Raw genomic sequence first — 230,686 nt, 5'->3', positions numbered from 1 at the left:
AATGTGGTAGACTTTGATAAACAGGATGAAATTTTTAAAAAAGGAGAGGCAGAAGCAGCAAAATTCAGTGAAGTTTTTAAAGCATTAGCAGCAAAACAAATTCATAAAAAACCAAAAGCACATTTAAAAATTAATAGAGAAAAAAGAGTTATTTCTAAAATAAATATTGATGGTATTGAAAACTATACAAGAGCTTATGTGCTAGGTAAATTAAAAATAAAACTAGGCGATAGTATTTCTAGAAATGAAATCACAAAAAGAATCTACCTTCTTTCTGCAACCAAAAATTATGAAAGAATTGAATATAAATTCATAAAAAATAAAGATAAAACATATCAACTAAATTTCTTAGTAGAGGAATCTAAAGAGAATGCCTCTATAAAACTTGGTGCTCATTATGATCTTTTATACAGGTCAGGAATTCTTTTAAATTACAATCAGAAACACTTATTAAGTAATAACGATTTGTTTTCATTAGATTTAATTTTAGGAGATAATTTAAGATATGATTTAAGTTACTTTGTAGATAATGGTTTTTATTTGAGTTATGGTTTTAGGTCTAGGTATAATCACTTTAGTGCAAATTCTAAATTTAAACCTGTGCTTACTCAATACCCAAATATTAATAATGCAAATATTAAATATACTGATATTACCAATCAATTTTTTATTCAAACAACTTTTGATAGAAAATTTGCTTTAGGTTTAGGAATAGAGCATAAACATATTAATGCATCTACAGAAACAGTTACTTTTAATAACCATAGCCTAACAATAGATAGAAGCAATTATTTTAATGCTTTTGGATATTTAAAATTAGATACTTATGATAAAAAGTATTTTGAAACTCAAGGGTATTTTGCAGATTTAAATTTTAAATGGTATGTGGCATCCTCAGATTATAATAATAATTTTGATAGTTTTGCGCAAGCAAAAGGAAGCTTGGGGTTTGCAACTACTTTTGGAGATAAGTTTACTTTTCAAATGAAAAGTGAAGCAGGCTTTACTTTAAATAGCTCTGGAGTAGATATTTTTGATTTTTATCTTGGCGGATATAATCAAAATTATATAAATACATTTTTTTCTTTTTATGGATATGACTTTGCAGAACTTTCAGATAAGAGTTTTATAAAATCAGAATTTAATTTTAGATATAATTTTGCAGAGAATCATTATGCTATGTTCATTGCAAATTTTGCTCGGTTAGATACGAATGTTTTTAGAGATATAGAACTTTTTAAAGATGTCTATTCGGGTTATGCTTTAGGTTATAGTTATAATACTTTAGTGGGGCCTATAGAGTTAAAATACAGTTGGTCTCCAGATAACAAACAAAGCTATTGGTTATTTAATTTAGGATTTTGGTTTTAATAAACGTCTATAAAAACAAAAAAAAACCATGAATTTTTCATGGTTTTTTTGTTAATTAAAAATATGTTATTCTTCTATTTTTTTTGTACTTAAATGAAACTCTTCGTAAGTTTGAAGTAGGTTGATTAAAGCACCAATTAAATCTTTAGTTTCTAATAGTACACTAAAGTATAGAGTAGTGTTTTTAGGGCTTGTTTCATCAGTTCTAATTCTCGCTACTTGTTTTTCAATAGAGTCAGAAACATTGTTTAATAACTGATTTTTCTCAATTAACAATGCATTTAAATCGTCAAAATCTCTATTTTCAAAAATAGCAGCTTCTTTAGTAAGCAACTCAGATAATTGAATATCTATTTCTTTTAAATCTTTTATCTGCCCTTTCTTTAAATTTTTATGATTGTTATTTACATGCTTGTAACTTGCTCTAGAAATATAACTAATAGATTGTGCTACATCTTGTAAATAGCCTAAAACCATAATGTAAAACCTACTAGCTTGTACAGATGTTTCATCCAAAGATTTAATAAAATAGAATACGCCATCTTTTAAATCGTCTATTTCATCATTTAATTTAGCAACGTGTTTATCTGTTTTACGTAATTTATTTAAATCATGATTGGCTAAATCGTTTACTACATTTGTATATAGTTTATTTACACGTGTAGCTACTTCTGCAATGTGATCTGCACTTTCTTCAATTACTCCGTTAATAGTAATTAACTCTACTCTTTCTATATATTCTTGTTTTTTTACTTCTTTAGATTTTTTTCTATAGATTAACGAATTTCTTCCTATTAATAGCGCAACAACTGCCAATAAAATAGGAATCATCACCATATCCCAACTAATTAAATAAGCTACTAATGCAGCTGCTAAAAAGGCTATAATAGCTGTTAAGAACCAACCTCCAATTACATTCAGCACACCTGCAACTCTATAAACTGCACTTTCACGTCCCCAAGCCCTGTCAGCTAAAGACGTTCCCATGGCAACCATAAATGTTACATAAGTTGTAGATAAAGGTAGTTTCATAGAAGTTGCTATAGAAATTAAAATACCAGCAACAATAAGATTTACAGAAGCTCTTACTAAATCGAAAGCAGGTAATTCGTATGTCTTATCTTTTGGTAATTCAATAATTGGTTTTTGAAATTTTGTATCTATAAAGGTTAACATCTTTTTAGGAAAAATAAAGCTAATTCCTACATTAATACCCATGGCAGCTCTTACTAAAATTCGTGATAAAGGATTGGGTTGAAATTTCTCATGTCCGTCTCCTTGGCGAGATAAATCAATTCCTGTTTTTATTACGTTTTGTGCTTTACTAGATGTCCATAAAGTTACTACCATAATTGCGCCAGCAAATAAAAGTAACCATACATTTGACGGTACCTTTTTGGCTAGAATTCCCATAGAAAAAGCATCTGCTGCGATACCAGAAGCTTCCCATGCTTGGTAAGAGTTCCAAGCGGCAATAGGCACTCCAACAAAGTTCACTAAATCGTTACCAGAGAAAGCCATTGCTAAAGAAAATGTACCTACTCCAATAATTACTTTTAAAATGTTTACTTTGAAAGCTTGTATTAATATTTGAGAAATTACAGACCAAGCAACAAAGCTTCCTGCAATAATTAGTAATGTGTTTCCTTCAATTAAGTGTTCTATGTCTTTGTAAAAAGGAGTTCCTTTTAATCCTTTGATAATAATAAAGTAAGTAATAGCGGTAATTGCGAAACCACCAAATAGCGCACTAATATATGTTGCTCTTTTATCGAAATTGAAAGAATAAATCAATCTAGAAAAAAATTGAACAATAGCACCTACAGAAAAAGCAACAACAACAGAGAGTAAAATTCCTTGTATAATTTCTAAAGCTTTTTTATGGTTGATGTATTCCCAAATTTCTGATATAGCATGAGAATCGTGAGCAGATATTTTAATTAAAGAAATACAAACAGCTGCTCCTAACAATTCAAATACAATAGAAACGGTGGTTGATGTTGGCATTCCTAAAGAATTAAAGATATCTAACAGTAAAATATCTGTAATCATTACTGCCATAAAAATGAACATGATGTCTTGGAACATAAACATGTTAGGATTAAAAATCCCTTTACGTGCAACCTCCATCATTCCACTAGAAGTAACTGCTCCGAAGAACACTCCTAGACTGGCAATAATCATAATATTTTTTACTGATATTGCTTTAGAACCAATAGCTGAATTTAAAAAGTTAACAGCGTCATTACTAACTCCAACAACTAAATCTACAATAGCTAAAACAGCTAAAGCGACTAACATTAAAATATATGGATCTCCCATTTTGTTTGATTAAATTAAGTTTTGCAAATTTATAGACATAAAAAGTTGCCTATGTTACGTTTGTGTTATGTTTTATATTAAAAATGAATGTCTACTTGTAGCCTGTACATTAGTTGATTTGTTTGGTTGGTTAAATCTAAATAACTTACATCTGTTTGTACTTTTAATTTATGACCAACGATGTATTTAGAAAAACCCAATGTATATTGATTTTCGGTTCCTTTGCCTGTAATGTCTTTATCCCAATTAACATTGGTAAATCTACCGGATATTTCTGTTGTTTTAGATAGCATATAACCTGTTTGTAAATTTAAGCCAGTACCAACTTGTACGGCATCACCAGTTAAAGTTCCATTAGAATTTTTAGCAATAGCGTCTTTGGCGTTTCTATTTGCATATTCTGCCATCAAAGAAAATCCTTTATATTTATACATTGCGTCTATAAACAGCGTAGAAACATTTGTTGAATAAAAACCAGTGTCATTTATCATATAATCTCCTTGATTACTTTTGGTTTTTACGGCATTGTTATTAAAATCATACGAGAAACCTAAAGCTAGTTTTGATTTTTGTTCAAATTGTAAATCACTTCCAGAATAATCTCCTTTATTTGTAAAATTTCCAAATGGCAACAATTCGATTCTTGTTGTGTATTGATGACCTCCAAGATTTTTGGTAGTAACATTTCTACCTTCTCCTTGTGCAAAAGAAAAAGCTTCTTTAATAATAAATGTATCTGTAAGATTAAAGTGATGTCTTAATTGAAATCCCATATCTCGATCTATATTAAAACTACTATTTAACAAAGATCGATCTACTTGTTGTAGGTTTCCAGAGGATATTATACGGTCTCTATTACCTGGTAATTTTGCTTGACCAAACCAAAGAACAACATTTTCATAAAAATTCCATTTTATAACAGCGTCAAAAATATACCTTGGTGCATTGCCCGAATATATAGAAGCTCCTGAAAGATCTCTATTAGATAAACCTAATTCTAACTTATAAGTTAATTTTGGAGAGTAGGCAAAACCCTTAAACTTTAAACGTGCTCTTCTAACCGATAAAGACGATGTTGGGTTAGATAAACCATTGTTTATATTCCACTGAGATGTTCCTAGAAATTGCATTCTAGCACTAATGTTCATTGAAAAGGTGCTGTCTTTTCCAACTAAGTTAAAAATACCTTTTCCAAACTTAGAAGCATTGTTTTCTTGAGCATATATGCACAAAGAAACCATCATACCTATAGATATAGGTATCGATTTTAAAGCCATGTTTATTAGTTTTTGTCGCTGCAAAGAACCAATATATATGTTAAATTAATGTTAATGAAACATTAATTTAAAAACTGCCTTGGCCAAAGGCAGCTTGTCATATAAGTATAGTTGACAAAAACTAATAAATATTCAATGACATTTCAATCTTTAAAGATTATCACAAATATTTAATTATTTTTTTGCTTCTATGTTTCCTTTAAATTAATAAAACGTTAACGATTCTGTTTTACTTAACACTAAGGTAATGTTTCAATAATACAAGCATAATTTACTTCTAACATAGAGTTTACAATTTGGGTAGACTTTTGCAGCAGTTAATTAAACATAAAAATGAAAAAAATTCTATTTATTACTTTTTTAATAGCAAGCCAGTTTATTGTTGCGCAAGCTAAAGGGACTTTAAAAGGTTTGTTAACAGATAAAGAATCTAATAATGAACCATTACCATTTGCTAACATTATTATAAAAGGAACTACAATTGGAACCACGACAGATTTTGATGGTAATTATACGCTTAGCGTTCCTGCAGGAAATCATATTGTAGTCTTTAGTTTCTTAGGGTATAAGACCATTGAAAAATCAGTAGTTATTAAAGAAGGTGATATTGTAACGATTAATCAATTAATGGCTGCAGAAGAAGGAGTTTCTTTAGATGAGATAAAAATTAAAACAACTACAAGTAAAGAGAAAGTAAGTGCATTATTACTAGAGCAAAAAAAGGCTACAGTGATTAAAGAAAGTATTGGTGCAGTAGAATTATCCCAAAAAGGAGTTAGTGATGCTTCTGGTGCTGTTACTAAAATTTCGGGGGTTTCTAAACAAGAAGGATCTAACAATGTTTATGTACGTGGATTGGGAGATAGGTATTTAAATACAACAATGAATGGTTTGTCATTACCTTCTAATGATGTAAATAAAAAGAATATAGATTTAAAGCTGTTTACTTCAGATATAATACAAAGCGTTTCTATAAGTAAGGCATATTCACCTGAACTTTATGGTGATTTTGCTGCAGGAAATATAGATATTACTTCTAAAGAGTTTAAAGGAAAATCATTCTTTAACGTAAAAGTAGGTAGCGGTATCAATACAAGAGCTGCTGGTAAAGATTTCAAAAAAAGTGAAGGTACTGGTCATTTAGGATTTTATAGAAGGTATAATCACAATCCTTTTGCTGTGGTTCTTTCTCATGGTGTAGATCCAGAAAATGGAGCGGCTCCAATTAATTTGTCTATTGGTATTAACGGAGGTAAATCTTTTGATTTTAAGAATGACTCTCGTTTAAGTTTGTTTGGTACAGCATCATTTCAAAATGGATATGAATATAGGGAAGGTCCTGTTGTAGATTTTACAAATGTTTACAAAGTAAGATACCCTAATGCTCAAGAATTCGAATATTCTACGGCAACTACAATTATGGGAAATGCTATTTATAAAATTAATGATGATCATAAATTAAAATACACTTCTATGTTTTTTAATAATTCATCCGATGAGGTTGGTTATTATGGTATAAAGGGCTTAGGAGCAAATAGAGATGCTCAATTAGACACAGATCAAGGATTTTATCAAATGAATGTTCAATTTAATCAAGATTTAATTTTTGTAAACCAAATAATGGGTGAACATAAAATTTATGATGCAGGTAAAGAAGATCCTACATATAATCTTACCTGGGGAGTTGGATACAACAATGTTTTTGCACATGAACCAGATAGAAAAAGACTTAGCCTAGAAAATTATCAATTTTCTTTAGATGCAGATCCAACAACAAATGCATCTTTTTATAGCAATACGGTTTTTGATAATCAAAGATATTTTCAAAAAATTGCAGATGAAGAATTTAATAGTAGAGTAAATTTAGAACATATTATTTCAGATAATTTTACTTTAAACTATGGTTATAATGGAAGAATAAAAACACGTAACTTCGAAAACATTCGTTATGGTTATGATTTTTTAACACCTAGAGTAGAGGTTGCAGATCCAAGTAATTTAGATGCCGTATTTACACTAGATAATCTAGGAAATGTATACAATACGGAAGTGTTTAATTCTATTTATCCAGGCAAATATGGAACAACTAATTTTCCAGGAAGAAATGAGAACTCATATAGTGGAAAGTTAAAAGTTTATGCAGGATACCTTTCTGCTGTATATAAGGCAAATGAAAAATGGACAATTGTACCAGGTGTTCGTTTCGAATCTTTTAGTCAAGAAATTAATTACGATGTAATTAATATAAATCCAAACGATCCTAAATTTAGAAAAGCCGAAGAAACATTTATTTTACCAAGTTTAAATGTCAAATATGCTTTAAATGAAAACCAAAACTTACGTTTTACATTTAGCAAAACAGTTTCTGTTCCAGAATTTAAAGAAGTTGCTCCTTTTGTTTATGAATCTGTAAGTCAAAGAGTAGGAGGTAATCCAGATTTATTAAACAACCCATCTTTTTCAGAGGTATTTAATATCGACTTAAAATACGAATGGTTTCTAACAAGAGATGAAATCTTATCGTTAAGTGCTTTTGGAAAACAAATTAACAACCCTGTAAACTTAGTAATATCAAATGATGCAACAGGAACTCAGCGTTATTTTAGAACAGGAGATAAAGCTTCTGTTTTAGGTTTTGAAATTGAAGCAAGAAAGAATTTAATTAAAAATGATGATGAAGAAACTCAGCTTTCTGCAGGATTTAACTTTACTTATATGTACACAAAACAAGATTTAAAAGATGTAAATGGTTTGTATAGTGCATCATTTAATAAAGATAGTGAAGAACTTCAAGGAGCATCTCCATTTTTAGTAAATGCAAATATCAACTATAGTCCAACAAAATTTAAAAACTATACGCCAATAGCTTCAGTAGTGTTTTCTTATTTCTCAGATAGAATAGATGCCTTAGGAGCAGGACAACTTGGAAATATTATTGAAAAAGGAATTCCAACATTAGATTTTGTTTGGAAAAATAAAATTGGAGATCATTGGGAAATTAATTTAAATGCAAAAAACCTTTTAGATCCAAGCATTAAAAGACTTAGAGAAAATACATCTATTGGAGATGTTATTTTATCAGAATACAAAAGAGGAACCAATATTAGTCTAGGATTCAATTATAAATTTTAACACAACAAAAATAAAAACAAATAAATTAAACTTTAAAACGATGAAAAATAATTTTTTACTTGCAATTACAATTGCTGCAACACTTTTTGCTTCTTGTGCAGAAGATGGTACATCAGATATCATTATTAATGATAACAGTGTAACAACTAATAACAACGGAAACTCAGGAAACAATAATACGAGTGGTCAACAAATCAACTTAAGCGGTAATTATACAACAAGTATGGTGTTAGATCCTGCCAATACTTACACAATTACAGGTCCAGTTATTTTTGAATCTGGAACAACTTTAACAATACCTGCAGGTATGACTATTAAAGCAGCTGCAACAGGAGCGGATGTTTATTTAGCGATAGCACAAGGAGCTAAAATAATTGCAGAAGGAACTTCTACGCAACCAATTATTTTTACTTCTTCAGCTTCAACACCAAATGCAGGTGATTGGGGAGGATTAATTTTATTAGGGAAAGCACCGATAAATTCTGTATCTGGTACAGCAACTTCTACATCAGAAATAGCAAGTTTACCATACGGAGGTACTGATGCATCAGATAATTCAGGAATGTTGCGTTATGTACGTGTAGAATATTCTGGAGGTAAAGCAGATGGGCAATCAGAAAATAACGGTTTTTCTTTCTATGGAGTTGGAAATTCTACAGTAGTAGAATACATTCAAATGTTTGAAGGAAAAGATGATGGTTTAGAGTTTTTTGGAGGTACAGTAAATGTAAATAACGTTTCTGTTGTGAATGCAGAAGATGATTCTTTAGACTGGACAGAAGGTTATTCTGGAACAATTACTGATGCTTATGTAAAACATGGAACAGATCACGATAAAGGGATTGAAGCAGATGGTTATAACACAGATATAGGAAATAATTCTAGCCCATTATTTTGGTCTAAACCAACAGTAACAAACTTAACAATTATTGGTTTAGGTTCTGGTACTGGAAATGAAGCAATTCGTTTAAGAGCAGGATCTCAAGGAATTTTTTCTAATATTAAAATTGAAGGGTTTGCTGAAGGTTTTGATTTAGATGGTGATGCTGGTGCAACTAGCTCTAATCCTACAGGAACAGGGGTTTTAAACGGAGACTTAAATGTAGCTTCTGTGATTTTTGTTGATGTAACGGTAAAGTTAAAAAATGATACTGGTGAAACTTTTTCAGATGCAACTTTTTATACAGAAAGTGCAACTGCAACAGGTACAGATTATGCAACTTGGGGATCAGGTTGGACAAGACAATAGAATGATTATTATTTGAATTGATTGATAAAAAAAGCAGGCTGAGAAGCCTGCTTTTTTTTATTAAAAAATGAAATAAAATTATTTTGTTTTTTTCTCTGTTTTATCAGCGCAACAATCCATTTTGCAATCTTCCTTACATTCTTTTTTACCGTTTTTAGTATCACATTTTTCTTTACAATCTTCTGTACAAGTATGTGTTTTTGAGGTTTTATTAGAAACTTTTTTAGAAGTCTCACTAGCAGTGTACAAGTCTCCACCAGCAATACCGTTTACAAAAGCAATTAAGTCCTCTTTTGATGTTGTATTTGCATCAAATTCTATGTTAGCAATACTATCTGTAAAAATAACTTTTGCTCCTAAAACCCCTTCTTTTTTAGATAATTTAGACTGAATGGTTTTTGCGCATCCAATTTCACATGTCATTCCAGAAATAGCTAAAGAAACATTTTGTTTGTTTACAGCTAAACTTTCTTTTTTAACTTCTTTTTTGCATCCTGTTAAAACAAAACAAACTACAACAACCGAAAATATTAATTTTTGAATTTTCATTATATTTAATTATAAAATTATTGTACAAATTTATCATTATTTAGACTTGTATCTAAATAATTGTCAGATTTTTGTGTAAAATTAATCAGACTTATGAATAATCAACACCAAAAGTGGTTGTATTTAATTTTACTTTCTTTAGTTTGGGGCAGTTCTTTTATCTTGATGAAAAAAGCTTTGATAGGTTTAACACCAGTACAGTTAGGAGCCTTAAGAGTATTAATTGCAGGTGTTTTTTTATTATTGATTGGTTTTAAGAGTTTAAAAGAAATCAAGAAAAAACACTACAAATACATTGTTTTAACAGCGCTTTTAGGTACATTCTTTCCTGTTTTTTTATTTGCTTTTGCAGTACAAGGTATTGATAGTTCTATTACTTCTATTTTAAATTCTTTAACACCTTTTAATACTTTTATTGTTGGTGCCTTAGGTTTTGGTTTTACTTTTAAAAAACAACAGCTAGTAGGAATTGTAATTGGTTTAATAGGAACTGTTTTGTTAATTTTAAAGGGTGCAGATTTAAATCCAGATCAAAATTATTGGTTTTCTATATTGGTTGTAATTGCCTCAATTGGTTATGCATTTAATGTAAATATAGTAAAGAAACATTTGTACGATATTAGTGCGTTAAGTATTGTTACGGGAAACTTTTTGTTGTTGGTAATTCCTGCATTCATTGTTTTATTATGTACCGATTTTTTTAGCACATTTGAATATACCGAAACGAAGTTAACATCTTTAGGCTTTATTACAATTTTAGCTATTTTGGGTACTGGGGTTGCAAAAGTTCTTTATAATAAAATGGTGCATTTGGCTTCGCCAATATTTGCATCATCTGTGACTTATTTAATACCTATTGTAGCTGTGTTTTGGGGATTGTTAGATGGAGAAAGATTGAGTTTAACTCAGCTATTTGCTGGGGTGATTATTCTTTTTGGAGTATTTTTGGTAAATAAGAAGAAGTAAATCTTGTATAAAAAAAAGAGTCAAAACTTAAGTTTTGACTCTTTTTAATCATTCTTTTATTAGGTGATTATTTGAAATCTTCGTCAGTAACACCTTCATTTATTTTAATTTCAGTAATAGTAAAACTTAAATCCATTGGTCCCATTTTTTGTCCAATAGTGTGAGGGAATTTAATACCATTTACAACTTTATAATTTTCATAGGTTGTAGGTACTTTTACTTCTTTGCCCCCTTGTCCCTTTGCTGTTTTAACTTCTTTTACTTTTAAGCCTGTAGCCATGTCATAAAAAACTTCTGTGTTATTTAGTTTTATTACAATGGCATTTTTACCTTCTAAAGGCTCTATTCTTACTAAAGTTCCTTTTTTATATGTTTCATCGGCAAAAGGAATTGAAGCTGCTTTTGCTTCTTTGATTTGCTCTTCAGTAAAATCGATACGTCTTCCTTGAGCTTCTTGATATCCTTTTGTACCATCAAAAACAGCCTTAGAAAGAACTCTTCCCATCCCAGAAACAACAGTTGATGATCTTCCTTGAGTAATTTTACTTACAGAAGTTATGTCAATTCCTTGAACTTTAGCAGCAGAAGTCATTACTATGGTTTTAACTGCCATAACTTTGTCTTTACCTCCAATTGCTTCGAAATATTTATCAACAACATTTGTAGCTGTCATTCCAGCAGGAATTGGCAATGTCATTGCTGGTTTCTCTGTTGGGTTACCGTTTTTATCAAAATACTTGATAACATAATCTGTTTTTTCAAGATTTTTTAAAACATCAATTCCTTTACCTGTAACCATTATTCTGGCTTTGTCACCTCTAAAGTATTTAATAGCAGCATTTTGAACATCATCTACAGTAACAGAGTTGATATTTTTAATATAGTTAGCATAAAAATCTTCAGGTAAATTATAAAGAGCAATGTTTAAAGCATAATTTGCAGCAGTTGCTGGCTTTTGAACATCCATAACAAAACCACCAATATATTCTTCTTTAGCGTCTTGTAATTCTTTTTCGCTTACTTTTTGGTAACGAATTTTGTTAATTTCTTTTTGAATTTCTACAACAGAGCTATCTGTAACCATGTTTCTTACACTAGCTGTTGCTCTAAAAATACCTGTTTCTCTGCTTTGACTAACTCTAGAATAAGAACCATAAGTATATGCTTTGTCTTCTCTTAAGTTTTGAAAAAGTCTAGCAGAACCACCTCCACCAAGAATTTTATTTGCTAATAATGCGGCATAATAATCTTTGTCTCCTAATGTTAAATCTATTGTATTTACAACAGCAACTTCAGACTGGTTTGCATTTGGCATATTTACAAAATCAATTTCTGTTGTAGAAACATTTTCTGGTTTTGGAAAATTAGAAACAGGAATTTCTCCTTTTTTCCAATCAGAGAACAATTCTTTTACTAATTTTTTAGTTTCCTTTGGGTTGATGTCTCCAACAATAATTAAATAAGCATTATTAGGCTTATAATAAGTATTGAAATTACTTTTAATGTCTTCTAGAGTAATATTATTTACAGTTTCTTTGCTTGTAAATTCTCCATATGGATGATTTTTACCATACACTAAAATGCTTTCAACTCTACTAGCAATAGCAGGAATGTTTTTTTCTTCAGATTTTAAGTTTTCTAATGTTACTTCTTTCTCTTTCTCAAATTCTTCTTGAGAAAATTGAGAGTTTTTTATACCATCGGCCATTAAACCTAATACTTCAGGAAAGTATTTTTTTAATGATCTTGCAGAAGCTCCCGAGCTAAAAAAGCCAACATTTGCTCCTAAAAAATCTACTTTCTCATTAAATTCATCTTTTGTAATATTTGTAGTTCCTCTACCTAATAAACTTCCCATCATGCTAGAAACACCAGCAATCTTTCCTTCAAGGTAAGGAGGATTGTCTATTCTTAATGTAGCAGAAACCCTTGGTAATTTATGATTCTCTACCATAATTACTGTCAGTCCATTATCTAAAGAAAACTTTTCTGCAGTTCCTAACTTTACTACAGGATCTGGTCCTGGAGTTGGCATTTTACTTCTGTCTATCTGCGCATTAAGGGCAAAAGACATTGTTATAATTGCTATTATTGATAAAATTTTTGTCTTCATCTTTATATATTATTTTTTCTTAGGTAAATATTCTAAGATTAATCTTTGATTTTTATTCAAGTATTTTTTTGCTACTTCTCTAATTTCTTCACGAGTAATAGATCTGTATACCTCAATTTCTGAATTAATTAAATTTGTATCTCCATACATTACATGATATCTTGCTAAAGAGTTAGCAATACCCACAACGCTTGAATTAGAGTTTACATAATTGTTTTCAAATTGATTTTGTAGTTTTTGATAAGCTCTCTCTGAAATTAAATCGGTTTGAATTTTTACAATTTCTTCATCCATTTCTTTAACTAATTCGTCTAAGGTAACCTTTCCTAAAGGAAGAGAGAAAAGTGCATAAATACCATAATCTTGTTGGCTAATATTTACTGCTTGTACAGCTAAGGCTTGTTTTTTTGTATCTACCATTTTCTTGTAAAGTACAGAACTTTTACCAGCACTTAAATAAGAAGAAATCATATCTAAAACCTTAGAATCCCTTGTTTTAAAAGATGGAGTTCTATAAGCAGCAATTACTGCAGGTATTTGAATGTTTTCATCATAAGCTTTTGCTCTAAATTCTTTTGTGATAGGTTCTTCTTTTGGAAACTCTCTAACAACATCTGCTCCTCTTGGAATTGGACCAAAATAATCCTTAATCATCTTCTTTGTAGATGCAATATCAATATCACCAGCAACCACTAATGTTGCATTGTTTGGTACGTAATACTTTTTATTAAAGGCTAAAAATTCTTCTAAAGTTGCAGCATCTAAATCTTTCATATACCCAACATTTGGGTCTTTATAAGGATGCACTTTAAATAAGTTTTTACTGATTTCATCAATAATGCCAGAATAAGGTCTCGTACGTTGTCTTTTTTCTTCTTTTACAACTTCATTTTGTGTATCAACACCTTCTTGTTTAATAATTGGATGTAACAAACGTTCAGACTCCATCCATAAACCTAATTCTAGTTTGTTAGAAGGAAATATTTCGTAATAATACGTTCTGTCTTGAGAAGTGTTTGCATTATTTCTACCTCCGTTAGAAGATACAATTTTAAACCATTCTCCTTTTTTTATGTTTTTTGTTCCTTCAAACAATAGGTGTTCAAAAAAGTGCGCAAAGCCTGTTCTTTTTCTGTCACCATCTTTACCACCAACACCATACATTACAGAGGTAATTATAACAGGAGCAGATTTGTCTTGATGCAATATTACATGCATTCCATTATCTAATTTGTACTCTTCAAATTCAACTTTTTGTGCATTTGCAGAAAACGCAACCAAAAGGGCTGAAGCAAGAGATAAAATACTTTTCTTCATTGATTATTATTTAGTTAATATTATAAGGTTTAAGTTGGACGCATCTTAAGCGAATATGTTACACTTTTTTTTTAAAAGATGTTTCTCTGCCTCAAAAATAACAAACTTAAAATTAAATTTTACTTAAAATCAAGTATTATTCAGGGAATTAGGTGTTAAATATTTTAGATAAAGCTATTGTATCAAATTAAAAAAGATGTATATTTGCACCCGCATTTTCAATAAGTTAATGCATAATTTAAGTATAAATACGCAAAACTAAAAGTATGTACGCAATCGTAGAGATAGCAGGGCAGCAGTTTAAAGTAGCAAAAGACCAAAAGGTATACGTTCATCGTTTACAAGGAGAAGAAGGATCAAAAGTAACTTTTGATAACGTTCTTTTACTTGATGATAAAGGAAGTGTAACTATTGGCGCCCCAGCTATAAAAGGAGCCGCAGTAACGGCCAAAATTTTAGGTCACTTAAAAGGTGATAAAGTAATCGTCTTCAAAAAGAAAAGAAGAAAAGGTTACCAAAAGAAAAATGGGCACAGACAATTTTTAAGCGAGATTCAAATTGAATCTATTGCTGCTTCTGGTTCTAAAAAAGCAGCTCCTAAAAAGGAAAAAGCTAATGTAGAAGCTCCAAAAGCAAAAGCTGCTCCAAAGAAATCTGGAAAAGCAGATGATTTAAAGAAAATTGAAGGTGCAGGACCTAAAGCAGCAGAAGCTTTAGTGAGTGCAGGTTTAGATACTTTTGCAAAAGTAGCAAAAGCAGATCCAGCAAAATTGAGTGAAATCTTAACTGAAGCAAGTTCTAGATTATCTCATTTAGTAACAACTACTTGGCCAAAGCAAGCTGGTTTAGCTGCAGAAGGTAAGTGGGATGAATTAAAAGAATTACAAGATAGATTAGACGGAGGTATTGAAAAATAATTCCTAAAATTTAACTTTAACCTATAAAAACTCAATAACATGGCACATAAAAAAGGTGTAGGTAGTTCGAAGAATGGTAGAGAATCAGAATCGAAACGTCTAGGTGTAAAAATATTTGGAGGACAAGCTGCAATTGCAGGAAACATTATTGTTCGTCAAAGAGGAACAACTCATAATCCAGGAGAAAACGTTTACATGGGTAAAGATCATACTTTACATGCAAAGGTTGACGGTGTTGTAGAATTCCGCAAGAAAAAAGATAATAGATCTTATGTTTCTATAACTCCTTTTGAAGTTTAAGAAATTAAGATAATTATTACAATTAAAACGCTCAAACAAAGTTTGAGCGTTTTTTTTTTGTTTTAAAGTATTCCTTTTTCAGTATATTTATAATCTAAACTAACTAAAATGAGGTTATTATTAAGTCCCCTACTTTTCTTTTTTTCTTTTTTTGGATTTGCTCAAGAAAAAACAAACAATCAACAAGAATTAACTAATAAAATAGAAGTATTTATTTTAGATCAAAAGTTAGACTCTGCTAATTATTATCTAAAACTAGCTAAAAATGATTCTTACAAATTAATTCTTCAAAAAATAACAAATAGAGAAAGTGCTACTTATAAAGAATATCTCGATTTTATTTCTATTAATGGTGATAAGTCATACATAAAGTATCAAAAAATCTCCAACTTTATAAACTCTTACGTTACAGAACCCAAAGGGGCAAAAATTAATTTAGACTATGTTGAAATTAAGTGGTTACAAATTTCTGAATTAAGAAATAATGGAAACTTAAATGAAGCTTCTTCTTTGCAAAGAGAATTAGAGAATTATGTAAATAAATTTAATTCTAAAGATGTAAATGTTTTAAAGGTTAAAACTAAAATTAAAACACATTTAATTGTAATGTATCTTATTGAAAAGGATATTAAAAATGGTAAAAAACTTGTTTTAGAATGCTTAAATACGGCTAAAGAATTAAATGACAAAGAATTGCAGATTATGTTTTTGTATTATTTATCAGATTTTTTAGTTGAAGAAGGAAAATTACAAGAATACATAGATGTTAGTGAAGAAAGCCTTGAGTTAGAAAAAGAATTATCAAGAAAATCTCCATTTTATTATAGTACAATTGAGCATTTAATTGATGCTTATGTTTATAAAGGAGGGAATAATGAGAAAGTAACCTTGTTGATAAATGAGGTTTATAATAATACATCAAGAAGAATTCACTCTTATTCTTTATATATGGAGTTGCTTTCTCGTTTAGAGAAAACGTCTCCATTAATGTTAGCCATTTTAAAAAAGTTTGAGGTTAAAAATGTACCAGAGCTAGTCTCTAAACTAGATATATTAACAAATGATTTAAATCCGAATAATAAATTTAGATATATAGACGGAGCATCTAGAGCACTTTTTACTCATGGTTATTATGATTTAGCTTTTAAGTATAAAGACAAAGCAATTGAAAATACAAAAAAAATATATTCACAAGATTTATCTCAATCTTTGGCAGATTATAAAACTGAACAAGCACTAAAAGTAAAGGAAAAGGAAATAACAAATGAAAAAGAAAAAACAACTTTATATAGTGTTATAGCATCTTTAAGTTTTATTTTGTTGTTGATAACATTAGTTGTTTTAAGAAAAATAAATAAGCAATCTAATGAGCTTTCTGAAAAGAATAAAATTATAAATAAATCATTAAAAGAAAAAGAGTTATTGGTAAAAGAAGTGCATCATAGAGTAAAAAATAATTTTCAAATTGTTTCTAGTTTGTTAGAATTACAAACAAAAGGAATTGAAGATGAAAAAGCACTAGAATTGGCTAATGAAGGAAAAAACAGAGTGAAATCGATGGCATTAATCCATCAAAAATTATATCAAAACGATAGTGGACTTATAGATTTTGATGAGTATATAAAACTTCTGACCAAAGAACTATCTTCTTTATATTCATCAGCACATAATGTAAAAACATCCATATCTTCAGAAAACATGATGTTTGATGTAGATACAGCAATTCCATTAGGTTTAATTATTAATGAAATTATTACTAATTCATATAAATATGCTTTTAGAAATGATAAAGAAAATAATTTGTCAATATCAATTCATAAAGAAGATAATGAAGATTATAGATTGATAATTAAAGATAATGGACCTGGTTTGTCAGATGATTTTAATGTTAAAAAGACAAAAAGTTTAGGGCTTAGATTAGTAAATAGATTGGTAAAACAACTTCATGGAACATTAAAACAAACGAATAATGGAGGTGCTAAATTCGAAATTTATTTTAAAGATAGTAATACAAGGCAGTTGGTAAATTAGTTTTTACAAAATTTTAATGTAGTTTAGTTTTAATTCTTTATGTAAATGGTTATTTTTATTCAAAAAATTGAAATTGATGAGTAAAGTAAAAATCTTAGTTGTAGAAGATGAAATCATAATTGCAGATAATATTTGTGATGCTTTAGAAGAGTTGGGTTATGATGCTTTAGAGCCCGCTATAAATTACACTGAAGCAATCGGTAGAATAGAAGAAGAGCAACCAGATATTGCTATTTTAGATATTCACTTGTCTGGAAAAAAAACAGGAATTGATATTGCTAAAGAAATTAGAGAATCGTATAATTTTCCTTTTATTTTTCTAACCTCCAATTCAGATGAGTTTACATTAAATCAAGCTAAAGAGGTTATGCCTCCAGCTTATTTGGTAAAACCTTTTTCTAAAGATGAATTGTATACTTCTATAGAAATTGCATTGCATAATTTTTCTAAAAAGGTTGGAGAAGTAGATAATAGTAGTCTTATCATTAAGAATTCACTTTTTGTAAAAGACAAAGGATGTTATACTAAAATACATTTTGAAGATATCTTATATTTAAAAAGTGCTCATGTTTATATAGAAATTTTCTTAATAAAGAATCAAAAAATGGTGATAAGAACGAGTCTAAACGATATTTTAGAAAAGTTAGATGATAGTTTTGTTAGGGTTCACAGGGGGTTTATAGTTAATACGCGGTATCTGTCTCAAATAAAACAAACATCTGTTAAGGTTTTAGACAATGAAATTCCTATTGGAAAAAAATATAAAGAAGACATTATAAAAAGAATTAATTTAATATAATAAAATGTAGTTAGTTCATTTTTAGAACAATAAAGGGTTGTTTTAGAACATTTTTAAGTGTGTAATCTAATATTTGTTGTATATTCGAATTGTGATTTAGATTATTATTAACATTTTTTCGGGGGAATATACTGTTAAGAATAGATCAACAATCACCGTATAACATTTAAGCTATCTTTTTTAAGATAGCTTTTTTTATGCAATTAATTTTTTGAAGCTTAGTAGCTAGTATTTTGTACTTTTACAACTATGAAAGTTTTATACAATTTAGCGGTTTTTATAACATCTTTGCTAATGCCTTTTATAGCCTTGTTTAATAAAAAAATAAAACTTTTTGTTAACGGAAGAAAAGAAACCTTTTCTAAAATAGCTCCTTTAAAAAATGAAAAAACAATTTGGTTTCATGCGGCTTCTTTGGGTGAGTTTGAACAAGCAAGACCTATTATTGAAGAATTAAAAATCAATCATCCGACCTATAAAATTTTAGTGACCTTCTTTTCTCCTTCCGGATATGAAATTAGAAAAAATTACAATCTAGCAGATGTCATTTGTTATTTACCTTTAGATTCAAAATTCAACGCAAGAAAATTTATCAAAGAAGTAAATCCTACTTTGGCCATTTTTATAAAATACGAATTTTGGCCAAATCTTTTAAATGAATTAAAATCAAAAGAAATTCCTACAATTTTAGTTTCTGGTATTTTAAGAGAAAAACAATTGTTCTTTAAAAGTTATGGAGGTTTTATGCGTAGATCTTTACAAGCATTTCATCACTTTTTTGTGCAAGATGATAATTCTAAAAAATTATTAGCATCTATCAATTTTAAAAATGTGACTGTTGCTGGAGATACACGCTTTGATAGAGTTTCTAAAATTTTAAACCAAGATAATTCGCTAGATTTTATCAATCAATTTAAAGATCGTAAATATACAGTTGTTGCAGGAAGTACTTGGAAAGAAGATGAAGAGTTATTGGTGAATTATATTAATAATAAAGCATCCAAAGATGAGAAGTTTATTATTGCACCACATAATATTAAAGATGAAGCAATTTTGGCATTGCAAAAATCTATCAATAAAAAAACAGTTTTATTTTCCGCTAAAGCTGATAAAAACTTAGTAGAATATCAGGTTTTTATTATTGATACCATTGGAATTCTTACAAAAATATACGCTGTAGCAGATGTTGCTTATGTTGGAGGAGGTTTAAAAACCGGTTTGCATAATATTTTAGAACCTGCAACTTTTGGGATTCCTGTAGTGATTGGAAATAAATACGACAAATTTAAAGAAGCCGTAGATTTGGTGAAGATAGGTGGTTGTATTTCAATCAAAAATCAAGTAGAATTTACAGAAAATTTGATGAGTTTAAAAAAAGATGAAAATTTTAGAAAATTAACAGGCATCATTAATAAAAAATATATTGAAGATCACCTAGGTGCAACAAATTTAATTATGAATTATATCAAACAAAAACTTTAAAAATGGATTTTATTACTCAACCTTGGCCTTGGTATGTAGGTGGACCATTAATTGCTTTTACACTTTTTTTAATGTTTTATTTTGGAAAGAGTTTTGGGGTCTCTACAAGTTTAGAAACTTTTTGCTCTATTGGAGGAGCAGGGAAATTTTCAGATTATTTTAAAATAAATTTAAAAGAAAAGCATTGGCTTTTATTTTTTGTAATAGGAATTCTAATTGGAGGTTTTATATCCTCAGAATTTTTAATGCAGTCTCATGCTATAGATTTAAATCCAGCTACTGTAAAAGATTTAGCAGAATTAGGTTTTGCTGATGCGGGAAGTTCTTATTTGCCTCCAGAAATTTATAGTACAGAAAACATGTTTACTGTAAAAGGGTTTTTAATTTTAATTAGTGCGGGTGTTTTAATAGGTTTTGGAACACGTTATGCTGGAGGGTGTACATCAGGACATTCAATTACAGGTTTAAGTAGTTTGCAATTACCTTCTTTAATAGCAACCATCGGATTTTTTATTGGAGGTTTAATTATGACTTGGTTTATTTATCCAATTTTATTTTAAAAGAAAAATATGAAGAATATAAAATTTTTAATAGCCGGTATTTTATTTGGAATTATTTTAAGTAAAACACAAGTTGTTTCATGGTACAGAATCTACGAAATGTTTAAATTTCAGTCTTTTCATATGTATGGTGTTATTGGTAGTGCTGTTTTAATTGGAATAGTAATAATTCAATTATTTAAAAAAGGGATTATAAAAGATTACTTAGGAAATCAAATTAATGTAAAAGACAAGAAAAAAGGATTTATAAGAACTTTGGTTGGTGGAAGTATTTTTGGTTTAGGCTGGGCCTTGTCAGGTGCATGCCCTGGCCCAATGTATGTCTTAATTGGTCAAGGAGCTTTGTCTGTTATTATTGTATTATTTGGTGCAATGATTGGCGCTTTTATCTATGGAGTATTAAGTAAAAAATTACCAAACTAAAAATCTAGAATGAGCAAATTAACAGACAATTTTGGACGTCAAATGGAATATGTACGATTAGCGGTTACTGATCGTTGCAATTTGCGTTGCCAATATTGTATGCCTGCTCATGGAATTGATATTGTCCCTAGACAAGAATTGTTAACGTTTAAGGAGATGTATCGATTAATTCGCGTACTAACAGAATTAGGTGTTAATAAAGTGCGTTTAACAGGTGGAGAGCCTTTTGTACGTAAAGACTTTGTAGAGTTTTTAAAAATGTTGTCTTATAACGATTTGTTAGATGCAATAAATATTACGACAAATGGGGCTTTAATTTCTCAGCATATTTCTAAGATTGAAGCGTTAGAAAAAGTAAAAAACATCAATTTAAGTATTGATAGTTTAGATCGAGAAAAATTTGCAAAAATTACAAGAAGAGATGTTTTTCCAGAAGTTTATAAAACTTTTGAACTTTTAGAAAAAAGTAGTTTAAATTTAAAACTGAATGTTGTAGTCCAGTCTGGTATTAATACAGATGAAATTGTCAATTTTGTTAGATTAACAAAAGATAAAAATGTTGCAGTACGTTTTATTGAAGAAATGCCTTTTAATGGGACAGGGCAGCGTAAAATGCAAGAAAATTGGACGTTTAATAAAATTTTAGAAGAAGTAAAAACCGAGTTTGATGTTTGTGAAATACAATCAGAAAAATCATCTACTTCTAAGAATTATAAAGTAGAGAATCATCTAGGAACGTTTGGAATTATCCCTGCTTTTACAAGAACTATTTGTAACGATTGTAATCGAATTCGAATTACATCAACAGGAACTTTTAAAAATTGTTTGTTTGATGATGGTGTTTTTAATCTAAGGAATTTTATAAGAAAAGGAGCTTCAAATGATGATTTAAAAGAGCTTTTCTTAAGATTGGTAAAAGATAAACCAGAAAATGGTTTTATAGCAGAAGCAAATCGTACAAAAGGAAATGTTTCTGAAAGTATGAGTACAATTGGAGGATAATGATTTCAGTAAAAGAAGCAAAAAATATAGTTTTAAATTCAGTTCAAGAATTTGGTGTTGAAGAAATTCCATTTCTAAAATCTGTTGGTAGAATTCTAAAAGAAGAAATTACTGCTGATAGAGATTTTCCACCTTTCAATAGAGTTTCTATGGATGGAATTGCAATTGATTATACTGCATTTAAAAATGGACAAAGAGCTTTTAAGGTAGAAGGTATTCAAGCTGCAGGAAGTCAACAAATTTCATTATATAATTCAGCGAATTGTATAGAAGTAATGACGGGTGCAATTTTACCGAAAAATACAAATACTGTTATTCGATACGAAGATGTATCTATAAAAAATGGAATTGCAACTATAAGTATTAATGCTATTACTGAAGCTCAAAACATCCACGCTAAAGGAAAAGATGGTAAAGTTGGCGATGTATTAATCAAACAAAATACAAAAATATCTGCAGCAGAAATTGGAGTTTTAGCTACTGTGGGGAAATCGTTTGTAAAAGTTGCAAAACAACCAAAAGTAATGATTGTTTCTACGGGAGATGAATTGGTTGGTGTTGATGAAATTCCGTTAGAACATCAAATTAGAAGAAGCAATGTCTTTACGTTGGTCTCATTGTTAGAACGATTACATATTTCATCAGAAACAGCTCATATTACAGATGATAAACCCATTTTAAAATCTAAAATAGAACGTTTTTTACAAGAATACGATGTGTTGCTTTTTAGTGGGGCGGTTAGTAAAGGAAAATTTGATTTTTTACCCGAAGTTTTTGATAAATTAGGTGTAAAAAAATTGTTTCATAAAGTTGCTCAAAGACCCGGGAAACCTTTTTGGTTCGGTGAAAATGAAAGTTGCAAAGTATTCGCTTTTCCAGGAAATCCGATTTCTACTTTTGTAAATTGTTTGGAGTATTTTTATCCTTGGTATTACAAATCTGTAGGAATAAAGGTTGAAGAGGAGACTGCAATTTTAAATGCTGATGTTTCTTTTAAACCTAATTTAACGTACTTTTTACAAGTAAAATTAAGTTCAAGATTTGGACATTTAATTGCAACTCCAATTAGTGGAAATGGATCAGGAGATTTAGCAAGTTTGGTGAAAGCAGATGCTTTTATTCAGTTGCCAAACGACAAGGCTGATTTTAAAAAAGGAGAAGTTTTTAAGATAATCCCTTATCGAAGTTTTTAATTTTTAATGATTAGTTTTGAGTTAAAATAAGAAATGAAAGAAAGTATTGTTCAGAAAAAGAGTTTTCATTTTTCATTAAAGATTATTTCACTTTATAAAAAATTACAAGAAGAAAGAGAGTTTATAATTTCGAATCAAATTTTAAGAAGTGGAACATCAATAGGAGCAAATGTTGAAGAGGCTCTTGCAGGGCAAAGTAAAAGAGATTTTATAGCAAAAATGTCAATCTCATCAAAAGAAGCAAGAGAAACTAAATATTGGTTACACTTATTAAAAGAAAGTGAGTTAACAGATTTAGATGTTGATTCATTAATTTTGGATATTAACGAATTAATTAGAATTTTAACTTCAATTGTTAAAACATGGAGGCAGAACTTAACTAAAAATTAAAAACTTAACACTAAAAACTATTTAAATGAATTTTTCACATTTAAATTCTAAAGGAAATCCTAAAATGGTAAATGTTTCTGATAAGAAAATTACCAAAAGAACAGCCATTGCAAAAGCAACGATGTTTTTAGGAAAAGAAGTAATTGCGCATTTTACAAATGATGAGTTATTTACCAAAAAAGGACCTGTTTTTCAAACGGCAATTATTGCCGGAATTCAAGGTGTTAAAAAAACATCTGAATTAATACCAATGTGCCATCCGTTATTAATTAATGGTGTAGATATTGATATTCATATTATAGATGCCGAAAATGTAGAAGTTCTTTGTGAGGTTACAATTACAGGAAAAACTGGCGTAGAAATGGAAGCTTTAACAGGGGCAAACATTACGTGTTTAACAATCTATGATATGTGTAAAAGTATCAGTCAAAAAATGGTAATTAAAGAAGTTAAATTGTTAGAAAAAACGGGAGGAAAATCGGATATTAAAAATGGCTAAGAAACACAGAAAACACACCAATTTAGAAAGAAGAAATAACGATAATTTTGCGCCGAATGAAATTGCAATTTTGGGTGCAAATTGTAGTATTATTTCAGATTTAGTTTCTAAAGTTTCACAGAAATTGTTTGATTATAAATTGGCTTATTTTGACGCTTCTCATGCAAAAGATGTAGTAAAAAATAAATTGTCTGAATTCGTATTTCATCATAAAGGAAATGTGCAAATTACTACTTCAGGAAATGTAAATAAGTTCCAACAACGGTTAGATTTTGCGCAATTTGATTATGTTTTTATCAACGGAAATCATTATCAAGGAGCAAAGCAAATTCTAATTTTAGATGCAGCAAAAGAAGCTTCGGTTTTAAAAAGATTAGATCAGTTAGATCGTATTCAGTTTGTTATAAAGTTGGAATCAGAAACAGAATATTTTAGTTTCTTAGAAGAAAAATATCCACAGATAAAAAATTTAACGTGTTATACTATTGATGAAATTGATGCGATTTCTAATCACATTCATAATTTAATTCAAGAAAAAATTGCGGCAGTAAAAGGTCTGGTTTTGATTGGTGGAAAAAGTACAAGAATGGGAACGGATAAATCTGAACTCGATTACTTTGGAAAACCTCAAAAAGAATTTGCCAAAGAATTGTTAGAAAGTAACAATTTAAAAACGTTTTATTCTGTTCAAAATTTATCGGAAAAAGAAAATGAAATTTCAGATAAATTTATCAATTTAGGTCCTTTTGGCGGAATCTGTTCTGCTTTTCAAAAAGATCCAAATGCTGCTTGGTTTGTTTTGGCAACAGATGTACCATTTGTAAATGAGAGAATTATTCAATTGATTTTAAAACATAGAAATCCGAGTAAAGTAGCCACAGCAATTAAAGGAAAAGGAAAGGAATTTGTAGAGCCGTTAATTACAATTTACGAACCAAAAGCCTATCCTGTTTTATTGCAATATTTAGCACAAGGATATTCTTGTCCACGTAAAATGTTAATCAATTCTGATGTAGAAATTGTAGAAATTGAAGATGCTTTTATTAGAAATGTAAATACACCCGAAGAGTTTGAAACGGTAAAAAAAGAGCTTGAAAATTAATGAATAAAAATCAATTTTTTAAACGTCAGATTACTTTATCAGAAATTGATGAGGTTGGGCAACAGAAACTACAAAACGCTTCTGTTTTAGTAGTTGGTTGTGGAGGTTTAGGAAGTCCGATTGCTGTGTATTTGGCCGCAAGTGGTGTTGGTAAAATTCATTTGGTAGATTTTGATACAGTTGATGTTACCAATTTACACAGACAAGTTTTCTTTTCTTTAGATGATATTGGAAAACCGAAAGCAACTGTTTTATCAGCATTTATAAAAAAAAGAGCCCCTTTTACAGAAGTCAGTTTTATCAATAATCCAATTACAAAGGAAAACGTTTTTGAGTTGATTGAAAACGTAGATATTGTTGTTGACGGAACAGATTCTTTGCCAACAAAATACTTGTTAAATGATGCTTGTGTCATTAAAAACAAGCCTTTGATTTATGGTTCTCTGTATAAGTTTGATGGTTATGTGGCAACTTTTAATGTCTTGAAAAAAAACGGAAGTTATTCTGCAAATTTAAGAGATGCTTTCCCTGAAATGGCATCGGATATTCCTAATTGTGAGGAAGCAGGAACATTAAATTCTATTGTTGGTATGATTGCAACACAGCAAGTAAATGAAGTTTTAAAATTGATTACAGGAATAGGAAAACCCTTGATAAATGAATTGTTGATTTACAATTCGCTTCAAAATACACAATTAAAAATGAAGTTAAAACCAACAATTTTAAAAGAACAGATTGCAAAGATTTTTAAGGTACAAACGTATTTTGATATGGCTTGTGCTACTCAAAATCCTGATTGGCAAATATCAGCATCAGAATTAAAACAAATTTTGTCACTTCGATCGCAGTCTAGAAGTCTAGAAATCATTGCCGTATTACCCAATTTAAAATTGCCTTTTGAAGTGCAGCAAACAATTCCTATTCAAGAATTTGATGTTGAAAAAATAGAAGTAGATTTCAAAAAAACCTATGTTATGGTTTGTCAAAGAGGATTGAATAGTTACAAGGCTACAGAAATATTAAAAAAGAAATATCCTGCGTTGAATGTTTTAAATTTGCAAGGAGGAATATCAAGTTATTAAGATTTGGAAAAGAAAAATGTAGTTATATCTTTTGGAAAAAGAGCTGTTTTAAGTAGGCTATTATCTGCTTTTTTTTATGCTGCAGGGTTTTATTTTTTGATACTGTTTTTTTTAAAAAAACCATTTGCTTTTTCTGAAAAATATGTAATCTCTTTTTTGCATTTGTTAGAGCTAGAATTATACTTGATAGGTTTTGCTTTGCCTTTTTCTGTTTCTGTCTCTCATCATTTTAATTTTGATGAAATGAAGTATAGAAGATATTATTTTGTTGGTCCTATTGGATATGGAAAGTGGCAAAAGATTAAAAAATTAGATAGGGTTTCTACATTTTTAAACTCTAGAAATGAATGTGAAGTAAATATTTGGGATATTAAAAATAAGAGATATAAAATTGCTGCTTTTGACGAAATAGATAATGCGGTTGAATATGGTAGAGATTTGGCAAAGAATTTAAAAATAAAATTTAAAGAACGTAAATAATTAAATGAATAATCCATTAAATTTTTATACAGAAATAAAAACTGATTTAACAAAAGAAGCATCAGTTTTAAAAAAGAATTCAGTTAGTTTAAGTATTTTTAGATTTGCAGTTTTCTTAACAACTTGTTTTTTGATTTACCTAACTTTTGGCCGTTTCCCAGATGTTTTTATTATTGCAGTTTTGGGGTCTTTATTGTTTGGTTTTTTAGTAACAAAACATGTAGATTTAAAAAGAAAAAGAGCAATTATTGAATCAAAAATTGCTATAAACGAGACAGAGATAAAAGTTTTAAAGCGTGATTTTTTTCATTTAGATGCAGGTAAAGAATTTGTAAATCCATCTCATTTTTATAGCAACGATATAGATTTGTTTGGTGTAGGGTCTTTTTTTCAATATATCAATAGAACCGTAACTCTTGAAGGAAGAAAATTACTTGCGAATACTTTTACCGAAAATAAAATTGATGAAATTAGAGATAAGCAAAACAGTGTAAAAGAACTTTCTAACAAAGTAAAATGGCGACAACATTTTTCTGCTTTGGCAAGTTTAGTTACTGTAAAAAATAAGCCAGATTTTCTTGTAAAATGGATACAAAATTACACGTCTGTTTTTTCTAAATCTTTAGCAATAACTCAGGTTGTTTTCTCAATTGTTTCTTTAGTTTTAATTGGCTTAGTTTCTTTTGGAATGATTTCATTTTCATTTTTAACCGCTTGGTTTTTTATAGGGCTTTTTCTAACGGGACGATTTATAAAAAAAACAAATAATTTATATACAGAAACGGATAAAGTTAGAGAACTATTTAAACAATATCATGTTTTGTTAAATCAAATTGAAAATGAAAAATTTTCAACAAAAGTTTTAAAAGAGAAACAAGAAATTATCAACTCAGAAAACAAAAAAGCTTCGGTGATTTTTAAGGAGTTTTCTAAAATTTTAGATGCTTTTGATCAAAGAAATAATATTATAATAGCGGTTGTTGGAAATGGACTTTTTTTGTTAGAAATAAGAAATGCTGTAAAAGTAGAAAAATGGATTTCTAACTATAAACATACCGTAGAAAAATGGTTTCAAGTAGTTGCTTATTTTGATGCTCAAAATTCGTTAGCTAATTTTAAATTCAACCATTCAAAGTTTGTTTTTCCTGATATAGTTTCAAAAAAAGCTATTGTAAAAGCTAAGAATCTTGGGCATCCGTTACTTAATTCAGCTAAAAGAGTTGATAATGATTTCATCATTCATAAAGAAGAGTTTTTTATTGTTACCGGTGCAAATATGGCTGGAAAAAGCACCTTTTTAAGAACGGTTTCTTTATCTATTGTAATGGCAAATTGTGGTTTGCCTGTTTGTGCAGAATCGTTTGAATACTCTCCAATAAAATTAATAACGAGTATGAGAACTACCGATTCTCTCACAGAAGATGAATCGTATTTCTATTCGGAGTTAAAACGTTTAAAATTTATTGTTGATCAAATTGAAAACGAAGATTATTTTATCATTTTAGACGAAATCTTAAAAGGAACCAACAGTAAAGACAAGGCTATTGGGTCTAAAAAGTTTGTAGAAAAGCTTACAAAGTCAAAATCGACAGGGATTATTGCAACACACGATGTAAGTTTGTGCGAGCTAGAAAATGAATTTCTGAATGTTAAAAATTATTATTTTGATGCAGAAATCATTGAAGACGAATTGCATTTTGATTACACCTTAAAAAACGGGATTTGTAAAAATATGAATGCTTCTTTTTTGTTGAAAAAAATGAAAATTATTTAAACAGTTCGTTTTAAAAAACAATTAGGAAGGATCTTGCCATTCTAAGGTTTCAATTAAGTGCAAGATATCTTCTTTAATATAAGAAACGGCTGGTAAAATAGAATCGTAGTTTGGTTTTGCGTAAAAATATAAGGATCCTTTTATAAAGTTGTTAGTACTATCTGTAACGTGAAACTGAATTTGGGAAGCAGCATTTCCTGTAATTTCATATATGCTTCCAAAAACTCTTTTTTTAGGATTTGCAAAATCTTTTGGTATAATTTGTTCGGCTTTTACAGTGTGCTTAAAAACCAATTTTTCTGACTCTGTGAGCAATTCTTTTAGATTGCTGTTTATGGGTCTGTATGTAATATCTATAGAAGCTTTTAAATCTGGATATTTAATTGTTAGCCAATTATTAGCTTCATTTATTATTGTAGTATTTTTTAATACCTGAAAAGAGTAAGGTCTTTTTAGTTTTAATTTTTCATAAGATTTTGTTGGGTAAACTAAGCCTAAATAAGCAATTGGTTTGGGCTGTACTTCTTCTTTACATGAAATAAGAAATATTAAAGAAAACACTAAAATTAAGTTACGCATTTCTGGTTGCTTTTATTTGTTTAATCCGTTTTTTGTCTAAGGCTTCTATGGTAAACGTATAATTCTTGAAATTTATTTTCTCTCCTTTTTTAGGAAATTTACCAGAAATTTCTAAAATAAAGCCAGCTAAGGTTTCGCTTTCACCTTTTTCTTGTTCAAAAATATCTTCATCTTCATCATCTAAAACTTTACAAAAATCCTTTATGGAAGTTTTTCCTTCAAAAGTATAATTGTTTTCATCAATTTTAGAATAAGACAAGTCATCCTCGTCAAATTCATCATTAATATCACCAACAATTTCCTCTATAACATCTTCTAGGGTTACTAATCCACTTGTGCCTCCGTATTCATCAACAACAATAGCCAAATGATTCTTTTTCTCTCTAAAATCACCTAACAAATCATCTAATTTTTTGTTTTCTGGAACAAAAAAGGGTTCTCTTAATAAATCTTGCCATTTAAAAGATGTTTTATTAAGATGGGCTAATAAATCTTTTGCGTACAAAACACCAATAATGTGATCTATGTTTTCTTTGTAAACTGGGTTTCTAGAATAACCATTTATTAAAATTTTATCTAAAACAGATTCATAAGTTTCAGTATCAGAGATAGCAAAGATATCTATTCTTGGTTTCATAATCTGCACCGTTTCTGTATTTCCAAAATTCACAATTCCTTGTAATATTTTTTGTTCATCTTTAGTGGTTGCGCCTTCAGATGTTAATTCCAATGCTTGTGATAAGGTTTCAACAGAAAAATTGGTGTTTTTACTTCCTAATTTTTTTTCAACCCATTTTGTTAAATTGATCAATGGCAAGCTAAAAGGAGTTAAAAGAATGCTTATGGTACTAATGAATTTAGACATTATTCTAGAAAACCGAAGAGCGTTTCTAGAGGCGTAAACTTTTGGTAAAACCTCGCCAAACAATAAAATTAAGAAGGTTACTAAAATTACTTCAATTAAAAAACGAAGCGGAACTGTAAAAAAGTATATGTTTAAAACGTAGTTGAAATCTCCAAATATTGTTTCTGCTAATGAAGCAAAAAGGAGTACAATTAAAATATTAATAAAATTATTAAGAATTAGAATAGTTGCTAGTAACTTTCTGGGCTTTTCTAATAATTGGACAATTATATTTTCTTTTTTCTCCTCATTAGAAAGTTCATTTAAATCTGTTTGTGATAAAGAAAAAAAAGCAATTTCAGAACCCGAAATTAATGCAGAGCTTATTAATAAACTAATTAATACAATTCCGTTTAAGGTTGTTAAAAATTCTGGTGATGTAAAAAGTGAAAATAAAGGTTCAGGATCTGGATCCAAATTTTATGGTTTAAGTTAATTAAAATGGTAAATCATCATTTTCTTCTGGTGCAATAGATTTTGTTGCTATTGTAGAAGGTGTTTGATTTTCTTGTTGATTATTAGTGTTTTCTGTGTTTTTCTTGTTAGATAACATTGTCATTTCATTTACTTGAATTTCTGTAGAATAACGTTTAACTCCATCTTGTTCCCATTGACGATTTTTTAATTTTCCTTCAACATATATTTTATCGCCTTTGTTTAAATATTTTTCGCAAACTTTTGCCAATCCATTTCTAACAACAATATTATGCCAATCTGTAGAGGTAACCTTCTCTCCGGTAGTTTTGTTGGTGTAAGTTTCACTAGTTGCTATAGGGAAACGACCAACACAATTTTGATCATCAAAATAATGCATTTTAACATCATCTCCCAAATTGCCAATTAAAATTACTTTATTTATTGTTCCTGCCATAACTTTTGTGTTTCTATTTTCTATATCAAAAGTACTAAAAATATCAATTACTTTTAAAGTTCAATTTTTCTAAAAAATTTGCAATCAAAACCGGAACAGGAAATGTGTTTATTGTATTCCAATTTACAGTTGCTTCTGCAAAACTTTTGATTTCTACAATCCAGAAATGAGTATGTAAGTGTTGATGTGATAATTTGTGTATAATTTCTTTCTCGTTAAAGAGAGAAATACTTGTTTTGTTTGGAAATGAATTGATAAATTCTTCTGATGAAATTAATTCATCCTTGTTGATGTTTCTATCAGTTTCAATTAATGGAAATTGATATAAACCTTGCCAAATTCCTTTTCCTTTTCTTTCTGATAAAATAGTTTTATCATCATCGGTTTTAACAACCAAAAAATTGAAGTAACGTTTTCTAACTTTTATCTTTTTTTCCTTTACAGGAAGTTCTTTGATTAATTTTTTTTCTAAAGCTACACAACTATCCGATAAAGGACATGTTTCACATAGCGGGTTTTGAGGTTTACAATGTAGTGCGCCAAAATCCATAATAGCTTGATTAAAAGTACCAGGTTGTGTATTGTCTATTAAGGATTGTGCAAGTGCTTTAAACTCTTTGATTCCTTGAGATGAGTTGATAGGTGTTTTAATTCCGAAATAGCGAGAAAGCACCCTATAAACGTTTCCATCTACAACAGCCGTAGGTTCATTAAAGCATATTGAAGCAATTGCAGAAGCTGTATAATCTCCAATTCCTTTTAATTTAATGATTTCTTTATATGTTGATGGAAACTCGCCCTTAAATTCGTTTACAATTTGTTTTGAAGAGAAGTGAAGGTTTCTTGCACGAGAATAATAACCCAAACCTTGCCACATTTTTAAAACGGTACTTTCGTCTGCTTTTGCTAGGTCGAAAACCGTTGGAAAAGTGCTCGTGAATTTCAAATAATATGATAAACCTTGAGCAACTCTTGTTTGTTGTAGCATAATTTCACTCAACCAAATAAAATATGGATTCTTAGTTTTACGCCAAGGTAGGGTTCGGTTGTTTTGTAAATACCAGTATATTAATGTGTTAGAAAATTTCATCGCTAAAAAATAGAAATGCAATATTACATTTTAAAATTCACATAAATTTAAGTCTTTATCTTTTTGGAATTGATTAATTATCATATATTTGCATCCGCATTTTTGAAATTAATTTAATAAAAATATAGTAAAAATAGAGACATGACGAAAGCAGATATCGTATCAAAAATTTCAGATAAATCAGGAATCGAAAAAACAGATGTTTTGGCAACTGTTGAGGCATTCATGACTGAAGTGAAGGGTGCATTAGAAAATGGGGATAACGTATATTTAAGAGGTTTTGGTAGTTTTATTATCAAAACTAGAGCAGAAAAAACAGGTAGAAATATTTCTAAAAATACGACTATTAAAATTCCTGCTCACAATATTCCGGCTTTTAAGCCAGCAAAAACTTTTACAGAAGGAGTAAAAAGTAAAGTAGCTGTTAAGTAACAAAATAATAATCGAAACCTTAAATGGTTTTAAAAACATCAGAACATTATGCCAAGCGGTAAAAAAAGAAAGAGAGCAAAGATCTCTACACACAAAAGAAAGAAAAGAGCTAGAGCAAATAGACACAAGAAAAAGTAAGCATTCGCTTACTTTTTCGTTTATTGTTTAGCGAAAAGCACAAAAGTTCATTGACATTGAGGTTAAACTAACCTCGCACGGTATTTATATACCTGACAATATTAATCCATCTACACAATTATGTGTAGTGTTAAAACCAAATTCAGTATGAAAACAGAATTAATAATTCGTTCAAATTCAGCTGATATTGATTTTGCCTTATTAAGAGATGGGAAACTTATTGAATTGAATAATGAAACCACTGATAACAAATTTTCTGTTGGCGATATTTTTTTAGCCAAAATAGGAAAGGTGTTAACTGGTTTAAATGCAGCCTTTGTAAATGTAGGTTACCCAAAAGATGGGTTTTTACATTATCATGATTTAGGTGCGCAAGTAAATTCATTAAATTCATTCATTAAGAAAGTAAGCACAGGTAAGTATAAAGAATTCACTTTAAAGAACTTCCAATTTGAGGAAGACATTAACAAAGACGGTAGTATTAACAAAGTACTAAAAACAGGACAAAACCTATTAGTACAAATAGTAAAAGAACCAATTTCTACAAAAGGCCCAAGATTAAGCTCAGAGCTTTCTATAGCAGGTAGATTTTTGGTTTTAGTTCCTTTTTCTAATAGAGTTTCGGTTTCTCAAAAGATAGAAGACCCAAAAGAAAAAGAACGTTTAAAAAGATTAGCAAAAAGCATTAAGCCAAAAGGGTTTGGTGTTATTTTAAGAACTGTTGCCGAAGGCAAAAAAGTAGCAGAATTAGATAAAGATTTACAAAACTCATTAGAACGTTGGAAAACAATGTGTAAGCGTATTGCAAACACAAACACACCAACAAAAATTTTGAGCGAGCTAAACAGAGCATCTTCTATTTTAAGAGATGTAATGAATGAGTCTTTTACTAGTATTGTTACAAATGATGAAACTCTTCAAGTTGAAATTAAAGAGTATTTACAAGAAATTTACCCTGAAAAGGAGAAAATTGTAAAATTACACAAATCTGAAACTCCTATTTTTGAAAAATACGGAATTGAAAGACAGATTAAAACATCGTTTGGAAAAACAGTTTCTATGAGTAAAGGTGCCTATTTAGTAATAGAGCACACAGAAGCATTACACGTTATTGATGTTAATAGCGGAAACCGTTCTAATAAAGCTGGCTCACAAGAAGATACTGCATTAGAAGTAAATCTAATTTCAGCTACAGAAATAGCTCGCCAATTACAATTGCGTGATATGGGAGGAATTATAGTTGTAGATTTTATTGATATGCACAAGGCTGAAAATAGAAATAAGCTGTATCAACACTTGAAAGAGCAAATGGCTTTTGATAGAACAAAGCACAAAATATTACCTCCAAGTAAATTTGGATTGGTACAAATTACTAGACAAAGGGTAAGACCAGAGTTAAGTATAAAAACTACCGAAGCCAACCCAAATATTAATGGACAAGTAGAAGCTCCAATAGTTTTGTTGGATAAAATTGAAGCAGATTTAGAGAAATTTATCTCTAATCCAAAAAATAAAAAGATACAATTAAACTTGCATCCTTTTATTGCTTCATATTTAACAAAAGGATTGATTTCTATACGTTTTAAATGGTATTTAAAACACAAAAAGTGGATTACTATTACACCTAGAGATGCTTACACATACTTACATTATAAATTTAAATCGACAAGAGATTAATTTTATACTTGTAAAAGGCAATAATTTATTATCAAAAAAACCCCGCAATTTATAAGTTGCGGGGTTTTTTGTTTTGTGAAAAATATTGTTTTATTTCTTTTCTTTAATTAAATATATGTAAACTGGGTAATGATCTGAATAGCCACCTGTATAAGATCCATTAGCAAAACTTCTAAAAGGATAACCTTTATACTGTCCTTTTCTACCTGTTAAAAAGCGTTTGTTAAAAATCATTGCTTTAAACATTTTATAGTTAGAGAAATCTTTTTCACCTTTATCTAATAGTGGACGTGAAATTAAAATTTGATCAAATAAATTAATGTTATCTCTGTATCCTAAAGTGTTAAACCCTCTTCTAAACATTTCTTCATAAGGGTTGTAAATATCATTTTCGCCAACATTTTTCTTTTTACTTTTAGTTTTTAAAACTTTTTTAAAACTAGAGTTTATAGGATCATCATTAAAATCTCCCATAGTTAAGATTTTTGCATTGGGTTCTTTCTCTCTAATTTGAGCAATAATTTTAGTGTTTTGGTACGCAGCCTTTTCACGCAAAGGTCTACTCTTGGCTTCACCACCACTTCTAGAAGGCCAGTGATTTACAATAACATGAATTAATTCATCATCTAAATAACCAGAAACTAATAATTGATCTCTTGTATAAACAGGGAAATTATCTCTAAATATTTTAGGATTAAAAGCTTCATGATGTACAGGTTTAAAATATCTTTTTTGATAAAGTAAGGCTACATCAATCCCTCTTTTGTCAGGAGAGTCATAATGAATAATCCCATATCCTTTTTTAATAAGGTGTTTCGATTTTACTAAATCTTCTAAAACACTTAAGTTTTCTACTTCAGAAACTCCAATAATTGCTGGAGAAGTATTTGCTTTGTCAGAACCTATTTGAGCAATTGTACTACCTAGTTTGTCAATTTTATCCCAATATACTTTAGATCTATTTCCTTTTAATTCCATCATAGGACTGGCTTCATCGTTTTTAGTAACATCATTTATGGTGTCAAATAAGTTTTCTAAATTGTAGAATGCAATAGTTCTAATGTTGTACTTTTTTGCTTTTTTCTGTGAAAAGGTAGCTGTACCTAGAAGCAAAAAAAATGTTAAAAGAGGTAAAAGTTTTCTCATTTTATTCGTTTTTTATATGCAAACATATAAAACAAAATTCAAGCTAAAAATTATATAATGTTATTTTAACATTGTGGTATGTTAAAAATTGTTAATTTTGTGAGCATTTTTGCAAGAAATTATATTAAAAAATAAATAATCATTTATGAGAAAAATTGTTTTATCAATATTTGTGTTGCTATTCTTGGTTTCAGGATTACAGGCACAGAGTATTGTAAAAGGAATTGTTTCAGACAGCGATTCAGAGAATCCTTTACAAAATGTTATAGTAAGCGTTGTAAGCACTTCAAAAAGTCAGTTAACTGGCGCAGATGGTGTTTTCATCTTAAAAAATCTTACTAATGGCAGTTACATTGTAGAAATTAAACTGACGGGTTATGAAACACAAAATTTTCCGGTAGAGCTTACGGGGAAAACGGTAGATTTAGGAAATATCTTACTTTATAAAGATATTACTGAAGACCAAGATTTAAGTATTGTTACTATTACTGATGATGAATTAAATGATGACGCAAGTGCTGCAGATAATATATCTGGTTTATTACAAGCGTCTAAAGATGTTTACTTAAGAACAGCAGCTTTTGAATTTAGTTCTTCTTTTTTTAGAATAAGAGGTTTAGATTCTGAAAATGGAAAATTACTTATTAATGGTTTAGATATGAACAAACTTTATAGTGGAAGACCACAATGGAGTAATTGGGGGGGGTTAAATGATGTTTTAAGAAATCAAGAATTTACTACAGGTTTAACGGCTTCTTCATATACATTTGGTGGAGTTTTAGGTTCTACAAATATCAATGTAAGAGCTTCGGCACAAAGACCAGGAACTCGTATTTCTTATGCGTCTTCTAATAGAAGTTATGCACATAGAGTAATGGCTACACACTCTTCTGGAATGTCAGAAAAAGGTTGGGCATATACCGTTGCTGCAAGTAGAAGATCTGGAAATGAAGGATATGTAGATGGTACAATGTACAATGCTAATTCTATGTTTCTTTCACTTGAAAAGAAATTTAATGACAAGCACAGTTTAAACTTTACATCTATTACAGCTTTTAATAGAAGAGGGAAATCTGCTCCACAAACTCAAGAAGTTTTTGATTTAAAAGGAATTAAATACAATTCTTATTGGGGGTTACAGGATGGTGAAATTAGAAACTCACGTATAAAAGAAGTATCTGAGCCTATTTTAATGTTAAATCATTATTGGGATTTAGATGAAAAAACATCTATAAATACAAACGTTTCTTATCAATTTGGAAAAACTGGAAACAGTAGAATAGATAATAATGGTACTAAAGTAGATGGAACTGCTATAGATGGAAACGGAAATCCTTATATCGTAAACTTAGGTGCGTCTAATCCAGATCCAACCTATTATCAAAAATTACCAAGTTATGGTATAAGACAAGGGTATTCTAATATCTACGGAATTCACCAAAACTTTGTAAATAATGGTCAATTAGATTGGGACAGTCTTTACAATGCAAATATAAATCCTAATAACGATGGGAATTCATCTTATGTTTTATATGAAGACAGAAATGACGACACACAATTTACTGTTAACAGTATTTTAGATAAAGAAATTTCTGATAATATCACTTTAAATGCTAGAGTACAATACACTAGATTAAAATCTAGAAACTTTGCAGAAGTAATAGATTTATTAGGTGGTTCTGGTTATTTAGACGCCGATTCTTTTGCAGATTCTTTTGATGAAAAACAAAATGATTTATTAAATCCTTTAAACATTGTTGGTGTTGGAGATAAATTTAAATACAATTTTAATTTATTGTCTAATGTAATAGATGGTTTTGCTCAAGGGCAATTTAAATATAATAAAGTAGATTTTTATGTAGCAGCAAATGTTTCTAGAACTACACACCAAAGAGATGGTTTATTTCAAAACGGAGGTTTTGCAAATAACTCTTTAGGAAAATCTGAAGAATTATCTTTTACAAATTACGGAGCAAAAGGAGGGGTAACTTATAAATTATCTGGTCGTCATTTATTTGATGTGAATGCAGGATATTTAACAAAAGCACCTAACTTAAGAAACTCTTTTTCTAATTCTAGAGAAAATAATAGTACTGTAGATAATTTAACAAGCGAAAAAGTGATTTCTGCAGATGCAAGTTATATCTTTAGAAGTCCAATTGTACAAGCAAAATTAACAGGTTATTATACAAAAATTCAAGATGCAACAGAAATATCATTTTTCTTTGCTGATGGTATTGGAGGAGATAACACTGCATTTGTACAAGAAATTTTATCTGGAATTGATAAAAAACACTTTGGAGCAGAATTTGGTATTGAAGCACAAATTACACCTACAATTAAGTTAAAGGGAGCTGCAAACATAGGGCAATATACTTATGATAACAATCCTAACTTATACTTAACAACAGAGAATAATACACGTTCTGAAGATGCTGGTTTTGTAAACGGACGTAAAGATTTTGGTGAAGCCAATTTAAAAAACTACAAATTAGCAGCAGGACCACAAACAGCTTATTCAGTTGGTTTCGAATACAGAGATCCAGATTATTGGTTTGTTGGTGCAACAGCTAACTTTTTTGATAATGTATATGTAGATGTTGCTCCATTAATTAGAACATCTAACTTTGCAGATGATGGAGGGATTCCATTTAACGATTATGATCCAGAAATTGCAAGAGAATTACTACAACAAGAAAAATTTGATAGCTATATGGTTGTGAATATGATTGGTGGTAAATCTTGGAAAATTGGAAATCAGTATATAAGTTTATTTGCTAGTATTGGAAATATTTTTAATACGCAGTATAAATCTGGTGGATTTGAGCAAGGTAGAAATGCTAACTATAGACAACTTAAAGAAGATAAAGAGTTAGATACTCCTGTGTTTGGAAACAAGTACTGGTTTGGTAGAGGAACTACGTATTTCTTAAATATAAACTACAGATTTTAAAAAAATAAAAAAACTCATTAATAAATATAATTATGAAAACAAATAAAATTTATAGCTTTTTATCATTTTTAATGATAGCTTTCACAATTACATCTTGTGTACAAGATGGAGATTTTGACGTGCCAAACGTTACTGTCGAAGAACCTAACATTACACCAAACTCTACAATTTTAGCAATTAAAACAGCTTTACAGCAAGAGTTTAATTCTACAGGAGATTTAGTGTATACTTTCTATGAAAACGCAAGTAACCCTACTTATGTAGAGGGATATGTTGTTTCTAGTGATGCAGCAGGAAACTTTTATAAAAAATTAATTGTACAAGACAAAGCAGAAAACCCAACAGCAGGTATTGAAATAGTTTTAAACAAATCATCTTTAAGCGAAACTTATGAAGTTGGTAGAAAAGTTTATATTAAATTAGATGGATTATCTGTTTCTTATGACGATGGAGAAAGTGCTAGTTATATCAGTCCATCAAATGGAATTCCTGGAAAATATGTTTTAGGAGTTTTAGATGGAGATCAAGTAGATGATATTCCTTCTACATCAATAAAAGATCATATTTGGAGATCTGCAACAGTAGCAAACATTGTACCTACTAGTATCCAATTAGCAGATATTACTGGAGCACATATTAATACTATGATAGAATTATCATCTGCTCAAATGTTAAAATCAGATTTAACGAAAACTTTTGCAGGAGAAGCAACTGATGAGTTTGATGGATTCAGAACTATTTTTGAATGTGATACAGAAAAAACAATACAATTACAAACAAGTACTTTTGCTAGTTTTAAATCAAACTTAGTACCTCAAGGAAAAGGAACTTTTAAAGCGGTTTTATCTAAAGATTTTAGATCAGAATTTTTAGTAGCAATTGCTAATACACCATCAGATTTAGATTTTACAGATTCTAACAGATGTGACCCTCCAGTATTAGACTGTGGTACAGGTGCAGTTGGTGGAAGTGTAGTTTTATTAGATGAAGATTTTGAAGGAATTACTTCAACATCTGGAATTACTTCTGCAGGTTGGACAAATGTTAATGTTAACGGCGGATCTACATTATTTACTTCTACAAGTTTTGGAGGTAATAGATATGTACAAATTTCTGCATATAACAGTGGAGAAGCTCCATTAGAAGCTTGGTTAGTAACACCAGAAATTGATTTAGATGCAACTACTGGAGAAGAATTAACATTTGAAACAAATACTGGGTATGATAATGGTAAAGCATTAACAGCTTATGTGTCTTCAGATTTTACAGGAGATGTAACTACAGCAACTTGGTTAAAGATTGATGCTGTCTTATCAGAAGGGCCTTCATCTGGGTACAATAGTTTTATAGGTTCAGGTTCTATTAATATGTCTTGTTTATCAGGAAAAGTACATGTAGCTTTTAAATACGAAGGTGCAGATTTTGGAGTAACAACCACTTTCCAAGTAGATAACGTAAAAGTAACAGGAAACTAATTTAGTTTGCTTTTTATATACAAAAAACCAGTAAAGTTTTCTTTACTGGTTTTTTTATGACTTTTTTGTAAATTTAATTTGAATCGCATTTGCAACCAATTTCTTATTTTTACAATATGAAAAAAATAGAACACATTGGTATTGCTGTTAAAGATTTAAAAAAATCAAATGCTGTATTTGCATCACTTTTTGGAGAAGCTCATTACAAAGAAGAAGAAGTAGCGTCTGAAGGAGTAAAAACTTCGTTTTTTAAATCAGGGCCCAATAAGATAGAGTTGTTAGAAGCAACCAATTCTGAAAGTCCTATTGCAAAATTCATTGATAAAAAAGGTGAAGGAATTCATCATATTGCTTTTGCCGTTTCAGATATTACATCAGAAATAAAACGTTTGCAAAAAGAGGGGTTTACTGTTTTAAATGAAACGCCAAAGAAAGGTGCAGATAATAAACTAGTAGTTTTTTTACACCCAAAATCTACAAACGGTGTACTTATTGAATTATGTCAAGAAATAGAATAGTTAAAATACTCATAACAGATACTTACAACTGCTTACTAATTATTATCTTGCAACGTTTTATAAAAATAGTATAAATGTCCTCAAAATTCGATTCTTATCAAAAAAGACGCTTACAATCTTCTTACTTCTCGGTAGTAATTAGTATTGCCTTGGTGCTTTTTATGATCGGAGTTTTAGGTTTGGTAGTCTTAAAATCTACATTTGTAGCAAATCGTGTAAAAGAAAAAGTAGCAATTACATTATTTTTAAAAGACGATGTTAGTAGAAAACAAATAAATAGTTTTAAAGCCTCTTTAGAAAAAGAAGAGTTTACAAAAAAAATTATTTATACAAGTAAAACTCAAGCAGCAAAAAAGTATAGTAAAGAAATAGGAGAAGATTTTTTAGACTTTTTAGGAGAAAATCCACTTAAAAATGGAATTGATATTTATTTAAAAGCAGATTTTGTTACTCCAGAAAAAGTACAAGAACTAGAAACGCGTTTTATGAAAAATGCTTTTGTAGCAGATATTTCTTATGATAAACCCTTAATTAATTTATTAACTAAAAATATTAAAAGAATAAGTTTTTGGCTATTAGTTTTAAGTAGCTTTTTTGGTTTAATCGCAATTATACTAATCAATAGCTCTATTCGATTATCCATTTATTCTAAAAGATTTAATATTAAAACCATGCAAATGGTAGGCGCAACTAAGAGTTTTATTAGAAAACCTTTTATTTGGAGAAGCATAAAATTAGGAATGTTTGGTGCTTTTTTAGCATTATTAGGATTGGCAGTAGTAGTTTATTCTTTAGATAAATATGCACCAAGTTTAAGGTTGTTACAAGACTATCTTTCTATGGCTTATTTAGTTGGAGGCGTTTTAATATCAGCATTTATAATTACTTGGCTAAGTACTTTTTTTGCAACACAGCGTTTTTTAAATTTACGAACAGACGAACTTTATTATTAAGATTATGGCAAACGAAAACACAGAAAAACCAGAATTTTTATTTGGTAAAAAAAACTATATTATTATGCTTGTAGGAATTGTCTTTATAGCACTTGGCTTTATTTTTATGGCAGGTGGAGGTAGTGATGATCCTGCGGTTTTTAATGATGAAATTTATAATTGGCAACGAATTCGTTTAGCTCCTACCTTAGTAATTATTGGTTTAGGAATTGAAATCTACGCTATTTTAGTAAATCCTAAAAAGTAATATGAATTTAATAGAAACTATTATATTAGCTGTAATAGAGGGAATTACAGAATATTTACCTGTATCATCAACGGGTCATATGATTATTGCATCGTCTTTTATGAAAATAGCTACAGACGACTTTACCAAACTTTTTACCATTGTAATTCAATTAGGGGCAATTTTATCTGTTGTAGTCTTGTATTGGAAACGATTTTTTCAAAGTATTGATTTTTATTTTAAACTATTAGTTGCATTTATTCCTGCTGTAGTTCTAGGTTTATTATTAAACGATATTATAGATAGTTTGTTAGAAAGTCCAGTTACGGTTGCCATCTCGTTAATAATTGGTGGTTTTATCCTTCTAAAAGTAGATGATTGGTTTAAAGCAAACGAAGTGTACGATGAAAATAACCCAACAGCACATACAGAAATAAGTTATATGACGGCTTTAAAAATTGGATTTTTTCAATGTTTAGCAATGATTCCGGGTACTTCTAGAAGTGGCGCAAGTATTGTTGGAGGAATGACACAAAAAATCAATAGAAAAACGGCAGCAGAGTTTTCATTTTTCTTAGCAGTACCAACAATGTTAGGGGCAACTGCCTACAAAATTTATAAGTACTACAAAGCAGGCTTCGAGCTTTCTTCAAGCCAGGTAAATTATCTAATAATTGGTAATATTATTGCTTTTGTAGTTGCATTAATTGCTATAAAATCTTTTATAGATTATTTAAGTAAAAAAGGATTTAAAATCTTTGGTTATTATAGAATTGTCTTAGGAATTTCTCTTCTAATTATTCACTTTTTCATTTATAAATTAACTATTTAATTTTATTAATGACAGAAGAAAACTTTAAAAATGGTCAAGTTTTATTGATTGATAAACCTTTGAATTGGACTTCTTTTCAGGTTGTAAATAAATTGCGTTGGCATATCAAACAACGTTTCGGTATTAAGAAGATTAAAGTGGGGCATGCAGGAACTTTAGATCCGTTAGCTACAGGTTTGTTAATTATTTGTACAGGGAAACAAACAAAAGAAATCAATATCTATCAAGGGCAAGTAAAAGAATATACAGGTACGTTTACAATTGGAGCAACAACACCAAGTTATGACCTGGAAACTGAAATAGATAAAACATTTTCAACAGAACATATTACCGAACAGTTGTTGCAAGAAACTACAAAACAGTTTGTTGGCGATATTCAACAAAAACCACCTATTTTTTCAGCAATTAAAAAAGATGGAAAACGCTTGTATGAATTGGCTAGAAAAGGTGAAACTACAGAAATTAAATCTAGAACAGTTTCTATTTCGGAATTCGAAATTACTAAAGTTGATTTACCTAAAGTTGATTTTAGAGTGATTTGTAGTAAAGGAACTTACATTCGTTCTTTAGCTTTTGATTTTGGTGAAGCTTTAAATTCGGGAGCACATTTATCAGTATTAAGACGTACCAAAATTGGGGATTTTTCTGTTGAAAAAGCAAGTTTGATAGAAGAATTTATAGAAAACTTAGAAGTGGAATAGTTTTTGTTTTAAAGGAGGGAGTCTAAATTTATTTTATGAAAAAATTACTTCTTTTAGTATTGATCGCTTTTAGTTCGTTAAAGGTTACTTCTCAAGAAAAAGATATAAAATCGTTTTTTACATCCTCACTAAATTTTACATTAGCCAGAAATGAATTTGATGAGGCTTTTGGAGATGATGAACCTTTCTTTTCTCCAGCAGCATTGTTTTTAAGAACGGGCTTTGGCTACGAATTTCAAAAAAGAATAGCTATAAGTTTTAATGTTGGGTTCGATTATCATTGGAACTATGCAGTAAGTGCTTTTCCAACATATGGTACGGTCAAATACAATATAACTGAAGATGCTTTAGATACTTTTTTTGTTGAAATGAGTTACGGGAAAATGTGGAGACCATCATCTAAATATGCCGATGGAAACTATTATGGATTTGGTATTGGAACTCAAATTGCTGGTGAAAAAAGATGGAATACTATTATAAGGATTGATTTCCATAGAAAAGGAATTCATGGTTTTAAAAACAATCGATTAGATAGTTTTTCATTTGGCGTTGGTTTTTCTTTTTTTTAACCTAGATAGAGTAGATTAAAAACCTAAATTTTATAAAAATCTACTATACCAAGAATCCTCAATTGCAACTTCCCAGAAATTATCAAAATCGTGTTTTGTTGTAATTAAATTATCAAAAATGATTGTTTTTGCAGTTACAGCTTTGTTTTTAAGTAGTTTTTTAAAATCTTTTAACTCTTTGTACTGTACAAACTCACCTTGTTTAAAACATACATTCATTTTATCTAATAACTCAACATTATATTCTTGTTGAAGGTTTAAAATAAATGAAACAGAAGTATCTATATCTGTGTTTTTAAGTGGAGTTGTAATGTCATCTGCATACAGAATTATAAATCTATTATATAAAAATTGAAAAGACGCTTTAAATGCTTCATCATTAGATTTCCAGTTTTCTACAAAAGTTTTTACCTTTTGTTCTACTTCACCTACTTCATTTGGATAAAATTTTCTGCTAGAAGGGTAAATCCATACTTTGGCGTCATCAGGAATTAAGCTATAATCTACAAACATTTTTATATTTTGATTGTGCAAAGATAGTTAAAAGAAAAACCGCAAATTAGAATTCAGTTTGCGGTTTTTAAACGTTTTTGTTTTTAGGCTTCTTTAAGTGTTTTCTTTTTTAGAAGTTTTATAAAATCATCTTGTACACTTTGTCCTTTGTCTTTATTATACCAAACTTGTAAATCTTCTTTAAATTGTGGATCTAAGCTACCGTGTTCTGCTTTGTAATCGGCTACCATTTTTGTGGCAACCGTTGGTCTTGGGCCCCAAGAATTGATAACATTATTATTGTTATCTAGAGCAATTAATTTTGGAATTGCTCTTCCTCCGTTTGTTAAAAAAGAATCCATTAAATCTAGATTTTCATCTCTCAAAACTATTTTTAATTCAATATTTTCATTTAGTGCAGCCATTTTATGAATTACAGGCAAGTTTTGTGCAGCATCTCCACACCAACCTTCTGTAAGTACTAACCATATTTGTGGCTCTTTTATAGATTGAATCTCTTTTGAGGTTTCTTCAGAAATTTTTATAGTTTTATCCAATCGTTTCATTCTACGGTCGTTTAACAAACTATAATTTGTTAATACTTCAGATTGATTGGGTCCTGTAGCTTTACCTTCTGCAAGTAAATTTTTAATCAAATCTTTGTAAGCTTGATACGAAAGTGTGTTTTCTAAACTTTTTTCAATAATGTTTTTCATAATAATTGTTGCTAAACTTTAATTTTTAGACGAATAATAAAATGAAACTTACACGGTCTCTTCTTGTGGTTTGTTCAGACTTTTTAAAATGTCTTTTGTCATAGACTCTAAATTAAATTGATGTTGCCAGTTCCAGTCTTTTCTAGCTTCTGAGTCATCAATAGATTGTGGCCAACTATCGGCTATTTTTTGTCTAAAATCTGATTTGTAAGAAATTGTAAAATCTGGAATGTGTTTTTGTATTTCTAAAGCAATCTCTTTTGGTGTAAAATCTATAGCAGCTAAATTATAAGATGTTCTAATTTTAACGTCTTCTGGTTTAGCTTGCATTAAACGAATAGTTGCTTCAACAGCATCATTCATATACATCATTGGTAAACGTGTGTTTTCAGATAAAAAGCATTCGTAATTTTTATCTTTAACAGCTTTAAAATAAATATCAACAGCGTAATCCGTTGTACCTCCTCCTGGTTTTGTTTTCCAAGAGATAATACCAGGATAACGTAAACTTCTTACATCTACACCAAATTTTTCGTGGTAGTAATTACACCAAAACTCGCCAGAAATTTTACTAATTCCGTAAACCGTAGTAGGTTCCATAATCGTTTTTTGCGGTGTATTGTTCTTGGGAGTTGTAGGTCCAAATACAGCAATAGAACTAGGCCAGTAAACTTGTTTAATATGTTTTTCTTTTGCTAAGTCTAAAACACTTAATAAAGAGGTCATGTTTAAGTCCCATGCTTTTTGTGGAAATTTTTCTGCTGTAGCAGATAACATTGCCGCTAATAAATAAACTTGGGTAACATTATATTTTTTAACAATTTTTAAAATAGTTTCCTTGTCTGTTGCATCTATAATTTCAAAAGGCCCCGAAGACATCATTTCTTCATTTCCTTCTCTAATATCAGAAGCAATTACATTATTGTTTTTATATATAAGGCGTAATTTTTGAGTAAGCTCTGTACCTATTTGCCCACTTGCACCTAAGACTAAAATAGTAGTATTCATTTATAAAAATAAGTTTTTAATAAAAACAAAGTTACTTAATTTAAGTATTCGTAAATTAAATTGATTAAAATAATTATTCAATAAAAAAACATGGAGATAAATCGGTTTTTTTTGTGAAATCAAATTACAGATGAATATAAAATGCTTATTTTTATCCACTTAAAATTTTATTTTGAAAAAACTATTATTTCTTCTTAGTGTGTTGCTTATTTTTTCTTGTGTAAAAGAACAAGAAAAAGAAGTTAATGGTGTTGAAAAAAAATCAGAACTAAGTATTATTAGAAATTATAAACCTATAGAGGAAGTTCTTCCTGCATTTAAAAAAGAAACAGAAAGTTGGGAAGAGTATACCACCTTATATCGGTTTTTTGATAGGTTCAAAAAAACTTCTGACAATGAAGCTTTAAGTAATGCTTTAGAGTTAAGAGATCTTGTTATGAATTTAAAAGAGAATCCAAAACCAGAAATTTTTGATACTCCTTCTTTTAATACAAGGATCGATATTTTAAATAATGAAGCCTTAAGATTGGCAGACATGACTTTTATACCTGCAATAAAAGCAGAAGAGATTACAAAACAAACAGATAAAGTATTAAGTGCATTTTCTGCAGTTAATTCTAAGATAAATGCAGTATTTTCTAAAAAACGTTTTGAAGACGAAATTGATATCAACATAAACTATATTGGTTTAGATACTACAAAAATTGATAGTATTTCTAGAATAACAATAGATAAAAAAAGAGAAGAAAAGATATTAAAAAAGAAAAATGCTTCAAAAGAGGAACTTTTAAAGCGAAAAAAATTCTCTAAGATTAATAAAAGAAGCAATGAAAAAATATAGTTTTTTAACGATTTTTGTAATTTTTCTGTTTAATTGTAGTCAAAATAAACAGAAAACTAACGGTAAAAGTATTTCGTTAATAAAATCTGATGTAAATTTGTTGTTAAACAATTGGCACAAAGCTGCTGCAGATGCGGATTTTAATGGCTATTTTGAAAAAATGGATAGCATTTCTGTATATATAGGCACAGATGCCACAGAAAATTGGACTAAAAAACAGTTTCAAAATTTCAGCAAACCTTATTTTGAGAAAGGAAAAGCTTGGAGTTTTAAAACTTTAAAACGTAATATTTACGTAAGTAAGTTACAAGAAGTTGTTTGGTTTGATGAACTTTTAGATACTTGGATGGGAACTTGTAGAGGTTCTGGTGTTCTAGAAAAAAATAAAGATACATGGAAAATAAAACACTATGTACTATCAGTTCCAATACCTAATGATGATATAAACGATGTAATTGCAGTTAAGAAAAAAAATGATTCAATACTTTTAAATACTTTAATGAAATGATAAAAAAAATAACCTTTATTTTAGCCTTTGTCTCTTTTGTGTCACAAGCACAAATTCAGATTAATACTCCTTGGACATTAAAAGACAAAGCAGATGGGAAGAGCGTATCTAATTTAACATTAGAAGAAATATCTAAATCTGCAGAAGCTTTTTTTGCAATAATTGATAGAAATAAAAAAGGAAGTGGTTTAAAACCATTTGAAAGATGGAAATACCATTGGAGTTTTTATACTGACGAAAAAGGTGTAATTAAGCCAGCAAAAGATTTATGGGATGCTTGGGAGAAAAAAAACAACAGAAAAAGCAGCATTACAGGTAGAACAACTGCAGATGTTAGTAATTGGCAATCTTTAGGGCCAAGTTCTCATACTAACACGGCTTCTTGGTCTTCTGGTCAAGGTAGGGTGAATACTGTTGCAATAGATCCAAATAATCCAAATATATATTATGTTGGAGCACCCGCCGGAGGAATATGGAAATCTATAGATGCAGGAAGCACTTGGGCTCCTTTAGTAGATCATTTACCACAAATTGGAGTATCTGGAATAGCAATTGATCCTTCGGATTCGGATACAATATACATCACAACAGGAGATGATGATGCTGCAGATTCTTACTCGGTTGGAGTTTGGAAATCTACAGATGGTGGGGCGACATGGAATAGTACAGCTGCGATTAATCCTCTTGCTAGTAATTATTCTATGAATGAAATTTATATTTTTCCAAATAATACACAAACATTATTAGTGGCTACAAGCATAGGAGTGTATAAAACGACCAATGGAGGAACAAACTGGAGTCAAGTTAGATCTGGAAATATTATAGATTTAAAAATGAAACCAGGAGACTCTACTACTTGGTATTGTGCATCACCTACTACAGTATATAGATCTACAGATAGTGGTCAGTCATTTAGTGCAGTTTCTATACCTACTTTAACAGGTTCTGGAAGATTGGTTTTAGATGTTACTCCTGCTAATGCTAACTACGTATATGTGTTGAGTTCTAAAAATAGTTCTACGAGAGAATTTAATGGACTGTATAGATCTACAAATAGTGGAGTAAGTTTCACTAAAATGGCAGAAACAGATAATATACTAGAAAGCACACAAGCTTGGTTTGATTTAGCTTTAGGTGTTTCTGATACAGATGAAAATACTGTTTTTGTAGGTTGCTTAAATATTTGGAAATCGACAAGTGGAGGAGATAATTTTACCAAAGTTAATTATTGGAACGCACCAACTGATGCTAAATATACACATGGAGATATTCATTTTTTAAGATATAGTCAAGGTAAATTATTAGCTGGTACAGATGGTGGTTTTTATCAATCTACAAATGATGGGGCTTCTTTTACAGATTTAACCAATAATATGGCAATTAGTCAGTTTTATAAAATATCTGTTTCGGCTCAAAATTCAGGAAATGTTGTAGGTGGGTTACAAGATAATGGAGGGTATGCTTTTTCTAACAACAGATGGAATGTTTATCATGGTGCTGATGGAATGGACAATGCAATAGATAGATCTTCACCAAATACATACCATGGATTTATTCAATACGGAGGAGGTTTGTATACTTCTACAGATGGTGGTTTAACAAGAAACAATGGTATTGCTGCTCCTTCTGCAGAAACAGGTACTGGAGATAGTGGGGGAGAATGGGTAACTCCTTTAATTTCTGATAGTAAAGGGAAATTATATGCAGGTTATAGTAAGTTATATAAGCTAGAAAGTACTGGTTGGGTACAAACGTCTTCTTTCGGTTTTTCAGGAGATTTAGATCACTTAGAAATAGATCCAAACAACGATTCTAATATATTTCTTGCTCAAGGTAGTCAGTTATACAGGACAAACGATGCTGGTTTAACATTTAGTAGTATTGTTTTTAATAATGGAACAATTAACGGAATGGAAGTAAGCCCATTTGATTCTAATACAATGTGGGTAGTAACTAATGGTAATGTTTTTGTTTCTAATAATATCAATTCTGCAAGTCCTACATTTCAAACCGTTGGTACTAACATTCCTTCTGAAGGAAAATTCACATTAAAATTCCATAAAAGAAGTGGAACAAATGCACTTTATTTAGGAACTGCTTTAGGAGTGTATTATATTAATGATAATGAAACAGAATGGCAAACATTTGATAATAATTTACCAAACGTTGCGGTAAGAGATTTAGAAATAAATGAGTTAGATTCAAAAATATATGCAGCAACTTTTGGTAGAGGTGTCTTTATTTCAGATTTACCTAGAGTACTACAATCAAATGACGTAAAACTAGAAAGCATTGTTAATTTAGATGGAGTAATTAATTGTGGAGATGTTGTTGCACCAATGTTAACAGTAAAAAATGAAGGGATAAATACGATTACTAGTTTAGCAATAGATTATTCTTTAAATGGTGTTGCACAAAGCACCTATAATTGGACTGGCTCTATAGCTTCGTTAGAAACAACTTCTATTTCATTACCAGATGAAACTTTAGATATTGGTAATTTTGATTTAGCTGTAACAGTGAATCTAACCGGTGATAGCTATTTAGATAATAATGCTATTTCTGCTTCGTTTAAAGTAAACGATCCAACATCAAATCCTATTTCCATTAATGATTTTGAAGATACAAATCAAAGTTTATTACAAGAAGTTACAGGAGTAAGCATTGGTGATACATGGAAAATTGGAAAACCAGAAGGGACATTGTTAAATACTGCTTCCTCAGGAGAATTTGTGTATGGAACTAGTTTAAGAGGGAATTATTCTAACAATACAGTTAGTTACCTTTATTCAAACTGTTATGACCTTTCTGTTATAGAAAACCCAAAAATTAAATTTAAAATGGGATTTGATATAGAAAATGAATGGGATTATTTAACCTTTGAGTATTCTTTAGATTCAGGAAAAACTTGGTCTATTTTAGGTGATGCTACGGCGCCAAATTGGTTTACAAGTTCTGCCGTTACTAATTCATCAAATCAATCTACTTTACCAGGAAAACAATGGACTGGTTTGGGAGAAAGTTCAAATCCTGCAGGAGGTACAAATGCAGAGTTGCATGAATATAGTTATGATTTAGCAGCATTGACTTCTGAAACAAATATAATTTTTAGATTTAATTTTTATGCTGATGAAGCACAAAGTGAAGAAGGTGTAATTATAGATGATTTTGGTATTGAGGGAACAGTACTTTCTGTAAGTAATAATGAGTTACAAGATAACTTCTTAGTATACCCAAATCCATCAAGTGGTATTTTTAATCTTTCATGGGCTTCTACTGGTAAGGCAGAAGTAATTGTATATAATTACTTAGGTAAAGCAGTTTTAACTAATAAAAACATAGAAGAAAATACACATTCTTTAGACTTGTCTTTAATGAGTAAAGGTTTGTATTTTATTAAAGTTAATGTTGATGGTAAACAGGCTGTTAGAAAAGTAATTCTAGAATAGAATAACAATATAAAAATAAAAAGCCTTCATGTTTATGAAGGCTTTTTTTGTATAATATCATTTACAGTTTTAAAAATCAAACCGTTTTCAAAACCTTTTCGCATTAAAAAATCAATCAGCTTTTTCTTCCTTTTATAGATGTTTGGTTCAGAAATCACTTCATTTCTATTTTCGGATATTCTATAAATTGTAGATATATATTCTTTTTCATCGATTTCTTTAAGTGCTGTTTTTATATTGTAAGTAGAAATATCTCTAAATTTTAACTCTCTTACAATGCGTTGTTTTCCCCAGCTTTTAATTCTAAATTTTCCACGGGCAAAACTTTTTGCAAAACGTTCTTCATTTAAAAAGTTGTCTTTCATTAAACTTAATAAAATAAGTTCTTTTGCTTCGGGAATTAAATTGTATTCCCTCATTTTTTGTTCTACTTCTTTATGACATCTATCTTGATAAACACAATATTGTTCTAATTTGCGTTTAATTTCATCAACAGTAAAAGACTTCTTTTGTACCATAGAATCGAAAATACAAAAAGGGTTGAAATTATATGAATTTCAACCCTTTTATTTATTAAAATCTAAAATAGTTAGATTTGATTTTTTTCATCTAATATTTGATCTGTATTGAGTACTTCTTGCAAAACTAATTCATTATTAGAAGAAGTTTTTGTTTTTAACCACATTTTAAATAGAGTTACTAAGTAAAATAAAATAGGAACAACAATTAATGTTAAAAATGTAGCAACAAATAATCCATAAATAACGGTCCAAGCTAAAGGCCCCCAGAAAACAACATTATCTCCTCCAAAATAGATATGTGGATTAAACTCTGAAACTAAACTAAAGAAGTTAATATTTAACCCAATAGCTAAAGGAATTAATCCTAAAATGGTTGTTATTGCCGTTAATAACACAGGTCTTAAACGTGCTCTACCAGCGTTTACAATAGCTTCAAATAATTCTTCTTTTTGTAAATATTCATTTTCTTTTAATCCTAATGCCTCTTTTTTTCTATCAATTAATAACTGAGCATAATCTAATAATACCACTCCATTATTTACTACAATACCAGCAAGAGAAATAATTCCCATCATGGTCATCATAATTACGAATGATGATCCAGAAATTACCAATCCGCCAAAGACTCCAATAAAGCTTAAGAAAATAGCAAGCATTATAATTCCTGGTTTAGAAATCGAATTAAATTGGAAAATTAAAATGAAGAAGATTAATGCCAATCCAGTAAAAAAGGCTCCTACTAAAAATAACATTTGTTTGTTTTGTTCTTCAATTTGCCCTGTATAATCAATTTTGATTCCTTTAGGTAAATTTTTAAAACTCTTCATTTCTTTTTGAATTTTTCCAACAACAGCACTTGCATCTGTTTCTCCTGGAGCTAAAGCAGAATAAATGGTAACAACCCTTCTTACGTCTTTGTGCTTAATAGCACTAAAACCTGAGTTGTTTTTTTGTGTTGCCACTGTAGAAACAGGAATTTCTTTTATTTTACCAGAAGCCATATCTCTAAAGATAATATTCTGATTAAACAAAGCACTTTTATTATATCGGTCTTCTTTATTAAAACGAACATAAATATCGTAATCTTCTCCGTTTTCTTTATAAACACCTGCTTTGTTTCCAAAAATGGAAGCTCTCAATTGTTGTCCTACTTGACCTGTACTTACACCTAACTCTCCTGCTTTTTTTCTATCAACCAAAACCTCCATTCCTGGCTTGTCTCTATTTACATCAATTTTTAATTCATCAATACCCGAAATGCTTTTTGTGTTGATGAAATCTCGCATTCTTTGGGCTGTGTGAATTAATTCTGCATAATCATCACCTTCTATTTCAATATTGATAGGTGAACCAACAGGTGGACCGTTTACATCTTTTTCTACAGAGATTAATACTCCTGGATAAATACCCACTAAAGCAGTTTGTACCTTCTGACGCATCAATTCACTATCTAAACCTCTTCTATATTTGTATTCTCTCATAGAAGCGGTAATTTTTCCTTTGTGTGGCATTTCTGCAGCAGAACCGCCATCAGTTTGAGGGTTTCCTGCGCCTTCACCAACTTGAGAGACTAAACTTTCTACCATAAAGTTGTAGTCTCCATCCATATATTCATCACTATATAAAACGTCTGCTACTTTTTTCTCTATTAGTTTTGTAATTGAGTTTGTTTTTTGAATATCTGTCCCTTCAGGATATTCGATATATACAATTATTTGGTTTGGTTTATTGTCTGGGAAAAACTCTACTTTGGTTCTTTGTGTTTTTAAAGACCACCCAAAAGCAACAAAAGAAGCAAGTAAAAGTACACTAGTACCTAATACTAAAAAATAAGGTTTTTTTCCAGTTAGTGCCTTTCTTAAACTATTTTCATACCAACGTTCTAATATTGGTAGTATTTTGTTTTGAAAACTATTTGCCCAACCTCTTAAAAACAATCTATAAATCCACAACATAATTGCGGTAAAGATCATTATAGTTCCAAGTGCACTATAAGCACCACCAGTTAATAAAACAATAATTCCTATTACTGTCATTATACTTGTTAGGATGATTATTTTTTTGATAGGCATGTCAATATCTTCTACACTCATAAATTGAGAAACCAAAACAGAGTTAAAGAAGATTGCAACTAATAAAGAAGAACCTAAAACGGTAGATAAAGTTATGGGTAATAATACCATAAAATCTCCCATTACACCTGGCCAAAGACCTAAAGGAATAAATGCGGCTACAGTGGTAGCTGTAGAAATAATAATAGGAAAGGCAATTTCGCTGATACCTTTTTTGGCGGCTTCAATTCTGCTCATTCCTTCTTCATCCATCAAACGATATACGTTTTCTACGACAACAATTCCGTTATCAACCAGCATTCCTAACCCCATAATTAATCCGAAAAGAATCATGGTGTTCATGGTATAGCCAAGTAAGTTTAAAATCATTAAAGACATAAACATAGACATTGGTATTGCAAATCCAACAAAGACTGCATTTTTAAAACCTAAGAAAAACATTAATACGGTAACCACTAAGATAACTCCAAAAATAATGTTGTTTACAAGGTCATCTACTTGACCAATCGTTTTAGAAGATTGATCATTTGTAATGGTGATTTTTAAATCTTTAGGGAAATGGTTAGCTATAGCTTCGTCTACAATTGCTTGTATTTTTTCTGAAGCTGCAACCATGTTTTCTCCAGCTCTTTTTTTAACATCTAACATAACAACTGCATTTCCTTTTTCTCTTGCGTAAGTTGTTTTGTCTTTGTCTTTAAAAGCAACGGTAGCTACATCTTTTAAATAAATTGGATTGTTGAATTCTGATTTTATTACAAAATCTTCTAAAGCTTTTGGTTTATCAATTTCACCAATAATTCTAACAGTTCTTCTTTGTCCACTAGTAATAAAATTACCGGCAGACATGGTTACGTTTCCGTTGCTAATGGCAGAAGTTATGTCGTTAAAACTAACTTTTGCAGCCATCATTTTATAAATATCTACCGCAACTTCAACTTCTTTTTCTTGTGCACCTCGAATGTCTACTTTTTTAATTTCAGATAAATCTTCTATTTCATCTTGTAAGTATTCGCCAAATTCTTTTAGTTTATAAACAGGATAATCACCAGAAATATTTATGTTTAAAATCGGCATTTCTTCTGACATACTTAAATCGAACACATTAGGTTCTATTTTAGCACCATTAAATGTTGGCCAATCTTCACTAGAAGTTTCTGTAGCTATTTCGTCTTTAATTTTTTGTTTGGCGAGTTCTACAGAAATTTTCTCATCAAACTCAACAATTACCATAGAATAGTCTTCTTGAGATGTTGAAGTAACTTCTACCACATTACTGATTGTTTTTACTTCATCTTCTAAAGGGTCTGTAATCAGTTTTTCTATATCTTCTGCTGTATTTCCAGGGAAAACTGTACTGATGTATATTTTAGTTTCCTTTACCTCTGGAAAATTTTCTCTGGCCATACTTAAGTAAGCAGAAATACCATAGAAAAATAACACAGCCATTAGTACATAAATGGTTGTTTTATTATGTATTGCCCAAGAGGATAATTTAAACTCTTTATCAACTTTCTTTTTTTGATCTGTCATCATTAATATTTTTATTTATTGATAACTTTTACTGTTTGTCCATTGTTTACACTACGTGCACCTTCTTTAATAATTTCTGTGCCAACAGGTAGGTTGTCTAAAACTTCTATAAAGTTTCCTTGAGTTTTTCCTGTCTTAATAATTACTCTTTCTGCAATGGCTTCGTTATTAGCATTTTTGTCTTTAATAGCGTAAACAAATTGTTCTCCATTAGCATTTTCAGAAATAATACTTTGAGGAATCAAAATTGCTTTCGTATCTGTGTAATCGTTAATTTGAAGTTTGGCAGTTAAATTGGGTTTTACATTTCCGTTTTTATTTGCCACAGGAACCTCAATTTTAAAAGATCTATTATTAGGGTTGATAAAACTACCAACTTGTCTTATTGTGCTGTTAACACTTGTTCCAAGTACTGGAAATTCTATTTTTACATCTTTGTTTTTCTGAACACTTGTGATGTATCTTTCTGGTATTTCTGCCTCTACATACATGTTGTTTAGGTTTACAATTCTAAAAACTTCAGAACCTTGTCCGGGAGCAATAACAGTACCAACTTCTTTAATAACATCATCTATAACTCCAGAAAAAGGAGCTCTTATAGATGCTTTAGCTTGTTGACTTTTAAGTTGTTTTAAAAGGTTTCTTTGAGATTCGTAACTTGTTTTTGTTTGTAAAAATTGAATTTCTGAACCTATTTTTTGCTCCCATAAACGTTTTTGACGTTCGTAGGTTGTTTTAGCTAATTGTGTTGTTGCTTCTAGTTGAGCAACTTGATTGCTTAATCCTCCATCATCAATAGTTGCTAATAGTTGCCCCTTAGTTACAGATTGTCCTTCTTTTACATAAATTTTCTTTAAAATTCCAGGCATTTCTGGATATATTAAAATGTTTTGTTTTGTTTTTACATTTCCTTGAATTTCTAAATAGTGTTTAAAAATTTCTTCTTTTGCAGTAATGGTTGTAATTAAAGGAAGTTTTTTTATAGTGTCTTTTTTTGAAATAGCATTGTTTATAGCTGCTAAATCTGTATTTATAGCTTCTAAATTACTAGTGATTTCTTTCTTTTTAGCTGTTAATTCTTTTAAAGATCCTTTGGTAATTAAATCTTCTATAGATGTTGCTTTTTTTTCTCCACAAGAAATAAAAACAAATGTGATTACTAATAATGAATATATTTTGTTCATGCCTGATATTTATTTGATTGGTAGGTTTAATGCGTTTTCTAAGGTTGCTTTTTTAGCAATTACATCTAACATAGACTGGATGTAATTTTGTTGTTGTGAGTAAAGTTGATTTTGAGCTTGTAATAGTTCGAAACTTGTTGAAATACCTTCAAAGAATTTAATACGTTGTTTTTTTTCTATTCTTTCTGCTAGCCCAACATTTTTCTTTGCAGTATTGTAGTTTTCTATACTTAATTGATAATCACTTTTTGCTTTTTCTGCTAATAAGTTTAAACGTTGTTTGGTTTCTTCTATTCGAATATCTGCTGTTTCTAAAGCAATTTTTGCTTGTGCAGTTTTAGAGCTTCTTCCTAAGCTACTAAAAATAGGGATGTTTAAACTTACACCTAATTGAGATGATGCAAACCATTTCTGGTTGTTATCAAAAAATGAAAAAGTATTAGAGAATCCAGAATATCCATAATTTACAAAAGCGGATAAACTTGGTAAAGCCTTACTTTGTTCTAATCTCATTAATAAACGTTTAGATTCCCTATCGTTTTCTGCAATTTTAAAATCGATGTGATTTGAAAAACTAAATTCTTTTGTAACCAATTCTAAGTTGATATTGCTTTCTGCTAAAGAATCTAAGGAATCTGTTAATATTAGTTTTGTTTCAATTGGATTTCCTAAGGCAAGATTTAGCATTTTGTATGCAATATCTTTCATTCTTTTTACACTGTTTATTTGACTGTTTAGGTTTCCTAAAGTAATTTCTAATTGTTCTACATCTTCTTCTTCATTAAATCCGTTTTCGTAAATTTTTGTAGCATCATTTAAATTTTTTTTCAGAATTTTTATATTTCCTTCTAAAATAGTGATACTATTTTCCGCAACTAAAACATTTCCGTAAGCATTTATAACGGCTTCTCTTGTTAAGAGCTCTGTTTTTTCATTGGCTTGTTTAGATATTTTTAAATATGTTTTTGAAGCTTGTAAGCCTACTAAATATGAGCCATCAAATAATAGTTGACGTAAGGTAACAAAAGCATTAACACTTTGTTTGGTTCCAAAAACGAGTTCTTCTTCGGTTCCGTCTCCATTAATGTCAATTAAGTTAACTTGTTGCTTTAGCCAGTTTGCATAATCCAGTTTACCGTCTATTTGTGGCAAACCAATTGTGGTTGTTTCCCAAACTTTCTCGTTTGCAGATTTGATATCGTTTTTAGATACTTTTGTATTATAACTATGTTCAATAGCAAAGTTTATAGCTTCTTTTAGAGAAAAAGTCATCGTTTTTTCTTGTGCGTTGCTAACTAAGAAAAAACAACTACTCATACATATCAGAATTATTTTTTTCATTTGGTTTTTATTTCTATTTTAATTGATTTTCTAGTTTTTGGATTCCTTTTTCAGTACAAATTCCTCGTAAATGATATTCTAAATAGTAAGTCATTAAAGTATTCATAGAGTAATTTTTTAGCGGAAATAAATCTTTGTCTTTTATACCTATCATTCCGTTAAAATAAATTCTAGATATAAATTCTAAATCTATGGTTTCTCTATATAACCCTTTTTCAATACCATTTTTTAAATTAGTGATGACACAATCTTTCATAACAAGAAACTGTTTCTGCTTTAAGGATGCATAAATTTTAGGATAATATTTTTGAAGTTGATATTGTGGTGAAGATTTTTCGTCTTTTAAACTCTCCATAATTAACCTCTTTATAGAGAACAATTCATCAATTGGATCCATTTTTAATTCACAAATACCATCAATTCCATAGCAAATTGTGTTGAACATATTATTTGTTACAGCATCCACAAGCTCGGTTTTATTCTTAAAAAACTTATAAATAGTTTTTTTTGACACTCCTAAAGAACTGGCGATTTCATCCATTGTAACACTCTTAAAACCTAGGTTTATAAAGAGCTCATTTGATTTTTCTAATATTTTATCTTTCATAATTCGAGTGCAAATGTACGAATGGAAACTTTAGAAACAAAAATAGTTTCCAAAGTTTTAATAATTTTTTAATCTTTACTTATAAAAGAGAATAATCTTTACATTATTTTTACAAAAAATTTTAGATTTGGATATTATACATTATCAAAAAGATTTTCTACAATACTTAGAATCAAAACAATGGATAAAAGAGCCTAAGAATTTATATGAACCTATAGATTATATAATTCAATTAGGAGGAAAAAGAATGCGTCCTATTTTAACCTTAATGGCTGCAGATATTTTTTCTAAAGATTATAAAAAAGCGATGCCAGCAGCTTTGGCAGTTGAAGTTTTTCATAATTTCACATTAATTCATGATGATATTATGGATGATGCTCCTCTTAGAAGGGGTAAGGAAACTGTTCATGAAAAATGGAATTTAAATACAGGGATTCTTTCTGGTGATGCAATGTTGATTTTAGCATATCAATATTTTGAAAATTATGAGCCAATTGTATTTCAAAAACTAGCAAAGTTATTTAGTAAAACGGCTTTAGAAGTTTGTGATGGACAGCAATTAGATGTTGATTTTGAAGTTAGAAATGATGTAACTATTGATGAATACATTAATATGATTCGTTTAAAAACGTCTGTTTTGGTAGCTGCAGCATTAAAAATGGGAGCAATTGTGGCAGAAACTAACGAAGAAAATGCAAATTTAATTTATGATTTTGGATTAAATTTAGGTTTAGCTTTTCAATTACAAGATGATTATTTAGATACTTTTGGAAATCCTAAAACTTTTGGAAAGCAAGTAGGAGGTGATATTATAGAAAATAAAAAAACGTTTTTGTATTTAAAAGCCTTAATGGTTGCAAATTCAGATGACAAACAGAAGCTAGCGTTTTATTATCATCAAAAATTAGAAGAAAATTCAACAAAAATTAGTGAGGTAAAAAAGATTTTTGAATTGAATAATATTCCTAACTTAATTAAGGAGCAAATCCAATACTATACTGATAAATCGTTTGAAACTTTATCGAAAATGAATATTGATAAAGTTAGCAAACAAAATTTAAAAGATTTTGGTTTATGGTTAATGAATAGATCGGTGTAGTTATTTTTTTTAAATAAATTATAGAATATTTAAAATAAATAGTACATTTGCAGCCAATTTATTTGGTCCCATAGCTCAGTTGGTTAGAGCATCTGACTCATAATCAGAGGGTCCTTGGTTCGAGCCCAAGTGGGACCACTACTTTTTAGTATAGGTTTTTATTTAAAAAAAACATACATTTACACTAATAGTATAATATTTCAAAATTTTAATCTGGGGAGATAAAATGAAGAAAACTTTTTTTTACACACTTTTTATCGTCTTGTTATTGTGTGCTTATGCAACAAACGGGCAGGTTCATCCCCCGCCAGCAGGACCACCACCACCACCACCAGGCTTACCAATTAGTAAGGGTTTGGTATTCTTGTTAATTTCAGGTTTAGTTTATGGAATAAAGAAGATTAAGAAATAAATTTATTTCTTTGTCAGTTTGCTTACGTATTTACCAATAACATCAAATTCTAAATTAACAATTTCATTTACTTTTAAGTTTTTAAAAGTAGTGTTTTCTTTGGTGTAGGGTATAATGGCTACACTGAATTCATTGTCTTTAGAGTTAACAACGGTTAAACTAACTCCATTTACCGTTATTGAACCTTTTTCTATTGTAATATTATTTTTTGCAGAATTATAGGTGAAAGTATATAGAGTACTTCCATTATCATCTTTGATACTTTTGCAGATTCCAGTTTCATCTACATGACCTTGTACAATATGACCATCTAATCGATCACCTAATTTCATTGCTCTTTCTAAGTTTACGTTTTCAAAAGCATTTAAAAAACCAATATTGGTTTTTTCTATGGTTTCTTTAATGGCTGTTACTGTATATTCGTCATTATTTATGGCAATAACGGTTAAACAAACTCCGTTATGAGCAACACTTTGATCTATTTTAAGTTCGTTGGTAATTGAGCTTTTAATAGTTAAATGAATATTATCTTGTTCTTTAACAATGTTTTTAACAACTCCAAGGGTTTCTATAATTCCGGTAAACATATCAGTAAAATTTGGTTACTTTTGTACTTGTCAAAAATAGCAATATTAGAAGAGTTACTATGGATAAATCTGATAAAATAATAGTTGGAATTTCAATTGGGGATTTAAACGGAATAGGAATTGAGGTTATTCTAAAAACCTTTCAAGATAAAAGAATGTTAGATTTTTGTACTCCTGTTTTATTTGGGGCAACAAAAGTGGTTTCTTATCATAAGAAAGCATTAGGTTTAGAGGTAAATGTTCATGGAATAACTTCAATAAACCAAATAAATCATTCAAAAATTAATGTTTTAAATATTTGGAAAGAAGATGTGCCTATAGAATTAGGAAAATCTACAAAGGTTTCTGGAGAATATGCTGCAAAATCATTAGCTTCTGCTGTAAAACATTTAAAAGAAGGATCTATAAATGTACTGTTAACAGCTCCAATAAACAAAGAAAATATTCAGTCTGAAGATTTTGATTTTCCTGGGCATACAGAATATTTAGAAGCTAACTTAGAAGGAAAAAGTTTAATGATATTAATGACTGATAAACTAAGAATTGGTTTAATTACAGGTCATATTCCTATTTCTAAAGTTGCAGAAACCATAACGCCAACTTTAATTAAAGAAAAGGTAGAAACAATGTATACTTCTTTAAAACAAGATTTTGGTATAGACAAACCTAAGATTGCTGTTTTATCATTAAACCCACATTGTGGAGATAAAGGTGTTATAGGTGAAGAAGATGATGAGATTATAAGACCAACTATTGCAGAGATAAAAGAAACAGGAAAATTAGTTTTTGGCCCTTATGCTGCAGATGGATTTTTTGGTTCTGAAACCTATAAGCAATTCGATGGTGTTTTAGCAACATATCACGATCAAGGTTTAGCTCCTTTCAAAGCGTTGTCTTTTGGAAATGGAGTTAACTTTACAGCAGGGTTAAATAAAATCAGAACTTCTCCAGATCACGGAACAGGTTTTGATATTGCAGGTAAGAATTTAGCAAGTTCATCTTCATTTGAAGAGGCATTATTTACTGCTATACAGGTGTTTAAAGTAAGGGAAGAATATAAAGAATTAACCAAAAACCCTTTATTGGTAAGGTAAATATTTAATAAACACTTTTTTTAAGATAAAAGATTGTATAAATACATTTTTTTATATCTTTGCACGCTCAATTGATGTTTGATAATGAAAGACTTGAAACAATTCAACATACCGTTTGTAGGATTAAAGGAAGGAATTCATTTGTTTGATTATACAATTGACAATAAGTTCTTTGAAGCTTTTAATTATGATGAATTTAATAGTTCATCAATAAAAGTTTCTTTAAAATTCGTAAAAAAGAGCACATTATTTGAACTGCTTTTTAGTGCAACTGGTACAGTAGAAGTTCCTTGTGATATTACAAATGAGTTATATTATCAAGAAATAGAGACTGAAATGCCATTGGTAATTAAATTTGGTCCAGAATATAATGATGATAATGAGGAAATTTTAATTTTACCTCATGAAGCATTTCAATTAAATGTTTCACAACTTGTTTACGAGTCAATAGTTTTAGCAATTCCTTCAAAAAGAATTCATCCAAAAGTTTTAGATGGCACAATGGAATCTGAAGCGCTAAAAAAATTAAGAGAACTAGAAGTAAAAGAAGAAAAAACAGCTGAAGAAGCAGACCCAAGATGGGATAAATTAAAGAGTTTAATAACAGAAAAAAAGACATAAAATGGCACATCCTAAAAGAAAAATATCTAAAACAAGAAGAGATAAAAGGAGAACACATTACAAAGCATCTGATCAACAAATTGCTACAGATCCAACAACAGGTGAAGCACACTTGTATCACAGAGCTCACTGGCATGAAGGAAAACTATATTACAGAGGTCAAGTTGTATTAGAATCTGCAGCAGCAGAAGCTTAGAACTTATTGTAAAAAACACAAAAAAACCCTCAATTTTGAGGGTTTTTTTACGTTTTTTAAGCAAAAATTATCTTTGTTGATAATTTTAACACAAAAAAGTGAAATATTTTTCACTACTTTTGATATTCATAAATATTTGGATCACAAACAACAATTATGACTAAAATCACTGCAGCAATAACAGCGGTAGGGAAATATGTTCCTGAATACGTTCTAACAAATAAAGAGTTAGAGACATTAGTAGAAACTAATGATGAGTGGATTACGAGTAGAACAGGTATTAAAGAAAGAAGAATACTAAAAGGAGAAGGGTTAGGAACATCTTTTATGGCAATTAAAGCCGCAGAAGATTTATTACAAAAATCTAATTTAGATCCTAAAGAAATTGATTTGGTAATTGTTGCTACTGCAACACCAGATTTACCAGTAGCATCGACAGCTGTTTATACAGCTTCCAAAATTGGAGCAACCAATGCTTTTGCTTATGATTTACAAGCGGCATGTTCTAGTTTTCTATACGGAATGTCTACAGCAGCAAGTTATATAGAATCGGGTAGATATAAGAAAGTCTTAGTAATTGGAGCAGATAAAATGTCTTCAATTATAGATTATTCTGATAGAGCTACATGTATTATTTTTGGAGATGGAGCTGGAGCTGTTTTATTTGAAGCTAATACAGAAGATTTGGGCTTACAAGATGAGTTTCTAAGAAGCGATGGTATTGGAAGAGAGTTTTTAAAAATTGAAGCAGGTGGTTCAATTTTGCCTCCTACTATAGATACGGTAAAGAATGGCCAACATTTTGTATACCAAGAAGGTAAGACCGTTTTTAAATATGCTGTTTCTAACATGGCTGATGTTTCAGAAAAAATGTTAACTAGAAATAACCTAACCAAAGATGATGTTCAATGGTTGGTTCCGCATCAAGCAAATAAAAGAATCATAGAAGCTACAGCAAAGAGAGTAGGTCTTGAAGATGATAAAGTTATGATGAATATCCATAAGTATGGAAACACAACATCAGCTACTTTACCGCTTTTATTAGCAGACTATGAAAAAGAATTAAAAAAAGGAGATAATTTAATTTTTGCCGCATTTGGTGGTGGTTTCACATGGGGAGCTATCTATCTTAAATGGGCTTATAATTCTTAATAATAAACAACTAAACTAATAAGAAATATGGATATTAAAGAAATTCAAAATCTTATAAAATTTGTAGCAAAATCTGGCGCAAGCGAGGTAAAACTAGAAATGGAAGATGTAAAGATTACAATTAAAACAGGTTCAGAAAAAACAGAAACTACAATTGTACAAGCGGCACCTATGGCAAATATGCCTCAAATGGCGGCAGCACCAATAGCAGCTCAACCTATAGCGGCTCCAGTCGTAGAAAAAGTAGATGAAGATGCTAAATATATAACAGTAAAATCTCCAATTATCGGAACTTTTTATAGAAAACCTGCTCCAGATAAACCTAGTTTTGTAGAGGTAGGTTCAGATATTAAGGTTGGAGACACAGTTTGTGTAATTGAAGCAATGAAATTATTTAACGAAATAGAATCTGAGGTTTCAGGTAAAATTGTTAAAGTTTTAGTTGATGATTCTTCTCCTGTAGAGTTTGATCAACCATTGTTTTTGGTAGATCCGTCTTAATATTAATCCTATTTTCAATTTCCAAATTTCTTGTTGATATCTAGAAATTTGTTTTTTGAATTATTGAAAATTTTACGATTATGTTTAAAAAAATATTAATTGCCAATAGGGGTGAAATAGCATTACGTGTTATTAGAACCTGTAAAGAAATGGGCATTAAAACAGTTGCTGTATATTCTACTGCTGATGCAGAAAGTTTACATGTTAGATTTGCAGATGAAGCTGTTTGTATTGGTCCTGCTCCAAGTTCAGAATCTTATTTAAAAATGTCTAATATTATTGCTGCTGCAGAAATTACAAATGCAGACGCAATTCATCCAGGATATGGATTTTTATCAGAAAACGCTAAATTTTCTAATTTGTGCGAAGAGCATAATATTAAATTTATTGGTGCTTCTGGTAAAATGATAGACCAAATGGGAGATAAAGCAAATGCAAAATCTACAATGATTGCTGCAGGTGTACCTTGTGTTCCGGGAAGTGAAGGTGTTATAGAGAACTTTGAAGATTGTAAGAAAACCGCAGAAGAAACTGGGTATCCTGTTATGTTAAAAGCATCTGCAGGAGGTGGTGGAAAAGGTATGCGTGCTGTTTGGAAAGCAGAAGATTTAAAAGAAGCATGGGATTCTGCTAGACAAGAATCTAAAGCAGCATTTGGAAATGACGATATGTATATGGAAAAGCTTATTGAAGAGCCAAGACATATCGAAATTCAAATAGTTGGAGATTCCTACGGAAAAGCATGTCACTTATCAGAAAGAGATTGTTCTGTTCAAAGACGTCATCAAAAGTTAACAGAAGAAACTCCTTCTCCTTTCATGACTGATGAATTGAGAGAAAACATGGGGAACGCTGCTGTAAAAGCTGCTGAGTATATTAAGTATGAAGGAGCAGGAACTGTAGAGTTTTTGGTTGATAAGCACAGAAATTTCTATTTTATGGAAATGAATACTCGTATACAAGTAGAGCATCCAATTACAGAAGAAGTTGTAAATTATGATTTAATACGTGAGCAAATTTTAGTTGCTGCTGGAGTGCCAATTTCTGGAAAAAATTATTACCCTCAATTGCATTCTATAGAATGTAGAATCAATGCAGAAGATCCTTATAATAACTTTAGACCTGCTCCGGGTAGAATAACAACATTACATACACCAGGTGGTCATGGAGTTAGAATGGATACACATGTGTATGCAGGTTATATGATTCCATCTAATTACGATTCTATGATTGCTAAATTAATTGTTACTGCTCAAACTAGAGAAGAAGCAATTAATAAAATGAAAAGAGCTTTAGATGAATTTGTCATAGAAGGAGTTAAAACTACAATTCCTTTCCATAGACAACTTATGGATCATCCAGATTATGTAGCAGGAAATTATACTACTAAATTTATGGAAGATTTTGAAATGAAATAAATTTTAAGTTTTTAGTTTAAATAATAAAGTAAAAATAGAGGACACACTTAGTGTTCTCTATTTTTTTTATCTTTATGGTAAATATTTTAAAAATGAAAATTGACGGAATTGATAAAATCATCATCAAAAGATTAGTAAAAGATGCTAGAACTCCCGTGTTAAGTATTGCTAGGGAAGTGGGTATTTCAGGTGCAGCAATTCATCAGCGATTAAGAAAATTAGAGAAATCAGAACTAATTGATGGGTATAAAATGATAATTAATCCAAAGTCTTTAGGATATACAACAACAGCTTTTGTTGGTGTTTTCTTAGATTCATCTAGTCAGTATTCATCTGCAATTAAAAGGTTAAAAGATATTCCAGAAGTTGTAGAAAGTCATTATACAACGGGTAATTACGCAATTTTCATTAAAATTTTATGTAAGAATAATGAAGATTTGATGCACTTGTTAAATAAAGATATTCAAAATATAAAAGGAGTTTCTAGAACGGAAACATTTATTTCATTAGATCAACAAATAGATAGGCAAATTAATATTTAGCCATTTATCGATAAAAAACCACCATTCACCGATAAATATAGGTTGGTTGGCTAACTATACAAGGTGGTGCTTTTATTTATGTGATTTTTGTAGAACCCTTTAACTTAACTTTTTTATAAAGATGAATTCTCTTTCTATACTTTTAATTGATGATGATGAAATTGAGAGAATGAAGTTTAGAAAGGTCTGTGAAAAGAATCAATTTAATCATTTGGTGATAGAAGCTAATGATGGAGAAAAAGCAATAAGCCTTTTAAATAATCCTGAAAATTCATTTGATTTAATCATTTTAGACTTAAATATGCCAAAAATGAACGGTTTTGAGTTTTTAAAAAAATTAAAAAGAGATAATGAATTTCAACATATTCCTGTTGTAATAATGTCAACTTCAAGTAGTTATTCTGATTTAAAAGCGTGTTATTCTATTGGTGTTGCAGGTTATTTTAGCAAACCACTATATTTTAATGAATATTCAAATAAAATAGTTTCTCTTCTTAATTATTGGGAAAAAAACGAACTTATTTCCTAACTCACTTTAAAAGTTTGTATTTATAAATACATGAATAGATTAAAAACTCTAGAACTAGCTTTAAAAAAAGAGAAAGAGGCAAGATTAAAAGTCGAGCAACTTTTGAAAATTAAAAAAGCGGAAATCGAAGTTGTAAATAAAAACTTAACTTCTGTTCTAGAAAAAAATGGATTAGATTTTAAATACCTTTTTGAAACAATTGTAGATAACTACTTAGTTACAGATTTGTTTGGAAATATTCTAAAAATGAATAAAGCAGCAATAGAATTTACGGGTTTCAATCCTAAAAACGAGAGCGTAAATGTTGTAGATATAATTCATAAAGATGATTTTAAATATGCAATTTCTTCTTTTCGTAATTTTTTAAAAGAAGAAAGCTCTAAGATTTATCAATTAAGAATTTACACAAAAAAGAAAGAAATTAAATGGATTGAATTTAAACCAAATTTAATTTTAAATTCAAAAGGAGAGCCAGAATTCACCCAAGGTATTTTTCGCGATGTTACGCAAATCAAACAAGATAAGCAGATATCTGAAAATCAAAGAAAAGAATTAGATGCAATTTTAGATAACTCTCAAGTAGGTATTGTATTAGCAAATACAAAAGGGAACATAATAAAGTCAAATAAGGCCTTTCAAAATTTTTTAGATTTTTCAGAAGAGCAGTTACTGCAAAAGAATGTTGAAGAAATTTCATTTCAAGAAGAAGATGAAAAGACCTCTATTTTAATGGAAGAGCTATATGAAGGAAGAATAGATAATTTTATTGTAAACAAAAGGTATAAAACAAAAAAAGGAATTATTATTTGGGCAAAAACACAAATAAAATCAGTTAAAAATGAAGTGGGTAAAATAACACATCAAGTAGCTGTAGTACAAGATATCACAAAAGAACTTGAACAAGAAAAAAAGCTCGAATTTTTACTAGAGGACTTAACAGAAAAGAATAAAGAATTAAGAGATTTTGCACATGTGGTTTCTCACGATTTAAAAGCTCCTTTAAGAAACATGAATACTTTGGTCTCGTGGTTAGAAGAAGAGTCTGTAGCATTTAGTTCTAACAACAATAAAAATTTTAAGTTATTGCATAAAAATCTAGAGAAGATGGATTTGTTAATCGCTGGAATATTAAATTATACCACTGTTGATAAGGTGCAGAACAAGAAAAAAAATATAGATTTAAATCTGTTGTTAAAAGATATTATAGACATTACTTATGTGCCAAAGCATATTCAAATAAACTTAAAATCTATATTACCAACTGTTAGAGGAGATGTTTTTAGAATGCAACAATTGTTTCAGAACCTTGTAAATAATGCAGTAAAATATATAGATAAAAAACAAGGAATTATTAATATAGATTGTATTTTAGAGGACGAATTTTGGAAATTTAGTATAGAAGACAATGGAATAGGAATTTCTGAAAAATATTTTGAAAAAATTTTTGAAGTATTTCAATCATTAGAAAAAGTAGAAGGTTCCTCAGGAATTGGTCTTTCAATTGTAAAAAAGATAATTCATTTTTACAATGGCAAAATATGGCTTACATCAGTAGTTAATAAAGGAACAACATTCTATTTTACAATACCAAAATAAAAGATGGAAAAACCTAATTTATCATATATAAAAGAAATTTCTGGAGGTGATATCGCCTTTGAAAAAAGTGTGATTACTGTTTTAAAAAAAGAATTTCCAGAAGAAGCTAAAAAATGCATTGAAAACTTTGAAAGCAAAAAATATCTTGAATTGGCTAATAATGTTCATAAGATAAAGCACAAAATCAGTATATTAGGATTAAAAGAAGATTTAGAGTTAGCTTCTCGTTTTGAAGCAGATTTAAAAGAAGAAAACCCCAAATTATATCCAAATTTTATAAAAATTTTAAACAAAATTCACGTATATTTAGACGATATATAATCCCCTTATCAAAAATTATGAATTGTATAATAATTGATGATGATGCAACAGCTCGATTAATAATGAGGCAGTTGTGTAGTAAATCAGAAGTAATTAATGTTGTAGAAGATTTTTCTTCTGCAATTGAAGCAATTAAATATCTTAATACAAATAGCGTAGATGTTATTTTTTTAGATATTCATATGCCAACTTTCTCTGGATTCGACTTTATACAAAGCTTAAAAAATCCACCAAAAATAATTTTAACAACTTCAGATAAAGATTTTGCTCTAGTGGCTTTTGAGTATGCTTGTGTTGTAGATTATTTGTTAAAACCAATAACAGAAGATCGTTTTCTAAAATCTATACAGAAATTAAAATCTCATGTTAATGTAGAAGTTGATACTTCCAAGGATAAAAAAGCAGCTTTAGATTATTTATATGTAAATGTAGAAAGAAGATTGGTGAAAATTAATATTGCAGATATTTATTTAATTGAAGCAAAAGGAGATTATATTAATATCAAAACAAACCAAAAAAATTATATTGTCCATTCAACATTAAAAAAAATAGAAGACAAATTACCTTCTAGTTTGTTTTTAAAAGTTCATAGATCTTTTATTATAAACACAACAGAGATAATTGATATTGAAGATAATAGTGTGCTTATAAGACAAAAAGTAATTCCTGTTAGTAGATCTAATAAAAGTGAATTAATGAAAAGATTGAATTTACTTTAAGTAAAAATTCTCTTTACCGAAGGTCAATGTCCATTCGTCGAAGAATTTACTAGCCTCGTCGAAATTCTCTTTAATTTAATTGATTTTACCTTTTCTTTGTATAGTGTTTAAGTACACAGACAAGCAATTGTAAGTTGGGGGATTTATATATTGCAAAAAAAAGAGCTGATTTTATTCAGCTCTTTTTTTTTGTTTTAAAATAAAACAATATCAAACAAAAAAACCTTAACAAATTAATGTTAAGGTTTTTGTACTGAAGGCGGGACTTGAACCCGCACGGCCATTACTGACCACTGGATTTTAAGTCCAGCGTGTCTACCAATTCCACCACTTCAGCATGGAATTTAAAAAGAATAGAGCGAAAGACGGGATTTGAACCCGCGACCCCCACCTTGGCAAGGTGATGCTCTACCCCTGAGCTACTTTCGCAGTCATTATTTTTTAAAGAACTTTAATCTTGCTCCCCCTCTAGGACTCGAACCTAGGACCCTCTGATTAACAGTCAGATGCTCTAACCAACTGAGCTAAGGAGGAGTTTGCTTCACAATTTGTGATTAGCGAGTGCAAATATATATCTTTTTAGAATACCACCAAATACTTTTGCAAAAAAAATGAAAAAATATTTTTTTTATTTATCATGAAAAAAAACAACCCTTTATTTCAAAAATTGTATTTTTGCTTTAGTAATAAGCTTATACTTAAAGCACAAAATATTATATGGACAAATTTTCGTTCTTAAACGCAGCACATACAGGCTTTATAGCCGATTTATACGATCAATATTTAATTAATCCAGATGCAGTTGAACCTAGTTGGAGAAGTTTTTTTCAAGGGTATGATTTAGCAAATGAGAATTATTCTTTAACTGATGAAGAAATTTCTAAGGAAGTTCCAGAAGAAGTAAGAAAAGAATTCTCTGTTGTAGATTTAATTAATGGATACAGAACTCGTGGACACTTGTTTACAAAAACAAATCCAGTAAGAGATAGAAGACAATACCACCCTACTTTAGAAATCGAAAATTTTGGTCTTGCAAAAGAAGATTTAGAAAAAACTTTTTCTGCAGGTGAAGTCTTAGGCTTAGGGACTGTGAAATTATCAGAAATAATAAAACACTTACAAAGTATTTATTGTGATTCTATTGGTGTAGAATACATGTACATGCGTAATCCAGAAAAAATTAAGTGGTGGCAAGATCGTTTAAATAAAAATGATAACCACCCAAGTTATTCTGTAGATGCTAAAAAATATATTCTTTCTAAATTAAATCAAGCTGTAACTTTTGAGAGTTTTTTACAAACAAAATATGTTGGCCAAAAACGATTCTCTTTAGAAGGAGGAGAAGCTTTAATTCCGGGTATTAGTGTTGCTTTAAGAGAAGCTGCAGAAAAATACGGAGTTGAAGAATGTGTTTTAGGAATGGCGCATAGAGGACGTTTAAATACCCTGGTTAATATTTTTAAAAAACCAGTTAGAGATTTGTTTAGCGAGTTTGAAGGAAAAGATTTTGAAGATGAAGATATCGATGGAGATGTGAAGTATCATTTAGGTTTAACATTGAGTAAAACCTATAGAGATGGTAATGAAATTACAATGAATTTAGTTCCTAACCCATCTCACCTAGAAACCGTAGCTTCTGTAGCAGAAGGAATTACAAGAGCTAAAATTGATAGAAAATATAATGGTGATGAAAGTAAAATATTGCCAATTATTATCCACGGAGACGCAGCAATTGCAGGTCAAGGAATTGCTTATGAAGTGGTTCAAATGGCAAAATTAAATGGTTATAAAACTGGAGGAACAATTCATATAGTTGTAAATAATCAAATAGGTTTTACTACCAATTATTTAGATGCTCGTTCTAGTACCTACTGTACAGATGTAGCAAAAGTTACTTTATCTCCTGTTTTGCATGTAAATGCAGATGATACAGAGGCTGTTTGTCATGCAATGGAAATGGCTCTAGAATTTAGAATGAAGTTTAAAAGCGATATTTTTATTGATTTATTAGGTTATAGAAAATATGGTCATAATGAAGGGGATGAACCTCGCTTTACACAGCCAAAATTATATAAAGCAATTTCTAAACATAAAAATCCAAAAGATATTTATGTAGATCAATTGTTAAAAGAGGGGTCTATTGAGGGATCTTATATAAATGAAATCACTACTGAGTTTAAACAAATGCTTGAAAAAGAATTTGATGCTTCTAAAAAAGAAAAAACTTCAAAAGTGAGAGAGTTTATGGAATCTACTTGGAAAGGTTTTATTCGTCAGCAGTTAGAAGCGATGCTTAAACCAACCAACACAACTTACCCAGTAGAAAATCTTAAAAATATTGCAAAAATAGTTTCTACAGTTCCAGAAGGTGTAAAGTTTGTTAGAAAAGCAGAACGAATTTTAGATGGAAGAGCAAAAATGGCTTTTACAACAAATCAATTAGATTGGGGGATGGCAGAAAATCTTGCCTATGGAAGTTTGATGGAAGAAGGATTTAATGTTCGTATATCTGGGCAAGATGTAGAAAGAGGAACTTTTTCTCACAGACACGCAGTTTTACGTGATGAAGTTACAGAAGAACGTATCAATTTATTAAATACAAATCCAAAGAGTACAGGAGAAATGACGATTTACAATTCGTTATTATCAGAATACGGTGTGCTTGGTTTTGATTATGGATATGCCATGGCTAATCCAAATACACTTACAATTTGGGAAGCTCAATTTGGAGATTTCTCAAATGGAGCACAAATAATGTTTGATCAATATATTTCTGCTGCAGAAGACAAATGGAAATTACAAAACGGAATCGTAGTTTTACTTCCTCATGGGTATGAAGGTCAGGGTTCTGAACATTCATCAGCAAGAATAGAGCGTTATTTACAATTGTGTGCAGTAGATAACATGACAGTTGCAAACTGTACAACACCTGCTAATTTCTACCACTTATTACGCAGACAAATGAAGCGTGATTATAGAAAACCATTAATTGTTTTTACACCAAAGAGTTTATTGCGTCATCCAAAAGCAGTGAATACAATAGAAGATTTAGCAACTGGAGAATTCCAAGAGGTTATAGATGATACATTAAACCCAAAAAATGTTAAGAAACTTGTTTTTTGTATGGGTAAATTCTATTACGATTTACTTGCAGAACGTGAAATCTTAGAAAGAGACGATGTTGCTTTGGTAAGAATAGAGCAATTGTTTCCTTTGCATTTAGAAAAATTACAACAAGTTATAGATAGATATCCAAATGTAAAAAACTATGTTTGGGCACAAGAAGAACCTAGAAATATGGGGGCTTGGAGTTTTATGTTAGAAAGATTTGATTTGGTAAAATTAAATGTACGTTCTCGTAAATACTACGCCGTTCCAGCTGCAGGTTCTAGCACACGATTCAAAAAACGTCATAAGGCGGTTATTGATAGTGTTTTTAATGATAATGAGTAGCGCGTTAAAGATTGTAAAAGTCTATTTTAACGCAAAAAAAATAAAAAGTAAAGTAATAAAAAGCTAATATTGTTTTAGCAAAAGCAAAAAAGAAAACCATGAGTGTTTTAGAAATGAAAGTTCCTTCTCCAGGAGAATCGATTACAGAAGTAGAAATTGCAACTTGGTTAGTTGAAGATGGAGACTATGTTGAAAAAGATCAACCCATTGCAGAAGTAGATTCTGACAAAGCAACTTTAGAGTTACCTGCGGAAGAAAGTGGGATTATCACTTTAAAAGCAGAAGAAGGAGATGCGGTTGCTGTAGGTGAAGTAGTTTGTTTAATTGATACAAGCGCTGCTAAACCTGCAGGTGATACACCTACAAAAACAGCAACTCCAAAAGAAGAAAAGAAAGCTGAAGTTAAAGAAGCTCCTAAAGCAGCAACATATGCTACAGGAACAGCTTCTCCTGCTGCTAAAAAAGTATTAGTAGAAAAAGGAATTGCAGCTTCTACTATAAAAGGAACAGGGAAAGATGGTAGAATTACCAAAGACGACGCTGTAAAAGCAGTGCCTTCTATGGGAACACAACCTGCAAGTGGTTCTAGAGGAACCGAACGTAAGAAAATGTCTATGCTACGTAGAAAAGTAGCAGAACGTTTAGTGGCTGTAAAAAGCGAAACAGCTATGTTAACTACGTTTAACGAAGTTAATATGCAACCAATTTTTGATTTACGTACGCAGTTTAAAGAAGATTTTAAAGCAAAACACGGAGTTGGGTTAGGCTTTATGTCTTTCTTTACGTTAGCTGTTGTTAGAGCTTTAAAATTATTTCCAGATGTAAACTCTATGATTGACGGAGATTTTCAAATCAAGAATGATTTTCAAGATATTTCTATTGCAGTTTCTGGACCAAAAGGTTTAATGGTTCCTGTTATTAGAAATGCAGAAAACTTATCGTTTAGAGGAGTAGAATCTGAAGTAAAACGTTTGGCATTAAGAGCAAGAGATGGGCAAATAACTGTTGATGAAATGACAGGAGGAACTTTTACAATTACCAATGGTGGTGTATTTGGTTCTATGTTATCAACGCCAATTATCAATCCTCCACAAAGTGGAATTTTAGGAATGCACAACATTGTAAATAGACCTATGGCTGTTAATGGACAAGTTGAAATTCAGCCAATTATGTATGTGGCACTTTCTTATGACCATAGAATTGTAGATGGTAGAGAATCTGTTGGTTTCTTAGTGGCTGTTAAAGAGGCTCTAGAAAATCCAGTTGAATTATTGATGGATAACAATCCAACAAAAGCATTAGAAATGTAGGCAAAAATTTTGCACAATAATTATATAAGTCCCAAGCTTTTTGCTTGGGATTTTTTATGAAATAATATCGGATTTATTATCTTGCATTAAAAAAGCTAAAATGCCTAAAAACCCTGAATTAGAACTTGCTGTACAATTTATAGATAAAACAGATCGGAATCTTTTTATCACAGGAAAAGCAGGTACAGGTAAAACTACTTTTTTGCATCAAATTAAAAATGAATCTTTAAAAAGAATGGTTATTGTGGCGCCAACGGGTGTGGCAGCAATTAATGCAAAAGGAGTTACCATTCATTCTTTTTTTCAAATGCCTTTTGGTCCTATTTTACCAAATCAGATTGCAAATACAAATCAGCAACGTAAGTTTTCTAAAACTAAAATTGATATTATCAAATCATTAGATTTGGTAATTATTGATGAAATTTCTATGGTTCGTGCAGATTTATTAGACGGAATAGATCAAGTATTACGCAGGTATAAAAACAGGAATAAAGTTTTTGGAGGCGCACAAGTTTTAATGATTGGAGATTTGCAACAATTAGCTCCTGTAGTAAGACCTAACGAATGGAGTTTGTTGCAACAACATTACGATACTGTTTACTTTTTTAGTTCTAAAGCGTATCAAGAAGCAAATGTGGTTTCTATCGAATTGAAACATATTTATCGTCAAAAAAATGAAGATTTTATCAAGATTTTAAATGAAATCAGAACAGATACTTTATCTGAAAAATCTGCAGAAATTTTAAATAGAAATTACAACCCAACTTTTTCACCAACAAAAGACGAGGGTTATATTACCTTAACAACTCATAATAATAGAGCCAATTTAATCAACAATTCCGAACTAAATAAACTTAAAAACAAAAGCTATTTTTTTGATGCAGAAGTTTCGGGTAAATTCAATGAAAATTCCTATCCGAATGCAGAAAAACTAGAATTAAAAATCGGAGCTCAAGTAATGTTTATCAAAAATGATTCGTCTCCAGAAAAAAGGTATTACAACGGGAAAATAGGAATTGTAACTGATATCTCTCGAGAAAATGTAACGGTTCAATGTCCTAATGAAATAGACGAAATAGTTACAGAAAAAGAAACTTGGGAAAATATTAATTACTCTATTAATGAAGAAACCAAAGAGATTAAAGAAGATGTTTCTGGTTCTTTTTCTCAGATTCCTTTACGATTAGCTTGGGCAATTACCATTCATAAAAGCCAGGGTTTAACATTCGAAAAAGCCATAATAGATGCAGAAGCATCTTTTGCACACGGACAAACCTATGTTGCCTTAAGCAGATGTACCTCTTTAGAAGGTTTGGTTTTAAAAACTCCAATTACTAGTAATGCAATTATTAACGACAGAACAGTAAGTGTTTTTAATGAAAGTGTAGAAGAAAACCACCCGGATGAAGGTGTTTTAAACGAATCTGAAAAACATTTTCAATTGAATTTAATTTCAGAACTATTCGATTACCAGCCATTTTTATACCCTATTTCTAGATTAATTGATATTTATTATAAAAATAAAACAAGTATAAATGGAGATGTAATTGATCATTTGCAAACCATAAAAGACGATGGTGTTGTAGCTTTAATGAAAGTCTCTAATGGATTTAAGAATCAATTAGCACAAATTTCTGAGGATTGTATTCTTCCAGAAAACAGCTCTCAAATTCAAGAACGTTTTACAAAAGCAATCGATTATTTTTTAACCCAAACAAAAAATAACATTCTAAAACCTTTAAATACCATCGAATTTTCTACAGATAATAAAGCGGTAAAAAAAGATTTTACTACTCAATTTGATGCTTTACAAGAAAAGCTAATGGAAAAATTGTTTGCTCTAAATAAGATGACCAATGGTTTTAAGGTTCAAGAATATTTAAAAGTAAGAGCAAAAGCCGTTTTACAAAAATCTGCGCTTACAGCTAAGAAAAAGAAATTATCTACCAGAAAAGATCCTTTGTTGGCTTTAAAATTAAGAGAACTACGTGATGAAATTCGCATAAATGAAAACATACCTGCCTTTCAAATATTTACGCAAGAAACTTTATACGCTATGTGCGATGCATTGCCTAGAACAGAAAAAGAATTACTGAAAATAAAAGGAATGGGTAAAATTCGTTTTTCTAAATACGGAGAAGAAATTTTAGAGGTTATAGAAAAATATTGTAATGAAAATGGAATTAATAAACAAAACGAGCAAAAAAAAGAAAATAAAAAACCAACCAAACAAATTACTTTAGAGTTGTTTAAATCGGGGCTTTCTGTAAAAGAAATTGCTAAAGAACGTAGTTTAACTTCTGGAACCATAGAAAGCCATTTGGCAAGTTTTATTCCGTCTGGAGATGTGGATATTTTAGAATTAATCGATATTAAAAAATATAAGAAAATTGTAAATGCTATAGAGAATACCGATTTTAAAAGCTTAACAGAATTGAAAGAAAAAGTAGATAAATCTTTTACTTTTATGGAATTGAGAATGGTTTTACTGTCTATGGAAAATTAATTTAAAATATTATTAAAATAAAACGCAAGTTTTATTAAAAACGAACGTCTAAAGATATATGATAAGTAATTACTTATCATATTCTTTTTCATAGCAATTTTCCCACTTCATAATTAAGGAGTGGGTTTTTTATTCAAAAAAAACGTAATTTTAAAATAATATTTAGAAGCTATTTCCTGTTTTTCACTATATCTTTTTTCTTCTGTTCTCTATATAAATTTATTCATTCTTCACAAATTCACTCGAACTGACAGAAAAAAGGTTAAGAATATCAGTAGTTATTCGAAGGGTTTCAATTAGGTTCAAGAATTTTTGGTGATTATATATAATTATAAAGAACTATTCTTCTTTATAGTTATTAGGTATAGAAATTGGATAATTTGATTTTTCTAAGAGTAATTCTAGTAATTTATCAATATCGGCTTTTTTATACTCCAAAGTATTTATTTTAAGCTTGTAATTATCATCAAATCTAAACTCTAATTTTTTACTAATCCTATCAAATAAAATTCGATTTAAACCAGTGATATCTCTTTTATTAGTCCATTTCTCTATAAAGATAAATTCATTATTTCTTATGAATAATGTATATGGTTTCTTTTTCTTGTATAGAAAAAATATAATTATGTCCAATACTATTGCTGTCCATGTAAATAACAGCAAAATGATTTTTGTAGAAGTATCAAAATTTAAATTAATTGTTATCATTGTCATTTGAATTACAAAAAAAGAATGATACCATGTTATTAACTTCTTTTGACTTTTTATTTTGAAACTTGATTCAATTTTTTTATCAAAAACTGAATATTCCCAATAAAATAGAATTAAATAAAAGGATGGGATAATTAATAATTTAAGAAAAAGTACAATTGGTCCTTCAAAAAAAAATAATGCAACAAAAATAATTAATAACGAGATTAAACTAAAAGAATACTTCATACTAATTATTTCAAATCCTTCAATAACAACTGAATCGATTTATATCCATTCCATTCATTTTCATCTAAAGCATAGACAATATCAAAATCATTCTGAACAAATTCCATTTTATCACCCAAACCAAAACCTATTGAGTTAAAAGTCTTTTTATTATCACCCTGAAAAACATTCAGTTTTAAATGTGTTTTGTCTGCTCCAACTTGTTTTCCATAACCATTATCTCTTACACAACGAGTTTTAAAAACGGGTCTCATATTCATAGGTCCAAAAGGCGCCATTTGTTGAATGATTCTAAAAAATTTGGGAGTAATTTCTGACAAATCTATTTCTGCATCTATAGCAATTTCAGGTGTTAGCAATTCTTTATCAATCGTTGCTTTTACAACCTCTTCGAACTTGTTTTTAAAATTCTCATAGTTTTCTGGTAATAAAGTCAAACCCGCTGCATATTTATGTCCGCCAAACTGTTCTATAAATTCTTCACATGCTTGCAAAGCATTATAAACATCAAAACCTTTAACAGAACGAGCAGAAGCTGCTAATTTATCGCCACTTTTGGTAAAAACTAATGTGGGTCTGTAATATTTTTCTATCAATCTAGAAGCAACAATTCCAATAACACCTTTGTGCCAATCTTCTTTATAAACAACAGTAGAGAAACCTTGTTCTTCATCATTATCTATAATTTGAATAATGGCTTCATCTGTAATTTTTTTGTCCAGATTTTTTCTATCGGCATTAAAAATTTCTATGGCAGCAGCAAAATCAACTGCAGAATCAAAATCCATTTCTGTCAATAATTCTACGGCATAATTACCGTGTTTCATTCTTCCAGCTGCATTAATTCTTGGGGCAATGGTAAAAACAACATCGGTAATGGTGAGTTCTGTTTTTTTAACTTGGTGAATGATGGCTTTAATTCCGTTTCTTGGATTTTGGTTTATTACTTGTAAACCATGGTAAGCCAATACTCTATTTTCTCCATTCATGGGTACAATATCTGCTGCAATTGCAGTAGCAACTAAGTCTAAGTAGGGTACAAAATCTTCTATAGTTTGATCTCTAGAAACTCCTAAAGCCTGAATTAATTTAAAACCAACGCCACAACCACACAATTCATCAAAAGGATAATTACAATCTTCTCTTTTGGCATTTAAAACGGCAACTGCTTTTGGAATTTCATCACCAGGTTTGTGATGGTCACAAATGATAAAATCGATATTTTTTTTGGTAGCATAGGCAACTTTATCGATGGCTTTTATTCCGCAATCTAAGGCAATAATTAAAGAAAAATCATTGTCTTGTGCAAAATCGATCCCCATATAAGAAACTCCATAACCTTCTGCGTATCTATCGGGAATATAGGTTGCAATATTGGGGTAAATAGTTTTTAAATAAGAAGCAACTAATGAAACTGCTGTAGTTCCATCTACATCATAATCGCCATAAACTAGAATGTTTTCGTTGTTAGCAATTGCTGTTTCTATTCTGGCAACAGCCAAATCCATATCCTTCATTAAAAAAGGATCGTGAATATCTTTTAAACTAGGGCGGAAATATCTTTTTGCTTCTTCAAAAGTTTCAATATTTCTTTGGCAAAGAATTTGTGCAATGGTTGTGTTAACTTGAAGATCTTCCGCTAATTTATGTATTTTACTTTTTGGGGGTTGAGTTTTTAACGTCCATCTCATAGCAGTTTATTTTCTATTTTTTATGTAGAAATATTTCTGTTTTTACTTCGGCAAATTGGCGGAACATTTCCATAACACCACAATATTTTTCAACAGATAAATCTACAGCTTTTTTAATTTTATCTTCTTTTAAATCATTTCCAGAAAAGTGATAATCAACTTTTACCTTATAATAGAACTTTGGATGTTCTTCTGTTAGTTCTCCAGTAACTTCAATTTTAAAATCGGTTACTTCTGCACGCATTTTCTTTAATAAAGACACTACATCTAAGCCAGAGCAGCCTGCTAAAGAAGACAGCATTAAAGCTTTTGGAGCAAAACCAACTTTGGTTCCGTTGTCATCAGAGTTATTAAACATAATTAATTTATGTTCACTTGGATTATTAGTTTCGAAATCATTATTTCCTTTCCAAATTGTTGTTACTGTATTTGTAGTCATATTTGATGTTTTATTTTAGAGTTATTAAAATTGAAATAGTAAATTGTGCTTTCTTACAAAAATAAGAAAACCCATATAAGTTAATGATTAAAAAAGATAAATATCTAAGTTATCAATATATAGTTTTTACTTTTTTATTATTGATGATGAGTTCTTTTTTGTATTCACAAGATAATGCTCCGTCGATAACAGCAGAAGGAAGACAAGCTTTTTGTGTAGAAAGTTCTATTAAAATAGTTACAGATTTTACTATTACAGATATTGATGATACTGGTATTGGTTTGTTTTTTATTCAAATTTCATCAGGTTATCAAGTTAATTTTGATGTTTTAGAGTTAACAGGAAGTCATCCAAGTATTGTTTCTAATTGGGATGTAGTAGAAGGAAAGTTAACTTTAATAGCTGCAGGAAGTAGTACAGAGATTTTATTTTCAGATTTAGAAAATGCAGTTAAAGATGTTGTTTTTAAAACAACGGCAACAGATGTTGTGCCAGAAAAATCTTTTTCGCTAAGTATTGGTGATGCAAATTACCTTCCAGCAACAGATCATTTTTATGAATTTGTTTCTATACCAAATATAACTTGGAGTGCTGCAAAGGTTGCTGCGGAAAACAGAATGTATTATGGCAGGCAAGGTTATTTAGCCACATTAACAAGTCTAGAGGAAGCTCAGTTTGCAGGTGAGCAGGCTTCGGGTACTGGTTGGATTGGAGGAAGTGATGAAGAAACAGAAGGTGTTTGGAAATGGGTTACAGGTCCAGAAATCGGAACAATTTTTTGGAATGGAAAAGTTAATGGATCTACTCCTAATTATGCCAATTGGAATGATAACGAACCAAATGATTTTGGAGGAAATGAAGATTATGCACACATTACAGACCCTTCAATAGGAATTCGAGGTGCGTGGAATGATTTGCCAAACGAAGGGGGAACAAACTTATACGAACCAAGAGGTTATATAGTTGAGTATGGAGTTCCTGGAGATCCTTCTTTAAATATTGTAGCAAGTACAAGTATTTATATACCACAAATAAATAACATAACAGAAGCAACTCTTTGTGAATCGGGTTCGGCAACAATTGAAGCAACAGCAAATGAAGGGGTGCTTTTGTGGTATGATGCTCCAGTTAATGGAACTTTAGTACATTCTGGAAGTAGTTTTACAACACCAATAATTAATACTTCAACTGTTTATTATGTTACGGTATCTGTTAATGCTTGTACAACATTACAAAGAACAGTGGTAAATGTAGTAGTTAATCAAAGACCAACTATAACTAATATTACTGACGATTTAATTTGTAGCGGGTCAGCAATTTTAAGAGCAAGTGCTTCGGAAGGAAGTATATATTGGTATGATTCTATATCGAGTATCACACCTTTGTTTGTTGGAAATAATTTTCAAACACCAAATTTAAATTCAACTACTACATATTATATAGAGGCTGTTATTTCAAATTGTACGTCATCACAAAGATCAACAGTTACAGCAGTTGTAGATAATACTATTCCTGAGTTTGATGTTTCCCAAGAAGTTGTTGTTTTGTGTAGTGATATTGGTTCGGTAAACTTAGAAACTGAAAATGCTGGTGGAAACTATACATATATTTGGGAAAAAGACAGAACGGTAATAACAGGGAATTCATCAAGTATAAATGTTAATTCTGCAGGGGTTTATACTGTAAAAGCAATTTCAGAAGCTGGTTGCGAATCTTTAGAAAAAACAATTAGAGTTAGAAATTCTGAAAGCGCAACAATTACAAGAGAAGATGTTGTTATAGATGATTCTGGTAACAATTCTATTTTAGTAACAAATTTAAATTTAGGAATTGGAGAATATGAGTTTGCTATTGATGATGAGTTTGGTACATATAAAGACAATGGTTTTTTTGATAATCTTTTACCAGGAATACATACATTATATATTCGAGATAAAGGAGGTTGTGATATAACAGAATTAAAATTTAGTATTTTAAAATATCTAAAATTTTTCACACCGAATAATGATGGAGAAAACGATGTTTGGAAGATTGAAGGGTTTGATAAAGATTTTTATACCATTTCTAATGTTTATATATATAATAGGTATGGTAATTTAGTTTTTATTCTTAATAATGAAAATGAAAGTTGGGACGGAAACTATCAAGGAAAAAAATTACCTTCAAATAGTTATTGGTTTAAAACTATTTTAACCGATGTCAATGGCCTTTCTATAGAAAAAATCGGCAACTTTAGTTTACTTAGAAATTAAATAATTGTTAATATTTTTTCTAATTTACCGCATAATTACTGCATAATTATTGCATTTTATAGGTAAAAATTATTTTTTTTGCGGTTTTTATTGATTTTTTGCGACAATTATGATTTTTTTAACTAATTTTATAAAAAATATTAATCAATAAAATCGTTTTTCATGAGAAAAAAACTTATTATTTTAACTGTTTTATGCTTGTCGTTAACGGTAAACTTTTATTCGCAAGAGTTAACTATTAAAGGAAAAGTATCTGATAGTACGGGAGAATTATTAGGGGTAAGTGTCCTAGTAAAAGGTACTACCAATGGAACTAGTACAGATTTCGATGGAATGTATTCAATTAAAGCATCCAAAGGAGATACATTAATCTTTTCTTATCTCGGTTTCAAGACAAAGGAAATAGTAGTAACTAAAGCTACATTAAATGTAACTCTTGAAGAAGATGCGAGTCTTCTAGAAGAAATTGTAGTTACTGCCTTCGGGATCAAAAAAGAAGAACGATCATTAGGATACTCTGTACAACAGGTAAAGGCAGAAAATTTAGAACTTAAAGGACAAACAAGTGCAATTTCTGCATTACAAGGTCGTATAGCAGGTGTTCAAATTAATCAATCTTCTGGTGCATCTGGTGGAGGTTTAGACATTTTAATTAGAGGGGTTACATCGGTAAACCCAGATAGAAATAATCAACCATTAATAATTGTTGATGGATTGGCATTAAATAATGATACTTTTTCTGGAAATGTTTTGCCGAGTGCTGGTACAAACTCACCAAGTAGTTCAGAACAATTTTCTTTTTCTAATAGAGGTTCTGATATTAATCCAGAAGACATAGAAAGCTTTAGTGTTTTAAAAGGTGCGGCTGCAACAGCTTTGTATGGAGTTAGAGCATCTAATGGAGCAATTATTATTACCACAAAAAAGGGTAAAAAAGGAAAAGCTAAAATAGGAATTTCTACTTCTACAACTTTTAGAAGAATCACTAAGACTCCAGAACTTCAAACAACATATAGAGAAGGTTATAGTGGTTTGCCAAGAGCATTATATACTCCAGAAACCGATACAGGTTTTACAAGATTAGGAGGAACAGTGTTTTATTCTTGGGGACCAAAATATTCAGATGATTCTGCTATAGTTGGAGGTAATACGGTAGATTTATCAAACGATAAGTTTTATAGCCCTTATGATTTGTTTAAAACAGGAATTAACAGAAGTGTTAATTTTAATATTAGTGGAGCTAATGATAAAATGGATTATTTCTTTTCTATTGGAGATAACTCAGAAGAAGGAGTTTTACCAAATACAGGATATGATAGAACAACGATAAGAATGAAAGGATCTTATCAAATGACAGATAAACTTAAAATTAGTTCTTCTGTTTCTTATACAAAAGCAGGAGGAAATAGAGCAAACGGAGGAGATAAATCTGTTTTTAGTTCTTTAGCTTATTATTCAGCAACTTTTCCAATTAATGATTATCAAAATGCTGATGGATCTCAACGTAATTATTCATTTGGTGTAATTGATAATCCTAGATATTTCCTAGAAAAAAGTCCTTTAAAAGATGATGTAAATCGTTGGGTAGGAAATGTTACTTTTAACTGGGCACCTAAAGATTGGATTAATGTTACTTATTCTGCTCAAATAGATAATTATTCTGACAAAAGAAATCGTTTTATGGTACCAGAGTTAGATGCTGGTTCTCAAGTAGGTGGTTTTATAGTAGATCAAAATATTAATTTTACAGGTTTAGAATCTAATTTATTAGTAAGTTTAAATAAAGATTGGTCAGAAGATTGGACTACTACTTTAACTTTAGGTAATCAAATATCAGACACAAAAAGAGATTATTCTTATATTAGAGGAGAAACTTTAAATGTACCTGGAATTAACGATTTAGCAAATACAATTAATACGTTTGCAGGAAACAGCATTACTCAATTAAGAAATGTAGGTGTTTTTGGAGAATTAGTTGTAGGTTATAAAAATAAATTATTCTTAACCGTAACTGGAAGAAACGATTGGGTATCTACATTGCCAAAAGAAAATAGATCTTTCTTTTATCCTTCTGTAAGTTTAGCTTATGATATTAGAGATTTAATTACTGAAGATCGTGATATTTTATCTTTTGCTAAGTTAAGAGCATCATGGGCAGAAGTAGGAAAAGGACCTTTGTTTGGTCAGGTTGGTCATTATTTTCTTGCTGATGGAGATTTCCCATTTGGAGGTTCTGGAGGTTATAGAGCTAGTACAAGATTAGGAGATACTGATATGATTCCTGAAAGTAATAAATCTATTGAATTTGGAGGAGATTTCAGATTTTTTAACAATAGACTTAGATTTGATTATTCATATTATAGAACAAGAATTGAAAACCAAATATTTACAGTTGGTACAGGATATTCTACAGGTTTATCAGGAATTGTTAGAAATGCAGGTGACTTTCAAACATCTGGTCATGAGTTCTCTGTTTCAGGAGACATTATAAAAAATGATAACTTTAAATGGGAAGCAATATTAAACTGGTCTACTAATGAAGGTGAGGTATTGTCTTTGCCAGATGATATCGAAAGTTTAGTATTTGCTAATTCAGGTTTTGCAGGAGTAACTTCAGAAATTAGAGATGGAGATAAAATGGGAACCTTATATGGTTATAAATGGAGATATGAAAATGGAGAACGTTATATAGCTAGTGATGGTTTACCAAGAGTAGATTTAACAGAAAGAGTTAAAGTAGGAAATGCTTTTCCAGACTTTATAGCGTCTTTATCTAATAGATTTACCTATAAAGGATTTAATTTAAACTTCTTATTAGAATGGAAAAAAGGAGGAGATTTATATGACTCTGGTAGAAGAAATTCTATAAGAAACGGTATTTTAAAAGTTACAGAAGTTAGAGATGTTTCTATGGTTTTAGAAGGTGTTATGGATGACGGTTCAGGAGGTTTTATAACAAATACACAAGAAGGTTTAATAGATCAAAATTATTATAGAAGTTCTACTAGTTATAACAGGGCTGCAGAAGTTTTAGTGCAAGATGCTTCTTGGGTAAAATTAAGAACCATTGGAGTAACTTATAATTTCAAAAGCTCAGTTTTAGACAGACTTAAAATTAGTAACTTATCTATTTCTGCTAACGCAAATAATATTTTATTATGGACACCATATGAAGGCTATGACCCAGAAGGAAGTCAATATAGTGCAGGTACTAATGTTTATGGATTTACTGGTTTAAGTACACCAATTAGCGAGAGTTATTCATTAGGAATTAAATTAGGACTTTAAAAAATAATAATAATGAGAAGAATTATAACAAAAACAATAATAGCTTTAACATTAATAGTTAGTGTTACAGCTTGTAGCGATGAGTATTTTAATACCAATACGCCGTCAGGAACGGCAGATGTATCGGAATTGAGAATGAACGATTTGTTAGCTCCGGTTATTCATAGTACAATGGAAGGACAGCGTTCTGCCGAATTAGCTTTTGGAAATTATACACAATACTTTGTAGGACAAGGGGGAGTCGCTTCTGGGGAAACTACAGCAAGTGGTCTTTGGTCTCAAGTATATTTATATATTTTACCTAATATTAAAGTAATTAAAGAAAAAGCAGCAGAAAAAGGTGCAACTCATTATGCAGCCGTTGCAGATATCTTAACAGCAATTAACTTAGGAATAGCAACAGATACTTGGAATAACATTCCTTATTCAGAAGCTACTTTAGGTCAAAATAACCTTTTTCCTAAATTTGATACTCAAGATCAAATTTACACATCAATCTTTACATTATTAGATAGCGCTATATCTGCATTAAGTAGTCCAGATAATTCAGGAATATTTATTGGTAGAGAAGATTTAATTTATAATGGAGATACTGATAAATGGTTAAGAGCTGCTTATACGTTAAAAGCACGTTATCAATTACGTCTTTTAAATAAAGGAACAGTAACAGCAAATGATGTGTTAACTACAATTGCTAATGGCTTTACATCTATTAGTGATGATTTTGAAATGTATTACGATGATAAAAACATCAACCCTTGGTATTCTGTTGAGGTTTTATCTAAAGCTACTGGTAACTACCATAATGATATCGCAAGTCAATTAATAAGTACGATGAATGGAGATAATTATCCTTTTCAAAGTGGACTATTAACAGTAGACCCTAGGTTATCAGAATTTGCTACTAATGATGGAGCAGCTGATTGGAAAGGTTATGTTAGTGGTGGTGGTGGATTATCTCCTGACGGAGTTACAAATGGGAATACTGGTTTTGTAGCAGACGGATATTATACAAGTATCGATTCTCCTTTAATGTTAATCAGTTATGCTGAGGCAATGTTTATAAAAGCAGAAGCAGCATTTTTAGCAAATGGTGGAGACGAAACTAGTGTGGGTTCTACTGCAACAGCTTATACAGCTTATATGAATGGAATTGCAGCGAGTATGAATAGATATTCTGTAAATGGTGCAGATTATATGGCTGATGGTGCTGTAGCAGTTGGTGCAGGTGGATTAATGTTAAACCATATTATGAAAGAAAAATATATTCATAACTTTTTAAACCCTGAAACATTTGTAGATTTTAGAAGATATAATTTTTCTGATGATGTTTTTAAAGGTCTTAAAATAAGAGAAGAAATTGATACAACAGGAGATTATTTTGGTCAGTGGTTTAGAAGAGCTACTTATCCATCTACAGAATTAAATAGAAATAGAGAAAATGTAGAAGCAAACCAACAAACACCAGTAACAAAAGTTTGGTGGGAACAATAAGATTCAATAAATAATTTTAAAAAAGGCTTTAATAGAAATATTAAAGCCTTTTTTATTTTACAATATTTAGAAGGGAATCTAATTCTGTTTTATTATGATTTGCATTCAAAACAATTCGATTGAATTTTTTAGAACTGGTAGCATAATAAAAAGAAGTGATAAGTATCTTTGTATCAAATAAAATTTGAGCAATTTCTTCATTAGAATGAAAAAAAACAGGATATGATTTGTCTATAGTAATTAATGGATTGTCTTTTAATTTACTAAAAATATAATCTATATTTCTTTGAAGTTTTAATCGTTGATGATTATAAATTTCTTGTGCATTTAAAAATACATCTAAAAAAGCAGGACTCATACCTGCGCAGCCAATAAAAAGCGGATCTTTATTAATTAAGTTTATAAAATCTGAATTTCCAGCAATTACCCCTCCATTAATTCCGAAAGCTTTGCCTAAAGAAGAAGTAATAATCACTTTTATATTGTTCCTTTTTGGAATTGAATTAGAGATCCCATTTCCGTTTTTACCTAGGATACCTAAGCTATGAGATTCATCAATAACTAAATAAATAGTATTAGAAGTATCAATTTCGTCTAAAAAATGTAAAGAAAAAGGAGTAGTTTCAAATGCTGCAATAGCATCCATAACAATACCTATTTTTTTATTTTTTATAGATTTTAACGATCTATTTAAGACGGAGTTTTCAAATACAGGTTCTGTGTTTTGGGGTAAAATTGCCGGATGTGTTTTTGGCATAGAATAAAAGACATTTACCAAAGGGTCTAATGTTTTTATTACAAAATAACCAGCTAAAGTACCTGATGAAACTGTAAGAGCTGTTTCTGTTTTTAAAAAGTTGGCTAAAAAAAGTTCTGCTTTTTCATAAACAGCTAATTTTATGTTTGCACTTCTAGAACTTCCATAAGAAGTTCCCCATTTTTGAATAGCTTTTACAACAAGTTTTTGAAATTCTGCTAAAGCTGCAACCCCTAAATAAGAAGTTCCACTAAAATATAAATATTCTTTTCCGTTTAAAGAAGCAGTTGTATTTGGTAGTTTTTCTAATTGCATATTTATAATAAAGAAGCACCTATTCCATTTTCATCGGCATAAGAAATTACACCATTATCTATGGTTATTCCTTTTGCAATATCTTTTTTAAGTAACAAACCGCCATCCATATCTACATAATCTAAAAGCGGTAATAGGTGTGCAATTGCAGAAATACCTACAGTAGATTCTGTCATACAGCCCACCATTGTTTTCATACCTAAAGACTTTGCTTTTTCTAACATTCTTTTTCCAGGAGTTAAGCCTCCACATTTTGTTAGTTTTACATTTACTCCGTGAAATAAACCAGCACATTTTTCTACATCACTTTCTATAATACAGCTTTCATCAGCAATAATTGGCAAAGCAGAATTTTTGTATAATTTTTTTGCTCCTTCAATATCATTAGCTTTTAAAGGTTGTTCTAAAAACTCTACGCCTAATTCTTTTAATTTGTATGAATTTTCAATAGCTTCATCTGCTGTCCAGCCACAATTTGCATCAATTCTAAAAATGGCATCAGAATGTTTTCTTAACTCTGTAACAATTTCAATGTCATTTTTAGTACCTAATTTTATTTTATAAATTGGCCAAGGAAGCTCTTTCATTTTGGCAACCATTTTCTCAACAGAGTCAATTCCAATAGTATAATCTGTTAATGGATTTTTATCTGTATTGAAACCCCATACTTCGTATAATTTCTTTCCTTTTTTACGAGCAGATAAATCATTAAACGCCATATCTAAAGCACATAAAGCAAACATGTTTTCTGTAAATAATGGTTGTAGCTTTTTCCAAAAATCAGCAGGTTCTTCTTCTGATAAAGAAGTGATAAAAGACATATTTTTTCGAATTATAGCCATAGAATTTTCTACTGTAACATTGTAATACGGATTCGAAGTTGCCTCTCCAAAACCTCTAAAATCACCATCAATCAATTCAACAACTAATGATGGTTGAAAATCATGAGACTCTCTAGAGATGGTAAATGTGTGTTTTAACTCAAGATTATAAGAATGTAGTTTAATTTTCATTTTTAAAAGTTATATTTATCGTAAAGTTATAAAATTAGATTTCGATATTTCAATAAAAAAATAAAAATATGGCATTAGTTACACCACTAGAAGCAGAACATGATTTAGAAACCAAAAAATTAGCAGAATTCTTTAATGAAACTTTGGGTTTTTGCCCAAATTCTGTTTTAACAATGCAAAGAAGACCCGCAATTTCTAAAGCTTTTATCAATTTAAATAAAGCGGTAATGGCAAATGAAGGTAGGGTTACATCTGCTTTAAAAAGAATGATTGCTTGGGTATCTAGTAATGCTACAGGTTGTAGATATTGTCAGGCGCATGCAATTAGAGCTGCAGAACGTTATGGAGCAGAACAAGAACAATTAGATAATATTTGGGAATATAGAACTCATAAAGCATTTTCTAATGCAGAAAGAGCGGCTTTAGATTTTTCTTTAGCAGCTTCTATGGTGCCAAATGCTGTAGATGCTAAAATTAAAAAAGAGCTTTATAAATATTGGGATGAAGGTGAAATTGTTGAAATGTTAGGTGTAATTTCTCTTTTTGGGTATTTAAATAGATGGAACGATTCCATGGGAACAACTTTAGAAGAAGACGCAATTGACAGCGGAAATCAATTTTTAGGAAAACATGGTTTTGAAGTTGGAAAACATGATGGTTCTATGTACTAATTTTATGTTTGTTATAGAATAGTTAAGAGCCCTTTTTACTTAAAAAAAATCAAGAGATATTATGATTTTATTTAAAACTAACTACTTTAAAATAGTTGTAACTCTTTTCTGTAATTCTGGAATTACATTTTTCTCAAACCATGGGTTTTTAGTTAACCAAAAGCGATTTCTAGGTGATGGATGTGGCAAAACAAAATACTTAGGTAAGTACGATGGATAATTATCTACCGTTTCTGTGAGTGTCTTTTTAGCTTTGTCTTTTAGGTAGTATTTTTGTGCGTACATTCCTATTAAAATAATCATTTGTAGATTTGGCATTAACTCAAATAATTGTTGATGCCATTGCGGAGCGCATTCTTTTCTCGGTGGTTTGTCTCCACTTTTTCCTTTTCCTGGATAACAAAATCCCATAGGTATAATAGCAAATTTTTCTACATCATAAAAATCTTCATCAGAAACATTGAGCCATTTACGTAATTGCTTACCACTTGTATCATCCCAAGGAATTCCAGACTTATGAACCTTTGTTCCTGGAGCTTGACCAATTATGACAATTTTAGAATTTTTATGTGCAGTAACTACAGGATTTGCGCCCAAATCTAAATGTGATTCGCAAATTTTACATTGTTTTATTTCAGAGAGGAGGTGTTTCATGAATGTTGAAGTTAATCTAATTCATCATATTCATCAGTTCCTTTTTGAAACCAATCATTTCCTTTTATGGTTTTTAGATATAGAATATAAATTGCAACAATAGAAATTATGATAATAGTAATATTTTCTTTTTTTTGATAAAAAGTTACTTCTTCCCTTCAACAATCACAACAATTTCACCTTTTGGAGGTTTTGCAGTATAATATGCTAATACTTCTGTGGCAGTTCCTCTAATAGTTTCTTCAAACATTTTTGTCAATTCTCTAGAAACAGAAACTTGTCTGTCTGCTCCAAAATATTCTACAAAATGACCCAAAGTTTTTACTAATTTATGTGGAGATTCATAAAAAACCATCGTTCTTTTTTCTTCTGCTAATAATAAGAAACGCGTTTGTCTTCCTTTTTTAACAGGTAAAAAACCTTCAAACACAAATTTATCATTTGGCAAACCAGAATTGACCAAAGCGGGTACAAAAGCAGTTGCTCCTGGTAAACAATCCACCTCTATATTATTTTCTACACAAGCTCTGGTTAATAAAAAACCAGGGTCAGAAATTGCAGGTGTTCCAGCATCTGATATTAAAGCGCAAGTTTCTCCGTTTTGTATTCTTTGTACAATTCCTTTTACAGATTTGTGCTCGTTATGCATATGATGACTGTGCATTTGAGTAGCGATTTCAAAATGTTTTAAAAGTTTACCACTAGTACGGGTGTCTTCTGCTAAAATAAAATCGACTTCTTTTAGAATTCTAATGGCTCTAAAAGTCATGTCTTCTAAATTACCGATTGGTGTAGGAACTAAAAATAATTTGCTCATGTAATAAATACTTATTAGTGCAAATTTACAAAGAATAAGATGGATTCAGCGTTACCGATTGCAGCATTTGTTTGAGCTCTTTTTTGTGAAAAAAAAGCGAGTGCGGAAAGCGGGATATTTCTCTTTAGAAATGAATGCTCAAAAAGTATTAATTAGATAGAAATTGTTTAATTTTGCAACTCATTAAAAGAAAAGAAATGTATAGAAGTCATTCTTGTGGCGAGTTAAACGCATCGCACATAAATACAGAGGTAACCTTATCGGGTTGGGTACAAAAATCACGTGATAAAGGTTTTATGATATGGGTAGATTTACGTGATAGATACGGAATTACACAGCTAATTTTTGATGAAGAGCGTACGCCTAAAGAAATGATGGACAAAGCAAAATCTCTAGGGAGAGAGTTTGTAATACAAGTAACAGGTACTGTTATTGAACGTGAATCAAAAAATAAAAATATCCCTACAGGAGAAGTTGAGGTTTTAGTTTCTAAATTAGAAATTTTAAACGCAGCAAAATTACCGCCTTTTACAATTGAAGATAAAACGGATGGTGGAGAAGACATCCGAATGAAATATAGATACTTAGACATTCGAAGAAACCCAGTGAAAGACAGTTTAATCTTCCGTCATAAAGTAGCCATGGAGGTTAGAAAATATCTTTCTGATCAAGAATTTATTGAGGTGGAAACACCATATTTAATTAAATCTACACCAGAAGGCGCAAGAGATTTTGTGGTTCCTTCTCGTATGAATGAAGGTCAGTTTTATGCCTTACCGCAATCGCCACAAACTTTTAAACAATTGTTGATGGTTGGTGGAATGGATAAATATTTTCAGATTGTAAAATGCTTTAGAGATGAAGATTTACGTGCAGACAGACAACCAGAATTTACACAGATTGACTGTGAAATGGCATTTGTAGAACAAGAAGATATTTTAAATATTTTTGAAGGATTAACACGTCACTTGCTTAAAGAAGTGAATAATGTTGAGGTGGAGAAATTCCCAAGAATGTTATACGATGATGCCATGCGTTTGTATGGTAACGACAAACCAGATATCCGTTTTGGAATGGAGTTTGGCGAGTTAAATGCAGTGACACAACATAAAGATTTTGGTGTTTTTAATAGCGCAGAATTGGTTGTTGGTATTGCTGTACCTGGCGGAAATGCATACACAAGAAAAGAAATAGACAATATTATTAAATGGGTAAAACGTCCGCAAGTAGGTGCTTTAGGAATGATATATGCTCGTGTAAACGAAGATGGAACATTCAAATCTTCTGTAGATAAATTCTACGACCAAGAAGATTTAGCCAAATGGGCAGAAATTACTGGTGCAAAAGCTGGTGATTTAGTATGTGTTTTATCTGGTGACACGAATAAAGTTAGAGCGCAAATGTCTGCTTTACGTATGGAATTAGCAGAGCGTTTAGGATTAAGAGATCCTAAAGTATTTGCTCCGCTTTGGGTAATTGATTTTCCTTTATTGGAATTAGACGAAGAAACGGGTCATTATCATGCAATGCATCACCCGTTTACATCGCCAAAACCTGGTCAAATGGAATTGTTAGACACAGATCCGGGAGCAGTAAAAGCAAATGCATACGATTTGGTATTGAATGGAAATGAAATTGGTGGTGGTTCTATTAGAATTCACGATAAACAAATGCAAGCAACCATGTTGCGTCATCTAGGTTTTTCTGAAGAAGATGCCAAAGCACAGTTTGGTTTCTTAATGGATGCTTTTGAATATGGTGCGCCTCCTCACGGTGGATTGGCTTTTGGATTGGACAGATTGGTGGCTATTTTAGGCGGACAAGAAACAATTCGTGATTTTATTGCATTCCCAAAAAATAATTCTGGTAGAGATGTAATGATTGACGCGCCTGCATTTATAGATGATGAACAACTAAAAGAGTTGAGTTTGAAACTCAATATTCAAGAATAAATTAAACTCCTGCTTTTGCAGGATTTTTTATTAAATTTAAGGTATGAAAAAACTAACTATACTTTTGTTTCTGTTTATATCAATTATTTCATTTTCACAAGAAATAACTGGTGATGAATTGTTAGAAAAAACAATCAAATTTCACGATCCAAATAACAATTGGCCTACTTTTAAAGGAGAACTTTTTGTAACGATGGAAACTCCGAAAAATGGAGATAGAGTGAGTAAAATAAGTATCAATCTGCCACAAGAATATTTTGCTGTTTCTGCTAAAAGAGATACTATTATTACAGAATATATAATTGATAAAAATGAAACTAGTTTTTCTTTAAATGGTGATAAAAATCCATCCGAAGAAATAAAAAAGAAATACGGTTTAACTGCTGAACGTGCTAGTTTGTATAAAAATTATTATACCTATTTGTATGGTTTACCTATGAAGTTAAAAGATGAAGGAACGATTATTCATCAAAAAGTAGAAAGAAAAAAGTTTAAGGGAAAAGAATATTTAGTTTTAAAAGCAACTTATAACAAAGAAGTTGGTAAAGATGCTTGGTACTTTTATTTTGATCCAAAAACCTATGCTATGGAAATTTATCAGTTTTTTAAAGAAACAAAAGATAGTGGAGAATATATTTTATTATCTGGTATAGAAACCATTAATAAAATAAAAATGCCCAAAAAGAGAGCTTGGTATTATAACAAGGACAATACTTATTTAGGAACAGATATTTTGTTTAAAAGTATACAAAAATAAAAATGTCAGCTAAAAATAAATACTTTAAAAAAATGCTAATATTGAGATATAAGTATATCTCTCAACGTCAGTTTATTTATCTTTTAAGTATTCTTGTTGGTTTTTTATCAGGAGTAGGAGCTGTAGTATTAAAAAACTTAACTCATTTTTTTCAGCACCTTTTAGAAGGAAAATTGGTGATAGATTATCATCATGCTTTTTATTTTCTCTTTCCTATTTTAGGTTTAACCATTGTGTATTTGATTATAAAATACATTATTAGAAACAGGGTAAGTCACGGAATTCCATCTACACTTTTTGCTATTTCAAAAAGAAAAGGAATTATGAAGCGTTACCAAATGTTGGCTTCTATTTTAACGGCTCCTCTTACAGTTGGTTTTGGAGGATCTGTAGGTTTAGAAGGTCCTACAGTAGCAACAGGAGCAGCAATAAGCTCTAATATTTCGAGGTTGTTTCATTTAAATCAAACTACTCGAAATTTATTGATAGGTTGTGCAGCAGCTGGAGCATTATCATCAATATTTAAAGCACCAATTGCTGCAATTATATTTGCGATAGAAGTTTTTAGTTTAGATTTAACGATAGCTTCAATGTTACCATTGCTGTTAGCTTCTTTATCTGCAATTATTACTTCTTATTTCTTTTTTGGATCTGACGTTTTACTTCCTTTTAAAATAGAAGATGCTTTTAAGATAAATGATATTCCTTATTTTATCATTTTAGGTTTAATCTTAGGTGTGGTTTCTATCTATTTTACTGAAGCTTATGATAGAATTCAAAAATTATTTGACAAAATTGATTCGCCAATTAAAAGACTTTTAGTTGGTGGAATTGGTTTAGGAATTCTTGTTTTTTTTATTCCACCTCTGTATGGAGAGGGCTTTGAGGTTATTAATAATCTATTAGCAGGAAACGCTGAAGAAGCCTTAAAAAACAATTTTATGCATTTAGATTTAACAAATGTTTGGATTGTTATTTTATTATTATTTGGCTTGGTTTTTTTTAAAATAATAGCCAGTGCTTTAACTTTTGGAGCAGGTGGAGTTGGTGGTATTTTTGCGCCAACGCTTTTTATGGGAAGTGTTATGGGAAATTGTGTTGCTAAAATAATAAACATCACAGGTATTTCTAATGTCTCTGAAAGTAATTTTACCTTAGTTGGTATGGCGGGTTTATTGGCTGGGGTTTTACATGCTCCATTAACAGCAATTTTTTTAATAGCAGAAGTTACAGGAGGTTATGAGCTTTTTATTCCTTTAATGTTAACTGCTGCAATTGCGTATTCAATTGCAAAATATGTACACCCATATTCTGTTTACGCCATGGAATTAGGTAGAAAAGGAGAGTTAATTACGCACGACAAAGATCATGCAGTATTAACTTTAATGGACATCGATAGGGTTATCGAAAATAATTTTGTAGCTGTATATTCAGATATGAATTTAGAAAAGATGATAAAACAAGCCGTAGTAAAATCAAATAGAAATATTTTTCCGGTTATCAGTGAAAAAGACGAAAAACTAATAGGAATTATTTTATTAGATGATTTAAGACCAATAATGTTTGATCAAACTTTATATAAAACTGTTTTTGCTAGAGATATAATGCAAAATCCACCAGAAATAATAGTAATAGGTAAAGATAAAATGACCGATATTATGAAGAAGTTTAAAGAAAGTAATGCATGGAATTTACCTGTTATTAAAAATGGAAAATATATTGGTTTTATTTCGAAATCAAAACTATTAACTGCTTATAGAAATAAATTAATAGAAGTAACTTCTTAAAAAAAACTACTGTAATGAGATCGAATTTTTTTACAAAATCAATGAGCAAAAAATCTAATACAGCGTTAGAAGATATTTTGGAAAAAAAAGAAGATTATACGGATGAAGCCATACAAGCTGCCATTTGGGAGTTGGAAAATAGGGGGGTAATTAAGAAAACGGAAGTTGCATTTGAAGATAAAGAATTCATAGAGAATAAATTTTCTACTAAGACTTTAAATGAAAACCCAGTTGAAGAATTACAAATGTCTGTTTTGTATTCTAAAAAAGCTATTCAAGGATTTACTATTTTCTTTACAACAATATTTGGAGCTGTTTTATTAATGTCTAATTTAAAAGAGCTAAATAAATCAAAGGCAAGAATTGAAGTTTTGGTTTTTGGGATTTCTTATACTTTACTTTCTATTGTGCTTTTAAATTTTCTACCAAGAATGTTTTTAATTACCTTATTATTTAATTTTGTTGGTTACTTAATTTTGGTAGAGTTTTTTTGGAATAAAAATTTAGGAAAAGATTTAAAATATAAAAAGAAAGAAATTTGGAAACCCTTAATCACTTCTATTCTTATTACAGGCGTATTAATTTTTCTACAGTTTTTACCTCAAATTTTATCCAAATAAAAGGTTTAAATAGAAAGTAAGGTAGATTCTCTAATGATTAAGTTCGTTTTAATTTCTATAGTTTTAATAGTCAAATGTTCTTTTGGTTCTTCAATTTCTGTAACTAAGCAATTCATAGCAATTTCTCCAATTCTTTTTCCTGGTTGATCTAAAGTTGTTAGTTTAGGTTCAACAATAGTAGAATTAAGAGAATTACTAAAACCAATTACGGCTATGTCTTCAGGTATTTTTATATTAAATTTTTTTAAAGTTTGTATCGCTCCAATGGCTGCTGCATCGGTTATACAAAATATAGCATCTGGTTTTTCTTTTAAACTAATTAATTGACTGGTAAGACTTCTCCCTTTTTTTAGAGAAATATCATGTGTACTAACAATTAACTTTTTATCAATTGGAATGTTGTTTGTTTTTAATGCTCTTAAGTATCCTTGAAAGCGTCTTTCAGAATTATAAGATTGTTCAAACTCTTTAATAATTGCAATTCTTTTTTTACCGATGTTTATCAAATGTTCAATAGCATTAAAAGTAGCTTCTTCACCATCAATAATTACTTGTGTACAAGGTATTTTATTAGAGACTTTATCAAAAAGAATTAATGGTTTTTGATTTAATGCGTGTAGAATTGGATCAACGTTTACGGTGTTCTTAGAAAGTGACATTAAAATACCATCTACTCCAAATTGAAGCATTGTATGTAGCATTTCTTTTTCTTTTTTCACATCATTATTTGTTTCAGAAATGATGACTCTATATCCATTAACTTCTGCTTGAAGCAATATTTCTTTCAAGATTGTTGATATAAAATAAGAAAGAATATTGGGAACAATTACCCCAATTATATTTGTTTTGTGCTGCCGAAAACCTTTTGCAAACATATTAGGCATATAGTGTAGTTTTCTGGCAAGGTCTTTTACTTTTTTTGAAGTTTCATGGCTAATGTCGGGATGGTTATTTAAAGCTCTAGATACTGTTGATATCGAGATTTCTAAGATTTGTGCTATCTTTTTTAATGTAGTAACTTCTTTTTTCATGAAAAAATAGTATTAATTTCATAAAAATAAATAAAACAAACGTTACCGCAAACGTTTGCGTTATGTTTTCGTAATAAAAGGCTAAAAAAATAATGTAATTGTTAATAAGTTTACCAAATAGTTAAATAATTCTTAAGAAATGAAAAAAACATTATTAACATTAGTTTGTATTATTAGTTTTTCTGCAATATTTGCGCAGACCGAAGTTAAAGGAACAGTTAAAGATAATTCTGGTGATGGAATTCCTGGTGCAAGTATTATTATTAAAGGAACAACCTCTGGAGGAACATCAGATATTGATGGTAACTTTAGTTTTACAACGGCAGCAGTTGGAGAGCAAACACTTCAAGTATCTTATATTGGATTTACAACTTTTGAAAAGAAAATAAATCTAAATGGGATAACGGTTAAAGTTGGTGTTGTTTTACAAGAAGGCGGTGCTGAGTTGGATGAAATAGTTTTAACGGCATCAGCAACTTTTAGGTCTCAAAAAGAGACACCAATGTCTATTAGCTCTATGAAGCAAAAAGAAATTACAAAACTTTCGGCAAATAGTCAGGCAGATATTATTAGAAGTATTCCTGGTATTACCGCAGAAGGTGGAGGTGGAGAAACCGCAACTAATGTTTTTGTAAGGGGTTTGCCTTCTGGAGGACAATATGTGTTTAATCCACTACAGTATGATGGGATGCCTTTAATGAGTACGTTTGGGTTAAATTCATCTGCACATGATGTGTATGCAAGGCCAGATATAGGTTTTAAAGGAATAGAGTTTGTAAGAGGTGGGTCCGCAGTTTTATATGGTGCAGGTTCTGTAGCTGGTATTATTAACTATACAAGCAAAACAGGAGATACAAATGCAGAAAATATTGTGAACGTAGAATGGGCAGACAAAGGTCGTTTAAAAACAGATTTTTATTCTGGAGGAAAACTAGGTGGAGAAGATTCTAATACATATTATGCTTTTACAGGTTTTGTAAGAAAAGATGATGGACCAATAGTAACAGGAATGCCTACAAAAGGAGTTCAATTTAGAGCGAATATCAAAAAGAAATTTGAAAAAGGGTCTTTTACAATTCATGGACAATTTATTAATGATAAAGCCCAGTTTTTTATGCCACTACCTTTAGATGGTGATAGAAATAGAATTGCAGGGAATGACGGCGAACCTGTTTCTCAATTATTATCTGGTGAGTTAGCACATACTTCTTTTTTAACTGCTGGAGGCGCTTACGAGAGCCCAATTGAAGACGGTGTATACACTGCTGGTGGATACTTAATGGGAGATTTTAATTATAATTTTTCAGATGATTTAAAATTTAAATCAAAAATAAAGTATGCAAACTACCAACACAACTTTGCTTTATATATTGGAGGAAATGGAAATAATGGAAACCCGATTAGTTTAAACGACTATGTTGCAGATATTGCTCCAGGAAATTTAGGGTATTCTGCCCAATATCAAGGAAATTCTACTGCAATCAATGGAAGTGATTTGGTAATTGATAATTTACATATAGATAGGTTAAGACCTATGACCGATTATTCTGGTGAAGCTTCTTTAACGAAAACGATTGAAAATAATAAGGGAAGTCATAACATTACAGCAGGTGTTTATTTAGCAAGAACAGAAGCAGAAGATGTTAATTATCAATATAGAGTTTTATCAGAATTTAATAACAACCCACGTTTGGTAAACTTAAGTTATATAAATGCCGCAGGTAGTAATGTTATTTATTCAGATGGTGGATTATATAATAGAATAGGTATGACTTCTAATAACTTTTTATCTCAAGAAAAAACGGCATTTTATATTACAGATGAAATGGTTTTTGATAAATGGCGTTTTGATGCAGGTATAAGAATAGAAAGTACAAGTGGTACTTTTAGTAAGGGGGGTATTATAGAGTCTAAAGTTTATGAAGATCCTTCTTTAACGGCAGAATTAGCTAATGTAAATTATGCAGATGGTAGTTTTACAAGAGCAAATGTAAGCGCAACAGATTGGGCACTTTCATTGGCTGGTTTATATAACTTAAACGATGATGTAAATTTATATGCTAATTTTTCAAGAGGTTTTTTCTTTCCACAAATTAGAGGTTTTGCACCAATTGCTACAGGTGTAACGGGTAGTAAATACGATTCAGAAAAAATTGTACAATTTGAAGCGGGGGCAAAATTAGGTACAGAAAAATTATCAGGTTCTTTAGCAGCTTATTATGTAAGTTTAAAAGATAGAATTAAAATTACTCAAGGTTATGTAGGTAGTTCGTTAGTAGATTTAACAAGGTCTGAGCAGAATACTTCTACTTTTGGTATTGAAGCTAATTGGTCTTACAAACTAACAAATAATTTTGATTTTAGAGGTTCTGCTACCTACCAAAGACATGAAATCACTAAAAATTCAGATGAAGATTTAGTAAATGGTGGAATAACAGAAACAAACGTTGGTAATAAATTAGCAAGACAACCTAATTTCTTAACAAGTTTAGGATTGCATTACGACAATAATAAGGTTGATGGGTTATTCTCTTTAAATTATACAGGAAACAAATTTGCAGCAGATAATAACAATGTAGAATTAAAAGCAATTAGTCTTTTTAGATTAGGAGCAGGTTATACATTCAATCTAAATGAAAATGAAGACAGTGATGAAAACTTAAGAATAGGTTTCTCTGTTTTTAATTTATTTGACGACTCTGGGATTACTGAAGGAGACCCAAGAAATGTAAATCAAGCAGGTGATGCAGAGTTTTTTAACGGAAGACCAATCTTACCAAGAAGAGTTTTTATAACAGCAACATTTAATTTTTAATCACTTTCATAAATAACGTTTGAATTTAAATTTTCTCACTACTCTAATTTTTTTTTGGAGTAGTGAGTTTTATAATGAAGTAACACCAACTCAATAATGATAAAATTACAAGAACAAGCAATAGAAGTACTTAATAATAATTGGACAGGAAGTTTTAGCATTCCATGTGCTAATCTGTATCCTTTTCAATGGAAATGGGATTCTGGTTTTATAGCCATTGGTTTTGCGCATTTTGATATGCCAAAAGCAGAAAAAGAAATCAGTACATTATTAGATGCGCAATGGGAAAACGGATTTATTCCGCATATTGTATTTCATACAGAAAATGATAGTTATTTTCCTGGAGCTAGTTTTCATCGATCAGATTTACATCCTTTAGCATCAAAAAAATACAAATCTACCGGAATGGTACAACCACCTGTTACAGGTTTTGTATTAGAAGAAATGTATAAAGTAAGCAATAATAAAGAGGCTTCTTTAAAGTACATAGCATCTGTAATTGATAAAGTATATTTTAATCACGAGTATTTTTATAAAAATAGAGATCCACAAAACGAAGGTTTGGTGTATATTTATCATAATTGGGAATCGGGTACAGATAATTCTCCTATTTGGGATGATATTTTTGAAACGATGGATTCACCAGATTATACTTTTGAGAGAAGAGATACTACGCATGTAGATGCGGCACAACGTCCGTCTAAAAGAGAATACGATCATTATTTACACATTATAGAAATTGCAAAGGAACACAATTATAGCGATGAAAAAATTGCTGAATTATCACCTTTTTTAGTGCAGGATCCGTTGTTTAATACCATGTTAATTAAATCGAATGAAAGTTTAATCGCTTTATATAAATTGATTGGCGGTAATAATGATAAGATTGAACAGCTAGAAAAATGGCAAGAAAAAAGTAAAAAGTCATTCAATAACAAATTATATGATGAAGAACTAGGGGCCTATATTCATTACGATTTAAGAAATGAAAAACCTTTAAGACACGTGTCTTCGTCTTCTTTTTCACCATTGTTTGCAGGAATTCCATCAAATGAAAGAGCCCAAAAAATGGTAACCGTTATGATGGATAAATTTGGGAATGAAAATCAATATTTATGTGCATCTTTCGATCCAACAAGCAATCGTTTCAATCCTAAAAAATATTGGAGAGGACCCGTTTGGATCAATTTGAATTGGATATTATATAATGGATTGAAAGCGTATGGTTTTAAAGATATTGCAGCCCGTGTAAAACAAGATACAATTGATATGATTGAAAAAAATGGCTTTTACGAATATTTCGATTCTAGAAAAGAAATGCATACAGATGGTAAAGCAGGTTACGGAGGAAATCATTTTTCTTGGAGTGCTGCTTTATTAATTGATATGTTAAAAAACTAATTACAACTTAAATAAAACTGATTATGAATTGGCTAGATTATAGTATTGTTCTATTTTATATTATTTTCTTTTTAGGAATGGGCTTTTTCTTTAAAGACAATAAAAACTCAAAAGATTATTTCTTAGGAGGTAAAAGTATGGGATGGTTTCCACTGAGTTTATCAACCATGGCAACACAATTATCGGCCATTAGTTTTATTTCAGCACCTGCTTTTGTAGGTTTAAAATTAGGTGGAGGGATGAAGTGGTTAACCTTTGAGTTTGCGGTTCCATTAGCAATGATTTTTATTATGATTGTGATCATTCCTCCATTATTTAAATCAGGAGTTGTTAGTATTTATGAGTTTGTAGAAAAACGATTTAGTACTTCTACACGTTTAATTTTAAGTATTGTATTTCAGATTAGTAGAGCACTAGGTACAGGAGTTATGGTGTATACCATTGCTATTATTTTACAAGCAGTTTTAGACATCGATTTTGTGTACACCATTTTAATTATAAGTGTAATTACCATTGTGTATTCTTGGCAAGGTGGTATGAAAGCTGTTGTTTGGGGAGATGCTATACAGATGATTATCTTATTCGCTGGTTTAATTATTTGTTTATATTTTGGATGGAATCTTTTACAAGAACATGGTGGTTTGGCAAATGGTTTTGATCCTGAAAGATTAAAAGTAATCGATTATAATTTAGGAATTGGAGCAGGAAATGAATACGGTTTATTACCAATGATTATTGGTGGTTTCTTTTTATATGCGTCCTATTATGGTTGCGATCAAACACAAGCACAAAGGTTGTTATCTGCAAAAGATGAAAAAACAATTAGACAACTTTTATTAGCAAACGGACTTTTAAGATTTCCGGTAGTTTTAACTTACTGTATTATGGGATTAGTTATTGGAGGGTTAATAACACAAGCACCAGGTTTTTTAGAAGAAATAGCAATGACAACTCAAAAATATTTTCCTGAAGAATTTGCAACTAATGGAGCAAAAGCAGATTTAATGATTCCTGTCTTTATTATGAGATATTTACCACACGGTTTAATAGGAATTTTAATGGTGGGTATTTTATCGGCAGCAATGTCTTCTTTAAGTTCTACCGTTAATTCATTATCTGCAGTAACTGTTGAAGATTTTTTTAACAGTGGAAAAACAAAATTGAGTGACAAAAAATACATGATTATTTCTAAAGGTTCTGTAGTTTTTTGGGGAGTAATTTGTATTGCAAGTGCTTTTCTTTTTGGAGGTAGTAAAAGTGCTGTAATAGAAATTATAAATGCCATTGGCTCTGTTTTTTATGGGCCTGTTTTAGTAACTTTCTTTTTAGCATTTTTCTCAAAAAAAGTAAATCATATTGGCATGAATGCCGCAATTATTTCTGCTGTATTAATAAACTTGATATTTTCTAAAACCATTCAAGAAATATTTCACATAGATTTAGGTTTTAATATTTTCTGGATTTGGTTAAACTTTACAGGTGTAATAATAGCTTTAGTAGTAGCCTATGTTGTAAGTGCATTTACAAGTAAAGTAGAAGTAAAAAAGATTTCTAACTTTAATGTAGCTATTAAAAAGAAAGACTTTATGATAAAAGAAGTGTACATATTAGTTGCATTTTTTATCTTTATTTTAATTCTAAGTTATTTTCTTCCATCTATTTTAAGTTAAAATTAAAGAAATGAAAATAGTAATAGCTCCAGACAAGTTTAAAAACTCCTTAACAGGATTAGAATTTTGTAATACTGTTGAAAATGAAATTTTAAAAAAATTTCCAAATACTGAAATTCTTAAATTACCACTAGCAGATGGAGGTGATGGCACCATTGAGGTTGTGGAATATTATTTAAAAGGGAATGTGATTGAAATAACCGTAAATAATCCATTTTTTGAACCGATAAAAGCTACTTATCTTTATTCTGAAATTTCTAAAACTGCATTTATAGAAATGGCGGAAGCTTCTGGTGTAAAATTATTAGAAACAGCACAATTCGATTGTAAAAATGCCACCACATTAGGTACTGGAGAAATGATTGTTGATGCAATTAATAAAGGAGCAAAAACAATTATTATTGGTATTGGTGGAAGTGCCACCAATGATTGTGGAATAGGAATGGCAAAAGCTTTAGGCTATCAGTTTTTGGATAAAAATAACAAAGAAGTTAAACCTATTGGAGCCAATTTATCGAAGATTAAATCGATAAATGCAACAAATATTCACTCTAAATTAATTGATGTAGATTTTAAAATTGCTTGTGATGTTACAAACCCGTTGTATGGAAAAAACGGAGCAGCATCTATTTATGGTGCTCAGAAAGGTGCTACAGAAGAAGATATTGAAATGCTAGATAAAGGATTACAGGATTTTGCTAAAATTTTAAATGATGTATTTTCTATTAACGTTCAATCTATAGAAGGAGCAGGTGCGGCAGGAGGAATGGGAATTGCAACTAAATTATTTTTAAACGGAACTTTAGAGCCAGGAATTGAATTGATAAAGGAATTAGCCAATTTTGATAATTTAATTGAAGGTGCAGACTGGATTATTACAGGAGAAGGAAAATTAGATTATCAAACATTATCAGGAAAAACGATCCAGGGAGTTTTAGAATCTGCAAAAAAACAACAGATAAAAGTTGCTGCATTTTGTGGTACAATAGCACTTCCCAAAGAAGGGTTAAAAGCAATAGGTATTGATTACGGGAAAGATATTATTAGTTGTTCAAAAGATTTAGAAGATGCAATGTCTAATAGTAAAAAATACTTAAGTTTATTGACCAATAATTTTGTGTCAGAAAAACTTTTATAAACTAGTCCCAAGGTTCTTCATTAGGTTCTAATTGTTTTTGACTTGTTAGAATAGCTTTAGATCTTTGCTCTATTTCACCAATTTTTAAACAAGAAAATAACAAAAAAGAAATTTCTAAATCTTTTTCTTCTAAGAGTTGTAGTTTTATGTGGTCATTAAAACCTTTGTACATAAAAGATTCATCTATCTCTGCTATTTTATAGTTATTTTTATAAATAGATTTTTTCTTTTTGTAGTGAATTTTTATTTCATAAGTAATTTCATTTATATCAATAGAGTAAATGGTTTTTTTATTGTTTTGAGAAATTAATTCTGTTAGTTGACTTTTTTGATCTTTAATAGTAAAAATCATTTTCCATTTCCAAAATTTAAATTTTTTAGTAATATAATAGATAGTTTTATTTTCGAAATTAAAAATTTCAGAACCAAGTTTACCAAACTCCATAAACCATTTAGAGCTATATAATTTTTTTTCAGAATCAAAAAGATCTAAAGTATTATTAAGGTGTTTTATTGAATATAAATTGATGCTCATAAAATAGATTTTTAAAACAAAAGAGCTATAAAGAAATAGAAAGATGATTTAATTTTGAAACTTATTAATGTGAGTTTTTCTTTTTCAAGAAAGAGGAAACTTTGTCTGGAAAATCAGTAAAAGCTCCATCAACATTTGCGTTTATTAAAAGTGTTTGCATCATTTCCTCAAAAGAAGAAAACTCATCTAAAACATCTGCTCTAAAAGTATATGGGTGTACTTTTAAACCTAGATTATGGGCATCAGTAACTAAAGAAGTAAAAGTAAATTTACCATCATTTTTTTTCAATAAAATTTGTTTGTACCAAGGCCCAATTCCATCTGAATATGTTGCAAAATGGGATAATTTTTCTGCATCCTTTGGAAATTCCATCAATTGCACTAAGAATAACTCAGACTTTAATTCTTTGCGAATTCGTTCTAATTCTTCAGCATCAAAACATTGTAAAATACAATTGTCTTTTTTTGTTTTATAGCCATAATCATCAAGGATTTTTAAAACAATTTCGGTTAATTTTTTTCCTTCTTTTTGATGAAACTCAGGTTCTTTAATTTCTGGGTAAATACCAATATTTTTTCCTATACTTTTATTTAAACCTTGAATCAATTCTATTTCTTGTTGAAAAGAATGTAGTTTGAAATTCCCTTTCCCTTTTGGGAATCGATTAGGGTAAACTTGTTTCCCTGTTTCCCTATTAAAACGTTCAGATACTGCTAATGTTTGCAATTCTTCAAAGGTAAAATCGATGACATAAAAACGATTGTCTTTTCTTTTTCTTAAAGGGAATTTTATAGCAACATCGGTGACATCATCTAAATAAATATCATGAATTACAATGGGGACATTATCTTTACTTAGTACCAAATCCTGTTCAATAAAATCAGGATTCATAGCAAAAGCCATTGTCTTTGATTCCATTGTATGTTCGGGTAAATACCCAGAAGCACCTCTATGAGCAATAACTATTTTTTTGTTCATTGTTGGTTGTGTTTTTGTTTGATTACATGAAAAGAATAACAAACCCATCAAAAATACTAAAATTGATTTCATCCAAAGATATTTAGATTTTAAAGATAGAACTTTTGTAATTTTGCAATATGAAATTAGCGTTAAAAATAATGTTTGTTATCTTTATAATTTGGATAACGGCTGGAATCTATTTACTGAAAACGGAACATGAAAAAGCCCAAATTGTGATGGGGTTTGCTGTATTTTATTTTTCGTTTTTATTTATGCCTTTCTTTATTTACTATAGATATAGAGATGGAAAATACAAGAAGTATATTTTAAATGACGAAAAGTTGATGAAAGCTTTTAAGAATCAAGGGAAAGATTAATCATCTTTTTTTAAAAAAGCATACACAGGAAAATGATCGGAAAAACCACCTTGATACCAAGGGCCTATATAGGTTCTAAACGGACTTCCTTTTAGTTTTCCTTTAAATATTTTAAGCCATTTTTTATTAAAAACCTCTGCATGTTTAAAATAGAGTTTTCCTTCTTTTTTTGCTAGAAAATTTTTGCTAAAAATAATTTGATCAAATAAATTCCATTTTCCTTCATAAGTTAATGACCCTTTTTTTTCTCGATCAATTAAACTTTTCATAGGATTATAAAAATCATCCTTTACTACATATTCTGCAACACTTTTACTTCTTGGATCATCATTAAAATCTCCCATAATAATAATTTTGGGGTCAATTTCTTTGCTTTTTATATCATCAACAATACTTCTTAGGGTTTCTGCAGCAATAATTCGCTTGGGTTCTGTTTCTGCAGCACCTTCTCTTCTAGATGACCAATGATTCACTAAAACATGTATTAATTCGCCATGTAAATTACCGCTAACTTTTAAGATGTCTCTAGTATAATCTCTTTCTCCCTCATCATCCTCTAAAAAAACAGGATAAGTTTCTGAGCCTAAAAATTCAAAGGCTATTTTATTATACAAAAGGGCAACATCAATTCCGCGCTCGTCTGGTGAGTCGTAATGTACAAAGCCATAATGAAGCTTTTTTAAGTTAGAAGAATTTACCAAATCTGCCACAACTTTTGCATTTTCTACTTCTACCAAACCAACAATTGCAGGAGGATATTTAGAACGATTCATTCCTAATTGAGAAATTACCGAACTTAATTTTTGAATTTTATTTTTATAACGTTTATAGTTCCATCTTCTTTTTCCTTTAGAAGTAAATTCATCATCTGCTGTTTTAGGGTTGTCTACCGTGTCAAACAAATTTTCGACATTGTAAAACCCAATTGTAGTGATGTTTTTTTTCTGTTTTAAGGATGCGATTGATAGAAACATATAGAAGTATTAGAAGGTAAAAATAGTTAAATATCTAGTTGTATTAACATTGATTTAATATGATTTATTATTATATGTTTACCATAGGAAGTTCTTGATTGTTTTTTTATTAATAAAAGATAAAATCATCTAATAAACACAACAAAAAAAGGTTTTACGTTGTTGATTCAACAATATAAATATTATGTAAACTTTTAATTTTTTACACATAATTTTACTAAAAAAGAATAATTTGTTAACAGCATATTTCTTCAATTAATTTGATGTGTAATGTAATTTTACATCGCTAGCAAATAACAAATAATAATTGAAAAAAAATAAAAACAAAACCAATAATGAAAAAGCTAATAATTGTATTTTTAGTTACCGTGTTTACAACTTTATCTACCTTTTCTAACAATGAAAAACCGGTAAAAAAAGCAGATTTAGAACTTAGAAATAAGATTGTAAAATTATTAGGAGATTATGAATCTTTCTTAGAAAAGAACACAGAAACAAAAGTAAGTTTCCTTATAAATAATAAAGGAGAAATTGTAGTGCTTTCTGTAGATTCTAAAGAGCAAGTAATTGAAAACTATGTTAAAACAAAATTAAATTACAAAAAAACAGCATTAAAAAATGTTGCTAGAATGAAAAAGTTTGTTTTATCTATAAAGTTTATTAAAAAAATAAATTAACTATAAAAAAGAACGATGTCTTAGAGAGTATCAAAATTTGAATTATTTGATAGAAAACCTCAATTTGTATTGAGGTTTTTTTTGTGTTCTTTACTGACTAAAACTTTGTATTTTTGTAACATATGATAGATCAAAAAGAAGCAATATCAGAAAAAGCTGTTTTAATAGGTGTTATTACACAGCAACAAGACGAAACAAAATCTACAGAGTATTTAGATGAGTTAGAATTTTTAACCTTAACCGCTGGAGGAGTAGCGGTAAAACGCTTTGTACAAAAGATGGAAAGACCCAATCCTAAAACTTTTTTGGGAGTTGGAAAGTTGGAAGAAGTTAGAGATTATATTGAGTCTAATAATATTGGGACGGCTATTTTTGATGATGAACTTTCTCCTGCACAATTACGAAATATTGAAAAGGTACTAGATTGTAAAATTTTAGATAGAACCAATTTAATCTTAGATATTTTTGCACAGAGAGCTCAAACAAGTTCAGCAAAAACACAAGTAGAATTAGCACAATGCCAATATTTATTACCGCGTTTAACAAGACTTTGGACACACCTTGATAAACAAAAAGGAGGAATTGGGATGCGTGGTCCTGGTGAAACAGAAATAGAAACAGATAGACGTATTATTAATGATAGAATTGTACTTTTAAAGAAGAAGTTAAAAACTATTGATAAACAAATGGCTGTGCAGCGAAAAAACCGTGGAAAAATGGTTAGAGTTGCATTGGTTGGCTATACAAATGTTGGGAAATCAACTTTAATGAATGTTATAAGTAAAAGTGATGTTTTTGCAGAAAATAAATTGTTTGCAACTCTAGACACTACTGTTAGAAAAGTGGTGATTAAGAACATTCCGTTTCTTATGACAGATACTGTTGGTTTTATTAGAAAACTACCAACACAATTGGTAGAGTCTTTTAAATCTACACTAGATGAGGTTCGTGAAGCAGATTTATTATTACATGTTGTAGATATCTCTCATCCAAATTTTGAAGATCATATTGCATCTGTAAATACCATTTTGGCAGATATTAAATGTGCAGATAAACCAACGTTAATGGTTTTTAATAAGATTGATGCATATCAGTATGAAACGATAGAAGAAGATGATTTAATTACAGAAAAAGGGAAAGAGCATTACACCTTACAAGATTGGCAAAAAACTTGGATGAATGACTATGATGTGGAATCTATCTTTATTTCTGCTTTAAACAAAGATAATTTAGAAGATTTTAAAGAAAAAACATACGAAGAAGTAAAGAAAATTCATATTCAACGTTTTCCTTATAATGACTTTTTATATTATGAATATAAAGAAGAGGAAGAGTAGTACTTGTAAAAGAACAATCTACCTCTAAAAAGTATTGAAAATATAAATTTAAAGAATTACTTTTTGAGGTACAGTTGTTTTCATATTACATAAAACCCTTGGTAAAAAATAATACATTTTAGCAAAACAGCTATTTTGTCTTGTTTTCCTCTTCAATAATTCCCATTCTTTTTGCACGATTTTCCCAAGATTTTCTAGCATGAGCTTGTAAATCTGCGACAGAATCACTCTCGTCCATAATTTCTAACCCTAATAATGTTTCAATAACATCTTCTTGAGAAACGAGTCCGCTAACAGAACCATATTCATCTACCACCAAAGCAATGTGTTCTTTTTCTTGAATTAGTTTATCAAATAAATTAGGAATAGATAGGTCTCTATCTGTAACAATAATATTTCTTTTTATTGTAGATAAAGTCTCTTTTCCTTTACCATTAATCATTGCTTCTAATAAATGATCTTTTAAAAAATATCCTGTAATTTCATCTGGGTTTTCAGCAAAAACAGGAATTCTAGAAAAACGCAATTTTTTATGTTCGTTATAAAAAGATTGTATTGTTTGGCTCTCATCAGCAATCTCTATAACCGATCTAGGTGTCATTACATCTTTTACTTTTATTTCTTTAAAACCTAATAGATTTCTAATGACTTTACTTTCATTTTCTTTAAAAACACCATCTTTTTCGGCCATTTCTGTCATCACTAAGAAACCTTCTCTACTTAAAATGCTTCCATGTCCTTTTCCGCCAATAAGTTTTGTGGTTAATTGTAATAACCATAAAAAACCGGTCCATTTTAATGGAAAAATCATCACTTTTAAAGCTTTTGTTGTAAAGTTAGCTAATTGTTTCCAGTAGGTTGCTCCAATTGTTTTTGGAATAATTTCTGAGGCAACTAATATTAAAATAGTCATTATTGTAGAAACTACACCAACCATTAGGTCTTCTGTTACTTTTATTCCTAAAATTGTTTTTACTTCTGTACCATACATTTCTGCATAAGCAACTTTTGCTTGTACACCCACCAAAATTGCACCAACGGTATGTGCAATTGTATTGATAGTTAAAATTGCAATTAAAGGTTTGTCTACATCTTTTTTTAAAGCTTCTAATTCTGTTGCATATTCATGACCTTCATTCTTTTTCAAGTTGATAAAAGTAGGAGTGATACTTAGTAAAACTGCTTCTAAAATAGAACAGAGAAATGAAAAGAAAATAGAAATAGTTGCAAAAATTATTAAAAGCGTCATCAATAAAAATTTAAATTACAAAAGTAAGTAAAATAAAAAACCTCAAGAATTTCTTCTTAAGGTTTAAAATATGTTTCTTATTTTATTAGAAATTATAGCTCATACCAAATAACCAGTAAGATTGTAATTTGTTATCTACGCTACTAAATGTTGCTAATGGGTTTGTAGCTAAAGCATTGTTTAAAGCTTCTTGTTTGTTTTTACGTAAACCTAATTCAAAACCAACACCAATCCCTTTCCAAAGCGTATATCCTAAAGAGTTTGTCCAAGTCCAGTTAGATAAATCTCCGTCTTTATAACTTTGAAACATAGATAAGTTAGATTTTAGTTTGAAAGCCTTTATAGAAGTTGAGTAATCAGCCACAATTTTTGCACCAGCAGAAGAGCTGTATACGTTGCTCCCCGAACTAAAAACAAAATTGTAATTGGCAGGATGTATAACAACAACTAAATTGTTTATTGGTGTCCAAGTAAAACCAACACCAAGGTCTAAAAATCCAGGGTCATTAAAATTATCTAATATGGTGGTTCTGTATTCTCCTAAAGCAGAAACAGCCCATTTTTTATTTAACCTTTTACCGTATAAAGAAGAAATATTAAAAACATCAGTAGCGCTTTCAAAACTTCCGCTATCTGTAGAAATATCTTTATCGTCTAATTTTACCCAACCTAAATTAATGTTTAATGAATTTCTCCAAAAAAAATCATCTTCAATTAAATTAGCAAAACCATTAAAAGTAATCCCAATGTTTCCTGCTGAAGAATTTGGTGTTCCTTTAGAATACCAGTTGTTAAAGCCAGAGATATTACCTCCAATAGTACCAAATGCTCCTTTTCTCCATCCTGGAAGTGCATCAATTTTAGCTTGTAAGGCATTTACTTCTCCTTGTAATTTTGCGATTTTTGCTTTTTTAGGAGCTTGTTCTTTTTTTAGTTCATCTGCAGTTTGTGCTTTCGTAGAAAGACCAATAAATACAAATAAAAATAATATTGATAATTTTTTCATTTTGTTTAAATTTTATTTTTTTAAGCGTGCAAAAGTACACTTTTTTGATTTAGACAATAGTTTTATTGAAAAGTCACTTTTTTATGAAAACTATATTTGGCACCAAGTCCAAATACTTCTCTAAATTGTATTTTACTTGAAGCATTATCATCTATAACCATATGGAAAGTAATATTCATGGTTATGTATTTATTGACTAATAAAAATAGATTTGTTTGATATTCAATATCTATATTCTGAGGTTTGTTCAAATAATCTGAATATATGGAAAGAATGTTCTCTAGTTTAATATTTTCCATAACACGAAATTTATAATAACTAGAAAGGTTAAAACCTAAACTAAAAGAAGTGTTTTTACCTTCTTCTACACCAAATTTACCTGAAAATTGATCATTAACAAAAGTAAACCTAGAAGTTGCTGGAGCAATATTTACATGCAAATTATCGGATTTTTTCCATAACATACCTGGCCCAAAACTTAAATATGCAGGTGAGAAAAAATCAGAAACAGAAACGTTTGGAGTTACTGAATAATCAAAACCTGTGGTATATTGTGTTTTAAAATTTGTGAAGAACGAAAAGAACCAATAATTTTTAGATTTAATACCTAATAACGAATTGAATTCAAACCTGTCATTCGTTTTTCTATATCCTTTTCCAGAAATGTGACTTAAACCATATCCTGTTAAAAGTTTATTATCCCAGTTTAAATTTTTACGTTTATAATTGAAATCATAATTAAGATCTATGTTTCCTGCAACAGTGTTTTCTCCTCCAGATGCCCAATTTGAAAAGGTAGATTGGTTAAATAAAAAGGCTACTCTACCATGAACTTTCCATTTGGGTTGTGGTAAAGTATCTGTTTTTTTTTCCTGAGCATAAAAAATGGTAGAAAAAAGAAATATAAACAGAAGTAGAAATCTCCTCATTTTTTAAAAACGTATAAAGCAAAAATAATATTATAAGTATAGAAAAGAAAATTATTTTGATTTATATATTGGAACCGTAGAACAAGCTTCACCAAACATGATTGATTTTGCTATTGGTTGTAACTTTTCTATAATAAAAGCAAAGGCTGTAGCAGGAATTGGTTTTTCTGCACATCCTTTTATAATTACAGGAGCATTTTCAAAATTTTTAAAATCTAAAAAACTAATTAATTCTTGATAGATGACGGTTTCTAATAATTCTAAGTCTCCAATAACAACTTTGTTAGCATGTGGTATTAATTCTGAAGCAACTAACATAAATGCCCATGAAGGAACAATGGCATCTACAGAACAATGTACAGCAACAAAAGTTTTTTTGTATTGAGCCCAATCATGATTTTTTACAGATTGTCTAAAATCTTTTTCTTTTAAAATAATTTCTTCAAATAGCCAATCTTTAATATCAAATAAAACTCTTTTTCCTTGAGGATAAATTTCTTCAAGGTCAAAGGTTTTTAATTTGCTATTTGCAACTCTATTTATAATTTCTTCTGCCATTTTTTTTAGATTTTAAAGCTTGCAAAGTTTTTTATTGACAAGGTTGTATCACTTAAAACTCAACATACATAATTACTCTAGAGCATTCCAAGTTCTAATTTTGCTTCTTCACTCATCATTTCCTGTGTCCAAGTTGGTTCAAAAGTAATCTCTACTTCACAGTCATTAATTTCTTTTAATGTTTTTACCTTGTCTTCTACTTCGGCTGGTAAAGATTCTGCAACGGGACAATTAGGAGATGTTAAAGTCATTAATATTTTTGCGTTGTTTTCATCATTCACAAAAACATCATAAATTAAACCTAACTCATAAATATCTACAGGTATTTCGGGGTCGAAAATGGTTTTTAAAACACGAACAATTTTATCTCCAATTTCTTCTAATTCTTTATCTGTCATTTCTTTTAATTTAATAATTTAGTTTGTTGCACAATTGCATACATTTTTATTTGCTTAATCATAGAAACTAAACCATTTGCTCTTGTTGGTGATAAATGTTCTTTTAAACCAATTTCATCAATAAAGTCTGTGTTGGCGTCTAATATATCTTGAGGTTTTTGGTTAGAAAAAACACGTAATAAAAGCGCTACAATTCCCTTTGTTAAAATGGCGTCACTATCTGCAGAAAACCGTATTGTGTCATTTTCTAATTCAGAGAATAACCAAACTTTAGATTGACAACCTTTAATTAAATTTTCGTCTAATTTGTGCTCTTTATCGATAATAGGTAACGATTTTCCTAGTTCTATAATATATTCATAGCGCTCCATCCAATCATCAAACATCGAAAACTCGTCAATAATTTCTTCTTGTATTTCTTTGATAGTCATTTTTTAAACTTATTTTTGCTCCTTGATAAAACTTATGTGCAATTATTGTGCAAAATTACTGATAAAAAATAAGAAATGAGTAAATTATTGGCAGTAGGTACAGTTGCTTTTGATGCAATTGAAACCCCTTTTGGAAAAACAGATAAAATTTTAGGCGGTTCAGGAACTTTTGTGGGTTTAGCAGCTAGTCAATTTGGAGTAAAAACAGGAGTTGTTTCTGTTGTTGGAGGAGATTTTCCAGATTCATATATAACAATGATGAATTCTAAAGGAATTAATACAGATGGTATTGAAGTTGTAAAAGATGGAAAAACATTTTTTTGGAGTGGGAAATATCATAATGATATGAATTCTAGAGATACATTAATTACAGAATTAAATGTTTTAGAAACTTTTACACCAGTTGTGCCAGAAGATTTCAAAGATGCGGGTATTGTAATGTTAGGAAATTTACACCCTTTAACACAAGCATCTGTTTTAGATCAAATGAAAGAAAGACCAAAATTAGTAGTTTTAGATACTATGAATTTTTGGATGGATATTGCTTTAGATGATTTGCATACTGTATTAAAAAGAGTAGACGTAATTACGATTAATGATGAAGAAGCGCGTCAATTAAGTGGAGAGTATTCACTTGTAAATGCGGCAAAGAAAATTCATGAAATGGGACCACAATATGTGGTGATTAAAAAAGGAGAGCATGGAGCTTTATTATTTAATGAAGGAAAAATGTTTTTTGCACCAGCTTTACCATTAGCGGATGTTTTTGATCCAACAGGAGCAGGAGATACTTTTGCAGGAGGTTTCTGTGGGTATTTAGCAAAGACAGAAGATATTTCTTTTGAAAACATGAAAAATGCTATTATTTATGGATCTAATTTAGCATCCTTTTGCGTAGAGAAATTTGGCACAGAACGAATGCAAGAACTTACTGCGGATGAAGTTAAAGAGCGCTTGCAAGCTTTTAAAGAGTTAACACAATTTGATATAGAGTTATCATAAATGAAAATCCGCGTCTAACAACGCGGATTTTTTTATACATCATATACAACAAAACAACCAATTAAATGAGTGACGCAATTAAACATGAATGCGGTATTGCATTAGTAAGATTAAAAAAACCTTTACAGTTTTACAAAGATAAATACGGTTCTGCTTTTTACGGAATTAATAAAATGTATTTGTTAATGGAAAAGCAACACAATCGTGGACAAGATGGTGCAGGTTTTGCTAGTGTAAAATTTAATGTAGCACCCGGTACTAGATATATTAGCAGAGTTCGTTCTAATAAATCACAACCCATACAAGATATTTTTGCACAAATAAACAATCGTTTAAATGGCGTTTTAGAACAGAATCCAGATAAAAAAGATGATGTTTCTTGGCAAGAAGAAAATATGCCATATGTTGGAAATTTGTTTTTGGGTCATGTCCGTTACGGAACTTTTGGTAAAAATAGTATAGAAAGTGTACATCCATTTTTACGTCAAAGTAATTGGAAACATAAAAATTTAATTGTTGCTGGGAATTTTAACATGACCAATTCTAAACAATTGTTAGAAGAATTAGTAGAGTTAGGTCAACATCCAAAAGAGTTTACAGATACCGTAACTGTTATGGAAAAAATTGGCCATTTCTTAGAAGATGAAGTTGCAAAATTATATCAAAAAGCAAAGAAAGCAGGTTTTAGTAAAAAAGATGCTTCACCTTATATTGAAGAAAATTTAAGCATAAAAAAAGTGTTAAAAAGGTCTTCTAAAAATTGGGATGGTGGTTACGCTATGGCAGGTTTGGTAGGACATGGAGATGCTTTTGTGTTGAGAGATCCAAACGGAATTAGACCTACATATTTTTATGAGGATGATGAAGTTGTTGTTGTAGCCTCAGAAAGACCCGTAATTCAAACGGTTTTTAATGTAAATATTGAGGATGTTCAAGAATTAGAAAGAGGACATGCGTTAATTATTAAAAAAAATGGAAAAACTTCTATTAAACAGGTTTTAGAGCCAAGAGCAAACAAAGCTTGTTCATTTGAACGTATTTATTTTTCTAGAGGAAGTGATGCATCAATATATGAAGAAAGAAAAAATCTAGGAAAATTAGTGTTCCCTCAGATTTTAAAATCTATTGATAGTGATATTTCTAACACTGTTTTTTCATACATTCCTAATACAGCAGAAACTTCTTTTTACGGAATGACAGAAGCTGCAGAAGATTTATTAAATCAACAAAAAACAGAGAAAATTTTAGCAGGAGGTACCAAATTATCTGCTAAAAGAGTTACTGAAATTTTATCGGAAAGACCTCGTTTTGAGAAAATTGCAATCAAAGATGCAAAATTAAGAACTTTTATTGCGGATGATAGTAGTAGAGATGATTTGGTAGAACATGTTTATGATGTTACTTATGGTGTTGTAAAGCCAACAGACAGCCTCGTGATCATTGATGATAGTATTGTACGTGGAACTACACTTAAAAAGAGTATCATTAAAATTTTAGACCGCTTAAGTCCTAAGAAAATTGTGGTTGTTTCTTCTGCCCCTCAAATTCGTTATCCTGATTGTTACGGAATTGACATGGCAAGAATTGATGCGTTTATTGCTTTTAAAGCTGCAATAGAATTGTTAAAAGATACAAAACAAGAGAGTATTATAGATGAAGTTTATAAAAAATCGAAAGCGCAACAATCTAAAAGCGATGAAGAAATAGTAAACTTTGTAAAAGAAATTTATGCTCCTTTTACAAATGAGCAAATTTCTGCTAAAATTGCACAAATGCTAAAAACTAAGGATATAAAAGCGGAAGTTGAGGTTATTTATCAAACGGTAAATAATTTACATATTGCATGTCCAGATAATTTGGGAGATTGGTATTTTACAGGAGATTATCCTACGGCAGGAGGGCATCGTGTTGTAAACGAAGCTTTTATCAATTACTTTGAAGGAAGTGATAAAAGAGCTTATTAGGTTTAACTTCACATCTTTATTATTAAACGATTGATGTACTCACTTTAACTAAGTTGAGTACATCATAATTAATCGTTCTTTATCTTTGAATAATGAATTAATTTCTTTATATTTAAAGAATAAGTTAATATACCCCTATGAACCAATATTCCCCTATTAAAATATTGTTTAGTTTAGGTCACCTATTTGTGAAGAAAAAATTAAAAAATAAGTTTAGTTTTCTGTTTTTTTTGTTTTTTCTAATAAGCATAAATTCTTTTGCCCAAAATACTTGTACAGATTATTCTGAAAATCCTGGAACTACTATTTCTTCTTCTGGTACAAATACATATAATACAATTATAAATGTGCCAGATTCTTATATTTTATCAGATGTAAATATAACTGTTAATATTATACATACATATAATGCTGATTTAGATATTTACTTAATTTCCCCTTTAGGAACAAGGGTAGAATTAGCTACGGATAAAGGAGGTGGAGGTGATAATTATTCAAATGTTACTTTTAATGATGCTTCTTCAAATACATTGCCAAACGGAACATTAACAATCTCGGGAGATTATAAACCAGAAGGGAGTTTAGCCGATTTTAATGGTCAAAACGCAAATGGTAATTGGACTTTAGAGGTTTCTGATGACGCAAATTTAGATGGAGGTACAATCAATAATATTATTTTAAACCTTTGTTATTTAACACCTGTTAGTGGTTTAGATGGGCATTTGGGACCTGGGGGTGTTGGGGATACAGATGGAGCATCTTCTTTAAAATTTTGGATTCGAACAGATAAAGGTGTAAGTACAACGGGTACATTAATTGATGGAATTACTAATTCTGCAGGTGTAAGTGCTTTAGATATTAGTGAAACAGGTACACAACGACCTAGCTTAGTTAATTCAGCAATTAATGGATATGATGAAATTAGTTTTTCTGGCTCTAATCGATTACGAACAGGTTTAACCTTAACAACTAACAATTTTGTAACAAATCAAGCCTCCACTTTTATTGTTACACGTGCAGATAATACAAGTCAAAATACATCTGTTTATTTAACAGACCCTTTAACATCTAATAGATTTTCAAATCATCTACCATGGAATGGAACAGTTTATTATGACTTTGGTAATTGTTGTGGTACAAACTCCAGAATACAAGTAGGTTCATTAACAGGCTTAACTTCTTATTCTTTATGGACATATGATGCAAATACTACAGATGGGAAACAACTTTATAGAAATGGGTCACTTTTACAAAATGAAGCAGGTATATCTAGTTACACAAGTCATGCAACACAAAGATTTAATTTAGGAGCAAATACTACTGGTTCAGCTGGTTTTAAAGGAGATGTTTCGGAAGTTGTTCTTTTTAAAAATAAGCTAAACACTGCTGAACGGATAATTGTTGATAATTATTTAAGTGCAAAATTTGGGTTGACATTAAATGTGAATAATTATTACAATGAAGATGACTTGGTTAATGGTAATTTTGACCATAAAGTTGCAGGTATTGGTCAGTCCTTGGATGGTTCTGCTCATTTAGATTCTCAAGGAACTGGTATTATAAGAATTAATACACCTTCTAGTTTATCACCAGATAAGTTTTTATTTTGGGGAGAAGACGTAAAAGAGGCTAATTATAGTTTTTCTTCATCAGCATCTACAGATTATTTAGAAAGATTAGATACTAAATGGAGAGTAAGTAAACGAAATGATTTAGGTACAGTAAGCCTGTCGTTAAAAGCATCAGACCTTACATTTAATTCTTCTAATGGTTGTAATGATTTAAAGTTAATAGTTAGTAGTACTTCAGATTTTTTATCTAAAACAACTTATGATTTAGTTTTATCAGGAGGAGTTTATACAGCAACAGAAGTATCTTTTTCTGATAATGATTATTTTACTTTTGAGTATGTAGATACAATAGTTTTAGACGGAACAACGGCATATAACGGAAGTTCTTCAGGAAAACCTAACTCAAGTGATGGATGTTATAAATTATTGGTAAAAAATACTTCGTTAGAATTGTTGGAAACAGCAAATGTTAGAGAAGTAGAAGTTGAGCCTGGAGCAAAATTAGTTGTAAATTCAGAATTAGGATTAACAGTTTCAAAGGGAATACAATTAGATGGAGACATTAGACTTATAGATGGAGCTCAGTTAATTCAACAACATACAGGAACTTCATTAATTACAGGAACAGGAAAGTTATTTGTAGATCAAAATTCAGAAGTAAAAAGCAAGTATCTTTATAACTATTTTGCGTCACCTGTTGTAACTATTGGTGAAAGTACTTATAAAGTAGCCTCTGTAATGAAAGACGGTACAAGTCCTACAAGTTCAAATTCAATACCTTTAGCCATAAATTTTATAGGAGGTTATGATGGAAACTTCAGTAATTCTCCAATAGAATTACCTGATTATTGGGTTTATACTTATGATGATTTAGGAGGAGGTGATTATGGATATGATAACAATTCTGGAAATGGAAGTGTAATAGAGATCAGTCCTGGAAAATCATATCTTTTTAAAGGTCCAGGAAGAGAGCAAAATTACACTTTTGAGGGAACACCTAATGATGGAGATTATACATATACAGGTGTGCCTGCAGATGTTTCTATTCTAGTTGGAAATCCTTATCCATCTGCTTTTAATATTCAAACATTTTTATCGGATAATTCATCTATAGGAACTACGGCTTATTTATATCAACATGTTGGGGTAGAAAATTCAGAAGGAATTTTTGGACATTATAAGAGTGGTTATGTAGGAGGGTATGCAACTATAAATTCAGCAACATCAGCAGAAGCAACTGCGCCATCGAAAGCAGAATATATAAAAGAGGCCGAAAGCGCTACATTAGGAGGAAACGCTTTAATTGTTGGCAATACTGTAGAACTTAAAACTGCTACAGATAGCATTAGTTTTATTTTTAATGGTTTATCTAAATCTGTAGATAGTTTATTTATTGTATATCGTTCTTCAGTATCTAAAAATTTAGATTTAGATATAAATGGCATTAGTGAATTAACAAATGTGAGTTTCTCAAATACATTAAATGTTATAGATACTCTTAAACTAGAGCTAGCCATTAATGTAAACGATACTATTTTATTAAAATCTAAAAACACAAATACAATCGCAATTGATAAGGTTTATGTCAGTCAAAAATTTAGTTATGAGGTACCGCCTTTTAATTACTTAGCCATAGCCCAAGGATTCTTTTTTTCTACAGATACTGCAGGAGATTTGGTTTTTAATAACGGGCAACGAGTTTATATTCCAGAAGGTACAAATGACTCTTTTTTCTTTAGAAATGAAGACAATAGGGTAGTAAATAATAGTTTGCCTGTTTTAAAATTAGGAATGGATTATTCACCTATAGAAAACCAAACTTTTCATAGGCAGATTGCAGTTTCTTTTATAAAAGAAAATAGTTTTAGCTATGATAGAGGTTATGACAGTGAAATGGCTGATAAAGGAGAAACAGATATTTATTGGAAATTCCCTGGGGATGATTCAGATTATGTTATATCTGGTGTTCAAAATATAGATGAGACTCTTGAGGTTCCTTTTGAATTGGTTTTAAAAAATGATCAATCCATAAGTTTAAATATAGATGAATTACAAAATATATCACATGATGTTTTTTTAAGAGATAAAGAAACAGGTATAGACTATAATTTAACTGCAAATTCTTTGAAAATTAAATTAGAGTCTGGTACGTATACAAATAGATTTTATATTGTTTTTAAAGAATCGGTATTAGCCGTAGAAGAAAATGAGTTAACAAATTCTTTTTTAGTTTATCATAATAGAAATCTAAAAGAAGTAATCATAAAGAATAATAGTAAGGCTACAATAAATAAAGTAACTATTTACAATGTTTTAGGTCAAAAAATAGTACAAGTAGATGATGTAGAAGTATTATCTAAACCGGAAATTATTTTAAAAACTACCCAGTTAAAGCAAGTTGTTTATATTGTGAATATAGAAACGAACAAAGGGGAAATATCAAAAAAGTTTTTTTGATATTAAAAAAATAAACAAAAAAATAAGGACTTAAATAAGTCCTTATTTTTTTAGCTAAAATATTATAATTACTTATTTTGCTTCAGCATATCTACGCTCAACTTCATTCCAATTAATTACATTAAAAAATGCATTAATATAATCGGGTCTTCTGTTTTGATAATTTAAATAGTAAGCATGTTCCCAAACATCCAATCCTAAAATAGGAATTCCTGTACAAGAAACACCAGGCATCAATGGATTGTCTTGATTTGGAGTAGAACAAACTTCTACTTTTCCTCCAGGATGTACACACAACCAAGCCCAACCAGAACCAAATTGAGTTGCAGCAGCATTAGAAAAAGCTTCAATAAAAGCATCTTTAGATCCAAAAGCATCTTCTATCGCATCTTTTAATTCACCAGATAAATATCCTCTATCCTCAGGATTCATAACTGTCCAAAATAAAGAATGATTGAAAAAACCTCCTCCATTATTTCTTACAGCACTATTGCTCATATCTAAATTAGTAAGGATATCTTCAATAGATTTTTCATCTAAATCAGTACCTGCAATAGCTGCATTTAATTTTGTTGTATATCCGTTATGATGTTTTGTATGGTGAATTTCCATAGTTCTAGCATCAATATTTGGTTCTAAAGCATCATATGCATAACCTAATTCTGGTAATTGAAAAGCCATAATTTTATGTTTTAAAAGATTAAATTAAATTTCTTATTTGTACAAATTTAACCATAATTATATGGTTCTACAAGTAGTTCGTGTTTTGATAATTTATAGTGATATAGAAAAGTCTTATTCTCCAAATTCACGCATAAACTCTTCTGCTTTATCAACCATATTTCTGCTACCGCAAATAAAAGGAACTCTTTGGTGTAATTCTGTAGGTTCAACATCCATAGTTCTTACATAACCGTCAGAAGCCTTTCCATTTGCTTGTTCTGCTAAAAAAGCCATAGGATTACATTCGTATAACAAACGTAATTTACCATTGGGATTTCTAGAGCCTTTTGGGTACATATAAATACCCCCTTTTATCATGTTTCTATGGAAATCAGATACTAAAGAACCAATATATCGACTAGTATAAGGCCTGTCTCCTTCTTCTTCTTGACAATATTTTATGTATTTTTTGATTCCTAAAGGGAAATCTAAATAATTCCCTTCATTTACAGAATAAATATTACCGTCTTCAGGGAAAGTCATATTTGGGTGTGATAAATAAAAAGTACCAATAGCTGGGTTTAAAGTAAAACCATTAACTCCATCACCAGTTGTATAAACAAGCATGGTAGAGGTTCCGTAAACTACATAACCCGCAGCTACTTGTTTGCTTCCTTTTTGTAAGAAATCTTCTAATTTAACAGGGGTTCCAGCAGGAGTAACACGTCTAAAAATAGAAAATATTGTTCCTACTGATACGTTTACGTCAATGTTAGAAGAACCATCTAATGGATCTATTAAGACAACATATTTGTTTTGGTTGTTTTCATCTTGACTATTAATTGCTACAAAATCATCTTCTTCTTCACTTGCAATACCACAAACAATGTTCCTTTTTGTTAACGTTTGTATAAACTTATCATTAGCGTAAACATCTAATTTTTGTTGATCTTCACCTTGTATGTTGATGTCTCCGGCAGCACCTGTAATGTCTACTAAACCAGCTTTGTTTACTTCATGGTTTACAACTTTTGCTGCCAATCTAATGGAGTTGATTAACCGAGAAAGTTCTCCGGAAGTATATTTAAAAGAGTCTTGGTTTTCAATAATAAATTCGCCTAAAGTTTGATTTTTTCCTGCCATTTTTTAAGAAATTGTTTCACCATACAAAGATGCCATTTTTTTCTTAACTACACCGTTTTCGTATGTGTTTTTCAATTTTAAAAGTTGGTTTTTTTGTATGATTTTTTAACAAATAAAAAAGAAATGTTCAAAAAAGCTAAATATTTTTAAGGGATGTCAAAAAAACTATCTTTGAAAAAATTTTTTAGAAGATGAGTTTTATAGTTAGAAAAGGAGAGGAAAAAGATGTGCAATCTGTTTTAGATTTAATTTTAGAATTGGCTGTTTTTGAGAAAGAACCCAATGCTGTAGAAATTACCATTGATGATTTGTTAAAAGATGGTTTTTCTAAAAACCCTAAATTTAAACTTTTTGTTGCTGAAGAAAATGAGATTGTTATTGGAATTGCTTTGTTTTACGAAAGATATTCTACGTGGAAAGGAAGAGCAATTCATTTAGAAGATTTAATTGTTACAAAAAGTAGGCAAAAAATAGGGGCAGGAAAAGCATTGTATAAAGCTGTTTTAAAATATGCTTATGATCATAATTTTAAAAGAGTTGCTTGGGAAGTAATAGATTGGAATACTAATGCAATAAACTTTTATAAAAGCACCGGAGCAACCTATTTAAACGATTGGTCTGTGGTACAAATGGATGAAAAAAGTTTAGAAGAATTCATCAATAATAATTAGTATGAAAATTTTTAAGTTTGGGGGGGCGTCTGTAAAAGACGCAGAAAGTATTAAAAATATTGCAAGAATCTTACAGGTAGAAGGAACAGAAAATACACTTGTAGTAATTTCTGCAATGGGTAAAATGACAAATGCTTTTGAGGATGTTGTAGATACGTATTATACTAAGTCTGAAGAATTACCTAATAAGTTAAACCTTATTGAAGAGTATCATAAAAATATTATGAAAACTCTTTTTGAGAAGAATGATGAAATTTATACAACTGTAGATATTCTTTTTGGAGAATTGGGGTGGTTTTTAGCAAGAAATACATCACAAAGATATAATTATGTATATGATCAAATTATTTGTTTTGGAGAGCTGTTGTCTACTAGAATTGTAAGTGCTTATTTGTCCAAAACTGGTGTACAAAATAATTGGTTTGATGTTCGAAACTATATTAAAACTGATAGCAATTATAGAGATGCAAAAGTAAATTGGGAATTAACTGGAGATATAATTACAAATAAAGTAGACAAGCAAAAGCTGAATATTACGCAAGGTTTTATTGCTGCAAATGATACAGAAAATACAACAACATTAGGTAGAGAAGGATCAGATTATACCGCAGGAATTTTTGCCTACTGTTTAGATGCAGAGAGTGTAACAATTTGGAAAGATGTAGAAGGGGTTTTAAATGCAGACCCCAGAGTTTTTGAAAACACCACCTTGTTAGAACAAATTTCTTATGAAGAAGCTATAGAAATGGCATTTTATGGGGCTTCTGTTATTCACCCTAAGACATTACAACCTTTACAGAAAAAAGAGATTCCCTTATTAGTTCGTTCTTTTTTAAACCCAAAGGAAGCAGGAACAAAAGTTTCTAAAGGAACAATGCTAGTGCCAAATATTCCTTGTTTTATTGTAAAAAAAGATCAAATTTTAATTTCTATTTCTGCATTAGATTTTTCTTTTATGGTAGAAAATAATATTAGTTATATTTTTCAAAAACTACACGATTATCAATTAAAAGTAAATTTAATTCAGAATTCTGCAATTAGTTTTTCTTTATGTGTAGATAATAAATTTAATAAGTTTGATGCTTTTTACAACGAACTAAAAGCACAGTTTAAAATTGAATTTCAAAACGGTGTAAACTTATATACAATACGTCATTTTAATAAAAAAACTGTTGCAGAAATCACTAAAAAAGGAGCTTCACTTTTAAGGCAAACGAGTAGGGAAACGGTCCAAATTGTACTGAAAGAAAATTAAAACAACAAAGCTTTAGATTTTTTAGTAGATTTGCAATTACGTCTAATTATAATTTATGGCAATAGTAACATCTAAGGAAATTGCACAAGTAATTGGTTTAGAGAAGTTTGGTTTTCTGGGAACTTTTATTGGCTGGCTGCTAATAAGAGTTTTACGTATTTCGGCAATTAATAAGATTTACAATAACAATAAAAATAAATCTGATTTAGATTTTTTAAACGGAATTTTAGATGATTGTAATATTAAATTCGAGATTCCTGAAGAAGATCTAAAAAGAATTCCAAAAGAGGGTCCTTTTATTACCGTTTCTAATCATCCTTTAGGCGGAATTGATGGAATCCTTTTATTAAAGCTTTTAATCGAAAAAAGAGCTGATTATAAAATTATAGCTAATTTTTTATTACACAGAATAGAGCCTTTAAAGCCTTATGTGATGCCAGTAAATCCTTTTGAAAATAGAAAGGATGCTAAATCTAGTGTTGCCGGAATTAAAGGTGCCTTAAAACATTTGCAAGAAGGAAAACCTTTAGGGATTTTCCCTGCAGGAGAAGTTTCTACATATAAAGATGGTAAATTAAAGGTAGATAAACCTTGGGAAGAAGGTGCTGTGAAATTTATTAAAAAAGCAAATGTACCTGTAATTCCTATTTATTTTCACGCAAAAAATAGTCGTCTTTTTTATTTTTTATCCAAAATTTCTGAAACTTTAAGAACTGCAAAATTACCTTCTGAAGTTATTTCTCAAAAAGGAAAAGTAATAAAGGTAAGAATAGGGAAACCAATTTCTGTAAAAGATCAAAATGAATATAAAGAGATTCCTGCTTTTTATGAGTTCATCAGAAAAAAAACATACATGTTGGCCAACCCTTTCGAGAAGTCTAACAAAATATTATCTACTCAGAGTTTAAAAATCCCTAAAAAACCTGCTAAAAAAATTACTTCTCAAAAAAATACAGACTTATTTATAAAAGAAGTAAATGCACTTAGAGAAGCAGATGGTAGGTTGTTGGAAAGTAAAAATTACGAAGTCTTTTTTGCCAATGCAAAAGACATTCCTAATTTATTGCATGAAATTGGTAGATTACGTGAAATTACTTTTAGAGATGTTGGAGAAGGAACCAATAAAGCTATTGATTTAGATAAATATGATAAGTATTATTATCACTTATTTTTATGGGATAGAGATGCTAATTGTTTAGCAGGAGCCTATAGAATGGGACTTGGAAAAGAAATTTTTAAAAAACACGGAATCAACGGTTTTTATGTTCAAACTTTGTTTAGGATTGAACCAGAATTACATCAAATGATGGAGAATACCATTGAAATGGGGAGAGCTTTTATTATTGGTGAATATCAACAAAAACCAATGCCTTTGTTTTTATTGTGGAAAGGTATTGTGCATGTAACGCTACGTTATCCAGAATATAAGTATTTAATGGGAGGTGTTTCTATTAGTAATCAATTTTCAGATTTTTCAAAATCGCTAATGATAGAGTTTATGAAATCTCACTACTACGATCCATATATCGCTCAATATATTTATCCGAAGAAAGAATACAAGGTAAAATTAAAAGATGGTGATAAAGATTTTGTGTTTGATGCCACCAAAGCAGATATGCAAAAATTCGATAAAATTATCGATGAAATTGAACCAGGAGCTTTAAGAATACCAGTACTTATTAAAAAATATGTAAAACAAAATGCACGTTTGGTTGCGTTTAATGTAGATCCAAAATTTAACAATGCCGTAGACGGGTTAATGTATATTAAAGTAGCAGACATACCAGATAGTACTGTAAAACCAGTAATGGAAGAGTTTCAAGCAGAGTTAGAGCGTAAAGCAACAGAATTACAGAACAATAAATAGAAGAAAATTAATCCGAGTATTTTTAAGTAAACTTCCACAGAAATAAGGATAATTATTTTAACACCTCTTTACTATTCAACTTGCTTTTTTTTTAAAATCTGCATTTTTGTCAGACTTTCTGTTTTGGTACAGTTTTCGCTTTTAATAGATTAAATCTTATAGTATGAAAACATTTTTAAAAATCTTATTAACAGCCTTAGCAGTAATTGTTTTGGCTAATATATTACCGGGTGTTACAGTAGAAGGTTATACTTCTGCAATTATTGTTGCAGTTGTAGTTTCATTATTAAATATGTTTGTACGCCCGCTTTTGATATTTTTTACTTTACCAGCAACGATTGTAACTTTAGGGTTGTTTTTGTTTGTAATAAATGCAATTATTATATTACTGGCAGATAAAATAGTAGATGGTTTTGCCGTTTCAGGGTTCTTTGCAGCATTCTTTTTCAGCATATTACTCTCTATTTTTAGATCAGCATTATTTTCATTATTAAAAGAAGAAAATAAATCAATAAAAAACTAAACAAAAATACTGAAATAGAAGTATTTAAACATTTGTGCAATCAATTAAAATGATTAATTTTGCACTCGATTTTTTCAAGATAAAAGAACAAAGAAATGAATATTACAAAAGAAAACATAGATGCGTTAAACGCAGTTGTAAAAGTAGATATTGTTGCAGATGATTATCAAGCAAAAGTAACAGAGTTATTAACTGATTATCGTAAAAAAGCAGATATTCCTGGTTTTAGAAAAGGTCATGTACCAATGGGGATGATTAAAAAACAGTATGGTAAATCTATAATGATAGATGAAGTTAACAAGCTTTTACAAGATTCTTTAAATAAATTTTTAACGGAAGAAAAATTAGATATTTTAGGTAATCCATTACCAAGAGTTAAAGAGGATTTTAATTGGGATGCAGAAACTTTTTCTTTCGAATTTGAATTAGGTTTAGCCCCAGAATTTGACGTTGATTTAAAATCTAAAAAGAAAGTTACACAATACAATATTGTTGCAACTGAAGATTTAATTGACGAAGAAGTTAAGAATATTCAAACTCGTTACGGAAAAATGAGTTCATTAGATGAAGCAACAGAGCATTCTAATGTAACAGGAACTTTTGTAAATGAAGAGAAAGGAATTAATAAAAAATCAACTTTTTTAGTAAACGACCTAAAAGGTAAGAAAAACGAAAAGAAATTAATTGGAGCTAAAGTTGGAGATGTTATCGAATTAGAAACAAAAAAATTGTTTGAAGACGATCATAAATTACAACATGTTTTAGGGGTTTCTCATGATGAAATTCATGATTTAGATATTAAAGTTACTTTAACTGTCGAAGAAATTACGAAAACAGAACCTGCAGATTTAGATAAAGAATTATTTGATAAATTATTTCTTGATGGTAGTGTTACAACAGTAACAGAATTAAGAGAAAAAATCAAAGAAGATGCAGAAAAGCAATTCAACCAACAAGGAGATCAACAATTACTAAACGCAGTAACAGAGCATTTAGTAGAAAACACAAAGTTTGATTTACCTGCAGAATTTTTACAAAAATGGTTGGCAACAGCTGGAGAAAAAGAATTAACTCCAGAAGAAGCTACAGAAGAATATAATAAGTCAGAAAAAGGATTGCGTTATCAATTAATCGAAGGAAAGATTATGAAAGATAATAATATCAAACTAGATTATGCAGAATTGGTAGATTATGCTAAAGGATTTATCCGTACGCAAATGGCACAATTTGGTAATATGAATCCAGAAGAAAAAGAATTGGATGATATTGCAGGTAGAATCTTACAAAACCAAGAAGAAGCACAAAAATTACAATCTCAATTAATTAGTCAAAAATTATTGGCCTTTTACAAAGAGAATATGAATTTTAAAACAAAAGAAGTTTCTTACGAAGATTTTATTAAAGAAGTTTACAAAACAGAAAAATAATCTTTTTTGATTAAAAAAAAGAAAACCTGAATTGTAAAATTCAGGTTTTTTTAGCGACAAACTCAAATAGAATAGTAAGAAATAGTTCTTATATTTACAGTATTAAACTTAAAACAGAATCACTAAGATGGATTACGGAAAAGAGTTCGAAAAATACGCAACAAAACATCACGGCATTAATAGTACCTATTTTGGTAAAATTACCAGTAGTGTAACACCATATATTATGGAAGAACGCCAAATGAATATTACGCAAATGGATGTTTTTTCTCGTTTAATGATGGATAGAATTATCTTTTTAGGAACAGGAATTAACGATCAAGTAGCAAATATTATTCAAGCACAATTATTGTTTTTAGAAAGTGTAGATGCTAATAAAGATATTTCAATTTATATCAATTCTCCAGGAGGAGGCGTTTATGCAGGTCTAGGTATCTATGATACCATGCAGTTTATAAAACCAGATGTTGCAACTATTTGTACAGGTATGGCAGCTTCTATGGGAGCCGTTTTAATGTGTGCAGGTGCAAAAGGAAAACGTTCTGCATTGCCACATTCTAGAGTGATGATTCACCAACCTTTAGGAGGTGCACAAGGACAAGCTTCTGATATCGAAATTACTACAAGAGAAATTTTGAAATTGAAAGACGAATTGTATGCAATCATCTCAAATCATTCAGGACAAACATTAGAAAAAGTTCATGATGATTCTGATAGAGATTATTGGATGAAAGCGGACGAAGCAAAAGCTTATGGAATGATTGACGAAATTTTAGTAAGAAAATAATTGTTTTAAGCTGTTAGCTTTTTTATTATTAGTTAGCTAAGAGTCAGTTTTTTAACATACAACTAAGTGCCAAAAGCAAATAGCTAAAGGCCAAACGCGTAAGAAAATGTCGAAAGAAGAAAATTTAGAATGTTCGTTTTGCGGACGAAAAAAAGCAGAAACAGATTTGTTAATTGCAGGAATGGATGCTCATATTTGCGATAAATGTATAGAACAAGCACATGGAATTGTAGAAGAAGAAATTTTAGAAGCAAAATCAAGTGGCTTATCAAAAGATTTAACGCTTAAAAAACCATTGCAAATAAAAGAGTTTTTAGATCAATATATTATTGGTCAATTAGAAACTAAAAGAGCAATGTCTGTTGCTGTTTATAATCATTACAAAAGATTGTTACAGACAAAAGACGATGAAGATGATGTAGAGATCGAAAAATCTAATATTGTTTTAGTGGGAGAAACCGGAACCGGTAAAACTTTAGTAGCAAAAACAATTGCAAGAATGCTAAATGTACCTTTCGCTATAGTTGATGCCACTGTTTTAACACAGGCAGGTTATGTTGGTGAAGATGTAGAAAGTATCTTAAGTAAATTACTGCAAGCGGCAGATTACGATGTAGAAAAGGCGCAAAGAGGTATTATTTTTATCGATGAAATTGATAAAATTTCTCGTAAAGGAGATAATCCATCCATAACTAGAGATGTTTCAGGAGAAGGCGTACAGCAAGCTTTATTAAAATTATTAGAAGGAACGGTTGTTAATGTTGCTCCAAAAGGAGGAAGAAAACATCCAGAACAAAAATTTATAGAAGTAGATACTAAAGATATTTTATTTATTGCTGGGGGTGCTTTTTCTGGTATTGAAAGAATTATTAGTAAGCGTTTAAATATGCAAGCTGTTGGTTATAGTGCATCAATTAGCGATGATAAATTAGATGAGGAAAATTTATTGCAATATATCATCCCTTCCGATTTAAAAGCTTTTGGATTAATTCCAGAAATTATTGGGCGTTTACCAGTACTAAGTTACATGAATCCTTTAGATGCTAAAACGTTAAGATCTATTTTAACAGAGCCTAAAAATGCAATTATTAAGCAGTATTCTAAATTGTTTACAATGGATGATGTTGAATTTTCGATAGAGGAAGAAGCGTTAAATTATATTGTAGAAAAAGCGGTAGAATATAAATTAGGAGCAAGAGGATTACGTTCTTTATGTGAAGCAATTTTTACAGACGCAATGTTTGATTTACCAAGTTCTGATGAAAAAGAGTTTAATGTAACTAAAGAATATGCAGAAGCAAAATTAACAAATACAACACTTAAAAAATTAAGAGCAGCTTCTTAATTTTTAATTCCATATTTTAAACCTCACTAGTTTAGATTAGTGAGGTTTTTTTATTTTGAGTTCGTTTAGAATTCGCCTTCATCAGAAATAAGGAATTCTTATATTTGTGTTCGCTTTCCATTTAATATTTATAAATGATATCTAGAAGTACCATAGACCGTGTTTTTGAATCTGCAAGAGTAGAAGAAGTGATTGGTGAGTTTGTTCAGTTAAAAAAAGCTGGAAGTAATTTTAAAGGCTTAAGTCCGTTTACAGACGAAAAATCACCCTCATTTATGGTTTCTCCCGTAAAACAAATCTGGAAAGATTTTTCTACAGGAAAAGGAGGGAACTCTGTTTCTTTTTTAATGGAACATGAACATTATACCTATCCTGAGGCATTACGGTGGTTGGCTAAAAAATACAATATTGAGATTGAAGAAACTGAGCAAACCTCTGAAGAGAAAGCTCAAATGAATGAAAGAGAAAGCATGTTCTTGGTCTCTAATTTTGCCAAAGATTATTTTCATGATGTAATGCTCAATTCTAATAAAGGAAAAGCTATTGGTTTAAGTTATTTTAAAGAACGAGGTTTTACAGATAAAACTATAAAAAAATTCGAATTAGGATACTGTATAGATGAGTGGGATAATTTTACAAAAGCAGCTTTAACAAAAGGATACGATTTAAAATATTTAGCTTCAACAGGTTTAACTATTGTAAAAGAAAACAAACAATTCGACCGTTTTAAAGGACGTGTAATGTTTCCTATACATTCTATGTCAGGACGTATTTTAGGTTTTGGAGGGCGTATCTTAACTGCAGATAAAAAAGCTGCAAAATACTTAAATTCTCCCGAAAGCGATATTTACCATAAAAGTAAAATTTTGTACGGAATTTATCAAGCTAAAAAAGAAATTGCAAAACAGGATAATTGTTTTTTAGTAGAAGGATATACAGATGTCATTTCTTTTCATCAATCAGGAATAGAAAATGTTGTGGCTTCTTCTGGTACAGCTTTAACATCAGATCAAATTAGATTGGTAAATAGACTTACCAAAAACATTACGGTGCTTTTTGATGGTGATGCAGCAGGAATTAGAGCTTCCATTCGTGGAATTGATTTGATTCTAGAACAAGGAATGAATGTAAAAGTAGTTCAGTTTCCTGATGGAGAAGATCCCGATAGTTTTGCAAAATCTCATTCTGATAATGAATTAAAAGAGTATTTAGAAAGTTCTGCACAAGATTTCATCAATTTTAAAGTTTCTCTTTTATTAAAAGAAGCCAAAAACGACCCGATAAAAAAAGCTGGATTAATTAGAGATATTGTTAGCAGCATTTCTAAAATTCCGGATGCAATTCAACGGGAAGTTTATGTGCAAGAATGTGCCAGAATTATGGATATTTCTGAGCGAGTTTTGTTTAGTGAATTGGCACAACTATTAAAGAAGGGAATACAAGAAAAAAGTAAAAAATCGCATCAACCTAAGCAAGATCCAAATCAACCTCCACCAGAATATTTTATGGAGCAAGAGCAAGCTCAAATGGGATTGGTTAAAGGCGGGAGCATTTCTTCTAAAAAAGTAGATCAATTATCAATACTTGAAAAAGAAATTATTAGAATTTTACTCTTGTTTGGAAATGAAGAAGTAGATTTTATAGAAGAAATAACAAATGTTGATGAAGAAGGAAAAGAAACAATTTCTGTTAGAAAATATCAAAATTTAGTTTCTGCAGAAATTTATTTGCATTTACAAGAAGATGAAATTGAGTTTACAAATCCTCTTTTCCAAGAAATTTATATTGAAATGATTCATCAGTTAAATCAATCTGAGAAATTAGAAGTAGATCGTTTGGTTAATCATGAAAATCCAGATATAAGTAGTATCGTAACTTCAATTTTAATGGATGAAGAAAAGCATCAATTAAGTGATTGGGAAGGGCAAAATATAGAAGTTAAATCTGCTTTAGAGGTTTTAGATAAATTGGTAAATGATTCTGTTTTTAATTTAAGAAGAGTTTTGATTGGTAAAAAGATTGAAGAATTAATGTTAGAAGTTTCTAAAGAACCTTCTAAATCAATAGACTTAGAAATTGTAAAGAACTATACAGGGTTGAAAATGAGACTTTTTGAAAAGTTAAATAGAGTTGTGTAAAGTTATTAAATTGTAAAATAGGGTATTGCCCTCTTTTATTATTACTTTTTTGTATATTGCGATTGCTAAAAAGAAAAACAATTACTATGAAAAAATTATTGCAACTTTTAAAAATAGTTCAGTTATTTGTTTTATTACCATTTGAAATATCGAAAGGCTCCAAGAAAAAAGCCTATATGAGAATTAAAAAAATGATGATAGCTGCTAATTTATTATAAAATAATAATAATCCAAAAAAGCCTTATTACTTAGATGCAATAAGGCTTTTTGGGTTAAAAAAATAAGTTTTATTTTATTTCGTGTGGAATTTCACAAACAGGAATTGGAATCATTTTATGTTGATTGATTTTATTTAATCTTGAGTAAATCTTAAAAACTTCTTTATCTCTACCCGAAAAATCTGCTTCTGTTTTTTCTTTTTCTTGCATTTTCATCGCCCATTCTAATTCGTCATAAGAAGCACCAATTTGGTCTTCATCAGTTCTGCTATCCCCAAATAGTCCATCTGTTGGTTGGGCTTTTTGTATAGAATTAGGTACCTTTAAGTAAGCTGCTAATTCATAAACTTCAGATTTCATTAAATCTGCAATTGGACTTAAATCTACACCACCATCACCATATTTTGTGTAAAAACCAACTCCAAAATCTTCTACTTTATTTCCCGTGCCAGCAACTAAATAACCATGTAAACCAGCAAAGTAGTATAAAGTGGTCATTCTTAACCTTGCTCTTGTGTTTGCTAACGACAAATCTACTTTTGAAGAAGATGCAACATTAGGGACTACATTTTTAAAACCATCAAAAGTAGTAGTTAGATCTACTCTAACTTCAGAAACATTTTTAAAACGATTTTTTAATTGAGTAATATGTTCTTCTGCTCTTGTAACTTGACTTTCAGCTTGATGAATTGGCATTTCTACACATAAAGTAGGAAATCCAGTTTCTGCACAAAGAGTAGAAGTTAAAGCAGAATCTATTCCTCCAGATACACCTACTACAAATCCTTTAACTTTTGCATTTTTTGCATATTCTTTTAACCAATTGATTATATGTTCTGCAACTTTTTTAGTCTTCATTAATAAACTATTTTAGTATTTTTATCGTTTTGTAATTCTAATAGCAATATACAAAGTTTATGAGGTTTTTTCTAAGAGTTTTAATAGTTTTCTTTAGTTTCTATTCGTGTAAAAAAAATAATGTAAAAACAGTTGATCTATCTAATACAAATGTAAATTTAGAAGTAAATAGATTTGAGGTTGATTTTTATAATGCATCAGCAGAAACTTTGCCAAGAATAAAAAATAAATATCCTTTTTTATTCCCTAAAGAGTTTATAGATAGTTTATCATTAGCTAAAATCAATGATAAAGATGAGCAAGAGTTATTTGCCGAAACTCAAAAAATATATAAAGATTTTACAACAACTAAAGACCAATTAGTTTCTCTTTTTAAACATGTTAAATATTACAATCCTAAATTTATAACTCCAAAAGTAGTTACTATCTTATCAAATATAGATTATGATAGTAGGGTAATTTACGCAGATAGTTTGTTGCTGATTTCTTTAGATGTGTATTTAGGAAAAGCGCATAAGTTTTATGGAGATTACCCTAAATACATTAAAGAAAATAATACCAAAGAGCATATTGTTGTTGATGTTGCAAATGCTATTATTAGTAAGCAATTACCACCTACTTACAATAGAAGTTTTGTAAGTAAGATGATACATGAAGGAAAAAAGATGTATTTATTAGACTTGTATTTGCCAAAAATTTCAGATAAAGAAAAAATTGGTTATGAAAAGGATAAGTTAGCTTGGGCAGAAGCTAATGAAGAAGAGATATGGATGTATTTTATGGATAAAAAACTCTTATTTAGTACAGATACAAAATTGAATAAAAGGTTCTTAGAAAAGGCCCCTTTTTCAAAATTTTATATGGAACAAGATAATCTATCACCTGGAGAAATTGGTGTTTGGGTTGGATGGCAAATTGTAAAGAGTTACATGAGTCATAATGATGTATCTTTGCAGGAATTATTAAAAAAGAACGAATTAGATTTATTGAATGAATCTAAATATAAACCCAAAAAATAATGGCTATTAAACATAATTCAGATATAGAATTTAAAATAGGTTTAGATGAGAATAAAGTCCCAGAAGAAATTTCTTGGACAGCAAAAGATGGAGGAATAGATCATGAAGCTTCTAAAGCAATTATGATTTCTGTTTGGGATCATAAAAAGAAAGATACTTTACGTATGGATTTATGGACAAAAGACATGCCTGTAGATGAAATGAAGCAGTTTTATCATCAAACATTAGTATCTATGGCAGATACCTTTGAACGAGCGACAGATGACACTAAAATGGCTGCAACAATGAGAGATTTTTGTGACTATTTTGCAGAAAAATTAGAACTAAAAAAATAAGAAAGAATCTTCTTTCAAAAAAGAAAAAGCGATAACTTTTAAGTTATCGCTTTTTTATTTGATGTTTATCGAATTCTTTAATCAAAAGAATCTACAGGAGTAATTTCTACCCTTCTATTTAATTGTCTTCCACCAGCATTCTCATTAGAGAATTTTGGTCTAGATTCTCCATAACCTTTAGATTGTAATCTATCGGCAGGGATACCTTGTCTAATCATATACTTTCTTACACTTGCTGCTCTTCTTTGAGATAGGTATAAGTTGTATCGATCACTATTTCTATTATCTGTATGACCTTCAATAACAAACTTAACATTTGGTACTTTTTTCATTAAGGATACAATCTTATCTATATTTGAAAGAGAAATACTTTTAATTTTATCACTATTTGTATCAAAATAAATACTTGTAGCAAGCAATGCAATTTGTTGATTGATATTATCTGGTTTTGCAGCTTCTTGTTTAGGACAACCTCTATTCTCTATAGTACCAGGAGTTGTTGGGCATAAATCTTTTCCATCCATTACGCCATCTCCATCAGAATCTATATTCAGTGGACAACCTTCGTTAGATATTGGTCCGTACTCTAAAGGACATTTGTCTTTGTAGTCGGCTAAACCGTCTTTGTCTGAATCTACTGCTTTACCATTTCCATATACCATTACGCCAGCAGGAGTGTTAGGTTCAATATCTAATTGATCCATTACACCATCCTTATCAGTATCAACAACTTTAAATTCTTTACCGCCTTTGTTTTCATCACCCCAAATGGTAAATACTTTTTTCTTTCCTAATTTAACAACTACCCCTAAACTTGTTACAAAAAAGGTTTCCCAATCTTGCTTGTTAGATATTGCTGCATCTAAATGATCTTCGTAATTAAAGTACATTCCAGTTCTAAACTCTAAGTCAATACGTTTGTTAATTCTTCTTTTAACACCTAATTGTGCAGATAAGTATATAGAACTAGCTTGACTAACACTATTTCTTGCAGGATTAGTACCAAAATCTGCTCCTGGAAGTTTTTCATAAGAACCATCTGCTAGTTTTTGATATAAAGCAGAGTTATATTGATGATAACCTATACCAAAGTAACCTGCGGCATTCCACTTATTTGCATTTTTTTGATATAAATTGGTAAAACTAAAAATAAGGTTTAATTCAGCACCATAAGCTACACCTTCAAATTTCATATCATCTCTAATAACTGTATTAGGAACATACAAAAGTTCGTAAACGTCAGAGAAATATTGTGCTCCACCAGATATTTTAGAAAAAGAAGCTTTTAATTCTAACCCTAATAATGGGTTAAACATTTTATCTACATAAGCATATGCTCCAAAATTTAGATAGTTTGTGTCATCACTTGTACCTATAGAACGCATGTCTCCATGCATGATAAAGTTACTAAATCCAGCAGCAACAGCCCAACTATTACTGTTTTCTAAGTCGATTCTATTACCATAAGTAATTTCATCTGTGGTGAATTGCCCAAAAGATTTATGGATAGCGAAGCTACAAATAAGTAGCAATAAAAAAATTCTCCTCATTAGGTGTATTTTATTGTAGTCTTAAATTTAATTATAGTTGGGGAATATTCTTAATTTGCAAAAATATAATTTTTTTTTCAATTTAGCTTTATTTTATTAATAATGTAATTGTAGTCTTTTTTGTTTTTTACAAAATCAATTTCAGAAACATCTATTAATAAAATATTTAGATTTTTTTCTGTTTTGATAAAGTTTTTATAGCCATCATGAATTTTTTGTAAATACTCTGCTTGAATATTTTGTTCATATTCTCTTCCTCTATTTTTTATATTTTCTAGTAATCGTTCTGTGTTTTGATATAAATAAACATACAAGTCTGGTTTTGTTATTTCTTTGTACATTAAATCAAACATTTTTCTATACAATAAATATTCTTCTTTTTGAAGAGTGATTTGTGCGAAAATTAACGATTTAAAAATATAGTAATCAGAAACAATAAAGTTCTTAAATAAGTCGAATTGTGCTAAATCATCGCTTAGTTGTTGATACCTGTCGGCTAGGAAGCTCATTTCTAAAGGAAAGGCATATCGTTCTTTGTCTTCATAAAATTTTGGTAAAAACGGATTGTCTGCAAAACGTTCTAATACTATTTTAGCGTTAAACTCATCGGATATCATTTTTGTTAAAGAAGTTTTTCCTGCCCCTATATTTCCTTCTATAGCAATGTAATTGTATTTTTCTGACAATGGAATTGGACGAACAAGTTGCTCTTCAATTTTATGAATTTCTGAAGAATCTGTACAGTTTTGTAGACAAACTTTTATTTGTTTTTTTGCTATAGGATGAATAATGTTTTCTGCAATTTCTGATAAAGGAACCATCACAAATTTTCGATCTAACATTTTAGAATGAGGTACAATTAGCATTTTAGAAAAGATAATCTCATCATCAAATAATAAAATATCAATATCGATATTTCTATTTTGATATTCTTTAGTATTGCTTCTTTGTCTTCCTAATTCGTTTTCTATTTTTAATAATGAATTTATTAAGGTTTCAGGTTGCTGATAAGTTGATATTTTAATACATATATTATAAAAATCATCTCCTTCAAATCCCCAAGAAGCTGTTTTATAAATAGAAGATATTTTTTTGATAGCACCAACTTCATTATCAATAAGGTTGATTGCTTTTTGTAGGTTTTCAAGTTTGTTTCCTTGATTGGTTCCTAAAGATAAATATGTGATGCGTTGAATTTTCATAAAATGTCTACAAAGAAAATAAAAGCATTTTATAAAATAGCTATAAACAAAAAAAATCGCCAAAATATTTTGGCGATTTTTAATATATGTTAAAAAAAGAACTTATTCTTCTTTTCTTGGTTCTCTAGGTTTTCTATCATCACGTCTGTTATCACGTCCACGATTATCTCTACCTTTATTATCTCTTCCACGATTATTGTCTCTTGGAGGTCTTTCTACAAAACCTTCTGGTTTTGGTAAAATAGCTTTTCTAGAAACTTTTTCTTTTCTAGTTCTTGGATCTAAACCAAAGTATTTTACGTCTAAGATATCTCCCATTTTCACAACATCAGCAACATTGTCTGTACGTTCCCAAGCTAATTCGCTAACGTGTAATAAAACCTCGTTTCCTGGGGCTTCTGTATATTCTACAACAGCACCAAAATCTAACATTTTAATTACTTTAACTTCGTATACACTACCAACTTGAGGTTTAAACATCATTGATTCAATTTTAGCAATCACTGCTTCAATTCCCTCTGGTTTTGTTCCTAATATTTCAATAATTCCTTCTTCCGTTACAGGATCTTCAGTAATTACAATCGTAGTTTCTGTTTCTTTCTGTAATTCTTGGATATGTTTACCACCTGGTCCAATAAAAGCACCAATTAATTCATTAGGTATTCTTCTGTTAACCATTTTAGGTGCATGTGCCTTAACTTCTTCATTTGCAGAAGCAATTGTGTCTGTTAACTTTCCTAAGATATGTAAACGACCTTCACGAGCTTGTTTTAGTGCATTTACTAAAATTTCGTAGCTTAATCCTTTTACTTTAATATCCATTTGACAAGCCGTGATTCCTTCTGAAGTACCTGTTACTTTAAAGTCCATATCTCCTAAATGATCTTCATCACCTAAAATATCAGATAAAACTGCGTAACGATCTCCATCAGAAATTAATCCCATAGCAATACCAGAAACGGGTCTTGTCATTTGAACACCTGCATCCATCAATGCCATTGTACCAGCACAAACAGTGGCCATTGAAGAAGAACCGTTAGATTCTAATACTTCAGATACAACTCTTACTGTGTAAGGGCAGTCAGCAGGAATCATTCCTTTTAATCCACGTTGTGCTAAGTTACCATGACCAACTTCTCTACGAGACGTTCCTCTTAATGGTCTAGCTTCACCTGTACAAAAAGGAGGGAAGTTATAATGTAAATAGAAATTTTCTTCACCTTCATGAGATGGCATGTCTATTTTATTTGCATCTCTAGAAGTTCCTAAAGTTACGGTTGCTAATGCTTGCGTTTCTCCACGAGTAAAGATTGAAGAACCATGAACAGATGGTAAATAATCTACTTCACACCAAATTGGTCTAATGTCTGTTGTTTTACGTCCGTCTAAACGTAAACCTTCTGCTAAAGTTAATTCTCTAACAGCTGCTTTTTGAGATTTGTTGAAATATTTTCCAATTAAATCTCCGTAATCAGCTAATTCTTCTTCTGTAAATGAAGCTTTTAATTCTTCTTTTATTTCAGCAAAAGCATTGGTGCGTTCTACTTTAGAAGTTCCTTTTTTAGCAATTGCATAACATTTGTCGTAACAAAAGTCATTTATTTTTGCTGCCAATTCTTCATCTTCTCTTTCTCCTTCATATATTCTAGTTTCTTTCTTTCCGAAAGCTTCTGCTAAACGAACTTGAGCGGCACATTGAACTTTAATAGCTTCATGCGCAAACTTAATTGCATCTGCCATTTCTTCTTCAGAAATTTCATCCATTTCACCTTCCACCATCATTACAGAGTCTGCAGAAGCTCCAATCATCATGTCGATGTCAGATTCTGCTAATTGTGCTCTGTTCGGGTTGATTACAAATTCTCCGTTTATACGACCTACTCTTGCTTCAGAGATAGGGCATTCGAAAGGAAAATCAGATAATTGAATAGCTGCTGATGCTGCTAATCCTGCTAATGCATCTGGCATAACATCTTCATCATGAGACATTAATTGGATCATTACTTGTACTTCTGCATGATAATCTTTTGGAAATAAAGGACGTAAAACACGGTCTACTAAACGCATTGTTAATACTTCACCATCACTTGGTCTTGCTTCTCTTTTAAAGAAACCTCCAGGATATCTACCTGCAGCGGCAAATTTTTCTCTATAATCTACTGTTAATGGTAAAAAATCAACATCAGATTGTTTGTAGTTAGAAACTACTGTACATAATAACATTGCTTTTCCCATTTGAACAACAACTGAACCGTGTGCTTGTTTAGCTAACTTACCGGTTTCTAATGAGATGGTTCTTCCATCTCCAAGGTCTATAACCTCTCTAAATACTTTTGGAATCATAAATTTTTAATTCTAAATTTTTAATTTGTTTGTTGTTGTGTTGTTGTCTGTTGTTGCAATGGAAATTCAAAAATGCTGTTACTATTTTTGATTTTTTTATTAAGGTTCTGTTTGTTAGGCAGAATGAAATACTTTTTTAAATAAAAAAAAGAGGCACGTTTATAGAGCCTCTTTTTGTAAGAATTACTTTCTAATTCCTAATTCTTTAATTATCGCACGATATCTTGTAATATCTGATTTCTTTAGATAATCTAATAAACTTCTACGTTTACCAACCATCATTACTAAAGAACGCTCTGTATTAAAATCTTTACGATTGTTTTTTAAGTGTTCTGTTAAATGGTTAATTCTGTGCGTAAATAACGCGATTTGCCCTTCTGAAGAACCAGTATCGTTTTTTCCTTTACCGTGTTTTTCGAAGATACTTTCTTTTACTTCTTTAGTTAAATACATTCCAATATTATTTAAATGATTTTTATGTATATCAATGATGTTTTCATCGAAGCTGCAAATATATAACTATTTTTTATAAACATGTTTAATTATAAACTGAAATATAACTGTTTAAGTAAAAGTAGGGTAAAATAATTTTTAGAATAATTAGGAAGCTATTATTATTATTATTATTATTATTATCATGAAAAATTGTTATAAATGCTATGAACACTTATTCTTTATTTTCAAATCTATAAATATTATTAATTTTAATTATTATGAAAAAAGTAATTTTTTTTAGTAGATTAATTTGTACGGTTATTTTATCTCTATTTTTTACTAGTTGTAGTGAAAGTGTTGATCATGAATTTTCTTATGATTCAAAAATAAATGCTTGGGTAAAAACCAATAAAAAAGAGATTTTAAATTACAGTAGAGATGATATTAAGTTATTTTCTGAGAAAAAACAAAAGGCTATATTAAGGATAATGCCCGCAAATAAGAAAAAGGAAATATGGCAAGAGAAAGTTGATTATATTTTAAAAATGAATTTGTCTAAAGAAGAAAAGGTTTTTTTAAAATTGTTTACAGAAACATTTAAAGAAATAGATTATAAGTCACCTATTTCTAAAGAGTTTACAGAAGAGTTAGATAAGAAAGTAACTCTTGGTGCCAAAAAATTTAATTGGAGTAAAGAATTTGTGCACAATACATTTTTTACTATTAAAGATGTTAATTTAGTAGAAAATGATTTTGTATCGAAAGAAGATAAACTTGAAGCTAGAGGAGGAGAGCAAGATAACTGTAATTGTACACCTTCTTTTTGGGGATGTACAGGATATAATAATGATTGTAGTAAACCTGATAAATGTGAAACTAATAATGGAGATTGTGGAGTATGGGGTACTTCTAATTGTACTGGTTATTGTACTGGTGATTTAACGCAGAACTAGATATTAATGATAAAAAAGATATTAATTAGAGGAGGTTTAGTTGTTTTGATATACTTGATGTGTGTATTCTTTTTGAAGTCACAAAAAATTATTTTTCCAGTATTCATGTTATCTGCTTTTATAGCTAGTAGTATGTTTATGTCTTACAAAAACACCATAGCTTCTTTTATGCCACTGTTATTAATTTGGTTTATTCAGTTGTTTTTAGAAGACTCAAAAATAACTAGTGTAATTATCTATATTATTTTCACTCCTCTTACTTTTTTATTAGGTTATTACTTAAAAAGTAAATCTATATTTTTGAAAATACTTTATGCAATTACATTAGTTTTAATTGGAATTTATGGATTTGTTAATTCTTGGTTTCTTTTGGAAAATTTTAATGCTCGTAAAATAGAGGATTCTCCAGAAATGTTATTTTCAAACTCAAATGATAAATTTAGAATTGACACCATAAAAAATAAAGTGATTGTATTAGATTATTGGACAACTAATTGTGGAGCATGTTTTCAAAAATTTCCAGACTTTGAAAAATTATATTTAAAATATAAAAACAATTCTAATGTATTTTTGTATGCTGTAAATATACCTGTAAAGAGGGATACTTTTGGTTATGCGAAAAAAATGATTGAAAAATATAAATACGAATTTCCAATTTTATATTCAGATTCAGATACTATTCCTAAACAACTAGAATTTAATAGATATCCACATATGGTAATATTAAAAAATGGAAAAGTTAGATTTAATGGTTATTTAAATTTAAATGAAAAGAATGTAATTTTATATGAGATGGAAAATGAAATTGAAAAACTTTTAAATGAATAGTTTAATAAATAAAAAAGCCAGCATTTGCTGGCTTTTTTATTTATTTTCTTACAGGTATATTTTGAATTAAATCGATATATAAATTTACTTGCTTTTTTAAATCTTTACGTTCGTAAATGGCATCTAAAAAACCATGTTCTAAAACAAATTCTGATTTTTGAAATCCTTCTGGTAAGTCTTTTCCAGTAGTATCTTTTACAACTCTTGGTCCAGCAAATGCAATTAAAGCATTAGGTTCTGCAATATTAATATCACCTAACATTGCATAAGAAGCAGTTGTACCTCCGGTTGTTGGGTCTGTACATAAAGAAATATAAGGAATTTTTGCTTCAGCTAATTGTGCTAATTTTGCAGATGTCTTTACTAGCTGCATTAAAGAAAGTGATGCTTCCATCATTCTTGCGCCACCTGATTTAGAAATCATTAGGAATGGAATTTTATTTTCTATCGAATAATTAATTGCTCTTGCAATTTTTTCTCCAACAACAGATCCCATAGAACCACCAATAAAAGCAAAGTCCATGGCAGCAATTACTAAATCTTTTCCTAAAGATTTTCCAACAGCTGTTCTTACAGCATCTTTTAATTTTGTTTTTTCCTGAGCAGCTTTTAATCTGTCTGGGTATTTTTTTGTGTCTTCAAATTTTAAAGGATCTTTAGAAGTTAACTTTTCGTTTAATTCTTCAAATTTATTGTCGTCAAAAAACAATTCAAAATATTCTTTACTTCCAATTCTTACATGATAGCCGTCTTCTGGACTTACATATAAGTTCTTTTTTAATTCTTCAGTATCAATAACTTTTCCGCTAGGAGTTTTATACCAAAGACCTTTTGGAGTGTCTTTTTTGTCTTCTGTAGCGGTTTGTATTCCTTTATCTGTACGTTTAAACCAAGCCATAGTTAGTTTACTTTTTTTATTATTGTTTGTTTTTAAAAGATACTTTTTCTAGATAATAGCAGCTTACAAATGTAAAAGTTTTTTATGAACTATAAATTTTCTTTGATTGAAACTTTTTTAGAAAAGTTTAGTTCATAAAAAAAGCATCTTGATATAAGTATCAAAATGCTTCTTGAAATATATTTTTACTTTTTATAAAGTATCTATATTGTTTAAATCTGAAAAGGCTTGTTTTAAACGTGCTTTAAAAGTTTCTTCTCCTAAACGCAACCATTTTCTTGGGTCGTAATATTTTTTATTTGGTTGTTCTGCTCCATCTGGATTTCCAATTTGAGTTGCAAGGTAATCTGCTTTTCCTTGCATGTAATCTCTAATTCCTTCTGTAAAGGCAAATTGTAAATCAGTATCAATATTCATTTTAATAACACCGTAGCCAATTGCTTCTCTAATTTCTTCTAAAGTAGAACCAGATCCTCCATGAAAAACAAAATCGATATGATTTTCTTCTACACCGTATTTTTTTGTGATGAATTCTTGAGAGTTTTTTAAGATTTTTGGAGTTAATTTTACATTTCCTGGCTTGTAAACACCATGAACATTACCAAAAGCAGCAGCAATTGTAAATTGAGGAGAAACTTTCATCAATTCTTCATAAGCGTATGCAACTTCTTCGGGTTGTGTGTATAGTTTAGAGTCATCTACATCAGAGTTATCAACTCCATCTTCTTCACCTCCAGTTATTCCTAACTCGATTTCTAAAGTCATACCCATTTTGCTCATTCTTGCTAAATAGGTTTTGCATATTTCGATGTTTTCTTCAATTGGTTCTTCAGATAAATCAATCATATGAGAACTGTAAAGAGGTTTTCCTGTCTCTTCAAAATGCTTTTCTGAAGCATCTAATAAACCGTCAATCCAAGGTAATAATTTTTTTGCACAATGGTCTGTATGTAAAATTACAGGAACACCATAAGCAACTGCTAGTTCATGAATGTGTTTTGCGCCTGCTACTGCACCAGCGATAGCCGATTTCTGATTTTCGTTTGATAAACCTTTTCCAGCGTTAAACTGTGCTCCTCCGTTAGAAAATTGAATGATTACAGGAGCATTTAATTCTTTGGCAGTTTCTAAAACTCCGTTAATAGTATTAGAACCAACAACATTAACTGCTGGCAATGCAAATCCTTTTTCTTTGGCAAGGTTAAAAATTTCTTGAACTTCTTTTCCTGTGGCAACACCTGGTTTTATCATTATATAGGTAAATTTTAGTTGTGTAAATAATATTATAAAAACAAAACTACATATTTTTTGTTTTATATGAAGAAAAAAGGGAATAGTTTACTAATACGATTTAGTAAAATGTACTTTTTTTAAAAGGGGTAATTAATTCCTATATTGTAAGTAGCATTGGCAAAGTTGTAATTTTTAAACCATTTTTTATCATTTAAATATGGTTCGTAGGTTTTAAAACCAATATCTAAACGAAGAATTAAGAAGTTAAAATCTAATCTTGCTCCAAATCCAGAGCCAATTGCAATATCACTTAATGAATTAAACCCATCAAAGGTAGAATCTTCATCAACAAAACTAGAGCCAGTAATATCCCAAATATTACCAGCATCAATAAAAAGTGCTCCTTTTAATTTGCTAAATACATCAAATCTATATTCTGCACTTGTTAAGAATTTTAAACTTCCAATGTTGTATTCTAAGCCTGTGTTTCTGCTTCCAGGTCCTAATTCGTATGTTTGCCACGCTCTAATGTCATTAGAACCACCTGCAAAATAACTTTTAGTAAAAGGAATTGCAGAGTTATCATAGGTAATGATTGTTCCTAGAAAAGTTCTAAAACCAAAAACAGAATTTTTAGTGCCAATATCCCAAAATTGTTTGTATTCAATATCTGTTTTAAAATATTGTGCTAAGGGAATGTTTAAAAACGTTTTTTTGTTGTTGGCGTTTGTTTTTTTAGATAATAGTCCTAAGATGTTACCAGAATTTGCTATTCTAATTTTAAAGAAAGAAAAATTATTGTCTTTAAAATCTGATTGACTGTTATAGGTAAAAGAGTAAGCTATTGTAGGAATTAAGAAATCTGAAGTTACAATATTGTATCTGTTTAAGATATTTAGGTTTGAATTGTATTCTACCGGATTTGTATTTTTAAAATTGGTGTTTGTAGAAACCATATTCATAAAACTTATGGCTTCATCTGGAAGATTTAGTTTTCTTGTAGCGTCATTATAAAATACTTGTGCTACGGTATTTAAATTGTTGTATTCTGAGCTATAAATATTAAAGAATCTATCGATATTTAAGTTTTGAATATATTGGGTATTAAACACCTCTAATTGAATGGTTTTTTTGGAGTTGAATTGCCATTTGTAATCTGCTAGAATGGTAAATGTTTGTCTGTCTAAACCAATGTTTTTTTGAAAACTACTACCAATAGAAAATAATGTTCTAGGAGACATTTCTTTTGGTACAAATTTACTCCAACCAAAAGGAACAACAAATCTTGGGACTTCGAGAGAAGCATCTGCACCAATTTCCCATCCAGGACCATTATTAGAGTTAAAGTATGATCCTAAGAATGATAATTTTAATAATTCTGCTCCTCTAAGTGCATTCCTGTTAATAATTGAAAATTTAGCGGAAGTTCCTATATTTCTAATATTAGAATGCGTTAACTCGGTTTCAAAACCAAGTGTGTATTTTTCTATTGGAGCTAAAAAAACATCCATTTTTAATTCATTGTCAGAACCGGGAATTGTTGAAAATTTAATGTTTGTAGATTTAAAGTTTTTTAAAGATTTTAAATGTGTTCTGGTTAAATTTCTTAGGGTGTCTTTATATATTTCTCCGGGTTTTAAGAAAATAGATTGTGATAAATATTTTGGATTATATTTAATCTTATTGTGTGCCAAAAAGTTTATTCCATTGTAAGAAATAGAATCTTTATGAGTTTTGTCTTTTTTGGTAAATGAATAATCTGTTATAACATTTACTTCCTTTATTTTATGAACCTTATAGGGTTTCTCAATATAATTTCCGTTTTGTTCTGTCAACCTATTTCCAGAGATAATAAAGTTTACATTGGTTTTATTATCTTTTCGTGTAGAATCTACATAAAAGCCTAAAGCAGATTCCATGAAATTATAAATTCCGTTATTTCTAAAAAGTTTAACTACTTTTTTTGCTTCGTATCTAAAAGTTTGATCTTTGTATTGGTTTCCTGTTTTTAATAAGGATGTACGCCCAGAATTTTTATAAATAGAATCTAAAACAGGAGACTCTATTTTAATACTTATAGTGTCTAAAACGGTAGGCTTTCCTTTTGTAATGTGATATTCGACAGTAGCCTTTTTATCTTTATGCAGCTTTACAATTGTATCTACTTTAGATTTAAAATACCCTTGCGTTTTATAATATGCCCATAAATTATCGGAAGTTCTTTTTACTTTTTTCTTGCTAATAATTTCTGGGGCATCATATTTTAAGAACCATTTGTTTAAGTTGATAAAAGATTTTGCATAAGCAATACTTTGTTTTTCAGAAAAAATAGTTTTAATAAAATTATACGAACGCGGATTTTTTTTACCCCATTCAATTGGAGTTTTTGGTTTTTCATGGTTTCCAATATTGTGAAAATATAAACCAAAAGGCAAACCTAAAAAACGTGGATTTGGTTTTTGTAAAACGTATTTTTGCAATTCGCTACTTTTATTTTTAACGCTATCTACGTAAATATAATTTTGCGTAAGCATGTACTCATCTTCTGCAACATGTTTTGTAGAATTACATGAAACTAAAAAGAAAGTTAATAAAAAATAAAAAGAAAGTTTTTTCATTACTTTAGCAGTGCTATCAAAATCAAAAATAGTATTTTTCAACGGTTTATTTTCAATAAGATTTAATTAATGAGTATTTCAAAAAATCAACTAAAGTTAATAACAAGTTTATCGCAAAAAAAGTATAGGCAAAAGCATAAATTATTTGTTGCAGAAGGGGTAAAGGTTGTAAATGAACTTTTAAGCTCTTCATTTAAGGTAGTAACTCTTTTTTGTACAGAAGATTTTTTAAGTGATGTCTCTAAGGATTACATTATAACTATTTCTGAAACGGATTTAAAAAAAATAAGTAATCTTAAAACACCTAATAAAGTTTTAGGGTTGTTTCAGATGCCTGAAGATAAACCTCTTCATAATAAAGGACTAATTGTTGCTTTAGATGATATTAATGACCCAGGAAACTTAGGAACTATCATTCGTTTGTGCGATTGGTTTGGAGTTTCAGAATTAATTTGTTCTACCAAAACTGTAGATTGTTATAACCAAAAAGTAGTGCAAGCAAGCATGGGATCTTTAACAAGAATTTCTATTCATTATGTTGATTTAAATAAATATTTAACAGAAATTAATTTACCCACTTTTATTGCAGACATGGATGGTGTAAATGTGTACAGTAATCCGTTGCCAAAAGAAGCTGTTTTAATTATGGGAAATGAAGCAAATGGGGTCTCTGATAAAATAAAAGATTCTGTTAGTAATAAAATTGCTATTCCAAGGTTTGGTGAAACTCAAGAAACCGAAAGTTTAAATGTTGCGACCGCAACAGCTATTTTATTGAGTGAGTTTAAAAGAAATTGTTTGTAAACAGTAAGTCTTTTTATTTAATTTCTATTCAAAAGAAAAGTTTAAGAAAACTCCACGAGTTCCCATATAATATACAGGAGCAGTCCATTTACTATTTGGATCGTCATCATATTTAATTTCATTATTCATGGCAAAAACGCCACGAATAGAAGGCGAAAATTTAAAGAAGTATAAGTAAATATCAATTCCTACACCAACTTCGTACATAAAGTTGTGTGTTTTCATTCTAAATTGTCCAGAAGAATTATCATCTTGATTTGCTTCATTACTAGAAAAATTATAATCATAAGAAATTCCTGCTAATAAATACGGACGAATATTTTTATATCTATCTGTACTAAATTTTAAAAGTAATGGAATATGTAAATAGGTAGATCCAATTTCTCTAATACTATCTTGTGGAACAGAACTTGTTCTAAGGTGGTTAAATATGATTTTTTTAGAGTTACTAACCAAACCTGGTTCTATACGTAGATTTAAGTTTTTATGTAATCGTAAATCGGCAATTAAACCTACGTTAAATCCTATGGTTGGTTCTACAGTAATGCTTGCATTGGCAATATTACTCTCTCTTAAATTTAATTTAAAATCGTTTTTATTCATTCCTAAATAAAAACCATAATGAAGTTTTCTCTTATCGAAAGTTGGTAAGTATTCTACTCTTTCTCTTTGTGCAAAAAATGCAACAGAAGTAAATAGGAAAAAACCGAAAATTAGAAGTCTTTTAATCATCATTATTTACGCGCAGTATAAATTGTTGCAACTCCAAAAGTTACAGGGTTATGTTTTGTATGTGTAAACCCATTTTTTTGTAAAATATTGTTGAATGCTTTTCCAAAAGGAAAAGAATTTGCAGATTCTGATAAATAAGAGTACGCAACTTTATCTTTAGAAAAAAGTTTACCAACAATCGGTAGAAATAAATTGGTGTATAATTTGTATCCTTGTTTAAAAGGAAATTTAGTTGGATTAGAAGTTTCTAAAATAACTAAAACTCCTGTTGGTTTTAAAACTCTAGCAATTTCTGTGATTCCTTTTTCTAGATTTGCAAAGTTTCTAACTCCAAAAGAAACAGTTATGGCATCAAATGTGTTATCTGCAAAAGGCATTTCTTCAGAATCTCCCACCATCATTTCTATTTTATCAGAAAGATTTGCTTTGGCTATTTTTTGTTTACCAACGTCTAACATTCCTGCAGAAATATCTAATCCTATAATTTTGTCAGGATTCAGAGAACTCATCATTAAAGCTAAGTCTCCTGTTCCAGTTGCAATGTCTAAAATTTGTTTTGGATTGTTCTTGCCAACAATTTCTACTACTTTTTTACGCCATTTTACATCAATACCTAAAGAAATAACTCTGTTTAATCCATCGTAATTTCCAGAAATATTATCGAACATTTGTGCTACTTGTTCTTTTTTTCCTAATTCTGAATCTTTATAAGGTTTAATGATTTTTGACATAAATAAGTTATTATCCGTTAATTGCTACCACTTCATTAATTTGATTTGGTAACATTTCTTTTAACAAGTTTTCTATTCCGTTTTTTAAGGTGGCAGTAGATGATGGGCAACCACTACATGCTCCTTGTAAAACTACACTTACAACTTTGTGTTTTTCATCGTAAGCTTTAAAGGCAATATTTCCTCCATCAGAAGCTACAGCTGGCTTAATATATTCATCTAAAATATCTACGATTTGAGCCGAAATTCCTTCTAATTTAATTTCAGGTTCTACAACTTTTTTAGTTTCTGAAACGGTTTGTGTTGGAAGTTCTTTAATGATGGTTTTTCCGGCAGCTAAATATTCTCTGATAAATGTTCTAACTTCTCCGTAAACATCATTCCATTCTACCATGTCGTATTTTGTAATAGAAATATAATTATCAGAAATAAAAACTTCTTTTACAAAAGGAAAGTTAAAAATAGCTTGGGCTAAAGGTGATGATTTACTAGCTTCATCAATGTTTTTTAACTCAACATCTGTTTGTGTTAATGCTTTGTTGGTCCCAAATTTCATTACTGAAGGGTTTGGAGTAACTTCTGCATAAACTTCAATAGCTTCTTTTTTTGTAGATGAGTTTTCTTCTTCTACAACGGTGTTTCCATCATTTAAATAAGCTTCTATTTGTTCTGCAACTTCATACTGAACATCTATCCACTCTACAATATCAAAACGTTGGATTGCTATGAAATTGGCAGTTATAAATACTTTTTTTACAAAAGGTAAATAGAATAATTGTTGTGCTAAAGGAGAATTTTTAGCTTCATCTATATTGGTAAACTCGTAACTACCTCCATTAATTAAAATTTGATTGCTATTAAATTTTATAATGGTATTGTTCGTGGTTTCTTGTATTGTGATTTTTGTGTTTTTCATAATCTAAAATGAATTGCAAAATTACGGCAAAAAAAATGAATTAAAATAAAAAAGACCTTGTATGTTTTAAACATTCAAGGTCTTATGATTATGCTACTTTTTCTTTATAAGTTTAAAGTAACTGTGGCGGTAAACACTCTGTTATCTATGTTTAAATCTGCCGCATTTACATTAAATCCTGGGTAAAAATTATAGACACTTGTTCTGTTGTTGTCGCTGTAAGAAAAATCTAACTTAAATTTAGTGAAGTTGTATCCACCTCCAATAGAATATCCTTCTAAGTTGTCTGAGGCAATGGCCAGTTTATCTGGGTTTTGCTCAAATTTATAACCTCCTCTAATGCTAAACCTATCAAAACGCCATTCTGCACCAACATTAAGGTTATGTGTGTTTCTTAATTCGGATTGAAAGAATTGATTTTCTGTAGTAAAATTGTCTCCAGAAAGTTTTATGTTTTTATAATTTTTGTTGCTATAGTCAAAACTTAACAGGCCGTTTTTACCAAATATGAATGCAGCACTAGCAGTTAACTTACCAGGGGTTTTTAATTTATAAATTAACTCTTGGTAAGGAAAATATCCCCCAGATGTATTGTTGTAAATAGCATTGTCATTATTTACTGTAATTTCTGTGTCTGCAAAATAACCATCATTATTTACAATATTGCTTTCTTCTGCAATTTCTGTAAACCAAGTTGGAGTTTGATATGCTAAACCAAATCTAAAATTTGGATGTATTTTGTAAATAAAACCTGCATTTAAAGAGAATCCCGTACCTGTAGTGTAATTTTCTTGATAAGAATAAGCATCAAGCTCATTGCCGTTTCCATCGCTATTAAGCTCTATTAATGTAGATTTTTGACTAAAGTTTAAGTCGTAAGCATTAAAACCAATACCAACATATAATTTGTTTAGATGTACAGAAGAAAAAGCAATATTTATCTCGCTAAGTTCTCCTCCGTATCTGTTGTTAAAACTTTGCCCATCCGCAATGTTATAATCAATAGGAGTAGCGTTGTTGTCTAATGGGAATTCTGTAAAAGTGGCAACTCCACTATTTCCTTCTGCTAAAAAACTATCTAAAAAATCTTTAGTGATTCTGTAGTTAAAACCTATGGCAAATTTACTCCAATCAGAATTGTATGCGCTATCAAAAATTAACACAGCACCAGCGTGAGATAAATTAAAAAATTGATCTTCGGTTGCTAAAGAATTTCCATAATAATTAGAAGTAATCTCAGATTTTCTAGAGTTAAATGTTCCAGAAAAAGAACTGTTTTTAAATACGGCCAAACCAGCAGGATTAATATTTATTGCAGATATATCTCCACCTAAAGCTCCAAAAGCTCCGCTCATTGATGTAAATCTTGCTGAACCATTTTCATCGTTTTGAGAGAAAAGTAAAGCTAAATCTTGGTATCCTAAAGATTGAGAATAGGATGTAAAAGTTGCTGCGAATAATATCGCTATAGTATAAAATCGTTTCATTTTAATTTAGTTTTTTACTGAAAAAAGATATTAATTTTTTCCTCTTCTAGATGATGAACTTCTTGTTGTAGAAGTTCTGTTAGTATTTCTAGTTGATGTTCCGGTATTTCTACGTATAGAAGAATTCCTGTTTGAAGAAATATTTCTATTATTATTAGTAGTTCTTCTTGTTGATGTATTTGTTCTGTTTTTAGTTGTAGAAGAGTTTCTTCTAATAGTAGAACTTCTTCTAGTGGTGTTAGAGTTACGTCTAATAGTAGAATTTCTTCTAGTAGTGTTAGAGCTACGTCTTATTGTAGAAGTTCTTCTTGTAGGTGTGGTTACCCTACTATTTCTTCTTACTGTATTTGAAGGGCGTCTAACAGTAGTGTTGTTTCTTCTACTTGTTGTATTTCTTCTATAGGTATTATTGTATGCTGTTCTTCTTCCGTAACTGTAATTTCTGTTATAACGGTTGTTTCTGTATGGTCGATTGTAATAATAAGGGTAATATGGAGGAATGTAGCCCCAAATAGTTGCTGCGTAATATGGTGGGTAATAAGAACTCCATCCAAAACGATGTCTCCAAGGTCTGTGATAGCTATATCCATAATAATTATACCCATAATAATTGTATCCATAATACGGATCATAACCATACATATATGGATTGTTATTGATTAAGTTGATGTTTATAACAACGTCATTATCGCTTTCTTGTCCCCAAGGTGTACTAGTATTATAATCTAAAGGTTCATAGATGGTTTCGTCATCTATATCTAAAGTATCGGTAGAATTATAATCATCTACATCTGTAAAAACATCATTGTTTCTAAAGTTTTGAAAATCCTCTAACTCTTTTGTAAAGTAGTTTTGGTTGTATTTACTGTACTCTTTTTGATGAACTTCAACAACCTTATTTTTTTCTTTAGTATTTACTTCATCATCATAAATACCATCATCATTGGTGGTGCTTTGGTAAGTTCCGCAAGAAACCAAAAACAAATTAGCAGTTAAGAATAATATCATTTTGCTAAAGCTGAGGTTTTTATATTGTAGTTTCATAATAATGTGTTTTTTTGATGATTACTTACTTTATTAATATATTCTTCTGTAAAAAAACTTTTAACTTTACTTGGTCTATAATCATTTTATAGTAGTTTTGTAACGTTTTTGTAAATAGAAAAATAATTTAACAAAAGTTTCACTTTAAAGGTAACAATATTTGTGCCAAACTTATAATTGATGAGCAAGAAGTTAACTAAAAGAGCAGAAGATTATTCCAAATGGTATAATGAATTAGTTGTAAAAGCTGATTTAGCCGAAAATTCTGCAGTAAGAGGTTGTATGGTTATAAAACCGTACGGATATGCAATTTGGGAGAAAATGCAAGCAGAATTAGATAGAATGTTTAAAGAAACAGGTCATGAAAATGCTTATTTCCCGCTTTTTGTTCCTAAAAGTTTATTTGAAGCTGAAGAAAAAAACGCAGAGGGTTTCGCTAAAGAATGTGCGGTAGTTACACATTATCGTTTACAAAATGACCCTGATCGACCAGGAAAATTAAGAGTAGACCCTGAAGCTAAATTAGAAGAAGAATTAGTAGTTAGACCAACATCTGAGGCAATTATTTGGAATACTTATAAAGGTTGGATTCAATCTTATAGAGATTTACCATTATTAATAAATCAATGGGCAAATGTGGTTCGTTGGGAAATGCGTACACGTTTATTTTTAAGAACTGCAGAATTTTTATGGCAAGAAGGGCATACGGCTCATGCAACGAAATCAGAAGCGGTAACAGAATCTAGACAGATGCAGGATGTGTATGCAACTTTTGCAGAAAATTTTATGGCAATGCCAGTAATTAAAGGAGTGAAATCTGATAGCGAACGTTTTGCAGGTGCAGAAGACACCTATACTATTGAAGCTTTGATGCAAGATGGAAAAGCTTTACAAGCAGGAACAAGTCATTTTTTAGGGCAGAATTTTGCTAAGGCTTTTGATGTTAAGTTTACATCTAAAGAAGGAAAGCAAGAATATGTTTGGGCAACTTCTTGGGGAGTTTCTACTCGTTTGATTGGTGGGTTAATTATGACGCATTCAGATGATTTAGGGTTAGTTTTACCTCCTAAATTGGCACCTATTCAAGTGGCAATTGTACCTATTTATAAAGGTGAAGACCAATTAGAGGCTATTTCTAAAAAAGTAAATGTAATTGTAAAAGAATTACGTGAAAAAGGCATTTCTGTTAAGTTTGATACTAGAGATACTTTTAGACCAGGTGCTAAATTTGCAGAGTATGAGTTAAAAGGAGTTCCGGTAAGAATTGCTATTGGAAATCGTGATTTAGAAAATAATACTGTAGAAGTAGCAAGAAGAGATACTTTAGAAAAACAAACTTATTCTCAAGATAACGTTGTTGAAGTGGTGGCAAATTTATTAGAAGAAATTCAAGAGAATTTATTTAAAAAAGCGATTGATTTTAGAGCGGCGCATACAACAGAAGTAACAACTTTTGATGAATTTAAAGACGCAATAGAAAATAAAGGTGGTTTTGTTTCTGCTCATTGGGATGGTACAGAAGCAACAGAAGATAAGATTAAAGAGCTTACAAAAGCAACTATTAGGTGTATTCCTAACGATGCAAAAGAGGAATTAGGTGTTTGTGTTTTTACAGGAAAACCTTCTTCAAAAAGAGTGTTTTTTGCTAAGGCGTATTAATTTTGTAAAAAAAAGTAAATTTTTTTTAAAATTTATTGCAGAATTTAAAAAACGTTGTATATTTGCACCCGCAATTGAGAGATATTTTAGTTGTTATGGTCCGTTCGTCTAGGGGTTAGGACGCATGGTTTTCATCCATGTAACACGGGTTCGATTCCCGTACGGACTACAAGTTTTAATAAAAAAACTAATAAATTAAGAATTATGGCAAATCATAAGTCAGCATTAAAAAGAATTAGAAGTAACGAATCTAAAAGACTACGTAACAAATATCAGCATAAAACTACACGTAATGCTGTAAGAGATTTACGTACTGTTGAAGATAAGAAGGAAGCAGAAGGAAAGTTAGGAAATGTTATTTCTATGTTAGATAAATTAGCAAAGAATAATATTATTCATAAAAATAAAGCTGCAAACTTAAAATCTAAATTAACAAAGCACGTTGCTGCATTGTAAGATTTTATTTTTTAAAATATTTAAAAGCTCTGAATTTATTCAGAGCTTTTTTTGTGCTTAAATTTTATAAAGCTTGAATTTCATTATAGGTGAAGACTTTATCTAACCAAATTAATGCTGTAAATCACATTGGGATAAATGATACCATTTTTTGATATAAGTATTTAAAGTTTACTTTGTATCTATTACAAGAAATTAGAAGTCTAAAGCAAAAGCATTTTATTTTTTACCAATCATAATTCTTATGAGCATCCAATCTGATAAAAATAAAAAGAAGGATTGTGAATCCCCAAAGAGAAGAACCACCATAACTAAAAAAGGGTAGGGGAATACCTACGGTAGGTAATAATCCTATTACCATTCCGATGTTTACAATTAAATGAAAAAACAAAATGGAAGCCAATCCATAACCATAAATCCTTCCAAATTTATTAGCATGTGTTTCTGCTAAATAAATAATTCTAAAAAGCATCAGCATAAATAAGATGATGACGAAACTACTACCAATAAATCCCCATTCTTCACCTACTGTACTAAAAATGTAATCGGTATGTTGTTCTGGTACAAAATCTCCTTGTGTAATATCTCCTTTTAGGAAGCCTTTTCCAAACCATCCTCCCGAACTTATTGTTAATTCAGATTGATACGAATTGTAACCAATATTTTTATTGTCAACTTTTAATCCTAATAAAACTTCAAAACGATCTCTATGGTGCTGTTTAAAGATATTATTATAAGTGTATCCAGTTCCTATAATAAATAAGCCAACTATTAAGTAAATTCCAATAATTTTATGCCAGTTGAAACGTAAAAATCTTTTTCCTCCTTTATAAATAGCATAAAAAACAAAGATAGAAATGATGCTAAACATTGAAAAAAGCATCCAATTTGTTCCAAAGAAAATGGTTAAAATAAATAAAACAATAAAAGCAGAACCAAATAAGATATAATTAAGTGTTAGTCCTTCTCGATTTAAGACAAAGAAGAATGAAAGGTAAATAAGTGCAGAACCGGCATCTGGCTGTAATGTAATTAAAATTGCAGGTAAGAAAATAATAAAAAAAGCTTTTATTTGATTTTTAATTAATCCTAAATTGTATTGTCTGTCACTTAGTAGTTTGGCAACAGCCAATGCTGTAAAAGCCTTTACGAACTCAGAGGGTTGTAGGCCTAGTACTCCAAAATTAAACCATGATTTTGCGCCATTAATCTCTTTACCAAAGGGGAATAAAAGAAGTAATGAAAAGATGGCTAAAACGTAAAAAACACTTGCATATCTTTCATAAAACTTAGAATTAAAAAAGAGAATTATAATTATTAAAGGAATTGTTAAACAAATAAATATTAATTGTTTTCCGTATTTAGTTGAAAAACTAATTAGTTCTGTAGAGGTATCTGTTTTAGATGCAGCATAAATGTTTAGCCAACCAAAGCCAACTAGAAAGAAGAATAAAAAAACTAATATCCAATCTATCCCTGCAAAAATATTATTTTGTTCCTGTCTCAAGTTCTTGAGGTTTTGGTATTTGTTTATCGTAAATAGCTTGCAAACTTATTTTTAACATGTTTGTTTCTCTGTACTTATTTGCTTTAGATATTTTTCCATTAATATATTTTTCAATCAATAAGCTTGTAATTGGAGCGGCTATAGTAGATCCAAAACCTCCATTTTCTACAAAAACAGCTATTGCTATTTTAGGATTGTCTTTTGGTGCAAACGCAACCAAAATGGAATGATCTTCTAATTGTTCTTTGATGCCGTTTACTCTTATGAAGTTCTCTGCAGTTCCTGTTTTTCCACAAATTTCAATTCCCTTTACTTGACTCCATTTTCCTGTTCCTGTTTTAAAAACTTCTGACATTGCTTCAATAACTGGATTGAAATTTTCTTTGTCTATTGTAGTTTGTTTTTTAATGGTAAAGTTTGGATTGTTAATAGGAGTATTATCAATTTTTTTTACAATATGAGGAGTGTAAAAATAACCTCTATTTGCAATTGCTGCTGTAAAATTTGCTAATTGAATAGGGGTAGTTAACACCTCTCCTTGTCCTATTGCATTAGAAATTGTTGTAGAACCATTCCAAGTGTATTTGTATCGAGAATCGTAATATTTTCCATCTGGAATTAAGCCTGGGCTCCCAGCTGGTAAGTCATAGCCTAAATAATTTCCTAAGCCAAAACTACTGATATGTTTTTTCCAAATATCTAACCCTTCTGATGGATTGTTATTGTGTTCTACGATTCTTTTATAAGTGTTTGAAAAGTAAGTATTACAAGATTTTGCAATGGCTGTTTTTAGTTGAATGGGTTTTCCGTAAATTCCACAATGACATCCCATAAATTCATTAGGTCTATTTCCATATCTGAAGCCATTGTAGCATTTAAAGCTAGTATGTTCTGTAATTACTTTTTCTTGTAAACCAATTAAAGCATTCATCATTTTAAATGGAGAACCTGGAGCATAGGTTGCTAATAAACCTCGATCGTAAGCAGGTTTACTAATAGAATCTCTAAAAAGAAGCACAGAGTTTTTAGAACGCATTCTACCAACCAACATATTTGGGTCGTACGACGGAGCGGTTACTAAAGCTAATATTTCTCCTGTTGAGGGTTCTATGGCAACAATACCACCTCTTTTTCCGGACATTAATTTTTGAGCATAAGCTTGTAAATCGATATCTAATGTTAAGGTTAGATCTTTTCCATTTACAGGTAATGTATCTATTTCTCCATTTCGGTATGAACCGGTAACTTTATTAAATCGGTTTCTGTGTAGGTATTTTTTTCCTTTTCTACCGCGTAGGTATTCTTCATACTCAACTTCTACACCATCTTTACCTATTAATTCACCTTGTTCGTAATAGTTGTTTTTTTTCGCTAAAACTTCATTTACTTCTCCAATATAGCCTAAAACATTGGATGCAGCTTTTATTGGGTAATCTCGAATAATTCTTTTTTGAATATAAAATCCTTTATATTTATGAAGTTTTTCTTGTAGATAGGCAAAATCTTCTTTGGCTAGTTGTTTTAAAAAAACTGAAGGCAAGTAACTTGCGTAATGTTTTGCCTTTTTGTATCTTTTTAAGAAGTCTGCTTTGTCTATTTTTAAAAGCTTACAAAACTCTAAAGTATCTAATGGTTTTACTTGGTTCGGTTGTATCATTACATCGTATGAAAGTTGATTTGCAACCAAGAGTTTGCCATTTCTATCATATATATAACCGCGTTCTGGATAATCGTACACTGTTTTTACGGCAGCATTATGTATTGGGTCATAATTAGCCCCTTTTATTATTTGAAGCTGAAATAATCTACCAATAAATAAAACTCCTATAATTGTAATTAAAAAATAAAGTAAAAAACTTCTTTTCATTATTGGTTTTTAGTAAAAATATATGTTCCTAAAAAGAATAGTATCAACGTAAAAATACTAGAATAAAGAGTGTTTAATAATACGTGTGATATATTTTGAAAACTAAAATTAGCAAAAGAAAATAAGATAAAGTGATGAATGACTGTTAAAGTTGTTACATAGTTGAAAACTTTGCCAAAACTCTCTGAATGTAAGTTAAAAAAAGGATAATCTGTAGAGGTTTTTCTAAAGTAAATTTTTATAAAAAACAATCTTATAAATGCAATTGTTAAAATAGAAAAAGCATGAATTCCTCCTGAATCAGAGAAAAAATCTACAGAAAGCCCTAATATAAAACTAGCCAATAGAAAAGGAAATCTATTTTCTTTTAAAGGGTAAAAGAAGACAAAACTAATGTATAGGTACGGATTTACGTAGCCTAAAAAATGAATGTTATTTAATACAGAGACTTGTAAGAATAACAAGAAAAAAAATAGAAGTATAAATTGAAAAGGTTTATTCATCTTCTATGTTTTCTAGTGATTGTATTTCTTTTTTATATAAATTTTTAATTATATAAACATAACCTAAATTACTCATATCATTAAAAAGCTTAATGTCAACTTTGTTTTCTGCAGAATTCCCATGGTTTACTTTAGAAATTGTACCAATTAAAATTCCTTCAGGGAAAATGGTAGATTTTCCACCGGTTTCAATAGTGTCACCAATTTTTAAAGGTGCTTGCCTTGGAATATCATGTAATTGAATTGTATTGTAGTCTTTACCATCCCATTTTAGAGTTCCGTAATAAAAAGTGTTGTTTTTTATTCGAGCATTTATTCTACTATTCTTATTTAAAATAGATTGAACTCTTGTATATTTATCAGAAGAATTTTCCGTAATTCCAATAATACCTTTACTGTTAATTACGGCCATTTCTTTTTCTATACCTTGGTTTTTACCTTTATTTAATAGCAAAAAGTTAAATGCAGTTGTATAATCATTCTTGATTATTTTAGCATTTGTATAGGTGTATTTTTGTTGATATGTTGTTTTAGTAAATAATGAATCCTTCTCTAAAACAACCGAGTTGTTTTTTTCTATCAAGTTTTTAAGACGAGTATTTTCTTTAGCTAAAATCTCATTCTCAGATTTTAAGCTCATATATTCAGAAAAATTAGAAATTTTATAATAAATACCTCCAGTAATTGAGTTGGCAGAATTTACAAACTTACTTTTATGGAAGTTAAGATTGTTAAATGTTAGAGTCATCGCAATAAATTGCAACATTAAAAAAAACAGAAAATATTTAAACTTCTGAAAAAAGTAAAAAAGTTGTTGCATTGTTTTATTTAGAACTTAAAGTTTTATTTCATTAAAACGTTTTTGTATTTGTTTAGTTCTTTTAAGGCAATTCCAGTTCCTCTAACTACAGCTCGCAAAGGGTCTTCTGCTACATAAACGGGTAAATCTGTTTTTCTAGACAAACGTTTGTCTAAACCACGTAACATAGAGCCGCCTCCAGCTAAATAAATTCCTGAATTATAAATATCTGCAGCTAATTCTGGAGGAGTTTTTGATAAGGTTTCCATAACAGCATCTTCAATTCTTAGAATAGATTTGTCTAAAGCTTTAGCTATTTCTCTAAAAGAAACTTGTACTTGCTTAGGCTTTCCGCTTAATAAATCTCTTCCTTGTACCAGCATTTCTTCTGGAGGAGAATCCAAGTCTTCTGTAGCTGCACCTATTTGTATTTTTATTTTTTCGGCAGTAGTTTCACCAACATGTAAATTGTGCTGAGTACGCATATAGTACATAATGTCGTTGGTAAATAAATCTCCAGCAACTTTTACAGATTGATCACAAACAATACCACCTAAAGCAATTACAGCAATTTCTGTGGTACCTCCACCTATGTCTATAATCATATTTCCTTTTGGTTCCATGATATCAATTCCTACACCAATTGAGGCTGCCATTGGCTCATAAATCAGGTAGATTTCTTTGGCATTCATGTGTTTTGCAGAATCTCTAACAGCACGTTTTTCTACCTCTGTAATTCCTGAAGGGATACAAATTACCATTCTTAAAGCTGGTGGAAATAGTTTCTTTTTAATTGAGGGAATTTGTTTTACAAATTCCTTAATCATTTCTTCTGATGCTTGAAAATCAGCAATGACCCCGTCTTTTAACGGACGAATAGTTTTTATATTTTCATGGGTTTTTCCTTGCATTAAATTAGCTTCTTTACCAATTGCAATGATTTTTCCAGTCATTCTATCCCTAGCAACAATAGAGGGGCTGTCTATAACCACCTTACCGTTGTGAATTATTAAGGTATTTGCAGTTCCTAAATCGATAGCAATATCCTCTGTCATAAAATCGAAAAAACCCATAAAATATTTCTGTTATTTTTACTTTAGTGTAATTATACAAATTTACTAAATTTCTGATTGTAAATTACATATAATTAATTAATGTTTAAAATGTCTTGTCCCTGTCATAACCATAGATAAATCGTTTAAATTACAGTAATCTATACTTAGTTGATCTTTAATTGAACCTCCTGGTTGAATAACGCTTTTTACACCAGCTTTATCTGCTATTTCTACACAATCTGGAAAAGGAAAAAAGGCATCACTTGCCATTACAGATCCGTTTAAATCAAAATGAAAAGATTTTGCTTTTTCTATAGCTTGGTTTAATGCGTCAACTCTACTTGTTTGTCCTGTTCCCCCAGCTAATAATTGTTTGTTTTTTACTAAAATAATAGTGTTAGATTTTGTGTTCTTACACAGTTTAGAAGCAAATAACAAGTCTTCTAACTCATTTTTAGAAGGTTTATTGTTGGTTACATATTTTAAATCTTCTAATTTATCTGTAATATTATCTTTATCTTGAACTAAGTTACCATTTAAACAAGTTCTAACTGTTGTTTTTGGTAAAGCAACTTCTTTCTGAATTAATATAATTCTATTTTTCTTTCCTTTTAAAATAACTAATGCTTCTTCAGAATAACTTGGAGCGATTACTACTTCACAAAATAATTTATGAATTTCTTCTGAAGTTGCTACGTCTATTTCTGTGTTTGCTATTAAAATTCCTCCAAACGCAGAAACAGGATCTCCTGCTAAAGCATCTATATAAGCTTGTCTTATTGTTTCTCTTTGTGCAAATCCACAAGCATTATTGTGTTTTAAAATAGCAAAAGTTGGAGCTTCTCCTTTAAATTCTGCCATTAAATTTACGGCAGCATCTACATCTAACAAGTTATTGTAACTTAATTCTTTTCCATGAAGTTTATCAAATATCGACTCTAAATCACCAAAGAAAAATCCTTTTTGATGTGGGTTTTCTCCATAACGTAAAACCGTTGCGTTGGTTTCACTTATTTTTAAAGCGGGTTCTTCATCTACGTTAAAGTAGTTGAAGATTGCGGTATCGTAATGTGATGAAATGTTAAAAGATTTAGCAGCAAACTTTTTTCTTTGTTCTATAGAGGTAGTACCATTATTTGCTGATAATATTTCTAGAAAATCATCATACTGATCCATTGAAGAAACAGTAAAAGTATCTTTAAAGTTCTTTGCAGCAGCTCTAATTAATGAGATACCACCGATATCAATTTTCTCTACAATGTCTTGTTCAGAAGCTCCAGAAGCTACTGTTTTTTCAAACGGATATAAATCTACAATTACCAAATCTATTTGTGGAATGTTGTATTCTGCCAATTCAGCAATATCACTTTCGTTATCTTGTCTGTTTAAAATTCCTCCAAAAACTTTTGGATGTAAGGTTTTAACTCTTCCTCCTAAAATTGATGGGTAAGATGTTACTTCATCAACAGGAATAACATTTATTCCTAATTCTTTAATAAATTTTTCCGTTCCTCCTGTAGAGTATATGGTTACGTTTAAATCGTTTAGTTTTTTTACAATTGGTCCTAAACCATCTTTGTGAAATACCGAAATTAATGCGGATTTAATTGTTTTTGAAGTGCTCATTTAGTGTTGTGTTGTTAAGCACGCAAAGCTAGTGAAACCAATTATGAGACACAATAAAAAGATAGTAACAAAAAGAGTAAGTAATTAACAACAAAATTTAAAATAAAATTCTTCTTTTAAGAACCTACTCAGCATTGTCCAAGAAATCCCTAAACCAAACAATAAATTGATCTAAAATAGATTCTTTTTTTGTTGAACGATTAGATTCTAAGTTGCTTGAAGAAAATGTAGCTGTTGATTCTTGGTTTCTCATTACTCTAAAATTTGATGATTCAAAATTATATTATATTCATCAAATTTAATGAAAAGATAGATATAAGTCAATAAAATTAAAGAATCTTTGATATTTCTTGACAAATACACTCTAAAAGCTTCTCGTCTTTTGATGAAAATGTATTTGCAGTATGAGAATCAATATCTATTTGACCAATATTTTCTCCATTTACAAAAATAGGAACTACGATTTCAGACTTTACTTTCCATCCGCAAGAAATATAATTGTCTTGTGCAGAAACGTCTTGTACCACAAAATTTTCATTACTAACAGCTACTTGTCCGCAAATTCCTTTACCAAAAGGAATGATTGTATGCTCTGTTTCTTCCCCTGTGTATTGAGCAAGCTTTAGTTCATTTTTATTTCCATTTTTAAAATAAAACCCAACCCAATCATAATAAGAAACTTTTTTCTCTAATAGATCACAAATAGCTTGTAGTTTTATTTCTTTAGATGATGTTTTATTTGCAATAATTGCATCTATTTCTTTTTGTAAAGTTTGTATATTCATTTTTGTATATTCGTTGTATAAATAGTTTGCAAAACTAAATTAAATTCTATTGTGAAAAAACATAAAAATATAGTCGTTTTTCTGATCAAGTTTTTTACCACCTATTTTATTTTGTTCGCAATTTATGCAGTTTACTTACAAAACTCTCAAGAAAAAGAAAACGGATTTCAAACGGCTTCTATAACTACAAAAGTAGCAGAACATACTGTAGATTTTTTAGAAATGATAGGATACTATGCAGATTCTATACAGCACGATAAAGAACTATCTGTAAAGTTGTTAATTGAAAACCAATATACAGCTAGAGTTATAGAGGGCTGTAATTCTATAAGTATTATTATTTTATTTATCTCATTTATTGTTGCCTTTGCGGGTTCTATAAAAGCGACCATCTTGTTTTCTTTTTTTGGAAGCCTTTTTATTTATATTATCAATGTTTTAAGAATTGCTTTTTTAACTATAATGCTTTATAAATATCCTGATCAACAGGAATTGCTCCATAATTTGGTGTTTCCTGCAATTATTTATGGAGCTGTATTTTTATTGTGGGTTATTTGGGTTAATAAATTTTCTAACTATAAAAAATGAACAAATACATTAAAATAATTTTGCTTCTGTTTCTTGTGCTATTGCTGTTTTTAGTAAGAGCATATTCTGCTGAATTATTTTATGATCCTTTGATAGAATATTTTAAAAACGATTATTTATATACCAAGATTCCTCATATCAACACTTGGCATTTAATGATAGATATGCTCTTTAGATATGTAATTAATTCTTTAATTTCTTTAGGGATTATTTGGGTTTTGTTTGAAAGGGTAGATTATTTAAAATTTTCAGGTTTTTTTTTAATGCTGGCATTTATGATTTTAATAATTGCATTCATGCTTTTATTAAGAGATCAATTACAAAATGGCTATTTATTAGTTTTTTATATAAGAAGATTTATAATTCATCCTTTGTTTTTATTGCTTTTGTTACCCGCTTTTTATTATCAAAAGTTAAGCAATAGATAATTTAACATATTTTTTAAATTTCTTATTGTAAATTTGCGGTAGAAATGAAACAATTTTTCTCAAAAATAGCATCAATAACATTAGCCTTTTTAGTGCTTTTCTCTACCTTTTCTTTTACGGTAGAAAAGCATTATTGTGGAGATTTTTTAATGGATGTATCTTTTGTAGGAGATTTAGATGATTGCGGCATGAAAATGGATGCAAAGGAAGTAGTGAAAAAGACCAATTGCTGTAAAGATGAGGTTCATAAAATAGAAGGTCAAGATAAACTTCAGTCTAATAAAATAGAGAAGATTACTTTCGAAAAAGAGCAGTTCTTAGTCGCGTTTGTTTTTTCTTACAAAGACTTATTTGTAGCATCAACAACCGTAAATAATTTTTATAAAGACTTTTCTCCACCAGATACTCGGTTAGATTATCAGGTTTTATACCAAACTTTTTTAATTTGATTATTTAATAATTATTCAGTTTAGACTTCATTTTTAATAATGAAGAAGATGTTAATTATTAAATAAATCATATCATGAAAAAATATATTATAAGTAGTATTTTACTATTTATCCCAATCATAATCTTTTCTCAAACTACTTTAAAAGGAATGATTATGGATAGAAATAATCCAAAAGATAATTTAGGTGTTGCTGATGTTACAGTACATTGGCTCAATACAAATGTTAGCGCAATTACAAACGCTAAAGGTTGGTTTACCATAGATTATAAACCAGAATATAAGAAGTTAATTGTTAATTATTTAGGATATAAAACAGATACTTTAACAATTACCAGTTTAAAACCTATTCATCATTTTATAACTCCAGAAAGTGAATTAGAGGAAGTAACAATTAGAAGTAAGCAAAATGCAATACAGAAATCTTTTTTTGCAACAGCAAATGTTTTTACGGTAAATTCCGATGAGTTATTAAAGGCGGCTTGTTGTAATTTAGCCGAAAGTTTTGAAACAAATCCATCAATAGATGTTAGTTTTTCAGATGCTTTAACAGGAACAAAACAAATACAAATGCTAGGTCTAACAAGTCCTTATTTGTTAATTTCTCAAGAAAATATTCCTTCTGTTAGAGGCGCTTCTCAAGCTTTTGGATTAACATTCACTCCAGGTACTTGGGTAGAAAGTATTCAAATTACCAAAGGTGCAGGCTCTGTTGTAAATGGTTATGAAAGTATTTCTGGGCAAATAAATGCAGAATTAGTGAAACCTTTTTCCGATAATAAATTTTTTCTAAATGCTTATAGTTCATTAAACGGAAGGCTAGAGGTAAACACCCATTTTAATCAAAAAATTTCAGATAAATGGCATGCAGGTTTATACATTCATGGGAATTATAGAGGAGAGAAATTTGATAAAAACAACGATAATTTTCTTGATAATCCGTTAGCAAATCAAATCAATGTAATGAATCGTTGGCAATTTGTTGATGCAGAAAAAGGTTGGGTTAGTTTTATAAATGTTCGCTTTTTAAATGATGAAAAACAAACAGGAGAAATTAATTTCAACCCTACTTTAGATAAAGGAACCACCAATGCATGGGGAAGTGAAATTGACACAAAACGTTTTGAAACATCTGCTAAATTAGGATACGTTTTTCCGGAAATGCCTTTTCAAAGTATTGGATTTCAGTTAGCATATAGCAATCATCAACAAGATTCTTATTTTGGATTGAAAACGTATGACATTGAACACCAAAGTGTATATTCTAATCTAATTTTTAATTCAATAATTGGAGATACAAGAAACAAATTTAAAACAGGCGTAAGTTATACGTACGATAAATATAATGAGTTGGTAAATGCCAATGATTTTAGTAGAAATGAAAATTCTGTTGGAGCTTTCTTTGAATATGCTTTTGATAATTTAGAGGATTTTAGTTTAACAGCTGGTTTACGTGTAGATACACATAATTTATTAGGAACTTTTATCACACCACGATTACATTTGCGCTATGTTCCTTGGGATAAAGGTGTTTTTAGAGCATCTTTTGGTAGAGGAAAAAGAAGTGCAAATATTTTTGCTGAAAACCAACAATTATTTGCAAGTTCTAGACAGATTAAAATTGATAATGTTGGTGGAAATATTTATGGTTTAAATCCTGAAATTGCTTGGAATTACGGAGTTTCTTATTTGCAGAAATTTAATTTATTTGAGAAAAAAGGAGATATTACATTTGATTTTTATAGAACAGATTTTAAGAATCAAGTGGTTGTAGATTGGGAAAATCCACAAGAAATTTCATTCTATAATTTAGATGGAAAAAGTATTGCTAATAGTTTTCAGGTAGAAGTAAATTATAATATTGCACCTTTTTTTAATTTTAGAACGGCTTATAAGTATTTCGATATTTCTACAGATTATAAGTCGGGGAATTTGCAAAAACCAATTCAACCAAAAAATAGATTTTTTGCAAACCTTTCTTACGAAACCCCTGTGCAAGAAAGTGGTTCTCATTGGAAATTTGATGTTACGTTTAATAGCATAGGAAAACAACGTTTGCCAAATACAACATCAAACCCTATTCAATATCAATTATCAGCATATTCTAAACCTTATCAATTATTGAATTCTCAAGTAACAAAAATATTTTCAAAGAAGTTTGAGATGTATGCAGGTGTAGAAAATTTAACAAATGTTCAACAAAAAAATCCTATTTTAGCAAGTGATGATCCTTTTGGAGCCAATTTTGATAGTACAATTGTATATTCTCCAATTTTTGGACGTGCTATGTATGCAGGATTACGATTTAAAATTAAATAGATAAAAAATGAAAAAAATAGTATTAATACTTAGTTTATTTTTGATTGGATTTTCTACACAATCACAAGAAGTAAAAAAGAAAAAAAACGCTAAAATATCTTTTGAAGTAGATGGAATTTGCGGAATGTGCAAAAAAAGAATAGAAACTGCTACTTTAAAAACTAAGGGAGTAAAGTTTGCTGTTTGGGATGTGCAAACTCATCAGCTTAATATTATTTTAGATGAGCGTAAGACTGATGTGGCTTCAGTTCAAAAAAATATTTTAAAAGCAGGACATGATGTTATAGGCTTTGATAATAAGAAAATTGTAGCAACAGAAGAAGCATACAACTCTGTACATCCATGTTGTAAATACAGAGATGAAGAAATTATCATAAATCATAAAGGCGAATTAAAAAAACAAAAGAAGAATCAATAATGAAAAAAATAATAATAGTTTTAGCAGTTGTATTTGCTACAAGTATAATTTTCACCTCTTGTAAGTCAGAAAAGAAAGAAGTTAAAAAAGAACATGTAGATACTGATAAAAAGAAAGTTGCTGTAAAAGATGTTTACCAATGCCCTATGGAATGCGAAAAAGACAAAACGTATGATAAGGAAGGAAAATGTCCGGTTTGTGAGATGAAGCTTAGGAAAAAGGTTTCAGAGTCTCATGAGAACCATGAAGATCATAATCATTAAATATAAAAAATCCGTTAGAATTCTCTAACGGATTTTTTTATGTAAAAATAGATGTTTTTAAAGATTTATAATCTTGTGAATTATATCATTCCTGGCATTCCACCACCCATTGGAGGCATTGCCGGAGCATCTTCTTTAATATCTATTAAAGCACATTCAGTTGTAAGAATCATTCCTGCAACAGAAGCTGCATTTTCTAAAGCAACACGTGTTACTTTTTTAGGGTCTATGATTCCTGCTTCTAACATATCTACATACTTGTCAGATTTAGCATCGTAACCAAAGTCTTTTTTACCTTCTAAAACTTTGTTGATAACAACAGATCCTTCACCTCCTGCATTTTCTACAATCGTTCTTAAAGGTGCTTCAATAGCTTTATTCACAATTTGTACACCTGTAGTTTCGTCTAAATTTTCTGTAGTAATTTTTTCTAATACTTTTTTAGCGCGTACTAAGGCAACACCACCACCGGCAACAATACCTTCTTCAACAGCAGCTCTTGTAGCATGTAAAGCATCATCAACTCTATCTTTTTTCTCTTTCATTTCTACTTCAGAAGCAGCTCCTACATATAAAACAGCAACACCTCCAGCTAATTTAGCCAAACGTTCTTGTAGTTTTTCTTTATCGTAATCTGAAGTTGTCGTTTCTATTTGTGCTTTAATTTGGTTGACTCTCGCTTTAATTGCAGAAGCATCTCCAGCACCATTTACAATAGTTGTATTGTCTTTGTCAATAGTAATGCCTTCGGCAGTTCCTAATAAATCTAAAGTTGCATTTTCTAAAGAAAAACCTCTTTCTTCAGAGATTACTGTTCCTCCAGTTAAAATAGCGATATCCTCTAACATTGCTTTTCTTCTGTCTCCAAAACCAGGAGCTTTTACAGCTGCAATTTTTAAACCACCACGTAATTTATTTACCACTAAAGTAGCTAATGCTTGTCCATCAACATCTTCGGCAATAATTAACAAAGGTCCTCCAGATTGAGAAACTGGTTCTAAAATTGGAAGAATTTCTTGTAAGTTAGAAATCTTTTTATCAAATAATAAGATATATGGGTTTTCTAAATCAGCAATCATTTTATCTGCATCTGTAACAAAATAAGGAGATAAATAACCTCTGTCAAATTGCATACCTTCTACAACATCAACATAGGTTTCCATTCCTTTTGCTTCCTCAACAGTAATAACACCTTCTTTACCAACTTTGGTAAAAGCAGTGGCAATTAACTCACCAATTGTATTATCGTTATTTGCAGAAATTGCAGCAACTTGTTTTATTTTTTCTGAAGAATTACCAACTTTTTTAGCTTGTTTTTCTAAATCTTCAACAATTGCAGTAACTGCTTTGTCAATTCCGCGTTTTAAATCCATTGGATTTGCACCTGCAGCAACATTTTTTAATCCTTCTTTTACAATTGCTTGTGCAAGTACTGTTGCAGTTGTTGTTCCATCACCCGCTAAATCATTGGTTTTAGAGGCTACTTCTTTTACCATTTGAGCCCCCATGTTTTCAAGCTCATTTTCAAGTTCAACTTCTTTTGCAACAGAAACACCGTCTTTAGTTACCGTTGGTGCGCCAAAAGATTTAGAGATAATTACATTTCTTCCTTTTGGGCCTAAGGTTACTTTTACTGCGTTTGCTAAAGCATCAACTCCACGTTTTAAGCCATCTCTAGCTTCTATATCAAATTTTATATCTTTTGCCATTGTTTTTAATTTTGTTTTTAACTATTAGCAGTTTGCCTTTAGCTAAAAATAGTTACTATGAATTTTATTTTTTGATTTTTGCTAAAGGTGAATAACCAAAAGCAAATAGCGTTTTAAATAATTGCTAGAATATCAGATTCACGCATCATTAAATAATCTTTTCCTTCTAATTTTAATTCTGTTCCACCATATTTACCGTATAAAACAGTATCACCAACTTTTACAGTCAAAGGTTCGTCTACTTTACCATTTCCAATGGCAACGACTGTCCCTTTTTGAGGTTTTTCTTTTGCATTATCTGGTATAATTAATCCAGACGCTGTTTTTGTTTCTGCTGGAGCAGGTTCTACAAGAACTCTGTCTGCTAAAGGTTTAATGTTTAATCCCATTTTTTATAAATTTTGATTAATTAAATTATGTTTTACATTTAGTAAATAGACAGTAATTATGCCAATTTATTAAAACTGACAATTTTTCTTTGATTGAATTCTTAAGGTAAAATAGAGGTATAAAAAAATGCCAACGTGTCATTTTCGTTGGCATTTTTTATGATATTTTTATAATGATTTATTTTATGCTATCATTAGTTGATGGTGTTGTTGTGTCTACTGGTGTAGTTGTTTCAATTCCATCTAAAGTATTGTCTAACTTAAAATTGTTGTCTCCATCTCTAGGGATAGCAAAGTTTGCTAATAAGATTAATGCAAACATAGCAATTGCTAATGTCCAAGTTGTTCTGTCTAAGAAGTTGTTAGTGTTTTGAACACCGCCTAAAGATTGTGCTCCTCCGCCTCCAAAAGAAGAAGATAAGCCTCCGCCTTTAGGGTTTTGTACCATAACGATTAAGATTAAAGCAATGGCTACAATCAAAATTAGAATTAAAAATGCTGTATAACTCATGATTTATTTTTTTGTAAAATTTGTACTCTTTTAATTTGGTCTGCAAAGAAACCACTTTTTTCTGGATATTTCAAACTTAAAATTCTATAAGCTTGTATTGCGTTTTCATACTTTTTTTGTTCTAAATAAACTTTTGCTAAAGTTTCAGTCATTAAAGATGAGTCTTGTTTGTTTTTTTCAACCGGAACTGTAATCGTTTTGTCTTTAGATAAAGGCTCTATTTTAGGATTGTTTTTAATGAATTTGTCAATAATAGCTACTTTTTTTAAAGTTTCTGCGGGTTGATTATTTGCGGTTCTAATAATTTGTTTTTTTGAGGATAATTGCAACCATTGATGAAATGAATGATTTTCTGCAGAAGAAAATGAAATTGGTTTTCCTATTTCTAATTTTTCTTTTATGACAGATGTTTCTTCTGGTTGATTTTCGACTCTTTTTACAGGGGTTTTAACAATTGGCTTCTCATGAACTTCTTCAGATATTTTTGAAGTTATTTGTTTATGGATATTTTCGTTTTTATGTGAATCGAAATCTTTTGCAGTTATAAAATTAAATAAAACGGTTCTGTCTGTTGTATAAGCAGCAGTTACTTTTAGCTCGTTGTTATATTTAAAACTATCTTGATTTTTTAGTCCTTTTAAATAGATGGCTCTTGCGCATTGAAAATAAGGAAATTCTTCAACTACAGATTTTAACTCAGCAGTTTCTAATTGCTGAATTGGAATCTTTTTTTCTACGAGGTCTATAAATTTTAAAATTTTCAATGTTTTGTAGTATTATCCCCAATTACTTAAAGAAGCATTAAATATGTCTTGGGTAATTCGTTCTATAATTTCATCTAAAGCATTTTCTAAAACAGAACCTGTAAGTTGTTCGTTTGCTTCAAAATCTGAATAAAAAGAGAAAGATTTCTCAAAATCATCTTTGTCATTTTTTGTATTAATGTAGCGTACATTAACAGTCACAGTAAGTCTATTTTGTGCAGCAGTTTGATTAGATGTTCCACTTAAAGGTGTAATTCTATATCCTATTATTTCTCCACTTAATTGTAGTTCTCCATTAGTTCTAACAAGGGTAAGATTGGTTTGACGAGTAAATAAATCTTGTAAATCGTTTGTAAAACGCTGTGTTAAACTAGGTTCTACAATAGGGGCTTGATTTGGGAAAAAATCTATTTGAATAGATTCTGCATCAGTAGTTACACCTGTAAAAGAGTAAGGACCGCAAGCGATAAAAAAGAATGTGCTGATTGAAAAAAAAGCGATGTAAAGTAGTTTTTTCATGAAATTTATAAATCGTATTGTTTAATTTTTCTGTACAATGTGCGTTCGGAAATTCCTAGTTCTTTAGCAGCTAATTTACGTTTATTGTTATTTTTTTCTAAAGATTTTCTAATCATCTCAATCTCTTTGTCTTGTAAAGATAAAGATTCGTCTTCTTCAATGGTCTCAATAAAATCATAATCTTTTTCTGTAGATGAATTTTGTGGAATGTTTAAAACTTCAACATTTGTGTTTTGTGTATTTTTATCACCGTAAATTTTTTCTATTAGTTGATGGTTTTCTTCTTGTACTTCTTCTACATTTCCACTTTTTAATAAGTCTAAAGTTAATTTCTTTAAGTCATTAATGTCATTACGCATATCAAATAGTATTTTATACATAATGTCACGTTCTGATGAAAAATCGTTTTCTTTTTTACCGCCAATTATAGCAGGAAAATTACTTTTATTACTTGGTAAATACTGTTGTAATTTTAAACCTGTAATAATTCTGCTTTCTTCAATTACAGAAATTTGTTCTGCTAGATTTTTTAACTGACGAATATTTCCTGGAAATCTGTAATTTAGTAAAATATTTATAGCATCTTCATCCAATCGAATAGAAGGCATTCTGTATTTTTGAGCAAAATCGGAAGCAAATTTTCTAAATAATAAATGAATATCTTCATTGCGTTCTCGTAATGCTGGGAGGTTAATTTCTACTGTACTTAATCTGTAATATAGATCTTCTCTAAAGCGTTCTTTTTGAATTGCAGATTGCATGTTAACATTGGTAGCGGCAACAATTCTAACGTCTGTTTTCTGAACCTTAGAAGAACCTACTTTTAAAAATTCTCCATTTTCTAAAACACGTAATAAACGTACTTGAGTTGTTAGGGGTAATTCTCCTACTTCATCTAAAAAAATTGTACCACCATCAGCCACTTCAAAATAACCCTTTCTGTCTTGAGTAGCTCCTGTAAAAGAACCTTTTTCATGACCAAATAATTCGCTATCGATGGTTCCTTCTGGAATTGCACCACAATTTACAGCAATATATTTTGCATGTTTTCTATGTGATAAAGAATGTATGATTTTAGGGATGTTTTCTTTACCTACACCGCTTTCTCCTGTAACTAAAACAGAAATGTCTGTAGGGGCAACTCTTATGGCTTTTTCTAAAGCTCTATTAAGTTGGGTATCATTACCAATAATACCAAAACGTTGTTTTATTGCTTGTAAACTTTCCATTTGTTAGTTTTTGTAATAATATTGAATTGCATAATTATAAGAGAAATCACTTTGGTAGCCTAAGGTTGGAAAACCATTGGATTGAAAGTTCTTGATACCATAAGAATAGTTATGCGAAGTTCCTTGAGAATCTCTATACATAGAATTAGTAAATTCTGAACTAAAAACTCCATCAGCGTCTAAATCGTCAGGATCAAAACTTGGAGCATCGTTTTTAGTACAGCCTAAGCCAATTGTTAAAAGTATTAAAAAGGTTAATTTAAAGGCTTTCATGTCCTTTAATTATTATCCGAATATCCAACAGCAGTTCCTCTTAAGGTTGCAGATGTGCAATCTTCTACTTTTACGTTTACAAAATCACCTAATTTATAATGTTCTTTTGCAAAAACAATTACCGTGTTTTGTGTGTTTCTTCCTTTCCATTCGTTTGGATTTTTCTTAGAAGTTCCTTCAATTAAAACTTCTTCAACCTTTCCTAAATGTTGTTGTGTTCTATATAGAGCATGTTCTTGCTGTAAATCAATAACTTCTTGTAAGCGGCGTTTTTTAACAGCAGCAGGTACATCATCTTCCATTTTTTTACCGGCCAAAGTTCCGGGTCTTTCAGAATAAGCAAACATAAAACCGAAATCGTATTTTACATATTCCATTAGTTCTAAAGTATCTTTATGATCTTGTTCTGTTTCTCCACAAAAACCAACTATTATATCTTGTGATAAAGACATTTCTGGAACAATTTTATAGATATTGTCTACTAATTGCATGTATTCTTCTCGTGTGTGTTGTCTGTTCATGGCTTTTAACATTGCGTTGCTTCCACTTTGTACAGGTAAATGAATGTATTTGCAAATGTTTTTATGCTTTGCCATTACATGAATTACGTCTAAGCTCATGTCTTGAGGATTAGATGTTGAAAAGCGAAAACGTGTTTTTGGAAATTGAGTAGCACACATGTCTAGTAATTGTGCAAAATCTACAGCTGTTGCTTGTGCCATTTCTGAAGCTTTTTTAAAATCTTTTTTCAAACCGCCACCAAACCATAAAAAACTATCTACATTTTGTCCAAGAAGTGTAATTTCTTTGAAGCCTTTATCAATCATAGATTGAATTTCTTCTAAAATGCTTTTTGGGTCACGACTTCTTTCTCTTCCGCGTGTAAAAGGGACCACACAAAAAGTACACATATTATCACAACCGCGTGTAATAGAAACAAATGCAGAAACTCCGTTAGAATTTAAACGAACTGGAGAAACATCGCCATAGGTTTCATCTTTAGATAAAATTACATTAACAGCGTCTCTACCTTCGCTAACTTCTCCTAATAAATTAGGTAAATCTCTATAGGCATCTGGGCCAACAACTAAATCAACAATTTTCTCTTCTTCTAAAAATTTTTCTTTCAGACGTTCTGCCATACATCCTAAGACACCAACTTTCATTTTAGGATTTACTTTTTTTACAGCATTATATTTTTGCAAACGTTTCCTTACAGTTGTTTCTGCTTTTTCTCTAATAGAGCATGTGTTTACTAAAACTAAATCTGCTTCTTCTAAGATTTGAGTGGTATTATAACCTTCTTTATCTAGAATAGCAGCAACAATTTCACTATCATTCATATTCATTTGACAGCCGTAACTTTCAATAAATAATTTCTTTGAATTTTCTGCTTTATTTTCTGTAACAAGAGCCTTACCCTGTATCTTGTCGTCTATAATTTTTTCTATAAGTTCCATTATCAATCTATATTTTTGATAGAGGGCAAATATACAACAAAAACTAAATTATGTGACAAATTGGCAGAAAAAATAATATTGTTTTTCTGTTAAATATGGGGTGAAATTGCCATAAAAAATTTTTTATAAAAAAAAACTACATACTTTTGCATTCCAAAAACACGTACTTACGTTGCGTTAATTATGACAAAAGATAGATAAATGGCAAAAAATTTAGTAATTGTAGAGTCACCAGCAAAAGCAAAAACTATAGAGAAATTTCTCGGAAAAGATTTTCAAGTAGAATCTAGTTATGGTCATATTGCAGACCTGCCTTCTAAAGAATTAGGGATTGATGTTGAAGGAGATTTTAGCCCAAAGTATATTGTTTCAGACGATAAGAAACCGGTAGTAAAAAAGTTAAAAACTTTAGCAAAAAAAGCAGATACTGTTTGGTTAGCAAGTGATGAGGATCGTGAAGGAGAGGCTATTGCATGGCATTTAAAAGAACAATTAGGTTTAAAAGAAGAGAATACAAAACGTATTGTTTTTCATGAAATTACAAAGAAAGCGATATTAAAAGCTGTTGAAAACCCTAGAGATATAGACTATAATATGGTAAACGCACAACAAGCGCGTAGAGTTTTAGATAGGCTTGTTGGATATGAATTATCTCCTGTTTTATGGAGAAAGGTTAAAGGAGGTTTATCTGCAGGAAGAGTACAATCTGTTGCGGTGAGATTAATTGTAGAAAGAGAAAGAAGTATTCAAGAATTTAAAGCAGAAACACATTATAAGGTAATTGCAGAATTTTCTAATAATGAAGGAAAAACATTTAAAGCTACAATTCCTAAGAATTTTGATTCTAAAAAAGCTGCAGAAAATTTTTTAAAATCATGTTCTAGTGCAGATTTTTCGATAGCTGATTTAACTAAAAAGCCAGCAAAGAAATCTCCAGCGGCTCCATTTACAACATCAACATTACAGCAAGAAGCTTCAAGAAAATTAGGTTTTCCTGTTGCAAAAACAATGCAAGTTGCACAACGTTTGTATGAAGCAGGTTTGATAACTTATATGAGAACTGATAGTTTAAATCTTTCTGTAGATGCAAGAGATGCTGCTGAAGAAGAAATTACTAATTATTACGGAGCAGAATATAGTAAACAGCGTGTTTTTAAAACAAAGGCAAAAGGTGCTCAAGAAGCACATGAAGCAATTCGCCCTACCAATATGAAAATGCATTCTATTGATACAGAATATGATCAAAATAGATTGTATGATTTAATTTGGAAAAGAACTTTGGCTTCTCAAATGAGTGACGCTCAATTAGAACGTACAAATGTGAAAATAGAGAACTCTGAAAATTCTAAGATTTTTACTGCAAATGGTGAAATGATTAAGTTTGATGGGTTTTTAAAAGTATACTTAGAAGGTAATGATAATGAAGAAGAAGAGCAAGCAGGCATGTTACCTAATTTAAAAGTAAATGATAAATTAGATTATAATTTTATCAACGCTACACAACGTTTTACAAGTCCTCCATATCGATTTACAGAAGCTTCTTTGGTAAAACAATTAGAAGAATTAGGTATTGGGCGTCCATCAACTTATGCTCCAACAATTTCCACTGTACAAAGAAGAGGTTATGTCGAAAAAGGACAAAATGAAGGAGTAGAAAGAGAGTATGAGCAAATTATTTTATCAAACGGAGTTGTAAAAGCTCAAGTTTTAACCGAAAAAACGGGTTCTGATAAAAACAAATTAGTTCCTACGGATATAGGAAATATTGTAAATGACTTTTTAGTTGCTAATTTTTCGAACATTTTAGATTTTGGTTTTACGGCTAAAGTTGAAAATTCTTTTGATGATATTTCTGAAGGAGATGAAGATTGGATAGAGATGATAAAAGGATTCTATAACAACTTTCATAAAACCGTTGAAGATGTTAAAGAAAATGCAGAAAGAGAGAGTGGAGAGCGTGTTTTAGGGAAGCATCCAGAGTCTGGGAAAACTGTTTTGGTGCGTTTGGGTAAATTTGGACCTATTGCACAAATTGGTGCGCCAGAAGATGAAGAAAAACAGTTTGCAAGTTTAAATAAAGATCAGAATTTAGGCACAATTACAATGGAAGAAGCCTTAGAGTTGTTTCTGCTTCCTAAAACCTTAGGAACTTTTCAAGGTGAAGAAGTAATTGTTTCTAATGGACGTTTTGGACCTTATATTAGATTCGGAACAATGTTTGTTTCTCTTGATAAAGGAGAAAACCCTATGGAAGTAGATTTACCAAGAGCAGAAGAGTTAATTGTAGCAAAACAAAAAGCAGATGCACCAATTTATCATTATGAAGAATTACCTGTGCAAAAAGGTGTTGGGCGTTTTGGTCCTTTTATAAAATGGAATTCGATGTTTATCAACGTAAATAAAAAATATGATTTTGATAACCTTTCTGATGAAGATATAGTAGAGCTAATTGAAACAAAAAAACAAAAAGAAATAGACAAGGTTATTCACAACTGGGAAGATGTTGGTATTCGAGTAGAGAAAGCACGTTGGGGAAGGTTTAATGTATTAAAAGGTAAAATTAAAATAGAGTTGCCAAAAACTACAGAAATAGAGAAACTTTCTAAGAATGAAGCAGTTAAAATGATAGAGGCTAAAACTCCAAAGAAAAAAGCAACAAAGAAAAAAACTACGGCTAAAAAAACTGCAAAAAAGAAGTAGGGATTTCCTATATTGCATTCGTAATAAAAAAGATTGATGAACCAAGACTTTTTAACCCCAGTAAAAGAATCGGTTGTAACACATTTAGTGTCGCAATCATCCTTATGTCTAGGGAAAAAAGTAAAGATTCATACTCTTAAAGAAGGTTTTCCTGATTTAGAAAATGTACAAATTGCTATTTTAGGAGTACAAGAAGATAGAAATTCTCAAGATAACTTTGGTTGTGGAGAGAATTTACATTTTATTAGAAAAAAACTTTACGATTTATTTCCAGGAAATTGGAATACTCAAATAGCCGATTTAGGAAATGTTTTAAAAGGAAACACAGTTACAGATACTTATTTTGCAGTTTCAGAAATTATTTCAGATTTACTAAAGAAAAACATTATACCTATTATTATAGGTGGAGGGCAGGATATTACTTATGTAAATTATAGAGCCTATGATTCTTTAGAACAAACGGTAAATATTGCGGCTGTAGATAGTCGTTTTGACTTAGGTAATTTAGAAGATGAACTGTCATCTCAATCTTATTTAAGTAAAATAATCATGCAAGAGCCCAATAACTTATTTAATTATAGTAATATTGGCTATCAAACTTATTTTAATTCGCAAGAAGAAATAGCTTTGTTAGATAATCTATTTTTTGATGCTTATCGATTAGGAAAATCAAAAGAACTAGAGAATATTGAGCCAGCATTTAGAAATGCAGATATTGTTTCAATAGATATTGGTTCAGTAAGACAAAGCGAGGCTCCTGCTAATAATAATGCATCACCAAATGGTTTTTATGGTGAAGAAATTTGCGCAATTTCTAGATATGCTGGTTTAAGTGATAAAGTATCCTCATTTGGTATTTATGAGTACAATTATAAACACGATGTAAATCACCAAACAGCACATTTAATAGCACAAATGATTTGGTATTTTATTGAAGGAGTGAATTTTAGAGTAAAAGATTATCCGTTTTCAGGAAAAGAAAATTATCAGAAATTCACAGTATTATTAGATGATGATGATCCTTTAACCTTTTATAAAAGTAATAAATCGGGTAGATGGTGGATGGAGATAAAAATTTTATCAGATAATAAATACAAAAGACATGCGTTAATACCATGTACACATCAAGATTATGTAGATGCAACAAAACAAATTATCCCAGAAAAGTGGTTTAAAGCCATGAGAAAACTGGTATAATTAAATAAAGAAAAAAAAGATTACGTTAAAAATCAATCTAAGATTGTTTTTTAAGAAAAAAAATAATAGGTTTACGGACTTTTTTAGTAAAGACAAGATAAAATATGAAGAAAGCAGCAATATTTGCACTTTTAATAGCAGTTGTTTACAGTTGTGGTTCAAACGACAGAGGAGAACTAGTAGGAGTAAAGGTTAAGAAGAAATGGTTCTCAGAAAAACCATTTGGTATGGCGTTAATTCCTGGGGGTTCTTTTACCATGGGAAAACAAGATCAAGATATTATTGGTACCATGAACGCACCAACAAAAACAGTTACAGTTAGACCATACTATATGGACGAAACTGAAATCACAAACAATGAATATAAAGAATTCGTTTTTTGGGTAAGAGATTCTATCGTAAGAACAAGATTAGCTTACCAACAAGAATTTGTAGCTATGGGAGCAACACCAGATGCTAATGGAACTGGCTTGTCTGGAGGTATTCATGATTATGCATTTGCTGTAGCTGATACTACAGATTCTAATGCGTATCAAAAATATATGTATGAAAACTACTACAGTCTTGGTTTGGGAATAGATTCAATTAAGCCCTTAAACTGGGAAACAGAACTTGTTTGGAAGAAAGAAGAATATCCAGATACAGATTATGTAGAAGTTATGGACTCTCTTTACATTAGTAGAGAAGAAGCTGTAGATGGTATTAGAACATTCAATCCGAAGTTTTTAAAGTACAGATATTCTTGGTTTGATAGAGATAATGCTGCAAGAAAAGGAGGGGATAGAAAAGATTTTGTAAGAACAGAAGTATTAAATGTTTATCCAGATACAACGGTTTGGGTAAAAGATTTTAATTATTCTTACAACGACCCAATGCACCAAGATTATTTTTATCACCAATCATATGGAGATTACCCTGTTGTAGGTGTAACCTGGAATCAAGCAAATGCTTTTTGTAATTGGAGAACTAAAAAGAAAAACGATTATTTAAGAGGTAAAAAGAATGCAACCACTGTTCCTGATTTTAGATTACCAACAGAAGCAGAATGGGAATATGCCGCTCGTGGTGGATTAGAGTTTGCAACCTACCCTTGGGGTACTGGAGGAACGACAAGTGATAGAGGTTGTTTCTTAGCAAATTTTAAACCAGTAAGAGGTAATTATTCTGTTGATGGCGCTTTATATACTATGGAAGCAAAATCATTTAATGCAAATGATTACGGCCTGTATAATATGGCTGGAAATGTTTCTGAATGGACCAACACAGCATACAATTTGTCTTCTTATTATATGGCTTCAACAATGAATCCAAACGTAGAAGATAGAAAAAACAAAAGAAAAATAGTTAGAGGAGGATCTTGGAAAGATGTAGCTTACTTTTTAGAAGTAAGTTCTAGAGATTACGAATATGCAGATACAGCAAGAAGTTATATTGGCTTTAGAACTGTGCAAAACTATATCGGAACAACAAACAAATAAATAATTCAAATAACTAATCAATAACAACCCCCTTTTAGAAAAAAAATTATGGCACAATCAAGATCGTACAAAAAAACAATGAATTTCATATATGGAATGGGAGCAGCAGTAGTAATTGTTGGAGCTCTATTTAAAATCCAACATATGTCTTTAGGTCCAATTACAGGTGGAATGATGTTAACAATAGGTTTATTGGTAGAAGCAGCAGTTTTTGCAGTTTCTGCATTTGATACTCCTGAAGATGATTTTGATTGGTCAAAAGTATACCCAGAATTAGGAGAAGATGGTTTTACTGCAGAAAAAGAAGAAGCAGGAGCTCAAGGCTTACTATCTCAAAAATTAGATACTTTATTACAAGAAGCGAATATAGACGCTAAGTTAATGACAAGCTTAGGGAATAGCATGAAAAATTTTCAAGGTGCTGCAGAAGGTTTGTCTGCTGCTTCAGAATCTATTTCTTCTACAAACAAATACAATGAACAAATGTCTATGGCTGCAGTACAAATGGAGTCTTTAAACAACTTATATAAAGTACAAGTAGAAAATTCTAGCAAACAAGCAGAATTAAATGGAGCTATTGTTGAAAACACAGAAAGATTAAAAGAACAAATGGAATCTTTAGCAAAAAACTTATCTTCTTTAAATGGAGTTTACGGAGGTATGTTATCTGCAATGACTAGCAAATAATAATTAGTTTAACCAATAATAATTACAAAACTTAAAAACTAATTAGAATGGCAGGAGGAAAAATGTCCGCAAGACAAAAGATGATAAACCTAATGTATCTTGTATTTATTGCAATGTTAGCAATGAATATGAGTAAAGAAGTGCTTTCAGCATTTGGGTTTATGAACGAAAAGTTGACAGAGAATAATGTGTCAACCACTAAAAAAAATAACGATGCTTATGCTAATTTAGCAACAAAAGCATCTGAACAAGCTGCAAAGTTTGAAAACTTAAATAAGCAAGCAATACAGATTAAAAACCTTTCTTCTAACTTTTATAGTTATTTAGAAGAATTAAAAGGAAAAATGACTGCTGATATTGAAGATAAAAAAGACTATGAAGCTATGGATAAAACAGCTTTTTTAGACGAACACTTTTTTAAAGGAGATGGTTTTACAACAGAAGGTCAAGAGTTCTTAGATAAAATTAATAGCTACAGAACAGAGGTAACAAATGTTTTAGGTACAGACAGTCAGTTTACACCAATATTAGCTAAAAGATTTTCTACAGAAGATGTAACTGATAGTGATGGAATTGTAGTAAAATGGTTAGATTATAGATATAAAGGTTTTCCTTTAGTAGCATCTTTAACGAGCTTAACTCAAATGCAGGCTGATATTAAAAATACAGAAGCAGATATTGTAAGTTCTTTATTAGGTGGTCAATTAGAAGATGCTTTAAAATTAAAGAATTATAAAGGAATCGTAGCCTTAGATAAAAATGCATATTTTGCTGGTGAAAAAGTTACTGGTAAAATTGTACTTGGTCGTTATGATGCAACAATGATTCCTGATAATGTTGTCTTAAATGGTAAAGATTACGAGAATATTCAATCAGGTCAAGTAATTATAGATATGCCAGCAGGGAATGTTGGTAATCATGATATAAAAGGGAAAATTGCATTTACTCAAAATGGTGAAGTTGTAGAAGTTCCTTTTGAAAGCTCTTATTCTGTAATACCAGAACCAAGTAATGCGGTAGTTTCTGCAGATAAAATGAATGTGGTTTATAGAGGTTTAGACAACCCTATTTCTGTTTCATTACCAGGTGTAGGAGACAATAACTTAAAAGTTTCTGCTTCGGGAGGAAAATTAAGTGGAAGTAGAGGTAAATATAGCATGAGACCAGGAGCAGCAAATACAGTTGTTGTAAATGTAAGTGCAAAACTAAGTAGTGGAAAAACAGTCAATTCTAAAAAAGAGTTTAGAGTTAAAGATATTCCAGCTGCAATGGGAAGTGTTCGTAATCAATATGGAACAGTTAGAATGCCAAAATCTGGTTTGTCTAATGCACCAATTAGTGCTGGTTTACCAGACTTTATGTTCGATTTAAAATTACAAGTAAATAGTTTTAAAATAAAAGTACCAGGTCAATTAACAATAATTGTAAATGGATCTAAATTAAATGCAGCTGCAAAACAAAAATTATCAAAAGCTAAAAGAGGTGATATCATTAATATTTATGACATAAAAGCGTCTATTATTGGTAACTCATATAAGCTTAAAAAAGTATTGCCTGTTAATATTGAATTAACAAATTAGAATTAAAAAATAGAATATGGTTAGAAATTGTTTAATAATATTTTTCGCACTTATGATTACAGGTTCAATGGATGCACAAGCAAACCTATTGAATTCAAAAACTGTAGATCAAATTGGTAAGAAAAACGAGCAACAATTGGCTGCAGATAATGACGGCCCAATTCCTTATGGTTATGTAGATGATAGAGACGTTTTATGGTCTAAAGTTGTTTGGGAATTTGTTGATTTAAATCAGAAAATAAATCTACCATATTATTTTCCAATTGATACAGCTAATATTTCTACTGATAGAAGGTCTTTGTTTGACACGCTTTTAAAAGGAATTAAACAAGGTAAAATTAAAGAAGCATATACCGACTCTTTCTTTACGTCTAAAATTACTCAAGATGAGATTGAAACGCGTTTGGTTAATGTTCGTAATGAAAATGGTTATTCAGATACATTTAGAATTCAAACTGAAGATGTAGAAGGATATATGATAAAAGGTATGTGGTATTTTGACAAACGTCAAGGTGAAATGAAATACAGATTGTTAGCATTAGCTCCTATGGGGAAAGATGTACAAACATTGGGTGTAGAAAACATTGAAGACGATAATTTATATGAATTGTTCTGGGTTTTCTTTCCATCTGCAAGAAATGTTTTACACGATGCTAAAGTTTTTAATCCAAAAAATGCCTCTCAACCAATCTCTTTTGATCATTTGTTAAATGCTAGAAGATTTAGCGGAACAATTGTTAGAGAAGAAAATATCTATGGTAACAGAGCTATTGAAGATTATGTTAGAGGAAATTCTTTATTTCAACTGTTAGAAGCAGATAAGATTAAAGAAAACATAAGAAACAGAGAAATGGATATGTGGAATTATTAAAATTCTATTTTATTAAATTATTAAAAAGCGTTCCATTTTGGAACGCTTTTTTGTTTTAAAAAAAGTATTTTTATCAAGTGAAAGTAGATTATATAATTGTAGGTTTAGGATTGGCAGGTTTAGCCTTTGTAGAAGAATTAATTGCTGCAAAAAAAACGTTTGTAGTATTTGAAGATGATTCTCAAACATCATCTTTAGTTGCTGGTGGTGTGTATAATCCTGTTATTTTAAAAAGGTTTACCCCTGTATGGAAAGCAAAAGAACAACTAGAATTAGCACTTCCTTTTTATAAAAAAATAGAAGAAAGATTAAAAATAAATATAGATGAAAAGTTCATTACTAAAAAAGTTTTTAAGTCTATAGAGGATCAAAATAATTGGTTTGCTGCGATTGATAAACCAAAACTTATAGATTATTTAGACCCTAAGTTAGATACCAAAACGTATAAAGGTGTTTTAGGCGATTTTAGTTTTGGAAATGTAAATCACACTGGTCGAATTGATACTAAAAAATTAGTAGAGTCTTATCGTGAATTCTTGAATAATGAAAGAAATATTAGATTCGAGAAATTTATGTATCAAGAAATAGAATTTAAAGAAGGTAGTATCAAGTATAAAGATACAGAAGCAAATAAAATTGTTTTTTGTGAGGGTTTTGGGATTAAACAAAATCCATTTTTTAATTATTTACCTTTAAATGAAGCTAAAGGAGAATTATTGACTATACATGCACCAGAATTAAATATTGATTTCTTATTAAAATCAACACTTTTTATACTTCCTTTAGGAAACAATTATTATAAAGTAGGTGCAACTTTTAATTGGACAGATAAAACTTCTAATCCTTCTGAAGAAGGAAAACAAGAACTTGTAGAGAAGTTAGCAAAAACAATTAACGTTCCTTATGCAATCATAGATCAAACAGCAGGAATAAGGCCTACAGTTACAGGGAGAAGACCTTTGGTAGGGGTTCATCCAATCTATAAAGAATTAGTAGTTTTAAATGGACTAGGAACTCGTGGTGTTATGATAGCACCTACAGTAGCTAAAAATTTATTTAATCATTTAGAGAAAGGAGAATGTCTAGATGTAGAAACTGATATTAGTAGATTTAAACATTAATTATAAGAAGAATTTCTTCGTTTTTCATCATTCTTTTTTAAATAATAATAAAGTCGATTTTTACTATTTGCTCTTTTTATATGGAGGTAATGTTCTCTCTTTTTATTAAGTTTATTATATATAAATTTTAGTTGTAGCATTGATTTGTAGAAAAATAATAAGAAAAGCAACCTAATTTATAAAAAAAAAGATTGCCTTTCAAAGGGGGAAAAATAAGTATTTGTTTTTTTAGTCTTTTTTATTCAAGTGAACTGTGTTGCAAACTAGATAAAAAGTTGTTAACTAATTCAGAATAGTTTTTTTCTTCCTCTTTCTCTTCTCTTATTATTTCATTTTGTATTTTATTTTTCTTGAAAAACATTAGAATTGATTTTATCATTAGTTAATAAGGTTAAAAATATTCTATCCAAAGAAACTACATTTATTTATATCTGCTGTAGGTATTAATACCCATTAGTTAATTGAAAAGATGTTTGTTTTTATGTACCCATATTACTAAGGCATTTGTTTGATGATCTAGATTTAGTTTAATAATAACTTTACTTCTGTGTTTTTCTACAGTTCTTGGAGATATAAAAAGCAAATGCCCAATTTCTTTATTTGTTTTGTGCTGAGAAATCAACTTTAAAATTCTTCTTTCAGTCATGGTAAGTTCTTTTAAAATATCTGTTGATTCGTTTGTAAAGCCGATATACTCTTTACTTGTTCACTAAAATAAGGAGTTCCGTGTATTACAGACTGAAGACATGTTTCAATTTCATCGAGAGCAAATTCTTTAAGTAAGTAACCATAAATATTAAGCTTTTTAGATTTTAAATAAAAATCCATTTCTTTATGAAGTGTTATCAGAATAATTTTAGTTTTTAAATCGTTTTTTTTGCATTCTCTTGCAATCTCAATGCCTGTTAAATTGGGCATTTCTACATCTAAAATAGCAATGTCGGGTTTTCGTTTTAGAATAAAATTGAGAGCAGACTGTCCATCCACTGCTTCTCCAATTACATTCATTTTTTTTTCTATAAGTAAATTTTTTAATCCTTTTATAAGTAAAGGATGATCATCTGCTATAAATATTGTTGGTTTCATTTTAGAGGTAATAAGATGTTAAGGGTAGTTCCTTCATTTTTAATAGAATGTATTTTTAAAGTTCCGTTTAAAAATTTAACACGTTCATTGATTGTTTTAAGTCCAAAGCTTTTAATGTTATGATACTTTTCATCAAAATCAAAACCAATTCCATTATCTATGATTAAAATAGAGATATGATTTTTTGATAGATCAATGTTTACTCTTGCCGATTTTGCTTTTGCATGCTTAATAATGTTAGAAAGAGATTCTTGAATAATTCTATAAATATTGACTTCTTTTTCTGGGCTAAGAATGCTATCTATATTTTCTATGTTTCCAAAAATATAAGTATCACAATTATTGTCTAGTTGATGCAATAAGTTATGAAGTGCGCTAGTTAATCCTACACTTTCTAATTGAAAGGGATGCAAACTTTTAGAAATACGTCTTATTTCTTCAATAGAATTACAAATAAGTTCTTCTGTTTCTTTATCATTTAGCGCTGCAATTCTATTTTTAATAATCAAGAGACTTTGTCCAAGGCCATCGTGTAAATCTTTTGAAATCCGTTTTCTTTCATCTTCTTGTGATAGTAATAGTTTATGCGAAAAATCTTCTTGAATTTTTTTCTGTTTTTTTAAATGAAGTTTATTCCAGTATAAATAAAAAATTAAAAAAGAAAGAAAACTGGCAGAACTTATAATAATCAATAGTTCTTTTTTAGCTTGATTTTTTTTTGCTAAAATTTCAATTGAACTTTTTTGTTGGTTAATTTTTTTTTCTTTCTGCTCAACGTTAAGTAATGTTTGATAATAGTTTAAAGCACTTATTTTGCTAATGTTAGAGATTGAGTCTTTTGTCTTGATATATGACTTAAAATAATACAGTGCATTTTTAGTATCATCTTTTCTATAATAAATTTCATAAATTAATTTATAGAGTTCTTCTGTTGAAGATAAATCAGGGTGTTTTTTTAAGTGAGCTATTGTTGTTTTTGCTAAGTCTAAAGCTTTGTTAAATGCTTTTGTTTTAAAAAAGTAGGTGCTTTTAGTTTTTTGATATTTATGTAAACTAAAATTGTTATGTAACATTGAAGCATAACCTTTCTTAGCTAAATCAAGAAATTCTTTAGCTTTATGTAAACTATCTTCTTCAAGATAATACTCAGCAATTGCAGATTGATAATATGGGAGAAAACCATCATCATCATTTCTAGATTGTTTTACTTTTAATGCTTTAAAAATATATTCTTTGTATTTTTCTTTTTCGTTAATAGTTTTATAGTTGATGGCTAAGTTGTAATAATTTGATGCTAGTCCAATACTATAATTGTTCGCTTCTTTTTCATCTATAATGATTAAAAGTTCTTCTATAGCTTTCTCATTAAGTCCTATTTTAGAATAAACTTTTGTGATGGTTGTTTTTGCAAAATATTCATACTTTAGATCTCCTAAGTTTTTATAATAGGCTATTGCCAAAGTACAATCATCAATTGATTTTAAAAAACTTCCAATATTATTATAAGATTGTCCTCTAAAGTAAATTGCGTCAGCCTTATGTAAAGAGTCTTTCTTTTTAGTTCTATAATTTTCAATTGCAAGTGTGTAATTCTTAATAGCTTCTTCAAAGTCGTTTTTTCTGTAACTTTTATCAGCATTCTTTTTGTAAATTTCCGCTAAAAGAGAAGTGTTGGTGGCGTCGTCTTTATGCTGCTTAACTTTATTGAGTTTTTCAGGTGTTTGTTGATTTTGATTGAAACAAATTATAGGCAGCGTACGTAAAAAAGTGTTTTTATCTTTTTTAAATTCAGTATTAGAATACTTAACAGTGGAGCTATTTAATTTAAAGGATGTTAATACACTTATGCTTAGTGCGTTACTAAAATGGTCTATAGTTTTAAGAAAAAAAGGTTCATTATTTTTAGACAAAACACATTGGCTAAAAAAAAGAAAACAAAAGAATATTTTAATTTTTTTCATGGGGGAAATTAAACAGATACAAATATTGATAAAAATACGTATTAATACCATCGTATTAATACCCTAAAAATCAAAATTTTATATTTTGTAAATCCCTGAAAAAATGATTACAAAAAAATTATTGTTTTTTTGTTTTTTGTTCTTCATAAGAAATAAACATGTTTATCCAGAGTATTCTAGATAAACGTAAATTTATGGGAGCCAAAACAACTAAGGCAATAAAAATGGCAGCAAAAGATTGTAATAAAGTTAAATCAAAAAAAAGTGTTCCCACTAAAAAAGTAATCACCGAAATAGCAACAGTAATTCCATAATTTACATACATAGCACCATAAAAGAAAGAGGGCTCAATCATATATTTTAAATTACAATTCGGGCAATTATCATGCAGTTTTGTGATTTTTGATGGGTTAAAAGTAAAGCGATATTTGAAGAATTCACCTTCTTGACATCTAGGACATTTCCCGTTTAAAATGCTAAACAATTTTGTTCCTTTTTTAACCATGAGTAACTGCATTTTTTTAATTAGTTTTGCAGCATCAAAATTACAAAAAATTTATGTTAAATGTACACAACTTAACAGTATCCTTTATGGGTTCTGATTTGTTTTCAGGAATTACTTTCAAATTAAATAAAGGTGATAGAATTGGTTTAATAGGAAAAAACGGCGCGGGAAAATCTACACTTTTAAAAGTACTTTCTAAAGACATAGAGAGTAGTGGAGGAACTATGGCTTTTGACAAAGATGTCCAAATTGGTTTCTTAAGACAAGATATAGATTTTGTAGAAGGAAGAACTATTTTAGAAGAAGCATATCAAGCTTTTGAAGAAATTAAAGAGATTGAAGTTAAACTCGATGAAATTAATGAACAACTAGCTACAAGAACCGATTACGAAAGCGAAGAGTATAGCCAGTTAATTCATGATTTAACAGACAATACAGAACGCTATGAGTTGCTTGGAGGTTATAATTATCAAGGAGACACAGAGAAAATCTTACAAGGTTTAGGTTTTAAAAGAGAAGATTTTGACAAATTAACAAATACTTTTTCTGGAGGATGGAGAATGCGTATTGAATTGGCAAAATTACTTTTACAAAACAACGATATTCTACTATTAGATGAGCCAACAAATCACTTAGATATCGAATCTATTATTTGGCTAGAAAACTTCTTAAAAGGATACTCTGGTGCTATTGTATTGGTGTCTCACGATAAAATGTTTTTAGATAACGTAACCAATAGAACAATCGAAATTTCTTTAGGACAGATTTATGATTATAAAAAACCATATTCTGAATTCTTATTATTAAGAGGTGAAATTAAAGAAAAACAACTCCAAGCTCAAAAGAACCAAGAGAAAGAAATAAAACAAAAACAACATTTAATCAACAAGTTTAAAGCCAAAGCAAGTAAAGCATCTATGGCGCAATCTTTAATGAAGCAACTAGATAAAGTTGAATTGATAGAGGTAGACCAAGATGATAACCAAGCTATGAACGTGCGTTTTGCTATATCTAAAGAGCCTGGGAAAATTATTGTAGAAGCAGAGGGTTTAAGTAAAAGTTATGGTGATAAAGACGTTTTATCTAATGTTGATTTATTAATTGAACGTAACAGTAAAATAGCTTTTGTTGGTCAAAACGGACAAGGAAAATCTACTTTGGCAAAAATGATGGTAGGTGAAATTCCTTTTGAAGGAAAAATGAAACTTGGTCATAATGTAGAAGTAGGATATTTTGCGCAAAACCAATCAGAACATTTGCCGCCAGAAAAAACCGTTTTAGAAATTATGGAAGACGCTGCAACCGATGGAAACAGAATGCGCGTTAGAGATATGTTAGGATCTTTTTTATTTGGTGGTGATGCGGTAGATAAAAAAGCAAAAGTGCTTTCTGGTGGAGAAAGAAATAGACTGGCATTGTGTAAATTATTATTATCACCTTTTAATGTGTTAATAATGGATGAGCCTACAAATCACTTAGACATTGCTTCTAAAAACGTGCTAAAAGAAGCCCTAAGAAGTTTTAACGGAACCTTAATTATTGTTTCTCACGATAGAGATTTTTTACAAGGTCTTACTTCAACAGTTTATGGATTTAAAGACAAAGTAATAAAAGAATATTTAGGTGATATCGATTATTTCTTAGAGCAGCATAAAATGGAAAATTTACGTGAAGCCGAAAAAAGAACTGTTGTTAAAGAAGAAAAATCTTCTGATAAAAAAGAAGCATATCAGATGTCTAGAGAGCAAGAAAAAGAGTTAAAAAAACTCAATAACAAACTCTCTAAGATAGAAACAGAAATTGCAGATCTAGAAACAGAAATTGCAAAGATAGATTTAGAGTTAGCTCAGAATTATGACGAAGTTTCTGCAAGACCAAACTTTTTTGAAAAGTACAAAGCAAAAAAAGCAAAAGTAGATGCTTTAATGGAAGATTGGGAAAAAATAGAAGCAGAAATCTCTACTTTTTCTTAATTACCAAGCCTTAACTTCTAAGGCAAAACGTATAAGATGTATAAGAGGTGGCTAATTTTTATTAAATTAGTTATCTCTTTTTTTTAAATCAATTAAAATTAGATTCTTGTAAGTACAAGAATGATATAAATGGACTTAAACACTCAAATAGAAACCCAAAACCAACAAGTATTTCTTCCAATTTTAGAAGAAAAAAAGATAGAACTCGTTATTAAAAGAGAAGATTTAATCCACCCTTTTGTTTCTGGAAATAAATTTAGAAAATTAAAGTATAACCTTGAAGAAGCTAAAAAATTAAAAAAGAAATCACTACTTACTTTTGGGGGGGCTTTTTCTAATCATATTGTTGCAACTGCGGTTGCAGGAAAACTAGCCGGTTTTAAAACTTTTGGAATTATAAGAGGCGATGAATTGGGTAAAAATCTTAAAGCAACTTTAGAAGAAAATGCAACTTTAAGAGAGGCTCATGAAAACGGAATGAAACTTCAGTTTATCTCTAGAGAAATGTACAGACAAAAATCGTCCTTTGGATTTATCGAAAAGATGAAAAATAAGTGGGGAGATTTTTATTTAATTCCAGAAGGTGGGTCTAATTGCTTAGCAGTTAAGGGATGCCAAGAAATTTTAACACAAGAAGATCAAGATTTCAATTATATTTGTTGTGCAGTTGGCACTGGAGGTACTATTGCTGGTTTGATTAATTCGGCAGAAAAACATCAAAAAATCATAGGTTTTCCTGCTTTAAAAGGAAATTTTTTATCCGAAGAGATTAAAAAATATACAATTCAGAGCAATAAGTGGAGCTTAGAAAAAAGTTATCACTTTGGTGGTTACGCAAAATACAATGATGATCTAGTGAGTTTTATCAACAGTTTTAAAGAAGAAACGGATATTTTGTTAGATCCTGTTTATACAGGGAAAATGTTGTTTGGAATTTTAGATTTAATTAAAAAAGATGCATTCCCTGAAGGAAGTAAAATTATTGCAATTCATACAGGAGGAATTCAAGGAATCAAAGGATTTAATCAAAAATTAGAAAAGAAAAACTCACAAATAATTAATGTTTTATGAAGTTAAGAGTTGTATTGTATTGTGTTTGTTTATTGGTTTTAGCTAGTTGTGGTTCTAGTAAAAAGACAACTAGAAAAAAGAAAGGTCCTGGAGTCGTTTTAAACGAGCCTAAACCAGAAAAATTACCTTCTGTAAACGAAAAAGAAATCACAAAAAAGTTAGTTAAGAAAAATCCTAAATTAAATAAATCAACCTTAGCTTACATTAGAAAATACGCTCCTATTGCAGTTAAAGAAATGCACGATTATAAAATTCCTGCAAGTATAACTTTAGCACAAGGAATCTTAGAATCTGGAAATGGAAAAAGTAAATTAGCTTCAAAATCAAACAACCACTTTGGTATCAAATGTCACACCTCTTGGAAAGGAGAACGTGTGTATCATGATGACGATAGTATTGGAGAGTGTTTTAGGAAATATAAATTTGTAGAAACGTCATATAATGATCATTCAGAGTTTTTATTTAAAAGAAAACGCTATGCTTTTTTGTTTAATTATAATATCAAAGATTATAAAAAATGGGCAAAAGGATTAAGAAAAGCTGGATATGCAACCGATAGAAAATACCCAAGTAAGTTAATCGGACTTATAGAAACATATGATCTACACGAATTTGATAAAATAAAAAAGAAAGATTTAAAGAATCAAAAGAAAACTAAAAAAACAATAAAACCTAAAGAAGATATTCAGTCTAAAAAAGCAACAACAAATTATTACCAAGTTAAGAAAGGGGATACTTTATATTCTATTGCTACAAAATTTAAAACTACAGTCGCTTTGTTAAAGGAAGTAAACGGATTAAAAGACAATATAATTTCTATAGGACAAAAATTAATCATAAAGTAAAAGCTCATAAAATTACTTTTTATGAGCTTTTAAAAATCAACTAACAAGTTTTACTACCAAGAGTAATTTTTTAATTTAGCCTGTCTTTTAATGGCTTTAATAATAGCACTGTTAAGCTCATTTTTCTTACTACTTTCTTGTTGTTGTTGTTTTGCAATATAACTTCTTCTTTTTGTATCTAAATTTTTAATTTTTTGCTGAATTGCCTCTCGTTCTTTGGATTGCTTTTTTACATAACTTTTTATTTCTGCAACAGACTTGTTTTGCAATTCTTTGGGTAATTTTTGCTTTTCAATTTTTGTGTAATCTACTTTTTGCTTTTTGTCTGCATCTACTAAATCCCAAGTAGCATTATCATACAATCTAGAACTTTTACTTACTGCTCTTTTTACCACAACAACTTCATTAAGTGTTTCTGCATTGTCGTCTTGTTTTTTCTGATTCTGGTATTTAGAATAGCCTGTGTTACCATAATATATATAAGTTTTATTTAATTTTTTATTTAAAATAAGGATCTCATCGTCATAAGGAGTTATTACGTGTACAATTTTTTTATTGTGATTTATAGTCATATAATCTCCTCCTCCAGAAACCGCTCCATCTTGCCACATACCAGAAACACCATTTCTAAAATCACCACAAAAAATCGTATTTATTACAATATCTTTTTCTTTTGCATTTGTAATTGCATCTTTATAATTAATTTTACCTTGTGTAAAAGGTTCGTTTCCTGCAATAAATATCAAACGTAAATCATGCTTGTTTTTACCCCAAGAAAGTTCGTCTAAAGAAGTCTGAATAACTTGCCCACAAAATTCACTTCCGCCACTTGTTGTTAAAGAAAATAGCTTTTCAGAAATTTCATCTAAATCATTACTAAACTGTAAAACTTGTTTTATATAACCTTCCTCTGAGTTTAAATTAGAGTTGCCATATTCATACAACGCAATTTCTAAATTGGGTTTTTTAATTCCATATTTTGCATAAGAAAGTTCGTTTACAATTTCCCAAAGTTGTGCTTTTGCTTGATGAATCAAACCATCCATACTACTACTAGTATCTAATAAAAGTGCCACTTTTATGGTTTGGTCTTTGTCTTCTTCTTCTTCTTCTGTTATTGGTTTATAATTGGCAAAATTGTTTGATGCTATAAATAACAAAAGAATTGAGGTAACTTTTAATACTGATTTTTTCATGATAAATTGTTTTTTAGGTTTTACAGAAATTGAAAAGCTTGGGTTTGATACTTCAATATTATGAACAACTTTCTTTTTTTAAAAACCAGAATGAGTAAACCAACCTTTTTAATGAGTGAGTGTTATTCATAATTGAGTAAACTCTATTTTTAAAACTTGTTTAAACGCTATATTGATAAATCATCATTTTTTTGGATGATTTTTTGTGTGTATGTTTACATTATAAATAAAGAAATGAATTTCAAAAAACACATATTCCCCTTCTTTTTCCTGTTTAGTTTTCTTGTTTTTTCACAAGAGAAAATTATTTATGATGATGATGTAACGTTTTCTGTAAAAGTTACAATCGAAATAAAAGAAACCCAAGAACTTATTAAAAATGCAGAGGTTTTTGTGAATGGAAAATTATTTAATTATTCAGAAATCAACGGATATTATACGGTAAAAGCAAGAGTAAACGATCAGTTAAGAATTACGCACCCAGACTTTGAAACGGTTTATTATACAATAAGATCTAATGAAGACATTAAAATTATTGTTCAAGATTTTAACGGTAAAAAAGAAAATTATTCTAGAACTAAAAAACGTTCTAAAAAACCAGACTTCTACCTTCAATATTTAGATTCTGCTAAGTTTTATAAGAAAAAAGATATAGATAAGAGTTTGTCTTTTATAGAAAAAGCACTAAAAAACAATCAGTCTAAAGAGCGAAATGCTGCTACTTATAAAACACTTGCAGAAATTTATACTTATTGGAAACAGTATGATTTAGCTATAAATAATTACAAATTATCAATCCAAATTAGAGAAGATGTTGGTACAAAAATAGACTTAGCTAAAACTCAATTCTTATTAAAAGAGTTCTCAAATAGCCAACAAACATTTTTAGAATTACAAAAAAGTAATTTAAGTAATTATGAAAAAATTCTTGTGGCAGAAGGTTTGGGAGATATCGATTTTGTTTTAAAAAAATACACCAGTGCAAAAAACAATTACCAGAAAGCTTTACTAATCGCAAAAGACAATTTCGTTACTCCAAAAGTTACAGATTTAAATTCCAAATTAGCAGATGTTTTTGCAGCAGAAGGAAATATGGAACAAGCTAATATTCGCTTTAAAAATTCATTAGAATTAGCCTCAAAAGAAAACCTAAATCGTGCCTTAAAAGAAGAAGAAAAAGTAGCCGATTTTTATAATTCTAACAGACGTTTCGATGAAGAAATAAAACTTAGAAAAGAGAGTTTAAAGAAAGCAAAATTAGAAAAAACTACCAAAAATAAATCACAATCAGATTCTATCACCTCTCAAAAAATAAACTACAAAATTGGAAATGCCTATTTCTTAAAAGAAGATTATAACGAAGCCATTCCTTTTCTAAAAGAAAGTAAAAAAGATGCAAATAAAAACAATGATATTATCATAGAAAAAGATGCTACCAGAAAGATATCCGAAGTTTATGCAACTGTGGGCGATTATGATAATGCTCTTAAAAGTTACCAAGAATATGTAAAGTTAGTAGATGCATCTTATGTAAAAAAAGAACAAGAAATAAAACAAGTACAGCGGTTTTCAAAAAAAATATCAGACAATCAAAATAGAATTGCAAGTCTAGAAAAAGACAAAGAATTAGCAGAAAGTAAAATTAGTTTAGCTTATATAGATAATAAACTCTCAGAAGAAAGTAATCGAAGACAAAGACAAATAATTTACTCTTTAACCGGAGGTGTCTTATTAATGATTTTGTTAATGTATTTTATGTACAGAAATAGCAAACAACAAAAATTGGCCAACAATTTATTAGCTTTAAAATCCATGCGTTCGCAAATGAATCCGCATTTTATCTTTAATGCATTAAATTCTGTAAACAGTTTTATTGCGGTAAATGATGAGCGAAATGCAAATCGTTATTTGTCAGAGTTTTCTGCATTAATGCGTGCTGTTTTAGAAAATTCTGATGAAGATTTTATTCCGTTAACCAAAGAAATAGAGTTATTAGAACTCTATGTAAAACTAGAACACAACAGGTTTAAAGATAAGTTTGATTATCAAATAAATATAGATAAAACCATCAATTTAGAGCAATTTGCTATTCCGCCTATGCTATTACAACCTTATATAGAAAATGCAATTTGGCATGGCTTAAGGTATAAAAAAGAAAAAGGTCATTTAAAAATTTCTATTCATCAAAAAGACTCTGAAACATTAATAATTTCTATTATCGATGACGGAATTGGAAGAAAACAATCACAAGATTTAAAAACTAAAAATCAACTAAAACAGAAGTCAAAAGCTATGAGTACTATAAAAAATAGAATTGCTATTTTAAATAATATGTACAAAGATCAAATCTCTGTAAATGTTTCTAATGTTTTAGAAAATGGAACAGGAACAAAAGTAGAATTGTTATTGAAAAAAAAGTAAGATGAAACTAAAAGCAATTATTGTAGAAGATGAACAAATAAGTAGAGAAATTATTCGAAATTATTTAGGCAAATATTGCCCAAATGTTCAACTTCTAGGAGAAGCAAGTAATATTGATGAAGCTTATAAACTAATAGTAAAACACCAATTAGATTTGGTGTTTTTAGATGTAGAAATGCCTTTTGGTAATGCCTTTGATTTATTAGAAAAAGTAGATAACAGAACCTTCGAAACCATCTTTGTTACCGCGTACGATCATTATGCAATAGACGCTTTAAATAATGATGCAAGTTATTATTTGCTAAAACCAATTTCTATAGATGAGTTAATAAAAGCGGTAAATATTGTTACAGAAATTAAGGAAAAAGAAAACCAGTTGCAACACCAAATATTAACGCCAAAAACAAATTCGGCAACAGGTAAAATTACCATTCCACAGCAAGACGGTTTCGAAGTTATAGATATTAACGATATTGTGTTTTGTAAAGCAGACGATAATTATACAGAAATTCATTTAGCAAATTCTAAAAAACTTGTAAGCAAAACTTTAAAGTATTTCGAAGATGCTTTAACAGAATATACCTTTGCAAGAATTCATAAATCATATTTGGTAAACGTAAACGCTATTACAAAATACAAAAAAGGGAAAGGTGGAAGCGTAATTGTTTCTAACGGAAAAGAAATTTTAGTTTCTGCGTCTCAAAAAAGTAACTTACTTTCGTACTTTAAATAAAAAATATGCCAATCATTAAAGCTGTAAACGGAAAACATCCACAAATCCCAGAAGATTGTTTCGTAGCAGAAAACGCCACAATTTTAGGAGAAGTTTCTTTGGGTAAAGAATGTTCAATTTGGTACAATGCTGTAATTCGGGGCGATGTACATTTTATTAAAATGGGAAATAAAGTAAACATTCAAGATGGTGCAGTAATACATGCAACGTATCAAAAATCACCAACAACAATTGGCAATAACGTTTCTATTGGTCATAATGCCATTGTACACGGTTGTACAATTCACGATAACGTCTTAGTAGGCATGGGCTCTATAATAATGGACGATTGTATTATAGAATCTAACTCTATAATTGCAGCTGGTGCAGTAGTAACCAAAAATACACATGTACAAAGTGGTAGCATTTATGCAGGTGTTCCTGCTAAAAAAGTAAAAGATATTTCGCAAGAATTAATTTCTGGAGAAATAGATAGAATTGCCAACAATTACGTAAAATATTCCAGTTGGTTTAAAGAGTAATATTTGGGCGTTTTAACGGGCTTTCACTACTCGCTTTTTTTGTAAAAACAAAAAAGAGCTCAAACAAACCGTTCAATCCCTAACGCAAATTTCTGCTTAAAATAAAAAAACCCGATTTCAATTAAGAAATCGGGAAATATCAATAAAATAATCAACCAAAAAATTTTATTGATTTTTTATTATTTGCCTTTATAATGCATTTTTTTATTTTTTCTCTTTCCTTTTCCCTGCTTCATTTTTTTGGCAGCCATCATTTTTCTTTTTTTCTCCATTTTTTCAAACTTCGCAAATTGCTCTTCATTTAAGATGTTTTTCATCTTATTTTTCATTTCAATTTGTTTGTCTAATTGCTTGCTTCTCATTGCAAAAACTTCATCAGAAGTAGGTTTTTTCTTTTTTCCATTGCTGCTTTTCTATCAGCAATCTGTGCATTAATTAAAGGTCTAATTTTACGTTGCTGAGCATCTGTTAAATCTAAATCTAACGTCATTTTTTTTACAGCTAAATCAACTTGTTGCTCTGTTGTAAATTGTGGTCTTTTTTGCTTTCTTTTTTTCTGTGCTTGTGTAGTTATAGTAAAAGCAAATACTAGAACTAAAATGCTTGCTAATTTTTTCATTTTTCTGTTTTGTTTAAATTGTTATTTTCACTTCTTTGACCAAATAAATTATAAAAGGTTTAAATTTGCATCTCTATTTAACAATGGTTTAACAAAATTGAAACATGAAAAAAATTCTTATCCTTGTTTTCTTACTTCCGCTTTTTGCAAAAGCTCAAGATAGTATTAGAGTAGATTTAAGCAATCCTCATGCGGCTATATACACTCATTTGTACTTTTTACAATCCGATTCTTACCAACCTAAAAAAGCGGCTAAAACAATTTTTGGCCTTCCAGAAAAAGAAGCGATAGAAAAAGCAATTAAAATTAAACAAGTTTTAGATGGTAAGGGTTTATATGTAGATGTTAACAAAATTCCTACAAACCAAAACTACAAAGACACAATTGGGTATTCGTCTTATTTTAGATATGTGCTATTTCCAGAAAGAATGCCAGATATTTATGTAGAAAAGATAGACGATAAATGGTACTATTCTGCAGAAACAGTAGCCAAAATAGAAACTTTATATAAAGATGTTTTTCCTTGGTATGTACAAAAACTACAAAAAATAATTCCTGTTTCTGGACATAAAAATTTCTTTGGAATAGAGTTGTGGCAGCTTATTGGTTTATTAATAACCTTAATTTTAGGATATATAATTTTCTTAATAGTAAAAAGAATTGCTTTTTTTATTTTAAGAAAAGTTCAGCATCAAATAACTAGAAACACCAATTTAGAAGTAAACAAAGTTCTTAAAAAGTTAGCACATCCTATAAGTTTGTTAGCAACAGCAACTTTTGTAGACAAGGTTTTTCCTTCGCTTCAATTTAGTTTAGAAGTAAATACTTGGGTGTTTTTAGCATTAAACATAGCAGAAACGGTTTTTTGGATTTACGTTTTCCTAAAACTAGTACAAGTAGTTATGAAAATTTACTCTGAGTACACAGAAAAAACTCATGGTAGATTAGATGATCAGTTAGTGCCCATATTACATAGTTTTTTTACAGGCTTAGTTTTAGTGGCAGGTTTGTTAAAATTACTAACCCTTTTTGGAGTAAATACAACAACCTTATTAGCAGGAGCAACTATTGGTGGTTTAGCTTTTGCATTAGCCTCTCAAGACACGGTAAAAAACTTAATAGGTACTATTATGATTTTTCTAGACAAACCTTTTCATATAGAAGATTGGATAGAAGCAGGAGAAGTAGTAGGTACCGTAGAAAAAGTGGGCTTTAGATCAACTAGAGTTCGTGCTGCTGATACATCTGTTTATCAAATCCCTAATAGCAGGTTGTCAGAAATTGTGATCAATAACAAAGGTTTACGTTTGTTTAGAAGATACAATACCAATTTAGGTTTGCGTTACGATACACCTCCAGAGTTAATAGAGGCTTTTGTTAAAGGGGTAAGAGAAATTATAATTGCACATCCAGAAACTCGTTCAGATTCTTACAATGTAGAATTTACGGGCTTTGGAGACTCGGCTTTATTAATTATGGTAAACGTCTATTTTAAAAGTTTAGCCTGGGGCATAGAGCAATCGTCTAAACATAGATTACACATTGCAATTGTTAAATTAGCAGCAGAATTAGGAGTAGATTTTGCATTCCCTTCTACAACGGTTACTATAGAACAGTTTCCAGATAAAACAGGATTACAGCCAAAATACAATACAGATTCAGAGAAAATAAATGCATCAATAAACAAAGTGGTTTCAGAGTTCTCTAAAGAAAACCCAGAATTATAAAAATAATTTATATGAAAAGTTTTTTTAAGTATTTCGTAAAATTTTTATTGCTACTAATTGTTGCTGCAATTGTATTTTTCTTTTGGGCTTCATCATCAACTTTAGATGCTAAGCAATACCAAGTTTTAAGTACAAATAATAAGATTCTTAAAAAAACAAACGATTCTATTTTTAGCATAGTAACCTATAATATTGGGTACTTAAGCGGAATGACAAACAACCTTCCTGTACCAAAGCCAAAAGAGTTATTTGAAAAGAACTTACAAACAGTTTTAACAGAAACTAAAAAAGTAAATCCAGATATTATAGCTTTTCAAGAAATAGATTATAACGCATCAAGAAGTTATCATGTAAATCAGCAAAATCAAATAGCTAAACTGGGGTTTAAATATACAGCACAAGCTGTAAATTGGGACAAGCGTTACCTTCCTTTTCCTTATTGGCCAATAAGCATGCAATTTGGTAAAGTAGTTTCTGGGCAATCTATTATTAGCAAATACCCATTAAAAGAACATCAAAGAATTGTTTTGTCTAGAGTAGCAGATGCTCCTTTTCATAGAAATGCTTTTTATTTAGATCGTTTAGCACAAGTAGTAAAAGTAATTATAAACAAACAAGAAGTAGTGCTTATAAACATTCATTTAGAAGCTTTCGATACAGCTACAAGAGCAAATCAATTTCAAGAAGTGCTTAACCTTTTTAATAAATATAAAGATAATTATCCAACAATATTGTTAGGCGATTTTAATTCTAGTGCAAGAAATAAAGAGGCTATAGTTCAAAAAATGTTTGCAATGTCAGATGTGGGTAGTGCTGCTTTTAATAAAGAAAACCCTGCAAATACCTTCAATACAGAAAATCCTTTCGAAAGAATAGATTATATCTTTTATACAAAGAATAGCATTCAATATGTTTCGGGTAAAGTATTAAACCAATTCAAACAAGCCTCAGATCATTTGCCTATTCTTATGGAGTTTAAGTTAAAGTAAAAAACAACTGTTCTTTATTCTGTAAAACCCAACCCCATTTAGTTAAGGTCTTTATCTGTACCGTTTCTATCTTGTAGGTTTACAGTCGGAATTTTAACAATCTCAAAAGTAGCAGAAGCCAAAACTACAGCTCCTTTTGTTTCCTCAATCATTTTCCCAATCTCTTCATGTAAGATGTTCTTCGTAAACCTTCTTTTTTTGTAATCTACAATGTATCTTAAGTTCAGCTGAACCCAATTATCAGTCATTGTAATTGCTAATGTAGGGTCAACTTGTGCATCTTCTATATAATATTCTTTAACTACATTTTTCCACTCTGCCATAGACTCTTGTACGTATTTGGCTAAGTTTTTTTGAGCAACAGAAATAACAATAGACTTGGCCAATTCAATATCAGATCCATATCTTATTGGTAAATTAAACTCGTCCCATACAAAAGGAAAATCTCTCGAGTAATTATATACAGCACCTTTAAAAACAAATGCATTACTTAGTTTTACAATTCTTCCGCTATAATTATCACTAGAAACCCATTCGCCAATTTCCATCATGGTAGTATAAATACTGTCAATGTCAATTACATCTCCCTTAATACCATTAATTTCAATTCTATCTCCAGGTTTATAAACCTTAACAAGAAAGATGTAAAAAGAACCTGCAATACTTAAAATAATTTCTTGCAAAGTAATGGTAATACCTGCAGTAAGAAACCCAATGGCAAGTCCAAGGTCTTTAATACTTCCGGTAAAATAAGAAACAGTAATTAGTATTACAAAAACATAACCAATTACCTCAACACCTTTTTGAGACTTATATTTGATGTTGTTGTTTGGTAGCTTCTTTTTCAATATCCTCCTTATCCAAGTAATAAAAACAAAAACCAAAACAATCCATACCAAATATTTAATAATATTAGTAGAGGTAGGATGATCTACAAACCATTTTTTTAAATCTTCTATCATTGCTTTGCTCTTTTTTATTCAATTTCCGTTATTCCTATTTTCTTTAAATATTCAAATGTTTTGTCATAAAAGTCCTTTGGTCTTGTATAGTCAATATCGCTGCTTTCTGGAACAAATAATACCATCCCTTGTCTTGCTCGTGTAAGCAGAACTCGATATGTGTTCTTTAGATATTCTTTATCAATTTCCTTATTAATATTTTGCCATTTTGTTCCTTTAAAACTTTGGTACTTCCAATCTGTATTGTTCATATAAAAATTACCACCCCAAGCTACACAGGCCCAATCAATTTCTAATCCTTGAATATCAAACTCAGTAGCTACTTCTTCTAAAAAGTATGAAGATCTAATATCTTGGTTATTATTTAAAAACCAGTTTGGTGCAGAAATTTCATTTTTAACGTCAATTCCTAAAGGTCTTAATCGTCTTGCTCCAGAAGAGCTTATTAGCCCAATTCTTTCACTTCCTTTTGCTTTTTTTCGTAACCATTGTTTCGCTTTATCAAGGTTCCTTGTTATAACAATTGGATATGATTCTTTTATTTCTAAATAAATGTTTTTTGATTCTTCTATTTGTACATTTAGTAACTCGTGAATAAAAAGAGATAATTTCTCAGATCTGAAAGACCTTACAGATACTGCAAGGTGTAATTCAGTTTCACAAATCCCTTTTTCAATTAGCCATTCTTTAGATTCTTCGGATTTTATATAATTATTATTTTCTAGAATTAAATTCGAATAATGAATATCCCAGTCAGGAAAATGGTTATTTAAAGAATCTATCCATTCTCCTAATCCAGCTTCGCCAGTGTTTATCTCTTGCCCACCACCAATTAAACACACAATTGTACACCATTCAGAATGTCTATTCATTACATCAATTAAGAATTCTGGCTCAGACATATTGAAATCTTCTACTCCTTTTTTTCTTTTCATGAAAGAACTAACTTGATTTTTAGTCCAAGCTCTTTGAGCCTCATCAAAAACAACAACTTTTTCAATTGGTGCTTTATTAGACAATAAATTATCATCTCTAAAATGATGAATATTTTGAATAAAAGCATTTGCTTTTATAGCTGCTTCTTTCTTCGTTATTTTTTTTCCACTTTCTTTAGCTGTTATAACCTCATCTCTTGTTAGTGCTTCTCTTAAAACATCAACTAGAGGTCCATTTCCAGATAAAAAGACAGCGTGTTCATCTTCATCTGCTTTCATTCTCTCTACAGCTATATTTAAACCAGCTAACGTTTTTCCTGCTCCTGGAACTCCGGTTACAAAACAAATCGATTTTATTTTATTTGACTTAGATTTTTCTATTATAAAGTTAATACAATCTGCTGTTCTCGATAAATTAATAGTACCCGAATCAGATCTAGTAATTTCTTGAACATTATGCCCTTTGTAAAGTGCTTGAGCTGCTTCGATAATAGTGGGTGTTGGTTTGTAAATTGAATTCTCCCAATATGCAATATCGATTGGTTGATTTTTAGGATTTATAAAGTCTTTGAGAGTTTTAGAGATGTTATATTGGTTAGATTTAGCGGCAGTTTTATAAGAAATAGTATCAGTAATTGTTTCGGTGTAATTGACAGCATTAGTAGCAACTAAGATTGGAATGAGTTTAATATGGTGACTTCCTTCATGAAAATTCTTTAAGTCAATGGTATAATCAATTACTTGATCAATTGCATGTTTTTCATAACCACCATCACCAACCTTAAATTCAATTATAAAAGCAACATCATTAATAATTACTATGTTATCTACTCGTTTCCCCATTCTTGGAATCGAAAATTCAAAATAAATTTTACCGTTAAAGGCTTTAAGTTGGTCCTTTAAAATATCAATTTGTTTCTTCCAAGCATTAATTTGTAATTCTTCAAGAGTTCTATTACTATGATTAGCTGTTAATTTTCCTAATATACTAGATTCTGGTTCTAGTAAAAAGTCTTGTATTTTGTTAGAGTAATAGGCTCTTTTCATAAAAGTATATTTGATTAATTTTTGGTTTTAAAGTGAACCTCTTTTCTAATAATCCTACAACTTATATCTCACTAGCTCAACCAGTAACGAAGTTATCACTTTTTAAATCCACAAACAAACCAAGCTCTTTTAAGAATTCCTTTTCGCTCCCTTAAAAATTTCTTCAACAGCAATACCGTAAGCTTTTACATTACTTGCTTTTTTAATCTTTTTAAAGGTTTTTTGTGGGTTAGAAAAACTTTTAGAAAAGTATTCCCAAAAACCAAGCATCTTCATTTTAATTGGGGTGGGGCCAGAAAGAGCAGCATCATATTCCTCAAAAATACGGTCATGAAACTCATGAAATATTTCAAACCTATTCTTAGGATAGGTAGTCGTATCAGCTTTAATCATACTCGGCAAAAAAGGATCTGCAATCAAACCTCTACCAATCATCCAATGGTCTATAGTACTAAAACGTTCTTGTAGCTTTTTAAAGGCAGCTACAGAAGTAATGTCTCCATTATAATACATTTTGTGTTTGCTATGATCCAAACATTTTTGAAAAGCTTCTAAATCTGTTCCTCCTTTATACAGTTGCTTTCCAATTCTTGCATGAATAGCAATATTTTTTAAAGGATACTTATCTAAAATAGGCAAAACATCCAAAATCTCTTCCGGATTCTCATAACCCATCCTCATTTTCATAGAAACAATAATATCAGATTCATTATGTACTTTATGCAAAATACTATTAATCTTTTCTGCATCACTAATCAAACCAGAACCCATCCCTCGTTTGGTAACCATAGGGTAAGGGCAACCTAAATTCCAGTTCAATTCTTTATAGCCTAAACTTTCTACGTACTTAGAAACAAACAAAAACTCATCAACATCATTACTAATAATTTGAGGTATCACCGTTAAGGTGCTATTGTTTTCTGGCAAAAGATCTTTTTGATAAGAGTTCTTTATAACCAACTTTCCGTTAAGCCTAATGTATGGAGAATAAAAAGTGTCTATGCCTCCAAAGAAATGATGAAAAGCATTTCTAAACTTATAATCGGTAAAGCCTTGTAAAGGAGATGATAAAAGTGTCTGATTCATGAAGATTAATCTTATGCAAATATAGAATACTTTTTAAAGTAGTACACCATCAAACCTCTTTGCAATCTCTAACTATTTTTGCTGTTTTTTTAACACTTGTTTAAAGCAAAAAGAACAAAATAACGAATAGAATATAGCTTATTCCAACGGTATTGATTAAAAGTAGAATAGGGTTTTTCTGATTTTCCTTTTTTAAAACCAAGATGCTTGGTATTATAAAAAGATGAACCAAAAATGTATAAGGTAAAAGAAGACTACCCATTCCAAAAGAACCCCCTCTAGTGTATAATAACCAAAAAGTAATATAAATAAAATATAGATTGCTTATTAATATCAGTATGGCAATTGTAATCGTATACTTCTTTATCATTTTTAATGATCTAACCAGTATTTACCTCTTTCTGCTGCTGTCTTAATAGCTATATCAATATCCTCAAAAAGATAATCAGGAACACTTGTACTGCTTGCAGGTGTTAAAAGAGATTGCAAACCATCTTTACAGGTAGAAGAGCTAACTACTAAAATCGGAAAATTGGCTTCTCCCTCATCATTACCTCCATCTTTAAACATAGAAATATCATCAAATACTCGTAATAAAGAATTTCCCCAACGGTAAGTAAGCCCTCTAAAATCTAAAACGATAACATCCGGATTAAAATCAATAATGCCACAAATTGCTTTTTTAGAAATATACTTTGCATGATCTTTTCCTAAAGATCCATCAGGATATACACCAAAAAAGGAAATAACAAGCACATCAATCTTATCTGCAAATGCTTCTTTTGGTAAAAAGTATTTACAATCCAAAGATGTAGGTTTATGAGCACTATGTTCTATAAGAGTATACTTCATTTGTAAAAAAATAATGCTTAAAGATAAAAAAATAAAAGGCTTAAACCCTAAATAAAACCATTTCAAACATAAATACCTTTGCTGCAAATTCAATTTGCAAAACAAACATTGTCTATTTTATACTTTGCAATACAAATCAAAGTCAAAGAAAGTCGTTTTTAATACTTATCAAGTCAATTTAAAGGCACATCAACTAAAATAGAGTACTCGTCAAGCCAATTTCATCACCCGTCAAGTCAAATAGAGTACTTGTCAAGTCAATTTATCAACAGAGTAAATAAAATTATTAACAGATCAATAAATTTTTATAAGCTAATTATTAATTTTAAGAATCAAGCTTGTAAATCAGCTTTTAAAGTCACTGCCGAGAGCTACAAGGCGGTGCAAAATCGAAAAGGAAAAATAAGTATTAATTAAAATTTAATTACCATGGCACTTAAAAACAGTAATTCGCAAGCAGAAATCTTAGAAGTTTCAAGAATCGCATTACAAAATGTACAAACCAATCCTATCATCAAACCTTTAATGGAAGAAATGGGCTACAACACAGCCAAAATAGATGAAGGAAAAAACCTTTTAGAGCTTGCTAAAGAACAATTTAACACACATCAAATTATAGAAGATGCAAAGGCAAAAGCTTATCAAGAATTTGAAGATTTACGTTTAGAAATAGAAGCCAAATATGCCAAAGATCGTAAAAAAGCAAAGATTGTTTTTAGAAAAGAAATACTTACTTTTAAAGAATTAGGTTTAAAAGGCATCTTACCAAAGTCTTATGTAAAATGGTTAGAAACCGTAAACAAATTTTACAACCTTATCAATACAGATGCAACCCTATTAACTAAGTTAGAAACCCTGCAAGTAACACAACAACACGTTACAGAAATCATAAGTCAAATAAATAACCTAGAAAACCTTAGAGCAAACTATATACAGTCTAAAGGAAACATGCAAAATGCTACAAAAGTTAAAAATGCAGCATTTAAATCTCTAGAAGAATGGATAAGCGAGTTCTATGCAGTAGCAAGAATTGCTTTAGAAGAAGAACCTCAGCTTTTAGAATCTTTAGGAAAGCAAGTAAAGAGCTAATAGACATAAATAAAAAAAAACCTCACAAATTTGTGAGGTTTTTTTAGCTATAAATAGCAAAATCAAACAAAATACAATTATCTTAAAATATATTCATACATATAATCCATTCCCATTTTAGTTTCGTAATCTTTTAATAAATGGTACTTACGTTGCCATTTTATAAATTCATGATAGTGCCAAGTAATTTTAGGAACTTTTATACAACGCTCTTTTCTAAAAAGACGAACACACTTTCTCACCATAGTCAATCTTGGTAAATGCAAACCCCAAGTCTCTTTTTTTATCCACTCTTGATTTAGACTTGCAAAATCAGAATTCAATAATCCAGAAGAATACAAAGAAGCACTAGATACAACTGGTGTTTCTTCATTGTTTTTTATTTTATTTCTAGGAGCTCTAAAAGGGGTTCCTAAATTAGTACGATTTAATAGTCCATCTCCATCGGTATATCCATAGTTATTATCATGTCCTCTTGCCACTTCATCTACATTGTCAAAATGGTCTCCTGTAGTTTGAAGTATGGTAAAATGGTTGTGTATAAATTGTCCTGGTCTGTCTACAATACCTCTTACGCTATTACCTTGTAACATTCCGGTAGGAGATAAAAACGGACTTATATAGTAGTTTCTTTCTCCTCTTTGAAAGTTTTTACCAGATTTACTCATTTGTACAATGGCTTTACGCTTCATCAAAGGGGTTCCTTTGTCAACTAACTTCCCTCTGTTTTTTACCATAAAACCGGGCCTTCTTTTTATATGACTAGATTGGCTTCCATTGCTTAACACCCCATCATCAAAACCTCTAATTAATAAATTACCAGGAAACGTTAACAGTCCTTCGGCAGATTTTCCTGTAGTACTTCCTGTCATTATTAAGGTAGGAATGCTACTACGCATTAAAGGCCTCCATTTATATTTAGACACCATAGGTGTTAAATCAAACAAAATAGTATTGGTAGGACTAAAATTAGCATGTTGTTGTAAGTTGTTATTCTGAAAAAACACCTTAGCGGCAGTTTTTAATACAGGATTTATAGTAAGTCCTGCTAAAACGGCAATTCCTGTTGTAGCTAATGGGCTACCACCGTAAGCAGCATCAAATCCTATTTGGGCATCTATTTTATTTGTTATAAACCTAACATCTCCATAATAATCTTTATAAGTTTGGTTAGTACCAGACTTTTCTGCAATACTAAACATGGTACTTGCTACCAATCCTCCGGTAGAATGTGTAACTACAACAATACCATTACTTCCAAAACATCTTTTATTTTTATATTGTTCGTTAGATTTTACAACACCAATATTTTCTCCAGCCATGGCATCTCTAATCTGAGTTAATACGGCATGAATTGCAACCTCTAATCTTTGGTTTGCAGAATAAGAAACAATAAGATAAGAATTAGACGGAGCTATTGCACTTCCTAAACCTCTTTTTATATGATTTTCCCAATAACCTTTTGCTTCATTATAAAACTCACCTCCCTTATAAAATTCGTTTTTATCATCTGGCCATTTTCCTTGAAATGTTGGAGAAGGTTTTAAGTTACCCATAATTGCACTTAATTGCAAACCATGTATATAAACAACGTCCCTACCTCCAAATGGTTTTGTAGGGTCTAAAGCAGGTTTTTTATCAGAACATTTTGCTTTACCATTATAAACAATAGGTTGTATTCCATTCTTAGGCTTAAAATATTCGGGTGCTTCTTTTATCAATTTGTTTTCTATTTCCTCTAATTCTTTTTCAGCCTTTTCTATTTCAATGGCATCATGTGCATTGGGCTGTATGGCATCTTCCTCTGCATCATCACCTCCAATAGATAAGCAATCATCGGCTATATTTGCATACCAGTCTAAAGTAGAGGTATCTTGGTTAGGGTATAGGTCTTGTACTGTTCCTACCAAATATTCTTCATTGGTTACGGTAATGTTTTCATTTCCACTAGCATTTCCTATATCATAGGTCAAATTGTTTTCTTCACAAGCAGATTTTGATTCGTCCAAACAAACTCGGTCTATCAGTAAATTTAATCTTGCTCGGTTATTTTCAGGAATAAAAACCAAAGCAATATTTTCAAAATCCTTATGTGCTTTCCAAGCAGAAAGGGTTATTTTATTCCAATCTTCATAATAAGGGATGTTACCACTTAGAGTCATTATGGCAATGTTGGCATTTGGTGTTAAGCTATTTAAAGTACCATTAAAAGCAATTGCTTTTATTTTAAAAGACGATTTTTCTTTTAAACGTTTTATAGAAAATTTTAATTGATAGTTCTTATCTTTTTTAATTGGGGTTTGTAGTCTTTGATAAATAATGGTATTCGGACTAGTAATCATTCCTGCTCCAGTATCATCATGTCCATTAGAAACAGTGTTTGCATTAGTATAGGAATTAAAAGAGGTGTTTGTGGTTTTCCAATGTCCTTTATCTTTAAAGCTTGGATCAAAAATATATTTGGTATTACATGCATGCGGATCACTATTATCTACAACAGTTTCTTTATCAAAATAATAAAACACATTCCACTTCATGTTTTCTTCATTGGGTGTTTCTCCTTTAAACTCAATATTCCAAGCATAAGCATGGTTTAGACTAAGAGATAGGTTGCTAAAGGTTTTACTAACTCCTGTATTTATATTAGAAAGTATTTCTTCTTGTAAAACAATATGATTTTCTGCTACCCAATTTGGGTCATCTGTAATTTTTACAACTGTTAGTACAACTGTTTTTGAGCCAGCACTTTTGGTTTGTGCTGTTTGTAAATGAGGAACTTCTTTGCTTAATGTATACTTAAAATTAGGAGAGTTTGTATATACAATGGCTTCATTTGCAGGAGAAATCATTGTTATTTTTACCACTCCTTTCTCTTTTACTAAAATCATAGGCTTAGAAACCTTTTTCATTTTAGAAGTTTTTTTTACAGCCTTAATCTGCGCAAAAGAATTAATGCAAAAGATTAAAGTTAAAATTACGAATAGTTTCGTTTTCATACGTTCATGATTTTAGCAAAAATTAATTTATGAATGAAATAGTTAAAAAGTATTTCACCTCTCAGCAATTCAAATATATCATTCAATCAATTAGATGTAAAACTTCATTTAAGCAATGATGCAGTTCATCTAAGGAACGTGTTTTAAATAAGCAACACTTAAAAAAGTAAAAAACAACAACAAATTTTCCTTGTTTTATCGGTCTAGTATAAGAAAAGTAGGGCAGTTGTAAGCGATACTATTCGGATTAAGCTAAAGCCGATTTTTTAAATTTTGATATTTATCTTTTCTCGTTTTAAATATACCAAATTTAAAAATTTGGCGACCTGGCAAATACACCTAGATCTTTCGATTAAGCACTTTGACCCTATTTTTTTATACATTGTTGGCGGTAGTTTTTTTATTAGTATATCTATTAACAATATAAATTATAGGTGCAATTAGAATTAATAAATACCAATAATTTTTGTCGCTCCTTTTATTCAAGTAAAACTGTTTTGATTTCTTTTCTGTTTTAAAGGATGTTGTTTTATTATCAATAGTAAGTTCGTTATAATTTATTTGATTATCGTATAAATTAAACATAAAGGTGTTTGTAATATCAAATAGATCTGTGCCTTTAAAAATTATGAGATAATTATTTTGATGAGAATGACCAATGCTTTCTAATTCTTTAAACTCTTGAAATTGAAGTAAATCCCCTTTCTTGTCCTTTAGAATAAGGTTTTTGTTAATGTATTCATTAAACGTGTTTTCAAAATCTTTTTTGGTGGTAGAATTTTCTAATGATGGATTAAATTCCATTAAAGCATTTCGCATAGACCAAGGAAGTTCTGCCATAACCTCAACTGTATTTTCCTTTTGAATATAAGTAAAAAAAGCTTCATTTGGTTCGTGTGCAAATCCGAGATTACTAAATAAGCAAAAGAAATAAAAGATTAAAACCGTTCTCATTTACCCTCCAATTTTAAAGTCATTTGAAGGCGTTCCTCTAAAGTATCTTGGAATGCTTGGAAAATCATCTGTAATCACATAATAATAAGTGCCTGCTGGATACTCTGGTGTTACTCCAGTTCTTCCATTTGCTTCATCCAATGTTCCTAATCCGTTTACAAATTCATAGTCGTTAGAGTAAATTTCATTATAAATATCGCAAGGTGCAGTAATTCCGTCTCCAGTCCTATTTCCTGACTTTAATTGATAACTTGACGTCATTTCAATAACAATAGATGAGTTATCTGTTGCTGTTGTATATGCATATTTGTAATAAATTGGAAAGCCATCAGCAGCATAACCAATTAAACTCATTTGGTTGGTTGGAATATTTAAATCTTGTAGGAAAAGAATTGGTGACCCGTGATAATGGTATTTTCCTGTAGGTTGTACGTGTGCATTATTACAATCTAAACCCAAATTTACATTTAGGGCTTCTAAATTCCATTCCCAATTTACGTTCGCACTCATTATTCCTTCGTGTGGAAAAGGTTCCGCTGCTACTGGGTCTAGTTCTACACCATTTAATAAAACTCCAAAAGAATATTGAGGTCCTACATTTACCCCTTGACCTGTTGTTGATAGAAGTGGTGTTAAAGTAGTTGATAAAACAGGGTTTAATGGAATGTTATAACTTTCAGACTGTTCAGAAATGGCGTTAGGGTTTAACGAACCTTGTCCACCACCAAAAAGACCTACCATATGGTTAGGAATACTATTTGAAGTAATTGTTCTTGTTGTGCCAGATGTTGTTTCTTGAAATTGCGAAGTAAATGGTAAGGAAACATTACAAACGCCTCTTGAATCATCTAGGACTTGGTCTGTAGTACAGTTTTCTGTTGTAGGTGTTTCGTCATCATTTTTATTGCAACTAAATATTATTAAAAACGAAACGGTAAGGAAACTTAATTTTTGTAAATTCAATGATTGTATATTTTGTATTTAATTTATAGACTTTGTTTTAACTAAAAGGTTTAATTTCGGAACGCTTGGTTTAAAGTACCTCCAACTGTTTTTATAAGTACAGAATAAGCAAATACAAAAACATAATGAAGCCTTACAAATATGTAAGGCTTCATTATTAACAGTTTTTATTATAACAAAAACTAAAGGATATTTTAAATATAAGATTAGTCGTTTTCATATAAGCGCAACCTGTTTTTTACAGCATTCAATTCATTTCGTAATGCCTTTTCCTTTTCTAGTAAGTTAAAAACCACATCAATACCTTCAAGGTTTACATTTAATTCGTTGTAAAGTCTTATTATTTTTTCAAGATCACTAATTTGATCTTGATGTATATAGTGTTGTTGCTCTATAATCTCTATCTGTATCAATCCCATTTTATGTAAATCCTTTACAAATGAAATTTCAATGCTATAATGTGTGCAAATGGTGTCTGTTGGTATTAAGTTTTCTCGAATCATCTGGCATTCATTTTTTGTAATTCTTTAAATAAGGCTATTTCTTTTTCATTTAGATTCGTAGGAATCTTTATATGATAAGTAATAATCAAATCTCCAAATACTCCTTCTTTTTTATAAATAGGGAATCCTTTTCCTTTTAATTTTACTTTAGCTTCATTTTTTGTTTCAGGCTTTATATTCAGTTTTACCTTTCCGTTAAAGGTATCTACGGTAATTTCTCCTCCTAAAATAGAGGTGTACAGGTCTAAGTCAATATTCAAATACAAATTGTTACCCTCACGTTTAAACAGGGTGTCATTATCAATCTTAAATTTAATATATAAATCTCCATTTGGGCCTCCATTAATTCCTAATCCACCTTTGCCTTTAATTTTTATTACTTGACCATTTTCTACCCCAGCAGGAATTGTAAGTCGTATCTTTTTACCATTAACCGTTAAAATTTGTTGCTGAGAGGTGTAAACGTCCTTTAGCTTCAGTTGCAATTCTGCATTGTAATCTTCTCCTTTAAACTTAGGGCTTCTGCCTTGTTTATAAGAAGATCCTCTACCACCAAACATCGATTCAAAGAAGCTAGAATACTCTTCATCCGAATATCCATGTTGATGAGATTGTTGTTGAGTCTGTCTTTGTTGTTGGCTCTGGGCTTTTTCATAGGCTTCCCCATTTTGCCAATCTTTACCATACTTGTCGTACTTCTTACGGTTCTCAGAATTGCTTAGAACTTCGTTGGCTTCATTTATCTCTTTAAATTTTAGCTCAGCGTCCTTATTATCTGGGTTTACATCAGGATGGTATTTTCTAGCGAGTTTTCTGTAAGCTGTTTTAATTTCTTTTTCTGTTGCAGATTTAGAAAGACCTAATATTTTATAATAATCTATAAATGCCATTAGTTATTTTTAATTTACTCATTAGTACCCTTAATTAGATATAGCTTTTTAAAAAAAGGTCTTGTAAATCACTATATCCAGCAATAACGAAATTAACTTTTTTTTAGTTTAGAAGCAAACCAAATTGCTTTATAATACTAACTAAAAGTTGCTTTTTAAAAAGAATAAATAAGCTTATTAGTAACTAAAAAAACCTCATCAATTAAGATGAGGTTTTTAATAGGTTTAAAACTTAGGTTTTAAATTATTTAGGATCTAAAGCTACTTCAATTCTAGCTAATACATCCTGTAAGTGATAACGAGAAGTTGTGTTCGATGCTTTTGATACAGCAGTCTTTACGTCTCTTTGTAATCTTGTCAACTCACCTCTTGCAAAAGATTTAATATCAGATTGTCCAATATTTACAGATGGAGTTCCAAAACGTCCTCTTTGGTTTTTAGCAGTATTTAGTAAGAAATCCAAACGCTCAATATGTGCTTTTTGTAAATTTCTTCTATAAGTATCAATACTTCTACCGTTATATAACTCAGACCAAATACCTCTTCTTAAATCATAAAACATAGAAACTAAATTATAAGCTTTCGTTCCGTTTAAAGTTTCATTTTCAATCATACGAGCCATTCTATCTGCACTTAAAACACTGTTTAAGGTTCTTACTTGTAAAGATCTAATACCTTCTAAAGCTCCACTAGATTGTACTTTAGAAAAAAGATCTTTATCTAATAACCAAGTTGGTGTTTTAAATAGTTGATCAATAACAAACTTTAAAGATTCTCTTTGACGTGCTTTGTCTACATGTGTATAAACAGCTCCTTTTTGATCTGTTGTTTTGTAGTTTTCATAAACACCTCCAACGTTAGAAGAAACATGTCCCATATATCTACCAAACTGACCAACTAATTGACCATACATTGTAGCCATATCGTCGTAAGTTTCACCTTTTTCACTAGTCCATTCTTCTAATCTAGGTAAAATTCTCTTTAAGTTTTTAATTCCGTAGTTACTTGCTTTTACAGCGTCATCACCTAAGTCTTCTGTTTGAGAACTAGGATCTACTACACCACGTTGTTGACGACCAAAACGATACATTGGGTCTCCAGCATGTTTTAAAATCCAAGAATCTAAAATTGCTTTTTCATCTTTAGCGTCTGTGTCTAAAATAGGTCTATATCCCCAAGAAATAGCATACTTATCATAAGTACCAATATTTGGCATTAAGGCAACACCTTTATCTCCAGGTTGAGCAATATAGTTAAAACGTGCATAATCCATAATAGATGGTGCAGTTCCGTATTTCTTAGTAAAACTTGCAGAACGTAATGAGTCTACTGGATAAGCTGAAGAACTACCCATATTATGTGGTAAACCTAAAGTATGTCCTAATTCATGAGAAGAAACAAAACGAATCAAACGTCCCATTGTTTCTGTTTTAAAGTTATTTCCTCTAGCATCTGGATTAATAGCAGCTGTTTGAATAAAGAACCAGTTGTGTAATAAAGACATTACATTGTGGTACCAGTTAATATCAGATTCTAAAATCTCTCCAGAACGTGGGTCACTTACGTGAGGTCCATTGGCATTAGGAATAGGAGATGCTAAATATCTAATTACAGAATAACGTACATCTTCTGGGCTATATTCTGGATCTTCTTCTTTTGTAGGTGCCATCTTACCAACAATAGCATTTTTAAATCCTGCAGCTTCAAAAGCAACTTGCCAATCGTTTACACCTTGTATAATATAAGGAACCCATTCTTTTGGAGTTGCTCTATCTACATAGTATACAATTTGTTTTTTAGGCTCAACTAATTCACCTCTTTTAAACTTTTCAATATCTTCATCTTTTACTTCTAAACGATATCTGTCTAAATATCTAACCGTTTTACTTTTTTGTGCTTCTAAGCCATAATCAGTTTGTCCACGTGCAAACCATCCAACACGCTCATCAAAATAACGACGCTTCATTGGTACTTTTGGTAATAAAACCATAGAATTACTCATTTGTAAAGTAATAGAACCTAAGGCTGAATTAGATGGTGGTTTGTTAGCAAAATATGTTTTTACATGTCTTACTTCTATGTTTCTTGGGTAACTACTTACTCTATCAATATAAGAACGAGTTTTATCCATTCTTGTCGCTTGATATCCTTTTCTGTAAAAACCAGGAAGTCCTAAAGGCTTAATGTCTGTAGCAAACAATGCAGTTGCATCTATTACAGTGGCCGTAGAATCTTTATTAAAGGCTTTTATTGGAAAAGAAAATAAGATTGGTTCAAAATTAGAATTTACCACAGCTTCATGCACTGGTAAAATCGTATCTGCAACAACACTATGAGAAACAATACGTAATAAAATGTTCTTTTTATTACGTTCCCAACGTAAAACTTGTGTGTTTGTTTTACCTCCACCAAAACCAAGTCCACTGGCAGTTTTAGCAATTCTAGTAACCATTAACATCTCTCTTTTTAATAGAGAATCTGGAATTTCAAAAAGATAAGTATCATCTTTTGAATGTACTTTAAATAAACCTTGGTCTGTAGTGTAGTCTTTTGTAACTATCTTACTATAAGGTTGTATAGCTCCTTTTTTAGGTTTCGGAGCAGGTTTTTGGGGTACTACTTTTTTAGCATCTTTTTTGCTTGTTTTCTTTTTACGTTGTGCTTCTGCATCAACAGAAATCCCAAAAACAAACGCAACTAAGAGTAGTTGGGCAAGTATTTTTTTTGTCTTCATAAATGTTTGATTTTAATTGTGCTCGAAGTTACGTAAACATTAAAAGACGTTTTCTTAAATATTTGTTAAAGGAAAGCGCTGTAATAAGCGTATAAAAAAACCTTCAGAAAGATCTCTGAAGGTTTTGATAAAGTATTTTTGAGTTAAAAGAAATTATAATTGAAATGCTTTTTTAACAGCATCTATATAGTCTAACTTCTCCCAAGTAAATGTTTCTACTTCTTGAGAAACAGTTTCTCCCATTGGATTTGAAAACGTAACTGTTTTAACTTCTGGAGTTCTTCCCATGTGTCCATAAGCTGCAGTTTCCGAATAAATAGGTGTTCTTAGTTTTAAACGTTTTTCTATAAAATACGGACGCATATCAAAAATAGTTTCTACGATTTTACTAATTTCTCCATCTGTTAAATTTACAGTAGAGGTTCCGTAGGTATCTACATTAATGCTTGTTGGTTTTGCAACACCAATAGCGTATGATACTTGTACCAAAACTTCTTTACACAAACCAGCGGCAACTAAATTCTTCGCAATATGTCTTGTTGCATAAGCTCCAGATCGATCTACTTTAGAAGGATCTTTTCCAGAAAAAGCACCACCACCATGGGCTCCTTTTCCTCCGTAAGTATCTACAATAATCTTACGTCCTGTTAATCCTGTGTCTCCGTGAGGTCCTCCAATAACAAAGGTTCCTGTTGGGTTGATGTGATAAGTAATTTGATCTGTAAATAATGCTTGAATATGAGCCGGCAATTTAGCAACTACTCTCGGAATTAAAATTTCAACAATATCTTTTTTAATTTTGGCCAACATTACATCGTCATCTTCATCAAAATCATCATGTTGTGTAGAAATTACAATGGCATCAATTCTTTGGGGTACATTATCATCAGAATACTCAATAGTTACTTGAGATTTTGCATCTGGTCGTAAATAAGTGATGTCCTTGTTCTCTCTACGCAATTCAGCTAATTCAATCAATAACCTGTGCGATAATTCTAAAGCCAAAGGCATGTAGTTTTCGGTTTCGTCTGTAGCATAACCAAACATCATACCTTGATCTCCTGCACCTTGATCTTCTGGATTTGCTCTTACAACACCTTGGTTGATATCTGGAGACTGCTCGTGTATTGCAGAGAAAACTCCACACGAATTACCATCAAACATATACTCACTTTTAGTGTAACCAATCTTGTTAATTACATCTCTAGCAATTTGTTGAACATCTAAATAAGTGGTAGATTTCACTTCTCCTGCCAAAACAACTTGTCCTGTAGTAACTAAAGTTTCACAAGCTACTTTAGATGTTGGGTCAAAAGCTAAAAAATTATCGATTAAAGCATCAGAAATTTGATCTGCAACCTTATCTGGGTGTCCTTCAGAAACACTTTCTGAGGTAAATAAATATGACATATAAATCTTCTTTTATAATTAATGAAAAATGAAAAGAGATTGCGTTGGTCGCTAAAAGTAGTAGAAAATTACTGCTTTAGCATTTTTTGTTTCAGCCAATATAATCAGCTTCAGAGGTTGCAATCAGTTCAAATTTTTCCTCTTAAATTCTGCTGCAAAGTTACATTTAAAATTCAAATAACAGAATTTATTGCAATAATATTTGTTTATAGTATCATCAGATAAAATATAGTTGTCGAGTTCAAATTTTAATGATTCTAATAAATACATCTTCAAAAATGAGATATATATAATTATTTAAAAATAAATGCTTTTTTACTTGTTTATTAAATTTTTCTGAACATATATTTGCACTCACAAAGTTCAATAACTTATTGAAATGTTATCAAGAAAGGTGGAGGGATTAGACCCTTTGAAGCCTTAGCAACCCTTTTCGTGAGGAAAAGAAGGTGCTAAATTCTACTTAATTTCAGATTCATTTATCAGAAATTGGATAGATAACCCAAAAGCAATTACACATCCGTGTAGTTGTATAATTCTTAATAACATTTTTCTAGTAAGTACATCAACAAAATTGATGCATTCGACTTTTGGTTTAATTATTTATTAACTCAAAAAAAATAGAAAAATGAGTACACAAAAATTAGCAACTAACGCGTTGCACGCAGGACATGATGTTACAACAAATGGGGGTACAAGAGCTGTTCCTATTTATCAAACAACATCTTATGTTTTTAATGATGCAGACCATGCTGCAAATCTTTTTTCGCTAAAAGAATTAGGGTTTATTTATACACGATTAAATAATCCTACAAATCAAATTTTACAAGATCGTTTGGCTGCTGTAGAAGGGGGTGTTGGAGCAGTTGTTTTTGCTTCTGGAACTTCGGCAATTTCTACAGGACTATTAACGCTTTTAAAAGCGGGGGATCATATTGTTGCATCAAGTAGTTTGTATGGTGGTACCTACAATTTATTAAGTGTTACCTTACCAAGATTTGGAATTACAACAACCTTTGTAGATGCATCAAATCCAGATAATTTTGCAGAAGCGGTTCAAGAAAATACCAGAGCCTTTTTTGTAGAATCTTTAGGGAATCCGAAGTTAGATGTGTTAGATTTAGAGGCAATTGCGGTACATTCTAAAGCAGCAGAAGTTCCTTTTATTGTAGATAATACAGTAGCAACTCCAGCTTTATTAAACCCAATCAAACATGGGGCAGATATTGTTATTCATTCTTTAACAAAATACATTGGCGGACAAGGAACTTCTTTGGGGGGAGCTATTATTGATGCCGGAACTTTTAATTGGGCAAACGGAAAGTTTCCTGAGTTTACAGAACCATCTGCAGGGTATCATGGGCTAAAGTACTACGAAACGTTAGGTGCAGCATCTTTTACTTTCAAATTAATTTTAGAAGGATTGCGTGATTTTGGTGGAGCTTTAAGTCCTACCAATGCATTTAATATCATTCAAGGTTTAGAAACATTGTCTGTAAGAATTAAACAACACTCAGAAAATGCATTGGCATTAGCAAAATGGTTGGAAAAACAAGAGGAAGTTACTTGGGTAAACTACCCTGGTTTAGAAAGTAGCAAATACAAATCTTTAGCCGATAAATATCTACCAAACGGTCAAAGTGGATTGGTTACTTTTGGTGCAAAAGGAGGCTTTGAGGCCGCTAAAACTATTTCAAACGAAACAAAAGTTTTCTCTTTATTAGCAAATATTGGCGATACAAAATCATTAATTATTCATCCTGCAAGCACAACACATCAACAATTAGATGAAGCAGCACAAGCAAGTGCTGGTGTTACCCAAGACTTAATTAGACTGTCTGTCGGTATAGAAGATCTAGAAGATTTAAAAGTTGATTTAAAAATAGCTTTTGCAAAAATACCTAAAGAAGTTCTCGCTTAATTTATTGATTTGGATAATAACTTGTTACATATAAATATTCTTAGTTTTACTACAGAAAGTGGTACTCAATTTAAAAACATTCAATTAAGTTATCAATTGTTTGGAAAAGAATTGGGTACAGCTCCTGTGGTTTTGGTAAACCATGCATTAACGGGTAATTCTGAGGTTTGTGGAGAAAAAGGATGGTGGAAAGATTTAATTGGAGATAAAAAAGCAATAGACACAAATAAGTATACCATTTTAGCTTTTAATATTCCGGGAAATGGATTTGACGGTTTTGTAATTGAAGATTATAAAAGTTTTATAGCTAGAGATATTGCTAAGTTATTTTTATTAGGATTAAAAGAATTAAACGTGAATCAGTTATTTGCATTAATAGGTGGTTCTCTAGGTGGTGGAATAGCATGGGAAATGGTGGTGTTACATAAAAAATTAACTCAAAACTTTATACCTGTTGCCACCGATTGGAAATCTACAGATTGGTTAATTGCCAATTGTCAAATTCAAGAACAGTTTTTAGTAAATTCTAGCAATCCTGTACATGATGCACGTATGCATGCAATGCTCTGTTATAGAACTCCAGAATCTTTTAAAGAACGATTTCATAGATCAAAAAATGAAAGTCAAGAACTCTTTAATGTAGAGAGTTGGTTATTGCATCATGGGAAAAAGTTGCAAGAACGTTACCAACTGTCATCTTATAAGTTAATGAATCAGTTATTAAGAACTATTGATGTTACAAAAGGAGGAAAATTTCCGCTTGATATTTTAGATGAAATTGAAGCAAATATATACATCATAGGAGTTGATTCTGATTTGTTCTTTACTGCTGAAGAAAATAGAGAAACTCATAAAAAATTAGCATTTACAAAAGAAAATGTTACTTATAATGAAATTAATTCGGCACATGGTCATGATGCTTTTTTAATAGAATACAAACAATTGCAAAAAATTATAGAGCCTATTTTTAATGAGGATTCTAAAATAGAAAAGATGAAAGTAGTGAAGTTTGGAGGAAAATCTTTGGCCAATGGTAAAGGTTTGCAAAATGCGATAGCGTTAATTACAAATAAAGTTAATAAAGGAGAACTTATTACAGTGGTTGCTTCTGCAAGAGGAAATACAACCGATGTTCTAGAAACTATTTTAAAGAAAGCAGTTAAAAAAGAGTCATATAAAGAGTTATTAGATAGTTTAAAAAAATATCAATTAGAACCCAATAATAAAGTAGATTTTTCTGATGAATTTTCTAAATTAGATACCCTCTTCGAAGGAGTTTCTCTTTTAGGTGATTATAGTAAGAAAATTAAAGATGAAGTTTTAGCGCAAGGAGAGTTGTTATCGGCAAAATTAATAACATATTTATTACAAGAAAACAATATAAAAGCACACGCTACAGATGCTAGAAGGTTAATTGTTACCGATGAAAACTTTGGAAATGCCCAACCAATAACCAATCTTTCAAAAGAAAATGTTGTTAACTATTTCAATAAGTTTAACGGCCAAACAGTACAGGTTGTTACAGGTTTTATAGCATCAAACAAAAAAAATGAAACCACCACTTTAGGTAGAAATGGAAGTAATTATACGGCTTCTTTATTGGCAAATTATTTAGATGCAGAAGAGTTGCAAAATTACACGCATGTAAATGGAATTTATACAGCAAATCCAGAATTGGTTACTGATGCTAAAAAAATAGAACAACTTTCTTTTTCTGAGGCAAATGAGTTGGCAAACTTTGGAGCAACTATTTTACATGCTAAAACTATTATTCCTTTATTAGAGAAAAATATAAAACTTCGTATTTTAAATACATTTAACAAAGAAGATAAAGGAACTTTAATTACTGCTAAGCCTAGTGAAAAAGGGATTAAATCTATTTCTACTTTAAACAATGTGTCTTTGGTGAATTTTGAAGGTAGAGGTTTGTTAGGTAAAGTAGGTGTTGATGCTAGAATTTTTAAAACCTTAAGTGATAGAGATATAAGTGTTAGCATTGTGTCTCAAGGATCTTCTGAAAGAGGAATTGGTTTAATTATTAATAAAGATAGAGCCTCAGAAGCGGTTTTGGCTTTAGAAAGAGAGTTTGAAAACGATTTTTATTCTCAAGATGTAAATCAAATATCTATTCTCAATAATGTTTCTGTGATTTCTATTATTGGTCAAGATTTAAGCGAATTTCACCTTCCTTATAACGCATTAATTAAAAATCAAATAGTACCTCTTTTATTTAATAACACAATCTCTGGAAAGAATATAAGTTTAGTAGTAAAAAAAGAACAATTACATAAAGCTGTAAATGTTATTCATGGACAAGTTTTTGGAATTTCTAAGAAAGTAAATATTGCTGTTTTTGGCAAAGGTTTAGTTGGAGGAACGTTAATTAACCAAATTTTAGAAAATGCGAAATCTATTCTAGAAAGAAGGAAAATTCAGTTAAACATTTTTGCCGTTGCGAACTCATCTAAATTATTATTGGTAAAAGATGGTGTAACTAAAAATTGGGAAGAAAATTTACAAAACAATAAAGTGGAGAGCAATCAAATAGAAGCGGTGGTTCAATTTGCTAAAACACATCATTTAGAAAATTTAATTGCGGTAGATAATACTGCAAACGCCTCTTTTATTAATAATTATATTCCACTTGTAGAAGCAGGTTTCGATTTAGTTTCATCTAATAAAATTGCCAATACAGTTTCGTATGCATTTTACAAAAAACTAAGAATTAAATTAAAAGAACATAAAAAACAATATTTATACGAAACCAATGTAGGAGCAGGTTTACCTGTGATAGATACGATTAGATTATTGCATGAGTCGGGTGAAAATATTACAAAAATAAGAGGTGTTTTTTCAGGTAGTTTAAGTTATTTATTTAACCGTTTTTCGGCAGAGGAAGTTTCTTTTTCAGAAACATTACAAGAGGCAATTTATAAAGGATTTACAGAACCAGATCCCAGAGAAGATTTATGTGGAAATGATGTTGCAAGAAAATTATTAATTCTTGCAAGGGAATTAGATTTGGAAAATGAGTTTGAAGATGTTGTCATAGAAAATTTAATTCCCGAAGAATTAAGAACTATTTCTTCAGCTGAATTCTTGTCTAATTTAGAAAAATTAAATGTGGAATTTCAACAAAAAAAAGATGCTCAAAAAGAAGATCACGTACTAAGATATATAGGTGATTTATCTGGAGATTTATTTCAAGAAAAAGGAAACTTGGAAGTAAAATTAGTGTCTGTACCTCAAAGTTCTCCGTTAGGTTCTTTAAAAGGATCGGATGCCATTTTTGAAATTTATACAGAATCTTATGGCAACCAACCTATTGTTATTCAGGGGGCGGGAGCAGGTTCTAAAGTTACGGCAAGAGGTGTTTTTGGAGATATTTTACGATTAGCAAAACATAATAATTGACACGAAGTGTCATACTGAACTTGTTTCAGTATCTCACTGAATAAAGACCTCAAAGATTTTCAAAACCTTTGAGTTCTACTAAAGAAAAAAGATGAATCATTTCGAAACACAAGCCATTAGAAATCAAACAGAAAGAACACAGTTTGCAGAACATTCTACACCTTTATATTTAACATCAAGTTTTGTTTTTGACGATGCAGAAGATATGCGTTCATCCTTCGCAGAAGAAAAAGAGCGTAACTTATATAGTAGATTTACAAACCCAAATACTACCGAATTTGTAGATAAAATTGTGGCTATGGAAGGTGCCGAATCCGGTTATGCATTTGCAACAGGAATGGCTGCCATCTTTTCAACATTTGCAGCGTTGTTAAATGCTGGTGATCATGTGGTTTCTTGTCGTTCGGTTTTTGGTTCTACACATAGTATGTTTACCAAGTTTTTACCAAAATGGAATATTGAAACTTCTTATTTTAAAGTTGATGAGGTTGATTTGGTAGAAAGCTTAATTAAAGAAAACACGAAAATTTTATATATAGAAACACCAACAAATCCGGCAGTAGATATTTTAGATTTAGAGTTGATGGGTAAAATTGCCAAAAAACATAAGCTTATTTTTATTGTAGATAATTGCTTTGCGACTCCTTATATACAGCAACCCATTAAATTTGGAGCAGATTTAGTAGTGCATTCTGCAACAAAATTAATTGACGGACAAGGGCGTGTTTTAGGTGGTGTAACCGTTGGGAATAAAGATTTAATGCGAGAAATTTATTTGTTTGCAAGAAATACCGGTCCTGCGATGTCGCCGTTTAATGCATGGGTTTTATCAAAAAGTTTAGAAACCTTATCGATTCGAGTAGAAAAGCATTGTGAAAATGCATTAAAAGTAGCTCAGTTTTTAGAAGAACATGAAAATGTGGAATTTGTAAAATATCCGTTTTTAAAGTCGCACCCACAATATGAAACTGCAAAAAGACAAATGAAACTAGGAGGTAATATTGTGGCATTTGAAATTAAAGGAGGAGTTCATGCAGGAAGAGCTTTTTTAGACAGAATAAAAATGTGCTCACTTTCTGCTAATTTGGGAGATACCAGAACCATTGTTACACATCCATCATCTACAACTCACGGAAGACTATCTGAAGAAGATAGATTAGAGGTAGGAATAACTAATGGATTGGTACGGATATCTGTTGGGTTAGAACATGTTAATGATATTATTAAAGATTTAAAACAAGCCTTAGAAAATGTTTAATATTTATAAAGAAATAAAAAAAAGAATTTTGGTTTTAGATGGCGCCATGGGAACTATGCTACAAGCCTATAAATTTACAGAAGAAGATTTTAGAGGAGAACGTTTTAAAGACTATCCAACACCATTACAAGGGAATAATGACTTGTTGTCTATTACCCAACCAGAAGCCATAAAAACTATTCATAGTAAATATTTAGAAGCGGGTGCAGATATAATAGAAACCAATACCTTTTCTGGAACTACCATTGCAATGGCAGATTATAATATGGAAAGTTTGGTGTACGAGCTAAATTATCAATCAGCAAAAATAGCCAAAGAAGTTGCAGATAAGTTTACAAATCAAAATCCAGAGAAACCAAGATTTGTTGCTGGTTCAATAGGACCAACAAACAAAACTGCTAGTTTATCTCCAGATGTAAATAAACCAGAGTATAGAGCAATTACTTTTAATGAATTAAGAGTTGCCTATAAACAACAAGTAGAAGCATTGTTAGATGGAGGGGTAGATTTATTATTGGTAGAAACAATTTTTGATACATTAAATGCAAAAGCAGCTTTGTTTGCTGTTGATGAAGTGCAAGAAGATAGAAAAATAAAAATTCCAATTATGGTTTCTGGAACAATAACAGATGCTTCGGGAAGAACTTTATCGGGACAAACGGTAGAAGCATTTTTGACTTCAGTTTCTCATATTCCATTGTTATCTGTAGGTTTTAATTGCGCTTTAGGAGCAGAACAACTACAGCCATACTTACAACGATTGTCTAGAGAAACAGCCTTCTATACATCTGCGCATCCCAATGCGGGTTTGCCAAATGCTTTTGGTGAATATGACGAAGCACCTAAACAAATGCAAGCCTTTATAGAGAACTATTTAAAAGATAGTTTGATAAATATTATTGGAGGCTGTTGTGGTACAAGTCCTGCACATATTAAAGCAATTGCTGAAGTCGCTGCAAAATATCAACCAAGAAAATTGTAGGAAAAGTAGATGAATAGATATTTAAAATTATCAGGGTTAGAACCATTAATAGTTACTCCAGAAAGTAATTTTATAAATGTTGGTGAACGTACTAATGTTACCGGATCTCGTAAATTTCTTAGATTAATAAAAGAAGAAAAATATGAGGAAGCATTAAGTGTTGCTAGAGATCAAGTAGAGGGGGGGGCACAAATTTTAGATGTAAATATGGATGAAGGAATGTTAGATGGTGTATATGCTATGACAACATTTTTAAATTTGATTGCTTCTGAACCCGATATTTCAAGAATCCCTATCATGATTGATAGCTCTAAATGGGAGATAATTGAAGCTGGTTTACAAGTTGTGCAAGGAAAATCTGTGGTAAATTCAATTAGTCTAAAATCTGGAGAATCAGAATTTATACGTCAAGCAAAATTAGTAAAGCGTTACGGAGCTGCTGTAATTGTAATGGCTTTTGATGAAGATGGACAAGCAGATACTTATCAGCGAAGAATAGATATTTGTAAACGTTCTTATGATATTTTGGTAAATGTTGTTCGGTTTCCTTCTCAAGATATAATTTTTGATCCTAATATTTTTCCTGTTGCAACAGGAATGGATGAGCACAGAAGGAATGCATTAGATTTTTTTCAAGCAGCAAAATGGATTCGTGAAAATTTACCAAATGCAAATGTTTCGGGAGGTGTAAGTAATGTGTCTTTTTCATTTAGAGGGAATAACATTGTAAGAGAAGCTATTAATTCTGCATTTTTATATCATGCAATCAAACATGGAATGAATTTAGGAATTGTAAATCCAACTATGTTAGAGGTTTATGATGAAATCCCAAAAGACTTATTACAACATGTAGAAGATGTGTTGTTTGATAGAAAAGAAGATGCAACAGAACGATTATTAGATTTTGCAGAAACGGTAAAGGGTGATAAAAAACAAGATGAAACTAAGGTTCTAGAATGGAGAACCAAGTCTTTACAGGAAAGAATTACATATAGTTTGGTAAAGGGAATTGATGCTTTTATTGTAGAAGATGTAGAAGAAGCAAGATTACAATCGGTAAAACCAATACAAGTAATAGAAGGTCATCTAATGATAGGTATGAACGTTGTTGGTGATTTGTTTGGAAGCGGAAAAATGTTTTTGCCACAAGTTGTAAAGTCAGCAAGAGTAATGAAAAAAGCAGTGGCATATTTACAACCATTTATTGAGGCAGAAAAAGATGGAAAACAAGAATTTGCGGGTAAAATATTAATGGCAACCGTAAAAGGAGATGTACACGATATTGGTAAAAATATTGTTTCTGTTGTCTTAGGTTGTAATAATTATGAAATTGTAGATTTAGGGGTTATGGTGGCTCCAGAAAAAATTATTGAAGCCGCTAAAAAAGAAAATGTAGATGTTATTGGTTTAAGCGGATTGATAACCCCTTCATTAGATGAAATGGTCTACTTGTCTAAAGAAATGGAAAAAAATAATTTTTCGGTGCCTTTGTTAATTGGAGGGGCAACAACTTCAAAAGCACATACTTCTGTAAAAATATCACCCAACTATTCTAATACCGTTGTACATGTAAACGATGCCTCTAGAGCGGTAACTGTTGTTGGTAACTTGTTGCAAGAAAATAATGCAATTTATAAGAATCAAATTAGAGAAGAATATCATCTTTTTAGAGAAAAATTCTTAAAAAGAGGAAAACAAAAAGAATATGTTTCTATTGATGAAGCTAGAAAACGTAAATATAAAATCGATTGGAATACCTCTAAGATAAACAAGCCAAATCAATTAGGAATTCAAGAAATTCAAGATTTTGATATTTCAAAATTAGAAGAATTTATAGATTGGTCTCCCTTCTTTAGAAGTTGGGATTTACACGGAAAATATCCAGATATTCTAACGGATAATGTAGTGGGAGAACAAGCATCAGAATTATTTACAGATGCAAAAGAGTTGTTAAAAAAAGTCTTTGACAATAAATTGTTAAAAGCAAAAGCTGTTTTTGGTTTATTTCCAGCAAATACAATAAATGATGACGATATAGAAGTTTATAATGATGAAAAAGAAGTCCAAAACACATTTCTAACACTTCGTCAACAATTAAAGAAAAGAGAAGGGGTTCCAAATCATGCATTGGCAGATTTTATTGCGCCAAAAGAAACCGGATTGCAAGATTATATGGGGGCATTTTGTGTTTCAACAGGCTTTGGGACAGCAGAATTAGCAGCTCAATTTGAAGCAGAAAATGATGATTACAATTCAATAATGATAAAGGCATTGGCAGATAGATTAGCAGAGGCTTTTGCAGAATATTTACATAAAGAAGTTAGAACAAAACATTGGGGCTATGCTTTAACAGAAGATCTTTCTAACAAAGAGTTGATTAAAGAAAATTATAAGGGAATTCGTCCTGCACCAGGGTATCCTGCATGTCCAGATCATTTAGAAAAGAAAACTATTTGGAGTTTGTTAAATGTATATGAAAGAATTGGAGTAGAACTTACAGATAGTCTAGCAATGTGGCCTGCAGCAAGTGTTTCTGGATATTATTTTGCAAATGAAGAAGCAAAATATTTTGGTTTAGGAAAAATTACTAAGGATCAATTATTAGACTATGCAAAGAGAAGAAATGTTAGTGAACAAGTTGCAGAAAAGTGGCTTAATCCAAATTTAGTAGACGATTAATAGTAGAAGTTTTAAGTTAACAATTTGTTTTCTTTCAGCTAATAAAAATAAATGATAGAAATTAGAATTTTGCAGCCTAATAAATTAAATAAAATGAGAAAGTATAGAATTGAAATTAGATTCGCTGTTCAACTTTTAGCACTTACGTTAACTGCATTATGTATTGCCTATTTCTTGTAGTAATAAGTTAAAAAGAGATTTTTTTCTCTGAATAAAATTATGAAAGTAACAGAACATATTAAAAATTCAAACGGAAAAACATTGTTTTCATTTGAAATTATTCCTCCCAAAAAAGGAAATAATATTGAAGATTTATATCACAATATAGATCCATTAATGGAATTTAATCCGCCATTTATAGATGTAACAACCTCTAGAGAGGAATATATTTATATCAATAAAGGAAATGGTTTGTTAGATAGGAAAATTACTAGAATGCGTCCAGGAACTGTGGGTATTTGTGCTGCAATTAAGCATAAATATAATATAGACACAGTGCCTCATGTATTATGTGGTGGTTTTACAAAAGAGGAAACAGAATACGTTTTGGTAGATTGTCATTATTTAGGCATAGATAATGTGATGGCTTTAAGAGGTGATGCTATGAGTCATCAAAAATATTTTGAACCCTGTGAAAATGGAAATCATTTTGCAAAAGATTTAGTTAATCAGATTCAAAATTTAAACAAAGGAAAATATTTACACGAGGTAATTGAAGCAAATCACAAATCAGATTTTTGTATTGGGGTTGCAGGATATCCAGAAAAACATTTAGAAGCACCTTCTTTGCAAACCGATTTAAAAAGACTAAAAGAAAAGGTTGATGCAGGTGCAGATTACGTGGTAACACAAATGTTTTTTGATAATCAAAAATATTTTGATTTTGTAGAAGCTGCAAAAAACATAGGAATTCATGTGCCAATTATTCCAGGAATTAAACCTATTGCTATAAAACGTCATTTACAATTATTACCGCAAGTGTTTAAAATTGATTTACCACAAGCTTTGATTAATGAAGTAGAGAATTGTAAGTCAAATAAAGATGTTCGTCAAGTAGGAATTGAATGGGCAATTCAGCAATCTAAAGAATTATTAGCTGCAGGTGCTCCAGTTTTACACTATTATTCTATGGGAAAGAGTGATAATATTCATCAAATAGCATCAGAGGTTTTTTAACTGTAAGCATAAAGTATCTTTATAGACAAATAGTAAAAAGTAATTTTTGTAAAATAAAAGTGGTAAAAATTTTGATTACTTTTGTTTTATAGAAATAGAATAACAATTTAAAAATAAATAAAATGGCATTAGAAATTACAGATGCAACTTTTGAAGAAGTAGTATTAAAATCAGACAAACCTGTATTGGTAGATTTTTGGGCTGCTTGGTGTGGACCTTGTAGAATGGTTGGGCCAATTGTTGATGAAATTCATACAGAATATGATGGAAAAGCAGTTGTTGGTAAGGTAGATGTTGATGCAAACCAAGAGTTTGCAGCAAAATACGGAGTAAGAAATATACCAACTGTTTTGATTTTTAAAAACGGAGAAGTAATAGACAAACAAGTTGGAGTTGCTCCAAAAAATGTTTATACAGGTAAGATTGATGCTGCATTATAGCAACAATCCATAATTTATAATATAGAAAAGGTTTGGCTGACGTCAAACCTTTTTTTATTTTTAGAATCTAAATTTCTTTTTTAATGAAATATTCTCTTTATTTTTTTTTATGTTTAGTAGTGTTGGCTTCTTGTAACAATATAACAACCAAAAAAGTAGAACTTGAAAAAGGAATTTCCTTTGAGTTAGCAACATATAGAAAGCAACAAATCGCAGATGTAGTGTACAATTTGCATTTTAAAATACCAAAAGAAAAAACAACTTCAATTGCTTCAAACCTAACGGTAAATTTTACGGTAAATGATTTAAAAAATGATGTTTTTTTAGATTTTAATGAAGATGTTTCAAAACTAAAAACTTTAAAAATAAACGGTAATAAGTCAGTGATTAATCATCAAAAAGAGCATGTTATTATTGATAAAAAAAACTTGATTTTAGGAAAAAATACTGTAGAACTGTTTTTTGATGCCGGAGAAAAATCATTGAATAGGAATGATGATTTTTTATATACATTGTTGGTGCCAGATAGAGCAAGTACTTTGTTTCCTTGTTTTGATCAACCAGATATAAAAGCCAAGTATAATTTAAGAATTACAGCTCCAAAAGATTGGCAAGTATTAGCGGGAGGTTTTGAAGAAAATAGTTTAGAATTAGATCGTTTTATAGAGCATACATTTGCTACTACAGATTTAATGAGTAGCTATTTATTTTCTTTTGTAGCAGGTAAATTTACAGTAACAACTAAAAACCCCGGAGCGTTTGATATGCGCTTTTTATACAGAGAAACAAACGAAGAAAAGATTACTGAAAGTGTAGATGAGGTATTTAAAATACATCAAAATGCCATTGACTTTTTAGAGGACTATACAGCTGTTAAGTTTCCATTTCAAAAAATGGACTTCGCGGCAATTCCGCCTTTTCAATATGGAGGAATGGAACATGTAGGTGCAATTCAGTATAGACAATCATCGTTGTTTTTAGATAAAAATGCAACGCAGAATGGTAAGTTAAAAAGAGCAAAGTTAATTGCTCACGAAACTTCGCACATGTGGTTTGGAGATTTGGTAACCATGAAATGGTTTAATGATGTTTGGATGAAAGAGGTGTTTGCCAACTTTATGGCAGATAAAATTATGAATCCTGTTTTTCCGGAAGTCAATCATCAATTAAACTTTATGATGTCTCACTATCCGAGTGCATATTCAGAAGACAGAACAAAAGGAACAAATGCGATTCGTCAGTATTTAGGAAACTTAAAAAATGCAGGTTCTTTATACGGAAGAATTATTTATAACAAAGCACCAATTATGATGCGTCAGTTAGAGTATTTGTTGGGTGAAGTTATTTTTAAAGAAGGAATGCAAGAATATATAAAAACCTATGCAAATTCAAATGCAGATTGGAATGAATTGGTTTCTATTTTAGATGAAAAATCTACCAGAGATATTAAGAAATGGAGTGATGTTTGGGTAAATTCATCTGGAAGACCTGTTTTTTACGAAGAAATTGAATACAATGAAGAAGGAAATGTAACCAAGTTTATTCTTCATCAAAAAGCAGAAGATGGTTCTGATAAAATTTGGACACAATCCTTTAAAATTAAATTGATTGATAAAGTAGGGGCTCAAAAAATCATCAATATTAAAAATATCGAAAAATCTTTTGAGATTACTTCTCAGATAAAAGATTTTAAACCACAGCAAGTTTTATACAATGTAAATGGTTTTGGATATGGTGTTTTTCCTATTTATAAAGACGAAATTTATAGTTATAAAAATATAAATGATGAGGTTTCAAGAGGATATCAATTTATTAATTTATATGAAAACATGTTGGTTGGTAACGTTTCTTCGTTAGTCACTTATCAGGTTTTGTTAGACGCTATTAAAATTGAAAAAAATGAGTTAATTACAAATTACTTATCAGGAAGAATTCAGAATATATTTTGGACGTTCTTAACAGAAGAACAACAGAATAAAATTCAAAATAAAACAGAAGATGCCGTTTTAAGATTACTAGAAGAAGACTTGCCAAAAAATATAAAGAAAACTTTATTTGGTTTGTATAAATCAGTTGCCTTCTCTGAAAAAGGAAAAACGAATTTATATGAAATTTGGTCTAAAAAGAAAATTATTCAAAATCTCTTTCTAAATGAAAATGACGATGCCTCTTTGGCAACAAAACTGGCTATTTTTAAGCATCCAAAAGCAATAGAAATTTTAGAAGAACAACAAACTAGAATTTCGAATTCAGATAGATTAGAACGTTTTAAATGGTTGTTACCATCTCTTTCTAATGATCAAGTTGTTAGAAATCATTTTATGAAATCGTTATTAGAAAAAGAAAATAGAGATAAAGAGTCTTGGGTGCAAACTGCCTTAAATAACATACATCACCCATTAAGACAAAAGTCCTCTATAAAATATTTAAAACCCATTCTAAACAAATTAGAAGAAGTACAATTAACAGGTGATATTTTCTTTCCTAAAGGATGGTTGACAAGTTCTATTGGAAATTATTCCTCTAAAGAAGCGCATGCCATTTTACAACAATTTTTAGAAGAAAATCTAGGGTATAACCCTATTTTATTAAAAAAATTACACCAAACTACAGATAATTTAGAAAGAGCTCAAAGCATTAAAAAATAATATGAATTTATCAGAAATTGCATCATCAGAAATAAAAAACTTAGATATTCTTGCAAAACAAGTGGTAGAAGGTTTTGTAACAGGTATTCATAAGAGCCCTTTTCATGGGTTTTCTGTTGAGTTTTCTGAACATAAATTATACAACAAAGGAGAAAGTACACGTCATATCGATTGGAAACTTTTTGCGAAGACAGAGAAATTATATACTAAAAAATACGAAGAAGAAACCAATTTGAGGTGCCATATTATTATAGACAATTCAGCTTCAATGCATTATCCGGTTGTAAAAAAACAAACAATCACTACTTTAAATAAAGTAGGATTTTCCGCAGTAGCTGCTGCTGCTTTAATGGAAATTTTAAAAAGACAAAGAGATGCAGTTGGTTTAAGCGTGTATTCTGATTCTTATGAGTATTATGCCCCAGAAAAAGGAAGTGAACGTCATAGAAAGATGCTATTGCATAAATTAGAGAAATTATTAGTTTCAGTATCTAAATCAGCTACAGAAACATATCAATATTTGCATGAAATTGCAGAAAAGATCCATAGACGTTCTTTAATATTTCTTTTCACTGATATGTTTCAAACCACAAAAGAGCAAGAAGAGTTATTTGAAGCTTTGAGACACCTAAAATATAATAAACATGAGGTAGTTTTGTTTCATACTTTTGATGGAAAGACAGAATTAAGCTTCGATTTTGACAATACTCCCAAAAAATTTGTAGATATTGAAACAGGAGAAGAAATAAATATTTATGCAGAAAATGTTCAAGAAAAGTATAAGGAATTAACAGAAAAGTACTTTAAGGATTTAAAAAATAGATGTTTACAATATAAAATAGATTATGTTCCTGTAGATATTCATTTAGGGTTTAATGAAGTTTTGACAAAATATTTGATAAGCAGGAAAAATTTTTTATAATTTTCTTTGGTAAATTAAAAAACAGAGTTATATTTGCAACCGCTTAAAGCAACGGTCTGGTAGTTCAGCTGGTTAGAATACCTGCCTGTCACGCAGGGGGTCGCGGGTTCGAGTCCCGTCCAGACCGCTTTTTAAAGAGTAAATCAAAGTAATTTGATGAAAGCCCCACTAAAATGGGGCTTTTTTATTTTCTTTGGTTTCCTATTCTTCTAATTTCTTCGGATCAAGTCCAAAAGTTGTGGGATTTAAGGATTACGCAAAAATTGTACTAAGTCTGAATAAGAAAAAATCTACATT

196 protein-coding genes, 6 tRNA genes and 1 riboswitch (1 of these 203 cut by a window edge) are annotated in these 230,686 nt (G+C 30.1%); of the genes, 114 read left to right on the top strand and 88 right to left on the bottom strand.

Features of this window, described 5'->3' with window-relative positions; translation table 11 throughout:
* Window positions 1–1,371, top strand: the 3' portion of a protein-coding gene (locus tag MC378_RS09035) for a patatin-like phospholipase family protein (RefSeq protein ID WP_242178435.1). It extends 828 nt beyond the left edge of the window; the window shows 1,371 of its 2,199 coding nt (coding positions 829–2,199); the start codon falls outside the window, past its left edge; its stop codon occupies window positions 1,369–1,371.
* A 66-nt stretch (window positions 1,372–1,437) separates the two neighbouring features.
* Here MC378_RS09035 and MC378_RS09030 read toward each other — a convergent pair whose 3' ends face one another.
* Both MC378_RS09030 and MC378_RS09025 read right to left on the bottom strand, forming a co-directional pair.
* Window positions 1,438–3,693 carry an inorganic phosphate transporter gene (locus MC378_RS09030; protein WP_242178434.1) on the bottom strand — a complete coding sequence of 752 codons (2,256 nt, stop codon included), beginning with the start codon at window positions 3,691–3,693 and terminating at the stop codon, window positions 1,438–1,440.
* 77 nt (window positions 3,694–3,770) lie between these two features.
* A complete protein-coding gene (locus tag MC378_RS09025; RefSeq protein ID WP_242178433.1) occupies window positions 3,771–4,970 on the bottom strand; it encodes a porin in 1,200 nt (399 codons plus the stop codon).
* Window positions 4,971–5,303: 333 nt separating this feature from the next.
* Between MC378_RS09025 and MC378_RS09020 the strand changes: the two genes are divergently transcribed.
* Window positions 5,304–8,102 (top strand): TonB-dependent receptor, encoded by a 2,799-nt coding sequence (locus MC378_RS09020; RefSeq protein ID WP_242178432.1) that lies wholly within the window; start codon window positions 5,304–5,306, stop codon window positions 8,100–8,102.
* Window positions 8,103–8,142: 40 nt separating this feature from the next.
* Entirely contained in the window at window positions 8,143–9,351 is a 1,209-nt protein-coding gene (locus MC378_RS09015; RefSeq protein WP_242178431.1) for a multidrug transporter, read from the top strand.
* 78 nt (window positions 9,352–9,429) lie between these two features.
* On the opposite strand, the gene MC378_RS09010 is transcribed toward MC378_RS09015, so the two are convergent.
* Window positions 9,430–9,900 carry a cation transporter gene (locus MC378_RS09010; protein ID WP_242178430.1) on the bottom strand — a complete coding sequence of 157 codons (471 nt, stop codon included), beginning with the start codon at window positions 9,898–9,900 and terminating at the stop codon, window positions 9,430–9,432.
* Window positions 9,901–9,993: 93 nt separating this feature from the next.
* On the opposite strand from MC378_RS09010, the gene MC378_RS09005 reads away from it, so the two are divergent.
* Window positions 9,994–10,866 (top strand): DMT family transporter, encoded by an 873-nt coding sequence (locus tag MC378_RS09005; RefSeq protein WP_242178429.1) that lies wholly within the window; start codon window positions 9,994–9,996, stop codon window positions 10,864–10,866.
* Between the two features lie 67 nt (window positions 10,867–10,933).
* Here the strand turns inward: MC378_RS09005 and MC378_RS09000 are convergent, their stop codons facing one another.
* Window positions 10,934–12,979: a M16 family metallopeptidase gene (locus MC378_RS09000; RefSeq protein ID WP_242178428.1), complete on the bottom strand. Its 2,046-nt coding sequence runs from the start codon at window positions 12,977–12,979 to the stop codon at window positions 10,934–10,936.
* Between the two features lie 9 nt (window positions 12,980–12,988).
* Window positions 12,989–14,296 (bottom strand): M16 family metallopeptidase, encoded by a 1,308-nt coding sequence (locus MC378_RS08995; RefSeq protein ID WP_242178427.1) that lies wholly within the window; start codon window positions 14,294–14,296, stop codon window positions 12,989–12,991.
* 266 nt (window positions 14,297–14,562) lie between these two features.
* Between MC378_RS08995 and rplU the strand changes: the two genes are divergently transcribed.
* The 15 genes from rplU (at window position 14,563) to MC378_RS08920 (ending at window position 28,330) form a co-directional block, all read left to right on the top strand.
* The gene (gene rplU, locus MC378_RS08990; protein WP_242178426.1) at window positions 14,563–15,213 is read left to right on the top strand and encodes a 50S ribosomal protein L21; all 651 of its coding nucleotides are present in this window, start codon (window positions 14,563–14,565) and stop codon (window positions 15,211–15,213) included.
* Between the two features lie 39 nt (window positions 15,214–15,252).
* A complete protein-coding gene (rpmA, locus tag MC378_RS08985; RefSeq protein WP_036824185.1) occupies window positions 15,253–15,513 on the top strand; it encodes a 50S ribosomal protein L27 in 261 nt (86 codons plus the stop codon).
* Between the two features lie 108 nt (window positions 15,514–15,621).
* Window positions 15,622–17,544, top strand: a complete 1,923-nt coding sequence (locus MC378_RS08980; RefSeq protein ID WP_242178425.1) for a sensor histidine kinase — start codon at window positions 15,622–15,624, stop codon at window positions 17,542–17,544.
* Window positions 17,545–17,620: 76 nt separating this feature from the next.
* On the top strand, window positions 17,621–18,343 hold the full coding sequence (locus MC378_RS08975) for a LytR/AlgR family response regulator transcription factor (RefSeq protein ID WP_242178424.1): 723 nt from the start codon (window positions 17,621–17,623) through the stop codon (window positions 18,341–18,343).
* Between the two features lie 249 nt (window positions 18,344–18,592).
* The gene (locus MC378_RS08970) at window positions 18,593–19,825 is read left to right on the top strand and encodes a 3-deoxy-D-manno-octulosonic acid transferase (RefSeq protein WP_242178423.1); all 1,233 of its coding nucleotides are present in this window, start codon (window positions 18,593–18,595) and stop codon (window positions 19,823–19,825) included.
* A gap of 2 nt (window positions 19,826–19,827) precedes the next feature.
* Window positions 19,828–20,385, top strand: a complete 558-nt coding sequence (locus tag MC378_RS08965; protein ID WP_242178422.1) for a YeeE/YedE family protein — start codon at window positions 19,828–19,830, stop codon at window positions 20,383–20,385.
* Between the two features lie 9 nt (window positions 20,386–20,394).
* Window positions 20,395–20,808 (top strand): DUF6691 family protein, encoded by a 414-nt coding sequence (locus MC378_RS08960; RefSeq protein WP_242178421.1) that lies wholly within the window; start codon window positions 20,395–20,397, stop codon window positions 20,806–20,808.
* Window positions 20,809–20,817: 9 nt separating this feature from the next.
* Entirely contained in the window at window positions 20,818–21,810 is a 993-nt protein-coding gene (gene moaA / locus MC378_RS08955; protein WP_242178420.1) for a GTP 3',8-cyclase MoaA, read from the top strand.
* On the top strand, window positions 21,810–23,003 hold the full coding sequence (locus MC378_RS08950) for a molybdopterin molybdotransferase MoeA (RefSeq protein ID WP_242178419.1): 1,194 nt from the start codon (window positions 21,810–21,812) through the stop codon (window positions 23,001–23,003). Before moaA ends, MC378_RS08950 begins: the two co-directional genes overlap by 1 nt.
* 33 nt (window positions 23,004–23,036) lie before the next feature.
* A complete protein-coding gene (locus MC378_RS08945) occupies window positions 23,037–23,393 on the top strand; it encodes a four helix bundle protein (protein ID WP_242178418.1) in 357 nt (118 codons plus the stop codon).
* Window positions 23,394–23,418: 25 nt separating this feature from the next.
* A complete protein-coding gene (gene moaC / locus MC378_RS08940; protein WP_242178417.1) occupies window positions 23,419–23,892 on the top strand; it encodes a cyclic pyranopterin monophosphate synthase MoaC in 474 nt (157 codons plus the stop codon).
* Complete coding sequence (locus tag MC378_RS08935; RefSeq protein ID WP_242178416.1) at window positions 23,885–24,994, top strand: NTP transferase domain-containing protein; 1,110 nt, start codon at window positions 23,885–23,887, stop codon at window positions 24,992–24,994. The genes moaC and MC378_RS08935 overlap by 8 nt, the downstream gene beginning before the upstream one ends.
* Window positions 24,994–26,076, top strand: a complete 1,083-nt coding sequence (locus MC378_RS08930) for a HesA/MoeB/ThiF family protein (RefSeq protein ID WP_242178415.1) — start codon at window positions 24,994–24,996, stop codon at window positions 26,074–26,076. Before MC378_RS08935 ends, MC378_RS08930 begins: the two co-directional genes overlap by 1 nt.
* Before the next feature lie 3 nt (window positions 26,077–26,079).
* Entirely contained in the window at window positions 26,080–26,556 is a 477-nt protein-coding gene (locus MC378_RS08925; RefSeq protein ID WP_242178414.1) for a hypothetical protein, read from the top strand.
* A gap of 4 nt (window positions 26,557–26,560) precedes the next feature.
* A complete protein-coding gene (locus MC378_RS08920) occupies window positions 26,561–28,330 on the top strand; it encodes a MutS-related protein (RefSeq protein WP_242178413.1) in 1,770 nt (589 codons plus the stop codon).
* A gap of 21 nt (window positions 28,331–28,351) precedes the next feature.
* Here the strand turns inward: MC378_RS08920 and gldD are convergent, their stop codons facing one another.
* The 4 genes from gldD to mutY are packed head-to-tail and all read right to left on the bottom strand — an operon-like array spanning window position 28,352 to window position 31,774.
* Window positions 28,352–28,909, bottom strand: a complete 558-nt coding sequence (gene gldD, locus MC378_RS08915; protein ID WP_242178412.1) for a gliding motility lipoprotein GldD — start codon at window positions 28,907–28,909, stop codon at window positions 28,352–28,354.
* Entirely contained in the window at window positions 28,902–30,230 is a 1,329-nt protein-coding gene (locus tag MC378_RS08910; RefSeq protein WP_242178411.1) for a gliding motility-associated protein GldE, read from the bottom strand. Before MC378_RS08910 ends, gldD begins: the two co-directional genes overlap by 8 nt.
* Window positions 30,231–30,249: 19 nt before the next feature.
* Window positions 30,250–30,684 (bottom strand): single-stranded DNA-binding protein, encoded by a 435-nt coding sequence (locus tag MC378_RS08905; RefSeq protein WP_242178410.1) that lies wholly within the window; start codon window positions 30,682–30,684, stop codon window positions 30,250–30,252.
* 43 nt (window positions 30,685–30,727) lie between these two features.
* Window positions 30,728–31,774, bottom strand: coding sequence for an A/G-specific adenine glycosylase (gene mutY, locus MC378_RS08900; RefSeq protein ID WP_242178409.1), 1,047 nt, complete (start codon window positions 31,772–31,774; stop codon window positions 30,728–30,730).
* A gap of 141 nt (window positions 31,775–31,915) precedes the next feature.
* Here mutY and MC378_RS08895 point away from each other — a divergent pair, with 141 nt between their 5' ends.
* Both MC378_RS08895 and MC378_RS08890 read left to right on the top strand, forming a co-directional pair.
* Entirely contained in the window at window positions 31,916–32,206 is a 291-nt protein-coding gene (locus MC378_RS08895; protein WP_088353785.1) for an HU family DNA-binding protein, read from the top strand.
* A gap of 285 nt (window positions 32,207–32,491) precedes the next feature.
* Window positions 32,492–34,021 (top strand): Rne/Rng family ribonuclease, encoded by a 1,530-nt coding sequence (locus MC378_RS08890; RefSeq protein ID WP_242178408.1) that lies wholly within the window; start codon window positions 32,492–32,494, stop codon window positions 34,019–34,021.
* Window positions 34,022–34,111: 90 nt separating this feature from the next.
* On the opposite strand, the gene MC378_RS08885 is transcribed toward MC378_RS08890, so the two are convergent.
* Window positions 34,112–35,167 (bottom strand): endonuclease/exonuclease/phosphatase family protein, encoded by a 1,056-nt coding sequence (locus tag MC378_RS08885; protein WP_242178407.1) that lies wholly within the window; start codon window positions 35,165–35,167, stop codon window positions 34,112–34,114.
* A 145-nt stretch (window positions 35,168–35,312) separates the two neighbouring features.
* Here MC378_RS08885 and MC378_RS08880 point away from each other — a divergent pair, with 145 nt between their 5' ends.
* The 8 genes from MC378_RS08880 (at window position 35,313) to MC378_RS08845 (ending at window position 43,394) form a co-directional block, all read left to right on the top strand.
* Window positions 35,313–38,120 carry a carboxypeptidase-like regulatory domain-containing protein gene (locus MC378_RS08880; RefSeq protein WP_242178406.1) on the top strand — a complete coding sequence of 936 codons (2,808 nt, stop codon included), beginning with the start codon at window positions 35,313–35,315 and terminating at the stop codon, window positions 38,118–38,120.
* 32 nt (window positions 38,121–38,152) lie between these two features.
* Complete coding sequence (locus MC378_RS08875) at window positions 38,153–39,595, top strand: DUF5689 domain-containing protein (RefSeq protein WP_242178405.1); 1,443 nt, start codon at window positions 38,153–38,155, stop codon at window positions 39,593–39,595.
* A gap of 116 nt (window positions 39,596–39,711) precedes the next feature.
* Window positions 39,712–40,113, top strand: coding sequence for a methylmalonyl-CoA epimerase (gene mce / locus MC378_RS08870; RefSeq protein ID WP_242178404.1), 402 nt, complete (start codon window positions 39,712–39,714; stop codon window positions 40,111–40,113).
* A gap of 74 nt (window positions 40,114–40,187) precedes the next feature.
* Window positions 40,188–41,066 carry a cell division protein FtsX gene (locus MC378_RS08865; RefSeq protein WP_242178403.1) on the top strand — a complete coding sequence of 293 codons (879 nt, stop codon included), beginning with the start codon at window positions 40,188–40,190 and terminating at the stop codon, window positions 41,064–41,066.
* A gap of 4 nt (window positions 41,067–41,070) precedes the next feature.
* Window positions 41,071–41,313, top strand: coding sequence for a DUF3098 domain-containing protein (locus MC378_RS08860; protein WP_242178402.1), 243 nt, complete (start codon window positions 41,071–41,073; stop codon window positions 41,311–41,313).
* 1 nt (window position 41,314) lies between these two features.
* Window positions 41,315–42,124: an undecaprenyl-diphosphate phosphatase gene (locus MC378_RS08855; protein WP_242178401.1), complete on the top strand. Its 810-nt coding sequence runs from the start codon at window positions 41,315–41,317 to the stop codon at window positions 42,122–42,124.
* An 8-nt stretch (window positions 42,125–42,132) separates the two neighbouring features.
* Entirely contained in the window at window positions 42,133–42,825 is a 693-nt protein-coding gene (gene truB / locus MC378_RS08850) for a tRNA pseudouridine(55) synthase TruB (protein ID WP_242178400.1), read from the top strand.
* Window positions 42,826–42,860: 35 nt separating this feature from the next.
* Entirely contained in the window at window positions 42,861–43,394 is a 534-nt protein-coding gene (locus MC378_RS08845) for a hypothetical protein (protein ID WP_242178399.1), read from the top strand.
* Between the two features lie 30 nt (window positions 43,395–43,424).
* On the opposite strand, the gene MC378_RS08840 is transcribed toward MC378_RS08845, so the two are convergent.
* From MC378_RS08840 to MC378_RS08830, 3 genes are all read right to left on the bottom strand, one after another.
* Window positions 43,425–43,907: an ABC transporter ATPase gene (locus tag MC378_RS08840; RefSeq protein WP_242178398.1), complete on the bottom strand. Its 483-nt coding sequence runs from the start codon at window positions 43,905–43,907 to the stop codon at window positions 43,425–43,427.
* An 83-nt stretch (window positions 43,908–43,990) separates the two neighbouring features.
* Window positions 43,991–44,602, bottom strand: coding sequence for a thioredoxin family protein (locus tag MC378_RS08835; protein ID WP_242178397.1), 612 nt, complete (start codon window positions 44,600–44,602; stop codon window positions 43,991–43,993).
* A 48-nt stretch (window positions 44,603–44,650) separates the two neighbouring features.
* Window positions 44,651–45,610, bottom strand: a complete 960-nt coding sequence (locus tag MC378_RS08830) for an NAD-dependent epimerase/dehydratase family protein (RefSeq protein ID WP_242178396.1) — start codon at window positions 45,608–45,610, stop codon at window positions 44,651–44,653.
* A 172-nt stretch (window positions 45,611–45,782) separates the two neighbouring features.
* Between MC378_RS08830 and MC378_RS08825 the strand changes: the two genes are divergently transcribed.
* Genes MC378_RS08825 through MC378_RS08815 form a run of 3 tightly spaced genes read left to right on the top strand, consistent with a single transcriptional unit; the run spans window position 45,783 to window position 50,408 of the window.
* Entirely contained in the window at window positions 45,783–46,451 is a 669-nt protein-coding gene (locus tag MC378_RS08825) for a hypothetical protein (RefSeq protein ID WP_242178395.1), read from the top strand.
* Complete coding sequence (locus MC378_RS08820) at window positions 46,438–46,959, top strand: nuclear transport factor 2 family protein (RefSeq protein ID WP_242178394.1); 522 nt, start codon at window positions 46,438–46,440, stop codon at window positions 46,957–46,959. The genes MC378_RS08825 and MC378_RS08820 overlap by 14 nt, the downstream gene beginning before the upstream one ends.
* The gene (locus MC378_RS08815) at window positions 46,956–50,408 is read left to right on the top strand and encodes a VPS10 domain-containing protein (RefSeq protein ID WP_242178393.1); all 3,453 of its coding nucleotides are present in this window, start codon (window positions 46,956–46,958) and stop codon (window positions 50,406–50,408) included. The genes MC378_RS08820 and MC378_RS08815 overlap by 4 nt, the downstream gene beginning before the upstream one ends.
* Before the next feature lie 32 nt (window positions 50,409–50,440).
* Here the strand turns inward: MC378_RS08815 and MC378_RS08810 are convergent, their stop codons facing one another.
* The 5 genes from MC378_RS08810 to MC378_RS08790 all read right to left on the bottom strand — a co-directional run bounded on the left by MC378_RS08810 (window position 50,441) and on the right by MC378_RS08790 (window position 57,666).
* Window positions 50,441–50,926 (bottom strand): regulatory protein RecX, encoded by a 486-nt coding sequence (locus MC378_RS08810; RefSeq protein ID WP_242178392.1) that lies wholly within the window; start codon window positions 50,924–50,926, stop codon window positions 50,441–50,443.
* Between the two features lie 71 nt (window positions 50,927–50,997).
* Window positions 50,998–54,534, bottom strand: coding sequence for an efflux RND transporter permease subunit (locus MC378_RS08805; protein WP_242178391.1), 3,537 nt, complete (start codon window positions 54,532–54,534; stop codon window positions 50,998–51,000).
* Window positions 54,535–54,545: 11 nt separating this feature from the next.
* A complete protein-coding gene (locus MC378_RS08800; RefSeq protein ID WP_242178390.1) occupies window positions 54,546–55,718 on the bottom strand; it encodes an efflux RND transporter periplasmic adaptor subunit in 1,173 nt (390 codons plus the stop codon).
* Between the two features lie 9 nt (window positions 55,719–55,727).
* The gene (locus MC378_RS08795; protein ID WP_242178389.1) at window positions 55,728–57,059 is read right to left on the bottom strand and encodes a TolC family protein; all 1,332 of its coding nucleotides are present in this window, start codon (window positions 57,057–57,059) and stop codon (window positions 55,728–55,730) included.
* 13 nt (window positions 57,060–57,072) lie between these two features.
* The gene (locus tag MC378_RS08790; protein ID WP_242178388.1) at window positions 57,073–57,666 is read right to left on the bottom strand and encodes a TetR/AcrR family transcriptional regulator; all 594 of its coding nucleotides are present in this window, start codon (window positions 57,664–57,666) and stop codon (window positions 57,073–57,075) included.
* A 127-nt stretch (window positions 57,667–57,793) separates the two neighbouring features.
* On the opposite strand from MC378_RS08790, the gene MC378_RS08785 reads away from it, so the two are divergent.
* On the top strand, window positions 57,794–58,765 hold the full coding sequence (locus tag MC378_RS08785; RefSeq protein WP_242178387.1) for a polyprenyl synthetase family protein: 972 nt from the start codon (window positions 57,794–57,796) through the stop codon (window positions 58,763–58,765).
* A 64-nt stretch (window positions 58,766–58,829) separates the two neighbouring features.
* A tRNA-Ile gene (locus MC378_RS08780) sits at window positions 58,830–58,903 on the top strand.
* A gap of 276 nt (window positions 58,904–59,179) precedes the next feature.
* On the opposite strand, the gene MC378_RS08775 is transcribed toward MC378_RS08780, so the two are convergent.
* Complete coding sequence (locus tag MC378_RS08775; protein ID WP_242178386.1) at window positions 59,180–59,764, bottom strand: riboflavin synthase; 585 nt, start codon at window positions 59,762–59,764, stop codon at window positions 59,180–59,182.
* 59 nt (window positions 59,765–59,823) lie between these two features.
* On the opposite strand from MC378_RS08775, the gene pdxA reads away from it, so the two are divergent.
* The 11 genes from pdxA (at window position 59,824) to MC378_RS08720 (ending at window position 68,453) form a co-directional block, all read left to right on the top strand.
* Window positions 59,824–60,858, top strand: coding sequence for a 4-hydroxythreonine-4-phosphate dehydrogenase PdxA (pdxA, locus tag MC378_RS08770; RefSeq protein ID WP_242178385.1), 1,035 nt, complete (start codon window positions 59,824–59,826; stop codon window positions 60,856–60,858).
* A gap of 84 nt (window positions 60,859–60,942) precedes the next feature.
* Window positions 60,943–61,479, top strand: coding sequence for a YceD family protein (locus MC378_RS08765; RefSeq protein WP_242178384.1), 537 nt, complete (start codon window positions 60,943–60,945; stop codon window positions 61,477–61,479).
* 1 nt (window position 61,480) lies between these two features.
* On the top strand, window positions 61,481–61,675 hold the full coding sequence (gene rpmF, locus MC378_RS08760; RefSeq protein WP_215994580.1) for a 50S ribosomal protein L32: 195 nt from the start codon (window positions 61,481–61,483) through the stop codon (window positions 61,673–61,675).
* A gap of 156 nt (window positions 61,676–61,831) precedes the next feature.
* Window positions 61,832–62,827 carry a beta-ketoacyl-ACP synthase III gene (locus MC378_RS08755; protein WP_242178383.1) on the top strand — a complete coding sequence of 332 codons (996 nt, stop codon included), beginning with the start codon at window positions 61,832–61,834 and terminating at the stop codon, window positions 62,825–62,827.
* Between the two features lie 27 nt (window positions 62,828–62,854).
* Complete coding sequence (gene accB, locus MC378_RS08750; RefSeq protein WP_242178382.1) at window positions 62,855–63,328, top strand: acetyl-CoA carboxylase biotin carboxyl carrier protein; 474 nt, start codon at window positions 62,855–62,857, stop codon at window positions 63,326–63,328.
* 80 nt (window positions 63,329–63,408) lie between these two features.
* Window positions 63,409–64,746 (top strand): acetyl-CoA carboxylase biotin carboxylase subunit, encoded by a 1,338-nt coding sequence (accC, locus tag MC378_RS08745; RefSeq protein WP_242178381.1) that lies wholly within the window; start codon window positions 63,409–63,411, stop codon window positions 64,744–64,746.
* Window positions 64,747–64,838: 92 nt separating this feature from the next.
* Window positions 64,839–65,288, top strand: a complete 450-nt coding sequence (locus MC378_RS08740) for an Lrp/AsnC ligand binding domain-containing protein (RefSeq protein WP_242178380.1) — start codon at window positions 64,839–64,841, stop codon at window positions 65,286–65,288.
* A gap of 121 nt (window positions 65,289–65,409) precedes the next feature.
* A complete protein-coding gene (locus MC378_RS08735) occupies window positions 65,410–65,817 on the top strand; it encodes a response regulator (RefSeq protein ID WP_242178379.1) in 408 nt (135 codons plus the stop codon).
* Window positions 65,818–65,847: 30 nt separating this feature from the next.
* Window positions 65,848–67,413 carry a PAS domain-containing sensor histidine kinase gene (locus MC378_RS08730; RefSeq protein ID WP_242178378.1) on the top strand — a complete coding sequence of 522 codons (1,566 nt, stop codon included), beginning with the start codon at window positions 65,848–65,850 and terminating at the stop codon, window positions 67,411–67,413.
* 3 nt (window positions 67,414–67,416) lie between these two features.
* A complete protein-coding gene (locus MC378_RS08725) occupies window positions 67,417–67,734 on the top strand; it encodes an Hpt domain-containing protein (RefSeq protein WP_242178377.1) in 318 nt (105 codons plus the stop codon).
* 17 nt (window positions 67,735–67,751) lie between these two features.
* A complete protein-coding gene (locus tag MC378_RS08720; protein WP_242178376.1) occupies window positions 67,752–68,453 on the top strand; it encodes a LytR/AlgR family response regulator transcription factor in 702 nt (233 codons plus the stop codon).
* 251 nt (window positions 68,454–68,704) lie between these two features.
* On the opposite strand, the gene MC378_RS08715 is transcribed toward MC378_RS08720, so the two are convergent.
* From MC378_RS08715 to MC378_RS08705, 3 genes are all read right to left on the bottom strand, one after another.
* Window positions 68,705–68,790, bottom strand: a tRNA-Leu gene (locus tag MC378_RS08715).
* A gap of 20 nt (window positions 68,791–68,810) precedes the next feature.
* Window positions 68,811–68,882, bottom strand: a tRNA-Gly gene (locus MC378_RS08710).
* Between the two features lie 31 nt (window positions 68,883–68,913).
* Window positions 68,914–68,987: transfer RNA gene (locus MC378_RS08705), tRNA-Asn, on the bottom strand.
* Window positions 68,988–69,170: 183 nt separating this feature from the next.
* Between MC378_RS08705 and MC378_RS08700 the strand changes: the two genes are divergently transcribed.
* The 3 genes from MC378_RS08700 (at window position 69,171) to MC378_RS08690 (ending at window position 75,722) form a co-directional block, all read left to right on the top strand.
* A complete protein-coding gene (locus MC378_RS08700) occupies window positions 69,171–71,906 on the top strand; it encodes a 2-oxoglutarate dehydrogenase E1 component (RefSeq protein ID WP_242178375.1) in 2,736 nt (911 codons plus the stop codon).
* 98 nt (window positions 71,907–72,004) lie between these two features.
* Window positions 72,005–73,216, top strand: coding sequence for a 2-oxoglutarate dehydrogenase complex dihydrolipoyllysine-residue succinyltransferase (odhB, locus tag MC378_RS08695; RefSeq protein ID WP_242178374.1), 1,212 nt, complete (start codon window positions 72,005–72,007; stop codon window positions 73,214–73,216).
* 100 nt (window positions 73,217–73,316) lie between these two features.
* On the top strand, window positions 73,317–75,722 hold the full coding sequence (locus MC378_RS08690; protein ID WP_242178373.1) for a helix-turn-helix domain-containing protein: 2,406 nt from the start codon (window positions 73,317–73,319) through the stop codon (window positions 75,720–75,722).
* Window positions 75,723–76,061: 339 nt separating this feature from the next.
* On the opposite strand, the gene MC378_RS08685 is transcribed toward MC378_RS08690, so the two are convergent.
* Genes MC378_RS08685 through MC378_RS08675 form a run of 3 tightly spaced genes read right to left on the bottom strand, consistent with a single transcriptional unit; the run spans window position 76,062 to window position 78,791 of the window.
* The gene (locus MC378_RS08685) at window positions 76,062–76,661 is read right to left on the bottom strand and encodes a hypothetical protein (protein ID WP_242178372.1); all 600 of its coding nucleotides are present in this window, start codon (window positions 76,659–76,661) and stop codon (window positions 76,062–76,064) included.
* Window positions 76,662–76,666: 5 nt separating this feature from the next.
* A complete protein-coding gene (gene recJ / locus MC378_RS08680) occupies window positions 76,667–78,352 on the bottom strand; it encodes a single-stranded-DNA-specific exonuclease RecJ (RefSeq protein WP_242178371.1) in 1,686 nt (561 codons plus the stop codon).
* A 13-nt stretch (window positions 78,353–78,365) separates the two neighbouring features.
* The gene (locus MC378_RS08675; protein WP_242178370.1) at window positions 78,366–78,791 is read right to left on the bottom strand and encodes an OsmC family protein; all 426 of its coding nucleotides are present in this window, start codon (window positions 78,789–78,791) and stop codon (window positions 78,366–78,368) included.
* Window positions 78,792–78,874: 83 nt separating this feature from the next.
* Between MC378_RS08675 and MC378_RS08670 the strand changes: the two genes are divergently transcribed.
* From MC378_RS08670 to MC378_RS08660, 3 genes are all read left to right on the top strand, one after another.
* Window positions 78,875–81,043: an Ig-like domain-containing protein gene (locus tag MC378_RS08670; RefSeq protein WP_242178369.1), complete on the top strand. Its 2,169-nt coding sequence runs from the start codon at window positions 78,875–78,877 to the stop codon at window positions 81,041–81,043.
* A 162-nt stretch (window positions 81,044–81,205) separates the two neighbouring features.
* The gene (locus MC378_RS08665; protein WP_242178368.1) at window positions 81,206–84,331 is read left to right on the top strand and encodes a SusC/RagA family TonB-linked outer membrane protein; all 3,126 of its coding nucleotides are present in this window, start codon (window positions 81,206–81,208) and stop codon (window positions 84,329–84,331) included.
* Between the two features lie 12 nt (window positions 84,332–84,343).
* Window positions 84,344–85,825, top strand: coding sequence for a SusD/RagB family nutrient-binding outer membrane lipoprotein (locus tag MC378_RS08660; RefSeq protein ID WP_242178367.1), 1,482 nt, complete (start codon window positions 84,344–84,346; stop codon window positions 85,823–85,825).
* Window positions 85,826–85,877: 52 nt separating this feature from the next.
* On the opposite strand, the gene MC378_RS08655 is transcribed toward MC378_RS08660, so the two are convergent.
* Window positions 85,878–86,897 (bottom strand): aminotransferase class I/II-fold pyridoxal phosphate-dependent enzyme, encoded by a 1,020-nt coding sequence (locus MC378_RS08655; RefSeq protein WP_242178366.1) that lies wholly within the window; start codon window positions 86,895–86,897, stop codon window positions 85,878–85,880.
* 2 nt (window positions 86,898–86,899) lie between these two features.
* A complete protein-coding gene (locus MC378_RS08650) occupies window positions 86,900–87,910 on the bottom strand; it encodes a dipeptide epimerase (RefSeq protein ID WP_242178365.1) in 1,011 nt (336 codons plus the stop codon).
* A gap of 68 nt (window positions 87,911–87,978) precedes the next feature.
* On the opposite strand from MC378_RS08650, the gene MC378_RS08645 reads away from it, so the two are divergent.
* Window positions 87,979–88,581: a carboxymuconolactone decarboxylase family protein gene (locus MC378_RS08645; RefSeq protein ID WP_242178364.1), complete on the top strand. Its 603-nt coding sequence runs from the start codon at window positions 87,979–87,981 to the stop codon at window positions 88,579–88,581.
* Between the two features lie 81 nt (window positions 88,582–88,662).
* Here the strand turns inward: MC378_RS08645 and MC378_RS08640 are convergent, their stop codons facing one another.
* On the bottom strand, window positions 88,663–89,235 hold the full coding sequence (locus MC378_RS08640) for a uracil-DNA glycosylase family protein (RefSeq protein ID WP_242178363.1): 573 nt from the start codon (window positions 89,233–89,235) through the stop codon (window positions 88,663–88,665).
* 145 nt (window positions 89,236–89,380) lie between these two features.
* Window positions 89,381–90,052 carry a 16S rRNA (cytidine(1402)-2'-O)-methyltransferase gene (gene rsmI / locus MC378_RS08635; RefSeq protein ID WP_242178362.1) on the bottom strand — a complete coding sequence of 224 codons (672 nt, stop codon included), beginning with the start codon at window positions 90,050–90,052 and terminating at the stop codon, window positions 89,381–89,383.
* Window positions 90,053–90,249: 197 nt separating this feature from the next.
* Here rsmI and aspS point away from each other — a divergent pair, with 197 nt between their 5' ends.
* The 4 genes from aspS to MC378_RS08615 are packed head-to-tail and all read left to right on the top strand — an operon-like array spanning window position 90,250 to window position 95,168.
* Window positions 90,250–92,004: an aspartate--tRNA ligase gene (gene aspS / locus MC378_RS08630; RefSeq protein ID WP_242178361.1), complete on the top strand. Its 1,755-nt coding sequence runs from the start codon at window positions 90,250–90,252 to the stop codon at window positions 92,002–92,004.
* A 43-nt stretch (window positions 92,005–92,047) separates the two neighbouring features.
* The gene (locus tag MC378_RS08625) at window positions 92,048–92,761 is read left to right on the top strand and encodes a DUF6503 family protein (protein WP_242178360.1); all 714 of its coding nucleotides are present in this window, start codon (window positions 92,048–92,050) and stop codon (window positions 92,759–92,761) included.
* A gap of 32 nt (window positions 92,762–92,793) precedes the next feature.
* Window positions 92,794–94,548: a chloride channel protein gene (locus MC378_RS08620; protein WP_242178447.1), complete on the top strand. Its 1,755-nt coding sequence runs from the start codon at window positions 92,794–92,796 to the stop codon at window positions 94,546–94,548.
* A 41-nt stretch (window positions 94,549–94,589) separates the two neighbouring features.
* Entirely contained in the window at window positions 94,590–95,168 is a 579-nt protein-coding gene (locus tag MC378_RS08615) for a hypothetical protein (RefSeq protein WP_242178359.1), read from the top strand.
* A gap of 5 nt (window positions 95,169–95,173) precedes the next feature.
* Here the strand turns inward: MC378_RS08615 and MC378_RS08610 are convergent, their stop codons facing one another.
* Window positions 95,174–96,199, bottom strand: a complete 1,026-nt coding sequence (locus MC378_RS08610; RefSeq protein ID WP_242178358.1) for a LacI family DNA-binding transcriptional regulator — start codon at window positions 96,197–96,199, stop codon at window positions 95,174–95,176.
* A gap of 139 nt (window positions 96,200–96,338) precedes the next feature.
* On the opposite strand from MC378_RS08610, the gene MC378_RS08605 reads away from it, so the two are divergent.
* The 4 genes from MC378_RS08605 to MC378_RS08590 all read left to right on the top strand — a co-directional run bounded on the left by MC378_RS08605 (window position 96,339) and on the right by MC378_RS08590 (window position 103,223).
* Window positions 96,339–99,014: a TonB-dependent receptor gene (locus tag MC378_RS08605; RefSeq protein WP_242178357.1), complete on the top strand. Its 2,676-nt coding sequence runs from the start codon at window positions 96,339–96,341 to the stop codon at window positions 99,012–99,014.
* Window positions 99,015–99,110: 96 nt separating this feature from the next.
* Complete coding sequence (locus MC378_RS08600; RefSeq protein ID WP_242178356.1) at window positions 99,111–100,415, top strand: MGH1-like glycoside hydrolase domain-containing protein; 1,305 nt, start codon at window positions 99,111–99,113, stop codon at window positions 100,413–100,415.
* Window positions 100,416–100,438: 23 nt separating this feature from the next.
* The gene (locus MC378_RS08595) at window positions 100,439–102,085 is read left to right on the top strand and encodes a sodium:solute symporter family transporter (RefSeq protein ID WP_242178355.1); all 1,647 of its coding nucleotides are present in this window, start codon (window positions 100,439–100,441) and stop codon (window positions 102,083–102,085) included.
* Window positions 102,086–102,095: 10 nt separating this feature from the next.
* Window positions 102,096–103,223 carry a glycerate kinase gene (locus MC378_RS08590; RefSeq protein ID WP_242178354.1) on the top strand — a complete coding sequence of 376 codons (1,128 nt, stop codon included), beginning with the start codon at window positions 102,096–102,098 and terminating at the stop codon, window positions 103,221–103,223.
* Between the two features lies 1 nt (window position 103,224).
* Here the strand turns inward: MC378_RS08590 and MC378_RS08585 are convergent, their stop codons facing one another.
* Together MC378_RS08585 and glpQ are read right to left on the bottom strand one after the other, a co-directional pair.
* The gene (locus MC378_RS08585) at window positions 103,225–103,758 is read right to left on the bottom strand and encodes a hypothetical protein (RefSeq protein ID WP_242178353.1); all 534 of its coding nucleotides are present in this window, start codon (window positions 103,756–103,758) and stop codon (window positions 103,225–103,227) included.
* A 64-nt stretch (window positions 103,759–103,822) separates the two neighbouring features.
* The gene (glpQ, locus tag MC378_RS08580; protein WP_274704119.1) at window positions 103,823–104,785 is read right to left on the bottom strand and encodes a glycerophosphodiester phosphodiesterase; all 963 of its coding nucleotides are present in this window, start codon (window positions 104,783–104,785) and stop codon (window positions 103,823–103,825) included.
* Window positions 104,786–104,856: 71 nt separating this feature from the next.
* On the opposite strand from glpQ, the gene MC378_RS08575 reads away from it, so the two are divergent.
* Window positions 104,857–105,096 (top strand): hypothetical protein, encoded by a 240-nt coding sequence (locus tag MC378_RS08575; protein WP_242178351.1) that lies wholly within the window; start codon window positions 104,857–104,859, stop codon window positions 105,094–105,096.
* Here MC378_RS08575 and MC378_RS08570 read toward each other — a convergent pair.
* Window positions 105,093–106,070 (bottom strand): endonuclease/exonuclease/phosphatase family protein, encoded by a 978-nt coding sequence (locus tag MC378_RS08570; RefSeq protein WP_242178350.1) that lies wholly within the window; start codon window positions 106,068–106,070, stop codon window positions 105,093–105,095. The genes MC378_RS08575 and MC378_RS08570 overlap by 4 nt on opposite strands.
* A gap of 335 nt (window positions 106,071–106,405) precedes the next feature.
* Between MC378_RS08570 and MC378_RS08565 the strand changes: the two genes are divergently transcribed.
* Entirely contained in the window at window positions 106,406–106,747 is a 342-nt protein-coding gene (locus MC378_RS08565) for a hypothetical protein (RefSeq protein ID WP_242178349.1), read from the top strand.
* A 122-nt stretch (window positions 106,748–106,869) separates the two neighbouring features.
* Entirely contained in the window at window positions 106,870–108,084 is a 1,215-nt protein-coding gene (gene hflX / locus MC378_RS08560; protein WP_242178348.1) for a GTPase HflX, read from the top strand.
* 130 nt (window positions 108,085–108,214) lie between these two features.
* On the opposite strand, the gene MC378_RS08555 is transcribed toward hflX, so the two are convergent.
* From MC378_RS08555 to MC378_RS08530, 6 genes are all read right to left on the bottom strand, one after another.
* The gene (locus MC378_RS08555) at window positions 108,215–109,333 is read right to left on the bottom strand and encodes a CNNM domain-containing protein (protein WP_242178347.1); all 1,119 of its coding nucleotides are present in this window, start codon (window positions 109,331–109,333) and stop codon (window positions 108,215–108,217) included.
* 85 nt (window positions 109,334–109,418) lie between these two features.
* On the bottom strand, window positions 109,419–110,339 hold the full coding sequence (locus tag MC378_RS08550) for a DUF3078 domain-containing protein (RefSeq protein WP_242178346.1): 921 nt from the start codon (window positions 110,337–110,339) through the stop codon (window positions 109,419–109,421).
* Between the two features lie 62 nt (window positions 110,340–110,401).
* Window positions 110,402–111,268 carry a DUF3078 domain-containing protein gene (locus MC378_RS15505; RefSeq protein ID WP_242178345.1) on the bottom strand — a complete coding sequence of 289 codons (867 nt, stop codon included), beginning with the start codon at window positions 111,266–111,268 and terminating at the stop codon, window positions 110,402–110,404.
* A gap of 51 nt (window positions 111,269–111,319) precedes the next feature.
* Window positions 111,320–111,826 (bottom strand): DUF2480 family protein, encoded by a 507-nt coding sequence (locus tag MC378_RS08540; protein WP_242178344.1) that lies wholly within the window; start codon window positions 111,824–111,826, stop codon window positions 111,320–111,322.
* A gap of 77 nt (window positions 111,827–111,903) precedes the next feature.
* Window positions 111,904–112,224, bottom strand: coding sequence for a DUF59 domain-containing protein (locus MC378_RS08535; protein WP_242178343.1), 321 nt, complete (start codon window positions 112,222–112,224; stop codon window positions 111,904–111,906).
* 5 nt (window positions 112,225–112,229) lie between these two features.
* A complete protein-coding gene (locus tag MC378_RS08530; protein ID WP_242178342.1) occupies window positions 112,230–112,655 on the bottom strand; it encodes a SufE family protein in 426 nt (141 codons plus the stop codon).
* 75 nt (window positions 112,656–112,730) lie between these two features.
* On the opposite strand from MC378_RS08530, the gene MC378_RS08525 reads away from it, so the two are divergent.
* The 3 genes from MC378_RS08525 (at window position 112,731) to MC378_RS08515 (ending at window position 119,649) form a co-directional block, all read left to right on the top strand.
* Complete coding sequence (locus MC378_RS08525; protein WP_242178341.1) at window positions 112,731–113,657, top strand: PfkB family carbohydrate kinase; 927 nt, start codon at window positions 112,731–112,733, stop codon at window positions 113,655–113,657.
* 65 nt (window positions 113,658–113,722) lie between these two features.
* Window positions 113,723–115,621 carry an amidophosphoribosyltransferase gene (locus MC378_RS08520; RefSeq protein WP_242178340.1) on the top strand — a complete coding sequence of 633 codons (1,899 nt, stop codon included), beginning with the start codon at window positions 113,723–113,725 and terminating at the stop codon, window positions 115,619–115,621.
* Between the two features lie 230 nt (window positions 115,622–115,851).
* Entirely contained in the window at window positions 115,852–119,649 is a 3,798-nt protein-coding gene (locus MC378_RS08515) for a proprotein convertase P-domain-containing protein (RefSeq protein ID WP_242178339.1), read from the top strand.
* A 72-nt stretch (window positions 119,650–119,721) separates the two neighbouring features.
* Here MC378_RS08515 and MC378_RS08510 read toward each other — a convergent pair whose 3' ends face one another.
* Both MC378_RS08510 and fbp read right to left on the bottom strand, forming a co-directional pair.
* Window positions 119,722–120,330: a superoxide dismutase gene (locus tag MC378_RS08510; protein ID WP_242178338.1), complete on the bottom strand. Its 609-nt coding sequence runs from the start codon at window positions 120,328–120,330 to the stop codon at window positions 119,722–119,724.
* A gap of 114 nt (window positions 120,331–120,444) precedes the next feature.
* The gene (gene fbp, locus MC378_RS08505; protein WP_242178337.1) at window positions 120,445–121,455 is read right to left on the bottom strand and encodes a class 1 fructose-bisphosphatase; all 1,011 of its coding nucleotides are present in this window, start codon (window positions 121,453–121,455) and stop codon (window positions 120,445–120,447) included.
* Between the two features lie 191 nt (window positions 121,456–121,646).
* Between fbp and MC378_RS08500 the strand changes: the two genes are divergently transcribed.
* The 8 genes from MC378_RS08500 to dnaG all read left to right on the top strand — a co-directional run bounded on the left by MC378_RS08500 (window position 121,647) and on the right by dnaG (window position 131,468).
* Complete coding sequence (locus MC378_RS08500) at window positions 121,647–122,126, top strand: GNAT family N-acetyltransferase (protein WP_242178336.1); 480 nt, start codon at window positions 121,647–121,649, stop codon at window positions 122,124–122,126.
* Between the two features lies 1 nt (window position 122,127).
* Entirely contained in the window at window positions 122,128–123,381 is a 1,254-nt protein-coding gene (locus MC378_RS08495; protein WP_242178335.1) for an aspartate kinase, read from the top strand.
* Between the two features lie 55 nt (window positions 123,382–123,436).
* Window positions 123,437–125,248, top strand: coding sequence for a lysophospholipid acyltransferase family protein (locus MC378_RS08490; protein ID WP_242178334.1), 1,812 nt, complete (start codon window positions 123,437–123,439; stop codon window positions 125,246–125,248).
* Between the two features lie 163 nt (window positions 125,249–125,411).
* The gene (locus MC378_RS08485; protein ID WP_242178333.1) at window positions 125,412–125,771 is read left to right on the top strand and encodes a phage holin family protein; all 360 of its coding nucleotides are present in this window, start codon (window positions 125,412–125,414) and stop codon (window positions 125,769–125,771) included.
* A 95-nt stretch (window positions 125,772–125,866) separates the two neighbouring features.
* Window positions 125,867–127,198 (top strand): trigger factor, encoded by a 1,332-nt coding sequence (gene tig, locus MC378_RS08480; RefSeq protein ID WP_242178332.1) that lies wholly within the window; start codon window positions 125,867–125,869, stop codon window positions 127,196–127,198.
* A 127-nt stretch (window positions 127,199–127,325) separates the two neighbouring features.
* Entirely contained in the window at window positions 127,326–127,985 is a 660-nt protein-coding gene (gene clpP, locus MC378_RS08475; protein ID WP_242178331.1) for an ATP-dependent Clp endopeptidase proteolytic subunit ClpP, read from the top strand.
* A 106-nt stretch (window positions 127,986–128,091) separates the two neighbouring features.
* Entirely contained in the window at window positions 128,092–129,330 is a 1,239-nt protein-coding gene (gene clpX, locus MC378_RS08470; RefSeq protein ID WP_242178330.1) for an ATP-dependent Clp protease ATP-binding subunit ClpX, read from the top strand.
* Between the two features lie 134 nt (window positions 129,331–129,464).
* Window positions 129,465–131,468, top strand: coding sequence for a DNA primase (gene dnaG, locus MC378_RS08465; protein WP_242178329.1), 2,004 nt, complete (start codon window positions 129,465–129,467; stop codon window positions 131,466–131,468).
* Between the two features lie 287 nt (window positions 131,469–131,755).
* Here dnaG and nadE read toward each other — a convergent pair whose 3' ends face one another.
* On the bottom strand, window positions 131,756–132,544 hold the full coding sequence (gene nadE / locus MC378_RS08460) for an NAD(+) synthase (RefSeq protein WP_242178328.1): 789 nt from the start codon (window positions 132,542–132,544) through the stop codon (window positions 131,756–131,758).
* 59 nt (window positions 132,545–132,603) lie between these two features.
* Here nadE and gldB point away from each other — a divergent pair, with 59 nt between their 5' ends.
* Together gldB and gldC are read left to right on the top strand one after the other, a co-directional pair.
* Entirely contained in the window at window positions 132,604–133,563 is a 960-nt protein-coding gene (gldB, locus tag MC378_RS08455; RefSeq protein ID WP_242178327.1) for a gliding motility lipoprotein GldB, read from the top strand.
* A complete protein-coding gene (gldC, locus tag MC378_RS08450) occupies window positions 133,563–133,898 on the top strand; it encodes a gliding motility protein GldC (protein ID WP_242178326.1) in 336 nt (111 codons plus the stop codon). Before gldB ends, gldC begins: the two co-directional genes overlap by 1 nt.
* Before the next feature lie 77 nt (window positions 133,899–133,975).
* On the opposite strand, the gene MC378_RS08445 is transcribed toward gldC, so the two are convergent.
* The 4 genes from MC378_RS08445 to rpsO form a co-directional block, all read right to left on the bottom strand.
* Entirely contained in the window at window positions 133,976–135,448 is a 1,473-nt protein-coding gene (locus MC378_RS08445; RefSeq protein ID WP_242178325.1) for an OmpA family protein, read from the bottom strand.
* A gap of 77 nt (window positions 135,449–135,525) precedes the next feature.
* On the bottom strand, window positions 135,526–136,650 hold the full coding sequence (gene folK, locus MC378_RS08440) for a 2-amino-4-hydroxy-6-hydroxymethyldihydropteridine diphosphokinase (protein WP_242178324.1): 1,125 nt from the start codon (window positions 136,648–136,650) through the stop codon (window positions 135,526–135,528).
* Between the two features lie 102 nt (window positions 136,651–136,752).
* Window positions 136,753–138,993: a polyribonucleotide nucleotidyltransferase gene (locus tag MC378_RS08435; RefSeq protein ID WP_242178323.1), complete on the bottom strand. Its 2,241-nt coding sequence runs from the start codon at window positions 138,991–138,993 to the stop codon at window positions 136,753–136,755.
* 183 nt (window positions 138,994–139,176) lie between these two features.
* Window positions 139,177–139,446: a 30S ribosomal protein S15 gene (gene rpsO / locus MC378_RS08430; protein ID WP_242178322.1), complete on the bottom strand. Its 270-nt coding sequence runs from the start codon at window positions 139,444–139,446 to the stop codon at window positions 139,177–139,179.
* A 260-nt stretch (window positions 139,447–139,706) separates the two neighbouring features.
* Between rpsO and MC378_RS08425 the strand changes: the two genes are divergently transcribed.
* Both MC378_RS08425 and MC378_RS08420 read left to right on the top strand, forming a co-directional pair.
* Window positions 139,707–140,381, top strand: a complete 675-nt coding sequence (locus MC378_RS08425) for a bacteriocin fulvocin C-related protein (RefSeq protein WP_242178321.1) — start codon at window positions 139,707–139,709, stop codon at window positions 140,379–140,381.
* Between the two features lie 300 nt (window positions 140,382–140,681).
* The gene (locus MC378_RS08420; RefSeq protein ID WP_242178320.1) at window positions 140,682–141,209 is read left to right on the top strand and encodes a TlpA family protein disulfide reductase; all 528 of its coding nucleotides are present in this window, start codon (window positions 140,682–140,684) and stop codon (window positions 141,207–141,209) included.
* Between the two features lie 40 nt (window positions 141,210–141,249).
* On the opposite strand, the gene accD is transcribed toward MC378_RS08420, so the two are convergent.
* The 3 genes from accD to tamL form a co-directional block, all read right to left on the bottom strand.
* Window positions 141,250–142,107, bottom strand: a complete 858-nt coding sequence (gene accD / locus MC378_RS08415; RefSeq protein ID WP_242178319.1) for an acetyl-CoA carboxylase, carboxyltransferase subunit beta — start codon at window positions 142,105–142,107, stop codon at window positions 141,250–141,252.
* A gap of 192 nt (window positions 142,108–142,299) precedes the next feature.
* Complete coding sequence (fbaA, locus tag MC378_RS08410) at window positions 142,300–143,358, bottom strand: class II fructose-bisphosphate aldolase (RefSeq protein ID WP_242178318.1); 1,059 nt, start codon at window positions 143,356–143,358, stop codon at window positions 142,300–142,302.
* A 119-nt stretch (window positions 143,359–143,477) separates the two neighbouring features.
* On the bottom strand, window positions 143,478–146,000 hold the full coding sequence (tamL, locus tag MC378_RS08405; protein WP_242178317.1) for a translocation and assembly module lipoprotein TamL: 2,523 nt from the start codon (window positions 145,998–146,000) through the stop codon (window positions 143,478–143,480).
* 27 nt (window positions 146,001–146,027) lie between these two features.
* Between tamL and MC378_RS08400 the strand changes: the two genes are divergently transcribed.
* Window positions 146,028–146,762, top strand: a complete 735-nt coding sequence (locus MC378_RS08400; RefSeq protein WP_242178316.1) for a TrmH family RNA methyltransferase — start codon at window positions 146,028–146,030, stop codon at window positions 146,760–146,762.
* A gap of 24 nt (window positions 146,763–146,786) precedes the next feature.
* On the opposite strand, the gene porT is transcribed toward MC378_RS08400, so the two are convergent.
* The 5 genes from porT to MC378_RS08375 form a co-directional block, all read right to left on the bottom strand.
* The gene (porT, locus tag MC378_RS08395) at window positions 146,787–147,497 is read right to left on the bottom strand and encodes a type IX secretion/gliding motility protein PorT/SprT (RefSeq protein WP_242178315.1); all 711 of its coding nucleotides are present in this window, start codon (window positions 147,495–147,497) and stop codon (window positions 146,787–146,789) included.
* Entirely contained in the window at window positions 147,497–148,225 is a 729-nt protein-coding gene (ubiE, locus tag MC378_RS08390; protein WP_242178314.1) for a bifunctional demethylmenaquinone methyltransferase/2-methoxy-6-polyprenyl-1,4-benzoquinol methylase UbiE, read from the bottom strand. The genes porT and ubiE overlap by 1 nt, the downstream gene beginning before the upstream one ends.
* Before the next feature lie 10 nt (window positions 148,226–148,235).
* Window positions 148,236–149,141, bottom strand: coding sequence for a NifU family protein (locus MC378_RS08385; protein ID WP_242178313.1), 906 nt, complete (start codon window positions 149,139–149,141; stop codon window positions 148,236–148,238).
* Between the two features lie 104 nt (window positions 149,142–149,245).
* Window positions 149,246–150,628: an OmpP1/FadL family transporter gene (locus tag MC378_RS08380; protein ID WP_242178312.1), complete on the bottom strand. Its 1,383-nt coding sequence runs from the start codon at window positions 150,626–150,628 to the stop codon at window positions 149,246–149,248.
* Window positions 150,629–150,658: 30 nt separating this feature from the next.
* Window positions 150,659–151,636 (bottom strand): hypothetical protein, encoded by a 978-nt coding sequence (locus tag MC378_RS08375; RefSeq protein WP_242178311.1) that lies wholly within the window; start codon window positions 151,634–151,636, stop codon window positions 150,659–150,661.
* Between the two features lie 216 nt (window positions 151,637–151,852).
* On the opposite strand from MC378_RS08375, the gene proS reads away from it, so the two are divergent.
* The 3 genes from proS to rpsT all read left to right on the top strand — a co-directional run bounded on the left by proS (window position 151,853) and on the right by rpsT (window position 153,787).
* Entirely contained in the window at window positions 151,853–153,331 is a 1,479-nt protein-coding gene (proS, locus tag MC378_RS08370) for a proline--tRNA ligase (protein WP_242178310.1), read from the top strand.
* A gap of 97 nt (window positions 153,332–153,428) precedes the next feature.
* Window positions 153,429–153,500, top strand: a tRNA-Glu gene (locus tag MC378_RS08365).
* A 35-nt stretch (window positions 153,501–153,535) separates the two neighbouring features.
* Window positions 153,536–153,787, top strand: a complete 252-nt coding sequence (gene rpsT / locus MC378_RS08360) for a 30S ribosomal protein S20 (protein ID WP_242178309.1) — start codon at window positions 153,536–153,538, stop codon at window positions 153,785–153,787.
* Window positions 153,788–154,013: 226 nt separating this feature from the next.
* Here rpsT and rodA read toward each other — a convergent pair whose 3' ends face one another.
* The 8 genes from rodA to MC378_RS08320 form a co-directional block, all read right to left on the bottom strand.
* On the bottom strand, window positions 154,014–155,294 hold the full coding sequence (rodA, locus tag MC378_RS08355; protein ID WP_242178308.1) for a rod shape-determining protein RodA: 1,281 nt from the start codon (window positions 155,292–155,294) through the stop codon (window positions 154,014–154,016).
* Window positions 155,275–157,161 carry a penicillin-binding protein 2 gene (mrdA, locus tag MC378_RS08350; protein ID WP_242178307.1) on the bottom strand — a complete coding sequence of 629 codons (1,887 nt, stop codon included), beginning with the start codon at window positions 157,159–157,161 and terminating at the stop codon, window positions 155,275–155,277. Before mrdA ends, rodA begins: the two co-directional genes overlap by 20 nt.
* Window positions 157,161–157,664, bottom strand: coding sequence for a rod shape-determining protein MreD (mreD, locus tag MC378_RS08345; RefSeq protein ID WP_242178306.1), 504 nt, complete (start codon window positions 157,662–157,664; stop codon window positions 157,161–157,163). Before mreD ends, mrdA begins: the two co-directional genes overlap by 1 nt.
* Window positions 157,657–158,484 carry a rod shape-determining protein MreC gene (mreC, locus tag MC378_RS08340; protein WP_242178305.1) on the bottom strand — a complete coding sequence of 276 codons (828 nt, stop codon included), beginning with the start codon at window positions 158,482–158,484 and terminating at the stop codon, window positions 157,657–157,659. Before mreC ends, mreD begins: the two co-directional genes overlap by 8 nt.
* Window positions 158,485–158,507: 23 nt before the next feature.
* Complete coding sequence (locus MC378_RS08335; protein ID WP_242178304.1) at window positions 158,508–159,536, bottom strand: rod shape-determining protein; 1,029 nt, start codon at window positions 159,534–159,536, stop codon at window positions 158,508–158,510.
* Between the two features lie 78 nt (window positions 159,537–159,614).
* Window positions 159,615–161,144 carry a bifunctional phosphoribosylaminoimidazolecarboxamide formyltransferase/IMP cyclohydrolase gene (purH, locus tag MC378_RS08330; protein ID WP_242178303.1) on the bottom strand — a complete coding sequence of 510 codons (1,530 nt, stop codon included), beginning with the start codon at window positions 161,142–161,144 and terminating at the stop codon, window positions 159,615–159,617.
* Window positions 161,145–161,268: 124 nt separating this feature from the next.
* Window positions 161,269–161,397, bottom strand: a complete 129-nt coding sequence (locus MC378_RS08325; protein ID WP_242178302.1) for a phosphoribosylaminoimidazolecarboxamide formyltransferase — start codon at window positions 161,395–161,397, stop codon at window positions 161,269–161,271.
* 76 nt (window positions 161,398–161,473) lie between these two features.
* On the bottom strand, window positions 161,474–161,929 hold the full coding sequence (locus tag MC378_RS08320; RefSeq protein WP_242178301.1) for a GAF domain-containing protein: 456 nt from the start codon (window positions 161,927–161,929) through the stop codon (window positions 161,474–161,476).
* Between the two features lie 51 nt (window positions 161,930–161,980).
* On the opposite strand from MC378_RS08320, the gene xrtF reads away from it, so the two are divergent.
* The 6 genes from xrtF to MC378_RS08290 all read left to right on the top strand — a co-directional run bounded on the left by xrtF (window position 161,981) and on the right by MC378_RS08290 (window position 166,393).
* Window positions 161,981–162,517, top strand: coding sequence for an exosortase family protein XrtF (gene xrtF, locus MC378_RS08315; protein WP_338048447.1), 537 nt, complete (start codon window positions 161,981–161,983; stop codon window positions 162,515–162,517).
* Window positions 162,514–162,945: an exosortase F system-associated membrane protein gene (locus MC378_RS08310; protein WP_242178299.1), complete on the top strand. Its 432-nt coding sequence runs from the start codon at window positions 162,514–162,516 to the stop codon at window positions 162,943–162,945. The genes xrtF and MC378_RS08310 overlap by 4 nt, the downstream gene beginning before the upstream one ends.
* Window positions 162,946–162,989: 44 nt before the next feature.
* Entirely contained in the window at window positions 162,990–163,394 is a 405-nt protein-coding gene (locus tag MC378_RS08305; RefSeq protein WP_242178298.1) for an HYC_CC_PP family protein, read from the top strand.
* A 74-nt stretch (window positions 163,395–163,468) separates the two neighbouring features.
* On the top strand, window positions 163,469–165,712 hold the full coding sequence (locus tag MC378_RS08300; RefSeq protein WP_242178297.1) for a TonB-dependent receptor: 2,244 nt from the start codon (window positions 163,469–163,471) through the stop codon (window positions 165,710–165,712).
* A gap of 7 nt (window positions 165,713–165,719) precedes the next feature.
* Window positions 165,720–166,130 carry a heavy-metal-associated domain-containing protein gene (locus MC378_RS08295; protein ID WP_242178296.1) on the top strand — a complete coding sequence of 137 codons (411 nt, stop codon included), beginning with the start codon at window positions 165,720–165,722 and terminating at the stop codon, window positions 166,128–166,130.
* Window positions 166,130–166,393: a heavy metal-binding domain-containing protein gene (locus MC378_RS08290; RefSeq protein WP_242178295.1), complete on the top strand. Its 264-nt coding sequence runs from the start codon at window positions 166,130–166,132 to the stop codon at window positions 166,391–166,393. Before MC378_RS08295 ends, MC378_RS08290 begins: the two co-directional genes overlap by 1 nt.
* Before the next feature lie 80 nt (window positions 166,394–166,473).
* Here MC378_RS08290 and groL read toward each other — a convergent pair whose 3' ends face one another.
* The 8 genes from groL to miaB form a co-directional block, all read right to left on the bottom strand.
* Window positions 166,474–168,102 carry a chaperonin GroEL gene (gene groL / locus MC378_RS08285; RefSeq protein WP_242178294.1) on the bottom strand — a complete coding sequence of 543 codons (1,629 nt, stop codon included), beginning with the start codon at window positions 168,100–168,102 and terminating at the stop codon, window positions 166,474–166,476.
* Between the two features lie 113 nt (window positions 168,103–168,215).
* Window positions 168,216–168,491 carry a co-chaperone GroES gene (locus MC378_RS08280; protein ID WP_242178293.1) on the bottom strand — a complete coding sequence of 92 codons (276 nt, stop codon included), beginning with the start codon at window positions 168,489–168,491 and terminating at the stop codon, window positions 168,216–168,218.
* A 178-nt stretch (window positions 168,492–168,669) separates the two neighbouring features.
* Window positions 168,670–169,002: a preprotein translocase subunit SecG gene (gene secG, locus MC378_RS08275; protein ID WP_242178292.1), complete on the bottom strand. Its 333-nt coding sequence runs from the start codon at window positions 169,000–169,002 to the stop codon at window positions 168,670–168,672.
* The gene (locus MC378_RS08270) at window positions 168,999–169,766 is read right to left on the bottom strand and encodes a hypothetical protein (RefSeq protein WP_242178291.1); all 768 of its coding nucleotides are present in this window, start codon (window positions 169,764–169,766) and stop codon (window positions 168,999–169,001) included. Before MC378_RS08270 ends, secG begins: the two co-directional genes overlap by 4 nt.
* A gap of 12 nt (window positions 169,767–169,778) precedes the next feature.
* On the bottom strand, window positions 169,779–170,285 hold the full coding sequence (locus MC378_RS08265) for an LptE family protein (protein WP_242178290.1): 507 nt from the start codon (window positions 170,283–170,285) through the stop codon (window positions 169,779–169,781).
* 5 nt (window positions 170,286–170,290) lie between these two features.
* Window positions 170,291–171,514 (bottom strand): sigma-54 interaction domain-containing protein, encoded by a 1,224-nt coding sequence (locus MC378_RS08260; protein ID WP_242178289.1) that lies wholly within the window; start codon window positions 171,512–171,514, stop codon window positions 170,291–170,293.
* A 3-nt stretch (window positions 171,515–171,517) separates the two neighbouring features.
* Window positions 171,518–171,787, bottom strand: a complete 270-nt coding sequence (locus MC378_RS08255) for a hypothetical protein (RefSeq protein ID WP_242178288.1) — start codon at window positions 171,785–171,787, stop codon at window positions 171,518–171,520.
* Between the two features lie 5 nt (window positions 171,788–171,792).
* A complete protein-coding gene (gene miaB / locus MC378_RS08250) occupies window positions 171,793–173,247 on the bottom strand; it encodes a tRNA (N6-isopentenyl adenosine(37)-C2)-methylthiotransferase MiaB (protein WP_242178287.1) in 1,455 nt (484 codons plus the stop codon).
* 201 nt (window positions 173,248–173,448) lie between these two features.
* Here miaB and topA point away from each other — a divergent pair, with 201 nt between their 5' ends.
* The 7 genes from topA to MC378_RS08215 all read left to right on the top strand — a co-directional run bounded on the left by topA (window position 173,449) and on the right by MC378_RS08215 (window position 182,881).
* Window positions 173,449–175,947, top strand: coding sequence for a type I DNA topoisomerase (gene topA / locus MC378_RS08245; protein WP_242178286.1), 2,499 nt, complete (start codon window positions 173,449–173,451; stop codon window positions 175,945–175,947).
* A gap of 36 nt (window positions 175,948–175,983) precedes the next feature.
* Complete coding sequence (locus MC378_RS08240) at window positions 175,984–177,144, top strand: formimidoylglutamase (RefSeq protein WP_242178285.1); 1,161 nt, start codon at window positions 175,984–175,986, stop codon at window positions 177,142–177,144.
* A 104-nt stretch (window positions 177,145–177,248) separates the two neighbouring features.
* A complete protein-coding gene (gene porK, locus MC378_RS08235) occupies window positions 177,249–178,622 on the top strand; it encodes a T9SS ring complex lipoprotein PorK/GldK (protein WP_242178284.1) in 1,374 nt (457 codons plus the stop codon).
* Between the two features lie 48 nt (window positions 178,623–178,670).
* Window positions 178,671–179,309 (top strand): type IX secretion system motor protein PorL/GldL, encoded by a 639-nt coding sequence (gene porL, locus MC378_RS08230; protein WP_242178283.1) that lies wholly within the window; start codon window positions 178,671–178,673, stop codon window positions 179,307–179,309.
* A gap of 47 nt (window positions 179,310–179,356) precedes the next feature.
* Window positions 179,357–180,889 carry a type IX secretion system motor protein PorM/GldM gene (gene porM, locus MC378_RS08225; protein ID WP_242178282.1) on the top strand — a complete coding sequence of 511 codons (1,533 nt, stop codon included), beginning with the start codon at window positions 179,357–179,359 and terminating at the stop codon, window positions 180,887–180,889.
* A gap of 16 nt (window positions 180,890–180,905) precedes the next feature.
* Complete coding sequence (gene porN / locus MC378_RS08220) at window positions 180,906–181,760, top strand: type IX secretion system ring subunit PorN/GldN (protein WP_242178281.1); 855 nt, start codon at window positions 180,906–180,908, stop codon at window positions 181,758–181,760.
* A 77-nt stretch (window positions 181,761–181,837) separates the two neighbouring features.
* A complete protein-coding gene (locus tag MC378_RS08215) occupies window positions 181,838–182,881 on the top strand; it encodes an NAD(P)/FAD-dependent oxidoreductase (protein WP_242178280.1) in 1,044 nt (347 codons plus the stop codon).
* A gap of 457 nt (window positions 182,882–183,338) precedes the next feature.
* Here the strand turns inward: MC378_RS08215 and MC378_RS08210 are convergent, their stop codons facing one another.
* From MC378_RS08210 to MC378_RS08195, 4 genes are all read right to left on the bottom strand, one after another.
* A complete protein-coding gene (locus MC378_RS08210; RefSeq protein WP_242178279.1) occupies window positions 183,339–183,527 on the bottom strand; it encodes a response regulator transcription factor in 189 nt (62 codons plus the stop codon).
* An 11-nt stretch (window positions 183,528–183,538) separates the two neighbouring features.
* A complete protein-coding gene (locus tag MC378_RS08205) occupies window positions 183,539–183,967 on the bottom strand; it encodes a response regulator (protein ID WP_242178278.1) in 429 nt (142 codons plus the stop codon).
* Window positions 183,964–185,877, bottom strand: coding sequence for a tetratricopeptide repeat-containing sensor histidine kinase (locus tag MC378_RS08200; RefSeq protein ID WP_242178277.1), 1,914 nt, complete (start codon window positions 185,875–185,877; stop codon window positions 183,964–183,966). Before MC378_RS08200 ends, MC378_RS08205 begins: the two co-directional genes overlap by 4 nt.
* A 169-nt stretch (window positions 185,878–186,046) precedes the next feature.
* Window positions 186,047–186,445 (bottom strand): DUF983 domain-containing protein, encoded by a 399-nt coding sequence (locus MC378_RS08195; RefSeq protein WP_242178276.1) that lies wholly within the window; start codon window positions 186,443–186,445, stop codon window positions 186,047–186,049.
* A 41-nt stretch (window positions 186,446–186,486) separates the two neighbouring features.
* Between MC378_RS08195 and MC378_RS08190 the strand changes: the two genes are divergently transcribed.
* The 3 genes from MC378_RS08190 (at window position 186,487) to MC378_RS08180 (ending at window position 190,322) form a co-directional block, all read left to right on the top strand.
* A complete protein-coding gene (locus MC378_RS08190; RefSeq protein ID WP_242178275.1) occupies window positions 186,487–188,406 on the top strand; it encodes an ABC-F family ATP-binding cassette domain-containing protein in 1,920 nt (639 codons plus the stop codon).
* Window positions 188,407–188,535: 129 nt separating this feature from the next.
* A complete protein-coding gene (locus MC378_RS08185; protein ID WP_242178274.1) occupies window positions 188,536–189,477 on the top strand; it encodes a 1-aminocyclopropane-1-carboxylate deaminase/D-cysteine desulfhydrase in 942 nt (313 codons plus the stop codon).
* On the top strand, window positions 189,474–190,322 hold the full coding sequence (locus tag MC378_RS08180; protein ID WP_242178273.1) for a glucosaminidase domain-containing protein: 849 nt from the start codon (window positions 189,474–189,476) through the stop codon (window positions 190,320–190,322). Before MC378_RS08185 ends, MC378_RS08180 begins: the two co-directional genes overlap by 4 nt.
* A gap of 53 nt (window positions 190,323–190,375) precedes the next feature.
* Here the strand turns inward: MC378_RS08180 and MC378_RS08175 are convergent, their stop codons facing one another.
* On the bottom strand, window positions 190,376–191,518 hold the full coding sequence (locus tag MC378_RS08175; protein ID WP_242178272.1) for a vWA domain-containing protein: 1,143 nt from the start codon (window positions 191,516–191,518) through the stop codon (window positions 190,376–190,378).
* Window positions 191,519–191,752: 234 nt separating this feature from the next.
* Between MC378_RS08175 and MC378_RS08170 the strand changes: the two genes are divergently transcribed.
* Genes MC378_RS08170 through MC378_RS08160 form a run of 3 tightly spaced genes read left to right on the top strand, consistent with a single transcriptional unit; the run spans window position 191,753 to window position 195,193 of the window.
* The gene (locus MC378_RS08170) at window positions 191,753–193,939 is read left to right on the top strand and encodes a tetratricopeptide repeat-containing sensor histidine kinase (protein WP_242178271.1); all 2,187 of its coding nucleotides are present in this window, start codon (window positions 191,753–191,755) and stop codon (window positions 193,937–193,939) included.
* A 1-nt stretch (window position 193,940) separates the two neighbouring features.
* A complete protein-coding gene (locus tag MC378_RS08165) occupies window positions 193,941–194,672 on the top strand; it encodes a LytR/AlgR family response regulator transcription factor (protein ID WP_242178270.1) in 732 nt (243 codons plus the stop codon).
* Between the two features lie 5 nt (window positions 194,673–194,677).
* On the top strand, window positions 194,678–195,193 hold the full coding sequence (locus tag MC378_RS08160; protein WP_242178269.1) for a gamma carbonic anhydrase family protein: 516 nt from the start codon (window positions 194,678–194,680) through the stop codon (window positions 195,191–195,193).
* A gap of 179 nt (window positions 195,194–195,372) precedes the next feature.
* Here the strand turns inward: MC378_RS08160 and MC378_RS08155 are convergent, their stop codons facing one another.
* Together MC378_RS08155 and MC378_RS08150 are read right to left on the bottom strand one after the other, a co-directional pair.
* Window positions 195,373–195,522 carry a hypothetical protein gene (locus MC378_RS08155; RefSeq protein ID WP_242178268.1) on the bottom strand — a complete coding sequence of 50 codons (150 nt, stop codon included), beginning with the start codon at window positions 195,520–195,522 and terminating at the stop codon, window positions 195,373–195,375.
* Between the two features lie 29 nt (window positions 195,523–195,551).
* Complete coding sequence (locus tag MC378_RS08150; protein ID WP_242178267.1) at window positions 195,552–195,812, bottom strand: hypothetical protein; 261 nt, start codon at window positions 195,810–195,812, stop codon at window positions 195,552–195,554.
* A gap of 104 nt (window positions 195,813–195,916) precedes the next feature.
* Here MC378_RS08150 and MC378_RS08145 point away from each other — a divergent pair, with 104 nt between their 5' ends.
* Both MC378_RS08145 and MC378_RS08140 read left to right on the top strand, forming a co-directional pair.
* Window positions 195,917–197,539: a mechanosensitive ion channel family protein gene (locus MC378_RS08145; protein WP_242178266.1), complete on the top strand. Its 1,623-nt coding sequence runs from the start codon at window positions 195,917–195,919 to the stop codon at window positions 197,537–197,539.
* Between the two features lie 11 nt (window positions 197,540–197,550).
* Window positions 197,551–198,528 carry an endonuclease/exonuclease/phosphatase family protein gene (locus MC378_RS08140; RefSeq protein ID WP_242178265.1) on the top strand — a complete coding sequence of 326 codons (978 nt, stop codon included), beginning with the start codon at window positions 197,551–197,553 and terminating at the stop codon, window positions 198,526–198,528.
* Between the two features lie 38 nt (window positions 198,529–198,566).
* On the opposite strand, the gene MC378_RS08135 is transcribed toward MC378_RS08140, so the two are convergent.
* From MC378_RS08135 to MC378_RS08120, 4 genes are all read right to left on the bottom strand, one after another.
* Entirely contained in the window at window positions 198,567–199,490 is a 924-nt protein-coding gene (locus tag MC378_RS08135) for a mechanosensitive ion channel family protein (protein ID WP_242178264.1), read from the bottom strand.
* Window positions 199,491–199,504: 14 nt separating this feature from the next.
* The gene (locus MC378_RS08130) at window positions 199,505–201,472 is read right to left on the bottom strand and encodes a DUF2075 domain-containing protein (RefSeq protein WP_242178263.1); all 1,968 of its coding nucleotides are present in this window, start codon (window positions 201,470–201,472) and stop codon (window positions 199,505–199,507) included.
* A 129-nt stretch (window positions 201,473–201,601) separates the two neighbouring features.
* The gene (locus MC378_RS08125; protein ID WP_242178262.1) at window positions 201,602–202,558 is read right to left on the bottom strand and encodes a tRNA dihydrouridine synthase; all 957 of its coding nucleotides are present in this window, start codon (window positions 202,556–202,558) and stop codon (window positions 201,602–201,604) included.
* Between the two features lie 372 nt (window positions 202,559–202,930).
* Window positions 202,931–203,410, bottom strand: a complete 480-nt coding sequence (locus tag MC378_RS08120) for a hypothetical protein (protein WP_242178261.1) — start codon at window positions 203,408–203,410, stop codon at window positions 202,931–202,933.
* 429 nt (window positions 203,411–203,839) lie between these two features.
* On the opposite strand from MC378_RS08120, the gene MC378_RS08115 reads away from it, so the two are divergent.
* The gene (locus tag MC378_RS08115) at window positions 203,840–204,499 is read left to right on the top strand and encodes a PQLLE family protein (RefSeq protein WP_242178260.1); all 660 of its coding nucleotides are present in this window, start codon (window positions 203,840–203,842) and stop codon (window positions 204,497–204,499) included.
* 77 nt (window positions 204,500–204,576) lie between these two features.
* On the opposite strand, the gene MC378_RS08110 is transcribed toward MC378_RS08115, so the two are convergent.
* From MC378_RS08110 to metK, 7 genes are all read right to left on the bottom strand, one after another.
* A complete protein-coding gene (locus tag MC378_RS08110) occupies window positions 204,577–207,408 on the bottom strand; it encodes a hypothetical protein (protein ID WP_242178259.1) in 2,832 nt (943 codons plus the stop codon).
* 462 nt (window positions 207,409–207,870) lie between these two features.
* Window positions 207,871–208,449 (bottom strand): DUF6702 family protein, encoded by a 579-nt coding sequence (locus MC378_RS08105; protein ID WP_242178258.1) that lies wholly within the window; start codon window positions 208,447–208,449, stop codon window positions 207,871–207,873.
* A complete protein-coding gene (locus tag MC378_RS08100; protein WP_242178257.1) occupies window positions 208,450–209,412 on the bottom strand; it encodes a YHYH protein in 963 nt (320 codons plus the stop codon).
* 206 nt (window positions 209,413–209,618) lie between these two features.
* Window positions 209,619–209,915: a chaperone modulator CbpM gene (locus tag MC378_RS08095; protein WP_242178256.1), complete on the bottom strand. Its 297-nt coding sequence runs from the start codon at window positions 209,913–209,915 to the stop codon at window positions 209,619–209,621.
* Window positions 209,912–210,805: a DnaJ C-terminal domain-containing protein gene (locus tag MC378_RS08090; protein ID WP_242178255.1), complete on the bottom strand. Its 894-nt coding sequence runs from the start codon at window positions 210,803–210,805 to the stop codon at window positions 209,912–209,914. The genes MC378_RS08095 and MC378_RS08090 overlap by 4 nt, the downstream gene beginning before the upstream one ends.
* Window positions 210,806–211,049: 244 nt before the next feature.
* Window positions 211,050–213,539 (bottom strand): zinc-dependent metalloprotease, encoded by a 2,490-nt coding sequence (locus MC378_RS08085; RefSeq protein ID WP_242178254.1) that lies wholly within the window; start codon window positions 213,537–213,539, stop codon window positions 211,050–211,052.
* Window positions 213,540–213,692: 153 nt separating this feature from the next.
* A complete protein-coding gene (gene metK, locus MC378_RS08080; protein WP_242178253.1) occupies window positions 213,693–214,949 on the bottom strand; it encodes a methionine adenosyltransferase in 1,257 nt (418 codons plus the stop codon).
* Between the two features lie 379 nt (window positions 214,950–215,328).
* Window positions 215,329–215,453: riboswitch (SAM riboswitch) on the top strand.
* 124 nt (window positions 215,454–215,577) lie between these two features.
* Between metK and MC378_RS08075 the strand changes: the two genes are divergently transcribed.
* The 10 genes from MC378_RS08075 (at window position 215,578) to MC378_RS08030 (ending at window position 230,516) form a co-directional block, all read left to right on the top strand.
* Window positions 215,578–216,870, top strand: coding sequence for an O-acetylhomoserine aminocarboxypropyltransferase/cysteine synthase family protein (locus MC378_RS08075; RefSeq protein ID WP_242178252.1), 1,293 nt, complete (start codon window positions 215,578–215,580; stop codon window positions 216,868–216,870).
* A gap of 9 nt (window positions 216,871–216,879) precedes the next feature.
* Window positions 216,880–220,284 (top strand): bifunctional aspartate kinase/homoserine dehydrogenase I, encoded by a 3,405-nt coding sequence (gene thrA / locus MC378_RS08070; protein ID WP_242178251.1) that lies wholly within the window; start codon window positions 216,880–216,882, stop codon window positions 220,282–220,284.
* Between the two features lie 91 nt (window positions 220,285–220,375).
* Window positions 220,376–221,542, top strand: a complete 1,167-nt coding sequence (locus MC378_RS08065; protein WP_242178250.1) for an O-succinylhomoserine sulfhydrylase — start codon at window positions 220,376–220,378, stop codon at window positions 221,540–221,542.
* Window positions 221,535–222,524, top strand: a complete 990-nt coding sequence (locus tag MC378_RS08060; RefSeq protein ID WP_242178249.1) for a homocysteine S-methyltransferase family protein — start codon at window positions 221,535–221,537, stop codon at window positions 222,522–222,524. The genes MC378_RS08065 and MC378_RS08060 overlap by 8 nt, the downstream gene beginning before the upstream one ends.
* A gap of 9 nt (window positions 222,525–222,533) precedes the next feature.
* Window positions 222,534–225,203, top strand: coding sequence for a methionine synthase (metH, locus tag MC378_RS08055; protein WP_242178248.1), 2,670 nt, complete (start codon window positions 222,534–222,536; stop codon window positions 225,201–225,203).
* Between the two features lie 219 nt (window positions 225,204–225,422).
* Entirely contained in the window at window positions 225,423–226,379 is a 957-nt protein-coding gene (gene metF, locus MC378_RS08050) for a methylenetetrahydrofolate reductase [NAD(P)H] (RefSeq protein ID WP_242178247.1), read from the top strand.
* Window positions 226,380–226,501: 122 nt separating this feature from the next.
* On the top strand, window positions 226,502–226,819 hold the full coding sequence (gene trxA, locus MC378_RS08045; RefSeq protein ID WP_242178246.1) for a thioredoxin: 318 nt from the start codon (window positions 226,502–226,504) through the stop codon (window positions 226,817–226,819).
* Between the two features lie 83 nt (window positions 226,820–226,902).
* Complete coding sequence (locus tag MC378_RS08040; protein ID WP_242178245.1) at window positions 226,903–229,467, top strand: M1 family metallopeptidase; 2,565 nt, start codon at window positions 226,903–226,905, stop codon at window positions 229,465–229,467.
* A gap of 1 nt (window position 229,468) precedes the next feature.
* On the top strand, window positions 229,469–230,389 hold the full coding sequence (locus MC378_RS08035; RefSeq protein ID WP_242178244.1) for a DUF58 domain-containing protein: 921 nt from the start codon (window positions 229,469–229,471) through the stop codon (window positions 230,387–230,389).
* A gap of 53 nt (window positions 230,390–230,442) precedes the next feature.
* Window positions 230,443–230,516: transfer RNA gene (locus MC378_RS08030), tRNA-Asp, on the top strand.
* Window positions 230,517–230,686 lie beyond the last annotated feature (170 nt).

Source organism: Polaribacter marinus, assembly GCF_022662535.1.
GTDB classification, from domain to species: domain Bacteria; phylum Bacteroidota; class Bacteroidia; order Flavobacteriales; family Flavobacteriaceae; genus Polaribacter; species Polaribacter marinus.
This window is presented reverse-complemented; position numbering and strand designations above follow the sequence as displayed.

Coding starts and splice junctions, on each gene's coding strand:
- MC378_RS08040 (WP_242178245.1), top strand. CDS start 226,903: ATGAAATATTCTCTTTATTTTTTTTTATGTTTAGTAGTGTTGGCTTCT.
- MC378_RS08650 (WP_242178365.1), bottom strand. CDS start 87,910: ATGAAAATTAAACTACATTCTTATAATCTTGAGTTAAAACACACATTT.
- MC378_RS08660 (WP_242178367.1), top strand. CDS start 84,344: ATGAGAAGAATTATAACAAAAACAATAATAGCTTTAACATTAATAGTT.
- MC378_RS08375 (WP_242178311.1), bottom strand. CDS start 151,636: ATGATATTATTCTTAACTGCTAATTTGTTTTTGGTTTCTTGCGGAACT.
- MC378_RS08110 (WP_242178259.1), bottom strand. CDS start 207,408: ATGAAAAAGGTTTCTAAGCCTATGATTTTAGTAAAAGAGAAAGGAGTG.
- nadE (WP_242178328.1), bottom strand. CDS start 132,544: ATGAAGACTAAAAAAGTTGCAGAACATATAATCAATTGGTTAAAAGAA.
- MC378_RS08175 (WP_242178272.1), bottom strand. CDS start 191,518: ATGAAAAAATCAGTATTAAAAGTTACCTCAATTCTTTTGTTATTTATA.
- MC378_RS08840 (WP_242178398.1), bottom strand. CDS start 43,907: ATGTTTGTAGATTATAGCTTAATTCCTGATGACGCCAAAGTATGGATT.
- rpsT (WP_242178309.1), top strand. CDS start 153,536: ATGGCAAATCATAAGTCAGCATTAAAAAGAATTAGAAGTAACGAATCT.
- MC378_RS08905 (WP_242178410.1), bottom strand. CDS start 30,684: ATGGCAGGAACAATAAATAAAGTAATTTTAATTGGCAATTTGGGAGAT.
- MC378_RS08740 (WP_242178380.1), top strand. CDS start 64,839: ATGAAAATTGACGGAATTGATAAAATCATCATCAAAAGATTAGTAAAA.
- MC378_RS09000 (WP_242178428.1), bottom strand. CDS start 12,979: ATGAAGACAAAAATTTTATCAATAATAGCAATTATAACAATGTCTTTT.
- MC378_RS08400 (WP_242178316.1), top strand. CDS start 146,028: ATGAGTATTTCAAAAAATCAACTAAAGTTAATAACAAGTTTATCGCAA.
- clpP (WP_242178331.1), top strand. CDS start 127,326: ATGGATTACGGAAAAGAGTTCGAAAAATACGCAACAAAACATCACGGC.
- MC378_RS08500 (WP_242178336.1), top strand. CDS start 121,647: ATGAGTTTTATAGTTAGAAAAGGAGAGGAAAAAGATGTGCAATCTGTT.
- secG (WP_242178292.1), bottom strand. CDS start 169,002: ATGAGTTATACAGCATTTTTAATTCTAATTTTGATTGTAGCCATTGCT.
- MC378_RS08755 (WP_242178383.1), top strand. CDS start 61,832: ATGACTAAAATCACTGCAGCAATAACAGCGGTAGGGAAATATGTTCCT.
- rplU (WP_242178426.1), top strand. CDS start 14,563: ATGTACGCAATCGTAGAGATAGCAGGGCAGCAGTTTAAAGTAGCAAAA.
- rsmI (WP_242178362.1), bottom strand. CDS start 90,052: ATGAGCAAATTATTTTTAGTTCCTACACCAATCGGTAATTTAGAAGAC.
- MC378_RS08605 (WP_242178357.1), top strand. CDS start 96,339: ATGAAAAAAACATTATTAACATTAGTTTGTATTATTAGTTTTTCTGCA.
- MC378_RS08820 (WP_242178394.1), top strand. CDS start 46,438: ATGAAAAAATATAGTTTTTTAACGATTTTTGTAATTTTTCTGTTTAAT.
- MC378_RS08195 (WP_242178276.1), bottom strand. CDS start 186,445: ATGCAGTTACTCATGGTTAAAAAAGGAACAAAATTGTTTAGCATTTTA.
- MC378_RS08105 (WP_242178258.1), bottom strand. CDS start 208,449: ATGAGAACGGTTTTAATCTTTTATTTCTTTTGCTTATTTAGTAATCTC.
- MC378_RS08140 (WP_242178265.1), top strand. CDS start 197,551: ATGAAAAGTTTTTTTAAGTATTTCGTAAAATTTTTATTGCTACTAATT.
- MC378_RS08180 (WP_242178273.1), top strand. CDS start 189,474: ATGAAGTTAAGAGTTGTATTGTATTGTGTTTGTTTATTGGTTTTAGCT.
- mreC (WP_242178305.1), bottom strand. CDS start 158,484: ATGCAACAACTTTTTTACTTTTTTCAGAAGTTTAAATATTTTCTGTTT.
- groL (WP_242178294.1), bottom strand. CDS start 168,102: ATGGCAAAAGATATAAAATTTGATATAGAAGCTAGAGATGGCTTAAAA.
- MC378_RS08185 (WP_242178274.1), top strand. CDS start 188,536: ATGGACTTAAACACTCAAATAGAAACCCAAAACCAACAAGTATTTCTT.
- MC378_RS08065 (WP_242178250.1), top strand. CDS start 220,376: ATGAATCATTTCGAAACACAAGCCATTAGAAATCAAACAGAAAGAACA.
- MC378_RS08535 (WP_242178343.1), bottom strand. CDS start 112,224: ATGACAGATAAAGAATTAGAAGAAATTGGAGATAAAATTGTTCGTGTT.
- MC378_RS09005 (WP_242178429.1), top strand. CDS start 9,994: ATGAATAATCAACACCAAAAGTGGTTGTATTTAATTTTACTTTCTTTA.
- accB (WP_242178382.1), top strand. CDS start 62,855: ATGGATATTAAAGAAATTCAAAATCTTATAAAATTTGTAGCAAAATCT.
- porT (WP_242178315.1), bottom strand. CDS start 147,497: ATGATGATTAAAAGACTTCTAATTTTCGGTTTTTTCCTATTTACTTCT.
- metH (WP_242178248.1), top strand. CDS start 222,534: ATGAATAGATATTTAAAATTATCAGGGTTAGAACCATTAATAGTTACT.
- metF (WP_242178247.1), top strand. CDS start 225,423: ATGAAAGTAACAGAACATATTAAAAATTCAAACGGAAAAACATTGTTT.
- MC378_RS08165 (WP_242178270.1), top strand. CDS start 193,941: ATGAAACTAAAAGCAATTATTGTAGAAGATGAACAAATAAGTAGAGAA.
- gldD (WP_242178412.1), bottom strand. CDS start 28,909: ATGCGTAACTTAATTTTAGTGTTTTCTTTAATATTTCTTATTTCATGT.
- MC378_RS08765 (WP_242178384.1), top strand. CDS start 60,943: ATGAAAGACTTGAAACAATTCAACATACCGTTTGTAGGATTAAAGGAA.
- MC378_RS09020 (WP_242178432.1), top strand. CDS start 5,304: ATGAAAAAAATTCTATTTATTACTTTTTTAATAGCAAGCCAGTTTATT.
- MC378_RS08435 (WP_242178323.1), bottom strand. CDS start 138,993: ATGATTCCAAAAGTATTTAGAGAGGTTATAGACCTTGGAGATGGAAGA.
- MC378_RS08735 (WP_242178379.1), top strand. CDS start 65,410: ATGAATTCTCTTTCTATACTTTTAATTGATGATGATGAAATTGAGAGA.
- MC378_RS15505 (WP_242178345.1), bottom strand. CDS start 111,268: ATGAGGAGATTTCTACTTCTGTTTATATTTCTTTTTTCTACCATTTTT.
- MC378_RS08645 (WP_242178364.1), top strand. CDS start 87,979: ATGGCATTAGTTACACCACTAGAAGCAGAACATGATTTAGAAACCAAA.
- MC378_RS08305 (WP_242178298.1), top strand. CDS start 162,990: ATGAAACAATTTTTCTCAAAAATAGCATCAATAACATTAGCCTTTTTA.
- MC378_RS09025 (WP_242178433.1), bottom strand. CDS start 4,970: ATGGCTTTAAAATCGATACCTATATCTATAGGTATGATGGTTTCTTTG.
- MC378_RS08835 (WP_242178397.1), bottom strand. CDS start 44,602: ATGAAAAACATTATTGAAAAAAGTTTAGAAAACACACTTTCGTATCAA.
- folK (WP_242178324.1), bottom strand. CDS start 136,650: ATGAAAATTCAACGCATCACATATTTATCTTTAGGAACCAATCAAGGA.
- MC378_RS09030 (WP_242178434.1), bottom strand. CDS start 3,693: ATGGGAGATCCATATATTTTAATGTTAGTCGCTTTAGCTGTTTTAGCT.
- recJ (WP_242178371.1), bottom strand. CDS start 78,352: ATGAGATGGACGTTAAAAACTCAACCCCCAAAAAGTAAAATACATAAA.
- MC378_RS08590 (WP_242178354.1), top strand. CDS start 102,096: ATGAAAATAGTAATAGCTCCAGACAAGTTTAAAAACTCCTTAACAGGA.
- fbaA (WP_242178318.1), bottom strand. CDS start 143,358: ATGATAAAACCAGGTGTTGCCACAGGAAAAGAAGTTCAAGAAATTTTT.
- MC378_RS08960 (WP_242178421.1), top strand. CDS start 20,395: ATGAAGAATATAAAATTTTTAATAGCCGGTATTTTATTTGGAATTATT.
- MC378_RS08920 (WP_242178413.1), top strand. CDS start 26,561: ATGAATAATCCATTAAATTTTTATACAGAAATAAAAACTGATTTAACA.
- porM (WP_242178282.1), top strand. CDS start 179,357: ATGGCAGGAGGAAAAATGTCCGCAAGACAAAAGATGATAAACCTAATG.
- truB (WP_242178400.1), top strand. CDS start 42,133: ATGACAGAAGAAAACTTTAAAAATGGTCAAGTTTTATTGATTGATAAA.
- MC378_RS08865 (WP_242178403.1), top strand. CDS start 40,188: ATGTCCTCAAAATTCGATTCTTATCAAAAAAGACGCTTACAATCTTCT.
- rpmA (WP_036824185.1), top strand. CDS start 15,253: ATGGCACATAAAAAAGGTGTAGGTAGTTCGAAGAATGGTAGAGAATCA.
- MC378_RS08255 (WP_242178288.1), bottom strand. CDS start 171,787: ATGAAAGCCTTTAAATTAACCTTTTTAATACTTTTAACAATTGGCTTA.
- MC378_RS08575 (WP_242178351.1), top strand. CDS start 104,857: ATGAAATTAGCGTTAAAAATAATGTTTGTTATCTTTATAATTTGGATA.
- MC378_RS08945 (WP_242178418.1), top strand. CDS start 23,037: ATGAAAGAAAGTATTGTTCAGAAAAAGAGTTTTCATTTTTCATTAAAG.
- ubiE (WP_242178314.1), bottom strand. CDS start 148,225: ATGTCAAAAATCATTAAACCTTATAAAGATTCAGAATTAGGAAAAAAA.
- MC378_RS08540 (WP_242178344.1), bottom strand. CDS start 111,826: ATGGCAGAAGAAATTATAAATAGAGTTGCAAATAGCAAATTAAAAACC.
- MC378_RS08530 (WP_242178342.1), bottom strand. CDS start 112,655: ATGACTATCAAAGAAATACAAGAAGAAATTATTGACGAGTTTTCGATG.
- MC378_RS08950 (WP_242178419.1), top strand. CDS start 21,810: ATGATTTCAGTAAAAGAAGCAAAAAATATAGTTTTAAATTCAGTTCAA.
- odhB (WP_242178374.1), top strand. CDS start 72,005: ATGAGTGTTTTAGAAATGAAAGTTCCTTCTCCAGGAGAATCGATTACA.
- MC378_RS08845 (WP_242178399.1), top strand. CDS start 42,861: ATGAAAAAATTACTTCTTTTAGTATTGATCGCTTTTAGTTCGTTAAAG.
- metK (WP_242178253.1), bottom strand. CDS start 214,949: ATGTCATATTTATTTACCTCAGAAAGTGTTTCTGAAGGACACCCAGAT.
- MC378_RS08130 (WP_242178263.1), bottom strand. CDS start 201,472: ATGAAAAGAGCCTATTACTCTAACAAAATACAAGACTTTTTACTAGAA.
- MC378_RS08525 (WP_242178341.1), top strand. CDS start 112,731: ATGAGTAAATTATTGGCAGTAGGTACAGTTGCTTTTGATGCAATTGAA.
- MC378_RS08800 (WP_242178390.1), bottom strand. CDS start 55,718: ATGAACAAAATATATTCATTATTAGTAATCACATTTGTTTTTATTTCT.
- MC378_RS08620 (WP_242178447.1), top strand. CDS start 92,794: ATGCTAATATTGAGATATAAGTATATCTCTCAACGTCAGTTTATTTAT.
- MC378_RS08120 (WP_242178261.1), bottom strand. CDS start 203,410: ATGAAGTATACTCTTATAGAACATAGTGCTCATAAACCTACATCTTTG.
- MC378_RS08495 (WP_242178335.1), top strand. CDS start 122,128: ATGAAAATTTTTAAGTTTGGGGGGGCGTCTGTAAAAGACGCAGAAAGT.
- MC378_RS08485 (WP_242178333.1), top strand. CDS start 125,412: ATGAAAACATTTTTAAAAATCTTATTAACAGCCTTAGCAGTAATTGTT.
- purH (WP_242178303.1), bottom strand. CDS start 161,144: ATGAGCACTTCAAAAACAATTAAATCCGCATTAATTTCGGTATTTCAC.
- MC378_RS08665 (WP_242178368.1), top strand. CDS start 81,206: ATGAGAAAAAAACTTATTATTTTAACTGTTTTATGCTTGTCGTTAACG.
- miaB (WP_242178287.1), bottom strand. CDS start 173,247: ATGGAACTTATAGAAAAAATTATAGACGACAAGATACAGGGTAAGGCT.
- porL (WP_242178283.1), top strand. CDS start 178,671: ATGGCACAATCAAGATCGTACAAAAAAACAATGAATTTCATATATGGA.
- MC378_RS08890 (WP_242178408.1), top strand. CDS start 32,492: ATGAAAACAGAATTAATAATTCGTTCAAATTCAGCTGATATTGATTTT.
- MC378_RS08570 (WP_242178350.1), bottom strand. CDS start 106,070: ATGTTTCTATCAATCGCATCCTTAAAACAGAAAAAAAACATCACTACA.
- MC378_RS08860 (WP_242178402.1), top strand. CDS start 41,071: ATGGCAAACGAAAACACAGAAAAACCAGAATTTTTATTTGGTAAAAAA.
- MC378_RS08675 (WP_242178370.1), bottom strand. CDS start 78,791: ATGACTACAAATACAGTAACAACAATTTGGAAAGGAAATAATGATTTC.
- MC378_RS08190 (WP_242178275.1), top strand. CDS start 186,487: ATGTTAAATGTACACAACTTAACAGTATCCTTTATGGGTTCTGATTTG.
- rpmF (WP_215994580.1), top strand. CDS start 61,481: ATGGCACATCCTAAAAGAAAAATATCTAAAACAAGAAGAGATAAAAGG.
- trxA (WP_242178246.1), top strand. CDS start 226,502: ATGGCATTAGAAATTACAGATGCAACTTTTGAAGAAGTAGTATTAAAA.
- MC378_RS08310 (WP_242178299.1), top strand. CDS start 162,514: ATGAACAAATACATTAAAATAATTTTGCTTCTGTTTCTTGTGCTATTG.
- MC378_RS08090 (WP_242178255.1), bottom strand. CDS start 210,805: ATGGCATTTATAGATTATTATAAAATATTAGGTCTTTCTAAATCTGCA.
- MC378_RS08295 (WP_242178296.1), top strand. CDS start 165,720: ATGAAAAAAATAGTATTAATACTTAGTTTATTTTTGATTGGATTTTCT.
- MC378_RS08875 (WP_242178405.1), top strand. CDS start 38,153: ATGAAAACAAATAAAATTTATAGCTTTTTATCATTTTTAATGATAGCT.
- MC378_RS08880 (WP_242178406.1), top strand. CDS start 35,313: ATGAGAAAAATTGTTTTATCAATATTTGTGTTGCTATTCTTGGTTTCA.
- MC378_RS08935 (WP_242178416.1), top strand. CDS start 23,885: ATGGCTAAGAAACACAGAAAACACACCAATTTAGAAAGAAGAAATAAC.
- mce (WP_242178404.1), top strand. CDS start 39,712: ATGAAAAAAATAGAACACATTGGTATTGCTGTTAAAGATTTAAAAAAA.
- MC378_RS08600 (WP_242178356.1), top strand. CDS start 99,111: ATGATAAAATTACAAGAACAAGCAATAGAAGTACTTAATAATAATTGG.
- MC378_RS08125 (WP_242178262.1), bottom strand. CDS start 202,558: ATGAATCAGACACTTTTATCATCTCCTTTACAAGGCTTTACCGATTAT.
- MC378_RS08975 (WP_242178424.1), top strand. CDS start 17,621: ATGAGTAAAGTAAAAATCTTAGTTGTAGAAGATGAAATCATAATTGCA.
- MC378_RS08490 (WP_242178334.1), top strand. CDS start 123,437: ATGGCAATAGTAACATCTAAGGAAATTGCACAAGTAATTGGTTTAGAG.
- MC378_RS08775 (WP_242178386.1), bottom strand. CDS start 59,764: ATGTTTACCGGAATTATAGAAACCCTTGGAGTTGTTAAAAACATTGTT.
- MC378_RS08855 (WP_242178401.1), top strand. CDS start 41,315: ATGAATTTAATAGAAACTATTATATTAGCTGTAATAGAGGGAATTACA.
- MC378_RS08520 (WP_242178340.1), top strand. CDS start 113,723: ATGAGTGACGCAATTAAACATGAATGCGGTATTGCATTAGTAAGATTA.
- gldC (WP_242178326.1), top strand. CDS start 133,563: ATGGCTATTAAACATAATTCAGATATAGAATTTAAAATAGGTTTAGAT.
- topA (WP_242178286.1), top strand. CDS start 173,449: ATGGCAAAAAATTTAGTAATTGTAGAGTCACCAGCAAAAGCAAAAACT.
- MC378_RS08995 (WP_242178427.1), bottom strand. CDS start 14,296: ATGAAGAAAAGTATTTTATCTCTTGCTTCAGCCCTTTTGGTTGCGTTT.
- MC378_RS08930 (WP_242178415.1), top strand. CDS start 24,994: ATGAATAAAAATCAATTTTTTAAACGTCAGATTACTTTATCAGAAATT.
- moaC (WP_242178417.1), top strand. CDS start 23,419: ATGAATTTTTCACATTTAAATTCTAAAGGAAATCCTAAAATGGTAAAT.
- MC378_RS08085 (WP_242178254.1), bottom strand. CDS start 213,539: ATGAAGACAAAAAAAATACTTGCCCAACTACTCTTAGTTGCGTTTGTT.
- mrdA (WP_242178307.1), bottom strand. CDS start 157,161: ATGAAAAGAAGTTTTTTACTTTATTTTTTAATTACAATTATAGGAGTT.
- MC378_RS08240 (WP_242178285.1), top strand. CDS start 175,984: ATGAACCAAGACTTTTTAACCCCAGTAAAAGAATCGGTTGTAACACAT.
- MC378_RS08160 (WP_242178269.1), top strand. CDS start 194,678: ATGCCAATCATTAAAGCTGTAAACGGAAAACATCCACAAATCCCAGAA.
- MC378_RS08810 (WP_242178392.1), bottom strand. CDS start 50,926: ATGGTACAAAAGAAGTCTTTTACTGTTGATGAAATTAAACGCAAATTA.
- MC378_RS08700 (WP_242178375.1), top strand. CDS start 69,171: ATGGACAAATTTTCGTTCTTAAACGCAGCACATACAGGCTTTATAGCC.
- MC378_RS08970 (WP_242178423.1), top strand. CDS start 18,593: ATGAAAGTTTTATACAATTTAGCGGTTTTTATAACATCTTTGCTAATG.
- MC378_RS08385 (WP_242178313.1), bottom strand. CDS start 149,141: ATGAAAAACACAAAAATCACAATACAAGAAACCACGAACAATACCATT.
- MC378_RS08210 (WP_242178279.1), bottom strand. CDS start 183,527: ATGACTGAAAGAAGAATTTTAAAGTTGATTTCTCAGCACAAAACAAAT.
- MC378_RS08150 (WP_242178267.1), bottom strand. CDS start 195,812: ATGAAAAAATTAGCAAGCATTTTAGTTCTAGTATTTGCTTTTACTATA.
- MC378_RS08725 (WP_242178377.1), top strand. CDS start 67,417: ATGGAAAAACCTAATTTATCATATATAAAAGAAATTTCTGGAGGTGAT.
- MC378_RS08320 (WP_242178301.1), bottom strand. CDS start 161,929: ATGAATATACAAACTTTACAAAAAGAAATAGATGCAATTATTGCAAAT.
- MC378_RS08155 (WP_242178268.1), bottom strand. CDS start 195,522: ATGAAAAATAAGATGAAAAACATCTTAAATGAAGAGCAATTTGCGAAG.
- MC378_RS08670 (WP_242178369.1), top strand. CDS start 78,875: ATGATTAAAAAAGATAAATATCTAAGTTATCAATATATAGTTTTTACT.
- MC378_RS08895 (WP_088353785.1), top strand. CDS start 31,916: ATGACGAAAGCAGATATCGTATCAAAAATTTCAGATAAATCAGGAATC.
- proS (WP_242178310.1), top strand. CDS start 151,853: ATGAGCAAGAAGTTAACTAAAAGAGCAGAAGATTATTCCAAATGGTAT.
- porK (WP_242178284.1), top strand. CDS start 177,249: ATGAAGAAAGCAGCAATATTTGCACTTTTAATAGCAGTTGTTTACAGT.
- MC378_RS08555 (WP_242178347.1), bottom strand. CDS start 109,333: ATGACGCTTTTAATAATTTTTGCAACTATTTCTATTTTCTTTTCATTT.
- MC378_RS08445 (WP_242178325.1), bottom strand. CDS start 135,448: ATGAGGAGAATTTTTTTATTGCTACTTATTTGTAGCTTCGCTATCCAT.
- MC378_RS08115 (WP_242178260.1), top strand. CDS start 203,840: ATGGCACTTAAAAACAGTAATTCGCAAGCAGAAATCTTAGAAGTTTCA.
- MC378_RS08685 (WP_242178372.1), bottom strand. CDS start 76,661: ATGAAGTATTCTTTTAGTTTAATCTCGTTATTAATTATTTTTGTTGCA.
- glpQ (WP_274704119.1), bottom strand. CDS start 104,785: ATGGGTTTGTTATTCTTTTCATGTAATCAAACAAAAACACAACCAACA.
- MC378_RS08805 (WP_242178391.1), bottom strand. CDS start 54,534: ATGACAGATCAAAAAAAGAAAGTTGATAAAGAGTTTAAATTATCCTCT.
- MC378_RS08615 (WP_242178359.1), top strand. CDS start 94,590: ATGAGCAAAAAATCTAATACAGCGTTAGAAGATATTTTGGAAAAAAAA.
- MC378_RS09015 (WP_242178431.1), top strand. CDS start 8,143: ATGAAAAATAATTTTTTACTTGCAATTACAATTGCTGCAACACTTTTT.
- MC378_RS08260 (WP_242178289.1), bottom strand. CDS start 171,514: ATGGAAAGTTTACAAGCAATAAAACAACGTTTTGGTATTATTGGTAAT.
- MC378_RS09010 (WP_242178430.1), bottom strand. CDS start 9,900: ATGAAAATTCAAAAATTAATATTTTCGGTTGTTGTAGTTTGTTTTGTT.
- dnaG (WP_242178329.1), top strand. CDS start 129,465: ATGATATCTAGAAGTACCATAGACCGTGTTTTTGAATCTGCAAGAGTA.
- MC378_RS08265 (WP_242178290.1), bottom strand. CDS start 170,285: ATGAAAAAACTACTTTACATCGCTTTTTTTTCAATCAGCACATTCTTT.
- MC378_RS08980 (WP_242178425.1), top strand. CDS start 15,622: ATGAGGTTATTATTAAGTCCCCTACTTTTCTTTTTTTCTTTTTTTGGA.
- MC378_RS08720 (WP_242178376.1), top strand. CDS start 67,752: ATGAATTGTATAATAATTGATGATGATGCAACAGCTCGATTAATAATG.
- MC378_RS08075 (WP_242178252.1), top strand. CDS start 215,578: ATGAGTACACAAAAATTAGCAACTAACGCGTTGCACGCAGGACATGAT.
- MC378_RS08585 (WP_242178353.1), bottom strand. CDS start 103,758: ATGAGCATCAATTTATATTCAATAAAACACCTTAATAATACTTTAGAT.
- fbp (WP_242178337.1), bottom strand. CDS start 121,455: ATGGCAGGAAAAAATCAAACTTTAGGCGAATTTATTATTGAAAACCAA.
- MC378_RS08790 (WP_242178388.1), bottom strand. CDS start 57,666: ATGAAAGATAAAATATTAGAAAAATCAAATGAGCTCTTTATAAACCTA.
- moaA (WP_242178420.1), top strand. CDS start 20,818: ATGAGCAAATTAACAGACAATTTTGGACGTCAAATGGAATATGTACGA.
- rpsO (WP_242178322.1), bottom strand. CDS start 139,446: ATGTATTTAACTAAAGAAGTAAAAGAAAGTATCTTCGAAAAACACGGT.
- MC378_RS08610 (WP_242178358.1), bottom strand. CDS start 96,199: ATGAAAAAAGAAGTTACTACATTAAAAAAGATAGCACAAATCTTAGAA.
- MC378_RS08145 (WP_242178266.1), top strand. CDS start 195,917: ATGAAAAAAATTCTTATCCTTGTTTTCTTACTTCCGCTTTTTGCAAAA.
- mutY (WP_242178409.1), bottom strand. CDS start 31,774: ATGAAATTTTCTAACACATTAATATACTGGTATTTACAAAACAACCGA.
- MC378_RS08550 (WP_242178346.1), bottom strand. CDS start 110,339: ATGAAAAAATTATCAATATTATTTTTATTTGTATTTATTGGTCTTTCT.
- MC378_RS08335 (WP_242178304.1), bottom strand. CDS start 159,536: ATGGGTTTTTTCGATTTTATGACAGAGGATATTGCTATCGATTTAGGA.
- MC378_RS08425 (WP_242178321.1), top strand. CDS start 139,707: ATGAAAAAAGTAATTTTTTTTAGTAGATTAATTTGTACGGTTATTTTA.
- MC378_RS08885 (WP_242178407.1), bottom strand. CDS start 35,167: ATGAGAAAACTTTTACCTCTTTTAACATTTTTTTTGCTTCTAGGTACA.
- MC378_RS08795 (WP_242178389.1), bottom strand. CDS start 57,059: ATGAAAAAAATAATTCTGATATGTATGAGTAGTTGTTTTTTCTTAGTT.
- accD (WP_242178319.1), bottom strand. CDS start 142,107: ATGGCTTGGTTTAAACGTACAGATAAAGGAATACAAACCGCTACAGAA.
- MC378_RS08325 (WP_242178302.1), bottom strand. CDS start 161,397: ATGAGAAACCAAGAATCAACAGCTACATTTTCTTCAAGCAACTTAGAA.
- MC378_RS08060 (WP_242178249.1), top strand. CDS start 221,535: ATGTTTAATATTTATAAAGAAATAAAAAAAAGAATTTTGGTTTTAGAT.
- MC378_RS08095 (WP_242178256.1), bottom strand. CDS start 209,915: ATGATTCGAGAAAACTTAATACCAACAGACACCATTTGCACACATTAT.
- MC378_RS08300 (WP_242178297.1), top strand. CDS start 163,469: ATGAAAAAATATATTATAAGTAGTATTTTACTATTTATCCCAATCATA.
- gldB (WP_242178327.1), top strand. CDS start 132,604: ATGAGGTTTTTTCTAAGAGTTTTAATAGTTTTCTTTAGTTTCTATTCG.
- clpX (WP_242178330.1), top strand. CDS start 128,092: ATGTCGAAAGAAGAAAATTTAGAATGTTCGTTTTGCGGACGAAAAAAA.
- MC378_RS08640 (WP_242178363.1), bottom strand. CDS start 89,235: ATGAAACACCTCCTCTCTGAAATAAAACAATGTAAAATTTGCGAATCA.
- MC378_RS08380 (WP_242178312.1), bottom strand. CDS start 150,628: ATGAAACGATTTTATACTATAGCGATATTATTCGCAGCAACTTTTACA.
- MC378_RS08135 (WP_242178264.1), bottom strand. CDS start 199,490: ATGATAGAAGATTTAAAAAAATGGTTTGTAGATCATCCTACCTCTACT.
- hflX (WP_242178348.1), top strand. CDS start 106,870: ATGATAGATCAAAAAGAAGCAATATCAGAAAAAGCTGTTTTAATAGGT.
- mreD (WP_242178306.1), bottom strand. CDS start 157,664: ATGAATAAACCTTTTCAATTTATACTTCTATTTTTTTTCTTGTTATTC.
- MC378_RS08830 (WP_242178396.1), bottom strand. CDS start 45,610: ATGAATACTACTATTTTAGTCTTAGGTGCAAGTGGGCAAATAGGTACA.
- MC378_RS08965 (WP_242178422.1), top strand. CDS start 19,828: ATGGATTTTATTACTCAACCTTGGCCTTGGTATGTAGGTGGACCATTA.
- MC378_RS08205 (WP_242178278.1), bottom strand. CDS start 183,967: ATGAAACCAACAATATTTATAGCAGATGATCATCCTTTACTTATAAAA.
- MC378_RS08815 (WP_242178393.1), top strand. CDS start 46,956: ATGATAAAAAAAATAACCTTTATTTTAGCCTTTGTCTCTTTTGTGTCA.
- MC378_RS08690 (WP_242178373.1), top strand. CDS start 73,317: ATGCCTAAAAACCCTGAATTAGAACTTGCTGTACAATTTATAGATAAA.
- MC378_RS08730 (WP_242178378.1), top strand. CDS start 65,848: ATGAATAGATTAAAAACTCTAGAACTAGCTTTAAAAAAAGAGAAAGAG.
- MC378_RS08595 (WP_242178355.1), top strand. CDS start 100,439: ATGAATTGGCTAGATTATAGTATTGTTCTATTTTATATTATTTTCTTT.
- MC378_RS08565 (WP_242178349.1), top strand. CDS start 106,406: ATGAAAAAGCTAATAATTGTATTTTTAGTTACCGTGTTTACAACTTTA.
- MC378_RS08655 (WP_242178366.1), bottom strand. CDS start 86,897: ATGCAATTAGAAAAACTACCAAATACAACTGCTTCTTTAAACGGAAAA.
- MC378_RS08170 (WP_242178271.1), top strand. CDS start 191,753: ATGAATTTCAAAAAACACATATTCCCCTTCTTTTTCCTGTTTAGTTTT.
- MC378_RS08510 (WP_242178338.1), bottom strand. CDS start 120,330: ATGGCTTTTCAATTACCAGAATTAGGTTATGCATATGATGCTTTAGAA.
- accC (WP_242178381.1), top strand. CDS start 63,409: ATGTTTAAAAAAATATTAATTGCCAATAGGGGTGAAATAGCATTACGT.
- MC378_RS08625 (WP_242178360.1), top strand. CDS start 92,048: ATGAAAAAACTAACTATACTTTTGTTTCTGTTTATATCAATTATTTCA.
- tig (WP_242178332.1), top strand. CDS start 125,867: ATGAATATTACAAAAGAAAACATAGATGCGTTAAACGCAGTTGTAAAA.
- porN (WP_242178281.1), top strand. CDS start 180,906: ATGGTTAGAAATTGTTTAATAATATTTTTCGCACTTATGATTACAGGT.
- MC378_RS08290 (WP_242178295.1), top strand. CDS start 166,130: ATGAAAAAAATAATAATAGTTTTAGCAGTTGTATTTGCTACAAGTATA.
- MC378_RS08035 (WP_242178244.1), top strand. CDS start 229,469: ATGAATTTATCAGAAATTGCATCATCAGAAATAAAAAACTTAGATATT.
- aspS (WP_242178361.1), top strand. CDS start 90,250: ATGTATAGAAGTCATTCTTGTGGCGAGTTAAACGCATCGCACATAAAT.
- MC378_RS08280 (WP_242178293.1), bottom strand. CDS start 168,491: ATGGGATTAAACATTAAACCTTTAGCAGACAGAGTTCTTGTAGAACCT.
- pdxA (WP_242178385.1), top strand. CDS start 59,824: ATGGATAAATCTGATAAAATAATAGTTGGAATTTCAATTGGGGATTTA.